Below are 224965 nucleotides of genomic sequence, written 5' to 3' on the forward strand. Positions count from 1 at the left end.
ACATCACGCAATCCTGTGTTTCCTTAATTGATCATTTAATAATTGAGTTCCATCACTTTCTTTTAGAATTCCCTTCTATAGCTACCAGTAACATAAAGTTAAGCAGGGTAAGGGAATGGGGAGGTGTACCAAGCTATGAGAACAAACAGGAAGCATATTTGAACTGCTTAAAACCTATAATCAAACCAGACTATTCAAAGTTTTTTCCATACACAGGAATGTCAAAAGAACAAGCAGAGAAACATTACACATTTGGATCATGGTTCGACTAAATAGTGGGTAGTCATTTTGCATCTTTTGTTCGTTAGCGCCGATTGATATCGGTTAATTGATCTACACAACTAATTATCAAATGGGTGCATAGCAGTGTAGAAATCAAGCAGCAGTACAGAACAGCATTAGGGAATACCGGCCCGCCTCGCGCGGGCTTTTTCATGCCTGCCATTTGGCGCGCCTGTGCGCCTTTCTGAGCCGTCAGCCACCCCGGTGGCAATCCCACGCGAACAAATCCGATCACTGCAGCAGTGAGCCGCCAACGCGGTAGAATCGCCACGAAATCAACGATACCCCCACGGAAACGGCACTACACCGCACCCGCCTGCACGATTTGGATCAGGAAGTTATTTCAGTTTTGATTTTTTCCAAACTACCCCGCCAGGCCGCACCGTGCCTGGGGCTTTGCGAGTGAACCCGAACTGAAAAGATTGAAAAGAATTTCATGTTATTTCAGTTTTCGGATCGCGCAGTGTTATGGGTAAAAATCATAATACATTGAAAAATATAGAATAAATGTGAATTACGTGGTTCGCGGGGCGTTTGGAACGGATCGCGCGATCATGCCGGCAGAACGTGGCAGGCCAGACGCCGCAAGGGTTTGGAGCCTGTGCAGCTTTTTTGGTGTATCTGAAATTAAAGGAAATCTTTATACCTATAGAGATGGATTAACTTAACTTTCAACTTTGAAAATTTCGAAAGTGGTTGATTCATTGAACTCTCTATTAAAGTGTTGCTCAAACTTTTTCTTGTACCCATTTTTAAATCTCAGATCCATTATATTTGAACGGGGGTTTTTATAGGAACTGAAGACACAAGATAATTTACGTATTGAATCTAATTTATTGTCAGGTAATGCAATTTTTGTTTTTTTAGGGTCAAGATTGTTTAAAACAAAATCCAATGTATCTTCAAATGTTAATGCGTATGCGAAAGTCGCGTTAATTTCTTTATCAAAATCATCTTTGATAAGATTAATTAGAATATCATCTAATCTGTATATATGCTTATCATACCCAAGACTTGTAATTAAAACGAGGAATCTGTGATTTTGTAAAAACATCAAGTCACTTTTTAACGATGGGGACGCAAAGTAATCCGTGTCGAATGTCGCTGGCCCAGGTAACAGCTTTCTGATGATTTCTTTTTGAGTATAACTCAGCTCATTCATTATTAACTTTGATGTTTCTATTTTTTCTGCATCTAACTTAGCGACTTTATTATCATGTTCTTTTTTAATCTTATTAACTTGATGTTTGTCTATTAAAAAGCTGATAATTCTAACTAAAAAACTAGCTGCTGAAATGAAAAAGAGAAAATAAGCAATAACGATTGAAAGCCCAACCCATTCGCTTTGTGTATCTTTTGGTAAGAACTTAATAAAAAATGGGGTTGCTAGAAGTATTATTAATGATGTTTTCCAGTCCAGTATTAGTTCTTTAAATTTATCAAGTAACGACGAATCCATTATTCAGTCCTTTTGTCGCTGTATGACATGCTTTTTTGGTTTATTGAAGTGCTGGCTTATCCAAAATCTCTATCCCACACCAAGCCTTCACCAGAAGCCTATAGATTAACTTATCGCGGGCTAGGCTCTGTCGCCACTTTGTCGCCGTCGGTAAGAAAAAGGGGCTACGTTTTCACGCAACCCCTTGTTTTATATGGTGGAGCTGGGGGGATTTGAACCCCCGTCCGAAATTACTACACCGTCGGCACTACATGCTTAGTCCAATCTTTACATTCGCCGGCCAGCTGCGGATGGACACGCTACTGACAGACTAGCCTGATTGAGTTTAACGCTTCAGCCCCAGGCAGGACATCCACGCGATCTCTTTTGGGTTTGACCTCTCTTGATCCCCGTCCTAAGAGCGGAGGCTAGGGAGAGAGGGCTCTAAGCAGGGTATTAAGCTGCTAAAGCGTAGTTTTCGTCGTTTGCGACTATTTTTTTGCGGCTTTTTACGAGGCCAACCGCCCCTCGGCATGCTCCTAGGGCTTCGCAAATCCCGTCGAATCCAGAATCAGCCCCAAGTAACTTTGTGCAGTATACCAGAAGTTTACCTCGATAAGCCAGCGGCTTAACGATTGGCGTGCTTCATGATACGGGCTTTCGCCGTCTGCCATTCGCGATCTTTGATGTCATCGCGTTTGTCGTGCTCTTTCTTGCCTTTGGCTACGCCGATCTTGATCTTGCTCCAGGCATTTTTCCAATACAGGGACAAGGCCACCACGGTGTAACCGTCGCGGTTGACGCGGCCGAGCAGGGTGTCCAGCTCGCGTCGGTTCAGCAGCAGTTTACGGGTACGCGTCGGATCGCACACCACATGCGACGAAGCCACGTTGAGCGGGGTGATGGTGGCGCCAAACAGGTAGGCTTCACCGTCACGGAACGTCACATAGCTGTCGCTGAGGTTGGCTTTGCCTGCACGCAGCGATTTAACTTCCCACCCTTGCAGCGACAGGCCCGCCTCGAACTCTTCTTCAATGAAGTATTCGAAACGCGCGCGCTTGTTTTGGGCAATGGTGGCGGAACCGGGTTTGTGTGCTTTTTTCTTTGTCATAGTGCGTTCATTATACTGGATGCTTCAGCGAAAGAAATCCTTTCCCGTTCAGCACCTGCGCAATTTTTCGCATTTTTGGTGCCCTCATCCCTTAGCAGATTTTTTGTTTGCCGCCAGATAAATGGTATTATCTGTACGTTTTATGTCTTACAGGAAATGATATGCCCCAGATCAGTCGGTCTGCATTAGTGCCGTTCAGCGCCGAGCAGATGTATCAGTTGGTTAACGATGTTCATTCTTATCCCGATTTTCTGCCAGGCTGCACCGGCAGCCGGGTGCTTAACGCTACCTCCAACGAGATGACCGCCGCGGTGGACGTCGCCAAGGCCGGTATCAGCAAGACCTTCACCACCCGCAATACGCTGCTGGATAACCAGAGCATCAATATGCAACTGGTCGATGGTCCGTTCCGCAAGCTGATGGGCGGCTGGCAGTTCACGCCGCTGAGCGAAGAGGCCTGCAAGGTGGAGCTGCACCTGGACTTCGAGTTCACCAACAAACTGATTGAGCTGGCGTTCGGCAAGGTGTTCAAAGAGCTGGCGGGCAGCATGGTGCAGGCATTCACCCAGCGGGCGAAAGAGGTCTACAGTGTCTGACATCCAGGTCGAGGTGGTGTACGCCTTGCCGGAGCGGCAGTACCTGCGCAAGGTGAAGCTGGCCGAGGGCAGCAGCGTCGAGCAGGCGATTCAGGCTTCAGGCCTGCTGGAGCTGCGCCAGGATATCGATCTTAAAAGCAATAAAATCGGCATCTACAGCCGCCCGGCCAAGCTGGGCGATACGCTGAACGATGGCGACCGGGTGGAGATTTACCGGCCGCTGATCGCCGATCCGAAAGAGCTGCGCCGGCAACGGGCAGAAAAGGCAAAAAAATAAGGCGCTTATAGCGCCTTATTTTTTTATCTGAAACTGATTTTCTCTTCCGCGTTGCAGCCTGCGACTGTCATGAGGAACACCATGCCCCCTCATGGGCCGGAAGAGCGGTCAGCGCCGATTACTTGGTCAGCGCCGGTTTGTTCTGGATGTCGGTCAACACGCCTGCGCTGTCGAAGGTCAGCGTCAGCGTCTGCTGGGTGATATCTTCATGGCCAGGCTGCTGGCGGAACACATAGAACCACGTCTGAGTTCCGAACGGGTCTTGCAGCATTGGGGTGCCCAATGTGTAAGCGACCTGTTGTTGGGTCATCCCTTTCTGAATTTTCGCCACGTCGGTCGACGTCAGGTAGTTCCCCTGGTTGATGTCAGGACGATAAACCACCTTTTCAAAAGTAGAACAGCCTGCAGTCAGCATCACAAGAACTACAGCGGCGGCAGTCAGCGTTTTACAGCGCATAGTAATCACATTCCTTTAGGGCATAGGATGCCGATGATAATAGACCTTGCGGCAGTTGGAAACCTTTATACCCTTCATCTTTCACGTTGCGACGCATTGGCTTTCCTTTAGCACCTCAAGCGCTTGGCCTTTTTCAGGCTGTTGAGATGGCTTTGGATCACCGCCGCGCCGCACTTTAGATATTTCTCGGGCCAACAGCGTCACTGTCAGACCGCAGGAAAGTGAAAAAGTTGAGCTTTTTTATGCCGCCAGCAGTTCTTTGGCGTTCGCCAACGTATTGCGGGTGACTTCGCTGCCGCCGAGCAGGCGCGCCAGCTCCTGCAGCCGGGCGCGTTTATCCAGCGGTGCCATCTGGGTTTCGGTGACCGTGCCGTCGGTCTGCTTGCTGACGAACAGGTGCTGATGCCCGCATCCAGCCACCTGCGGCAGGTGGGTGACGCACATCACCTGGGTGGATTCGCCGAGCTGGCGCAGCAGACGGCCGACGATGGCGGCGGTCGGGCCGCTGATGCCCACGTCCACCTCATCGAAGATCAGCGCCGGAGTTTCCATCTTGCGGGCGGTGATCACCTGAATGGCCAGCGCGATGCGCGACAGCTCACCGCCGGAGGCGACCTTCGCCAGCGGCTGCAGCGGCTGCCCCGGGTTGGTGGAGACGCAGAACTCGGTGCGGCTGGCCCCTTCGGCGCTAAGGTGCTGCGGTTCGAAGCGCACGTCGATGTTGAATTTGCCGTGCGGCATGGAGAGTGCCTGCATGCTGTCGGTGATGAGCGTGGTCAGCTCGGCGGCGTAGTGCAGGCGTTTCTGGTGCAGCTGTTCCGCCAGCGCTAGCGCCTGCTGATGATGCAGGGTCACCGCCTCGTTCAGGTGCTCATGGTCGCTTTCCTGCTGAGACAGCAGCTGCTGTTCATCCAGCAACTGCTGATGCAGCTGCGGCAGCTCTTCCGGCGCGACCTGGTGTTTGCGCGCCAGGCTGATTTGACGCGACAGGCGCTGTTCCAGCTCGTGCAGGCGATTGGGATCGAGATCCATGCGATCGGCGTAATGGCGCAGTTCGTCGCTGGCTTCGCTGATCTGGATAGAGGCCTCTTCCAGCATGTCCAGCAGACCGCTGAGCTTATCGTCCAGCCCGGCCAGCTCAAGCAGCAGGTGTTTGGCGCTGTAAAGCTGGCTGAGCATGTTGTTCTCGTCGCTGTCGGCCAGCAGCTGCAGCGTTTGCTGGCTGAGGGTCAGCAGTTGGCCGCTGTTGGCCAGGCGCTTGTACTCGGCGTCGGTCTGTTCGAACTCGCCGGCCTGCGGCGCGAATTCGTTCAGCTCTTTCAATTGGTATTGCAGCAGCTGCTTGCGCGCTTCGCGCTCGATGGACTGCTGCTGATGGTGCGCCAGCTCGCGGCAGCTCTGATGCCAACGTTGGTAGGCCTGGCTCATCGCCGCCAGCAGGGCGGGTTCGTCGGCGTAGGCGTCGAGCAGCGCTTTTTGGTGCTCCGGCTTGAGCAGCAGCTGATGGGCGTGTTGACCGTGGATTTGGATCAGGCGTTGCCCCAGCTCACGCAGCTGCGACAGCGGCACGGCGGTGCCGTTGATAAAGCCGCGCGAACGGCCGTCGGCGTTGATCACCCGGCGCAGCAGGCATTCGTTGCTGTCGTCCAGCTGGTTTTGCTCCAGCCACGCGCGCGCGGACGGGGTGTCCGCCAGCGAGAAGCGGGCGCAGATGTCGGCGCGGGCGGCTCCCAGGCGCACCACGTTGCCGTCGGCGCGGTTGCCGAGGCACAGCCCCAGCGCATCGATGGCGATGGATTTGCCGGCGCCGGTTTCACCGGTGATCGCCGTCATGCCCGGTTGAAAATCAATTTCCAACTCACGAACGATAGCAAAGTTGCTGATGGTTAATTGCGCCAGCATGGGAACCTTCCTGTGTATAAACACATAACTGTAGTTTCATACAGTATAAACTGGTTTTATATACAGTAAAGTGGCCGATGCAGATTTTAGAACAATTTTTTCGACCAGCCCAACTTGGTGCTTAACGTGTTGAAATAGCTGTAGTCCTTCGGGTGAATCAGGTTCAGATGGAAGTTGCTGCGGCGGATCAGCACTTCTTCGCCTTCCTGGATCGGCAGTGCGATCTGGCTGTCGCAGCTGATCTCCAGATCGCTGCCGATCTGCGAGAATTTCAGGCGGATGGTGCTGTCGCCGTTGATCACCAGCGGCCGGGCGGAAAGGGTGTGCGGGAACATCGGCACCAGCGCGATCGCCTCCAGCGACGGGGTGAGGATCGGCCCACCGGCGGAGAGCGAGTAGGCGGTGGAGCCGGTCGGCGTGGCGATGATCAGGCCGTCCGAGCGCTGCGAGAAGGCGAAGCGATCGTCGATATACACCTCGAATTCGATCATGTGCGCCACTTTGCCGGGGTGCAGCACCACTTCGTTGATGGCGGTGCTGATGCGGCACTGCTGGTGCTCTTTATGCACGATGGTTTCCAGCAGGAAACGCTGTTCGTCGATGTACTCGCCTTCCAGCACGTCCGCCAGCTGCTGCAGGGCGTTGTCGGGATCGAGATCGGTGAGGAAACCGAGGTTGCCGCGGTTGACCCCGATCACCTTGATGTCGTAGCGCGCCAGCACGCGCGCGGCGCCGAGCATGTTGCCGTCGCCGCCGACCACCACCGCCAGATCGGCGCGCTGGCCGATATCCGCCAGGCTGCCGGTGACGGCGTCTTTCAGCCCCAAATCATGGGCGATTTGGCGTTCGACCATCACCGAATAGCCGCGGGCCACCAGCCAGTGGAACAGCATCTCGTGGGTTGCCAGCGCTGAAGGGTGACGTGGGTGGCCAACAATGCCAATACAGGCGAATTTTTTATTCATTTGTTGTGATTTTCCTCACCGGGACCCGTTTATGCCCCACATTGTGACCGGTTGACTTGAAACCCCGGTTTTGATCCCCATAATAAGCCAAGTTGCGAGATTAATGCTAAAACGCGGAGATATTCATGAGTAGTAAAGAACAGAAGACGCCAAACGAGCAAGTCTCGGAAGAAATGGAACAACACGCTCATCACGAGGATACGCTGCCGGAAGCGGCGGAAGGCGTCGATCTGCGCGATGCGCGTATCGCCGAACTGGAAGCCCAACTGGCGGAAGCTCAGCAGCACGAGCGCGACAGCCTGCTGCGCGCCAAAGCGGAAGCGGAGAACATCCGTCGCCGCGCCGAACTGGACGTCGAGAAAGCGCACAAGTTCGCCCTGGAGAAATTCTCCGGCGATCTGCTGCCGGTGATCGACAACCTGGAGCGCGCGCTGGATCTGGCGGATAAAAACAATCCGGAACTGGCCGCGATGATCGAAGGCATCGAGCTGACGCTGAAATCGCTGCTGGACGTGGTGCGCAAGTACGGCATCGAAATCGTCGGCGACGTCAACGTGCCGTTCAACCCGGAAGTGCATCAGGCGATGAGCATGATGGAATCCGCCGATCACCAGCCGAACCACGTGATGATGGTGATGCAGAAAGGCTATACGCTGAACGGCCGCCTGCTGCGTCCGGCGATGGTCGCGGTCTCCAAAGCCAAGGCGTAATCGCCCCGGCAACGGCATAAAGAAAGGCACCCGAGGGTGCCTTTTTTGTCTCTGGACTACGCCTGCGGCAGGCGCGGCATCCAGTCGATCGGCGTGAGCCCTTGCTGCTCCAGCAGCTGATTGGCCTGCGAGAAGTGGCGGCAGCCGAGGAAACCGCGGTGCGCGGAGAGCGGCGACGGGTGCGGCGCCTTCAGCACATGGTGGCGGTTGCGGTCGATAAAGTTGCCTTTCTTCTGCGCGTGCGAGCCCCACAGCAGGAACACCACGCCTTCGCGGTTCTCGTTCAGGGCGGCGATCACTTTATCGGTAAAGGTTTCCCAGCCCAGGTTGGCGTGCGAGTGCGCGCGGCCGCCTTCCACCGTCAGCACGGTATTGAGCAGCAGCACCCCCTGTTCGGCCCAGCTTTGCAGGTAGCCGTGATCCGGGCGTTCGAAACCGGGAATGTCGGTCGCCAGCTCTTTATACATGTTCACCAGCGACGGCGGCGCCGGCACGCCGGGGCGCACCGAGAAAGAGAGGCCGTGCGCCTGATTGGGGCCGTGGTAGGGATCCTGGCCGAGGATGACGACTTTGACGTCCGCCAGCTCGGTAAAGCGGAACGCGTTGAACACGTCTTTCTGCGGTGGATAAATGGTCTTACCGGCCTGGCGCTCAGCGGCAACAAAGGCGAGCGTTTCAACAAAATAGGGCTGCTCTTTCTCTTTGCCGATCACGTCATGCCAGGTGAGGGAGGTGGCCATAAACGCTCTCCTTTGTTTTCTTTAGCAATTCATGGGCTATAGCTTACCGTTTCAGCACGCGCAGCGAAACCCGCTTTTCATTTCTCGCCGCCGTGCCTTATGCAATTATTTTTGAAAATTTACAAAAATAATTGGTTTTTGCCGCAGTGGGAAAATTGATATAAAACATAAATTTGCCCCTTCACGCCCTGTGCCTACCCGGTAAAAATTGACTTTAATCAAAGAACTGGCCCGGTCAGGCTGGTATACAGAACAACAAGACAACAATGGTTTTACCAAATGGCCGAAACCAGAATTGGGTTTTCTCACGATGTGAATTTTTACGCCCTTGTACGGAGGCAACATAATGATTACCGGTATTCAAATTACCAAAGCGAACGACCAGGCGCTGGTGAATTCTTTCTGGCTGCTGGACGATGAAAAAGCGGAAGCTCGCTGCGTGTGCGCCAAGGCCAACTACGCGGAAGATCAGGTTGTCGCGGTCAGCGATCTGGGCCAGATCGAATACCGTGAAGTGCCGCTGGAAATGCAGCCGACCGTGCGCGTGGAAGGCGGCCAGCACCTCAACGTCAACGTGCTGCGTCGCGAAACCCTGGAAGACGCGGTCAAGCATCCGGAAAAATACCCGCAGCTGACCATCCGCGTGTCCGGCTATGCGGTGCGTTTCAATTCCCTGACGCCGGAACAGCAGCGCGACGTTATCGCCCGCACCTTTACCGAAAGCCTGTAATCGGCGGCGCAGTCAATCAGGGAGCTTCGGCTCCCTTTTTTGTGCTTGATAGCCGAAAACTGAAGGCGGATCACATTCTGCACAAAGATAAGCATTCCTGATACAGAACTCATCCGACCTGCCGATAGCTAAATCAGCACCTATTCAGGTGCTAAATAAAAAAGTCTATCGACAAGGAGTCGGCATGAGTATGCCTTTAAGTTTTACCTCTGCAGTATCCCCGGTGGCCGCGATCCCTACACCTCGCGCCGCTGCCGAAACGGCGACGGCATCGCAGCCTGCGGCCGCGCCGGCAAATCCGGCGCCGGTGGCCACCCCTTCTCAGAATACGCTGAACGCGCAGAACCTGTTGAATACGCTGGTCGGCGATATCTCCGCGGCGGCGCCGACGGCGGTTGCGCCGGGCGTGACCCGGGGACAACAATCTCAGGAAGGCGATTATGCGTTGGCGCTGTTGGCCAAGGACGTTTACTCGCTGAACGGCCAGGGCGCCGCCGGGTTCAACCGTCTGAGCGACAGCGCGCTGCTCGGTTTCGGTATCGATCCCGCCAGCCTGCACGACGCGGGCAGCGGTTTCCAGGCCGGGATTTACAGCAACGACAAGCAGTATGTGTTGGCGTTCGCCGGCACCAACGACTGGCGCGACTGGCTGAGCAACGTGCGGCAGGCGACGGGGTATGACGATGTGCAGTACAATCAGGCGGTTGCCGCCGCCAAAAGCGCCAAGGCGGCCTTCGGCGATGCGCTGGTGATCGCCGGTCATTCGCTCGGCGGCGGTCTGGCGGCCACGGCGGCGCTGGCGACCGGCACCGTCGCGGTCACCTTCAATGCGGCCGGGGTGTCGGATTACACCCTGAATCGCCTGGGGATCGATCCGGCGGCGGCGAAGAAAGACGCCGAAGCCGGCGGCATTCGCCGTTACAGCGAGCAATATGACATGCTGACCAGCACCCAGGAATCGACTTCGCTGATCCCGGACGCCATCGGCCACAACATTACCCTGGCCAACAACGATACCCTGACCGGCATCGATGACTGGCGGCCGAGCAAGCATCTGGATCGCAGCCTGACGGCGCACGGCATCGACAAGGTGATAAGCTCGATGGCGGAACAAAAGCCGTGGGAGGCGAAGGCCAATGCCTGAAGGGGGTCGCTTGCGGCGGGCGCTGGCGATAGCCTTACTGGCGCTGGTCGCGGTGACCGGTTTACTGATGATGGCTAAGGAGCAACAGATGGGGCAGGAGATTTCACCGTTTGACGGCCGCAGCAACCAGGCGCTGGCTCAGGCGGTGGCGCGCGGCGATACGCAGGGCATCGGTGCGCAGGCCACGCAGGATCGCTTGCGCGAACGGGGCGATCGGCAGGTCACGCTGTTGCAGTGGGCGGTGCTTTCGCAACAGCCGGCCAGCGTGCAGACGTTGCTGGAGCTCGGTGCCGACCCGGCGACGGCGGGGCTGGACGGCAACAGCGCGCTGCACACCGCGGCGATGTTGCAAGACGCACAGTATCTGCGGTTGTTGCTGACCGAAGGGGCGCCGGTGAACGTGCGCAATGCCGTTACCGGCGCCACGCCGCTCGCGGCGGCGGTGCTGGCCGGGCGTGAGGAGCAGTTGCGGCTGCTGCTGGCGGCCGGGGCGGACACCACGTTGAGCGATCGGCTGGGGGATACCCCGCTGCATCTGGCGGCGAAGATCAACGCGCCGCACCTAGCGCTGTTGCTGTTGCAGGCCGGTGCCGATGCCCGGGCGCGCAATCAGCAGGGTTATGCGTTCCAGTTTTACTTCTCGCAAACGCCGGCGCATTTGCAGAATGACGAGCTGAAGGCGCAGTTCCGCGAGCTGGATAAATGGCTGCAGGGGCGCCGCCTGGCCACGCATTACGCGCAGCAGTAAACGCCCATAAAAAAACCGCCTGTACAGGCGGTTTTTTCTTAGGCAGCGGCGGTTATTGCGCGTCGCCGGCCGGTTTGGCCTTCGCCTGACGGCGTTTGCCGACGTTTTTGGCGTCGCGATGGCGCACTTTCACCTTGGCCTTTTCTTTGTTCTTCGCCTTGTCTTCCGCGCGCTTGGCCAGCACTTTCTTCGACGGTTTACCGTTGCTCTTCTCGTTCGGCACCTTGGTTTTCGGCCGCAGTTCGTCGATCACGCGCGCTTTCAGCGGCTCGTTCAGGTAACGGCCCACTTTGCCCAGCAGCAGATGGTCGTGCGCTTCCACCAGCGAAATGGCAGTGCCTTTGCGCCCGGCGCGGCCGGTACGGCCGATGCGGTGCAGGTAGGTATCCGCAGTGCGCGGCATGTCGAAGTTGAACACGTGGGTGATATCGAGGATATCCAGGCCGCGCGCGGCAACGTCGGTGGCCACCAGCACGTTAACCCGGCCATCCATCATGCGTTTGACCGCTTCGTTGCGTTTGGCCTGCACCATTTCGCCTTCGAGATAGCAGGTGTTGATGCCCGCTTCGCGCAGCCAGGTGGCCAGCTCATGCACGCGCTCGCGCTTGCGCACGAAGATCACCGATTTCTGCACGTCCGGCTGCTTCAGCAGGTGGATCAGCAGCGCGGTTTTGTGCTGCACGTCATCGGCGCGATAGTACCATTGCAGGATCTTTTTGCGTTCGCGGCGCGACGGATCGGCTTCCACTTCCACCGGCTCTTTCAGGATGCGCTCGGCGAATTCGCGGATCGCTTCGCCTTCCAGCGTGGCGGAGAACAGCAGCGTCTGGTTGCGCCAGCGGGTTTCGGCGGAGATGGTTTCGATGTCCTGCGCGAAGCCCATGTCGAGCATGCGGTCGGCTTCGTCGAGGATCAGGGTTTCCACCGCGCGGCAGTCGAAGTTCTCTTCTTTAATGTATTGCAGCAAGCGGCCGGTGGTGGCGACCACCACGTCCTGGTTTTCGCTGAACACTTCCGCGTGGTTCATGTAAGCGACGCCGCCGGTGATGGTGGCGATATCCAGCGAGGTATGAGCAGCCAATTCACGCGCCTGATCGGCGACCTGCATCGCCAGTTCACGCGTTGGCGTCAGGATCAGCACGCGCGGCGGGCCGGATTTCTTGCGTGGAAAGTCCAGCAGGTGCTGCAACACGGGCAGCAGGAAGGCGGCGGTTTTGCCGGTGCCGGTCGGAGCCGAACCTAAGACGTCGCGCCCGTCCATCGCCGGCGGGATCGCAGCGGCCTGAATGGCGGTGGGGCGATCGTAGCCTTTGTCGCGCAGCGCGTCGATCAGGCGATCATCGAGTTCGAGTTCGGAAAAAGTGGTTGCTGTCATGGTCTACCTCTACTTGGGGCGCCGATTATAGACGGGTTGGCCGCGATCTTCACCTATTTAAGCGGAAAGCCGCTCTTTTCCCGCCGATCAGATTGCCTTATGCTACGCCAGTTTTATAGCCAGGTGGTGAGTGTGAGCAAGCGATCGAAAGCCGATTTTACCCCGCGCCGCGGGGGTTTTACCTTTAAACAATTCTTTGTCGCCCACGATCGTTGCGCCATGAAAGTGGGCACCGACGGGGTGCTGCTCGGCGCCTGGGCGCCGCTGGGGCAGGCGCGCCGGGTGCTGGACATCGGCAGCGGCAGCGGGCTGATCGCGCTGATGCTGGCGCAGCGCAGCGGCGACGAAGTGACCATCGACGCGGTGGAGCTGGATGAAGCCGCCGCCGGCCAGGCGCGCGAAAACGCGGCGGAATCGCCGTGGCCGCAGCGCATCCGCGTGCATGCGCAGGATATTCACCATTATGCGCAGCAGCATGCCGCTGAGTATGATCTGATCGTCAGCAATCCGCCTTATTTTGAGCCGGCGGTGGCCTGCCGCGATCAGGCGCGCCACAACGCGCGCTACACCGAAACCCTGACGCACGAGGCGCTGTTGGCCTGCGCCGCGCAGCTGTTGGCCGCGCAGGGCACGTTCTGCGTGGTGCTGCCGCACGACATCGGCGCCGAATTCGAACGCCTGGCGCAGCAAAGCGGTTGGCACACGGCGGCGAAAGTGAACGTCAGCGATCGGGCCGATACGCCGCTGCACCGGATGTTGCTGGCGCTGACGCGGCGGGAAACGCCGCTGCGGGAGCAGGCGCTGGCGATCAAACAGGCCGACGGCAGCTATACCGACGATTTCCGCCGGTTGATCACCGACTTCTACCTGTTCTACTGAAAAGAAAAGGGCGCCGATAAGGCGCCCTGTCGCAGAGTTTAAGGTTGCAAAATGGTCGGCAGCGCTTCCGGCAGCAAATCCGGGTAGTCCAGCGTGTAGTGCAGGCCGCGGCTCTCTTTGCGCGCCATGGCGCTGCGCACGATAAGCTCGGCCACCTGCACCAGATTGCGCAGCTCCAGCAGGTTGTTGGAGATGCGGAAGTGCGCGTAGTACTCGTCGATTTCCGCCTGCAGCGTGTTGATGCGGCGCAGGGCGCGCTCAAGGCGCTTGGTGGTGCGCACGATGCCGACGTAATCCCACATGAACAGCCGCAGCTCGTGCCAGTTGTGTTGAATCACCACCCGTTCGTCCGCATCGTCCACCCGGCTTTCATCCCAGTGCGGCACCTGTTTGGCCTGCTGGATGAACGGCAGGCGCTGCAGAATGTCTTCCGCCGCCGACCAACCGTAAACCAGGCACTCCAGCAGCGAGTTCGACGCCATGCGATTGGCGCCGTGCAGGCCGGTGTAGCTGACCTCGCCGATGGCGTACAGCCCGTCGAGATCGGTGCGGCCGTGCTGATCGACCATCACGCCGCCGCAGGTGTAGTGCGCCGCCGGGACGATGGGGATCGGTTGCCGAGTCAGATCGAAGCCCAGCGTCAGCAGCTTTTCGTGGATCATCGGGAAATGCTGGGTGATGAACTCCGCCGGCTTGTGGCTGATATCCAGGTACATGCAGTCGGCGCCCAGGCGCTTCATTTCATGGTCGATGGCGCGGGCGACGATATCGCGCGGGGCCAGTTCGCCACGCGGGTCGAAATCGGGCATAAAGCGGCTGCCGTCCGGGCGCTTCAGGTAAGCCCCTTCGCCGCGCAGCGCTTCGGTCAGCAGGAAGTTGCGCGCCTGTGGGTGGAACAGGCAGGTCGGGTGGAACTGGTTGAACTCCAGGTTGGCGACCCGGCAGCCGGCGCGCCAGGCCATGGCGATGCCGTCGCCGGAGGAGATGTCCGGGTTGGTGGTGTATTGGTATACCTTGGCCGCGCCGCCGGTGGCCAGCACCACCGTTTTGGCGCGGTAGGTTTCCACCCGCTCGAGCTCGCGGTTCCAGACGTAAGCGCCCACGACTCGGCGGGTGCCCGGCAGGCCGATTTTGTTCGAGGTAATAAGGTCAACCGCGTTGCGGCGTTCCATCACGCAAATATTGGGGTGAGCGCTTGCTTTCCCCACCAGCGTGGTCTCTACTTCCTTACCGGTAGCGTCCGCGGCGTGCAGGATGCGGCGATGGCTGTGGCCGCCTTCGCGCGTGAGGTGATAATGCGCCTCGCCCTGCGCGTTGACCTCGGTGTCGAACAGCACACCCTGATCGATCAGCCACTGCACGCAGTGGCGCGCGTTGCCGGCGATGAATTCGACGGCCTCTTTGTCGCACAGGCCGGCGCCGGCAATCAAAGTGTCATCAACGTGTGAGGCAATGCTGTCCGTCTCATCGAACACCGCGGCGATCCCGCCTTGGGCGTAAAAGGTGGCCCCCTCGCTGAGCGGCCCCTTGCTGAGAACGGTAACCTTGCAATGCTGCGCCAGGCGCAGCGCCAGTGACAGGCCCGCAGCGCCGCTGCCGACGATCAGTACATCGCTAACATGTTCAGATGATGGTTGCATAACGTATGATGTGTGCAGAAGAAGAGTGAATTTCATGTTAGCCTAACTGTCCGGGCAAAAGCCACGGATAGGGTGACATCAACAGAAAAAACAATGGCGATATGGAACTTCGTGTTCTATATGAACTCCAAGCGAGTGCTTGCTCAGGAAAATAATGTATGGCTGGCAGTACAATTTTACGCGTGGAGACGGATTTGGGGAGAGTTTACCTCGGATGAGCGAGCAGTTAACGGATCAAGTTCTGGTTGAGCGGGTCCAAAAGGGCGACCAGAAATCGTTTAACCTACTGGTAGTGCGCTATCAGCATAAGGTGGCGAGTCTCGTTTCCCGCTATGTGCCGCAGGGCGATGTGCCCGATGTGGTGCAGGAGTCGTTTATCAAGGCCTATCGCGCACTGGAATCGTTCCGTGGCGACAGCGCTTTTTATACCTGGTTGTATCGAATCGCCGTGAACACGGCAAAGAATTATCTGGTTGCTCAGGGGCGCCGTCCGCCATCCAGTGATGTGGACGCCAACGATGCGGAAAATTACGAAAGTGCGGGCGCACTGAAAGAAATTTCGAACCCTGAGAACTTAATGTTGTCAGAAGAGCTGAGACAGATAGTTTTCCGTACCATTGAGTCTCTCCCTGAGGATCTTCGCATGGCGATTACCCTGCGGGAGTTGGATGGTCTAAGCTACGAAGAGATAGCCGCCATCATGGATTGCCCGGTCGGAACCGTACGTTCGCGTATTTTCCGCGCCCGGGAAGCTATCGATAATAAAGTTCAACCGCTGATCCAGCGTTAGCAATGGCGGGCACAGGAAGGGTACTTAGGCATGCAGAAAGAAAAGCTTTCCGCTCTGATGGATGGTGAATCGTTCGACAGCGAGCTGTTGAGTTCTCTGTCGCAAGATCGAACGCTTCAGCAAAGCTGGCAGAGCTATCACCTGATACGTGACACACTGCGGGGTGATATCGGACAAGTGATGCATTTCGATATCGCCGATCGCGTCGCCGCTGCACTTGAGAAAGAACCTGCCCGGCTGGTGCCTTCCGCCGTCCAGGAATCTCAGCCGCAGCCTCACACCTGGCAGAAAATGCCGTTCTGGGACAAAGTGCGTCCTTGGGCGAGCCAGATTACGCAAATCGGCATGGCGGCCTGCGTGTCGCTGGCGGTCATCGTCGGCGTGCAGCACTACAACCAGCCTTCTGCGTCATCGAACGCGTCCGAATCGCCGGCCTTCACCACGCTGCCGATCATGGGCCAGGCCTCACCGGTCAGCCTGGGCGTTCCTGCCGACAGTTTCTCCACCGGCAGCGGCCAACAGCAGCAGGTGCAGGAACAGCGTAAGCGTATCAACGCCATGCTGCAGGACTATGAACTGCAACGTCGCCTGCATTCGGATCAGCTGCAGCTTGAGCAAAGCAATCCGCAACAGGCTGCCATTCAGGTTCCCGGAACTCAGTCTTTAGGAATGCAACAGCAGTAATGAAGCAAATCTGGTTCTCCGTTTGTTTATTGACGGGCAGCCTGCTCTATTCCAGCATCGCCCCGGCGCAGCCGACTGCGTCCGGGGCGTTATTGCAACAGATGAGCAGCGCCAGCCGTTCTCTCAATTACGAGCTCGCCTACATCAGCATCAGCAAGCAGGGAATCGAGTCGTTGCGCTATCGCCATGCGGTGATCGGCAACGTGCCGCTCGGCCAGCTGTTGCACATGGACGGCCCGCGCCGCGAAGTGCTGCAGCGCGGCGGCGGGATCAGCTACTTCGAACCCGGCCTGGAGCCGTTCACGCTCACCGGCGATCACATCGTCGATGCGCTGCCGGCGATCGTTTATGCCGATTTCACCCGCCTGGCCAAGTACTACGACTTCATCTCCGTGGGCAGCACCCGCATCGCCGATCGGCCGTGTGAAGTGCTGCGCGTGGTGGCGCGCGACGGTTCCCGCTACAGCTACATCGTCTGGATGGACGAGGACACCAAGCTGCCGCTGCGGGTGGATTTGCTCGATCGCGACGGCGAAACGCTGGAGCAATATCGGGTGATCTCCTTCGCGGTCGGCGCCGACGTGCAGGGCGCGATGCAGGGGCTGCTCAAAGCCAACCTGCCGCCGCTGCTGTCGCTGCCGGCGGTGGAAAACGTCCAGCTGAGCTGGAGCACCGGCTGGCTGCCGGCGGGGGTAGACGAGGTGGCGCGCAACCGCCGCAAATTGCCTAACGTCGCCGTGCCGGTTGAATCCCGCCTTTACAGCGACGGCTTGTTCAGCTTCTCGGTCAACGTCAGCCCGGCGGGCAGCGGAGCCGGGCAGCAGTACTACCGTCAAGGGCGCCGCACCATCCAGACCGAAGTGCGCGCGGGCAACGAAATCACGATTGTGGGCGAATTGCCGCCGGCGACGGCCAAACGCATCGCCGACAGCATTTCTTTCAAGGTATCGCCGTAATGATGAAAGAGTGGGCCACGGTGGTTTCGTGGCAACAGGGCGTAGCGCTGCTGCGCTGTGAACCCAAGGCCGGCTGCGGCAGCTGCACCGCGCGCTCCGGCTGTGGCGCGCGTGCGTTGAACGAGCTGGTGCCGGAAACCGAGCATCAGCTGCAGGTGCATATCGATCAGCCGCTCGAGCCGGGGCAGCGTGTCGAGGTCGGCATCGCGGAAGGCAGCCTGCTGCGCTCCGCCATGCTGGTTTACCTGACGCCGCTGCTGGGCATGATGCTGGGTGGCGCGTTATTGCAATATTGTTTCGGCAGCGACGCCTCGGCGGCAGTCGGCGCCGTGCTGGGCGGCGGGGTGGCCTTTATGCTGGCGCGCCGCTTGGCCCGGCGTCTGGGCGAGCAGGCCGACTATCAGCCGGTGGTGCTGCAGATTGGCTTACCGCCTACCGCACTGCGCATGCAGGCGGAAAACTCCCCGCTGATTTAAACCGACGGCCGCGTCATCGCCGGGTTGTGATAGGCGGGGATGCGGTTGTGGATCATATGTTCCAGCAGCGCGATGAACAGATCGGCACTGAGCAGCGAATCATCGTTGATAGCGAACAGCACATTGCCCTGGCCGTCGAATAAGCGGATGCCGCGCTGCGGATGATTTTCCAACGCGCGGATCTGCTCGATAGGCACGTTGCCCCGTTCAGTGGTCAGCAGGGTGGCGCTCAGCCGCAGCGTTTCGGTCGGCGTGCCTTGCCGTTTGCCGAGCAGCAACTGCCACAGCCAGCGTGCGTCGCCCTCAACCGTGTGAAACGACACCGTCTCCCCCTGATAGAGCGCGTTCAACGCCAATGGCCCGCGCTGCTGCAGCTGCTGATCGACGATCACGTCCGCCAGTCGCCACGAATGGGCGACATTGCTGAAGACCGTGCACCAGGGCTGATCCGCGCCGGCGCGGAACGCCGTGACGTCAAACAACCCGCCAAAAGCCTTGCCGCCGCGAAAGCGATAGATGTCGCCGATTTTCTCAAACGGAATGAAACGCTCTTTGTGATGGTGGCCGTCAAAGACCCGCACGCCGTGCTCGTAGAGCCGATACGTCAACACCGGGCGCAGGTAATGCCGCAGCGCCAGCAGCGTACAGCCGAGTAAAATTGTGCCCGCGCCGGCCTGCAACAGCGTGATGACGTCGTTCTCATCAATGCTGCTCAGCAGCGGCAGCACCAACAGCGCCGCACCCACGCTGAACAGCAGCGCCGCCGCCGCCAGAATGCCCCAGTTGACCTTCGAAAAATCGTGCCGGCTCAGCATTTGCCCTTTATCGATCATAATGCACCTTCCAATCAACGTACGCAGATATGCTGGTGAACCCCGGTGGGCTGCCGATGTAGTGCCCGGAATAATGTTTTGTCGCGGAGTTCATGCCCTTTCTATCCGAGGGACGGTGGTGGCGTATATGGGGTTTTTCCTAAAGGATGTGGGGCAAAATCGAATTCTAAGAGGTTGATCCAAATATTCTTTTTCGATAATTTCAGAAGGGGTTTATTGCGCTGCGGCCGGTTATGTATTAGCGCCGGAGTTTGACGGCCACGGAGCGCCTGCAAGCCTTGGGTTCAGGCCGTATAGCCCGTGTTAACATCTGTTTTCATCAGCCGGGGCGCCCTGTAACATTTAGCTGCGCATAATAGAATGCCTTCACTGCACCGATCGCTAGGTTTTCAGTGGTGTGGCATGTAGAATGCAGCGATTCAGGTGCAAGACGGCCTAACCCATTCACTGTCGCTTTAGGTCCATGCGGGTTTCTATAGGCGAGTAATTCAGAAATACCAAGGCAGAAAAACTTTTATAATGAAGCATATACGAAATTTCTCCATTATTGCCCATATTGACCACGGTAAGTCGACGCTGTCTGACCGCATTATCCAAATTTGCGGTGGCCTGTCCGACCGTGAAATGGCTGCGCAGGTGCTCGATTCCATGGATCTGGAGCGCGAGCGCGGCATCACCATCAAGGCGCAGAGCGTCACGCTGGATTACAAGGCGCTGGATGGGCAGACCTATCAGCTTAACTTTATCGACACCCCAGGCCACGTTGACTTCTCCTATGAAGTGTCCCGCTCGCTGGCGGCCTGCGAAGGCGCGCTGCTGGTGGTGGACGCCGGTCAGGGCGTAGAAGCCCAGACGCTGGCCAACTGCTACACCGCGATCGAAATGGATCTGGAAGTGGTGCCGGTGTTGAACAAAATCGACCTGCCGGCCGCCGATCCGGATCGCGCCGCGCAGGAAATTGAAGACATCGTCGGCATCGACGCCACCGATGCCGTGCGCTGCTCGGCCAAAACCGGCGTCGGCGTGCCCGACGTGCTGGAGCGCCTGGTGCGCGACATTCCTGCGCCGCAGGGCGATCCGGATGCGCCGCTGCAGGCGCTGATCATCGACTCCTGGTTCGATAACTACCTGGGCGTCGTGTCGCTGGTGCGCGTCAAGAACGGCACGCTGCGCAAGGGCGACAAGATCAAGGTCATGAGCACCGGCCAGGTGTACAACGCCGATCGTTTGGGCATTTTCACGCCGAAGCAGGTCGATCGCGACGTGCTGAACTGCGGCGAAGTGGGCTGGCTGGTCTGTGCGATCAAAGACATCCTCGGCGCGCCGGTGGGCGATACCCTGACGCAGGCGCGTCAGCCGGCGGATAAAGCGTTGCCGGGCTTCAAAAAAGTGAAGCCGCAGGTGTACGCCGGTCTGTTCCCGATCAGCTCCGACGACTATGAATCTTTCCGCGATGCGCTGGGCAAGCTGAGCCTTAACGACGCCTCCCTGTTCTACGAACCGGAAAGCTCCACCGCGTTGGGCTTCGGCTTCCGCTGCGGCTTCCTTGGTCTGCTGCACATGGAGATCATTCAGGAGCGTCTGGAGCGTGAATACGATCTGGATCTGATCACCACCGCGCCGACGGTAGTCTACGAAGTGGAAACCACCGGCAAAGAAGTGATCTACGTCGACAGCCCATCCAAGCTGCCGCCGTTGAACAACATCCAGGAACTGCGCGAGCCGATCGCCGAATGCCACATGCTGATGCCGCAGGAATACCTGGGCAACGTCATCACCCTGTGCGTTGAGAAACGCGGCGTGCAGACCAACATGGTCTACCACGGCAACCAGGTGGCGTTGACCTATGAAATCCCAATGGCGGAAGTGGTGCTCGACTTCTTCGACCGCCTGAAGTCCACGTCGCGCGGTTATGCGTCGCTGGATTACAACTTCAAGCGCTTCCAGGCCTCCGACATGGTGCGCGTGGACGTGCTGATCAACAACGAGCGCGTGGATGCGCTGGCGCTGATCACCCACCGCGACAACTCGCAGTATCGCGGCCGTGAATTGGTGGAAAAGATGAAAGATCTGATCCCGCGTCAGCAGTTCGACATCGCGATTCAGGCGGCGATCGGCACGCACATCATCGCGCGCTCCACCGTGAAGCAGCTGCGTAAAAACGTGCTGGCGAAATGCTACGGCGGTGACGTCAGCCGTAAGAAAAAGCTGCTGCAGAAACAGAAAGACGGTAAGAAACGCATGAAGCAGGTCGGCAACGTCGAGCTGCCGCAGGAAGCGTTCCTGGCCATTCTGCACGTCGGTAAAGACGGCAAGTAACCGCGACGAGTTCGCGAAACGAGGGAGTTTGCATGGCGAATATGTTTGCCCTGATCCTGGCGTTGGCCACCCTGGTCACCGGGATCATCTGGTGCTTCGAGCGCTTTAAATGGGCGCCGGCCCGCCGCGCGAAGATTGCGGCGGTCAACGAGCAGACCGCGGGCGCAGTAGACGATAAAACGCTGGCGAAAGTGGCTAAGCAGCCAGGCTGGGTAGAGACCGGGGCATCGGTCTTCCCGGTGTTGCTGCTGGTCTTTGTGGTGCGCTCGTTTATTTACGAACCGTTCCAAATCCCGTCCGGCTCAATGATGCCGACGCTGTTGATTGGCGATTTCATTCTGGTGGAGAAATATGCTTACGGCATTAAAGATCCGATAACCCAGACCACGCTAATTGAAACCGGTCATCCGAAGCGCGGCGATATTGCGGTATTTAAATATCCGCTGGATCCGAAGCTGGATTATATCAAGCGCGTGATTGGCCTGCCGGGCGACCGTATTACTTACGATCCGGTGAATAAGCGCGTTACGGTGCAGCCGTCGTGCAACAGCGGGCAGTCCTGCGATACCGCGCTGGCGGTCACCTACGCCGACGCGCAGCCGAGCGACTTCGTACAGCTGTTCAGCCGCAGTGGCATGGGCGAGGCCAGCAACGGTTTCTACCAGATCCCGCTGAATGACAACGTGCCGCAGGGCGGCATTCGTCTGCGTGAACGTCAGGAGAGCCTGGGCAACGTGACGCACCGCATCCTGACCGTGCCGGGCACGCAGGATCAGGTGGGCGCTTACTACCAACAGCCGGGCAAACCGCTGGCGGAGTGGGTGGTGCCGGCCGGGCATTACTTCATGATGGGCGACAACCGCGACAACAGCGCGGACAGCCGTTACTGGGGCTTTGTGCCGGAGAAGAATCTGGTGGGTAAAGCCACGGCCATCTGGATGAGCTTTGAAAAGCAGGAAGGCGAGTGGCCTACCGGCGTGCGTTTCAGCCGGATTGGCGGCATTCATTAATCGCTGATTTATTCCCTGTCAATTTCACGCCGCAGCCTGCTGCGGCGTGAAAGATTAAGGGGATATAAACACAGCATTATGTTTCCACTCGTTGTAGAATACTTTCTCGAGCGATAAAAGTTGGCTCCTGCTGGGAGCCACTGCAAACGAAACAGCTTTGGATCGGCTTTCGGCGAAGCAGGCCTGTTCCGTATGCTGCAAGTTTTTGACGCATTCTTGATCTATTGGTAACTCATGAACCCCATCGTAATAAACAGGCTGCAGCGGAAGCTGGGCTACACTTTTCAACAGCAGGAGCTTTTACTGCAGGCTTTGACTCACCGCAGCGCCAGCAGTAAACACAATGAACGTCTTGAGTTTCTGGGTGACTCGATTCTTAGCTTTGTCATCGCCAATGCGCTCTATCACCGCTTTCCTCGCGTAGACGAGGGCGATATGAGCCGCATGCGCGCCACGCTGGTGCGCGGCAACACGCTGGCGGAGATGGCGCGCGAGTTTGACCTGGGCGAATGTCTGCGGCTTGGGCCGGGCGAATTGAAAAGTGGTGGGTTCCGCCGCGAGTCAATCCTGGCGGATACGGTGGAGGCATTGATCGGCGGCGTGTTCCTGGACAGCGACATCCAGACCGTCGAGCGTCTGATTTTGGACTGGTATCGCAGCCGGTTGGACGAAATCAGCCCCGGTGATAAGCAGAAAGACCCGAAAACCCGTTTGCAGGAATTTTTGCAGGGGCGTCATCTGCCGTTGCCTTCTTATTTGGTGGTGCAGGTTCGCGGTGAAGCGCACGACCAAGAGTTTACCATCCACTGCCAGGTGAGTGGTTTGAGCGAGCCCGTGGTGGGCACCGGCTCGAGCCGCCGTAAAGCCGAGCAGGCGGCAGCGGAACAAGCGCTGAAAAAGCTGGAGCTTGAATGAGTGAAGTAAAACAACACTGCGGTTTTATCGCCATCGTCGGCCGCCCGAACGTGGGCAAATCGACGTTGCTGAACCAACTGCTGGGGCAGAAGGTTTCCATTACGTCGCGTAAGCCGCAGACGACCCGTCACCGCATCATGGGCATCGACACCGATGGCGCCTATCAGGCGATCTACGTCGATACCCCAGGGCTGCACATCGAAGAAAAACGCGCCATCAACCGTTTGATGAACCGCGCGGCCAGCAGCTCGATCGGCGACGTCGAACTGGTTATCTTCGTGGTCGAAGGCACCAACTGGACCGCCGACGACGAAATGGTGGTCAACAAGCTGCGCAGCCTGCGCTGCCCGGTACTGCTGGCGATCAACAAGGTCGATAACGTCACCGACAAATCCAAGCTGTTGCCGCACATTGCGTTCCTCAGCCAGCAGATGAATTTCCTCGACGTGGTGCCTATCTCCGCCGAGAAAGGGATGAACGTCGACACCATCGCCGGCATCGTGCGCAAGCTGCTGCCGGAAGCGGAACACCACTTCCCGGAAGACTACATCACCGATCGCTCCCAGCGCTTTATGGCGTCCGAGATCATCCGCGAGAAGCTGATGCGTTTCCTGGGTGAAGAGCTGCCGTATTCGGTGACGGTGGAAATCGAACAGTTCGTGGCTAACGATCGCGGCGGCTACGATGTGCACGGCCTGATCCTGGTCGAGCGCGAAGGCCAGAAGAAAATGGTCATCGGCAACAAGGGCGCCAAGATCAAAACCATCGGCATCGAAGCGCGCCAGGACATGGAACAGATGTTCGATGCCAAAGTGCATCTGGAGCTGTGGGTGAAAGTGAAATCCGGTTGGGCGGACGACGAACGTGCGCTGCGCAGCCTGGGCTATGTTGACGATCTGAAGTAACGATCCGTGGACGGCTGGGAGCGCGCTTTCGTCCTGCATGGGCGGCCGTACAGTGAAACCAGTCTGATGCTGGATCTGTTTACCGAAGGTCATGGGCGGGTGCGCTTGCTGGCAAAAGGCGCGCGCAGCCGCCGCTCCAATCTGAAGGGTTGCCTGCAGCCCTTTACCCCCCTGTTAGTGCGCTGGGGCGGCCGCGGCGAAGTGAAAACGCTGCGCAACGCCGAAGCGGTCTCTCTCGGTTTACCCCTCAGCGGCATGATGCTTTACAGCGGCCTGTACGTGAACGAACTGCTGGCGCGCGTGCTGGAGCAGGAAACCAACTACTCGGTGCTGTTCTTCGACTACCTGCAATGCCTGCAGGCGCTGGCGGCGGAAGACAGCTCGCCGGAACAGGCGTTGCGCCAGTTCGAGCTGGCCTTGTTGCAGCACCTGGGTTACGGCCTCGATTTCCTGCACTGCGCCGGCAGCGGCCTGCCGGTGGATGACGCCATGACCTATCGCTACCGCGAAGAGAAAGGCTTTATCGCCAGCCTGGTGGTGGATTACTACAGCTTCACCGGGCGCGAACTGCGCGCGCTGGCGGAGCGGCAGTTTCCCGATGCCGAGACGCTGCGCGCCGCCAAGCGTTTCACCCGCATGGCGCTGAAACCCTACCTCGGCGGCAAGCCGTTGAAGAGCCGCGAACTGTTCCGTCAATTCGTGCGCAAGCAGCCGAATACGCCGGTCGACGACGCCTGACCTTTTCTCCTTTTGCCGTTCTGCACCCGCGTGTAAACTGCTGGCACTGAAAATCGTATTTAGAGGTTGTCATGGCTGATTTACTGCTGGGCGTCAATATCGATCACATCGCCACGTTACGTAACGCGCGCGGAACCCAATACCCGGATCCGGTTCAGGCGGCATTCATTGCCGAACAGGCGGGGGCCGACGGCATTACCGTGCATCTGCGCGAAGACCGCCGCCACATCACCGACCGCGACGTGCGTTTGCTGCGCCAGACCATCCAGACGCGCATGAATCTGGAGATGGCGGTGACCGACGAGATGCTGGACATCGCCGTGGAGCTGAAGCCGCACTTCTGCTGCCTCGTGCCGGAAAAGCGTGAAGAAGTGACTACTGAAGGCGGCCTGGACGTTGCCGGCCAGCTGGACAAAATGAGCGTGGCGGTCGAGCGCCTGGCGCAGGTGGGCATTCTGGTCTCGCTGTTCATCGATCCCGATCATCGCCAAATCGACGCGGCGGTGGCGGTGGGCGCCCCCTATATCGAAATCCACACCGGCGCCTACGCCGAAGCGCAGGGCGAGCTGGCGGTACAGGCCGAGCTGCGCCGCATCGCGGTCGCCGCCGCCTACGCGGCCGAGAAGGGGCTGAAGGTCAACGCCGGCCACGGCCTGACCTATCACAACGTGCAGCCGATCGCCGCGCTGCCGGAAATGCACGAGCTGAACATCGGCCATGCGATTATCGGCCAGGCGGTGATGAGCGGGCTGCCGGCTGCGGTTGCCGACATGAAAGTGCTGATGCGGGAAGCGCGCCGGTAATGGCGGTGCTCGGGCTGGGTACCGACATCGTCGAGATGGCGCGTATCGAAGCGGTGGTGGAGCGCAGCGGCGATCGTCTGGCGCGCCGCGTGCTGAGCGACGCCGAATGGGCGCTGTACCAGCAGCACCAGCAGCCGATTCGCTTTCTGGCCAAGCGTTTCGCCGTGAAAGAGGCCGCCGCCAAGGCGTTCGGCACCGGCATTCGCAACGGCCTGGCGTTCAACCAGTTCGAGGTGTTCAACGATGCGTTGGGCAAACCGAATATTCGTTTGCACGGCCGCGCCGCCGAGCTGGCGGGGGAGATGGGGGTCACCGCGATCCACGTTTCGCTGGCCGATGAACGGCGCTATGCCTGCGCGACGGTGATCGTCGAAAGCTGAAAATAGAAAGGGCGCCCTGCGGCGCCCTTGTCAGTCCTGCGGCGGGTTAAATGCGATCGGCGTGGTGCAACACCACGAACTTATCCCACAGCTGCTCATTAGTCTCGCGATGCTGCGGATCGGTAATGATGGTGTTGTCGATCGGGCAGACCTGCTGACAGGTTGGCGTATCGTAATGGCCAACGCACTCGGTGCAGCGGTCGGTATCGATTTGGTAGATCTCATCGCCCATCGAAATCGCCTGGTTCGGGCATTCCGGCTCGCACATGTCGCAGTTGATGCATTTGCGTGTGATTAGCAGGGCCATGACGTATCTCTCATTATTAACAGGGGTATTTTTCGCAGCGGCGATTATACCGGTTAAACCAACTTTTTCATCAATTGTTCGCTGTGCCTGATACGGTCGCGGGCATGATCGAGGTCGTGCTGGATCAGCGCCATAAACAGCAGGTCGGTGAGAGCGTACTGGGCCGTGCTGGAAGAGATGGCCGCGCTGCGGGTGCGGGGCTCTTCGGCGATGGTATAGAGACAGTGATCGGCGCGTTGCTGCAGGCCGTTGGGCGAGAAGCTGGTCAGCGCCAGCACCCTGGCGCCGGCCTGGCGCGCTTCTTCCGCCGCCAGATTGATTTCACGCCGCTCGCCGCTGAAGGAGATCGCCACCAGCAGATCGCGTTTGTCCAGCGCCTGCACCGCCGCCAGTTGAACGTGCATATCCGCTTCGGCTACCGCCATCACCCCGATTTTCAGCAGCTTGAAGGAAAAATCCTTGGCCACCAGCCCGGAGGCGCCGATGCCGATCAGCATCACCCGGCGCGCCTGGCGCAGCATGTCCAGCGCCTGATGCAGCCGTTCTTCGCTGTTGATGTCCAGCGTCGCGCGCAGCGCCGCCTGCTTTTCCGCCAACAGCTTTTCACCGACGGTTTTCAGCGTGTCGCTGCTGAGAATGTGGTTATGAACGGTCACTACCGGTTCGGCCTGCGGCTGGGCCAGCGTCTCGCTCAGCGCCAGCTTCAGCGCCGGGAAACCTTTATAGCCCAGCTTTTGGGCGAACTTCACCACGCTCGACTGGCTGACGCCGGCCAGCTGGGCCAGCTTTTGCGAGCTGAGATGGCGCGCCTGTTCGGCGTTGTTCAGCAAAAAATCCGCCAGCTTGCGGTCGTTTTGCGCCAGTGTCGGATACATCTGGCGAATGCGCAGAAGGGTACTCATTGATCTTTCCCAGGAAACCAGCGGCCATTTTGCCACGCAGGCAGCGAAAACGCGCGGTGAAAATTTTTGTGAGCTCGTCGTTAAAATAGCAAATAGCGCTCGCTTTGTTGAATAAAATATTCAAATATTGATTTAATTTTGTGAATTAAAAATTCAAAGGTGAACAGATGAACTTAGGCGCACTGGTATCGGAAACCCGCAACCCGGCCACCATGGGGCTGGATGAGATGTCGACGCTGGACATGGTCCGCTGCTTTAACCAGGAAGATCGCAAGGTGCCGGAGGCGATTGAAAAGGTGCTGCCGGCGATCGCGCAGGCGGTCGATTTGGCCGCGGTGGCGCTGAAGGCCGGCGGGCGGCTGATTTATTTGGGCGCCGGCACCAGCGGGCGCCTGGGCGTATTGGATGCCTCCGAGTGCCCGCCGACCTTCGGCGTGCCGCACGGCGTGGTGGTGGGGCTAATCGCCGGCGGGCCGGGCGCGCTGCTCAAAGCGGTGGAAGGGGCGGAAGATGACGCAGCCCTGGGCGAGGCCGACCTCCGGGCGCTGAACCTGACCGCCGTCGATATGGTGGTGGGGTTGGCGGCCTCGGGGCGCACGCCCTACGTGATCGGCGCGCTGCGCTATGCGCGCGGGCTGGGTTGCCCGACGGCGGCCATCTCCTGCAACCCGGATTCGCCGATCGCGCACGAAGCGCAGGTGGCGATCTCGCCGGTGGTGGGGCCGGAGGCGCTGACCGGTTCGACGCGCCTGAAATCCGGCACCGCGCAGAAGCTGGTGCTCAACATGCTGTCGACCGGCGCGATGGTCAAGCTGGGCAAGGTCTACCAGAACCTGATGGTGGACGTGAAGGCCACCAACGTCAAACTGGTGGATCGCGCCTGCCGCATCGTGGTGGAGGCCACCGGCGCCGAACGCGCTCAGGCGGAGGCGGCGCTGGCGCAGACCGGCTTTGAGGTCAAACCGGCGATCCTGATGATTTTAGCCGGCGTCAGCGCCGATGAGGCGCAGCAGCGGCTGCAGCGGCACGACGGCTACCTGCGCGCGGCGTTGGCGCGTTAATTCACGGTGGGGGCGGCGATGGACAAGACAACGGCATTGGCGACACAGATCCTGGCGGGCGTGGGGGGCGAGGGCAATATCCTCAAACTGGAAAACTGCATGACGCGGGTGCGCGTCGAGGTCAGCGACGAACAGCGTCTGGATCTGGCGGCCCTTAAGCAGTTGCCCGGCGTGAAGGGCTATATCAAGCAGGGTGAACAGCATCAGTTTATCGTCGGCCCGGGCGCCGCCGCCAAGGTGGTGGACGCCATGCGCGCTTTGCTGAGCGGCAGCGCGCAGCCCGCCGTTGGTGACGCCGCCCGCACCAAGGCGCAGGCCAAACAGAAATACGCGGCGCCGATGAGCGGCGCGCTGAAAAAGCTGGCCGACGTTTTTATTCCGCTGATCCCGGCGTTTATCGCCTCGGGGCTGATCACTGGCATCATCAACCTGCTGAAACGGCCCGACATCGCCGGACAGTTGGCGTTGGACTACCCGAACGCGCTGGGGCTGCTGGCGATCTTCGGCAGCGCGGTGTTCGCCATCATGAACATTCTGGTTGGGGTGAACGCCGCGCGGGTGTTCGGCGGCTCACAGGCGATGGGCGGCGTGATGGCCGGGATCCTTTCCAGCCCGGCGCTGGCGCAGATCACCCTGTTCGGCGAGGCGCTGCAGCCGGGGCGCGGCGGGGTGATCGCCGTACTGCTGGTGGTGGCGTTGATGTGCTGGGTGGAGAAACGCCTGCGCACGCTGCTGCCGGAGTCGGTCGAACTGATCCTCAATCCGCTGCTGACCACGCTGGTGACCGCCTCGTTGGCGATCCTGATCCTGCAGCCGATCGGCGGCGCCATTTCCGATGCCATCGCCCACGGCGCCAATCTGGCGATCGACAAGGGCGGGCTGCTTGTCGGGGCGCTGCTCTCCGGGCTGTTCCTGCCGCTGGTGCTGTCTGGCTTGCACCAGGGGCTGGTGCCGATCCACGTCGAGCTGGTGCAGGCGCACGGTTCCAACCCGCTGTTGCCGATCCTGGCGATGGCCGGCGTCGGTCAGGTGGGGGCGGCGCTGGCGGTGCTGTTGAAAACCCGTAACGCGCGGCTGAAGAAGGTGATCAAAGGGGCGTTACCGGTCGGCATTCTCGGCATCGGCGAGCCGCTGATCTTCGGGGTGACGCTGCCGCTGGGCCGGCCGTTTATCGGCGCCTGCCTCGGCGGTGCGGTAGGCGGCGCGCTGATCAGCTACTGGAAAGTGGCGACGGTGATTACCTTTGGCATTTCGGGGCTGCCTTTGGCGTTGACCATCGTCTCAGGTAAGGTGATGTTGTATCTGGCGGGGATGCTGATTACGATTATCGCCGGTTTTCTCTTCACCTGGATGATGGGGTTCAACGATCCCGAGGAGTAGCGTTTGAGCGACAAGCAGCAACCATCGGCCGCAGCAGGGCGCCGCGTGGTCTTTTTCGATCTGGACGGCACTCTGCATCAGGAGGATATGTTCGGCAGTTTCTTGCGTTTCCTGCTGCGCCGTTTACCGCTGAATTTGCTGCTGGTGATACCGCTGTTGCCATTGATTGGTCTGGCGCTGTTGCTGCTGGGGCGCGCCGCGCGCTGGCCGATGAGCCTGTTGTTGTGGGCTATCACCTTCGGGCGTACCGAAGTGACGCTGAAGGCGCTGGAGCGGCAGTTCATCGAGGTTTTCCGCCAGAGGGTGACTGCGTTTCCGGTGGTGCAAATGCGCTTGCGGCAGTATCTGGATGAGCACGATGCCGAGGTGTGGCTGATTACCGGCTCGCCGGAGCAACTGGTGGCGCAGGTGTATCGGGATTCGGCGTTTCTGCCGCGGGTGCGGTTGGTCGGCAGCCGCATCGCGCGCCGCTATGGCGGCTGGGTGCTGACCTTGCGCTGTCTGGGCGTACAAAAAGTGGTGCAGCTGGAGCAACGGCTCGGCGCGCCGCTGAAGCTGTACAGCGGTTACAGCGACAGCAAGCAGGATAACCCGCTGCTGTTTTTTTGCGAGCACCGTTGGCGGGTGAGCAAGCAGGGCGAGCTGCAGCAGCTGGAATAAACAAAGGGCGGAGAATTCCGCCCTTTGCTGTTACCGCTGCCGCGATCAGTCGTCGGTTACGTCGTGCGGTTTGCGTCCGAGCTGCCAAATCTTCTCCGCATAATGCCCCAACGCCCACAGGCTCAGGCCGAGCAGCGCGAAGAAAATCGTCTTCGGCATGCTGTCCCAGAAAAACTCGAACAGGCGGGTATAGAGGTTGATGCCGAGAAAGGTCAGCCCGAAACCGCGCAGCATGGCGTCGTCATGCTTCAACCCCAGCCAGATGGCGGCGAAGGCGGCCAGCCCGAACAGCAGGCTCCAGTGGAACAGCTCAATCTGGCGCGCGCGGTACCAGCTGTCGAGATCGCCGTAGTTGCCGAAGATGGACAGCAGCCACAGCGCGATGAACAGGTACAGCAGGCCCATCGCCAGCGACACCCGCTGCAGGCCGCGCTGCGCCAATAGCGGCCGCAGCAGCAATGCGGCGGCGATCAGCACCGCGCCGAAGGCGATAAAGCGAATCGGGTAGCTCATGCCGAGCCAGTAGGCGCCCCAGCCGGACAGGTAGCCGGTCTCGGCGCCGAAGGCATTGCCGAGCGACAGCAGGGCGAACCACCATACCAGCCCGGAGCGGCTGAACCAGCCGATGGCGCCGTACAGCAGCGCGGCGACCAGCAGCAGCACGGAAACCCGCCCGCTGCCGTTATCCAGCCAGACGCCCAGTTGCCATAAGGCGCAGGCGGTGAGCAACACGGCGACAAACAGCGCCGCCTCATTGCCGTAGCGTTTTTCCGGGTGGCGTTGACGACGACGCAGCGCCCAGACGTAGGCCAGCGCCGCCAGTACGCCGGCGATCGCCATGCGCACCGGCGCGTCGAAGCGGAACAGTTCGCTCAGCCATTCAAGCAGTGCGCTGTCGGCGAACAGGCTGGTGACGGCGATCAGCAACGAGGCCAGCGCGGCGAGAAACGCATAGCGCGCCAGCCGTCGCCAGTCGAAAGGCTGCACGTCCACATGCAGCAGCAGTTGCTGTTGTTGCTCGGGGGTCAAGGCGCCTTCCCCAACCCAGCCGTCCAGCGCCTTGCGCACCACGACGGCGTTCTTTTTACTGAGTTTCATGTTTCTTGTCCCTGAATCACACGCTGATGTGGCCAGTATAGCCATTGGCGGGCGGCTACGACAAAGGGAGGCTAGTGTGTATAATGCCCGCCGCAAAAGCGCACGAGGAATTATGCGATGACTGAATATAACGATGAGTACTGGATGCGTCAGGCATTGCAGCTGGCCCTGCGCGCGCAGGAAGAGGGCGAGGTGCCGGTGGGTGCGCTGCTGGTGCTGGACAATCAGGTGATCGGCGAGGGCTGGAACCGGCCGATCGGCCGGCACGATCCTACCGCGCACGCCGAGATCATGGCGCTGCGGCAGGGCGGCGCGGTGCTGCAAAACTACCGCTTGTTGAACGCCACGCTGTACGTCACGCTGGAACCCTGCGTGATGTGCGCCGGCGCGATGGTGCACAGCCGCATCCGCCGGTTGGTGTACGGCGCCGCCGACGAGAAAACCGGCGCGGCCGGTTCGCTGGTGGATATTTTGCGCCATCCGGGCATGAATCATCAGGTGGAGATCGTCTCGGGCGTGCTGGCGGACGAATGCGCCGCCACCCTGAGCAATTTCTTCCGCCTGCGCCGCGAACAGAAAAAAGCGCTCAAGCTGGCGCAGCGGGCGGCGGATAAGCCGGAATAATCAGTAGTTGAGCGCCAGTTCCGGCATCACCGTCGGATAGCCTTTTCCCAACGCTTCCTGCTCGGCGGCCGCTTGCGCCGCCTTTCTCTCTTTTTCCTGCAGATAACCCACCAGGCTGACCTGGTAGCGGCGGATGTTTTCTACATAGTTGTAGGCTTCACGCCCGCGCGCATAGCCATAGGTCAGCTGCGGGTAGTAGCGCTTTTGGCTGAGCATCGGCAGGCGCTGTTTGACGTCGACCCAGCTGTCCGGATTGCCTTTTTGCGTTTTGGTCAGCTTGCGTGCGTCCAGCATATGGCCCCAGCCCATGTTGTAGGCCGCCAGCGAGAACCAGATGCGCTCATCTTCCGGCACGCTGTCCGGCACCTTGGCCATCAGCCGCTGCAGGTACAGGGCGCCACCCTGAATGCTCTCTTCCGGATCGAGGCGATCGTTGACCCCCAGGCCGTCGGCGGTGGCGCGGGTCAGCATCATCAGGCCGCGCACGCCGGTGGGGGAGGTGGCCTGCGGATTCCAGTGCGATTCCTGATAGGCGATGGCCGCCAGCAGCTTCCAGTCGATCTCGTTGGCGTGTTTCTCGAACAGCGGGCGGAAGTTGGGCAGCACCGAGTCGATGGCCGACAGGAAGGTTTTGGTATCCACGTAGTCGAAGCTGCCGACGTGGCCGAGGTATTTCTCTTCCAGCCGCGCCAGGGTGCCGTCGTCCACCATTTGACTGTAGAAATCCAGCATCGCCGCGTACAGGCTGTCGTCGCCGTCGCGTTTGAGGTACCAGGTGACCGGCTCTTCGTCGGTGACGTCGAACGCCACCGCCAGCTGCGGATGGATGCGCTGCAGCAACGCGATGGTCACCGAATCGCCGAGGGTATAGTCCAGCTTGCCGTCGGCAACCCGCTCCAGCAGCTCTTTGGAGGTGAGATCGCTGGAGGACTCCCAGGCGAGATCCGGGTATTTATCCTGTTTGAGCTGCTTTAGCGTGCTGACGTGCGCGGAACCGGAGGCGACCGCCAGCTTGCCTTTGATGTCGGCGAAGCCTTTTGGCCGCGGGGTGCCCAGCCGGTACACCAGCTGTTGGGAAACGGAGTAGTAGGCGGGGCCGGTGCGCGCGCGGCTGAGGCGCTCCTGGTTGTAGATAAGGCCCGCCGCCAGCAGGTCGGCGTCGTCGTCGTCCAGATCGTCGAACAGGTCATTGATGTTCTGATGGGGGATTACCACCAGTTTTACCCCGAGGTAGTTGGCGAAGCGCTTGGCCAGTTCGTAGTCGAGCCCACCCGGCCCTTGCTTGGTGTTGAAATAGGTCAGCGGTGAGTTCAGCGTGCTGATACGCAACTCGCCGCGGGAAATGATCTCCTGGAGTTGCCCGCCCTGGCCGCTGCGCCAGGTGATATTGGGCCACAGCGCGAGAGCCAGAAGCAGGGTGACAACGCCGATGAGGATGTAGTTTATTTTAAGACGTTTCAAATAGTTATCCAGTGGTGGCACAGGTACGCCGGCGACGACAACCGCGACTTTTCTCATGGTTAAATCACCAGTGCGGGGGGCATTTTGCGCAACAAAACGCCAGTGTGCAACTTTATTGACACGTTATGACAATTCGACGGTGCGGCGAGCTTTTATCAATAATCCCTACGCAAACGGTTTCGTCGGCGGCGAGGATTCTCTATAATGACGCGCGTTTTCCCCTGTTGCGCCCAATGAAGCGTCTTATCCGTCGCTTCGAAGACGAGAGAACTTTGATTATGGAAATTCTGCGTGGTTCGCCCGCTTTATCGGCTTTTCGCATTACCAAACTGCTGTCCCGCTGCCAGGACGCCCACCTGCCCGTCAGTGATATCTACGCCGAGTACGTCCACTTTGCCGATGTTAGCGCACCGCTAAGTGCCGAAGAACACGCCAAACTTCAGCGCTTGCTCAAGTACGGTCCTTCTCTCGCCGAACACGCCCCCGAAGGCCGGTTGCTGCTGGTTACGCCGCGCCCGGGCACCATTTCCCCCTGGTCTTCCAAAGCCACCGACATCGCCCACAACTGCGGTTTGCAACAGGTGCTGCGGCTGGAGCGCGGTCTGGCGTTCTACGTCAAGGCGCCTGAGCTGACGGAGGCCCAGTGGCACCAGCTCGCCGCGCTGCTGCACGATCGCATGATGGAAACCGTCTTCAGCGAGTTGCAACAGGCTGAACAGCTGTTCGCGCACCATCAGCCGGCGCCGTATCAGTCGGTCGACGTGCTGGGCGCAGGGCGCGCCGCGCTGGAGCAGGCCAACGTCCGGCTCGGCCTGGCGCTGGCGCAGGACGAGATCGATTACCTGCTGAATGCCTTTACCGGTTTGGGGCGCAACCCGACGGATATCGAACTCTATATGTTTGCGCAGGCCAACTCTGAGCACTGCCGCCACAAGATTTTCAATGCCGACTGGATCATCGACGGCGAACAGCAGCCCAAGTCGCTGTTCAAAATGATCAAGAACACCTATGAGCAGACGCCGGACTATGTGCTGTCGGCGTATAAAGACAACGCCGCAGTGATGGAAGGCTCGCAGGTCGGCCGCTTCTTCGCCGCGCCGGAGAACGGCACGTACGACTACCATCAGGAAGACGCGCATATCCTGATGAAGGTGGAAACTCACAACCACCCGACGGCGATCTCGCCGTGGCCGGGCGCCGCGACCGGCTCCGGCGGCGAGATCCGTGACGAAGGCGCCACCGGCCGCGGCGCCAAGCCGAAGGCCGGCCTGGTGGGCTTCTCGGTGTCCAACCTGCGCATTCCCGGCTTTGAACAGCCGTGGGAGCAGGACTTCGGCAAACCGGAGCGCATCGTCACCGCGCTGGACATCATGACCGAAGGCCCGCTGGGCGGCGCGGCGTTCAACAACGAATTCGGTCGCCCGGCGCTGCTGGGCTACTTCCGTACCTATGAAGAGCGCGTCAACAGCCATAACGGCGTTGAGCTGCGCGGCTACCACAAACCGATCATGCTGGCGGGCGGCATCGGCAACATCCGCGCCGATCACGTGCAGAAAGGGGAAATCACCGTCGGCGCCAAGCTGGTGGTGCTGGGCGGCCCGGCGATGAATATCGGTCTGGGCGGCGGCGCGGCGTCATCGATGGCGTCCGGCCAGTCCGATGCCGATCTGGACTTCGCGTCGGTGCAGCGCGACAACCCGGAAATGGAACGCCGCTGTCAGGAAGTGATCGACCGCTGCTGGCAGCTGGGCGACCAGAACCCGATCCTGTTTATCCATGACGTCGGCGCCGGCGGCCTGTCCAACGCCATGCCGGAGCTGGTGAGCGACGGCGGCCGCGGCGGCCGCTTCGAACTGCGCGACATCCTCAACGACGAGCCGGGCATGAGCCCGCTGGAAGTATGGTGCAACGAATCGCAGGAACGTTACGTGATGGCGATCGCCCCGGCGCAGATGGCGCAGTTCGACGAGATCTGCCGCCGCGAGCGCGCGCCTTACGCGGTGATCGGCGAAGCGACCGAAGAGCAACATCTGACGTTGAACGATCGTCACTTCGACAATCAGCCGATCGACATGCCGCTGGACGTGCTGCTCGGCAAGACGCCGAAGATGACCCGCGACGTGACCCGTCTGCAGGCGCAGGGCCAGGCGGTACAGCGTGAGAACATCACGCTGGCCGACGCGGTGAAGCGCGTGCTGCATCTGCCGGCCGTCGCGGAGAAAACCTTCCTGATCACCATCGGCGACCGCACCGTCACCGGCATGGTGGCGCGCGACCAAATGGTCGGCCCGTGGCAGATCCCGGTAGCCGACTGCGCGGTCACCACCGCCAGTCTGGACAGCTATTATGGCGAAGCGATGTCGCTCGGCGAACGCGCGCCTGTGGCGCTGCTGGACTTCGCCGCCTCCGGCCGCCTGGCGGTCGGGGAAGCGCTGACCAACCTGGCCGCCACGGAAATCGGCAGCCTGAAGCGCGTGAAGCTGTCCGCCAACTGGATGGCCGCCGCCGGCCACCCGGGTGAAGACGCCGGCCTGTACGAAGCGGTGAAAGCGGTGGGCGAAGAGCTGTGCCCGGCGCTGGGCATCACCATTCCGGTGGGCAAAGACTCCATGTCGATGAAAACCCGCTGGCAGGAAGGCAATGAACAGCGTGAAATGACCTCGCCGCTGTCGCTGGTCATCACCGCCTTCGCCCGCGTGGAAGACGTGCGCCACACCGTGACGCCGCAATTGCGCACCGATAAGGGCGACAGCGCGCTGCTGTTGATCGACCTGGGCAACGGCCATAACGCGCTGGGTGCTACCGCGCTGGCGCAGGTTTATCGCCAACTGGGCGACAAACCGGCCGATGTGCGCGATGTCGCGCAGCTGGCGGGCTTCTTCAACGCCATGCAGCAGCTGGTGGCCGATCGCGCGCTGCTGGCTTATCACGACCGCGCTGACGGCGGCCTGCTGGTGACGCTGGCGGAGATGGCCTTCGCCGGTCACTGCGGCGTAGAGGTTAACCTCGATGGCCTCGGCGACGATGCGCTGGCGGTGCTGTTCAACGAAGAGCTGGGCGCGGTGATCCAGGTGAGCGCCGAACGTCTCGACGACGTGAAGCGGGCGTTCGCGCAGCACGGTCTGACCGACAACGTGCATCACATCGGCAGCGTACAGGCCGGCGATCGTTTCGTCATCAATCAGCACGGCAAAGCGTTGTACAGCGAAAGCCGCAATACCCTGCGCACCTGGTGGGCGGAAACGACCTGGCAGATGCAGCGTCTGCGCGACAACCCGGCGTGCGCCGATCAGGAACATCAGGCCAAGCAGGATGAACAAGATCCCGGCCTGAACGTGAAGCTGACCTTCGCACCCGAGGAAGACATCGCTGCGCCGTACATCGCCAAGGGCGCTCGCCCGAAAGTGGCGGTGCTGCGCGAGCAGGGGGTGAACTCCCACGTTGAAATGGCGGCGGCGTTCCACCGCGCCGGCTTTGACGCCGTGGACGTGCACATGAGCGATCTGCTGGCCGGGCGTCGCGATCTGCAGGACTTCCACACGCTGGTGGCCTGCGGCGGCTTCTCTTACGGCGACGTTCTGGGCGCCGGCGAAGGCTGGGCGAAGTCTATCCTGTTCAACGAGCGGGTGCGCGACGAGTTCGAGGCGTTCTTCCACCGTCCGCAGACGCTGGCGCTGGGCGTGTGCAACGGCTGCCAGATGATGTCCAACCTGCGTGAGCTGATCCCGGGCGCCGAACACTGGCCGCGCTTCGTGCGCAACCTGTCGGATCGCTTCGAGGCGCGCTTCAGCCTGGTGGAAGTGGCGGCCAGCCCGTCGCTGTTCATGCAGGGCATGACCGGCTCGCGCATGCCGATCGCCGTTTCCCATGGCGAAGGGCATGTCGAAGTGCGCGATGCGGCGCATCTGGCGGCGTTGGAAAGCCACGGCCTGGTGGCGCTGCGTTTCGTCAACAACGCCGGTCAGGTCACGGAAGCTTACCCGGCTAACCCGAACGGTTCGCCGAATGGCATCACCGCCGTGACCAGCGCCAACGGGCGCGCAACGGTGATGATGCCGCACCCGGAACGCGTGTTCCGCACCGTCAGCAACTCCTGGCACCCGGAAGAGTGGGGCGAGGACAGCTCGTGGATGCGCATGTTCCGCAACGCCCGTAAGCAACTGGGCTAAAAACGGCCACCACCGTACAGAGGGCGCAAGCAATTGCGCCCTTTTTTATGGCCGGCACTCGGCGATTGGCGGCAGTGTCTGCATTTAGCGACAAGCGCTGGTTTGCTTGTCGCTAAATGGAGACATTTAACCCATTGATTTTATTGCCGGTAAACAGGTTTGACTTTAGTTGTCGGCGTTTGGCGACAGGGTGGTGTTTTTTTCATCGTGCATTGGTGCTGATTGGGCGCATGGATTTACCTTTTTTTATTTATTATCAAATAAAATCATTATGTTATGATTTTTGTTGCAAAGTTGGCACGTAACGTGCATTATTCTCGGCGGCTGCTCATTCACCTTTTTATGACGGTGCCGTAATTAGACGGCAAATTACCTCATAAGCCTCCGAATGATGCCAAAGAAATGGTGCCTATCGTCCAACCAAACCGATAACAGACCGCGCAAGCGGCTTTATCAAGCATCGGGCGACACGTGGAGTGAGGCACCGCCTGTATCCAACTGTGATGAAGGGTTCATCAATCCTGGATACTTACGGATGCTATTCGTCCTGTTCGATGCCAGCCGCTGCGCTACATCACCCTGGGGACGAGGTTCAAGGGCATCCACACTTTCCTTGCGGCGGGGCAAGCTTATTGCCCCGGCGTCAATTCTCAACGCTGCGCTTACTCCTGTTTCGTTGCCTATGCCCTCGAACGCAGACGCTATTCCCACACTCTCGCTTTCGTACCGGTTTTTGTTACCGGGGCCGTATGCCATCGGCAGGCCAACCTTATCGGCGCGGTTCACCGATCCCGCGGCTTTTTCCTTGTGCGTTCAGGATTCTCCCTTGCCGGGCTTTTCTCTTTCCGGCGAGTCAGTTAGCATCGTGACAGGCCTGAGAGAATGAGATGATTTCGTTGAAAAAATGGCGTTTATTCCCCCGTTCGCTGCGGCAATTGGTGCTGCTGGCGTTCCTGTTGGTGCTGCTGCCGCTGTTGGTGCTGGCCTATCAGGCCTACCAGAGTCTGGATCACCTGAGCGCGCAGGCGGCGGACATCAACCGCACCACGCTGGTGGACGCGCGGCGCAGCGAGGCGATGACCAGCGTAGCGCTGGAGATGGAGCGCAGCTATCGTCAGTACTGCGTGCTGGTTGAGCCCACGCTGCAGAAGCTGTACCAAAATCAGCGCAAGCAGTATTCGCAGATGCTGGACGCCCACGCGCCGATTCTGCCGGACGAGCGCTACTACCAAACGTTGCGTCAGTTGCTGACCCAGCTGGCGGCGATCAAGTGCCATAACAGCGGGCCGGACCAAGAAGCCTCCGCCTTGCTCGAGTCGTTCTCCCGTTCCAATGCCGAAATGGTGCAGGCCACGCGCGCGGTGGTGTTCTCGCGCGGCCAGCAGCTGCAGCAGGCCATCGCCGAGCGCGGCCAGTTTTTCGGCTGGCAGGCGCTGCTGCTGTTCCTGGTCAGCGTGCTGCTGGTGGTGCTGTTTACCCGCATGATCATCGGGCCGGTCAAGGCCGTGGAGCGGATGATCAACCGCCTGGGGGAAGGGCGCGCGTTGGGCAGCACCGCATCGTTCAAAGGGCCGCGCGAGCTGCGTTCGCTGGCGCAGCGCATCATCTGGCTGAGCGAACGGCTGGCGTGGCTGGAGTCGCAGCGCCACGAGTTCCTGCGCCATATCTCGCATGAATTGAAAACGCCGCTGGCCAGCATGCGCGAAGGCACCGAACTGCTGGCCGACGAGGTGGCGGGGCCGCTGACTTCCGACCAGAAAGAGGTGGTGACGATCCTCGACAACAGCAGCCGCCACCTGCAGCAGCTGATTGAACAACTGCTGGATTACAACCGCAAACTGGCCGATGGCCCGGCGGAGCACGAGAACGTCGAGCTGCGCGAAATGGTCGATTTGGTGGTCGCCGCGCACAGTTTGCCGGCGCGGGCGAAGATGATTTCCACCGAAATCGCGCTGGAAGCGGAAATCTGCTGGGCAGAGCCTACGCTATTAATGCGCGTGCTGGATAATCTCTACTCCAATGCGGTGCACTACGGCAAGGAATCCGGTAACATTTGGATCCGCAGCCGTCAGGTTGGACAACGGGTGCAAATCGACGTCGCCAATACCGGCACGCCGATCCCCGAGGCTGAAAGAGCCATGATTTTCGAGCCTTTTTTCCAGGGTAGTCACCAGCGAAAAGGGGCGGTAAAAGGAAGCGGACTGGGGTTGAGCATCGCTCAGGACTGTATCCGTCGCATGCGCGGTGAGCTGCAACTGGCGACGGTCGCCGGTGCAGACGTCTGCTTCCGCATTGAACTGCCGTTAACCGCCGAGAATGAATAAATAATGTACACATGGTCTAAACGCCTTCGTCTTTCACAGACCGAACGTTCACCGCGTGCCACGCACAGAGCGCCGCTCGGCAAACGCCCGATCACCTGGCTGGGCGCCGTTTTCTTTATGCCGCTGTTGCTGGCGGGCTGCGTCGATCGCGCCGTCAGCGGCGGATTGAGCGCTCAGCAGCAAGAGGCGATCCCGGATACCAAGGTGATCGATTACCGCACCGCGGCTTGCGATACCCTGTGGCAATTGGACGACAAGGACGCGCTGGATAACGCGCTCTACTGGCTGCGCGCGATGGACTGCGCCGATCGCATCGGCTCGACCCAGGCGCGTGCGCTGGCGAAAACGGTGCCGGGCGACAGCTGGTCCGGCGTTTTCAAACAGAGCATCCTGCTGGGGAGCGCACAGCCGACCTCCGGTGAACGCCGCCAGATGCTCGACAGGATCAACAGTTACCGGATGGAGTTCCCCGGTTCGCTGCGTCCGTTGACGCAGCTGTGGCGCCAGCAGCAGATGCTGCAGATCACGCTGTTCGATGAGAAAGCGCGCTATCAGCATCTGCAGGAGAGCAGCGACAGCCAGATCGATTCGCTGCGCCAGAATCAGGCGCGCCTGCAGTCGCAGCTGCAGGACACCTCGCGCAAGCTGGAAAACCTGACCGATATCGAGCGCCAGCTCTCATCGCGCAAGCAGCTGCAAGGGGAAATCCCGGAAAACGGCGCGGGCCAGCAGAAGGGCGACGCCGCCGGTAAAAGCGGCGCGGCCGCCAAAGGCGCTGAAACGCAGGACGAACCGGAAAAAGGCACCGCGCTGCCGGTTGAACCGGAAGACACCTATACGCCGCACCCCGCCAATAAGGAGTCCCACGCGCAATGACCGCACGCAAACCGGCCAACCTGTTATTGGTTGACGACGATCCCAGCCTGCTGAAGCTGCTGGGCATGCGCCTGACCAGCGAAGGTTTTCACGTCACCACCGCCGAAAGCGGCCAGGAAGCGCTGCGCCTGTTGGCGCGCGAACAGATCGATCTGGTGATCAGCGATCTGCGCATGGATGAGATGGACGGCATGGCGCTGTTCGCCGAAATCCAAAAGCATCAGCCGGGCATGCCGGTGATCATTCTTACCGCGCACGGTTCGATTCCCGATGCGGTGGCCGCCACCCAGCAGGGGGTGTTCAGCTTCCTCACCAAACCGGTGGATCGCGATGCGCTCTATAAGGCCATCGACGAGGCGCTGTCGCTGTCGGCCTCCCCCGCGGGTGACGACGCCTGGCGCGAAGACATCGTCACCCGCAGCCCGTTGATGCTGCGCCTGCTGGAGCAGGTGAAAATGGTGGCCCAGTCCGACGTCAGCGTGTTGATCAACGGCCAGAGCGGCACCGGCAAAGAGGTGTTGGCGCAGGCGATCCACGCCGCCAGCCCGCGCGCGGGCAAGGCGTTCATCGCCATCAACTGCGGGGCGCTGCCGGAGCAACTGCTGGAGTCCGAACTGTTCGGCCACGCCAAGGGCGCCTTCACCGGCGCGGTCAGCAGCCGCGAAGGGCTGTTCCAGGCGGCGGCGGGCGGCACGCTGTTCCTCGACGAGATAGGCGACATGCCGTTGTCGCTGCAGGTGAAACTGCTGCGCGTGCTGCAGGAGCGCAAGGTGCGGCCGCTGGGCAGCAACCGCGATCTGGACATCGACGTGCGCATTATCTCCGCCACCCACCGCGATCTGCAAAAGGCGATGGCGAAGAACGAGTTCCGCGAGGATCTCTACTATCGTCTCAATGTGGTGAATCTGAAGATCCCGGCGCTCAACGAGCGCGCCGAAGACATTCCGCTGCTGGCCAATCACCTGTTGCGCGAAGCGGCTCAGCGGCACAAGCCGTTCGTGCGCAGCTTCTCGACCGACGCCATGAAGCGGCTGATGACCGCCAGCTGGCCGGGCAACGTGCGTCAGTTGGTCAACGTCATCGAACAGTGCGTGGCGCTGACCTCGGCGCCGGTGATCAGCGAGGCGCTAGTGGAACAGGCGCTGGAAGGGGAAAACACTGCGCTGCCGACTTTCGCCGAAGCGCGCAACCAGTTTGAGTTGCACTATCTGCGCAAACTGCTGCAGATCACCAAGGGCAACGTGACCCAGGCCGCGCGCATGGCGGGCCGCAACCGCACCGAGTTTTACAAATTGCTGTCGCGCCACGAGCTGGACGCCAACGATTTCAAAGAATGACAGATTCCCGCCGGCGCCTGCCACGCAGGTTCTCAACAAATCCGGCGGAATGATTTACACTCCGTTCTCTTTGCCGCGGCGCGCCCCGGCGTAGAGCACCATGGAACGTATTAAGCGGGATCGTACACAAATGAGCAGATCACTTTCCATCGCCCTGGCCCAGCTGAACCTGCTGGTCGGCGACATTGAAGGCAACACCGAACGCATGTTGCAAATCGTGCAGGAGCAGCAGAAGGCGGGAGCCGATCTGGTCATGTTCACCGAACTGGCGCTGTCCGGCTACCCGCCGGAAGACCTGCTGTACCGCAATGATTTCTATCAGCGCTGTGATGCGCAGCTGCTGCGCCTGCAGCAGGCTTCCGCCGAGACGGCGATCCTGGTCGGCCACCCGTGGCGCGAAGGCGACAAGCTGTACAACGCGCTGTCGCTGTTTGCCGAAGGCCGCCTGCTGACCCGCTACTTCAAGCAGCAGTTGCCGAACTACGGCGTGTTTGATGAGAAGCGCTATTTCCACGCCGGCAACGACACCTGCGTGGTGGAACTGAAAGGCTACCGTCTGGGGCTGCTGATTTGCGAAGATCTGTGGTTCCCGGAGCCGATCGACGCCGCCAAGGCCGCCGGCGCGGAGATTATCCTGTCGATCAACGCCTCGCCGTATAACCGCGAAAAACCGTATATCCGCAAAACGCTGATGGCCGGCCACTGCCAGCGCACCCAGCTGCCGCTGGTGTACCTCAACCAGGTCGGCGGCCAGGATGAGCTGATTTTCGACGGCTGCTCCAAGGTCTTCGACGCCGCCGGCACCATGACCCACCGTCTGGCGGCCTTCGACGAGCAGGTCACTCGCCTGGAATTCAACGAGCTGGACGTGGTGCCGATGGCCGATCCGGCCGCCGAACTGCCGCAGCTGGCGCAGGTGTATCAGGCGCTGGTGTTGGCGGTGCGCGACTACGTGACCAAGAACGGTTTCAAAGGCGCGGTGCTGGGGCTGTCCGGCGGCATCGACTCGGCGCTGACGCTGGCGATCGCCGTGGATGCGTTAGGTAAAGACAAGGTGCAGGCGCTGATGATGCCGTTCCGCTATACCGCGGATATCAGCATCGCTGACGCCAAGGAAGAGGCGGAAATCCTCGGCGTGGAGTTCGATATCGTCTCCATCGAACCGATGTTCGACGCCTTTATGGGCCAGCTGTCGCCGATGTTCGCCGGCACCGAGCGCGACACCACCGAAGAAAACCTGCAGGCGCGTTGCCGCGGGGTGGTGCTGATGGCGCTGTCCAACAAACGCCGCAGCATCGTGCTGACCACCGGCAACAAGAGCGAAATGGCGGTGGGTTACGCCACGCTGTACGGCGATATGGCCGGCGGTTTCGATGTGTTGAAGGACGTGCCGAAAACGCTGGTGTTCAAGCTGTCCGAATACCGTAACACCGTCTCCTACGTGATCCCACAGCGGGTGATCGATCGTCCGCCGTCCGCCGAGCTGGCGCCGGATCAGGTCGATCAGGACAGCCTGCCGCCGTACGATATCCTGGACGCGATCCTCGAAGGCTACGTCGAGCGCGACAAGTCGGTCGCCGATTTGGTGGCCGAAGGGTTCGACGAAGCGATCGTGCGCAAGGTGATCCGCCTGGTGGACATCAACGAATACAAGCGGCGTCAGGCCGCCGTCGGGCCGCGCATCACCGCCCGTAACTTCGGCAAAGACCGCCGCTATCCCATCACATCCGGTTTTGGCCGCAAAAATTGGTAAAAGGAAAGAAGATGAAAAAGATCGACGCGATTATCAAGCCGTTCAAACTGGATGACGTCCGCGAAGCGCTGGCCGAAGTGGGCATCACCGGCATGACGGTCACCGAAGTGAAAGGTTTCGGCCGCCAGAAGGGCCACACCGAGCTGTACCGCGGTGCCGAGTACATGGTCGACTTTTTGCCTAAGGTGAAGATCGAGATCGTGGTTGCCGACGATATCGTCGACACCTGCGTGGAAACCATCATGCAGACCGCGCAGACCGGCAAGATCGGCGACGGCAAGATTTTCGTCTTCGACGTGGCGCGCGTGGTGCGCATCCGTACCGGCGAGCAGGACGAAGAAGCGATCTGAGCCTCCGCAGGATCATCGGTCATCAGGGCGCAGCTTGCTGCGCCCTTGTCATTTCTGTCCCCCGGCACATCGCACTTCTTCGCCTCATTGTTCCCGCCATTTTTGCCTGTCGGCATTCTAAAAAAGCGAACGCTATCGCGTTTTTGATACTTTTCCCGATCGCTTCTCTCGCGAGATCTACAATCAACGTAACTATTTTGATTAAGGTGATCCCCAATGAATTTCAAGTTGCGGCTAGGCGGCAAGGGCGTGCATCCCCAGGAGCTTACTCAAGTAAGTGACTGGGGGGACAAATCTGCCGGGAGCAGATTTGAACGCTGCTCGCAGCGGCCCGTTAGGGCGTGGCCTACGGATGGGCCACGTAATAGCACGCAGACAACAACGCAGCGGCTTGAAAGGCGATGGGGATGATGACGTTACGCCAAATCCGCCACTTCATCGCGGTGGCGGAAACCGGGTCGATCTCCGCCGGCGCCCAGGCGGTGTTTGTCTCCCAGTCTTCGCTGACGCTCGCTATCCAGCAGCTGGAAACCGAGATCGGCGTGCGGTTGTTCGAGCGCCACGCCAAGGGCATGACGCTGACCCATCAGGGGCATCAGTTTCTACGCCAGTCGTATCTGATCCTGGCGACGGTGGACAACGCCAAGCGCAGCCTGCAGATCGGCACCGAAAGCCTGACCGGCAAGCTGACCATCGGCGTCACAAGTCTGGTGGCGGGCTACTTCCTGGTGGAACTGCTCACGCGCTTTAAATCGGCCTATCCCAACGTCACCGTGCAGGTGGTTGAAGACGAACGCCCGTACATCGAGCATCTGCTGGTCAGCGGCGAGATCGACATTGGCGTGCTGATCTTGTCGAACATCGAGGACCGCGACGCGCTGCAGACCGAGGTGCTGATGCACTCGCCGTATCGTCTGTGGCTGCCGCCGCTGCACCCGCTGCTGGAGCACGAGAGCATCAGCCTGGCGGACGTGGCCAAACAGCCGCTGATCCAGCTCAACGCCGATGAGATGGACGTGCACGCGCGGCGCATCTGGGCGCGCGCCGGGCTGAAGCCGGAGATCGCGATGAAGACCGCCTCGACCGAGGCGGTGCGCAGCCTGGTGGCGGCGGGGATGGGGGTCTCCATCCAGCCGGACATGGCGTACCGCGCCTGGTCGCTGGAAGGCAACATGATCGAGGCACGCAAACTGGACGATCTGCTGGAGCCGCTGGATATCGGGCTGGCATGGCGGCGCGGCAGCGCGCGGCCGGAGCTGGTGACGCCATTCCTCACCATCGCGCGCGAGAACGGCAGCAAACACGCCGCCGGGCTTAAGCATTCGATTTAATCGAACGCGGCGTTCAGTATTTAGAATTTGTTGCCCGCCAGAGGCTCGCTTAGGCTGATTAAAACTAACTTATTCACATTTGGTTAACGTTTTTGTCACTTAGGGGCGTCAGGCGATGGCGGATGTGCAGGTTCTCTCAGGTTTGTCCTGTCAGCAGTTCATTAACGGTCAGCTTATCGACGGCGAAGGCCAGCAGGAATGCATCGTCAATCCGGCCAACGGCGAGACGCTGATCGCCCTGACCGAAGCCTCTTCGACGCAGGTCGGCAGCGCGGTAAAAGCCGCGCAGCAGGCGTTCGGCCACTGGTCGCGCACTACGCCGGCCCAGCGCGCCACGCTGTTGCTGCGCATCGCCGACGCCATCGAGCGGCAGGCGCCGCAGCTGGCGCAGCTGGAGGCCCTCAACTGCGGCAAGCCGCTGCATCAGGCGCTCAATGACGATCTGCCGGCGGCGGTCGACGTGTTCCGCTTCTTCGCCGGCGCGGTGCGTACGCAACAAGGGCAGCTGGCCGGCGAGTATGTGCCGGGCCACACCTCGATGATCCGCCGCGATCCGATCGGCGTGGTGGCCTCGATCGCCCCCTGGAACTATCCGCTGATGATGGCGGCGTGGAAAATCGCGCCGGCGCTGGCGGCGGGCAATACCGTGGTGTTTAAACCGTCCGAACATACGCCGCTGACCATTCTGGCGCTGGTGCCGGCGCTGCAGGAGATCCTGCCGCCGGGCGTGCTGAACATCGTCTACGGCGGCGGTGAAGGGGTCGGCAGCCAGCTGGTGGGGCACCCGCAGGTACGGCTGGTGTCGGTCACCGGCGATATCGTCACCGGGCAAAAAATTCTTCAGGCGGCGGCCAAAAGCGTCAAGCGCACCCATCTGGAGCTGGGGGGCAAGGCGCCGGTGATCGTCTGCGACGACGCCGATCTTGACGAAGTGGTCAACGGCATTCGCACCTATGGCTATTACAACGCCGGCCAGGACTGCACCGCCGCCTGCCGCATCTACGCGCAGGCCGGCATCTATCCCAAACTGGTGGACGCGCTGGGCGAGGCGGTCGCCAGCCTGCGCTTCGCCCGCAAGCGCGATCAGGACAACGAGATCGGCCCGTTGATAAGTAGCCGCCAGCGCGATCGCGTCGCCAGCTTTGTCGAGCGCGCGCTCAGCCAACCGCATATCGAATTGATCACCGGAGCCGCGGCCCACTCCGGGCCGGGGTTCTATTACCAGCCGACCCTGCTGGCGGGCTGCCTGCAAAGCGACGAAATCGTGCAGCGCGAGGTGTTTGGCCCGGTGGTCAGCGTCACGCGCTTCGAGCATCTGGCGCAGGCGGTCGAATGGGCCAACGACTCGGAATACGGGCTGGCTTCGTCGGTATGGACGCAAAATATCGATCGGGCGCTGCACATCGCCGCCCATCTGCAGTACGGCAGCACCTGGATCAACACCCATTTCACCTTGGCGAGCGAGATGCCGCACGGCGGCCTGAAACGCTCCGGCTACGGCAAGGATCTGTCCAGCGATTCGCTGCAGGATTACAGCGTTGTCAGGCACGTAATGGCGAAGTTCAAAGCCAGCTTCTAGCGGTTCTATAAAGCAAAATCAGGCGGCAGCCGTTCCCTGCCGCACACAGATACGCAACACAGGGGTAATTACGATGAGAAAAACTACCGCAGTCACCACCACCGTCTCCGCGCTCTGTCTCACCGTGCTGTGCGGTCTGGCCCAGGCGGCCGATCTGCCGCAGTCGCTGGGCAAGGGCGAAGGCCGGCTGGATATCATCGCCTGGCCCGGCTACATCGAACGCGGCCAGTCCGACAAAAACTACGACTGGGTCACCCAGTTTGAGAAGCAAACCGGCTGTGCGGTGAACGTGAAGACCGCCGCCACTTCCGATGAAATGGTCAGCCTGATGGCCAAGGGCGGCTACGATCTGGTAACCGCCTCCGGCGACGCCTCGCTGCGCCTGATTTTCGGCAAGCGGGTGCAGCCGATCAACACCGCGCTGATCCCGAACTGGAAGAACATCGATCCGCGCCTGCTGAACGGTGCCTGGTACACCGTGGACGGCAAAACCTACGGCACGCCGTACCAGTGGGGGCCGAACCTGCTGATGTACAACACCAAAACCTTCCCGACGCCGCCGGACAGCTGGGCGGTGATCTTCCAGCAGCAGAACCTGCCGGACGGCAAGAGCAACCAAGGGCGGGTGCAGGCTTACGACGGCCCGATCTACATCGCCGACGCGGCGCTGTTCCTGAAGGCCACCCAGCCGCAGCTCGGCATCAGCGATCCTTATCAGCTCAACGAAGAGCAGTATCAGGCGGCGCTGAAGCTGCTGCGCAGCCAGCACGCGCTGATCCACCGCTACTGGCACGACACCTCGGTGCAAATGAGCGACTTTAAAAACGAAGGCGTGGTGGCCTCCAGCGCCTGGCCGTATCAGGCTAACGCCCTGAAGGGTGAAGGGCAGCCGATCGCTACCGTGTTCCCGAAAGAGGGTGTGACCGGCTGGGCGGATACCACCATGCTGCATACCGACGCCAAACACCCGAGCTGCGCCTACCAGTGGATGAACTGGTCGCTGGAGCCGAAGGTGCAGGGCGACGTGGCGGCCTGGTTCGGGTCGGTACCGGCTTCGCCGGCGGGCTGCAAGGCCAGCGCGCTGCTGGGTGAGAAGGGCTGCGAAACCAACGGCTTCAACCAGTTCGACAAAATCGCCTTCTGGAAAACGCCGCAGGCGCAGGGCGGCAAGTTCGTGCCGTACAGTCGCTGGACCCAGGACTACATCGCCATCATGGGCGGCCGCTAAGCCGCGGGGCGCAGCCCGCTGCGCCCGAATTACATCCGTATGGAGCACAGAAAATGACCATTGCCGTGCAATTCATCGATGTTTCGCGGACTTTCGGCGATGTTCGCGCCGTGGATCGGGTATCCATCGATATTCAGGACGGGGAATTCTTCTCCATGCTCGGGCCATCCGGCTCGGGCAAAACCACCTGCCTGCGCCTGATCGCCGGCTTTGAACAGCTGACTTCCGGCTCGATTCGCATTCACGGTCAGGAAGCCGCCAACCTGCCGCCGTATCAGCGCGACGTGAACACCGTGTTTCAGGATTACGCGCTGTTCCCGCACATGTCGGTGCTGGAAAACGTCGCCTACGGCCTGATGGTGAAGGGCGTCGCCAAACGCGAGCGGCTGGCGCGGGCGCAAGAGGCGCTGGAGAGCGTGGCGCTCGGTTTCGTTGCCGAACGCAAACCGGCGCACCTGTCGGGCGGCCAGCGCCAGCGCGTGGCGTTGGCGCGCGCGCTGGTCAATCGGCCGCGGGTGCTGCTGCTGGACGAGCCGCTCGGCGCGCTGGATCTCAAGCTGCGCGAGCAGATGCAGGGCGAGCTGAAGAAGCTGCAGCGTCAGCTGGGCATCACCTTTATCTTCGTCACCCACGATCAAAGCGAAGCGCTGTCGATGTCCGATCGGGTGGCGGTGTTCAATAACGGCCGCATCGAACAGGTGGATACGCCGCGCGAGCTTTACATGCGGCCGAAGACGCCGTTCGTCGCCGAGTTCGTCGGCACCTCCAACGTGGTGCGCAGCGAGCTGGCACAGCGCCTGCTCGGCGAAAGCCGAACCTTCTCGATCCGGCCGGAACATATCCGCCTGCTGGAGCACGGCGGCGCGGCGCAGGACGAGATCCAGGTGCAGGGCACGCTGCAGGAAATCCATTACCAGGGCGCGGCCACGCGCTATGAAATCGCGCTGAACGGCGGCGAAAAGCTGCTGGTCAGCCAGGCCAATCCGCAGTGGATCGCCGCAGGGCAACAGCGGCAGATCGGCCAGCCGATCGTCGCCTGCTGGCCGCGCGCGGCGATGGTGCCGCTGCTGGAGGAGAGGTGAGATGGACATGAGCATCGATTCCCCCTCGGCGCGTGGCGGCACCGTGCGCGCGCTGTCGACCTGGCTTTATCGCCGGCCGACGCTGTATCTGCTTTTGCTGCTGGTGCCGCCGCTGCTGTGGTTCGGCGCGGTGTACCTCGGTTCGCTGCTGACGCTGCTGTGGCAAGGATTTTACACCTTCGACGATTTCACCATGGCGGTGACGCCGGATCTGACCTTCGCCAACCTCGCGGCGCTGTTCAACCCGGCCAACTACGACATTATCCTGCGCACGCTGACCATGGCGGTGCTGGTGTCGCTGGCCAGCGCGGCGCTGGCGTTCCCCATCGCCTATTACATGGCGCGTTACACCAGCGGCCGCGTCAAGGCGTTCTTTTACATCGCCGTGATGATGCCGATGTGGGCCAGCTATATCGTCAAAGCCTATGCCTGGACTTTGCTGCTGGCGAAAGATGGCGTGGCGCAGTGGTTCCTGCAGCACCTGGGGCTGGAGCCGCTGTTGGCGTCGCTGCTGACGGTGCCCGGCGTCGGTGGCAACACGCTGTCGACCTCGGGGCTGGGGCGTTTTCTGGTGTTCGTCTATATCTGGCTGCCGTTCATGATCCTGCCGATCCAGGCGGCGCTGGAGCGCCTGCCGCCCTCGCTGCTGCACGCTTCGGCGGATCTGGGCGCCCGGCCGGCGCAGACCTTCCGCCACGTCATTTTGCCGCTGGCGGTGCCGGGCATCGCCGCCGGATCGATCTTCACCTTTTCGCTGACGCTGGGCGACTTTATCGTGCCGCAGCTGGTGGGGCCGCCGGGCTATTTCATCGGCAGCATGGTGTACGCCCAGCAGGGCGCGATCGGCAATATGCCGATGGCCGCGGCCTTTACGCTGGTGCCGATCGTCCTGATCGCCATCTATCTTTCCATCGTCAAACGTCTGGGGGCTTTCGATGCACTCTGAACGCGCGCCCTTAGGGCTGAAGCTGGCCGCCTGGGGCGGACTTGTCTTCCTGCATTTCCCGTTGGCGATCATCGCCATCTACGCCTTCAACACCGAGGACGCGGCCTTCAGTTTCCCGCCGAAGGGCTTCACGCTGCACTGGTTCAATGTCGCCGCCGGGCGACAGGACATTATCGATGCGGTGCTGCTGTCGGCGCAGATCGCCTGCCTGGCGACCGCCATCGCGCTGGTGCTCGGCACCCTGGCGGCGGCGGCGCTGTATCGGCGCGATTTCTTCGGCAAGGACAGCATTTCGCTGCTGTTGCTGCTGCCGATTGCGCTGCCGGGGATCGTCACCGGCCTGGCGCTGCTGGCGGCGTTCAAGGCGCTGAACATCGAGCCCGGCATCCTGACCATCGTCGTCGGCCATGCGACGTTCTGCGTGGTGATCGTGTTCAACAACGTCATCGCCCGGTTCCGCCGCACCTCGTACAGCCTGATCGAAGCGTCGATGGATCTCGGCGCCGACGGCTGGCAAACCTTCCGTTACGTGATCTTGCCGAACCTCGGCTCGGCGCTGCTGGCCGGCGGCATGCTGGCGTTTGCGCTGTCGTTCGACGAAATCATCGTGACCACCTTTACCGCCGGCCACGAGCGCACGCTGCCGCTGTGGCTGCTGAACCAGCTCGGCCGCCCGCGCGACGTGCCAATCACCAACGTGGTGGCGCTGTCGGTGATGCTGTTGACCATGCTGCCGATCCTCGGCGCTTACTACCTGACCAAAGGTGGAGAAAGCGTCGCCGGCAGCGGCAAATAATTTCCTTACCCGACCTCTGACAAAAGGATAACCCTATGCAAAGCCAACTGTTGATTGACGGCCAACTGGTGAATGGCCAGGGCGCGACCCAGCCGGTGTATAACCCGGCGACCGGCGAAGTGATCGCGCAGGTGGCGGAGGCCAGCCCGGAGCAGGTCGATCGCGCGGTGCTGGCGGCGGACGCCGCGTTCGCCGCCTGGGGGCAAACCACGCCGAAGGAGCGCGCCGAGCATCTGCTCAAGCTGGCGGATCTGATCGACGAGCATGCCGAGACCTTCGCCAGGCTGGAGTCGCTCAACTGCGGCAAGCCTTATCACTGCGTATTGAATGACGAACTGCCGGCGGTGGCCGACGTGTTTCGCTTCTTCGCCGGGGCCAGCCGCTGCCTGACCGGCATGGCGGCCGGCGAGTATCTGGCCGGGCACACTTCGATGATCCGCCGCGATCCGCTCGGCGTGGTGGCTTCGATCGCGCCGTGGAACTACCCGCTGATGATGGCGGCCTGGAAGCTGGCGCCGGCGTTGGCGGCGGGCAACTGCGTGGTGATCAAGCCTTCTGAGCAGACGCCGCTGACCACCTTCAAACTGGCCGAACTGGCCGCCGGGCTGTTCCCGCCGGGCGTGCTCAACGTGCTGTTCGGGCGCGGCGCCGGCGTGGGCGATCGGCTGACCGGGCATGACAAGGTGCGCATGGTGTCGCTGACCGGGTCGATCGCCACCGGCGAGCACATCATCGCCCACACCGCCGCCGGCATTAAGCGCACCCATATGGAGCTGGGCGGCAAGGCGCCGGTGCTGGTGTTCGACGATGCCGATCTGCAGCAGGTGGTCGACGGCATTCGCGGTTTCGGCTTCTACAACGCCGGGCAGGATTGCACCGCCGCGTGCCGCATCTACGCGCAGAAAAGCATTTATCCCGAGCTGGTCAAGCGGTTGGGCGAGGCGGTGGCCAGCCTGAAGATCGGCGCGCCGGACGACGAGAGCACCGAACTGGGGCCGTTGATTACCGCCCAGCATCTGGAGCGGGTGGCCGGTTTTGTCGAGCGAGCCAAAGCGTTGCCGCACGTACAGGTGGTGACCGGCGGGGAGAAGGTGAAAGGGCCGGGCTACTACTTCCAGCCGACGCTGTTGGCCGGCGCGCGCCAGGACGATGAGATCGTGCAGCGCGAAGTATTCGGCCCGGTGGTGACGGTGACGCTGTTCGACGACGAAGAGCAGGTGCTGGCCTGGGCGAACGAATCCAATTACGGGCTGGCGTCGTCCGTGTGGACCCGCGACGTGGGCCGCGCGCATCGCTTAAGCGCCCGCCTGCAATACGGCTGCACCTGGGTGAACACCCACTTCATGCTGGTGAGCGAAATGCCGCACGGCGGCCAGAAATTGTCCGGCTACGGCAAGGATATGTCGATGTACGGGCTGGAGGATTACACGGCCATTCGTCATGTGATGTTCAAACATTGATTTTACAGTAATTATCCGCACAATAGCGCGGCCTTCGAGCCGGCTCCGGCCGGCTGATGATAATAAAAATTGAAAGGAAGCCTATATGGGTATCACCAGACGCGATTTTCTCAACGGAGTGGCGATCACCATCGCCGCCGGGTTGACGCCGCTGCAAATCTTGCGCGCGTCGCCGCAAACCGCCAATCAAACCCTGTACTATCCGCCGGCGCTGACCGGGTTGCGGGGCAACCATCCGGGCTCGTTCGAGCATGCGCACCAGTTGGGGCGCGACGGCAAAACCTTTGATTTCGGCAGCGTACCCGCCGTTGAAGAGTTCGATCTGGTCGTGGTCGGCGCCGGCATCAGCGGGCTGGCGGCCGCCTGTTTCTGGCAGCAACTGAAAGGCGAGCGGCAGCGCATTCTTTTGATCGACAACCACGACGACTTCGGCGGCCACGCCAAGCGCAACGAGTTCAACAGCGACGACGGCATGCTGCTCGGCTACGGCGGCAGCGAATCGCTGCAGTCGCCGCGCTCCAACTTCAGCCCGGTGGCGATGGGGCTGCTGCGCAAGCTCGGCGTCGATATCGACCAACTGGAGCAGGCTTTCGACACCACCTTCTACCCGGATTTGAATTTGAGCCGCGGGGTTTACTTCGATCGCAAGAACTTCGGCGTCGACAAGGTGGTGAGCGGCGATCCGGGGCGTACGGTGGCGGACGACATTCCGCGCGATCGGCTCAACGGCCGCTCTTATGAAGCGTTCATCGGCGATTTCCCGCTGCCGGAAAGCGATCGCCAGGCGCTGATCGCGCTGCACACGGTGGAGAAGGATTATCTGCCAGAGATGACGCTGGAGCAGAAGGTCGAGTGGCTCGATACCCACAGCTATACCCAGTTCCTGCGCGAGAAGGTGGGCCTGAGCGAGCTGGCGATCCGTTATTTCCAGCAGACCACCAACGACTTCCAGGCGGTGGGCATCGACGGCACGTCGTGCAGCGATGCGCGCATCTGCGATCTGCCGGGCCTCGGCGGCATGAATTTGCCGCCGCTGGACGAAGAGTCGCAGGCGGATCTCGACGATCCTTACGTGTTCCACTTCCCGGACGGCAACGCCACGCTGGCGCGCCTGATGGTGCGCCAGCTGATCCCGGCGGTGGCGCCGGCCGGCAAGGACATGAACGACGTGGTGCTGGCCAAATTCGACTACAGCCAGCTCGATCGGCCGGAATGGCCGGTGAAGCTGCGTTTGAACAGCACCGGGCTGCACGCGGCCAACGTCGGCGACAAGGTGGAAGTCACCTACATGACCGGCGAGAAGATGACCAAAGTGCGCGCCGGGCAGGTGGTGATGGCCGGCTACAACATGATGATCCCGTATCTGGTACCGGAGATGTCGCACCAGCAGCAGGAGGCGCTGAAGCAGAACGTCAAGGCGCCGCTGGTGTACAGCAAGGTGGTGATCCGCAACTGGCAGCCGTTCATCAAGCTGGGTGTGCACGAGGTTTATTCGCCGGCCGCGCCGTACAGCCGCGTGAAGCTGGACTATCCGGTGAGCATGGGCGGCTATCAGCACCCGCGCGATCCGGATCGGCCGATCGGCCTGCATATGGTGTATGTGCCGACGCTGCCGGGCAGCGGCCTCAGCACGCGCGAACAGTCGCGCAAAGGGCGCGCGCTGCTGCTGGGCACGCCGTTTGAAGTGCACGAACAGATGATCCGCGAACAGCTGCAGGGCATGCTGGGCGAGGCCGGTTTCGACCATCAGCGCGACATTCAGGCGATCACGGTCAACCGCTGGTCGCACGGTTACTCCTACTTCCTCAACGGGCTGTTTGACGACGAAGACGAAGCCAAGAAAATCATCGAAACGGCGCGGCAGCCGATCGGCAAGATCGCTATCGCCAACTCCGATGCCGACTGGAGCCCGTACGCCAACTCGGCGATCGATCAGGCATGGCGCGCGGTTAACGAACTGGCCTACGGCAAGGTTGCCGCCAAGGAGGGAGCATGAGTCTGCGTTCGCTGTACCTGTTGAGCCTGCTGGCCGCCGGCGGCTCGGCCCAGGCGATGTCGGCCGGGGAATACGTCGCCAAAGCCGGTGACTGCACCGCCTGCCATACCGCACCGGGCGGCGCCGAATTGGCGGGCGGCATGAAATTCCCGACGCCGCTCGGGGCTATCTACGCCACCAACATCACGCCGGACAAGCTGCACGGCATCGGCGCTTACTCATTCGAAGAGTTCGATCGCGCCATGCGTCAGGGGATCGCCAAAGACGGTCATCGGCTTTATCCGGCGATGCCGTACACCTCGTACGCCAAAATGAGCGCGGAAGACATGCGCGCGCTGTATGACTATCTGATGAACGAGGTGCCGGCGCAGAACGTCGCCAACCGCGCCAGCGACATCAGCTGGCCGCTGTCGATGCGCTGGCCGCTGGCGGTGTGGAACCAGCTGTTCCACGACGACCAGCCGTATCAGGCCGATCCGCAGCAAAGTGCCGAGTGGAATCGCGGCGCCTACCTGGTGCAGGGCGCGGGCCACTGCGGCAGCTGCCATACGCCGCGCGGTTGGGCGATGCAGGAGAAGGGGCTGGACGGTAAGGAACCGGTGTTCCTGAGCGGCGCCGAGCTGGACGGCTGGTACGCTTCCAACCTGCGCGGCCTGCCGCCGGAAGAGGTGACGGCGCTGCTGAAAACCGGCCGCAGCCGCCATGCGGCGGTCGCCGGGCCGATGAGCGAGGTGGTGGCCCACAGCACGCAGTACCTCAGCGAGGGCGATCTGAACGCCATCGCGGTGTACCTGCGCAGTCTGGCGCCGGGCCCCGTCGCCGGGGCCGCCTCGAAGGCTGCGCAGGCGGATAACCCGAGCGGCAAGGCGACCTATGCGATGTACTGCTCGACCTGCCACGGCAATAAGGGAGAGGGCACCGACTTCACCATCCCGGCGCTGGCGGGCAACGCCACGGTAACGGCGGACAATCCGCTGACCGCGCTGCGGGTGGTGCTGGAAGGGGCGCATACCCCGATCACGCAGCAGGCGATGGCGCTCGGGATGCCGGCTTACGGCTGGGCGTTGAACGACCGGCAGGCGGCCGACCTGATGAGCTATCTGCGGGGAAGCTGGGGCAACCAGGCGGCGCCGGTAACGGTGCAGCAGGTGCAGGACGCGCGCCAACTGCAGGCGAAATGAAGAGGGAGCGCGGTCTGACGGCCGCGCTCCGCAAGCATTACAGCACCTTATGCGGGCCGAAGCATTCGTAGTGGATGCGTTCGGCCTCTACGCCCATCTCCAGCAGCTGTTTGCCCACGAACTGCATGAAGGCCACCGGGCCGCAGAAGTAATAGTGCATCTGCGGATCGGCCAGGCTGCCTTGCAGCGCGCTCAAATCCATCAATCCGCGGCTGTGGTAGTCGCGGCCTTCCACGTCATCGGCACCCGGCTCGCGGTACCACACATGGCGGCTCAGATTCGGCATACGCCCGGCAATATCCGCTACCTCATCGGCAAAGGCGTGTACGCTGCCGTTTTCCGCCGCGTGCAGCCAGTGGACCTGCGCCTGATGTTGGTTGTCGTGCAGGGTGTTGAGCATGCCGAGCATCGGGGTTTGGCCGACGCCGGCGGAGATCAGCGCCACCGGCGTGGTCGGCGCCACGTCGAGGAAGAAGTCGCCGTGCGGCGGGGCGATGTCGATCACGTCGCCTTCCTGCGCCTGCTGGTGCAGGTAGTTGGACACTTTCCCCTGATCTTCGCGCTTCACCGCGATGCGGTAGAACTCGCCGTTTGGCGAGGTGGTCAGCGAGTACTGGCGAATTTCCTGATGCTCCAGGCTGTCGTGCTTGATGTAGACCGCCAGGTATTGCCCCGGTTTGAAGTCCGCCACTCGGCCGCCGTCCACCGGTGCCAGCACGAAGCTGCAGATCACGTCGCTCTGCGGCTGTTTCTTCAGGATGCGGAATGCGCGCAGATCGCGCCAGCCGCCGTTGTCGGTTTCGCTCTGCTGATAAATCTGCTCTTCACGCTGGATAAATACGTTGGCCAGCACGCCGTAGGCCTTGCCCCAGGCGTCCAGGACTTCCTGGCCCGGGCTGAACATTTCGTCCAGCGTCGCCAGCAGGTGACCGCCGACGATTTGGTATTGTTCCGGCTGGATATTGAAGCTGGTGTGCTTCTGCGCGATGCGCTCCACCGCCGGCAGCAGCGCCGCCAGGTTCTCGATGTTGGCGGCATAGGCGCAGATGGCGTCGAACAGCGCCTGACGCTGATCGCCGTTGCGCTGGTTGCTCATGTTGAAAATATCTTTCAATTCCGGGTTGTGCGCGAACATGCGATCGTAAAAGTGGGCGGTCAGCTTCGGCCCGGTCGCAGCCAGCAGGGGAATGGTGGATTTCACGGTGGCGATGGTTTGGCTATCCAGCATGGAAGCGCTCCTTGGGTTGGGATCTTGACGATAATTGTAATGATGTATTTTAAATGCATCTTATTGGGTTCCACGCCGCTTGTAAATACCCTTGTTTTCGTTGCGGTGTTCTTCGGGCGTCGATCGCGCTCACAGAACATGAAAAAAGCGCATCGTTCGCATGAGGAAATGTCCGTTGATAAACGGCGGCATTTAGCGGATCAAAGCCTTGCGCCACCTTATGCCAATCGTTTGCGTAAAAACCTCTGTCAAGACCTATCTTCGGTGGGGCGAAACGGTTTACACTGTGGCCCAGAACCCAAACGGGTAGTTATTTGGTGATTTTTTAGTTAGCTGATTTAAGTCAGGAGATGCCGGATGTTAAAGCGTGAAATGAACATTGCCGATTACGATGCGGAACTGTGGCGTGCCATGGAGCAGGAAGTGGTGCGTCAGGAAGAGCACATCGAGCTGATCGCGTCTGAGAACTACACCAGCCCGCGCGTGATGCAGGCTCAGGGTTCCCAGCTGACCAACAAATACGCTGAAGGCTATCCGGGCAAGCGTTACTACGGCGGCTGCGAATACGTGGATATCGTTGAGCAGCTGGCTATCGACCGCGCCAAAGAATTGTTCGGCGCCGATTACGCCAACGTGCAGCCGCACTCCGGCTCCCAGGCTAACTTCGCCGTGTACACCGCGCTGCTGCAGCCGGGCGACACCATTCTGGGCATGAACCTGGCGCACGGCGGCCACCTGACTCACGGTTCCCCGGTCAACCTGTCCGGCAAACTGTATAACGTGGTGCCTTACGGCATCGACGACAAAGGCCAAATCGACTATGACGATCTGGCCAAGCAGGCGCAAACTCACAAGCCGAAAATGATCATCGGCGGCTTCTCCGCCTACTCTGGCGTGGTTGACTGGGCCAAAATGCGCGAAATCGCTGACAGCATCGGCGCTTATCTGTTCGTCGACATGGCGCACGTGGCCGGCCTGATCGCCGCCGGCGTGTACCCGAACCCGGTACCGCACGCGCACATCGTCACCACCACCACCCACAAAACCCTGGCGGGCCCGCGCGGCGGCCTGATCCTGGCGAAGGGCGGCGACGAAGAGCTGTACAAGAAGCTGAACTCCGCCGTGTTCCCTGGCGGCCAGGGCGGCCCGCTGATGCACGTGATTGCCGGCAAGGCGGTGGCGCTGAAAGAAGCGATGGAGCCTGAGTTCAAGGTTTACCAGCAGCAAGTGGCGGTCAACGCCAAGGCGATGGTTGACGTGTTCCTGCAGCGCGGCTACAAAGTGGTCTCCGGCGGCACCCATAACCACCTGTTCCTGCTGGATCTGGTCGACAAAAACCTGACCGGTAAAGAAGCGGACGCCGCCCTGGGCCGCGCCAACATCACCGTCAACAAAAACAGCGTGCCGAACGATCCGAAGAGCCCGTTCGTCACCTCCGGCGTGCGTATCGGCACCCCGGCCGTGACCCGTCGCGGCTTCAAAGAAGCCGACGTGCGCGAACTGGCCGGTTGGATCTGTGATGTGCTGGACAACATCAACGATGAAGCCACCATCGAACGCACCAAGAAGAAAGTGCTGGATATCTGCGCCCGCCTGCCGGTTTACGCATAATCCCGCTTTTGCCTGAAAAAACCCGCTGCGGCGGGTTTTTTTGTGGCCGCTCGCGGCAAACTGTGAGCTGTCTGGCACTCTAACGCATTGACGTGGAATGAAGATTGCGGGCAGGTGTGAGCTCTGTCAAAGTATTGCCCTCACTCCGGAGGGATCATGGTTCTGCAATCCACGCGTTGGCTCGCGCTCAGTTATTTCACCTACTTTTTTTCCTACGGCATTTTCTTACCGTTCTGGGGCGTGTGGCTGAAAGGCGAGGGCATCGCGCCCGAAACCATCGGCATATTGCTCGGCGCCGGTTTGGTGGCCCGCTTCCTCGGCAGTTTACTGATTGCTCCCCGCGTTAAAGATCCCTCTCATCTGGTTTCCGCGCTGCGCCTGCTGGCGCTGCTGACCCTGGCTTTCGCGGTTGGCTTCTGCTTCGGCAACGGCTGGGGCTGGCTGATGCTGGTGATAGCGGGGTTCAACCTGTTCTTCTCGCCGCTGGTGCCGCTGACCGACGCGCTGGCCGCCACCTGGCAAAAGCAGATCCGCATGGACTATGGCCGGGTGCGGCTGTGGGGCTCGCTGGCGTTCGTCATCGGCTCGGCGCTGACCGGGCAACTGGTGGCGGTGTGGGGCCATAACGCCATTCTCTACAGCCTGATCCTCAGCGTGCTGGCGATGCTGCTGGGCATGCTGCTGAAGCCGAGCGTGATGCCGCAGGGCGAAGCGCGCACGCACGGCGGGGCCGAGGGTTCGCTGTGGGCGCTGTTGAAAGAAGGGCCGGTGTGGCGCTTCCTGCTGTGCGTCACGCTGCTGCAGGGCGCGCACGCCGGCTACTACAGCTTCGGCTCCATTTACTGGCAGGAGGCGGGCTATTCGGCCTCGACCATCGGTTATCTGTGGTCGCTGGGCGTGGTGGCGGAAGTGATTATTTTCGCCAGCAGCAACGTGCTGTTCCGCCGCTGGAATGCGCGCAACCTGCTGCTGCTTTCCGCCTGTTGCGGCGTGTTGCGCTGGAGCCTGATGGCGTACAGCACCGAGCTGGGTTGGCTGCTGCTGATCCAAATCCTGCACTGCGGCACCTTCACCGTGTGCCATCTGGCGGCGATGCGCTTTATCGCCGCGCGCCAGGGGCAAGAGGTGATCCAACTGCAGGCGGTGTATTCGGCGCTGGCGATGGGCGGCGGTATCGCCGTCATGACGGTCATTGCCGGGTTCCTGTTCGAACATTGGCAGGGCGGGGTGTTCTGGGTGATGGCGGCGGTCGCGGTGCCGGCCTTGTTCATCCGGCCGCCGGCGGTCAGCGTCAGCCGGTGATTAAGGGGCTTCCAGCAGCGCGCGGATGGCCTGGCGCTGGGGGTTTTCCAGCGGCAGTTCGGTATAGATCAGCGGCGGGTGCGGAGCGCTGTGCACCGCCGCGTAGGGGGTGATCACCAGCGTGACGCCCTGCGGCGCTCCGCCGCACAGATAGTCGCTCAGCGGCAGATACTTGATGTTCAGCGGCAGCAGCGTGAGCTCGCGGATCTGATATTCCACTTCCTCTTCCAACTGCGGGTTATCCAGCGTCAGCAGCAGCACCTGTTTTTCCTGCAGCGCGTTGTCCTGCATCAGCCAGGCGCCGAAGCTGATGGCCACCAGGCCCGCCTCCTCGTTGGAAAAATGCACGCCGTACTCCTGCTCCAGCGGTTTCAACGCTTCCTGCGTGGTGCGCATCAGCCGCGGGTATTTGCGCACCACTTCTTCCAGCAGCATATTGTCGATGCCGATGGCGAAACGGCAGCGCTCCAGCGCCGGCGCCAGATGGGCGAACAGCTGGCTGACCAGCTCCGCCTTGCTGCTGAAAGCCATGCCGGACAGCTGCTGGAACCGCTCGACCATGCTGTCGATCGCCGTCATCAACCGCTGCTCATGCGCCGAGTCGTTGCTGTGGTAGCTGTGGCTTTTCAACAGGGTGAAGGTCAGCGCCAGGAAATCGCGCTCGTCCGCGTGCGGCGGCTGGTTAAACAGCCGGTTGCAGGTCTGATGCAGCCAGGCGGCGGCTTGCTGCTCCAGTTTTTGCCGCAGCCAGTCGCGCTGAACGGCGTCGAAACGCGGGTGTTGCTGCAGGCGGTTTTGCCAGGCGCAGTAGAGCAGATAATGCTGCAGGAATTGGCGGTCGCGCGCGTCAAAGTGACGATTGAGCAGCGGCTCGCAGGCGTCGAGCGCCTGGGCCAACAGCGATGTCAACTCGGCATCGGCCGCCAGCGCTTGCCGCAGGCGCGGGGCGAAATCGTCTTCGACGAACCGCGGGCTGCAGCGCAGGGTGCGCCTTAGCCAATGGAGCAGGCACAGGCGTTGGTTGAGCGCGCTGCCCCTCAATCGGTAGCCATGGTCGGGATCGACGGCGATCTCCAGATGGTGGAAACGCTGGATTTCACTGGCCACCTCGGCTATATCTTGCCGGGTTATCGGGGGGGCGACGCCATTGATTCGGCTGAGGGTCTCCAGCTGTAACTCGGGCTCCGGCGTGTACAGCATCAGCAGCAGATGGCAGCGCCGTTGTTGTCCGGAGAGCTCAGGCACGGGAGAGGTGTCCAGGCTCATATCACCTTCCGGCATAAAAGGTTGCGATTATGCCTAAGCATAGCAAAAGGCTTTGTGCCGGCAGGGTTAACGCGCGGCTTTTACTTCGGCTTACAACTTTCGTCACAAATATCGCCGGCAGAGGCGGGCCGTTCGACATTTATTTGTGTTACGTTATAACAAATATAGGTAAAGCAGGATAATGATGAAGTTACGTCGACTTTTGGCTGCCTTTGGCGCCGTGTTCAGCGCCGGTGCGATCGCGCATCCGCACAGCTTTATCGATATGAACACCACCTTCGTCGCCAAGGATCAGCGGTTGGTCGGCCTGAAAATGGTGTGGGTGATGGATGAAATCACCTCGGCGGATCTGCTCTACGATGCGAAAAACGCCAAGAGCGATTCGGAAGTGTGGAAAAAGCTGGCGGCGGAAGTGATGGCCAACGTGCTGGGGCAGCACTATTTCACCGACCTTTACCGCGACGGCAAGCCGGTGAAATACCTGAACTTGCCCAGCGAATATCACCTGTCGCGCCAGGGCAACCAGGCGGTACTGGAGTTCGTGCTGCCGTTGGCCGAGCCGCAGCCGCTGGCGGGCAAGCCGTTCGAGCTTTCTACTTACGATCCGACTTATTTCGTGGATATGACCTATAAAGACCAAAATGCGCTGCATTTGCCGCCGGAGATGGCGCAGCAGTGCAGCTACAAGCTGATGACGCCGAAGCCGAATGCGTCGCTGCAGGCCTATGCGCTGTCGCTCGACAAGAACGACTCGCCCGGTGAAGACCTGGCGCTGGGGCAGCAGTTCGCCCAGCGGGTGACGCTGCAATGTCGCTGAATCTCTCGCAACCGGCGATAAACCGGCGCCACTGGGCTTTCGGCCTGTGGCCGCTGCTGCCGTTCACGCTGGCGCTGGCGGCCGCCGCGCTGCTGGCGTGGCACTATTGGCCGCAGCTGCTGATGCAGAGCGTGGTATGGCAAAAAGCGCTGCACCAGCAGATGGCGGGGTTGTTGCAGCAGGTGAAGGCCGCGCCGCAGCAGGCAGGGTTGGCGCTGACGCTGTTCAGCCTCGGCTATGGCGTTTTGCATGCGCTCGGCCCCGGCCACGGCAAAGTGGTGATCGCCACCTATCTGGCCACTCACCCGGCGCGGCTGAAAAGCAGCCTGAAGCTGACCTTCGCCGCTTCGCTGGTGCAGGGCGGGGTGGCGATCGCGCTGGTTACGCTGATGCTGGTGGTATTGCAGCTCTCTTCGCGCCAGCTTCACCAAAGCAGCTTCTGGCTGGAGAAGGGCAGCTTTATTTTGGTGATGTTGCTTGGCGTATTGCTGAGTTGGCGCGCGCTGAAACGTCTGTTTGCGGCGATCAAGGCGATGCGCCCGGCGCCGGCGCTGCGCATTAACAGCCTGACGCCGCTGGCGGCGGAGCATGTGCACAGCGCCGATTGCGGCTGCGGCCACCGGCATCTGCCGAGCGACAGCGAGCTGCAGGCGGGAAGCGATTGGCGCACCCAGACCGCCATCGTGCTGGCGATGGGCATGCGTCCCTGTTCGGGGGCGATTTTGGTGCTGCTGTTCTCTAAGGTGATCGGCGTGTTCGGCTGGGGAGTGATCTCCGCGCTGGCGATGGCGTTCGGCACGTCGTTGACCATCTCCATGCTGGCGCTGCTGGTGCATTACAGCCGACGGCTGGCGGTGCGCCTTAGCCGCTCGCGTGCGCCCGCCGCCTGGAGCGCGGTGGCCTGGGGATCGTTGGCGCTGGCCGGGGGCCTGATCCTGTTGGCCGCCGGGCTGTTGCTGTACGTCAGCGCGCAGCCGGAATTCGGCGGCGGCATCCGCCCCTTCTCCCGCTAACGGGCATAAAAAAAGCGCTGCATCGGCAGCGCTTTTTTCGATTCGCTTCTGGCGATTAACGCTTCAGCGCTTCGCTCAGTTCTTCGCGCATGGTGGCCAGCATGGCTTTCACGACGCGCGGGTTGCCTGCTACCACGTTGCCGGAGCTGAAGTGGTTGTGGCCGCCGACGAAGTCGGTGACCAGGCCGCCGGATTCACGCACCAGCAGTTCGCCCGCGGCGAAGTCCCACGGCTTCAGGCCGATTTCGAAGAAACCGTCTACGCGGCCGGCGGCCACATAGGCCAGATCCAGCGCAGCGGAACCGGTGCGGCGGAAGTCCGCGCACTGGGTGAACAGCTTGCCGACGATGTTGATGTAAGGCGTGGCGTGCTGTTTGACTTTGAACGGGAAGCCGGTCGCCAGGATGGTGCCATCCAGATCTTTGGCGTTGGTGCCGCGCAGACGGTAACCGTTGAGCTGGGCGCCCTGACCGCGCGTGGCGGTGAACAGTTCGTTGCGCATCGGATCGTAAACCACGGCCACTTCAGTGCGGCCTTTGATGCGTACGGCGATGGAAACGGAGAAATGAGGGAAACGTTTGATGAAGTTTGCAGTGCCATCCAGTGGATCGATCACCCATTGCACATCGCGATCTTCGCCGATCAGCTCACCGCGTTCTTCGCTCACGATACTGTGTTGCGGATAAGACTTGCGGATGACGTCGATGATCAGATGCTCTGCATCGCGATCGACGTTGGTGACGAAGTCATTGGTCCCTTTCTGGCTCGCTTCTACAGCGTCCGGGGTTTCGTAGTTTTTGGCAATCAGGTTACCGGCCTTGCGCGCAGCGCGCACGGCGATAGTCAGCATCGGATGCATGGGTATCTTCCAACTAGGATGTTAAAGAACAGGAAACGGCGCGAAGTATAGCAGCTGTTCGGCAAATTGCCTACGGCTGTGTTAAGATGCTGCGATTTTCCGCCACGCTCAGAGTTTGTATGCTGCACAATATCCGCATTGTTCTGGTAGAGACTTCACATACCGGCAACATGGGCTCGACCGCCAGAGCCATGAAAACCATGGGGTTAACCAACCTTTATCTGGTTAATCCGCTGATCAAACCCGATTCTCAGGCCATCGCCCTGGCCGCCGGCGCCAGCGACGTGATCGGCAACGCCACCATCGTCGATACCCTCGATGACGCCATCGCCGGCTGTAGCCTGGTGGTGGGCACCAGCGCGCGCTCTCGCACCCTGCCGTGGCCGATGCTGGAGCCGCGCGAATGCGGCGTGCGCGCGGTGCACGAGGGCGAGCACGCGCCGGTGGCGCTGGTGTTCGGCCGTGAACGCGTCGGGCTGACCAACGATGAATTGCAGAAGTGCCACTACCACGTCGCCATTCCGGCCAACCCGAACTACAGCTCGCTGAACCTGGCGATGGCGGTGCAGATCCTGGCGTACGAAGTGCGCGTGGCTTACCTCGATCGCCAACAGGCGGGCGCGCCGCAGCTGGAAGAGACGCCGTATCCGCTGGTGGACGACCTTGAGCGTTTCTATCAGCACCTTGAGCAGACGTTGCAGCGTACCGGCTTCATTCGCCCGTCCCATCCGGGCCAGGTGATGAGCCGCCTGCGTCGGCTGTTCACCCGCGCACGCCCGGAAGGGCAGGAGCTGAATATCCTGCGCGGCATGCTGACCTCGATCGAGAAACAGGATAAACATCAAGGTAATTAATTGATGTGGCATAACGGTGGGCGACAATAGTATTAGTTATCCAAAGGTTATAACATGTATTTTATATACCTTTGTTCTTGCTAAGTTCAAAACGTGCTAATACTTGAGTCAATTACTAGGTTAAATAGTTGACTGTTTTACTCAGGAATGTCAGACTTTCGGCCATATTTGACCAACAGGTAACCATTGAGCTATGAGACTGACATCCAAAGGCCGTTATGCCGTAACCGCTATGCTCGACGTAGCGCTGCATTCCCAGGAAGGGCCGGTGCCACTGGCGGACATTTCCGAACGCCAGGGTATTTCGCTCTCTTATCTGGAACAATTATTCTCCCGTCTGCGCAAGAATGGCCTGGTGGCCAGCGTGCGCGGTCCGGGCGGTGGTTATCTGCTGGGTAAAGACGCGGGTGAGATCGCCGTTGGCGCTGTCATCACTGCCGTCGATGAATCGGTAGATGCAACCCGTTGCCAGGGCAAAGAAGGCTGTCAGGGCGGCGATCGCTGCTTGACCCACGCCCTGTGGCGCGATCTGAGCGAGCGCATCAGCGGGTTCCTGAACAACATTACGCTGGCTGAACTGGTCAACAACCAGGAAGTGCTGGTGGTGGCGGATCGTCAAAACAACGATACGCGCCGCACGGCCAACGGTCGTCCGCAAGAAACTATCAACGTTAATCTGCGCGCATAAGCAGCTGGCGAAATTATTTTAGTTTTTGGAAGTGATGTACGGAGCACAAGAGCAATGAAATTACCGATTTATCTGGATTACTCAGCAACGACGCCGGTTGACCCGCGCGTTGCTGAGAAGATGATGCAGTTTTTGACCCTGGACGGCACTTTCGGCAACCCGGCTTCCCGTTCCCACCGTTTCGGTTGGCAGGCGGAAGAGGCGGTAGACATCGCCCGTAACCAAATCGCCGAACTGGTGGGCGCCGATCCGCGCGAAATCGTCTTCACCTCCGGGGCGACCGAATCCGACAACCTGGCGATAAAAGGCGCTGCCAATTTCTACCAGAAAAAAGGCAAGCACATCATCACCAGCAAAACCGAACACAAAGCCGTGCTCGACACTTGCCGTCAGCTGGAGCGCGAAGGGTTTGAAGTCACCTACCTGGCGCCGCAGAGCAACGGCATCATCAGCCTGCAGGATCTCGAAGCGGCGATGCGCGATGACACCATCCTGGTCTCCATCATGCACGTCAACAACGAAATCGGCGTGGTGCAGGATATCGAAGCGATCGGCGAAATGTGCCGTGCGCGCGGTATCATCTACCACGTTGACGCCACCCAGAGCGTGGGCAAACTGCCTATCGATCTGAGCAAGCTGAAAGTCGACCTGATGTCGTTCTCCGGCCACAAAATCTATGGCCCGAAAGGCATCGGCGCGCTGTACGTGCGTCGCAAGCCGCGTATTCGCATCGAAGCGCAGGTACACGGCGGCGGTCACGAGCGCGGCATGCGTTCCGGCACCCTGCCTGTCCACCAGATCGTCGGCATGGGCGAAGCTTATCGCATCGCCAAAGAAGAGATGACCGAAGAGATGGCGCGTCTGCGCACCCTGCGCGATCGTCTGTGGAACGGCGTGAAAGATATGGAAGAAGTGTATCTGAACGGCGATCTGGAGCACGGCGCACCGAACATCCTGAACGTCAGCTTCAACTACGTTGAAGGCGAGTCGCTGATCATGGCGCTGAAAGACCTGGCCGTTTCTTCCGGTTCAGCCTGTACCTCCGCCAGCCTCGAGCCGTCCTACGTGCTGCGCGCGCTGGGCATGAGCGATGAATTGGCGCACAGCTCGATCCGTTTCTCCCTGGGGCGTTTCACCACGGAAGAAGAGATCGACTACACCATTCAACTGGTGCGTAAATCCATCGGCCGTCTGCGCGATCTGTCCCCGCTGTGGGAGATGTTCAAGCAGGGCGTGGACATCAACAGCATCGAATGGGCGCATCATTAATTCTCAGGTTTCAGGAGCAAGGTCATGGCTTACAGCGAAAAAGTAATCGATCATTATGAAAACCCGCGCAACGTGGGTTCTTTCGACAACGAAGATCCTACCGTCGGCAGCGGCATGGTAGGGGCGCCGGCTTGCGGCGACGTGATGAAGCTGCAAATCAAGGTTAACGATGAAGGCATCATCGAAGACGCGCGCTTTAAAACTTACGGCTGCGGTTCCGCCATCGCCTCCAGCTCGCTGGTGACCGAATGGATGAAAGGCAAGTCGCTCGATCAGGCTGAAGCGATCAAAAACACCCAGATCGCCGAAGAGCTGGAATTGCCGCCGGTCAAAATTCACTGCTCGATCCTGGCTGAAGACGCCATCAAAGCAGCGATTGCCGACTATAAGAGCAAGCATAGCGCCGAGTAATTTGTCTGAGTCGGCCCGGCCGCGCCGGGCTTTGATTTGAAGTGTGAGGTTGTGATGTCTATTACCATGAGCGACAGCGCTGCGCAGCGTGTTCAGGCGTTTTTGACGAACCGCGGCAAGGGTCTCGGCCTGCGTCTGGGAGTGCGAACTTCCGGCTGCTCCGGGATGGCCTACGTGCTGGAATTTGTTGACGAAGCCAACGATGACGACATCGTGTTTGAAGACAAAGGCATCAAGGTGATCATCGACGGCAAGAGCCTGGTCTACCTTGACGGCACCGAGCTTGATTTCGTTAAGGAAGGCCTGAACGAAGGCTTCAAGTTCAACAACCCGAACGTCTCAAGCGAGTGCGGCTGCGGCGAGAGTTTCAACGTCTGACAGTCCATCGTGCTCCCCCGTTTCGGCGGGGGAACTTCATCCGCTAACGCCCAGAGCACGCTATGGATTACTTTACTTTATTCGGGCTGCCAGTTCGCTACACCGTGGACGGCAGCCTGCTTGCGTCCCGCTTCCAGGATCTGCAGCGCCAATTCCACCCCGATCGTTTCGCCAACCAGCCGGAGCGCGAACGCCTGATGGCGTTGCAGCAGGCGGCGACCATTAACGAAGCCTACCAGGCGCTGAAGCACCCGTTAAAACGCGCGGAGTATATGCTATCGTTGCACGGCTTCGATCTGGGCAACGAACAGCATACGATGCGCGACACCGCGTTCCTGATGGAACAGCTGGAACTGCGCGAAGAGCTCGACGCCATTGAGCGCAAGCCGGAGGCGGAAAGCCTGCTGGCCGATTTCGGCGCGCGGCTGGCCGCCTCGGTCAAACAGCGCAGCGCGCTGATGCTGCAGCAGTTGGACAGTGAGCAGTGGGCGGACGCCGCCGATACCGTGCGCAAGCTGCGCTTCTTGGACAAACTCCAGCAACAGGTTGAACAACTCGAAGAAAAACTGCTGGGTTTTGAGTAACACCTTCTGATTCTGATTGTGGAAGCTTCAACATGGCCTTATTACAAATTAGTGAGCCTGGCCTCAGCGCCGCGCCGCACCAGCGACGTCTGGCCGCCGGCATCGACTTGGGCACCACCAACTCGCTGGTCGCCACGGTGCGCAGCGGGCAAGCGGAAACGCTGGCCGACGAACAGGGTCGCCATTTGCTGCCTTCGGTAGTGCATTATCAGGCGGACGCGCAGCGCGTCGGCTGGGAGGCGCGCCAACAGGCGGCGCAGGATCCGGCCAATACCGTCAGCTCCATCAAACGCATGATGGGCCGCTCGTTGGCGGACGTGCAGCAACGTTACCCGAACCTGCCGTACCAATTCCAAGCCAGCGACAACGGCCTGCCGCTGATCGTCACCGCCGCCGGCGCGGTTAACCCGGTCGGCGTCTCCGCCGACATCCTGCGAGCCCTGTCCGCGCGCGCGCAAGCGGCGCTGGAAGGCGAGCTGGATGGCGTCGTGATCACCGTTCCCGCTTACTTCGACGACGCGCAGCGCCAGGGCACCAAAGACGCGGCGCGTCTGGCCGGCCTGCACGTTCTGCGTCTGTTGAACGAACCCACTGCGGCCGCGATCGCCTATGGGCTGGATTCCGGCCAGGAAGGGGTGATCGCGGTTTACGATCTGGGCGGCGGCACCTTTGATATCTCCATTCTGCGCCTCAGCCGCGGCGTGTTCGAAGTGCTGGCCACCGGCGGCGATTCCGCGCTGGGCGGCGACGACTTCGATCACCTGTTGGCCGACTGGCTGCGCGAGCAGGCCGGCGTGGCCGATCGCAGCGACCACGGCGTGCAGCGCCAACTGCTGGATGCCGCCATCGCCGCCAAAATCGCGTTGAGCGATGCCGACAGCGTGCGCGTCGAGGTGGCTGGCTGGCAGGGTGAAGTGACCCGCGCCCAGTTTGAAGCGCTGATCGCTCCGTTGGTGAAACGCACGCTGATGGCCTGCCGCCGCGCGCTGAAAGACGCCGGCGTCGCCGCCGACGAGGTACTGGAAGCGGTGATGGTCGGCGGTTCCACCCGCGTGCCGCTGGTGCGTGAGCAAGTGGGCGCCTTCTTCGGCCGCACGCCGCTGACGTCGATCGATCCGGATAAAGTGGTCGCCATCGGCGCCGCGATCCAGGCCGACATTCTGGTGGGCAACAAGCCGGACAGCGACATGCTGCTGCTGGACGTGATCCCGCTGTCGCTGGGCCTCGAAACCATGGGCGGTCTGGTGGAGAAAGTGATCCCGCGCAACACCACCATTCCGGTGGCGCGCGCGCAGGAGTTCACCACCTTTAAAGACGGCCAGAGCGCGATGATGATCCACGTGCTGCAGGGCGAGCGCGAGCTGGTGCAGGATTGCCGTTCGCTGGCGCGCTTCACGCTGCGCGGCCTGCCGCCATTGCCTGCCGGGGGCGCGCACATTCGCGTCACTTTCCAGGTGGATGCCGACGGTCTGCTGAGCGTTACCGCGATGGAGAAATCCACCGGCGTCGAAGCCTCGATCCAGGTCAAGCCGTCGTACGGCCTGTCGGACAGCGAAATCGCCGGCATGATCAAGGATTCGATGGCCAACGCGCAAAGCGACGTGGGCGCGCGCAAGCTGGCGGAGCAACGCGTGGAAGCCGCGCGGGTGCTGGAAAGCCTGCAGGGCGCGCTGGCCACCGACGCCGCGCTGCTGAGCGAGGCGGAAAGCCAGGCGATCGCCGCCGCGACCCAGGCGTTGCAGCAGGCGGCGCAGGGTGAAGATCCCGCCGCTATCGAAGACGCCATCAAAACATTAGATGCACAAACGCAAGATTTTGCCGCGCGCCGCATGGACGCTTCCATTCGCCGCGCGCTGGCTGGCCATTCTGTGGATGAGGTTTAACCATGCCTAAAATTGTTTTCCTGCCCCATCAAGATCTGTGCCCGGAAGGGGCGGTTCTGGAAGCCGAAAAAGGGGAGTCGATCCTCAACGTTGCGCTGCGCAACGGCATTGAAATCGAGCATGCCTGCGAGAAATCCTGCGCCTGCACCACCTGCCACTGCATCGTGCGTGAAGGCTTCGATTCGCTGGAAGAGAGCAGCGAGCTGGAAGACGACATGCTGGACAAAGCGTGGGGGCTGGAGCCGGAAAGCCGTCTGAGCTGCCAGGCGCTGGTCGCCGACGAAGATCTGGTGGTCGAAATGCCGCGCTACACCGTCAACCACGCGCGTGAGCATTAATTGTTAGCCGCAGCGTCAACCCGGAGATCATAATGGGACTGAAGTGGACCGACAGCCGTGAAATCGGCGAAGCCCTGTACGACCAATACCCGGACACCGATCCGAAAACCGTGCGTTTTACCGACATGCATCAGTGGATCTGCGATCTGGAAGAGTTCGACGACGATCCGCAGGCTTCCAACGAAAAAATACTGGAAGCGATCCTGCTGGTCTGGTTAGATGAAGCGGAGTAAATAGCGTAACGGGCTGCCATGGGCGGCCCGTTTATTTTGTATCCGACATACCCGTCGTCTTTCAAACCGCAGCGTTGTTACCTGCACGATCACACCCCAGTCACTTACCTGAGTAAGCTCCTGGGGATGAGATCGCTGGGCGCCTAGCTGCAATTTGAAATCCATAGGGTATGCAATAAAGCCCTAATGAAATAATAAAGGGAACATCCGGAGTAAGAAGGCTATGACAACAGAATTCATGCAGGTCACGCTGTCGCAACAACCTGCCGACGCCCGTTGGGGCGAAAAAGCGCTGCTCAGCACCAACGGCGAAGGGATGACCATCCACCTGACCGGCGCCGACAAGCTGGGCGCGATCCAGCGCGCGGGCCGCAAAATTGACGGTCAGGGCATCAAAAACGTCAAGCTGGCCGGCGACGGTTGGGACTTGGAAAACAGCTGGGCGTTTTGGCAGGGTTACCGCGGGCCGAAAGGGCAGCGCAACGTCGAATGGGCCGAGCTGCCGGAAGCCGCGCGTCAGGAGCTGGATAAGCGCCTGAAGATCGTTGACTGGGTGCGCGACACCATCAATATGCCGGCGGAAGAGCTGGGGCCCGAGCAGCTGGCGACCCGCGCCGTCGATCTGATGTGCGACGTCGGCTGCGATGCCGTCAGCTACCGCATCACCAAGGGCGAAGATTTGCACGAGCAGAACTATGCCGGCATTCACACCGTCGGCCGCGGCTCCGAGCGCCCGCCGGTGCTGCTGGCGCTGGACTTCAACCCGACCGGTAACCCGGACGCGCCGGTGTTCGCCTGCCTGGTCGGCAAGGGCATCACCTTCGATACCGGCGGTTATAGCCTGAAACAGAGCGCCTTTATGGACTCGATGAAGGCTGACATGGGCGGCGCGGCCACCATCACCGGCGCCCTGGCGTTGGCGGCGGCGCGTGGCCTGAAGCAGCGCGTGAAACTGTACCTGTGCTGCGCCGACAACATGGTCAGCGGCAACGCTTTCAAACTGGGCGACATCATTCGCTACCGCAACGGCAAAACCGTTGAGGTGATGAACACCGATGCGGAAGGGCGCCTGGTGCTGGCCGACGGCCTGATCGACGCTTCTGAGCAGAACCCGCAGCTGATTATCGACTGCGCCACCCTGACCGGCGCGGCCAAAACCGCGGTTGGCAACGACTACCATGCGCTGTTCAGCTTCGACGACGCGCTGGCGCAGGAGCTGCTGAGCAGCGCCGCCGCCGAACAAGAGCCGTTCTGGCGTCTGCCGCTGGCCGAGTTCCACCGCAGCCAGCTGCCGTCCAACTTCGCTGAGTTGAACAACGTGGCCGGCCCGGCCTACACCGCCGGCGCCAGCACCGCGGCGGCCTTCCTGTCGCACTTCGTCAAGAATTACCAGCAAGGCTGGCTGCACATCGACTGTTCCGCCACCTACCGCAAAGGCGCGGTGGAGCAGTGGTCGGCCGGCGCGACCGGTTTGGGCGTGCGTACCCTGGCCAATCTGCTGCTGAGCAAAGCCAAATAATTGAACGCCCGCCGCGTCGGGCGCTAGAATGCGCATTATCTTCGGGGCCCAGCATGCTGGGCCTCGTTATTTGATCCCTGGAGTTTGCCATGAGTTCCCATCATCACGATGCCGCCCCGAGCGAGAACGAGCTTGAACGCCTGCTGAAGCTGGCGGTGACGGAGCCGGCCCACCGTCCGGCGTTCTTCCGTGAACTGCTCGACGCCACGGTGCTGATCCTCGGCGACAGCGAGCAGGTGCAGCAGGACGGCGACATTACGCTGAACGCGGATACGCCGGTCAATATCCAGCATTGGGAAAAGCAGGACGGCGGCAGCATCATTCCGTTCTTCACCTCGCTGGAAGCGTTGCAGAAGGCCGTTGAGGACGAACAGCCGTTCATCGCCATGCCGGCTCGGGTGCTGTTTGAAATCACCCAGGGCGCGGATCTGTTCCTCAACCCGAAGGCGGAATACGGCAAAGAGTTCTACCCGGAAGAGGTGGCGATGCTGCTGGCGACCGGCGGCGTCGTCAAACCGGTTGAGCATTACGTCGACAAAGAGACCCAAATCCTGTTGGGGCAGCCCGAAGAGTACCCGTCGGCGATGGTGGATGCGCTGACCACGCTGTTCAGCCAGCGCAAACCGGTGCGCCGCGCGTTTCTGGCGCTGATGCACGACCAGGCGGCGGACGAGAAGCCGAATCTGCTGATCGGGCTGGAAGTGGATGCAGAACCGGCGGAGATCGAGGCGTTGATCAACGAGGCCGGCAGCGTCGCCAGCGAAACGGCGCCGAATGACGAACCGGTCGATTTCTGCCTGGTGTCGGAGAAAGAGCGCGGCATCAGCCACTACCTGATCGCCCATACGCAGCCGTTTTATCAGCGCCGCTGGGGCAGCTGGCTGCGCAATTTGATCCCGTCCACCGACAAGACCCAGTAACGCGGCGCGTGGTCGGAAATGCCGCAGGAAGATCATATTTTTTTAATGAAATGTTGATTTTCCCGTAGGCAAGCGTTAACGGCGCACATATAATCTGCGCCACTTGAGAAGGCCGGCAACATTGCAGACCGGCCTGTTTTGGAAGTCATACAGAGGCCATCATGACCGTAGAACGTACCTTTTCCATCGTTAAACCAAACGCTGTAGCCAACAACGACATCGGCGCTATCTACGCGCGTTTCGAGCGCGCCGGTTTCAAAATCATCGCCGCTAAAATGCTGCGTCTGACTCGCGAGCAAGCTGAAGGCTTCTACGCTGAGCACAAAGGCCGCCCATTCTTCGACGGTCTGGTAGAGTTCATGACCTCCGGCCCAATCATGGTGCAGGTTCTGGAATCTGAAAACGCCGTGCAGCGCAACCGCGACATCATGGGCGCAACCAACCCGGACAACGCACTGGCCGGCACCCTGCGCGCCGACTACGCGGACAGCTTCACCGCTAACGCCGTTCACGGTTCCGACTCCGTTGAATCCGCACAGCGTGAAATCGCTTACTTCTTCAACGAAAGCGAAATCTGCGCACGTTAATCGTGCCGTTTCTGAGCTGATAGCCAGGCATTCACCGGCTGAAACAATAAAAATGCCCTGAATGCCTTTCAGCCATAGAAACCCGCTACTAAAATTTGTACAATGCCGCGCCCCTGATAAGACGACTTGTCAGGGGCGTGTTTTTAGTGCCGCCACCCGAATCTCGCGGGCTGAAATGCACAACTTACTGTCCATTCTTTAGCGCCATAACGTGTAATAACGAGGCCAGAGATCATTATGTTAGAACCCATCACGTCCGAGCACACCGTGTCTGAAAATAATTCGCTGACTACCCCCTCCGTTAACGTGGAGCAACCGGCTGCGGCCAAAATCAACCTGCTGGATCTGAACCGCCAGCAAATGCGCGAGTTCTTCGCCGAAATGGGCGAGAAACCGTTCCGCGCCGATCAGGTGATGAAGTGGATTTATCACTACTGCTGCGACGATTTCGAGCAGATGACCGACATCAACAAAGTCCTGCGCGGCAAGCTGCAGCGCGTGGCGGAAATCCGCGCGCCGGAAGTGGCGGAAGAACAGCGCTCGGCCGACGGCACCATCAAGTGGGCGATCAAGGTGGGCGATCAGCAGGTCGAAACCGTGTACATCCCGGAAGCCGACCGCGCGACGCTGTGCGTCTCCTCGCAGGTGGGTTGCGCGCTGGAGTGCAAATTCTGTTCGACGGCGCAGCAGGGCTTCAACCGCAACCTGCGCGTGTCGGAAATCATCGGCCAGGTGTGGCGCGCGGCGAAGATCATCGGCGCACTGAAGGTGACCGGCCAACGCCCGATCACCAACGTGGTGATGATGGGCATGGGCGAACCGCTGCTCAACCTGAATAACGTGGTGCCGGCGATGGAAATCATGCTGGACGACTTCGGCTTTGGCCTGTCCAAACGCCGCGTGACCCTGTCTACCTCCGGCGTGGTGCCGGCGCTGGACAAGCTGGGCGACATGATCGACGTGGCGCTGGCCATTTCGCTGCACGCGCCTAACGACACCATCCGCGATGAGATCGTGCCGATCAACCGCAAGTACAACATCGAGACCTTCCTGTCCGCGGTGCGTCGCTACCTGGAGAAATCCAACGCCAACCAGGGGCGCGTCACCGTCGAGTACGTGATGCTGGATCATATCAACGACAGCACCGACGATGCGCATCAGTTGGCGGAAGTGCTGAAAGACACGCCGTGCAAGATCAACCTGATCCCATGGAACCCGTTCCCGGGCGCCCCTTACGGCCGCAGCTCCAACAGCCGGGTGGACCGTTTCTCCAAGGTGTTGATGGAATACGGCTTTACGACTATTGTTCGTAAAACCCGCGGTGACGATATCGACGCCGCCTGCGGGCAACTGGCGGGTGAAGTGATCGACCGTACCAAGCGTACCCTGAAAAAGAAAATGGCCGGGGAACCTATCAACGTACGGGCGGTCTGAATCCTATAGCACCTTTTTTGTTATCTAACAGCCTGTTATGCGAGATGTTGACGCTAATGGGCGTTAGCTGACGGCCGATAAGGAAATGAATGCGGGCATGAAGCTGAAACTGTGGGGTGTGTGGCTGGCGGTCGGGTTGTTGGCCGGGTGTTCCGGCTCATCGCCGGAAAAGGAAGCACAGGTCGCTGAGGCGGGCCAGACGCGGTTGCAGCTGGGGCTGGAGTACCTGCAGCAAGGTGACATGGACGCCGCGCGCCAGAACCTGGAAAAGGCGCTGGACGCGGCCCCGCAGGATTACCGCACGCAGTTGGGCATGGCGCTCTACGCGCAGCGGATCGGTGAAAACGCCGCGGCCGAACAGCGTTATCGGCAAGCGCTCAAACTTGCGCCGGGCAATGGCACCGTACTGAATAATTACGGTGCGTTTCTTTGCAGTTTAGGGCAGTATGTACCGGCGCAACAGCAGTTTAGCGCTGCGGCGCTGGCGCCCGATTATGGTCAGGTCGCTGACAGCCTGGAAAACGCAGGTTACTGTTTTCTCAAGGCCGGACAAAACGATGAAGCGCGCACGCTGTTGAGCCGCGCGCTGAAAGTCGATCCGGACAAAGGCGCTCCGCTGTTGGCGGAGGCCGAAAAGCAATTTGGAGAAGGGAAGCGCGCCCAGTCGCAACTTTTATTGGATGTTTATCAGCATGTTCTGCCGGCTAGCGCCAGCAGCTTATGGTTACAGATTCGTTTCGCCGCGTTAGCCGGCCGTCAGGATAGCGTTCAACGCTATGGCAAGCAGTTAGCGCGAAGTTTTCCACAATCCAAACAGTACCAGCAGTTCTTAGCTAATGAATACTGAAGCCTCCCAAGATAAAACCGTATCCATGACGACGGGCCAGCGCCTGCGTCAGGCCCGTGAGCAACTCGGGCTGAGCCAACAGGCCGTTGCAGAACGCCTGTGTCTCAAAATGTCCACCGTGCGCGATATCGAGGAAGACAGCGTGTCCGCTGACCTCGCGTCCACCTTCGTGCGCGGCTACATCCGTTCCTACGCCAAGCTGGTGCATTTGCCGGAAGACGAACTGCTGCCGATGCTGGCCAAGCAGGCGCCGTTGAAGATGGCGAAAGTGGCGCCGATGCAAAGCTTCTCGCTGGGCAAGCGCCGCAAGAAACGCGACGGCTGGCTGATGAGCTTCACCTGGCTTATCGTGTTCGTGGTGATTGGCCTGACCGGCGCCTGGTGGTGGCAAAACCACAAGGCGCAGCAGGAAGAGATCGCCACCATGGCCGATCAATCCTCCGCGCAGCTTTCACAGAATAACGAAGGGCAGTCCGTGCCGCTGACGGACGGCAACGCCGACGCCGGCACCAACGTGCCGTTGACCGACAACAGCGCCGCGCCGGCCGATACCGGCGCAGCGGCTCAGGCGCCGGCGGCGACCGCCCAGACGCCGGGCGCGGCTCAGCAACAGCCTGCCGTGGTGTCGCCAAGCCAGACCACCCTGCCGGAAACCGCGCCGGCGGCGCAATCGCCGCTGCCGACCGCCGATGCGGGCGTGGCTGCGCCGGCGGCCGATCCGAACGCGCTGGTGATGGATTTCTCCGCCGACTGCTGGCTGCAGGTGACCGACGCGAGCGGTAAAACGCTGTTCAGCGGCACCCAGAAGCAGGGCGGCAAGCTGAACCTGACCGGCACTGCGCCGTACAAACTGACCATCGGCGCGCCGGCGGCAGTACAGATCCAGTATCAGGGTAAACCGGTTGATTTGAGCCGGTTCGTTAAGTCAAACCGTGTTGCTCGCCTGACCGTCGCCGCGCAGTAATCGCGCGGCCCCGGTCGTGATGTCAGAGCAGCAATGGAGAGTAAGTAATGCATAACCAAGCGCCCATCAACCGTCGAAAATCTACACGCATTTACGTCGGCAAGGTGCCTATTGGTGATGGCGCGCCGATTGCCGTGCAGTCGATGACCAACACCCGTACCACCGATGTTGAAGCAACGGTTAATCAGATTAAAGCGCTGGAGCGCGTGGGCGTCGACATCGTCCGCGTTTCGGTTCCTACCATGGACGCCGCCGAGGCGTTCAAGCTGATCAAGCAGCAGGTCAACGTGCCGCTGGTCGCCGATATCCACTTCGATTATCGCATCGCGCTGCAGGTTGCCGAATACGGCGTGGACTGCCTGCGCATCAACCCGGGCAACATCGGCAACGAATCGCGCATTCGCTCGGTGGTGGACTGCGCCCGCGACAAGAACATCCCGATTCGCATCGGCGTCAACGGCGGTTCGCTGGAGAAAGATCTGCAGGAAAAGTACGGCGAACCTACGCCGGAAGCGCTGCTGGAATCCGCCATGCGCCACGTGGATATCCTCGATCGCCTCAACTTCGACCAGTTCAAGGTCAGCGTCAAGGCGTCGGACGTGTTCCTGGCGGTGCAATCCTACCGTCTGCTGGCGTCGCGCATCGATCAGCCGCTGCATCTGGGCATCACCGAAGCCGGCGGCGCGCGCAGCGGGTCGGTCAAATCGGCCATCGGCCTGGGCATGCTGCTGTCTGAAGGCATCGGCGATACCCTGCGCATCTCGCTGGCGGCGGATCCGGTCGAAGAGGTGAAGGTCGGTTTCGACATTCTGAAGTCGCTGCGCATCCGCGCGCGCGGCATCAACTTCATCGCCTGCCCGACCTGTTCGCGTCAGGAGTTCGACGTGATCGGCACGGTGAACGCGCTGGAGCAGCGCCTGGAAGACATCATCACGCCGATGGACGTCTCTATCATCGGTTGCGTGGTGAACGGCCCGGGCGAAGCGCTGGTGTCCACCATGGGCGTGACCGGCGGCCACAAGAAGAGCGGCTTCTACGAAGACGGCGTGCGCCAGAAAGAGCGTTTCGACAACGAACAGATGATCGACCAGCTGGAAGCGAAGATTCGCGCCAAGGCCGCGATGATGGACGAAAGCAACCGTATCACGGTCAATCTGCTGGAAAAATAAGCGTTATCGCTACACGGCGGGCCTGTTGGCCCGCTTGTTTATGCACCTGAAGGGCGGAAAACCGCATCCGCGTTGAATACCGGGCGGCAAAGTCCCTATAATCAGGTTCATTTTTACAGACAACGGACAGAGAACTCACGTGGCAAAGAACATTCAAGCCATCCGCGGCATGAACGACTACCTGCCGGAAGAAACGGCATTATGGCAGCGTATTGAAGGCACCCTCAAGCAGGTGCTGGGCGGCTACGGTTACAGCGAAATCCGGTTGCCGATTGTAGAGCAGACCCCGTTATTCAAACGCGCGATCGGCGAAGTGACCGACGTCGTGGAAAAAGAGATGTATACCTTCGAAGACCGCAACGGCGAAAGCCTGACGCTGCGTCCGGAAGGGACGGCCGGCTGCGTGCGCGCCGGCATCGAACATGGTCTGCTGTACAATCAGGAACAGCGTCTGTGGTACATCGGCCCGATGTTCCGCTACGAGCGCCCGCAAAAGGGCCGCTATCGCCAGTTCCATCAGCTGGGCGCGGAAGTGTTCGGCCTGCAAGGCCCGGATATCGACGCCGAGCTGATCCTGCTGACCGCCCGCTGGTGGAAAGCGCTGGGCATCGCCGAGCACGTCAAGCTGGAGCTGAACTCCATCGGTTCGCTGGAGGCGCGCGCCAACTACCGCGATGCGCTGGTGGCGTTCCTGGAGCAGCACGTCGAGGTGTTGGACGAAGACTGCAAACGCCGCATGTACAGCAACCCGCTGCGCGTGCTGGACTCCAAGAATCCTGAGGTGCAGGCGCTGCTGAACGACGCGCCGCGCCTGTCCGAGTACCTGGATGAAGAATCCCGTGCTCACTTCGCCGGTCTGTGTGAACTTTTGGCGCAGGCAGGTATCCCATATACCGTTAACGAGCGCCTGGTGCGCGGTCTGGATTACTACAACCGCACCGTGTTTGAGTGGGTGACCACCAGCTTGGGCGCGCAGGGCACCGTCTGCGCGGGCGGCCGTTACGACGGTCTGGTCGAGCAGTTGGGCGGCCGCGCCACTCCGGCGGTCGGTTTCGCCATGGGCCTGGAGCGTCTGGTGCTGCTGGTGCAGGCGGTCAACCCGGAATTCAAGGCGCCGTCGGCTATCGACGTGTACGTCATCTCTTCCGGCGCGGGCACCCAGAGCGCGGCGATGCAGCTGGCTGAACAGGTGCGCGACGCGGCGCCGCAGCTGAAGCTGATGACCAATTACGGCGGCGGCAACTTCAAGAAGCAGATCACCCGTGCGGACAAATGGGGCGCGCGCATCGCGCTGATCCTGGGCGAGAGCGAAGTGGCGGCGCAGCAGGTGGTGGTGAAAGACCTGCGCAGTGGTGAACAAGAAACGCTGGCGCAAAGCGAAGTCGCTGCGCGTCTGGCTTTGATGTTAGGTTAAGGAGAAGGACACCGTGGAAGTCTATACCACTGAAAACGAACAAGTCGACGCACTGCGTCGGTTCTTTGCCGAGAACGGCAAAGCGCTGGCGGTGGGCGTGGTGCTCGGAATTGGTGCCCTGGTTGGCTGGCGTTACTGGCAGAGCCATGAAAACTCCAACATGATGGCGGCATCGCAATCCTATCAGGAAGCCAGCGATCGTCTGGCGGCCGGCAAGCCGGATGACGTGGCTGCCGCAGAGAAATTTGTCCAGGCCAACGGCAATAGCTACGGCGTACTGGCCGCGCTGCAATTGGCTAAGCACTTTGTCGAACAGAATGATTTCGCCAAGGCGGAACAACAATTGGCGCTGGCTCAGGGCCAGACCAAAGACGACAACCTGTTGGCGATGATCGACCTGCGTCTGGCGCGCGTCCAGCTGCAGGAGAAAAAGCTGGATGAAGCGCTGAAAACGCTGGATGGCGTGAAAGGCGAAGGCTGGGCGGCGATGATGCAGGATGTGCGCGGCGATGTGCTGCTGGCGAAGGGCGACGCCAAGGGCGCGCGCGAAGCTTACAGCAAAGGCATTGAGTCCAACGCTTCTCAAGCGCTGCAGGTTCTGCTGCGCATGAAATTGAATAACTTGTCCAGCTAAGGGGAATTCCCATGCAATTGCGTAAAACACTCTTGGTCGGACTGGTTTCCGCTGCCTTGCTGAGTGGTTGCTCGCTGTTTAACAGCGAAGAAGACGTGGTTACCATGTCGCCGTTGCCGAAAGTTGAAAATCAGTTTACGCCGAACAAGGCGTGGAGCACCTCGGTGGGCGACGGTATCGGTGAGTATTACTCCCACCTGCGTCCGGCCTATCAGGACAGCACCATTTACGCCGCCGATCGCTTCGGCATCGTGAAAGCGATGGATGCCGACAGCGGCAACGAGAAGTGGAAGGTCAATCTTTCCGAGAAGACCGGCTTCTTCTCCAGCAACCTGTCTGCGCTGCTGTCGGGCGGCCTGACGGTTGCGGGTGACAAGGTTTACGTCGGCAGCGAAAAAGCGGTGGTTTACGCATTGAACACCGCCGACGGCGCCATCGCCTGGCAGACCAAAGTGGCCGGCGAAGCGATCTCCCGTCCGGTTGTCAGCGACGGCATGGTGTTGGTGCATACCTCCAACGGCATGCTGCAGGCGCTGAACGAAGCCGACGGCGCGGTGAAGTGGACGGTTAACCTGGATATGCCTTCGCTGTCGCTGCGCGGTGAATCCGCGCCGGCCGTCGCCTTTGGCGCCGCCATCGTCGGCGGTGACAACGGCCGCGTCAGCGCCGTGCTGATGCAGCAGGGCCAACTGATCTGGCAACAGCGCATTTCTCAGCCGAGCGGCGCGACCGAAATCGATCGCCTGAACGACGTGGACACCACGCCGGTGATCGTTGACGGCGTGGTCTACGCGCTGGGTTACAACGGCAACCTGACGGCGCTGGATCTGCGTTCCGGTCAGATCATCTGGAAACGCGAGCTGGGTTCGGTGAATGATTTCATCGTCGACGCGGGCCGCATCTACCTGATCGACCAGAACGATCGCGTGGTGGCGCTCAGCACCGAAGGCGGCGTGACCGTGTGGACGCAAAGCGATCTGCTGCACCGCAACCTGACGCCGCCGGTGATGTATAATGGTTATCTGGTGACCGGTGACGCCGAAGGCTATCTGCACTGGGTCAACACCACCGATGGCCGTTTTGTCGCCCAGCAGGAAGTGGACAGCTCCGGCTTCCTGTCTGCGCCGATGGTGGCCGGCGACAAGCTGATCATCCAGGCTCGCGGCGGGAAAGTTTACGCTTTCACCCGCTAACGCCGCTCGTCGTAACCCTTCTTGCACCCGAATGATTTCGGGTTGCAGCCAGGCGGCAAGCGCATGAGTCCTCGGGAGCTTAGTGAGCTAAGTGACCGAGGCGAAGGTGCGCAGACAACGCCGCTGTGGCGCGAAAGATGAAGGGGAAAACGGCTCCTGAATGTTCAGGGGCCGTTTCGTATTTTATAAGCTGCACCGCTGGTGTCTATCCACAGTGCAGTAACGCATTGATTATTAAGTAATGAGGCTTCAACAATGATACCTGTCGTCGCGCTGGTCGGGCGCCCGAATGTGGGTAAATCCACCTTGTTCAACCGTTTAACCCATACGCGCGATGCGCTGGTGGCGGATTTCCCGGGGCTGACGCGTGACCGCAAGTATGGTCGTGCTGAAATCGAAGGCAATGAATTTATCATCGTCGATACCGGCGGCATCGACGGCACCGAAGACGGCGTCGAAACGCGCATGGCCGGTCAGTCGCTGCTGGCGATCGAAGAAGCGGACATCGTGCTGTTCATGGTCGACGCCCGCGCCGGCCTGATGCCGGCGGATCAGGGCATCGCCCAGCACCTGCGCAGCCGCCAGAAGGCGACATTCCTGGTGGCCAACAAGACCGACGGTCTGGATCCGGACACCGCCACCGCCGATTTCTACTCGCTCGGTCTGGGTGAAGTGTTCGCTATCGCCGCTTCTCACGGCCGCGGCGTGACCCAGCTGATTGAACACGTGCTGGTGCCGTTCGTGCCGGAAAAACCGGAAGACGTCGAGCTGACCGAGGAAGAGGCCAACGCCGCTTACTGGGCCGAGCAAAACGGCGAAACGCTGGAAGGCGAAGAAGACGAAGAGCCGGAAGAAGCGTTCAATCCGCAGGATCTGCCGATCAAACTGGCGATCGTCGGCCGCCCGAACGTAGGTAAGTCTACGCTCACTAACCGTATCCTCGGCGAGGAGCGCGTGGTGGTGTATGACATGCCGGGCACCACCCGCGACAGCATCTACATTCCGATGGTGCGCGACGAACGCGAATACGTGCTGATCGACACCGCCGGGGTGCGCAAACGCGGCAAGGTGACCGAAACCGTCGAGAAATTCTCGGTGATCAAGACCCTGCAGGCGATTGAAGACGCCAACGTGGTGCTGCTGGTGATTGACGCGCGTGAAGGCATCTCCGATCAGGACCTCTCGCTGCTCGGCTTTATCCTCAATAGTGGGCGCTCACTGGTGATTGCGGTCAACAAGTGGGACGGCATGAGCGAAGAAGATCGCGAGCACGTGAAAGAGATGCTCGATCTGCGTCTGGGCTTCGTCGACTTCGCGCGCGTGCACTTTATTTCCGCCCTGCACGGCAGCGGCGTCGGCAACCTGTTCGAATCGGTACAGGAAGCCTACGAGTGCGCAACCCGTCGCGTAAACACCTCGATGCTGACCAAAATCATGCAGATGGCGGTTGACGATCACCAGCCGCCGTTGGTGCGCGGCCGCCGCGTGAAGCTGAAATACGCCCACGCCGGCGGTTACAACCCGCCGATCGTGGTGATCCACGGCAACCAGGTCAGCGATCTGGCCGATTCGTACAAGCGCTACCTGATGAACTACTTCCGTCGCTCGCTGAACGTGATGGGGACGCCGATCCGCATCCAGTTCAAAGAGGGCGACAACCCGTTCGCCGGCAAACGCAACCTGCTGACGCCGACCCAGATGCGTAAGCGCAAACGCCTGATGAGCCACCTGAAAAAGAGCAAGTAATCGCTCATGAGGGGCGCGGCAGTGATGCCGCGCCCCTTTTTTATTGGCCCGAAATCGTTTTATTATCTGAAGATTACCTCGCCTGTCTGAAGGAACACCATGTCCTGGGAAACCTGGAGTTTTGCGTTCGACGTCACCGTGCCCAATCTGCTGATGATGCTGCTGGGGATCCTGTTGCGCCATTGGCGCCTGATGGATGACCGCTTCGTCGACGGCGCGACCCGCCTGGTGTTCAATCTGGCGCTGCCGTGCCTGCTGTTTTTCAGCATCGCTACCAACCATCCGCAGCTGCTCGGCAATCTGCCGCTGGTGCTGTTCGGCGCGGTCGGCACGCTGGCGACCTTCCTGCTGCTGGAGCTGGCGGCCAGGTGGGTGGTGAAAGAACCGCGTGAGCGCGGGGTGTTCGTGCAGGGCGGGTTTCGCGCCAACACCGCCATCGTCGGTCTGGCCTACGCCATGACCGCCTACGGCAGCGAAGGCATTGCGCTCGCCTCGCTGTACCTGACGGTGACCGTGATCCTGTTCAACATACTGTCGGTCATCACCCTCACGCGCAGCCTGCAGGGCGGGCAGGGCAAGAAAATCAGCCACCTGTCGCTGCTGCGCAGCATTGTCACCAATCCGCTGATCATCGGCCTGGTGTGCGGGCTGCTGTATGCGCAAACCGGGCTGGGTATCCCGACCGTGATCCGCCAAACCGGCAGCTATATCTCCGCGCTGTCGCTGCCGTTGGCGCTGCTGTGCACCGGCGCCAGCCTGGATTTCCGCGCCATGTTCCGCTCGTCCAACGTGGCGGCGCTGTCGTCGGCGGCCAAGCTGTTTCTGGTGCCGTTCCTGATGACGCTGGCCGGCTGGCTGTGCGGGTTTCAGGGGGCGGCGTTGGGCATCATCTTCCTGTTTTCCGCCACGCCGACCGCTTCGGGCAGCTATGTGATGACGCGCGCCATGGGCGGCAACGCCACGCTGGCGGCCAACATTATCGCTATCACCACCGTCGGGTCGTTCTTCACCACCGCGTTGGGGATCTATTTCTTGCGCTCATGGGGCGTGATTTAACCTGGGAGCTGTTATGGATGCGCATTGTCCGCACTGTCGTCAGACCATGAATTGGGTAGCGGGTCACTACCATTGTGCCGCCTGTCAGCGCGATTATCGGCAGCTGGCGAGCTGCCCGGAGTGCGGGCAGCCGCTGCAAGAGTTGAAGGCCTGCGGGGCGGTGGATTACCTGTGCCAGAACGGGCACGGGCTGATCTCCAAAAAACGGGTGAATTTCAGCTATCAGCCGCTGTAAGCCCTCACTCATCCACCTGGCCGGTTTTCCACAGATCCACCAGCGCCTGCGGCGCGCTGCTTTCCGGGATTAACAGCACGATCTCGGTGCTCAGGGTGGGGCTGGTGTAGTTGATCTGTACGCGGTAGTAGCGCTGGTCGCCGCAGCCGGGGGAGTTGGGTTGGCCCTCTTCCTGGGCGTACGGCAGCGTCTGATTCAGCAACTGATTCAGGCGCTGCCGTTGCTCCGGCGTGATATCGGCCAGCGCAATGCGGCGCTGGCCCGCCAGTTTGGGAATGTAGGCGAAGCCTCCCTCGCGCGCCAGCTCAATGACCGTATCCTGATTGAGCGTCGGCAGCGGTTTCATTACTCCACCCCCACCTGATGCCAGGCCTGTTGCACCTTGTCCGCCACGCTTTGATCGAAACGCGCCTGCGCGTGTTTCACCGTGGCGCGGGCGAAGGTGGCGAAGTCGGCGTTTTGCGGCAGCGCTTTGTCGCACACTGTGTCATACCAGACGTAGCCGGCTTTTTCCCAGGCGAAGCCGCCCAGCGCGGTTGCCGCCAGGTAGAACGCGCGGTTGGGAATGCCGGAGTTGAGGTGCACGCCGCCGTTGTCTTCCTTGGTCTGGATGTAATCCTTCATGCTGGCAGGCTGCGGGTCTTTGCCCAGCAGCGGGTCGTCGTAGGCGGTGCCGGGCGCTGACATCGAGCGCAGCCCTTTGCCTTTGATGCCCTTGGCGAGCAGACCGGCGCCGATCAGCCAGTCTGCTTTATCGGCGGTTTGCTGCAGGTGGAATTGCTTGACCAACGAACCGAACACGTCAGACAGCGATTCGTTGAGCGCGCCGGACTGCTGGTAGTAGATCAGCCCAGCCTCGCTCTCGGTCACGCCGTGCGCCAGCTCGTGGCCGACCACGTCGATGGCGATGGTGAAACGGTTGAAGATCTCGCCGTCGCCGTCTCCGAACACCATCTGCTGGCCGTTCCAGAAAGCGTTCTGGTACTCCTTGCCGTAGTGCACGCTGCCGACCAGCGGCAGCCCTTTATTATCCAGCGAATTGCGCCGGTAGGCCTGCCAGAAGAAATCGTAGGTGACGCCGAGATAGTCGTAGGCCTCGTCCACCGCCACGTCGTGGTTGCTGGGCTGCCCCTCCTTGCGCACCTGTTTGCCGGGCAGTTGGGTGCCGTTCTGGGCGTCGTAGATATCGCGGAGCGCTTCGCCGGCTCGGGCGTTTTTCTCGGTCGGTGAACGCAGCGGCTTGTTGCCGAGCAGGCTTTGCACGTGGTTCAGGGTGTGCAGCGCGCAGTCGCGCTGCGGGGCGTTACCGTGTTCAATAATGCGGCGCAGCATGTAGGGAGGAATAACGGAACGCATGCGCTGGGCTGGCATAGTGGCTCTCCTTAGGCAAAAAATTTACCTCATCGAATGAATGCACTGAGCCTAAGTGTAGTCTACTCGTCATAAAGCCTGTGGTTATGCGTGCTCACCGCCGGGGTGGTCTTGTGGGGACTGATGCGCCGCACCGAGGCCCGTACCGCCAACCGGCCATGCAGCAGCAGGTTGCACGGCGGCGCGTCGGTGCGCAGCATGCGCCGCTGCAGCAGCTGGATCGCCTCGTAGCCCAGCTCATCGCGCGGCACCTGTACCGAGGTCAGCGGCACGTCGTGTATTTCCGCCAGGTTGAAGCCATCGGTGCTCATCACCGATACGTCGCCCGGTACGCTCAGCCCCAGCTTGTTGAGCGCCTTGACCGCCCCGACCGCCATGTAGTCGCCGCCGGCCAGGATCGCCGTCGGCAGCGGGGCGCGGTTCAGGTAGGTGCTCAGCGCCTGTTCGGCCTCTTCGCTGCCGAAGCCGGAAGTGGTCACCAGATGGCGGCCGTCGTCGAACGGCAGATGATGCCGCGCGTAGGCCTGCCGGATGCCCGCCAGCCGCAGCTCCATGGTGTGGCGGCGCAGACACTGCAGGTTGAGAATATGGCTGTGCCCCTGCTGGAACAGATAGCTGGCGGAATAGTCGCCGATCAGCTGATGATCCGGCGAGACGCTGTCCAGCCGCATCTGCCGATCGGTGCAGTTGATCAGCACGCAGGGCTTGGGCAGATCGGCCGCCAGGGTATGGATGTGTTCGTCGTCGATGCCGATGATCAGCGCCGCTTCGGTGTGCGGATCGCTCATTTTTTCCAGAAACAGCGCGCCGTCGCTGTGCTGCTCTTCCAGGCCGCAGTAACGGATGCGCACCTCGTGCTGCATCAGTGCGGCGGCGATGCCCTGAATGACCTTGTAGTAGAAGATATCGGTGCGCACGTCGAACGCGCGCTGCGGCGCGAACACCATCACATTGTTCAACATCAGTCGGCCGCTGGAAATGCCCTGTAGAATGCCGTTTTGCTGCGCGCATTCCAGCACCTTGCGGCGCGCTTCGGCGCTGGTGTTGGCCTTGCCCGCCAGCACGCGGGAAACGGTGCTGATCGACAGCCCGGTTTGGCGGGCGATCTCCTGGATTTTCAGCTTTCCGTTCATTTTGTGATCTCCTTCAAATTCGTCCATGAGAATATTTTCACTGCGGCTTTTCAGCACTTTGACTGGATCCTGCGGCCATTATGACTATTTTTTCACCCGCCTGTGAAAATCTTTGCAAAAAACCCCGTTTCGCTGTGCGTGATCGCTGAGTAGTCTGCATTGGTACACCAATTTTAACGACTTGTCAGTCCAATTTTAACGGTGTGCAAAGAAGAAAACAAAAAATAAATCATGGGGTTGTGATGGACTGCCGGTCCGTTATGTGGGCGTTGGCCTGTGTTCACCGTCCCCTTTTGATAGCGCAACGTACCCTACCAATGCGCGCGTCGCTGTCATGGGCGGCCGCGGGGAGAGAACCGATGAGTGTGGAGATCAATCAGACGGTCGCGCAGAGCGGCCGGCGCAAGTTCAAATCGCTACGCTGGTGGATGCTGGCGCTGTTCTTGTTGGGCGTCACGGTCAACTACATTACCCGCAACTCGCTGGGCATTCTGGCGCCGGAACTGAAAACCAGCCTGAACATGAGCACCGAGCAATATGCCTGGGTGGTGGCGTCGTTCCAGTTGGCCTATACGGTATTTCAGCCGATCTGCGGCTGGCTGATCGACGTCATCGGCCTGAAGATGGGTTTTCTGATCTGCGCGGGCATTTGGGCGGTGGTGTGTATGCTGCACGCCGGTGCCGGCAGCTGGTTGCAACTGGCCATTTTGCGCTTCTTCATGGGGGGCGCGGAGGCGGCGGCCACTCCGGCCAACGCCAAGGCGATCTCCGACTGGTTCCCGAAGAAGGAGCGTCCGATCGCCGCCGGTTGGGCGGGCGTCGGTTTCTCCATCGGCGCCATGCTGGCGCCGCCGATCATCGTCATCGCCCACGTCTCCTTCGGCTGGCAGGGCGCGTTCCTGTTCTCGGGCGGGCTGGCGCTGATCTGGGTAGTGCTGTGGTGGCTGTTCTACCACTCGCCCCAGCAGCACCCGAACCTCAGCCAACAAGAGCTGGATCTGATCCGTGAAGACAACGAGCCGGTGCTGCCGAAGCTGCCGTTCTTCACTTCACTGACCAGCCTGTGCAAGAACAAGAAATTCTATGGCATCGCCATCCCGGCCTTTCTCGCCGAGCCGGCCTGGGCGGTCTTCAGTTTCTGGGTGCCGCTGTACTTGGCCACCGAACGCGGCATGGATCTGAAGCAGATCGCGATGTTCGCCTGGCTGCCGTTCCTGGCGGCGGATATCGGCAGCGTCGCCAGCGGCTATCTCACCACCCTATACCGCAAATGGTTCGGCTGCAGCCGCGTCAACTCGGTGGTCGCCAGCTCGGTGACCGGCGCTTTCCTGATGGTGTCGCTGGCGTTCGTGGCGATCACCCAAGATCCCTATGTGGCGATCGCGCTGATCTCGATCGGCGGATTCGGCCATCAGGTGATCTCCTGCATGCTCAGCGCCCTGGTGGTGGAATCGTTCGATAAAAACCAAATGGCGACGGTCAACGGCATGCGCGGCTCCAGCGCCTGGATCGCCAGCTTCCTGTTCACGCTCCTGATCGGCGCGGTATCCGACACCCTCGGTTTCAACCCGCTGTTTATCGCGATGGGCTTCTTCGATTTGATCGGCGCCCTGTTCTTGATCGCCCTGATCGCCGAGCGCGGCGGTAAGAAAACCCCTTCACACAGCTAAGTGGAATATGTATGAAAACGTTGAAAAATTGGACGCTGGCGGCGCAGCATGCCGACCACGTCGAGCTGCTGGTCGATGAACGCCACCGTTTCTGCCTGTACGTGCTGGAAGACGGTCTGTTCCGCGTGTTGATCAAACGTGAGGGCGAGCTGGCGCTGGATCGCACCTGGAGCATTGCGCCGCAGGAGGATGTGCCTTGGGAGGGGCGCGATCGGCTCAGCGTCGCTGGTTTCAGCCTGCCGGGCTATCAGCTGCGCCGGGAGGGCGATCGGCTGGTGGTCAGCACGCCGCTGCTGCGCGTGACGGTGCATCAGCCGCTGTGGCTGGCGTGGGAGTATTGCAATGCCGCCGGCGAGTGGCGGCCGCTGGCGGCGGATCGGCCGACCAGCGCCTACCTGCTCAACGCGCACGGCGACGGCGTGGCGCATTACCAGCGGCGTTTCGCCGATGAGCGCTATTACGGCCTGGGGGAGAAGGCCGGCGATCTGGAACGCACCGGCCGCCGCTTCGAGATGCGCAACCTGGACGCGATGGGCTACAACGCCGCCAGCACCGATCCGCTGTACAAGCACATTCCGTTTACCATCACCCGCGGGCCGGAGGCGAGCTTCGGCCTGTTCTACGACAACCTGAGCAGCTGCTGGCTGGATCTGGGCAACGAGATCGACAACTACCATACGGCCTACCGCCGCTATCAGGCCGAAGCGGGCGATCTGGATTACTACCTGTTCCTCGGGCCGAAGGTTTTGGATGTCACCAAGGCGTTCGTGCGCCTGACCGGCCGCACCCACTTCGGGCCGAAGTGGAGCCTGGGCTACAGCGGTTCGACCATGCACTACACCGACGCGCCGGACGCCCAGCAGCAGCTGCAACAGTTCATTGCGCTGTGCCGTCAACATGCCATCCCCTGCGACTCTTTCCAGCTGTCGTCGGGCTACACCTCGATCAACAACAAACGCTACGTGTTTAACTGGAACTATGACAAGGTGCCGCAGCCTAGGCTGCTCAGCCAGGCGTTTCACGACGCCGGCCTCAAGCTGGCGGCCAACATCAAGCCGTGCCTGCTGCAGGATCATCCGCAGTATCAAGAGGTGGCGGCGCAGGGGCTGTTTATCCGCGATTCGCAAAGCGACGCGCCGGAACGCTCCAGCTTCTGGGACGACGAAGGATCGCACCTCGACTTCACCAATCCGGCGACGGTGCGATGGTGGCAGCAGGGCGTCACACAGCAGCTGCTGGAGATGGGCATCGATTCGACCTGGAACGACAACAACGAGTACGAAGTGTGGGACGGCGAAGCACGCTGCCACGGCTTTGGACGGCCGATCGCCATCAAACATCTCCGCCCGGTGATGCCGCTGCTGATGATGCGCGCCTCGATGGAGGCCCAGTTGCGCTTTGCGCCGCAGCGGCGGCCGTACCTGATCTCGCGCTCCGGCTGCGCCGGCATGCAGCGCTACGTGCAGACCTGGAGCGGCGATAATTGCACCAGCTGGCAGACGCTGCGCTACAACATTCGCATGGGGTTGGGCATGAGCCTGTCCGGATTGTATAACCTCGGCCATGACGTCGGTGGCTTCTCCGGTGACAAACCGGACGCGGAGCTGCTGGTGCGCTGGGTACAAAACGGCGTGATGCACCCGCGTTTCACCATCCACTCCTGGAATGACGACGCCACGGTCAACGAACCCTGGATGTACCCGGCCGCCACCCCGGCGGTGCGCGAGGCGATCAACCTGCGTTACCGGCTGCTGCCGTATTTCTACACGCTGCTGTGGCAGGCCTGCGCCGACGACGAGCCGATGCTGCGCCCGACTTTTCTCGATCACGAACAGGATGCGCGCACCTTTGGCGAAAACGACGATTTTCTGATTGGCCGCGATCTGCTGGTGGCCAGCGTGGTGGAGCCGGGGCAACGTCGCCGTTCGGTGTATCTGCCGGATAACGGCGAAGGCTGGTACTGCTTCTACAGCGGCCAGTGGTTCGGCGGCGGCCAGACGGTGACGCTGGCGGCGCCGTTGGAGCGTCTGCCGCTGCTGGTGCGCGCCGGGGCGGCGCTGCCGCTGTCGCAGCGGTTGGCGCATGTGGACGTGGCCGCCGACGATCGGCGCGAGCTGCGGCTGTTTCCGCTCAAGGGCGGCGGGGCGAGCGGCGGGCTGCTGTTTGAGGACGACGGCGAAAGCGACGGCTGGCGGCAGGGCGAGGCGCTGTGGCTGCGCTGGGAAATGCGCTGCGACCATCAGCGCATCATGCTGGATATCACGACGGAAGGGCATTTCCGCCCGGCCTGGCGCACGCTGACGCTCAGCCTGCCGGAAGGCGAAACGCGCGCGCTGTGGGTGAACGGTGAACCGGGCGAGCGTTTTACGCTGGAGTAGGGCTTACTCGGCCGCGCGCTTCTTGCGTGGCTTTTTGGCGACGGTGATGGTTTTCACCTCGCTTTCCACCCAGCCATCCTGCAGGCGGGTTTTCAGCAGCTCGCCGACCTGCGCCTGCTTGGTGGTTTTCAGCAGCTCGCCGCGCGGAGTTTGCGTCACGCTGTAGCCGCGCGCCAGCGTCGCCAGCGGGCTGACGGTCTCCAGCTGGCTGCACGCCACGCCGAAACGCTGGCGGTAGGCGTTGAGCTGGCGCTCCATCGCCTGCTGCAGACGGTATTCCTGCTGCTGCACGCGCTGTTGGTAGCGGTGAATGCGGCCCTGCGGCTGCACCTGCGCCAGCCGCTGCTGGACGCGTTCGCTGCGGCGGGCGGCCAGGCGCAGCTGCTGCTGCATGCCGTCTTCCATTCGGCGCTGCAGCTTGAACAGCAGCGTCTGCTGGCGCGCCAGGCGCAGATGCGGATGCTGCTGCTGTAAACGGTGATGAATGCGGGTGAACTGCTGCTGGCGCTGCGCCAGGTAGTAATCCATCGCCATCTCTAGCCGCTGCTGCTGCGACTGCAGCTGGCGCAACAGCTCGAGCTGATTGCGGCTCACCAGTTCGGCGGCGGCGGAAGGGGTCGGCGCGCGCAGATCGGCGACGAAGTCGGCGATGGTGACGTCGGTTTCATGGCCGACGGCGCTGACGATCGGAATGCGGCTGGCGAAGATCGCCCGCGCCACGCGTTCGTCGTTGAAGCTCCACAGATCCTCCAGCGAACCGCCGCCGCGGCCGACGATCAGCACGTCGCATTCATCGCGGCGGTTGGCGGTCTCGATGGCGCGCACGATCTGCATCGGCGCTTCCGCGCCCTGCACCGAGGTGGGGTAGATGACGATCGGCAGCGACGGATCGCGCCGCTGCAATACCTGCAGGATATCGTGCAGCGCCGCGCCGCTGGCGGAGGTGATCACCCCGACGCGTTTGGCCGGGGCGGGCAGCGGCTGCTTGAACTGCTGATCGAACAGCCCTTCGGCGCTCAGGCGCTGTTTCAACTGCTCGAACTGTTGCTGCAGCAGGCCGTCGCCGGCGGGCTGCATGCTCTCGGCGATCAGCTGGTAGTCGCCGCGCGGTTCATACAGCGTGATGCTGGCGCGCACCAAGACCTGCTGGCCGTTTTGCGGCCGGAAGGTGACGCGGCGATTGCTGTTGCGGAACATCGCGCAGCGCACCTGGGCGCGGTCGTCTTTCAGGGTGAAATACCAGTGGCCGGAGGCGGGCTGGGAGAGGTTGGAGATCTCGGCGGAGAGCCAAATCTGCCCCATTTCCATTTCCAGCAGTTGGCGAACCGTCTGATTCAGGCGGCTTACGGTAAAAATGGAAGGCGAAACAGGTAGCGACATGTGACCCAGATCAAATTTCAAAACAATCACTTAATTGGTCGATACTACATGGCTGAAAAAGGTAATCAAGACTTTTTGTAAGAAAGTGCTGGAGGCAACCGATTCCGCTCTGTATAATGCCGCGGCAATATTTTATCTTTTTCACAGCCCACCCTGGTGAGATATTGCCCATGCTACGTATCGCTAAAGAAGCTCTGACGTTTGACGACGTCCTCCTGGTTCCAGCCCACTCCACGGTTCTGCCTAACACCGCAGAGCTCGGCACTCAACTGACCAAAACCATCCGCCTGAACATCCCTATGCTGTCCGCAGCCATGGATACCGTTACCGAATCCGGCCTGGCCATCGCGCTGGCGCAGGAAGGCGGCCTGGGCTTCATCCACAAAAACATGTCCATCGAGCGCCAGGCTGAAGAAGTCAGCCGCGTGAAAAAACATGAAAGCGGCGTAGTCACCGACCCGCAGACCGTTACCCCGGCCACCACGCTGCAGGAAGTGAAAGAGCTGACCGCGCGCAACGGCTTCGCCGGTTATCCGGTCGTCACCGAAGACAACGAGCTGGTCGGCATCATTACCGGCCGCGACGTGCGCTTCGTGACCGATCTGACTCAGCCGGTGACTGCGGTGATGACGCCGAAAGATCGCCTGGTCACCGTGAAAGAAGGTGAAGCGCGCGACGTGGTGCTGCAGAAGATGCACGAAAAGCGCGTAGAAAAAGCGCTGGTGGTGGACGACAGCTTCCACCTGCTGGGCATGATCACCGTTAAAGACTTCCAGAAAGCGGAACGTAAGCCGAACGCCTGTAAAGACGAGCACGGCCGTCTGCGCGTGGGCGCGGCGGTCGGCGCCGGCGCCGGCAACGAAGAGCGCGTTGATGCGCTGGTGGCGGCAGGCGTTGACGTTCTGCTGATCGACTCCTCGCACGGCCACTCCGAAGGCGTGTTGCAGCGCATCCGCGAAACCCGCGCCAAATACCCGGATCTGCAGATCGTCGGCGGCAACGTCGCGACCGCGGCGGGCGCCAAAGCGCTGGCTGAAGCCGGCGTGAGCGCGGTGAAAGTGGGTATCGGCCCTGGCTCCATCTGTACCACCCGCATCGTGACCGGCGTAGGCGTACCGCAGATCACCGCCATCGCCGACGCGGTGGAAGCGCTGGAAGGCACCGGTATTCCGGTTATCGCCGACGGCGGCATCCGCTTCTCCGGCGATATCGCCAAAGCGATCGCCGCGGGCGCCTCTTGCGTGATGGTCGGCTCCATGCTGGCGGGTACCGAAGAATCTCCGGGCGAAATCGAGCTGTATCAGGGGCGCTCGTTCAAATCTTACCGCGGCATGGGCTCGCTGGGCGCGATGTCCAAAGGCTCTTCCGACCGTTACTTCCAGACCGATAACGCCGCCGACAAACTGGTGCCGGAAGGTATCGAAGGCCGCGTGGCCTATAAAGGCATGCTGAAAGCCATCGTGCACCAGCAGATGGGCGGCCTGCGCTCCTGCATGGGCCTGACCGGCTGCGCCACCATCGACGATCTGCGCACCAAGGCGGAGTTCGTGCGCATCAGCGGCGCTGGCATTCAGGAAAGCCACGTGCACGACGTGACCATCACCAAAGAGTCGCCGAACTACCGCATGGGCTGATGCCTTAACCTCTCCTGAGTGAGAGGCCGGGGTGGGGCGCTAAGCCCCATCCCGAAAACATACATTTTCGCTCTTTTTCTCTTGTTGCTGGAATTCGCCTCACATGACACAAAATATCCATAAGCATCGCATCCTCATACTGGACTTCGGTTCGCAATACACCCAACTGGTCGCCCGCCGCGTGCGCGAAATCGGCGTTTACTGCGAACTGTGGGCCTGGGACGTTAGCGAAGAGCAGATCCGCGAATTCAACCCAAGCGGCATCATCCTGTCCGGCGGCCCGGAAAGCACCACCGAAGCTGGCAGCCCGCGCGCCCCTGACTACGTGTTCAACGCCGGCGTGCCGGTGCTGGGCGTGTGCTACGGCATGCAGACCATGGCGATGCAGCTGGGTGGCCATGTGCAGGGCTCCAACGAACGCGAGTTCGGCTACGCGCAGGTGGAAATCGTCAACGAGAGCGCGCTGCTGCGCGACATCGAAGACGCCATCAGCCCGGCCGGCAAACCGCTGCTGGACGTGTGGATGAGCCACGGCGACAAAGTGACCGCGATCCCGTCCGACTTCGTGACCGTCGCCAGCACCGATACCTGCCCGTTCGCCATTATGGCCAACGAAGAAAAACGCTTCTACGGCGTGCAGTTCCACCCGGAAGTGACCCACACCCGTCAGGGCCAGCGCATGCTGGAGCGCTTCGTACTGGACATCTGCCAGTGTGAGGCCCTGTGGACGCCGGCGACCATCATCGAAGATGCGGTTGAGCGCATCCGCGAGCAGGTGGGTGAAGACCACGTGATCCTCGGCCTGTCCGGCGGCGTTGACTCCTCCGTGACCGCGATGCTGCTGCACCGTGCCATCGGCAAGCGCCTGACCTGCGTGTTCGTCGACAACGGCCTGCTGCGCTTGAACGAAGCCAAGCAGGTGATGGAAATGTTCGGCGACCACTTCGGCCTGAACATCGTGCACGTCGAGGCGGAAAACCGCTTCCTGACCGCGCTGGCGGGCGTCGACGAGCCGGAAGCCAAGCGTAAAATCATCGGCCGCGTGTTCGTTGAAGTGTTCGACGAAGAAGCCTGCAAGCAAGAGCAGGTGAAATGGCTGGCGCAGGGCACCATCTATCCGGACGTAATTGAATCCGCCGCTTCCGCCACCGGCAAAGCGCACGTGATCAAGTCGCACCACAACGTGGGCGGCCTGCCGAAAGAGATGAAGCTGGGCCTGGTCGAGCCGCTGAAAGAGCTGTTCAAAGACGAAGTGCGCAAAATTGGCCTGGAACTGGGCCTGCCGTACGACATGCTGTACCGTCACCCGTTCCCGGGCCCGGGTCTGGGCGTGCGCGTGCTGGGCGAAGTGAAGAAAGAGTACTGCGATCTGCTGCGCCGCGCCGACGCCATCTTCATCGAAGAGCTGCACAAAGCCGATCTGTACAACAAAGTCAGCCAGGCGTTCACCGTGTTCCTGCCGGTGCGCTCGGTCGGCGTGATGGGCGACGGCCGCAAATACGACTGGGTGGTCTCCCTGCGTGCGGTGGAAACCATCGACTTCATGACCGCGCACTGGGCGCATCTGCCGTATGACTTCCTCGGCCGCGTGTCCAACCGCATCATCAACGAAGTGGACGGCATCTCCCGCGTGGTGTACGACATCAGCGGCAAGCCGCCGGCGACGATCGAGTGGGAATGATGAACAGCTAATTACTGACTATCAGTGATTATTTAAAAACCCCCGTTGCAGCCTTGCTGTTCGGGGGTTTTCTCTTTCTGACTATCAATTACTATTCTTGAAAGCATTCAATTTCTGACGGTACCTTTGACGGTATATCCACTTTCGCTGTACTCTCGGCCTAATCCGTTCACCACCTTTTTGGTAAATATTGACGGTATCAACCACAGCAGAGAGTAGCCGGCATGCTCACAGATACGAAACTGAAAAACCTGAAGCCAAGAGAGAAACTCTATAAGGTCACCGATCGTGATGGTCTATACGTTGCCGTGCAACCAAGCGGATCGGTCTCATTCCGGTATGACTATAGAATTAATGGCCGGCGTGAGACGCTGACGATTGGCCGGTATGGCCCTGACGGTATCACATTGGCTGAGGCGCGCGACGAACTCAATACCGCCAAAAAGATGGTGGATGCAGGCCAGTCGCCGGCTGCGGCGAAGCGTGACGGTATCATGCAAATAAAAGGGGCGGAAAATTTCTCTGATTATACCGTCGCCTATATGAAACACGTCCGCCTTGCGGATAGCACTCGGGCGATGAAACAGGCAGTGATCGACAGAGATATCCTACCAACGCTGGGGAAAAAGCTTCTGCATGAAATCACTACGCCAATGCTCCGCACACTGTGCGACAAGATAGTAGACCGCGGCGCCAGGGCTACGGCGATCCAAGTGCGGGAAATTGTCAGTGCCGTTTTCACCCATGCTATTGACCGCGGACACGCAGTGCCAAACCCGGCGGCAAATATCAAAGCATCCAGCATTGCCACATTTGAAGAACGCGACCGCGCGCTAGAGCCTTGTGAGATCGGGTTGTTCTTCAATGCCCTAAACTCTACCGGCGCAGCATCTTCATTAAAGCTGGCTTTGAAGCTGATACTGATCACGATGGTGCGCAAGGGGGAGCTGACAGATGCCACTTGGAAGGAAGTTGATTTTTCTTCAGCGCGCTGGACGATACCAGCGGAACGTATGAAGGCGGGGCGGCCGCATGTTGTTTATCTGTCTCAGCAGGCGATCGACATCATGGTTGCACTTCAAGTTGCAGCGTGTGGTTCCGATTACATCCTTCCTGCCAGGTATAACCCAAGAAAATCTATGTCTAACTCTGCGCTTAACCGGGTGATCAATACGACCAATGAAAAAATTAGGGAATCAGGAAAAGAAATAGCACACTTCACAGTTCACGATCTGCGTAGAACTGCCAGCACGCTGTTGCATGAAGAGGGGTTTAATACGGATTGGATTGAGAAATGTTTGGCCCATGAGCAGCGCGGCGTGCGCGCGGTATACAACAAAGCAGAGTATGCCGAACAACGCCGGGATATGCTGCAGCAATGGGCCAATATGGTGGATGAGTGGATTGAATCGGAGCGGGTAAAGTAGAAATCAATTTTGCCGCGCGCTGACTGATGCCAGGCACTGATCGAACATGGCTATTTTTGGGCTTTGTGCGAACCGGCGCTTTCCGCCGGAATACGCGTAAGTGCATGGTTGATTGCCGTGTAGCTTCCGCTCGATAAGCTGGTGGTCAACCAACGTAGCCAGCGCGCGGCTAAGGGCATGTGACGAGATTGGCTTATGCTCCATTTCGTACAGTTCCTTTATCTTTGCATAGCCGATGTTCTCGTTGTCTTTCACGATCTGCATAACATCATCACGGTTGTGTTTCATGATGCGATCCTCACTGCTGCTGGTATGGTAAAACCGCCGGGGAGCAGCTCGACGTCATTCCGAGGGCATTCGTTACCCCAATGGTGCCAGCCTGGCGCGTCACCTCTGCTGAAAAGTTCAATTCGTGACACGTCACCATATAACCGCTCGAGACGATGCCGAGCCTCCCATGGCTTCGCGCTGTGCTGCGTGATTGGCGCATAGATCACCTGCTTCACAGATGCATCCTGTCGTTCAAGGCCGGCGCCGCGAACAGCAACGAGCATTGATTCTTGGTTGCCGCGACTGTAATTCCCGGGATTCATTCTTGTGACGCCGTTTAGCAGATCGAGAAAGTCGTAAAAGTCGACCAGGCCATCTTCGATAGCGGCGTTAACGGTACGCTCTGCCAGTTCGTTGAACTTCACCCACGTGAAAAGGAACATCTGCCGAACGTCGAATCCCCAAGCTACTGCAAGCTCCTTGGCTTGGTCGGCATGCGTACCGGTATACCACATTGCTAATACGCTGTTTTCTTCTGCGATTGACCACACAGGAAGCCGTTTCAAGTCCTGCAGCGTCATCGTGCTGTAGTGGTTGCCGGCGGCGCCGTTGCTGATTTTGTTGCCGTACTGCCATGGCGGATCTGCCATTATAAGGTCGTACTGTCGCTCAGCCATTGATCGCCTCCGCCATCTTAACGATCAGCACAGTCAGGCCGATCGACAGAAACCAAAACACGAACAGGCCAGCAAACATATAGGCCCACGCATTACGCATCATGTGACGTTTGATATTCATGCCGCGCGCTCCTGTACTGGCCGTTGCTTGCGCTGGCGGACATCGGGGGAATAATCCGGCGTGCGGCCGGTGTTTTCGGCCTGTTGCTTATCGAGCCACGCTTCTACTTCGTCCTTGTTCCAGGCCACCGTGCGGTTGGTAAGTGCAAAGCGCTGCGGGAACTCTCCTGCCTTTTCCAGTTTGGTGATCTGCGACTCCGACATGGGAACCATCGCCAGGAGCTGTGGTTTTCGAATTGCTGCTTTCATTGCTTCTCCTTTGGCGGGGCCGTAGCCCCGCGGCGGTTGGTTACATTGGGACTTCGTTCAACTCATCGCGACGGATGTTGTAGACATCGGTAGCTGCCTGTAACTGTTCTTCATGTGGCGCCAGAACGTGGGCACCGTATTTATAGGCTTTGTCCAGTTCTTCCACGCTTGCGGCTTTGTTTGCCGCTTCGGTAAATGCAGCCAGCAGATCGTCAGGAGACCGCTCATCTTGGTTCACGGCCTTGATCTCTTTTTCCGGCTTCTTACCGTTGATAAGGCTATTTACGCCGGCGGCGCTGGTGGCGGGTGGGGTGACGTCGCGTTCAACGCGTGGTTTGGTTTCCTCAAGCTCGTCAGGGGTATAGACACCCAGAAGAACATCGGGGGCATGTAGGCGTGACCAGCGTTTGGTGCACAGGTATGCCAGTTGTTGCTTTGGATCGTGTTCCCAAAGCGGTGAGTTGCGCACGCCGGCATCTTTCATGCTGATAGTGAGGTAGCGAGGTTCGGTTTCTCCGCGTAACGTTGCCCATACCGTTACCGTCAGATCAGCAGACTTATCATTTTTGCCGTTTACCTTCGACCAGTCGCCATCCCATTTGAAATTAAGGCGGGTGGCCAAAAGATTGGATGATGAGACTACTGCGTTAACAAGCTGCGCCTCATAGCCAAGCGATCCGTTAACTACGTGGGTTTTCTGCGCTACAGCAAATGGATTCATACCCCACTGCGCCGCTTGCATCGTTACTGCCAGGCAGTCCGCTGGCTTCCCTGCCAGGTGCTGCGGAACGGTTGCTTTGCTTTGCGCCATCAGTTCGGCGAAGCGAACAAGCCGATCCATCCCCTCCGGGCTGAATATGGCCGCTGCAGTTCCTACTGTGGCGCTGTGTTGAGATGTCAAAGAGAGTTCGTTGCTCATGCGTATTGGTCCTGTTTGCGCGCCCATGCTGGGCGTTGAATTTTTTCGACGCCGCCCCATTCATCGGTGATGCGGCACTGGTGATAGGTATTCAGATCCCGGCGGTAGAGTCGGTGACCCTCGTCTACGTCTGCTGCGTCGAGTTCAAAAACGCGTACCGGGTAGCGGCCGCAGTCGATCGTCTCGCTGACAGCCAGGAAGAAAAATCCAGGAGTTTCGCCGGTGACTTGCTGGAATCCATCGCGATACATGGCATCCTGGACGTGATAGCGGAATTCATCGATGTGGCGAGGGAAGCGATCCATATCGGCCACCTTTTTCACATCGATGATGTAAGGGTGATCGCTTAGGTACCGGTCTGGCCGGGACCGGCACAACTCACCAGTTTCCGAATCAGTCCAGTAAAATGAAGATTCGCAATGGCCGTCAGCTTCTAGCATCCAGCGCGCCGCGGGGTGAGCCATAACGCTGTCGCGCATTAACTGAAGTTTCCGTCCTTGCTCTGCGTCCATGACGGTTTTACCGGTATGCTCGCAGTCTTTCAGGAATGCCGCCTCGGCTTCCTTGCCGACGGTGGTGCGCCGGTTAAATTCTGGCGCGATGATGAACCGCTTGCTGAATTCGTCCGGCTCAAGCAACTTGCAATGCAGCGCCGTTCCCATGTCCAGTGCTTTCAGCTTTTCAGTATCGACCGGTGCCGCCTTGATCCACTGCAGCAGCGCCGGGTTCTTGGCTACCATATCCAGCTGAGACTTACTCACGCCGTCGCCGGCGTGGTAATCCTCGTTTGAAATGTCGTGATAGATACCTTGTTTCATCACGCCACCTCATCGAATTGGTGGCGCCGGCGGTATATCTCCAATGCGCGCTGACGCTTGACCAGCTCCGTTATGCAATCCCAAATAGCCGCACCTGCCATTTCCTGGTACTCGGTAGAGTCGGTACCCAGGGCTAACGCCTCCTGATCAAAGTCCGGCGGAAGGTACTTGCTGATGAAAGCGGTGAATCCATGGATCGGCACCTTCTTATCCAGCGTCTCAACCTCTGCATAAACTGCTTCGTTGTCCTGCTCCGTGAAGCCGGCAACGATATTTTCAATATCGATAGCCTGTTGTGCGTTCATATTTACGCTCCGATCCGGTTTGCGGTATCGATCGCTAACCGTGTTGTAAACGCCCAATTAAGGGCTTCGCCGAAATCTGCAAACCGCCAACTGACACAGCCGCAGACGGTCACGCAGAAAATCCCGTTGATGGTTTGAGAAATCATTATCATCTCTTTAAGTTACCCATTGGGTAACCATTAAGGTCAAAGGAATGCACGGAATCCGTGCTGTTTCACCGCATCATCGCGGTGCCTCAATTCCTGCCTGATTGTTAAAGAGCATCATTACCAATCTGGTAACTTCTTGAGGTAATAATCGACCGTAAAAGGGTTGCTGTCAATAGTCAGTAATAGAAAAAGTTACCCAAAAGGTAATTATTGATGGCATGAGAAACCGCCGCATGGCGGTAACTTGTTGTCATGAAATGGGATTATCTTGTTAGATTCGCGCCTGCTGCATCACGAACTCAATGAACGATTCGATCTTGGCTTTATCTTCGGCAGGCAACTGCGCGTATTGTGATCGATCATAGTTAATCAGGGTAGGGTCTTTCGGCTTCAGCAGCAGCTCATAGCCGCGGCGCCCGAACGCACCGGCGATCGCTTCCAGGCTGTTGATGGTGATATTGCCTTCACGGCTCAGCACCCGGTTAACCGTGGACTGGCCAACGCCGGCGGCGGCGCCAACTTTAGCCTGGCTGGAAAGCTCGCGGTTGTTGCTCATCCACAATTCCAGATTGCTCGCCACAATGGCTCCGACTTCGGTTTCCTCTTGCACTGCTTCGGCGCCGGCGGCCATTGCCATCATGTGATCGCGGTCAAGCCAAAACTTAGGCTTATTCGCTGCAATCTCAAGCTTGCGCGCCACTGAGTCGCCGATCGTCTTGTGGTTTTTGTCTGTCGCCGGCTTCAACCAACGGCTGATCACGTTGGCATTAATCTCCAGCCGTTCCGCCAGGCGTACTTGTCGGCCATCGAAATCACGGTTGATGATGTCGCGGAGGTTCTCGCGGCGGATGTCGTTAATGCTTTTCATAGTGGTTTCACAGTCCCTTGAATAGGTTGTTGCCTGTATTTAAAACAAAATTACCTAAATGGTAAACGAACCGGAAAGGTAACAAACTTGCGAATTGGCACCATTTAGGTAATTATCTGCTCGATCAAACATTGAAAAGAGGCAGGATATGGAGCCGTTTAACTTCAAACAATTCTGGCTGGGGATGAGCAAAGATGAGCGTGATGCGTTTGCAGTAGAAGCCGGCACCACCGCGCTTTACATCATGACGCATACGCAAAGGAAGACGCGAATGCCAAAGAAAAAGTTCATTGATCAGCTGTTTAAGGCGTGCAAGAAAAGAAAGCCGGATTTGACTAAGCAGGAGCTGGTGCTGTTCTTCTACTGATTAACAACACCATATCAAGGGTCGCTAACGCGGCCCTTTTTTATTGCTCCATGGTCTTGGGTAATAAAAATCCATTTGTGGTTGATCTATTTTTGCTTTGCATGCATTCTTACATCACTGACGACAGTAAAAGAGGCCTATGAATGAAAATTGTTACCCGGGCCGAGGCCATAAATCTCGGTCAACTCCGGTTCTATACCGGCAAGCCTTGCCGTAATGGTCACTACTCTGAGCGCTTTACGAGTAACGGCGTTTGCGTGGAATGTTCCGCGCAACACTCATCCGCTTACCGCAAGCACATCAAGAAACTGATCCACGACGCCAGGGCAAAAGTAGCGGAGGTGAGCTGATGGCCGGCGACTGGATAAAAATGCGTTCTGACCTTCACACGCATCCGAAAATTGTCCGCATGGCGTCCGCATTGAAAGCGGACAGACTTCGGATTGTTGGCGGACTACATTCCGCATGGTGTCTTTTTGATGTCCATTCTGTTGACGGATTCCTTGACGGTTACAGTCCTGAAACGCTCGACGACATGATCGGATTTCCTGGATTTTCTCGCGCAATGATGGCTGTTGGCTGGCTGGAAGTTGACGGCGAAAACCTCGTAATTCCCAGATTTGACGAGCATAACGGGCAGTCTGCCAAGCGTCGCGCGCAGGATGCAGCGAGGAAAAGAAGCGTCCGCAAAATGTCCGCATCGCAAGCGGACAAAATGACGACCAGAGAAGAGAAGAGAAGAGAAGATCTAAAAGATAAAGATCCCCCTCTTACTCCCCCAAAGCAAAAACAAGCTTATCCCTATCCGGAAGGATTGAACGTATCCGCCTGGGAGGAGTGGAAGCAGTATCGACGTGATTTGAAGATCAAGGCGTATGCACCAACGCCAAGAAGCGAAGGGGCGGCAATCACGAATCTGTTGAAGCTGTCAGGTGGAGATCTGCAGGTGCAGGCAGAAATCATCAAGCAAAGTATGGCCAATAGTTGGCATGGGTTATTTGAACTTAAGACAGGAGGCAACCATGAGACAGGCGGGCGATATGGTGCGGGACCTGATTACAAAGGCAACGCAGTCGAAGCAGTTCACGCAGCAACAGCCAGGATGCGAGAGCAATACGGACTCACAAGCCCTGGACAGAACAATCAGGATATGGGATCGCATGGTGGAACTGTATTCGGACAAATGGACCAGACGGAACGGACTGACCCCGTCATCACTCTGGATCAACGCGATTGGAAAGCTGTCTGACGCTCAGATCAAGTCCGGCATAGGTGAGTGCATGAGGCAGTGCCTGGTTGAAGGAAATAAGTTTGCTCCTGACTTATCCGACTTCTTGGCATACGTCAGCAGCAGCACAAAGCATGGCCTTGGAATCGACGTTGACGAGGTGATGCAGGAGTTTAACGCCTACTGCAAGAACCGAAGCCGCTACAGCTGCGCGGAAACATATCCTTGGAAGCATCCGGTTTTCTACTGGATATGCTGTGACCTTCGCTCTGAGATGATCCAGAAAAACCTTACCAGCGCAGAACTGGAAAAGCTGGCAAAGAAAAAACTGAATGCTTGGGGCGCCAAAGTGCAGGCTGGAGAATCGATCCCCGATCCGGTTCCACTGCTCTCTGAAAAAGCATCCTCACGGAAACGTGGTGCACCTGGTGCTGGCCATTCAGCAGCAATGGAAATGCTGGCAAGATTGAGAAACGGAAAACCGAATACGAATTGAAATGCTGAAATTCCTGCGGCCACGGTGGCTAGATTGCGTTAAGTGCCTTTATGGCATGTAGCGAGGTGGGTTAAGCCATGAAATCGATTGTAAGGCCGTACAGAGAGTTTTAGCACATGTGCGATTTGTGAGAGTAATCGCTATTTTTTAGTTGCAAATAATTACCTAATTGGTAATGATTACCTAAAAGGTGATTTAAGGAGTGAGCAGTGAAGCGAGTTGCAAACCGTTCCTTTGCCCTTGGCCGCCTTAAGACCGGGCAGATGAATAAGACCGAAGAGGCGTATTTCTCTGAACTCAATACGCAGAAGTCATCTGGTCTGATCGCCTGGTTCAAGTTCGAAGGGGTAAAGCTACGCCTGGCAGATAACACGTTTTACACGCCTGATTTCGCAGTAATGCGCGCAGACGGAACGATGGAACTGCACGAGGTGAAAGGATTTTGGACTGACGACGCCAGGGTAAAAATCAAAGTCGCCGCGGATATGTACCCATTCAGGTTTATCGCGCTCAAGGCCAAAAGCAAAAAGGCCGGCGGTGGCTGGCAGCAAGAGGAGTTTTAACGATGGACAACATCGACGATGCAAACGAGCGCGCAGCCACATACCTGCAGGCGCAGATCGATGCAGTAACCAAAAAGTCATCACTGCCGGCGGCGCATGAATGCGACGAGTGCGGCGAAGAAATCCCAGAAGCACGGCGCAGAACCGTGCCAGGTGTCCGGCTTTGCATTGACTGCAAAGAACTGGAAGAACTGAACCAACGCACACACAGGTAAGGATTTGATAATGAAAAATATCGTTGAAAATCAAGATATAAAAACTGATAAGCCGTTGCCAATGAGTTATGAAGCATTGAAGGCTGAGCGCGATGCGCTGGCCGTGGAGAATCAGGCGCTGAAGGCGATTAATGATGATCGCCGCATGTTCATCATGAATGGAGTGCAGTTGGGTTACATCAAGGTGCCGACAGTGGAAGTGGACCCGGCATTAGAAACCATTCGCATTGCTGTATCGCCACAAGTACCAACCCCGGCCACTGACGCAGTACTTGCAGCTATCCGCACGGAGTCACATATCGCTGGCGTTGAAGCTGCAGCCAATCGCATCGGCGTGATTTCGCTGAAATATAACCCAGGTCAAAAGCATGAGCTGATCAAGGCAATTGGTCGCGAGGTTATCAAGTACGCCACCGAGCTGCGGGAGGCCAAATGAAGGTCACCGAAACCAAAGTTTTGAGCATCGAAATCACTGAGGTCGAACGCCTCGACCCTATCCGTGTAATGGCTGAAAACTACGTGCCAGGGAAAGGCCGTATCACTATCACCTGCTTCGGTAAGGCATGGACTTCTTTCTGGCCTGCAATGGGTGGAGATACTGTCCAGCAGTTTTTAATCCGCGTTTCGAATGACTACCTGATCGGTTGCCTTTCGCCAATGATGCGCAGTGAAGTGGATGACGACAACGAAGCGAACCTGGAGTTTGTGAAGGCCGAAATCTGCAAGCTGCGCCGCTCTGGTGAAATCGACAACGCAAAAGCGCGGGACATGTGGGAATCAGCAGAGTGCAGCGATGACGTTAAGGCTGATTGCTGCTCCTGGAGTAATGGCTCCGTGCTTCTTGAGCTGCTGGGTGATGACCCCTATTACGCCAAATGGCCAACCGTCCCTAACCACGAATACCAATACCTTGAGCGCATCCTAGATGCCGTGCGTGAAGCGTTGAAGCAATTGGAGGCCAAATGAAAGAGCGCCCAGTGGCCTACTACAACGAAATCGACCCATACGCTGCGCAGTGGCTGCGCAACCTGATAGCCGCCGGGCATATCGCGCCCGGTGATGTTGATGAACGCTCGATCGAGGATGTGAAACCTGATGACCTACGAAACTACACCCAATGCCATTTCTTCGCAGGGATCGGCGTCTGGTCATATGCCCTCCGCAACGCAGGATGGCCTGAGGATAAACCGGTCTGGACAGGCTCCTGTCCGTGCCAGCCTTTCAGCACGGCAGGCAAAGGCAGCGGGTTTGATGACGAGCGGCATCTGTGGCCTCACTTCCATTGGCTCATTAGCGAGTGCAGACCTCAGCACGTGCTTGGCGAGCAAGTTGCAAGCGGCAACGCAAATGCTTGGTTCGACCTTGTACAAGCTGACGTGGAAGCAATGGGTTACGCCTTCGGGCTTGTCCCGTTCCCGTCTGCGGGCGTCGGCGCTCCGCACATCAGAGATCGAGCGTACTGGGTGGCCAACGCCAACGGCGAACGCTGGAACCGGAGCGGGAACAGAGGGACGTCAGGGTGGAATGAATATTCAATCAGCAGCGTCGCTAACCGGCTGGCCGACTCCAACGACAATCGACAACAATCAAGTACGCGGCGAAGCGGCGGCGGCGAATGCACCTCAGAGGGGAACAACGATCGGCGGTGCGGCGAGGCTTGCGGGCTGGCCGACGCCGATGGCAGGAACCCCAGCACAGAACGGGAACAATGCGGCAGGGAATACGGACAGCAGCAGAAAGACTCTAGCATTGTGTGGAAGGGAAATACACGGGAGCGGGATTCCATTAACTCCGATGCCGGCGCCAGCCCGGTTAACGGCTTCTGGAGAAATGCTGACTGGTTGTTCTGCCGGGATGAAAAGTGGCGGCCAGTTAGACCCGGCTCATTCCCGCTGGTTAATGGGGCTGCCGCCAGAGTGGGACGACTGCGCGCCTACGGCAATGCCATCAACGCGGAAGCGGCAAAAGTCTTCATAGCGGCATATTTGGATTCCCAGCATGGCTAAGCGTAAGAGCAACAGAGCGGCGCGGAGATTGTTGTGCATGCCGGTATGGCTGAGCAACAGAAAGCAGATGTCAGGCTGGCCATCGACAATCCGCACAGTCTACTTCGCCGACAAAGGCAAGCCATCCCGCAGCCAGCGCCGAGCAAAGCGCATTGTCGAAGAGGCACGAATCGAGCGGAACTTCTGGATGAATGTTAATGCTGGCATGAGCGATAACGAGGCGTATGCAGCTGCGGTAAAAACGGTTAAGGGCGAGGCCCAGGAGAAAGCATTATGAGCACGTTAATCGGCGTAATTCGCATTCTGATTTTGGTGGTGGCAATCCTGCAGATCAAGGTAGTTACAGTAACCGCTACCGGGTTCGGGTCGTATTTCCTCGCAGGATTACTGTTCAGCCTCTACTGCTGGGCAATCCTGAAGCTTCTGGACTACCTCAAGGACTACAGTCATGGACAATAAGCTGAGCGAACTGAACAAACCAAGGGCGTTCGTTGTTACCGGCGGGAAAATGTATCAAGACCGCGCCTTCACGGATAAATCAACGGCTGAACGATCCAAAGCCGATCGGCATGATGGCGCAGTCGTTGAGCCGCTCTACTCGCAAGAGTACGTCTCCGCCCTGCTAGCAGAGCTGGAAGCGAAGGATAAGCGCATCGTAGCTCTTGAACGTATCAACAAGGCTCAGGAAGACCACATAAATCAGCAGCAGGACAGGATCGAATCGCTGGAGAAGAAAAACGGAGATTTAGGCCATGGACTGCAGGCGGCTGAAAAACGTATCGCTGGACTGGTGGCGCGGCTGGCTACGCCGGTGCGGTTGCCTGAGCCGTGCGCGTTTAACTTATGCGACCTTGTTGATCGCGACGCTGTAATTGCATCGTTGCGCGAACAGGGCTTCACCGTAGAGGGGGATGAGTAGGATGGACAAGCTAGCTGAAACTGAGAGAGTCAGTAGAGAAAATCAGCGTGTTGTACGCGTTAATATCGGAGTTTTGAAGTCCGCCATTCGTGAAATCGAAGCACACGCGAAAGTAAATGGCAAAGGGGTTTTCACAGACATGGTGCTGAATGCGCTGAATTCTGCGGTTCAAAGGGATGAGTAGCCATGAGAAGACATATTTGCTCTGCGCTGATGGCGCTCATCGGCGGCACCCTGGGGCTCGGCATCTACAACGTCGAGTGGTTCCGGTTCGTGATGGCCACTGTTGGCTCGATTGGTCTGCTGGCTTTGCTGACTTACTTCGCTATGGGGAAAACTAAATGGCACTAACGACTGAGAAGTTGAATAGCAGCGATGAACAAATCTGCGACGGAGACTCTGCCGAAACTATCGAGGAAAACCCGAAATCGTGGGCTGCGTGGAAACGCGAAGCTGAACGGCTCCAGGCCATTATCGATGCTAACCGGGAGGCGCAGCCGGTGGCGTTCTATGGGAGCAATGGTGCCTACTACAACACAAGCAAGGCAGCCATAAAAGATGGGTGCGAAGACGTCACCCCACTCTACACCGCCCCGCCAGCGCCAGCAGTGGTAAATGGCCGAACCGCAGAAGGCTGGATGGCAGAGGCATTGCTGCAGAAAAGCGTAGCTGACGCTTTGCGCAAATCGTTGCCAGCAGTGCCGGAGGAAGCAAAGCTTGGTGAAATGCCATTCCTTGGTAATAGTGAGCCAGGTTACGTTAGAGGCTGGAACAACTGCCGCGCCGCAATGCTGGCTCAACCTGTAAGTGGCGGTTACAAGTTGGTACCGGCAGAGGCAACCGAAGACATGATCGCCGCCGCAATGAACTGTGACGACGTGTCATTCAATGCCGACGAAACTTTCTGCGTTAACTTCGGCAACATCTACGCCGCAATGCTGTCAGCAGCGCCGGAGGGTGGGAATGGCTAAGAGCGACGAACAACGCAAGGCTGACGCGCGCGACCGTAAGCGCGCCCAGCGCCAACGCGAAAGAGAAGCGGCGAGCAGCGCCGCTGTAAGCGGCCGTCGCCGGATTACGTTCGAGGTTAGCGATCACATCTTCGAACAGATCAAGGCCAACTGTAGTGCGCGTCGGCCGGGGAAAGAGCCGTACAGCGTCGATGAATATTTCGAATTGCTGGCGGTGCAGGACATCAATCAACTGAAGCGCCAGCTTGAGGAACTGGCCAGCCATAAATGCCAGTGCGGTGAATCGATGCCTGGTCCTGCCGGCGGGTGTTACCGCAACGGAGAAGCGGCGTGCGGTCAGACACAGATCTGGCGAGAGTTGATGCTCAAGACGCTGTAACCGGCAGCGGAAAATTTGACTCATCTGGTCTAAAATATTACTGTTCATACATACAGTATTTGCAGGTGAGTTATGAGCAAGAAAGCAGACATTTATCAGGTGGTCTACAGGGGAGAGTGGCTGCAGCAATTTGTTCCAGGTGGATGGGTTTTCTTTCAACGTAATATCGAATATGGCGGTGGATATTGGCTTGGCAGGACATACGAGAATGTCTTCATGATCGAGTATGAGCGGCCGGTTTCGCTTAACGAGGGCATCCAGTTTATCCTTGCGATAATGGCGATAGAGCGCAACTCGCCGACATTTGATGATGATTTCGAGCTGGTGTGACGTGTCACACAATAAATCGTGACAATGAAACAAGGTCACACAAGATAAAACCGCCGCTTGGCGGTTTTTCACTGCGTGTTATGATATTACCCAGGAGGTAATTTTTATGGCAAGAGACGGTAAGCTTAACGCGCAGATGGAACGCTTCTGCCAGGAATACATCAAGAACCCGGACAACCAGACCGCGGCGGCGGCGGCTGCCGGCTATAAGAATGCGGCCGTGTCGGCGTCACGCAATATGGATAGTCCGAAGGTGCAGGAGCGCATCGCGGAGCTGATGAAGCAACGCAACAAGAGAACTAAGATCAACGCTGACTATGTGCTTAACCGGCTGATTGAAATCGACCAGATGGACGTGCTGGACATCTTGAATGATGACGGTGGCCTTAAGCCTATTAGTGATTGGCCAAAGGTTTGGCGCACAACACTCAGCGGCTTGGACATCTCAACGACAATCACAAACTTCGATGAAACCACGCTTGAGAACATGCTGAAGAAGATCAAGTGGCCAGATAAGGTGAAGAACCTCGAGCTGATCGGTAAGCACGTCGATGTTCAGGCATTCAAAGATCGCGTAGACGTCAACGTTAACGTAACCCTGGCTGATCGTATGGCCAACGCCCGCCGGCGCGCACTGGAGAAAAACACCAAGTGAGTGATGACGAAGAGCTACTCGAGCAGCAGCTTGTTGAGGATATCGCCAGCTTCACGCATGACCCTCACGGCTACGCGCTCTATGCGTTCCCCTGGGGCGAGGAGGGAACCGAGCTGCACGACTCCGCAGGGCCGCGTCAATGGCAGGGTGAAGCATTCGATGAGATTGGCGCCCACCTTCAAAACCCAGCTACCCGCCACCAACCGCTGCTAATCTGCCGCGCTTCAGGCCACGGCATCGGCAAGTCTGCCTGGATCTCTATGCTGGTGAAGTGGGGAATGGACACCTGCGAAGACTGCAAGGTAGTGGTGACCGCCAACACCGAGAACCAGTTGCGCACCAAGACCTGGCCGGAGATCGCCAAGTGGCAGCGCCTATCCATCACCAGCGACTGGTTTAACTGCACTGCTACCGCTATCTATGCCAATGACCCAGCGCACGCGAAGTCGTGGCGAGCTGACGCCGTACCGTGGTCAGAGAACAACACGGAGGCATTCGCCGGCCTGCACAACAAGGGAAAGCGCATCATACTGATTTTCGATGAGGCATCCAACATTGCCGATCTGGTGTGGGAGGTTGCCGAGGGTGCGCTGACGGATGAAGGAACCGAAATTATTTGGGTGGCATTCGGTAACCCTACGCGAAACATGGGGCGATTTCGTGAGTGCTTCCGCAAGTATCGCCACCGCTGGAAGGGTAAGCAGATCGACAGCCGCACAGTTGAGGGAACGAACAAAGAGCAGATCGCCAAATGGGAAGAGGACAACGGCGAGGATAGCGACTTCTTCAAGGTGCGCGTGCGAGGGATATTCCCTGACGCCTCGGAGACACAGTTTATACCAACAGGCCTAACTGATGCAGCGTTGGCGCGGGTGGTTACCGAGCGTGATGTGGCGCATGCACCAACAATCATCGGTGTCGACCCGGCATACTCAGGCGCCGACGACGCGGTGATCTACATGCGACGCGGGCTGCATGCGAAGCTTCTATGGCGTGGCAGCAAAACCACAGACGATCTAATCATGGCCAAACGCATTGCTGACTTCGAAGACCAGTATCACGCCGATGCTGTGCATATCGATTTCGGGTATGGTACTGGCCTGCACTCAATCGGTAGCGGCTGGGGGCGCTCATGGACACTTGTGCCATTTGGTAGCGCATCGAGCGACCCGCAGATGCTGAATAAGCGCGGTGAGATGTACAACAACGCTAAGACCTGGCTTAAGCTTGGTGGCGCATTGGATGAGCGCGAGACAGCAGAGGATTTATCAGCGGCTGAGTACAAAGTTAGGACGGATGGCAAGATAGTGCTGGAGCCGAAGGAAGACATTAAGGAGCGACTCGGGCGCTCCCCGGGTTGTGGTGATGCCTTTGTGCTGACGTTCGCCTATCCGGTGACGAAGCGCCAGCACGCATTGCCAGGCGAGAGGCTAGTAGGTGTAGTTACTGAGTACGACCCATATTTATAATATGTTATTTTCAAATTTGCTATTTAGTTCCTTCAGGTGGATGGCTGAATCGCTGTCCACCATAATCATGCCAGAATCATCGGCGCGAAGTATGTAAGGATATTCATTAACTAGATCATTACCTCGTTGCATGACTGCGTCGTATCGTTCTCTAAAAAAATTATTGCTGGTGCTTTCTTTTGTAATAGCACTTTCAAGCTCTATATTTCTATTTATTAACTCTTCTATTTGAGAGTCTTTTTCTAGTATTTTATCTTGAGATTCTTTTATTTTCTCAGCTATTCTTTGTTGTTCAAGCTCAAGCTCTTTCCTTTCTCGTTCATAGGCAACCTCTGCCTTGGCTCTTAGTCTCTCAGTGTGAATTCTACCTTCAAGTATAGTATTGTTTCTTATCCTATACATATCCATAGAACTCATGATTGGTTTGTTTTGTATTGATATCACTAGCTTTGATAGCCACGGCAAAAAAACCGATATTGCCAGTGCAGAAGATGCAGGAAAGAAAAATAATAACGACATGCTTGATACTTCTTTAATTGAATCGATTTTGTTCTCTATGGTTTTGTCGCTAAAGAATAATATCAAAATTGATTCCCAGTTACATGCAATCCAAGAAAAGGAAAATGCACCCAATATTGGGTTTTTTACTCTTTCGACTGCGGTGGCTCTCATTGCAGAAAATAATTCTTTAAAAAAATCAAGCATGGTTATCATTTCTAGTAAACTGTGTGTGCGCATGATTATAGGTAACAATATGTTTTTGTACATAAAAAAATGCCCGCGCAAGGCGGGCTAAATCCTACACACAGCATTCCAGGGTGATAACGGTCGCGGCTATCGTGAAACACCATCCACCAAGTTCCGACACCCCCTACAAGTGTTTGCACCTGATTAAGTTCGGATGATGCTTCGCGATAGCTCATCGAGAGCACCGATACCAGTTTTATACTGTGTAGTGTGATAGAAGCTGGCTCGGCTTACGCTCTCGATGATTACCATAAAGGTAATTTGTTTTGATTGTTACGTCAACATGTTAGTCAAAATAATTCTCATGTGGTTTAATTGGTAATTATTTGGGAGGGTTACGCGCATGTGCATGAGTACGCCGAAGGTTTCAACGCCACCGCAGCCACAGGCAGCACCGCAAGCGCAGGATGCTGCAGTAATTGATGCTGCCGACAAGGATAAGGCTCGACGCCGTGCAGCCGCTGGCCAACAGTCGACAATCCTTACCGGTGCGCAGGGTGCCACTGGCCAAGCCAACACCACCGGCAAAACTCTGTTGGGTGGCTGATCATGGCTGAGCAGGAATCCCGCAAGCAGTTTCTTGAAAAACAGCTATCTCAGCTCGTAACCGCGCGGACGTCATATGACTCGCACTGGAAAGAGCTGAGCGATTTCATCCTGCCAAACTGCGGGCGATTCCTGACAACCGATGCTGGCCGAAACAAGAGAAACACCAAGGTTATTGACCCTACCGGCGGGCTTGCTTCGCGCACTCTTGAATCTGGCATGTTGTCGGGCATCACCAGCCCGACGCGCCCGTGGTTTTCTCTGAGCACTCCCGACAAGCAATTGATGGATAGCTGGCCAGTCAAAATGTGGCTTTCTCAGGTCGTCGAATTGATGAACGACGTGATGAACAAATCCAACTGGTATCAGTCCCTGACGGTGCTCTACCGCTACCTTGGCACATTTGCCACTGGTGCGATTTCCATCCTGGAAGATGAAGAGGATGTGATCCGCACGCATGTGCTGCCGATCGGGAGCTACTACATCTCTAACAGTGATCGCCTGCAGGTCGATACCGTCTTCCGCAAATTCTCCATGACCTGCCGCCAGTTGGTGACAAAGTTTGGAAAGGAAAACGTGAGTGATGCAGTGGCATCTGCCTGGGATAACGGCTCGTTTGAAACGTGGTTCGAAGTCGTGCATGCCGTATTGCCGAACACCAACCGTGACACTGGAAAACTGAACGCGAAGAACAAGCGTTTCAGCTCGATTTATTACGAACCAGGCAGCGCCGGCGACAAGCTGCTGAGCGAGTCTGGTTTCGATGAAATGCCAATACTGGTGCCACGCTGGGACATCAACGGCGAGGACGCATACGGCTCATCATGCCCAGGCATCCTTGCGTTGGGCGGCGTTAAAGCGTTGCAACTTCAGCAGAAGCGCAAAGACCAGGCGATCGACAAGCTGGTTAATCCGCCAATGATGGCGCCAAGTTCGATGAAGAATGAACGCCTGTCGTTGCTGCCTGGCGATGTTTCCTACTACAACGGCGCCGGCGACACGGCTGGATTCAAACCGGTTTACGAGATTAACCCCCGCATTCAGGAACTGCTAGGCAGCATTCAAGACGGGCGCCAGCTTGTTAATGAGTGCTACTTCGTTCCGCTGTTCAACATGTTCAGCAACGTCAACACCCGCAGCATGCCGATCGAAGCGGTCAACGAGATGCGCGACGAGAAGATGCTGCAGATCGGCCCGGTGCTCGACCGCCTGAACGATGAACTGCTGGACCCGGCTATCGACCGGATTTTCAACATCATGATGCGCCGCGGCATGTTGCCACCGCCTCCGGATGAATTGCAGGGGCAGCCGCTGCGCGTGGAATACACCAGTGTGATGGCGCAGGCGCAGAAGTCTGTTGGCATCGGCTCTATTGAGCGCTTTGTCGGTTTCATCGGGAATATGGCTGCAGCAGGGTTCCAGCAGGCTGCTGACAAGCTTGATGTTGACCAGGCGATCGATGAATACGGCGACATGCTTGGCGTTCCTACGACTATCACCAAATCCGATGAGCAGGTGCAGGCAGAGCGCGAACAGCGCACGCAGCAACAACAGGCAGCACAAAGCCTGCAGATGGGCGCCGGCGCCGCGGATATCGCGAAGACTCTCAGCCAATCAGGAACTGCAGACCCTAACTTACTGACCAGCATTCAGCAGGCTATGCAGCAAGGCCAAGGGGCGCAGCAATGATGACTCGCGAGCAACTCCAACAGCGCCACGCTGACGACGTGAAGAAGGTGATGGCAACAGAGAGTGGCCGCCGTTTTGTGTGGGGGCTTCTTGAACAAGCAGGCGTGTTTCAAACCACGTTCCGTACAGACACAAACACCACGATGTTTCTTGAAGGTAATCGTAACGCAGGACTGGCTTTGTTCAATGACGTGTTCGGCATCTGCCCGGACTTGTATTTAAAGATGGCCGCCGAGGCCGAGAAAGACAGAGAGGCTAATCATGGCAACACAACGCCAGAAATTGATCCGGAATGACGGCGGCGTGCAAGTCGTTAAGGTTCTGAGCGGCGGCGGTTCTTCCGTTGCATGGGGTGATATCACCGGCAAACCAACCACATTCGCACCGCCGGCGGCAACCACGTCTGTAGTCGGTGGAGTGAAGCAGGCTGCAACCCAGGCTAACTCAACTGCAACAGATGCGGCAGGAGTGGTAACTGACTTTAATGCTCTGCTGGCCAAGTTGAAGGCCGCGGGGATCATGGCTTAAGAGGCAACACATGAACTTGTTCGAACGTTTGATGTATCGCCGCCTGTGCTCTGAGGCTCCGCCAGAAGGCGGTGATGGTGGCGCAGCTCCTGCAGCAACCGGCGATAACCCGGCAGCAGATGCCAATGCAGCTAATCCGAATCCGGGGGAAGGTGAAAACCCGGAAGGCGAAGGAAAACAGGATGGCGGCAAGACGGCCGAAGAACTCGCGGCAGAAAAAGACGCGAAAGAGAAATCCGATAAGGAAGCCGCGGAAAAAGCGGAAAAGGAAAAGAAACCCGCGGCGCCGGAGAAATACGAGTTCACTCCGCCGGAAGGACAGGAACTTGATGCCAATGCTCTGGCTGTGTTTGAGCCGATCGCCAAAGAGCTGGGATTGAGCCAAGAGCAGGCGCAAAAGCTGGTCGACATCTATCCGCAAATCCAGCAGCAGCAGGCAGAAGCCTGGAGCAAGCAAGTTTCGGATTGGGGTGAGCAGGTCAAGGCCGACAAAGAAATCGGTGGCGACAAGTTCAACGCCAGTGTAGGCGCCGCACAGCGCGCGCTGGATCAGTTCGGCAACCCAGAGTTGCGCGAATACCTGAACGCGAGCGGCCTGGGTAATCACCCGGCACTGGTTCGCTTCTGTGCAAAAGTCGGCAAGGCGATGGCTGAAGATACCTTCGTCGTGCCAAATCAAGGCGGTCAGCGTAGCGCGGCCGACATTCTCTACGGCAAGAAGGAGTAACACCGAATGGCTATTAAAAGCACCAACGCGCTGACGCTGGCAGACCACGCAAAGCGCATGGATCCAGATGGGCGAATCCCTGTAATCGTTGAGTTGCTTTCACAGACTAACCCTTTCCTCGCGGATATGGTGTTTGTTGAAGGCAACCTACCAACTGGCCACCGAACCACTGTTCGCACTGGCTTACCTTCAGCAACCTGGCGACTGCTTAACTATGGTGTTCAACCAAGCAAGTCTACCACCGCCCAAGTAACTGATAGCACTGGCATGCTGGAAGCTTATGCTGAGATCGATAAGGACCTGGCGGATTTGAACGGCAATACCAATGAGTTTCGACTGTCAGAAGATCGCGCGTTCATTGAGGCGATGAATCAACAGATGGCTGAAACGGTGATCTATGGTGATACGCGCATCAATCCGCAACGCTTCACTGGTCTGGCTGCTCGGTATAACGACAAGTCTGCAAAAAATGCACAGAACATCGTCGATGCTGGCGGCACCGGTTCTAACCTGACGTCTATCTGGTTGGTTGTCTGGGGCACTAACACAGTCCATGGCATTTTCCCTAAAGGAAAGGCAGCAGGGTTGAGCCACGTTGATAAAGGCCAGGTTACCCTTGAAGACGAAAACAAAGGGAAATACGAAGGCTATCGCACTCACTACAAGTGGGACAATGGCCTGACTGTTCGCGACTGGCGCTATGTAGTGCGCATTGCCAACATCGATACCACCAAGCTGGGCACCGACGACGGCCCGAACCTGGCGAAGCTGATGGTGCAGGCTTTGCATCGCATCCCTAACCTGCAGATGGGTAAGGCTGTGTTCTATATGAACCGCGATGCGGCTGAATACCTGGACATTCAGGCAACTGAAAAAGCTTCTCTGGCGATCAGCGTTAAAGAAACCGAAGGCGTGTGGTGGACTTCGTTCCGCGGCGTGCCAGTGCGTACCTGCGATGCTCTGCTGAGCACTGAATCACAGGTTCAATAATCCCGGCTGAGCCGCCGGGTGCGGCTCTCCTTTCTCACTGATGGAGAGACAAAATGATCCTCGACTATCTGAATATGTTCTCGCAGGCGCAGGCTGTTACGGCAACCGCGCCTTCTACTGACGTAATCGACCTCGGCCCACTGTATGCCGGCAATGATGTACGCGATATCGGTCCTGGCTACCCGGTTGAGTTCATCGCCCAAGTGGCTTCCACTGCCGCGGCTGGCGGTGCAGCTACCGTAACGATCAGTCTGCAAACCTCCAAGACCAGTGATTTCGCCAGTGCAACCACGCTACTGCAGACCGGTGCAATCGCAGTTGCTGATCTGAAGGTTGGTTATCGCTACGTGGCCACTGTTCCACACGGTGTGCAGCGCTATTTGCGCGTCAACTACACCGTGGCCACTGGCCCGTTGACCGCCGGTACTTTCACTGCTGGCCTGCTGCTGGATGCTGATGCACAACGCAGCTATGCAAGCGCCTTCAACATCACTGTTTAACGGGGCGTGACATGTCACAACTGAAAATGTACCGCGTCACACGGAAGTCATTCATCAACGGGCATCTGCTGGAAGAGGGCGACATAATCGAATACGGCGGCAGGGCTGGCGACAACCTGCAGCTGATCGATGGCGAAGGCAATCTGATGGAAGAGGGCGGCGGCGACAGCGACGACAGCGCGAAGCTGGCCGCGCTGCAGCAGCAGTATGAAGAAATCTTTGGCACCAAGCCGCACCACAAAGCGGGTATTGCCAAATTGTCAGAAGAAATTGAAGCCAAGCGCAAAGAGTTAGGCATCAACTAACAAAGGGGCTTCGGCCCCTTTCTTTCCTGGAGTCCTCGCATGAAAACCGTAAACCTCAAGATCGGCACAGACACCTACGAAAGCGAAGGCGGAAAGCCGGAGACTCGCGACGAATATCCGTGGGGACTTCGCTTCACGCTGAATAATGACACTTTGGAAAAGCTGGGGATCCCACTGCCAAAGGTTGGCGAATCACTGACAATTGGCGGCCTGGCTAAAGTGCTGTCTGTCTCCACCCGCACAGAAGGCGACAAAGCGGAAAGCAGCGTTGATCTGCAATTCACTGATATTGGCGTAGAGCCGGCGGCCGCGCCGCAGCGTTCTGCTGCTGACACACTTTATGGCGGCGCAGGGGGCGAGTGATGGCATCCGTTATCCAGATCTGCAACGTGGCGCTTGGTCGGCTTGGCAACAGCCGAGTTATTGCCAGCTTGACGGAAAAGAGCAAAGAAGCGGCGGTATGCTCGCTGTTTTATGAAGACTGCCGCGACGCGGTGCTAGCTGATTTTCCGTGGCGCTTTGCTACCAAGCGTGTGGCCCTTGCCGATCTGGATATCGAACAGCCTGATTGGCAATACAGTTACCGTTACCCGGTTGACTGCCTGCGCATTGTTGCGATCGTCTCTCCAGACGGCGAGCGCTTTATTACGCCAGAACGGCGCGTGCCGTATGAGGTCGGTTCTGATGAGAATGGCACCGGCCGTTTGATATTGACTGACCTGCCGAAAGCATGGCTGCGATACGTGACGCGCGTCACCGACCCAAACATGTTTGATGCAGAATTCCGCGATGCGCTTAGCTGGCGCCTGGCCGCTGAAATCAACATGCAGATCACTGGTGATGCCAGCCTCGGTAATCGCGCCGAGCAGAAATACCAACTCACCATTTCGTCAGCTTCAACGCTGAGTATGAATGAAACCCAAGAGCCGCCGGCGCCGTGGTCTGAAGTTTCCGACGCGAGGGCATCATAATGACAACCAGCCTCATTCAACCGTCCTTTGCTGGTGGCGAAGTATCGCCAAGCCTTTACGGCCGTGTTGACCTGGAGAAATACCAGACGTCACTGCGCCGTTGCAGGAATTTCATCGTCCGCCAATATGGCGGCGTTGAGAACCGCCCGGGAACGCGCTATGTGGCGCCGGCAAAGTTCCCCGATCGCAAGTGTCGCCTGATCCCGTTCCAGTTCAACACTGAGCAGACCTATGTGCTCGAGGTCGGCGACCACTACTTCCGCGTGTTTATGGATGGCGCACAGGTTGTCTACTCATCCGGAGCCAGTGCCGGCCAGCCTGTCGACGTAACAACGCCTTGGGCCGCTGCAGATATCGACCTGCTGAAATACACGCAGAGCGCAGACGTGATGACAGTTTGTCACCCGAACTACCCACCTATGGAAATCCAACGCTATGCGCACGATGACTGGCGCACTGCAGAGGTGGCCACAGTCAGCGGTCCGTTCGCTAACGTGAACATTGACGAGTCAATCACTGTCTATGCCAGCGCGACAAGCGGAATGGTAGACCTTACAGCCAGTGCATCGATCTTCAAAAGCTGGCATGTTGGCAAGCTGTTCTACATGGAGCAGAAGAACGTCGACACGGTCGGGCGCTGGGTTACCGGTGAGCAGGTTAGCGTTGGTAATATCTGCCGATACCAGGAGAACTATTATCGTTGCGTTGATGGCGGAGAGCGAGGGCACACCGGGCCAGTGGCGCCGACCCACACAACGGGTGATAGTTGGGACGGCTGGGCTGTAGCTGGTTCTGATGCCTATGGCGTCAAGTGGCGTTATCTGCACTCGGGCCGCGGTATTTGCCGTATTACGTCCGTAAGCGGCGACGGGATGACGGCCACCGCCGAAGTGGTCATCCGCAAGGATGGAGAGATTGAACTACCCGGCCAGGTAGTTGGCGCCGAGTCAGCAACATACAAGTGGGCGCATTATGCCTGGAATGGTGAAGCTGGCTATCCTGGCACCGTCGTGTACTTCCAGCAGCGCTTGATGTTTGCTGGATCACGCAGTCAGCCACAAACCGTATGGACCAGCCGCAGCGGTGACTATAAGGACTTCGGCACATCAAACCCTACCGTTGATGATGATGCGATCACCTATACCTACGCCGGGCGCCAGCTCAATCAAATCCGTCATCTGATTGATGTCGGATCGCTCGTCGCGCTAACCAGCGGTGGCGAATACAAGGTGAACGGCAACCAACAGGGAACACTGACCCCGTCGGCCTTTCAGTTCTCAAGCCAGGGACAGAATGGCGCCAGCCATGTGCAGCCGATCGCCATCAGCAACGTCGCGCTATTCATCCAGCAGAAGGGCGGAGCGGTGCGCGATCTTGCCTATTCATTCGATGTCGACGGCTTCCAGGGTTCAGACCTGATCATCCTCGCTAACCACTTCTTTACCGGATACCAGATTACCGATTGGGCGTTCTCCATTACGCCTATGTCGATCGTTTGGTGTACGCGCAATGACGGCGCATTACTTGGCCTGACTTATCTCCGCGATCAGCAGGTGGCAGCGTGGCATCTTCATCCTAGCACCGGCCGCTATGAATCAGTGTCCAGCATTGCTGAAGGAAACGAAGACGCGCTCTATTGCGTGGTTGAACGCACTATCAATGGCCAGCAGCGACGCTATATCGAGCGTATGCAGAGCCGCCTATACGATGTGATGGACGATGCATTCTTTGTTGACTGTGGCCTGACGTATGACGGCAGGAACCGTGATGCTAGCAAGACGATGACTCTGACCGGTGGTTCCGGAGACTGGCCATATTACGAAGACATGACGCTGACGGTGGCCGGCGCCAGTTACTTTACGGCCGGTGATGTTGGCAGTGAAATCCACATGCCGTATGTCGAGGAGGATGTGAGCAAGGTTTTGAAGCTGCAGATCAATACCGTGGTAAGCGGCAACCAGGCAACCGTGACAAGTAACCGAAATGTTCCACCTCAGTTCCGCGGTGTGCCAGTCAGCGACTGGAGCATGGCGCGCTCTGCATTCGCAGGACTTGACCACCTCGAAGGACAGGCCGTGAGCATTTTGTCAGATGCCAACGTTGAGCCGCAGAAGATCGTTACCGGTGGAAGCATCACCCTGGAGAAAGCCGGCTCAGTGGTGCATGCAGGACTGCCGATCGCCGCGGTCATTGAAACGCTGGACGTTAACCTGAACGGCAACGAAACACTTCTCGATAAGAAGAAACTATTCACGGCCGCATCGTTGCTTGTGAATGAGTCGCGTGGTGTGTTTGCCGGCACTCCAGGCGGCGAGATGTACGAATACGCCCAGCGCTATGACGAATTTTATGATGACCCGGTCGAACCGAAGACGGGAACCATTGAATTACAATTGGATGCCAACTGGAGCAAGAACGGCCGGCTAATTGTGGAACAGAACGACCCGCTGCCGATGACCATTCTCGCAGTTATCCCGCGCGTAACCGTAGGAGGAATTTAGTGCGCAAGGTTGAAGTTGTCGAAGCCACTCTTGAACACGTTGCGGCGCTCCTGCCGCACGTTCGCCAGGCTGACGCCGATGAGTTCGATGCGATGAGCGGCAAGACCCCGACTCAGGTTCTTGAGCTGGCGCTGCGCACTTCTGCATTTGCTTTCGCTGGGCTGATCAATGGCGAGGTGGTGACCATCTTCGGCGTGGCGCCGCGGTCAATGATAACCGGATCTGGGGTTCCGTGGCTGGTGGGTTCTGACCTGCTTGAACGATACCAGGCCACTTTCCTCCGCCGGTGCCGGCCAGTTCTGCGTCTTTTCCTGCAGCATTATCCGGAGCTGGAAAACTACGTCGACGCGCGCAACACCGCGGCTAAATGCTGGCTGCACTGGCTTGGTTTCACCATCCATGAAGCGCAGCCCGTTGGCCGTGCCGGGCTTCCATTCCACAGATTTGAGATGAGACGAGGTGATCATGTGTGAGCCAACAACAATCCTTGCAGGCTCTGCGCTGGCTCTCGGTGCAGTTAGCGCTTATGGCCAATACCAAGCAGGGCAGCAACAGGCAAGGATAGCCAACGCCAACGCAGATGCACAAGAGATCGCCGCGCGCGACACGATTAATGCGGGCAATGATGCGGCTTATCAGCAGCGCCAGCAGACACGCCAGCTACAGGGTCAGCAGGCTGCAGCCTTCGGCGCCGGTGGCACTGACATGACCAGCGGCAGCGCGCTGAACATCTTCGGTGACACCGCGGCCGGCGGCCAGCTTGATGCTCTGACCACCGTCAATAACGCAGAGCGCCAGGCGGCTGGCCTTAACTTCCAGGCTGGTGTTAGTCGCGCCCAGGGGCAGATTGACCGTAACGCGGCAAACCTTGGAGCAGCAACGACAATCCTGAATTCCTCACTTACCGCATATGGCGCTTATAAATCTTCTGGCGCGCTGGATAAGCCAGCTACAAAAGCCGGTAGTGGTTCCAGCAACAACATGTTTAGCAATGCCCGCAGCAGTCGCTACGGCTCTAACGCATTCACGTTTTAAGGGGGAATGATGCCTACAGTACCGGTATATCAGCGCCAATCGCAATCACAATCGGCGCCGGTTAATACGCAGGATCTGCGTATCCCCAAAGACAACGCTTTCACTGCGTTGGCAGACGTTGGTTCTAATGCGTTGGGCATTTATCAGCAGCAGCGTGAACGCGAAGATCTGGCGTTCGCTCAAAACGCCCTGATGCAATTCAACCAGCAAGCCGATGACCTGATGAATAACCCTCAAACTGGATTACTGACCAAACAGGGTGCCAATGCAATTGGACAAAGTGAGCAGGTAGCAAGCCAGTTAAGCCAAATGGCCAGCACGGCTTTTGACTCCATTCCTGATGGTCCGGTGAAAGAGCGTTTCCGTAATCAATTTTCCTCCGCCGGCCAGCCTATTGCAAATCGTGCGCGCCAGTATGAGATCGGCCAGCGTCAGCAGTTCGAAGCAGGTCAGCAGCAAGGGCTATTGGCGAACCTGCAGCAGCAGGCTGAAAACAGCTTTGACGACAACGATGCTATCGGAAATACCTTATCACTTGGCGGAAACCAGATCGTCACCTATGGCAAAGCCCATGGCCAGAGCGATGAAGAGATTGAATCAAATTGGAATAGCTTCAGGGAGAATGCTGCGACTGGAGTTCTTAGGGCAAGGGTTGCCACTGGTAAATATCAGCAGTACTTATCTCGTAATGGCGAACCGTCAGACGTTGGCGGTGTGTCTCGATTCACTGCGCATGGAAATTCATCTGCTGCGCGAGGTCTGAGGAATAACAACCCTGGCAACATTGAGGCCAGTGATAAAAACCCATGGGAAGGTCAGTCAGGCAGCGATGGACGCTTTGCCAAATTTGAGACGCCGGAGCATGGGATCAGAGCGCTGGGTAAGAACCTGCTCGCGTATCAAGCTAAAGGGTTCGATACCGTAGCAGAGATCGTTAACCGTTGGGCGCCGGCATCTGATGGAAACAACACTGATGCCTACATCAAGGCGCTGTGCGGCGCGTTGGGTGTTGGCGCCAACGATCCGGTGGATATGAGCAACCCACGAACCCTCGCAGCGTTGTGCGCCGGCATCGTGAAGCATGAGAATGGCAGCCAACCATACACCGATGAGCAGATCGGTGCCGGCGTCAGTGCGGCTCTTGGCCTTTCGGCGCTGCCTGGAGCAAGACGAATAACTGGTGATATTGCCTTTGATTCGGCAAGCCCAGCAGCGCAGGCGGCTTATATAAACCAGCTTCAATCTATTCAAAATGAGCAGCGAGCATTATACGCACAGCAGCTTGGCAATTCGCTGAAAGATGCGTATTCAGCTCTTGATGAAGGACTACAGCCGGCACAGCTGCCCACGCAAGCAGATCTGATAAATGCCTATGGCCCAGCAAAAGGCATGCGGCAATGGCAAGACCTTCAAGATCAGCAAAGTTATGGTGGCGTTATTGGAGCAGCCAAAAGCATGTCGCCGGCAGCGCGGCAGGACCTGCTTGAACGCTTGCGGCCAACGGATCCGAATGCATCTAATTTTGCAGCCAACCAGCAGCGCTGGGACAAAATGCAGGCGAAATTTAAGCAGCTCGATGCGGAATGGGAAAAGAGCCAGGGCGCAATGCGTGTTGAGTCGTCTTTGCAAAATAACTTCCCGCTTGATTCAACTGACAAAAACAATCAGTTGGCAATAGACCATTACTTTGATCGCAACGTAGCCGGTGGATTCAACATCAACAATGCCGACAGCTTGAACCAGGTTGCAGAGATAACGACTAAATCCGGCATGCTGCCGACGCAGATCAAGACGATGCTCACCGCTGGGGCAACATCGCGCGATCCTGCCGTCGTTGTTCCTATGGCCAAAATGTACGGACAGATTTTTGACAACAATCCGGCGGCGGCCACAGGTGTTGATAAAGGCGCGATGGCGTTTTACTCGAAAGTTTATGCCTATGACCGCGCCGGCGTGCCTGCAGAGAAAGCGGTCGATATGGCCTACAACCAGGTCTATCAGCAGGACGATCGCTTGAAGCAGATGATTAGCCAACAGGTGCGGGACAAAGATTACATCAAGGCTAGAGCCACCGCAGCGCAGGATAATATAAATAGCCTTTCGCCGTCGTGGACCAGCTTCGGGGCGCCAAGCATCAGCGCCGCAGGGCAGGCTAATCAGTTGTACCAACGCGACTACCAGACTATTTACGATGCGAACTTTGCACAGACCGGCGGCGATGCTGATCAGGCTAAGGCAATGACTAATGCCATGATTAAAAAGGTGTGGGCGGTATCGACCATCAACGGCAAAGAAGAGGTGATGAAGTATGCCCCTGAAGCCGTTTATGGCGTGACTAACGGTTCAGGTAACTGGATCAAAGGCCAGTGGGAGGAAGAGAAAAAAGCTTTGAAAAGTTCCGCGTTTGGCGGCGCGCGAGATGATACCGATTTGGTTTTGGTTCCCGATGCTGTTACGCCACGCGATCAGAGTTACAGCGTTATGGTGCGCCAGAAGAACGCAGAAGGCTATGACGATGTTCGCCCGTATTACGGCGAAAATGGTATGCCGTTGCGATTCAGGCCTGAGCAAAAAACCTCTCCGATGTACAAGCAAACTATGGATATCCAGCAACAGAGGGTTGATGCGGCGCGCGCTGCGCGGCAGGAAGAAAAACAGCCGGCATTCACAAACCAGCAAGGATATACACCGCCTGATTTTACTAAACCATTTGGCGCCGGCATTGCCAATCAACTGCCGAGCAACATCACCGCAGGAGGTCAGTAATGCCAACGTATGAGATGAAGACCGATGATCTGCTATCTGCTGATGTACAGAGCATACCTCAGCCTGATGATAGTTCTGCATATATGGAAACGCCGTCATTGCTTTCTGCGTTGAATCCATTCACCGATAATCAGCAGGTTCAGCGCGGTCGTGACGCTGCCTTCCGAATTGATAACTCCCTGGGAAGTTTCATTGCCACTGCGCCATTCAGCCAGTTTGACAAGGTTGATGGGTATAACCCCTTCGACAATGATGCGGCCGATCTTAAAGGATATGAGGATTACGCAGACTCATTCATTGATGCCGGCTCTCCTGACGAGACGCGCGCTATAAAGCAGCGTATAGATCAGCAGATGCAGGACAGGCAATACCTTTCAGAAACAGGCGGTGCCGGGACAATAGCAAGCTTGGCCATGGGGCTAATTGATCCTATCAACCTGGCATCGATGTTTGTCCCCGCCGGCGCTGTGGTGCGCGGTGGTGAGATTGCGGCTACCGCTGGAAGATTTGCTTTGGCCAATGCCGTCGGTGGTATCGCATCAGAGGCCGCGCTTAGCGCCACACAAGAAACTCGCACATTTGAGGAAAGTGCAGTTAACGTTGCTGTTGACGCTATGGTTGGCGGAATACTCGGGGCTGGGGCGCAGTTGCTTGCCGGTGCCGGTCAGCGTACCGCGGTATCTCAAGCGGTTTCCAGTAACCTACGGGGCAATGATTCTCCGCAGAGCATCGGAGCGGCGCAGGTTTTCAACACAACGCTGGATCAGGAACAGCTGGCAGGTGTTGGGTTAATCAACAAAACGTTGAGCGTTAATCCTGGTGGCCGCCTGGCTCAATCGCCATCCCGCGCGTCGCGGGCAATCAATCAGCAACTGGCAGAGAACAACTATTTCTTTGCGAAGAACGATGAAGGGTTGGCAACATTCACCGCGGCTGAAACCAAGATCAAGCAATATGATGCCATGCTGTACAAGCAAATGGAGTCAACCAAGGACGCTTATCAGGCGTACAGCAAAAACATCCGCGTCGCCGGTGGTAAGCGAATGAACTTTGTTGATTTCAACGAGGCCGTTGGCATGGCGATGCGCCGCGGCGATCAGAGTGACATTCCTGAAGTTGCACAGGCTGCTACTCAGATTCGGCCAATGTTCGAAGCGACAAAGGTTCGCATGCAGGAGCTTGGTATTCTTCCCGAGGATGTAGACGTCTCAACGGCACAAAGCTACCTGCCTCGCATTTATAAGTTCGACAAAATTATCTCTGATCGCACTGAGTTCCGAGGTCGCATTGCTAACTGGATTCAGGGCATCAGTGCAAAAGGTGCTGATGCTGCCGGCGCGCGCATTGAGAAGATCGATTCCGGTCTGTCTGCTGCAGCAGAAGCCGAGCCGCGCGCAAAAGCATTGGCAGACGAAATTGCAGCGGCAGAGTCATGGTCTGGCCGTAAAACTGAACTTATGGATGAGGTTGGCAACAGGACGAAACTGATCGGCCAGGAGCAGGACTTAACAGCCAGGCTGGAGAAGCAACAGGCGCAACTGGCCACAGCCAAAAATCAGAAGCTGATCACCCGTCTTAACAAAGAGGTTTCGGACTTGCGCACCAAGCTGGATGACGTTTCCAGGGCAAAGGAGGAGCTTCCAACCCTGCAGCGCCATCTTGAGTTGCTTGATAACCCACGCAAGCACCGCTCAGAGCTGCGCAAGCTGCAGAAGAAGGCCAACTCCACGACCAGACTGAATGCAAGCCGTGAGCGCGCGCTGAAGGCGATGGAGCCACTTTCACGAGAGGAAGCAGAGGATGCCGCAGATGAGATCGTCAACAAGATTATTGGCGCTCCTTCTGGCCTGGTTCCCGCTCAGCTGCTGCCTGAAAAAATAATCGGCCGAGCTGGCTTCACTAAGAGCCGAAGCCTGCTTATCCCAGACGAACGGATTGAGGACTTTTTGGAGTCTGACATCAACCACGTCATGGAAAGCTATCTGCGCCAGGTAGGTCCGGAGATCGAACTGACCGCGCAATTCGGTAGCAAGGATATGGGTGAGCAAATCCGACAGGTATCTGAGGAATACACTCAACTGATCAAAGATGCCAAGACGCCGAAGGAACGCGCGAAGCTGGAGAAGCAACGTGAAGCTGACCTTCGCGACATTGAGGCAATGCGAGACAGGTTGATCGGTACGTATGGCGCGCCAAAGGACCCGCGGAGCTTCTTTGTCCGTGCCGGCCGCGTCGCGCGAAACGTCAACTTCCTGCGCCTGCTGGGGGGCATGACAATATCGGCCGCAACCGATTTGATGCGTCCTGTAATGCAGCACGGTTTAAGCAAATCACTTCGACCAATGGGAGCTATGCTCCGAAACATGGCCGCGGTGAAAGTGGCAACCAAAGACCTGCGTGAAATGGCTGTCGGCCTGGATTATGTACTGTCTACCCGAACGAAGGCCATTGCTGATCTGACTGACCCATACAGCCGACGCTCTGCTTTTGAGCGTGGACTTAACTGGGGTACGCAGAAATTTGGCAACTGGACGCTGATGAACCAGTGGAACAGTGCCCTGAAGTCATGGTCCGGCCTTATCGTTCAGTCCCGTATCCTGGGCAATGCACAGCTGTTGGCAACTGGGAAGGAAGTTCCGCAGAAGGAAATCAGAAAGATGGCGCAAATCGGTATCGACCAGAGCATGCTGCGCCGTATTGGTGAGCAATTCGCGAAGCATGGTGAAGATATGGACGGGCTTCTGACTGGCCACAGCCACCTGTGGGACGATCGCGCAGTGCGTGAGGCTTTCCAATCTGCCGTATTGAAAGACGTTGACTCTACCGTTGTCACGCCAGGCGTTGGCGATACGCCGCTGATGATGAGCAATGAAGTGGGCAAGATGATCCTGCAGTTCAAGACGTTCATCTTTGCTCAGCATAACCGCGTGATCGCCTCCGGAATACAGCAGGGCGATGCATCGTTCTACCTAGGCGCCATGGGTACTATCGCGCTCGGCGCAATGGTCTACGTTATGAAGCAAAAGCTCAGCGGCCGTGATATCGACTACAGCCCTAACAACCTGGTGAAAGAGGGTATAGACCGCGCCGGCATGATCGGCTGGTTATCCGAACCGCTAAACGCCGTGGAGAATATCAGCGGCGGTCGGTTCGGCCTTGGCGCCATGTTTGGCGCGCCGCCGGTATCCCGCTTCCAGAGCCGTAACGCAATCGGTGCTCTGCTTGGCCCAACGTTCGACATGGCCGGCGATGGGGCAGTGATCGCCAATGGTGTGCTTAACGGAGAATTTGACGACAAGCAGACACATGCGGTCAGGAAGTTGCTACCATATCAGAACCTGTTTTACATATCCCCGCTTTTGAACCGGGTAGAAGAGCAACTTAAGTAGGCGCATATGGATATAGAACAAGCAAAATTATTTAACTCGGAATTAAATCGAGTGGAAACGTCAGCAAGAAATGGAAGGTCAATAACAGTTTTAGTTGCCGTTGGTCTTGTCGCTTACATGGTTTTTGTTGGTTTCTTTATTGATTTTGAAACTGTTTTCATAATTTTAGCTTTGCTTGGTTGTGTGGTGAATTGGATTTTAAATGCAAGAAAAGCAGCTAAGTACAAAGAAAGCTTGAACTCATACTGCTGGTCAAAATTCGGTAAGAGTTATGACGATGCTAAGTATAATGAGCTGTCTGAATAACTACCCACCAAGCACTGCGATCACTACCCAACAAAAAGCCCGCTAGGCGGGCTTTGCTTATGATGAGTGGTACCAGCGTCGCTTTGAAGTCTCTCTTAGCGGTGAGTCTTTCCATCTATTGGCAAGCCACTCAAATTCTTGATAGGTTGTTTTAGAACTAATGCTTTCTCTGATGGCTTTAATTAGCGGCTCTGCATGATTCCAAGTATCAATAACTGTCGAGTAAGATGTCTTTTTGATCATATCCTCGTTATAAATTCCATTTTGGATGCTCACTGCCACTCGCTCATAAAAATTCAAAATGTACTGGAACTTTCTCTTTTCGTTCTTTTCTTCTTCCGTTAATTCTGCGCCACCGCATGGGAACACATAAGATCTAAAAGATTTTCCTGACTCGTGCACTTTTCTAAGAACATGCAATGACTCTATGTATTCTTTGTCTGTCCTGCTTTCGAACAAGAAAATTGCAGTCTGAGTTTTTTTTGCAGTTCTGATGTTGTACCAGATGGTGAAAATTGCAACAACCACTCCAAGCAATACAATTGCATTGCTAACTATTTGCATTGTTACTGGATCGATGTTCATTGTTTTTTCCATGAAAAAGGCGGGTGGTTAGCCCGCCTATCAACACCCTATGGCATTTAGAAGCCATCAAACTCATCAAATTTTTTCATAGGTTTTGCTCCTTCTCCTTCTTCTAACGCTAGGTAATCTTACTTATCTAGCTTGGGCATCGGCTTTTTAGCGGATTACCACTTCGGTAATATTACTAACTGGTAATGTTGGTTGCAAGGGTTGTTGGTTGCATATTGAACTCTGTCGTTGACCACAAAGCACCTGCTTTGCTCACATCTTCCCGATCGCGTGGTCGATGTAGCGGGCGTGAGTCTGGATGTCACCCAGCGCGCGGCGCATACCGCCGACGTAGCCGCGGATAATGTCCAGCTCCCGATCGGCCGCCGATACATCGAACCCATCGGCGCGCAGCCATTCCAGCAGCGTGAGCAGGGTGCTGCTGTCATCTTTGCTCAGGAAGTCGCGGATGATTGTCGCTTCATGCTTCCGGTTCGCCGGCAGGCTGTAGTTCGGCCGCTTACCCGCGGGGATGAATTCGCCTTCATGAATGATCTGCTGCAGCTTGTCGACCAATACAGACAGGTTAGCGGTGCCGGTTAGATCGCCAAGCGTGTTGTGGCCATAGCGCTGGCTGGCTAACTCGCTCTCCATCCGGTCGAACTCCGCGATATACGCTTCTTTGAACTGTGCCGCCTTCTTGCCGGTGAAACCCATTACCAGGAAGACGAAGCCGTTCTTGGTGATCTGGTACATGGGTAAGGTGCGACCGGTAGGGTCTTGGTAATCACTCAACGCAAAATTGCGTTCAGTGAATTCTGGTGAGCAGTCGATAGTCTCGACCCGGCGGATTACGTCGGCGTGGCGCTTGCCAAAGAAATCAGAAACGGATCGGGTGGTTGTAACGGCCTGGCCGTGACTGACGATAATTTCAGGTGCTAAAACTGGGGATTGAGTAGCCATTGTGATGACCTCTACGCTGATGGTTATTTATCACCACCATAGACGCCAATCTTGGTGGTGAACCGTACAAGGTTGGCGTACCGGTCAGCGTAGGCTCCGGCGCATCTTTCGATGCCCCTGCACGGCCCACCATTGAGAGGGTGTAGCTGTACTCCGCACACAAAAAAACCGCTTAAGCGCGGTCGTGCGCTACGCTGATATGCGGGACGCCAATCCCGGCATCAGATTTTGCTGATGCGCTATCACTGTGGCGCAGGTTTGCGAGAAAGTAAATGTACCAATTTGGTAACTATTTTGCGAGCGGGATTGAGAAAAGATTACCTTGACAGCAGCCGGGCTAGGCCCGGCGAGGTATTGACGATGGTAATTATTGTTCCAACTGGTGAGTAATAAATTGCGAATGTGTTTTGATTTGTTCCTTCATTTTTTCATTTTGTGTGACATAGTTCACTAAAGCATTCAGTTCCAGCATAGCACCGCCGATCTCTGACCCGTCATCATCGAGTTCCTTCAGCAGCGTTTCCAGTAGTGAAGCCTTAGCTAATCCCGCGATCCCTTCGCGCGTGTTAACGCTTTTCTCCAGCATCCTGCTGGCCGGGTAGCTGTACTTCTTCATTGCGTAATGCACCTCGCTCAGCCTGTGACTACTGTATAAATAACCATATATAAAAATGATTAGTTTAGCAATATGCGCAATTGAAATTACCATATAGGTAATAAAAACAAATATAACACACAATTCAATTCATGTATGGTTTTGGTGTGGCTAAAATGAGCGAAAAGCAATCTGACGGAGCCACATCGAATGACCGTATCTACGCAAATAAGCCGGGAGGATTACAACGGGAATGGTGTGACTACCGTGTTCCCTTATCGGTTCCGGATCTTCAATGAAACCTCGTTAGAGGTGGTTCGCACTGATCCCAACGGCGTTGAAACCCGCCTTGTTTTAAACAGTGACTACACCGTTACAGGAGTTCGTTCGTACTCCGGCGGTAATGTGATCCTGAACATCGCGCCACCTATCAACTTCAGTCTGGCCATTGTCCGTAAACTTCCGACCGTTCAAGAAACAGATATTCGTAACCAGGGAAATTTCTTCCCCGAGGTTCATGAGGATGTTTTCGACTACCTGACGATGCTGATACAGCAGAACGACGAGGCCTTAACTCGCGCGCTTCTTAAGCCCGTTGGCGGTAACCATTACTACGATGCAAAAGGCCAACGCATCATCAACTTGGGTGATCCTCTTCTCCCTCAGGATGCGGCCACCAAAAAATGGGTCGACCTGCAATACTCGGTTCCAACAGAGGAGGCAAAGCAAGCGGCGCGAGAGGCGAAGGAAGCAAGGGATGAAACCAGGGTTATTGCTAACAAATTTGGTGATGTTGATCATGCTATAGACGTGGCTCAAGGAGCTGCAGCATCAGCAAAGCAGTCAGAAACTAATAGCGCGATCAATGCAGACCGAGCCGAAGCTGCCGCCAGCTCAGCGATGCTTGAAGCTGAAACCTTCGACTCCGTCGCTGCTGGCTTGGCAGGCACCACGTCCGGGCAGTATTTCCGCGTATGGCAGGCCTCAAGTACCGGTATTTCGTTCATTTTCTACAAGAACAACGGAGGCGCAGCACAAGAGCTTACTGACTACCCGAGCGGGTCAGCTCTTGATTTCATCTCCTTTGGTCAGGCCGGGGATGGTATTGCGATTACTGACCCACAAGGGCGCCCATCATTTTCAACCGTCGACGGTAATATCTTTGCCGGCAATCTCGATGTTGTTCAGCTGCCTGGCGACGGCGTTTTCTGGATTGACCCAGACGGCTACGCCATAGAACTGCAGCTTAAAAATGACGATCAAGAGTCGGCTGCCTGGCTCACAGAGCAAACTGAAAAAAGCGAAGTGTTGGCACGCCAGAGCCGCGAGGCAGTAGCTTCTCGCGGTAATAACGCGATTCGCCCGCTGGCACAGATAGTCCACGACATTTATTACGGGCAGTCTCTACAGAATGGAACCGAGGGATGGCCACGCCTGAGCACTGTACAGCCGCTTGATAACCTGATGTTTGGTGATTCTGTCATGCCAGCGTCGCCAACTGCCGCGGTATTCACTCCCCGCGGCGGCGCGGTGTTAAAACCATTGATCGCTACGTGCTGTGATGCCAACGGCAACGCACTGACTGATTCGCAGGTGGCCGCACTGGCACCAGGAACAATTGCGTATGGCGAGTCCCCGGTGGAGGGAGCTTTGAATTCCTGGCGCCGTCACCATCTCGATCGCCTCGGGATTTCATCTGAACCTAACCGCCTCTTTGTTGGCTCTGCAACGGGCGTCGGCGGCCGGACGATTGCGCAGCTCAGTAAAGGCGCAAGCCCTGAACTGTACAACCGTTTCTACACCGCCATGACTGGTGTAAAAGCCATCGCTGACGCTTCCGGGAAGTCATATCAAGTCGGCTGCATCGTTCACATGCAGGGCGAGAACGATTACCCCAGCGCCACAAAGGATTATTTCAAAACAGCCACGCTGCAGCTTCGCAATGATATGTACGCAGATGTCGCGGCAGTGACAGGACAGGCTCGTATGCCTGCATTCATCACGTATCAAACTGGCGCCTCATTCACGCGTGACGAGCGGGATATGGCAGTTGGTATGGCGCAGATAGAGCTTGCCGACGAGAACGAAAACTGGTTCCTGGCAGGCCCGACCTATCCCTACACCGATAAAAACGGACACCTGGATTCAAATGGCTACCGCTGGTTTGCTGAAAAGCTTGGCGAGATTTCGTTCAGGGTGTGCGAGCTTGGCCATGACTGGAAGCCGCTGCAGCCAATCGCTGCCGTTTGTCGTGGCGTTGATGTGCTGTTGTCGATGCACACGCCGGCGCCGCCGTTGCGGTTTGCCGCGCCTTATGTTGTGAACGCGGCGCAAGAATACGCTGACAAAGGCTTCACGGCTATCGACAGATTCAATGGCTCTGACACTCCGATCAGCATTTTGTCTGTAGAAATTCGTGGGCTTTCAACAATCCACATCACGCTGACGCGCGAACCGCTCGGCACGCTACTGATCCGTTACGCGGACAAGGCGAACCACAACGGAAACGGTATGGTTTGCGATTCAAGCAATGGCCTCAGTGAAAGCAAATACGTTTATCTGCCGGGCAGCGGCATGTACCCGTCGGCGAATATTCCCGAACTCGTTAACAAATACTATGACCTCCGAAACTGGAGCGTTGCATATCAGATAACCGCTGAGGAGGTTTAACCATGGCTATCGGATTCATTGATAAATATTCAGATTTAAGCGGAAAGACGGATTTCATTATCCCTCCAGTTAGCCGGGGGATCCTCGGCTGGGGGTATCTTGGCGGCAGCCTGCAGCGCTCATTGCAGAATCTGGCGCGCGGTAACCCAGGGTTAAACGTAGTCGGGACGCCGACAATCCACGATAACTATGCGTCGTTTGTTGGCTCCAATCATTATTTCCAGACGGCGATCTTCCAGCGCATGCAACACACCATTTTCTGTGTCGCGCGTTCGCTCGATACCTTTGTTGATAATAGTCACAAACCGATGATTTTCAGCTCGTTCAACGGACAGAACACATCTGCGCCGGCTTACGCAACGCAGGGGCTTTCGCTGTACGTCGAGAACTCTGGATATCCGCCACCGGTCGGGAAGCTGACGGGTATCGTTGGGGCATATGACCCTACCGCACCTGGTCCAGCCACGGCGACAACAGTGCAGATCGAGCGTGATATGTCGCAGTTCTCGATCATGTCGCTGACGCAATCAGCGTCAACGATCCAGGTGCGTGATTGGACGCTGGGATATACCGCAATAAACCCAATCCCCGCCGGCCGTGTTATTGCTCCATCGAATCGGGCATTTGCAATCGGCAGCCCTGCTAACCCTATTTCATACACTGGCACCGTTGATATTGCCGGATGGGCTATCTACGAGGGGGTGCTGAACGAGCTGGAGCACAACCTGGTTGTTGCCAAATTCCGTAGCTATTTCGCCAAGCGTGGTATGGCCGTTTAAATATCCCCGTTGGGGAGGTGGAGCCATGAAAATGGAAAAAATCACTACCGGTATTTCGTATGGCGCCTCTGGTGGTGGCGCTGCATTCTGGTTTACCCGACTGCTCGATGGATACTCTCCAGAGCAATGGGCTGCGATCGGCGTCCTTGGTGGTCTGTTTTTCGCATTCCTCACGTGGCTGATGAACCTTTATTTCAAGATTCGCGAGGATCGCCGGCGAGAAAAAATGGGGAGGGTTACCGGTGAGCAAGCTGAATAAGACTGGCGCCGCCGGCGCGATTTGTTCTGTCGCGGTAATAATCGGCCTGGTGCTGTTGAACGGAGAAGTAAAAACCAGCCGTGCCGGCCTGGAGTTAATCGGCAACGCCGAGGGCTGCCGCCGCGAACCGTACAAATGCCCGGCCGATGTGTTGACTGATGGGGTTGGGAATACGCACGGCGTTAAACAAGGCGTGCGCAAGACAGATCAGCAGATCGCCGCCGATTGGCAAAAGAACATATTGGCGGCAGAGCGGTGCGTTACAAATTATGCCGATGGTAACAAGCTGCAGCAGGGTGCCTTCGATGCGGCGGTAAGCATCACGTTTAATGCCGGTTGCGCGACAATGCAAAAATCGACGATGTTCCGCCTGTTTCGCCAGGGGGAAACGGTAGACGCCTGCGAGCAGTTCCCGCGCTGGGTGTATGCCGGCGGCGTAAAGCTCAACGGTCTGGTGATTCGCCGTGACAAGGAGCGTGCTCTATGCTTGGCAAAATGATTGCCTCCATCGTGGTGATCCTGCTGGCGCTGGCGGTCGTCGTCGGCGCCGGCGCATGGTTGGCAGCTCAACACTACCAGCCGACGATTGACCGCCTCAATGAGGCGCTGACGCAGTGTAAGGATACTGGCCGGCAACAGGCATCGACGATCGCCAGCCAGAACGCTGGCATTGAGGCGCTGCAGCGTAAACAGGAAGAGATGGAAGGCAAGGTAAAGGCAGCTCAGGAAAAAGCCCGCAGGGAGGCGCAGGGCGACTATGAGATGGCAAACGAGGTTATGGCAGAGCGAACAACAGGCGAAGCGTGCGCGGCGGCGTCTGTTGCGTTTGACGCAGAGCTGCGCCGGGAGCGTGCCCAATGAAAAAGCTGATCGTGTTTTCTGTTCTGGCATTGGCCGGCTGCTCGAACGTTCCGCCGGCGCCGTCATATGTTGAAGTGAAAGTCCCGATCGCTGTGCCATGCAAAACTGCCGATGTGGCGCGCCCGGTGTTCGCTGTTGACCAGTTGCCTATCGGTGCTACTATCGACGTCCAGATGCGAGCGCTGCGCGCTGAGCGTCACCAGAGGATTGGTTACGAAAGAGAGCTGATAGCTGCCAATGAGGCGTGCAAAAACTGAGCTTGTTTTTCTGGTGACGGTATTAAAGTCGGTATGAAGATTTCAGTGTCATTGTGTCAATCAATAAAATCAACATGTTACTGTTGTTGTAAATAATTGAGTGGGAGTAATCCCGCGTCCGGCGTAGGCTGGCGTCAGTGAACCGCACATGAGAACCAAACCCGCTTAACGGCGGGTTTTTTTATGCCCGATGTTTGGCGCCCTGTGCCGTAGACGGCCTCCGATCCGCAAGAGGGCTGGGTTGAGAGAGGCGTGAATGGAGAGGACAGCCCGCACGGAGCCGCCTGCGCTTTGCTTACGGCTCATTTCCTGAGGCGCTGCGTTTCCCATCTCGGCTTTGCGCCTATCCGCAGAACGGTATTCTGCAACCACGCGCACTTCGCCGGTGCGATGATGTCGTCGGATAACGGGGCTTTATTCACCGTATCCGCCGGGCCGCGGCATAATGAATTGCCGTATTGAGGCGCGTCGACTCATCGGCATCGGGCGATGGCGTAGCTAATTAATCCTCTGCGAAAATAAAAGGACTCCGTGCGCCCTTTTATGGGATTTTTCTGAAAGACTTGGTCTGACGAATAAATATATCAGAAGGATGCGATGAATTAGTCTATTTCTTATTTTATAAATCTTTCCTTCTGTTTTTATTGAGGAAATCAGCGGTTTTATTGTTTTTAATAACCCTTCTCAAGGGCGATTCCTACGTTTTATCGGCATTCATTGCTTGGAGTTGAAATTCTAATTATATGATTTTTCTTGTCTTTTAATTATTGTCGTAACATAAAGTGCGAACTGTGTAATTATCTGGCATTTGATATTTTCTAAGCTATCTACATAGGCTACTCTAAATGTAAGGGTATTAAAATGCACCGCCGAGAGGGAGGCAAACGATTTATCAACGGATGCCAGGATATGCTTTCTTTTGACTGCTTAGTTGCACAACGTCAGGATGGATATTGGTCAAGATGAAAGAGACAGGAAAAGCCTTCACCAGGGAAAAGCTTTATAAGAATTATACCAATAACGTCACAAGGAGGATGTCTACCCAAAAAGAAGTATCTCTCTGTCAATCAATTATAAAAGGTTCATCGTTTTTCACATTCTAATCCTAATTGCATGATTGCGGCAGCGCTTTGTTTTTCATTTTAATGGATAAAAGCCCAATGAGCAGGTTGTCTGAGGGTGGGTTTTGTTAGGGCATGGATGTCATTATGAGTTACCAGCATAGTATTGTGGTCGAGCTAGTTAATTTGATCGAGATGAATATACAGCATGATCTCTCGATAGAAAAGTTATCGGATTTGTCTGGTTATTCGAAATGGCACTTGCAAAGAATGTTTCAGCGTTATACGGGAATGAAAATAGCGACGTATATCAGAAATAGGCGTCTGAGCAAGTCTGCCGTCATGCTCAAACAGTCTGATTTAAAAGTATTGGAAGTGGCTACTGCTATCGGCTTTAGCTCCCAGCAGGCTTTTAGCCGCGCCTTTCAACGCTTTTTCGGTGAAAGCCCAAAGGACTTTAGAACGAGCCAGGAATGGGACTTTTCCAAACATCTCCCTCCCTTTTTAATACAAAATCCGTCAGCATATCATTTTATCGAAATGCCCAAGAACATATACCTGCTTAAGGGATATAAGTTTTTTCTCTATCATTCAATGAATGCTTCCAGCTCTGGAGGAGAGGAACGACAGAAATACGGCAGCCGCACAGGGAAAAATACCGATACGTCAATGCGCACGGTAAAGTTGGCCTCATCCGGTTGGGAAGTAACGCTCAGCAAAGGGTACTACGAGACACGCAATCTGACGTTGATAAGAGGGCAGTATTTGTTGTTCGAGTTTAACGGCAGGTTGAACGAATACCTGGTTTTTTTTGACAGCATCTATGACGCCTATCTTCCTTTACTTGGCGTGCGAATAAGAAACGGCTTTTTAATTGAGTTGCATAAAGAAAAGAATTTTCAATACGCGGAAATTAACGTCAAGGTGTTGATTTATATTGGCAAGTCTTGACGCTATTCGGGCAGTAAAACAGAGGGATTATCCCAAGGAAAAGGAGGTGCTTATCAGGGTGATCAATTAGCGCTCGGGCTGTTGCCGTTTTTATCTCTATCTATTTTAATTTTAAAAGGAAGTCAGTTATGACTAGTTCTAGTTTGAACACGTTCCCTGTGGGCTATGAGTATGTCAATTTTGTTAATTGGTCAAAAGAAATCTCCGGCAATCATATTCTGACCTGCTATCCACAAAATACGGATGAGCTCTTGGCCGTAATTAACTGGGCGCATGAGAATAAATATTGCGTGCGTCCGGTTGGCATCAAGCACAACTGGTCCCCGCTCGTTATTGCAAACGGGGAGGATAATAGCAATGTCGTGCTGATCGACCTCACCAGAAAATTCAAAAACATCTCAATCAATAAAGTGGGAGAGCATGGATACGTCACCGCGCAAACGGGGGTGACAATGCAGGCTTTGCTCACTGAATTAGAAAAAAAGAAACTCGGCTTTTACGCGACGCCGGCGCCTGGCGATCTGACCCTGGGCGGCGTGCTCGCCATCGGCGGCCATGGAACCTGCATCCCGGCAAAAGATGAGCCTCTGGCTGAGTTTGCCAGCTTTGGTTCCGTGAGCAATAGCGTGGTGTCGCTAAAAGCTGTCGTCTGGGATCAGGCGCGGTCGAAGTATGAATTAAAGGAGTTTACGCGTGATAATGCGGAGAGCTCGGCATTCCTGGTGCATGTCGGCCGGGCTTTTATCAGCGAAGTGACGCTGCAGGTGCCGCGCAACCGGCGTTTACGCTGTCAAAGTTATGTTAATGTCACCGCGGCGGATCTTTTTTCCACTGCGAGCACGACAAAAAATACCTTCAGCCATTTCTTGGATCTGTGCGGGCGCGTTGAAGTCATCTGGTTCCCGTTCACGGAAAAACCATGGCTGAAAGTGTGGAAGCAAGAAGACAGCTTCCCAAAAGTGTCAAAACCGGTTAATGGTCCATTTAACTATCCGTTCTCGGATAATTTGCCGGTTAAAATTTCCGATATCATTAAAAAAATCAATAATGGCCACCCGGAGCTGACCCCGACACTCGGCAAGGCGCAGATGGAGTTGGTCAGCATTGGTTTAGGGGCCACCGTGTCGGCGGATCTGTGGGGGTGGAGCAAGGATCTGCTGTTGTATGTGAAGCCGACAACGCTGCGCGTGACGGCCAATGGTTACGCGATAATCACGAAGCGGAGCAATATTCAAAACGTATTGCACGATTTCACAAAAAAATATGAAGACATGGTGGCCGATTACCAGCGCAAGAATTCATTTCCGATGAATGGCCCGATTGAAATTCGCGTCACCGGATTGGACAGTGCAAAAGAGAGCGCGGTGGCCAATGCCATTGCTCCCGATCTTTCGGCTATTCGTCCCGTTGAATCCCATCCGGAATGGGATGTCGCGATCTGGTTGGATATTCTGACCATGCCCGATACGCCGGATGCCAATAAATTCTACAGTGAAATGGAAAAATGGATTTTTAGCCACTATGCGGGCGACTATGCGACGGTTCGCGTAGAGTGGAGTAAAGGCTGGGGTTATACGTCACAGGCAGCGTGGCAGGATAAAACCGTACTCGAAGAAAACATTCCGCGCAGCTTTAATGCCGGGGCAGGGAACAATGACAGTTGGAATCATGCCTGCAACGTGCTGAATAAGTACGATCCGCACAACGTGTTCTCCTCTCCATTGACCAAAGCGGTTTTCAAACAGAAGAGTTAGTGAGTGCGTAATTGAAATAACCACCTGATTGGGCAGGTGGTTAGCATCATTAACCTTTCAGAGGGAGCCGCTTGTTTTCAAGCACCCCATTCTTTCTCGTAATGATATTCGATACGGCTTGCATCCCCGCCCAGCAGGGAGCCTACGGCTGCAACGCTTTTAAATGCCGCATAGCCAAGCGAGTCCGCGACATTATGAACGGCGCCCAAGCCAAAACCGATCGCGTTGAACCCTTGGCCTACGGAAGAGATCAATCGGGTATTAAGCGCATCATTGGCCAATTTTACGGTATCAATGATAACATCGCCGGCAAATCCTGATACAAAGCTTGCCGTATCGGAAATAATCCCTGCACCAGAAACGATTTCGATCTCTGCAGTATTTAGCTCTTTCATAGTAAATCCTTTCAACTTTATCCCTATACCTCAGGAACGAAACGTAAAGCGTTTCGCCGCTTAATTCTCGCAGCCTCTGTGAATGACGGCTTGATGAGAATACGCTTAGATTAAAGAGGTCGGCGTTGAAATATGCAACTCATAACGCCGTCGCTAATATTAGGGTCGCACTTTTTGTGACGTTTCAGCAGTTTTGTGTTTTTTTAAGATTATTATTACTTGTGGGTTTTGCCAACAAAGACTAAATCTAAATAAGCGCCGTGTTGGGCCAGGGAAAAGATAAAAATGAACGGTGTCGCTATATATGGAGAGGTCAAAATTTGTTTAGGGAAGAGGCCTTATCGCATAGTCGTTCTAAATGGGCAGGAAAAGCATTGTTAATTGCAGGGTTGCCGGCCTGGGTCATCGCGGGCATTTCACTTTCATTCGTTTCTGTGCTGATCATTTTCGTGACCTATGGCGGTTATACCCGGCGTATCAGCGTGGGCGGAGAGGTCACGACGCTGCCAAGGTCGGTCAACATATTTGCTACTCAGCAGGGATTCATTGCACAACGCTTTGTCAATGTGGGCGATCAGGTAAAAAAAGGGCAGCATCTTTATCAGATAGACGTCAGCAGGGTGACGGATTCCGGCACCGTCAGCGCAAGCACGCGGCAGGCGATAGAAAATCAACTGGCGCAGGTCGATAGCATCATCGCCAAATTGGAGGCGAACAAGAAAACGACCCTGGTCAATCTGCAAGCGCAGATTGACCAATATAAACTGGCGCACAGCCAGTCCAAACAGATGGTCGAAAATTCACGCAACGGCGTTAACTTCATGCGCGAAACCATGAAAAATTACGATGAGTATCGCAGTAAGGGGCTCATTAATCGGGATCAGCTGAATAACCAGGTTTACCTCTACTATCAGCAGCAGAGTACGTTCCACAGTCTCTATAACCAAAGCATTCAAGAGTCTTTGCAGATAACTAACCTGAATAGCGATCTCGCGACAAGAGCGTCCGATTTCGATAATCAAATCTCACAATATCAATTTCAGCGCAATGATCTCCTGCGGCAGCTGGCCGAAGCGGACGCCAGCGGCTCGTTGATTGTCAATGCGCCGGCGGACGGGCGCGTTGAATCGCTCAGCGTGACGCCTGGGCAAATGGTCAATACGGGAGACAGCCTGGCGCAATTAATCCCCAGTAATCATGCCATCTATTATTTGGTTTTATGGTTGCCCAACAGCAGCGTGCCTTACGTGAGCCGAGGCGATCACATCAACGTTCGCTATGACGCCTTCCCGTATGAAAAATTTGGTCAGTTTCCCGGCGTGATCGAAAGCATCGCTTATGTTCCCGCATCGATTCAGGAAATGTCCACTTACAGCAGTTCGCCAACTCGACAATCGGCTGAACTGGTTGAGTCGTACTACAAAGTGCTGGTGGCTATCGATAACACGCAGTTCGGCTATCAGGGAAAGAAGCTGAACCTTTCAAGCGGCATGAAGGCGCAAGCCACGCTTTTCCTGGAGAAAAGACCCATCTACCAATGGATGTTCGCGCCATTTTATGACATGAAAAACAGTGTGTCGGGGCCACTTCGTGAATAAAGTTTATGAGAATATCGTTGGCAAGCTGAACCTGTCGCTCAGAAGAAAAGTGCCGCAGGTCTTGCAAACGGAGGCCGCCGAATGCGGGCTGGCCAGTTTAGCGATGGTGTGCGGCTATTACGGCATGCACATCGATATGCTGTCGATGCGCCAGAAGTTTGATATCTCGGCCCGCGGCGCCACCCTGAGCTCGCTGATCGCGATCGCCGAGAATCTCAATTTGAAAACGCGGGCCTTATCCTTGAGCCTGGATGAGATTCACCAGGTGAAAAGGCCCTGCATATTGCACTGGGATATGAATCACTTTGTGGTCCTGGTCAACATTCGCGGTGGGCGGATAACCCTGCACGATCCGGCATTTGGCCGCCGGGTTATCGGCCTGCAGGAGTTTTCCCTGCATTTTACCGGAATCGCTTTAGAGGTATGGCCAAGCAGTGAATTCACGCCTGTGGTGCAGAAAAATCGCCTGCACTTTAGAAAACTGCTCAGCAATGTCACCGGTCTTAAAAGCGCGCTGGTAAAAATTTTCGCTCTGTCGCTGGTCATTGAGGCCGTCAACCTGCTGATGCCCGTCGGGACTCAGTTGGTGATGGACCACGTCATCCAGGCCGGCGACCATAATTTATTGGTCATTATTTGCGTCGGTTTACTGTTTTTTATCTTGTTCCGCACCTGCGTTTCGATGTTTCGCTCGTGGATCTCCATCGTGATGGGCGCGCTGATCGATATACAGTGGAAATCAGGGCTGTTTGATCATCTGATGAAGCTCCCGCTTGCCTATTTTGAAAAGCGCAAGCTGGGTGATATTCAATCGCGCTTTGGCTCGTTGGACGCCATTCGCACCACGTTTACCACCAGTATCGTTTCCAGCATCATTGATGGCATCATGTCGGTCGGCGTATTTATCATGATGTTCATGTACGGTGGCTGGCTGGTGTGGGTAGCCTCCGGCTTTACGGTCTTATATGTTCTGCTGCGCCTTTCGACCTATCGCTATTATCGGCAAGCGTCCGAGGAGCAATTGGTGAAGTCGGCGAAAGCCAGCTCACATTTTATGGAGACGCTGTACAGCATCGCGACGCTGAAGTCGTTGGGGTTGGCGGGAACGCGTTCGCAATTCTGGTTAAATTTAAATATCGATACGGCAAACGCCAATATTCGGGTGACGAAGCTCGATATGTTCTTTGGCGGCGTGAATGCGTTTCTTGCGGCCTGCGATCAAATCGTTATCTTGTGGTTGGGCGCGTCTTTAGTGATCGACAGTCAAATGACATTAGGCATGTTTGTCGCCTTTAATGCCTATCGGGGGCAATTCTCCGATCGCGCGTCAAATCTTATCGATATGGTCATTCGGCTGCGAATGCTGAATTTGCATAATGAAAGGCTGGCGGACATCGTGCTTTCTACGACAGAGGAAGAAAAGCCCTATCGCAAGATATGCAATCCCAACGAGGCGGTGACTTTTGAAGTGCGCGATCTGCTTTATCAATATGACAGCCTTTCGCGCCCAGTGATCCCCGGACTCAGCCTGCAGATCGCGGCGGGAGAAAGCGTGGCGATCGTCGGGCCTTCAGGCGTCGGCAAAACCACGTTGATGAAGCTGATGTGCGGGCTGTTGGAACCGACGGAAGGGCGTTTGTTTATCAACGGCATTAACATTCATGATATCGGCATTAATAATTATCGGGAGTGCATCGCATGTGTATTGCAAGAAGATAAACTGCTTGCCGGTTCAATTGCCGAGAACATATGCAGTTTTGATGCTCATCCCGATACGGAATTTATCGTTGAATGCGCCAAGCATTGCAATATTCACGACGATATTATGAAAATGCCGATGGGATATGAAACGTTGGTGGGCGAATTGGGGGGGAGCCTTTCCGGCGGGCAAAAACAGCGGGTGCTTATCGCCCGCGCGTTGTATCGAAGGCCCAGTATTCTGTTTATGGACGAAGCCACCAGTCATTTGGATCTGGACAATGAAAAAAGGGTGAACGAAGCCATATCCTCGTTGAAAATGACCCGCGTTATCATTGCTCATCGGCCATCGACGATTGCATCGGCAGATCGGGTAATTACTTTGCAGCCTGTAAATGCAATGGCGTAATTGTTTGATGAAATATAAAATTTTATATTTATTTCATCTTTAATTAAGATTTTCGTTATTGAGTTAATTTATCGAGCACCTTATACCTAAAGCGTGAACCGACGGTTCATAAAAAGCAGTCTTTTTTAATTGATTCTTTTTAGTGAATGGAGATGAAAAATGAGAGAATTAAACTCAACAGAAGTTCAGCAGGTGAACGGCGCAACGATTGGCCTGGGTCTGGCTATTATCGGCAAGGTTGTTAACAGCTGGGGAAACGCGTGGAATAATGCCTGGGGCGGTTGCACGCCAAAACCGCCGGTATGTAAACCTGAGCCGCCGGTCTGCAAACCAGAACCGCCTAAATGCGATTAATCGTATTTAGATAACGCCACGTAAAATGCGGCAGGCTTAATGTTTTATTCATTGAGCCTGTCTTATTGCTGGCGGATAACCTGCGCCATCTGTGTAGTTAACTTGCCCCCCACTGCGTCAACAGCGCATGCAGCCTGGCCGGTTCCAGCGGCTTGCGCAGCACCAGATAGCCTTCCTGCTCGGCCTCTTGCAGAACTTGCGAATTGAACTCGCCGCTGACCATGGCGCCACTCACGTCCGGCAGGCGTTCGAACAACGCTTTGAGGATGTCGAAACCGCTCTCGCCGGAGCGCAGGCGTTGATCGCACAGCACGGCGAACGGCGTAAAGCCGTCGTCGACGATGGCGAAGGCTTCCTCGGCGGAGGCCGCGCAGCGCACGGTGATGCCCCAGGTGCTCATCAGGCTTTCCCAGGCGGAGGTCACCAAAGGATCGTCGTCCACCACCAGGCAGGATCCCCGCAGCGGCGCGTAGCGGGTGGGCGTGGCGGTGTTGTCGTACGTCGCCGCGCTCTCCGGCGCTTTGTCTTCGCCGAGGTATTGCGCAAAGCGCATCCAGAAGCGCGAGCCTTTGCCCTCGACGGAGTGCATGCCGTACTTCACCTTCATCAGCTTGGCGCAGCGCGCTACCACTGCCAACCCCAGCCCGTGCCCGGCGCTGTCTATCTTCCACGCCAGCTCGGGGCGGTAGTAAGGGGAGAAGATTTTGCTTTTCTCTTCGTCGGCGATGCCTACGCCGGTATCCCACACTTCCACCAGGCACTCGGCGCCGCGCGGGCGGATGGCGATCAGTACGCCGCCCCGTTGCGTGTAGCGCAGGGCATTTTGGATCAGATTGATCAGCGATTGCCGCACCAGCAGCGGATCGCCCATCACGCTGATGCGCCGCCTGGGCCGCCAGGTGCGCAGCGCAAGCGAGCGGCTGTTGGCCTCTTCGCGGAACAGGGTGATCACTGAGTCGAGCAGTGCGCCGATATCCACATGGGTGGCGGCGGTGCGCACGTTGCCGGATTCGATCTTGCTGAGATCAAGCAGCGAATTGAACATCAGATGCACTGAGCGCACGCTCTGCTGCAGATCCAGCAGCTGCGGCGTCAGGCTGTCGTCCCGGTTTTTGTGGATGATGGCTTCGATCAGAAAACCCATGGCGTGCACCGGTTGGCGCAGATCATGGCTGGCGGTGGTCAGGAACTGGTTCTTGTCCAACAGCGCCTGTTCCGCCTCTTCTTTGGCCTGGCGGAACTGCTCCGCCAGGCGCGAACTTTGCTCTTCGAGCAGCGCTTGCTGAATAAAGAACGCATGTGAGGTTAACGCGTGGCGATAAATGGCGAAGCCGTACAGCAAGTTCAGCATCAGCACGATGAACATCACGTCTTCCAGCCGCCAAATGATACCGAGGTTCAGCAGCCCCCAGGAGGCGAAGAAAAAACGCGTAAAGGTGCTGATGACGGGCGTAAGATGCGTTGCGTTGGCGGCGACGATCGCGGCGATGCTGATATTGAGCAGCAGGAAAAAGTCAAAGTTATGGGTCTGCGGGGTAATTAAATAGAGTGAGGAGATCCCCAGCCCGTGAATAAAGGCCACCTTATTAATGCGCGGCAGCCAGCGGCGCAGCACGGTGTCTTCATCATTTTCTTTGGCCTCGCGCAGGTAGCGCCGATGCCATATTCTGATCGCCACGGCGCATAGCAGGTAAACCATGATCCAGGCAATGGTTGGGCCAAGTTCATCCCCCAGCAAATAAATCCAGATGGCGAAAGGGATGCCGACGAAAGGTACGGCGGTAAAGCTGAACACCAATCGCATGAAGGTGTTGTCCAGCAGGCGGATCTGCGCGCGTGGTGAGATGCCATCATTTTGTAAATTCTGGAAAAACCTCATTGCGACGGCTCCCGTTTGCCGTGCAACAGCGTAATGGCTTCGACCCGGCTGTTGACGCCGATCTTTTTCAAAATATTGCTGATGTGTTCTTTGACGGTGGGTTCGGAAATAGACAGCTGCGCGGCGATCCTTTTATTGGGCAGGCCGCGCATCATCATATTTAATACGTCAATTTGTCGTGGGGTTAAATTAAATTTTTTTAAATGCTCGTGGTTGCTTTTAACGGCGAATTCATTCCCGTCAGGAAACCATTCCTGATTATCGTTCAGCGCAAAGACCGCCTTGGCGAATAATTCAGGAGGTTCGTTTTTTAATACAAATCCATGCCCGCCGGCAGTGTGCACTTTCTGCCAGATATCGTTATTCTCGTCGCCGCTAACCACCAAGATCCGCACCTGAGGATAAAGTTGCTTTACTTCTTTGAGTAATTTCAACGCCGTACCGGAAGAGAGCCAAAAATCGATCACCAGTAAACGCGGCGGGCCATTTTCCCTAATATGACGGTAGCAATTCTCTTCTGTGGTCACCACATGCGCCTGTTTGAATCGGCAATGCGTGCTGAGAAAATTAGCGATGCCGCTTGCTACCAATGGATGGTCATCAACGACCAACGCATAATCCTGCCCCAAAGGATTCTCCTTTCGCCTTCAAATATCAGATAGGTCTGATGAGTTATTATCAACCCTCCCTACTTTAGGAGGGTTTTTTCGTTTAGGAAAGGGAAATATATTATTCGAGGATTTGGATAAGAGAAAACATAAAGCCAATCGGTAATTTTAACTGATTGGTTATAAAGGATAATTTATGAAGAAACCACTTATCGCTTTAACCGTTACGATGATGATAGCCGGTTGTTCCACCCTGAAAACCGATCAGGCCATTCCGCTGCTGCAGGCGGAAACCGCTAAAATGCTGGGCCTGGGTTCATCGGACGAAATTACCGTGACCAATGTCAATGGCGCGCAGCCGGATGCGCTGGGCGGCCAAAAACTTTCTTATCGCGCCACCACAGAAAAAGGCCGAATTTTCGATTGTTCATCGCTGATGATGCCGGGAATTTTAGGCTCCTCGCCGTCGCTGAGCGCGCCGACCTGTACACCGGTAGTCACCCATAAATAATTCGCTTTGGAGGCGGTATTGCCGCTTCCTGGTTTTCCATCGTCGGAGCGCCAGCGCCGGGGGGCAATAAGCTTTTGCTTCGACGATCAATAAACCTGCGTGCGCGGAATAACGCCTCATACCTCCTCTAGCGCATTGAGTTTTCTTATAACAATACATTCCGCGACATCACGCTAACGAGTACGGAGATAGCCCGTGAATGACACGACATCGCATTCTTTAGCGGTTAAAACACCGCTTTCCAAACTTTACCTCGCTCTATTTTCCGCGCCGCTGTTGATGCTGGCGCCCGCCGATATCGCTCGCGCAGACGATGCCATTTTTGACGGCGACTCAAAAATTACCGAATCATTGGCCTACACCGGGGACGTTTACGTCGGCCGTAACCAAAGCGGCAACCTGCTGATCGAGAATGGCAAGATCAGCGCCTATAACATCAATATCGGCCGGATGTTCAACGGCCAAATTCATGACAGCGTAGTCACGGTCCGCGGGCCGAACGCCGAGCTGAATGCGGTGAACGATCAGTTCGTGCTGCGCGGCGGCCTCAATCTGGGGCGGGGCACTTTGCGGGTTGAAGACGGTGCGCTGGCCAGCGCGAAAGAGATCGTGGTCGGCACCACCCGTGGCTATGACAGCCACCTTATCGCCACCGGCGCCGGTTCTCGCGTTACCAGCAATTTTCTCAGCGTCGGCACCGATCTGGGGGCACGTTCCACGCTGGCGATTGAAGACGGCGCGGTGCTGAACACTGCCTTTGACGCACGCATCGGCAATGGCAGCGGGCCGGGTGAGACCGATACGCTGAGCCCGAAAGCCACGGTCAAGGGGGACAATTCCCAGTGGAACGTCGGCCGTGCGCTCACGCTCTACGGCGATCTGGACGTGCTGAACGGCGCTGCGGTCAACGTCGGTAATATTCAGGTGGCGGGCGTCTCGGGCGCGCGTAAAACTGCCGAGCTGACGATCGCCGGCAACGGCTCACGGTTTACCAGCGGCAGCAGCGTCAACGTCGGCGATTACGGCAACGGCGTGTTGGCGGTCATGGACGGCGGGACATTCTCCGCCGGCGGCAACGAAGTGGTGCTGGGCAAGACCGGTTCCGGCTCGAACCGCGGCGCGCTGATTATCGGCAGCCGCGGCAATATGGACACCGGCACCGGGTTAACCGAACCGACGCTCGGCGCGGCGGGCGCTGCAGGCACTATCGATGCCCAGACGGCGATCGCCCTGCGAGGCGGATTGTTCCGCAGCTATGTGTACTTTAACCATACCGACGGCAATTACGTTTTCAGCAACAAGATGAGCGGCGAAGGCGAGGTGATCAACAGCGCCGGGCACACGACGCTGAACGGCGATCTCTCTGAGCTGCAGGCGAACGTCACCGCGCGCGGCGGCAAGCTCATCATCGCCAGCGACATCAATACCCAGAAAGAAGACGACATCTTCGAGATCCAAACCCTCGGCGCCGAGAACGGCGGCACGCTGATCCTTAACGCGACGGCGGGCACCGACGTCAATAACGGGCTGGGCTACAGCAGCGCCGCGTCGATCAAGGCCGGCGGCACGCTGGGCGGCAACGGCACGCTGGGCCAGACCGAGATCCAGTCCGGCGGCCATATCTCGCCCGGCGACGGCAATATCGGCACGCTGACGCTGAAACGCTACCTGAACTTTATCGGCGAATCATTCTATGACGTCGATATCGCCGGCGACGGCCGCAGCGATCAACTGCTGGTGGCGGGCAAAACCACCATCAGCGATCGGGCCAAGGTGCAGGTTACGGCGCTGGATCCACAAACCAGCTATAAAACCGGCCAAAGCTACCGCATTCTGACCTCGGACGGCGGCATTGACGGCCAGTTCGCGTCGGCGGTCTCCAAGTCTGCCTTCCTCGATGTGGCGTTAAAACACAGCGCCAACGCCGTGGATCTGACCATCGCGCAGAAAGACACCGGCGGTGAAAACCCGGGCGGTGAGAATCCGGGTGGGGAAAATCCAGGTGGTGAGAATCCGGGCGGAGAAAACCCTGGCGGTGAGAATCCAGGGGGCGAGAATCCGGGCGGAGAAAACCCAGGTGGGGAAAATCCGGGGGGCGAGAATCCAGGCAGCGGCAAGCCGGGCATTTTCCAAACGGTGGCCGAGAGCGGCAACCAGTGGAATACCGCCGGCGCGCTCTCCACGCTGGCGCAGCGCGGTCCTTCACTGGCGCTGTACAACTCGCTGCTGCTGCTGAGCGCGCCGGAAGCGCGCGAGGCGTTCAATCAGCTGTCCGGCGAAGTCTATCCGTCGATGCAGTCTAACCTGATCGCCGGCAGCACCCAGCTGTTCAACGTGCTGAACCAGCGCATGCTGCGCCTGTTCGACAATGACAGTCTGCCGGTACCGCCGTTGGCGATGTCGCTGGTGCAACCGGCGCAGGCGCAAAACAGCGGCGTCTGGGGCCAGACCTTCAGTTCCTGGGGCAGGAACAGCGGCAACGGCAACGTGGGCAAGCTGGATGGCAACACCACCGGCTTCCTGTTGGGGGCGGATCGCAAGCTGGCGGACCATAACGTGCGCATCGGCGGTTACTTCGGTTACAGCCGCGGCGATTATGACGTCGACAGCCGCCGCTCCAAGGCCGATACCGACAACTACCACCTCGGCCTGTATGCGGCCGGGCAACAGGATGCGTTCTCGCTGCGCGGCGCGCTGGGTTACACCTGGCACAAGATTGAAGGCAAGCGCAACGTCGATTTCAGCGGCTTCTCGGATCGGCTGAAGTCGGATTATGACGCGAACTCGCTGCTGGCATTCACCGAAGCGGGTTACCGTTTCGGCCAGCCGGAGATGAACGTCGAACCGTTCATCAACCTGAGCTACATCCGCCTGCATACCGACAGCTTCCAGGAGTCGGGTGGCGCGGCGGCGCTGAGCGTGCGCAATGAAACGATGGACACCTTCTACTCCACGCTCGGGGTGCGCGGCGTGACTGAACTGCCGAAGAACGTCAGCCTTTACGGCTCGCTCGGCTGGCAACATGCCTACGGCGATAAGAACACCTCATCGCGCATGGCGTTTGCCGGCAGCGACGCGTTCGTCACTCAGGGCCAGGCCGTGGATGACAACGTGATGGTGGGCGATATCGGCGTGAGCGTGAAGCTGTCGCGCGCTGCGACGCTGGATGTTGGCTATCAGGGGCAATTCGGCGCCGATACCCGCGTCAATTCGGTCAACGCCAACCTGCGCTGGTCGTTCTGATTTTTCCTCTAGACTTCTCTGGTACTTGCAGGCCCGCTTGATGCGGGCCTTTTTTATGGTGGGCATTAAGTTTCCCGTGAGCCTGCGTAAGGGGGCGCTAAGACATTTCCCGATATGAGCAGGGCGGGATTGTCTGTATGATTAATGCTCTTCTTGGTATGGGCAAGGGACTGATTTTCCAATGCGTGAATTGACAAGGCCGTTAACGATTTTCACCAATAAGAAGCCTTTTAACGACCGTTTTGCGGATGATATGCAATATGGCGATATGGATGAACGTACACTTAAGCAACGGTATCGCTTGGGGCAAGTATCAACGTTTATCGATTGGAGTACTTATAAATCGCCCTATGATCATCCGGCAACGCGAAATATTCCGGCAGCAGGAAAAGAAAAGGCGGTTGCCATGCTTTTTGATGAGCTGAGAGCTGCATCGAGATACTTTTCTTTTACTGGCGTTTATCAAGGCTTGATAGTTAAGCTCTTCAATCACATGCAGGGCAATAACGGAACTGACTTTCAAGATGTTCAAATGGATTTAGCCTATAAAAGGCTGATACTGAGCGATAAATCAGAAAATAGTACGCTAATTCGAATTAAAAGTGTTCTCGACACCTTTGACTTTAACTCATATCGGCTGAATAAAGAGGCATTTGCTCTTCAGTTATCACAGAGCCGTTTGCCAAAGTATGTTCGCTGGGGAGACTGCATAAGATAAATGGAATGGGAGTCAGTGTGCATGAGGTCAACAGTACAGAGATCAGTGTTGATTCTTTGGTTTTTCAAGGTAATAGATATACTGCCGTGATTAGCTATAAAGCTCAGGATCATTTTGGATTGGATAAAGAAGATATTAGCAAGTTAACGTTTAATTCTATTGGTTTTTTCAGGATTTGGTTTGTACTTCAAAGGTATAAAGAGTTCGCGTTTAGACCCTTTTTCACCAACTTTGGCGCGAAGATAATAGTGACAGGTGAAAACTATGCTTAACAAGAAAAAGGTTGCGTTCTTTTCTTTGGTTGCCGTAGCGGCTTTTTGGTTGGTTTGGGTGCTTGTCAGGCCGGCTAATGTTGTGCGGGTTGATGGTGCTGCTGTTTATGTTCAATACCTTCCGTTGACCACGGAAGGTAAAATATCTTGGTGGAATGATAATAAAGATAAACTTCAGGAAAAATATCATATTATCAAAGACGAGAGTCACTTTACCGTTGCCGTAATGAATTTTGATGGCTATGTTGCCGCTCCGACGGGTAGCAATGATGGAAGTGTTGATGACTATCATTGTTTTGCCGAGGGCGATGCCAAGAACAAATGTATCTATAAGGATATAGCGATGATTATTAATGGTGATGCTAATAAAAGGATTTTTATCAGTCTGGATGGGAAGACTTTTGCTCAAGAGCCTGACGGTAAGACCACGCTGTTAAAAAAATAGTGACCCTTACTCTTACCCCCTGATTTTCCTCGTTTTCAATCAGACTCGTCTAGGTGGTGGTCAGGGTTTCGCCCTCGCCAAGCCCGCGCAACGGCGGGCTGAGCAGGGAAGGACGTTTAACGCCCTTTTTTCTTGCGTCCTGGCTGGGTAAAGCGCTTGCGGCCGGCCGGCGCAGCGGTTTTATCGGCGCTTTTCGGTCCGCCGACGCTCGGTTTTTTCGCCGGGGAAGATTTGGCCGGGGCTTTCTTCGTCGGTTTAGCCTCGGACGAAGAGCCTTCAATCAGCTTGAACAGCTCAATCAGCTCGTCATCGGTCAGATCGCGCCATTCGCCCAGCGGCAAGCCTTTCAGGCTGACGTTCATGATGCGCGTGCGTTCCAGCTTGGTGACCTCATAGCCGAAGTGTTCGCACATGCGGCGGATTTGGCGGTTCAGCCCCTGCACCAGCGTGATGCGGAACACGAACGGCGCTTCTTTCTTCACCTTGCACTTTTTGGTCACCGTGCCAAGCATCGGCACGCCGGCGCCCATGCCGCGAATAAACTCGTCGGTCACTGGCTTGTTGACCGTCACCAGATACTCTTTCTCGTGATTGTTGCCGGCGCGCAGGATCTTGTTGACCAGGTCACCGTGGTTGGTCAGAAAGATCAGCCCCTGCGAATCCTTGTCCAAGCGGCCGATCGGGAAGATGCGCTTGCTGTGGTTGACGAAGTCGGTGATGTTGTCGCGCTCGCCGTCCTCGGTGGTGGTGACGATGCCGACCGGCTTGTTCAGCGCGATCAGCACCAGATCTTCTTCATTGCGCGGTTCGATCAGCTGACCGTTAACCTTCACCACATCGCCGGCAAATACCTGAGCGCCAACGGTGGCGCGTTTACCGTTGATGAAAACGTTGCCCTGTTCGATGTATCGATCGGCGTCGCGGCGTGAGCAGATACCGCTCTCGCTAATGTATTTGTTCAGACGAATGGATGAGTTAGTCAGCATGGGATCTCCGTAAAACGCGGACTATACATTACCCGGATGGCGCTGCGAAGCGAATCATGCAGGAGGCGGCGGCTATGAACAAAATCCGTCCCTGCATCAAAAAGTGCAGACGATAAGTGGTGTCGACAGGCCTGCGTCTTATTGCGATGCTGTTGTCGTCAATAGACTTGCGATCGTCGTTTTGGCATAGCCGATGAATGCCGCCAACGGCTGCTGATGCTGAGACAGGTCATCTATCGCTTGTCCGAGATAAACTCGCCGCGCGGTGCTAAGTACCGGCTGGTGTTCAGATGGCAAGCGTTCCAGCAGCCATTCGGCGGCCACATCTTTGGGGGCGATCCGACCGGTTGCCGCGCTGAACCAGATGCGCGCCAGCGCAAGCACAATGTTGCATTCGTCGCCATGCCAGTCATCAGGTTCGTTCCATTGACTCAGGGTATCGGTGAGCGCGGCGATGAAGTCACTGCGAGGGACGCTGTCATACAGGAGTTCAAAGGAGGTGCCGAACAGATGTCGATGATGCTGCCGGGCTTTGGTAAGCAGGATCGCCACATCAGGATCCAAGGTGGCGGGGGAGACAATTCCCACCAGCAACTCTTCACGCAGCCATTCGCCAAACTGTAACTCACGTCGTGGCGGATAGCGCCAAGGTTTGATGTCGGTCTGTACCAGCACGGTGACTTCCAGCGGGCGAAAAATACTGTCGGCATCTGGCGGAGCCGACACGGTCAGCAAAGCTTTCATGAGGGCGGCCCGAGTGGTTGACATCAGCGGCTTGCTGATGACGACCAAGATGTCGATATCGCTGTTGGGTTTAAGACCGCCATCGACCGCAGATCCATACAGATGGATACCCAAGAGTGTCTCGCCGAGTTGCTCTGTCAGCACATTGTATGCGGCGTCGATCTGTGCGGCGATTTCGGTTGGAAGTGTTTCTTTTATAGCTAATTGGCGATTGTTAAAAGATGGCTCAAACCGTTCCCCCACCTTCACCACCCGGGTGTTAAGCGGGGTGAGCGTCTGCCCGGCGCTGCCGATCGGCGTCAGGCGCGGCACGGGGCGGCCGCTGTCGCTTTCCACCAGCGTTGAATGCGCCTCTCCTTCGGCGAACAAATGATCTTCCCCCCACTGGCGCAGGCCAACGATCACCGGAAATAGCGCGCGGCCTTTCTCGGTCAGCACATACTCCTGATAGGCACTGCCGTCTGCGGCGGGCACGATCTCCAGCACGCCGTGCGTCACCAGGGCGCGCAGCCGGGTGGCAAGAATGTTCTTCGCCATCCCCAGCCCTTTTTGAAATTCGCTGAAACGGGTGACGCCGTCGAAGGCGTCGCGCACGATCAGCAGTGACCACCAGTCGCCAATCACATCCAGCGTGCGCGCCACCGGGCACGGCGCGTCTTCCAGGCTCTTACGTTTCACGACGATTATCTCCTGCTGCACATTCTGGTTGCATTATAAAACCTCTGCACCTAAAGTTCATTGGGTTTAATAATGAAACCACATTGAAGTGTGCGATGAGCGACAAACTGCTGGAACCTCCCTGTGCGGCATTGGGGCGCCTGCCGGCCGCCCTGGTGCTGCTGTTGGCCGCCGCCAGCGCCTTTAGCGTGGCCAACGTTTACTATGCGCAGCCGCTGTTAGACGCCATCGCCCGCGATTTTTCCATCAGCCTGGCGGCGGTCGGCATGGTGATCGCCGTGACTCAGTTGGGCTGCGCGCTGGCGTTGCTGTTGGTGGTGCCGCTGGGGGATCGGTTGAACCGGCATCGATTGCTGGCGGGGCAACAGCTGGGGCTGATCGCTGCGCTACTGTTGGTGGGCTGGGCGCCCAGCGCGCCCTGGCTGCTGGTGGGGATGATGCTGGTGGGGCTACTGGGCACCGCCATGACGCAGGGCCTGATCGCGTTCGCCGCCGCCCTGGCGCCGCCGCAGGAGCACGGGCGGGTAGTCGGCGCGGCGCAGGGCGGGGTGGTGCTGGGGTTGCTGCTGGCGCGCACCTTGTCCGGCGCGCTGGCGGACGTTGGCGGCTGGCGCACGGTGTACTTCTTCTCCGCCGGAGTGACGTTGGTATTGCTGCCGATCCTATCGCGCCTCCTGCCAGCGCCACGCACCGTTCCCAGCACGCTGAGTTATCCCGCGCTGCTGGGTTCAATGTTGAGCCTGTTGCTGCATGACCGCACGCTGCAAATTCGCGGCATGCTGGCGCTGCTGATGTTCGGCGCTTTCAGCCTCTTTTGGAGTTCGCTGGTGTTGCCGCTGAGCCGGCCGCCGTTCAACTTCACCTATGCTGCGGTGGGAGCGTTCGGCCTGGTCGGCGCGGTGGGCGCGCTGGCGGCGGTGCGCGCCGGGCATCTGGCGGATCGCGGGTTGGGGCAGGCGGCCAGCGGCGCATGTCTGCTGCTGTTGACGCTGGCCTGGCTGCCGCTCGGTTTGCTCGGCAGCGGCCTGGTTTGGCTGGTGGCGGGCATCGTGCTGCTGGATCTGGCGGGCCAGGCTATCCACGTGCTGAACCAGAGCATGATTTTCAGCGCGCACCCGCAGTCGCACAGCCGGCTGGTGGCCTGCTACATGCTGTTTTACGCCGTCGGCAGCGGGCTGGGCGCCTTTGCCGGCACCCATGTGTACGCCTGGGCGGGCTGGAGCGGCGTCTGCTGGCTGGGGGCGGGCGTCAGCCTGAGCGCATTGCTGTTTTGGCGGCTGACGCTGCGCGGGATGCCGGATGCGGCGGGTAAGGGCTAGCGGGCCGGTGAGTGCATCAGGTAATAATCTTCTTCGCCGTCGTTGCCGGTGGAGATGATGCGCCAGCCGTGCTTGCGGTAGAACGCCAGCGCTTTTTCATTTTTCACCAGGCATTTCAGCGAACCGGTGGCGGTGAAGGTAGCTTCCGCCGCCTGCAGCAGCGCACTGCCGACGCCGCGCGGCGGCTGATGGGGATCGACATACAGGTTATGAATGAAGTTGTCTTCGCGGTAGACGGAGACGAATCCCAGCAGCACGCCGCCGTCTTCCGCCACCCAAATCGCTTCGCCCAGCGTCGCGCCGTCGAAATCTTCCAACTGATAGTTTGAGGTATCGCGCCAGCCGAACGCCGCCTTGCGCGACGCCAGGTACAGCGTGCGCAGGAAGGGGCGATCGGTCTCTTGGTAGGGTCTTATCTGCATGGCATCTCCTGGTGGTTTGTGCTCACTATAGCGCATTGCGCGGCGTATGCCCGCTGGGCCAATTTAATCGCTTGTTTGTCCGCGCCGCCGCTGGCATGATCCCCAGTAGGGATTAACGCAACGTTGATCACAACCTATTGATTTTCATGACTCGGGGTGCCCTTCCGCGTGAAGGCTGAGAAATACCCGTATTACCTGATCTGGATAATGCCAGCGTAGGGAAGTCACGGCCGCTCAACCGGCGCCGCCTTCTTGAACGCCGGTTGGGAGGAATATGATCGCTCGACCTGATGCACTACCCGGCGCCCGCGCCGCGGCCTGCCTGACCCAATTCCAACAGCGGCCTCCGCTGGTCCACTGCCTGACCAACGAAGTGGTGCAGTCGCTGACCGCCAACGTGCTATTGGCGCTCGGCGCCTCTCCGGCGATGGTGGTGGAGCCGCAAGAGGCGGCGCAGTTCAGCGCGCTGGCCGACGGCCTGCTGATCAACGTCGGCACCCTCAACGCGCTGCGTGCCGAATCGATGCGGGTGGCGGTGGCCGCCGCCAATCGGGCCGGTAAGCCCTGGACGCTGGATCCGGTGGCGGTCGGCGCGCTCTCCTACCGCACCGCCTTCGCCAAACAGCTGCTGGACGAGAAACCGGCGGCGATACGCGGCAACGCCTCGGAAATCATGGCGCTCAGCGGGTTGCTGGCCAGCGGCCGCGGCGTGGACAGCGGCGACGACTCGCTGGTGGCATTGCCCGCCGCGCGTGAGCTGGCGCGGCGCAGTGGCGCGGTGGTGGCGGTCACCGGCGCGGTGGATTACGTCACCGACGGCCAACGCGATTGGGCGATCGAAGGCGGCTCCCCGCTGATGACGCGGGTGGTGGGCACCGGCTGCGCGCTGTCGGCGGTGGTGGCGGCGTTTTGCGCCCTGCCGGGCGATCGCCTGGACAACGTGGCGACCGCCTGCCGGGTGATGTCCCACTGCGGCGGTCTGGCGGCCAGGCAGGCCGCCGGGCCGGGCAGCTTTACGCCGGCGTTCCTTGACGCGCTGTATCAGCTGCGCGGGGAGGATCTGTGATGAAACGCATTAACGCCCTGACCATCGCCGGCACCGATCCCAGCGGCGGCGCCGGCATTCAGGCCGATTTGAAGGCCTTCTCGGCGCTTGGCGCCTACGGCACCTCGGTGATCACCGCGCTGGTGGCGCAAAATACCCGCGGCGTGCAGTCGGTGTATTACATCGATCCGGCGTTCGTCGCCGCGCAGCTGGACTCGGTGTTCAGCGACGTGCGCATCGACAGCGTCAAGATCGGCATGCTGGCCAACGCCGACATCGTGCAGGCGGTGGCCGAACGGCTGCGCCATTACCGGCCGGAATTCGTGGTGCTGGATACCGTGATGCTGGCGAAAAGCGGCGATCCGCTATTGGCGCCGGAGGCGGTAGAGTCTATCCGGCGCGAGCTGTTGCCGCTGGTGTCGATCATTACGCCGAACCTGCCGGAAGCGGCGGCGCTGCTGGCGTGCGCGCCGGCGGAAGATGAAGCGCAGATGCGCGAGCAGGGGCGGGCGCTGCTGGCGATGGGCTGCCGGGCGGTGCTGATGAAGGGCGGCCACCTGAGCGAAAGCGAGAGCCCGGACTGGCTGTTTACCGCCGAAGGCGAGCAGCGCTTTACCGCGCCGCGCGTCGCCACCCGCCACACTCACGGCACCGGTTGCACGCTCTCAGCCGCGTTGGCGGCGCTGCGCCCGCGCCATGCCGACTGGGCGGCCACGGTGGCCGCCGCCAAGGACTACCTGCAACACGCGCTGCAACAGGCGGACACGCTGGAAGTGGGGCACGGCATCGGGCCGGTGCATCATTTTCACGCCTGGTGGTGAGTCAACTTTTTGCCGCAACCGTGGTCTGACTAGTTCAGGCCCGGTTTACGGGCGAAACCTGATTTAACCTAGGGAGAAGGACTATGACGGGACACCAGGCGCTGCGTTGCGCCCTCTTCGGCGCACTGCTCAGCTTCAGCGCGGGCAGCTTCGCTCAGCAGATCGTCACCACATCGGATTTGATTCAGCAGCCGGGGTATCAGGCCAGCTGGCAAAACATGGTCAAAGGCCAGGCGCGGATGCCGGGCTGGGCGCGCAAGGGCGTCGGCACCTCTACGCCGGCGCAAAACCTGAGCTGGAAGGGCAAAGAGTATCTGGTCGGCAATCTGTGCAAACCGCACGACTGCGGCAACAACTTTTTGATCGTGGCGTTCAGCGCGGATAAATCCCAGGCCTGGGGCGTGCGAGTCGCGGTGGAAGATCGGCCGGAAGCCGTCGATCATCCGAAGAAATACGCCAAGTACCAGTGGCTCGGCAAGCCGGATGACGACATGAAAGCGCTGCTTAAGCAGCAGTTCGAGAACAATCCCGACTGGAAATGATCTGACCGGGGGCGCTGACAATGTCGCCCCCGGCGTCGATCAGCCGATGCCGGCCTGATGCAGATCGTGCAGGTTGAGCGCCCCCACCAGCACGCCCTCCATATCGACCACCGGGGCCGCGCTGATGTGCTGTTCGTGCAGCGCTTCCAGCGCTTCGCCGGCGCGCCACTGCTCCGGCAGCCGATAGCCGGGGCGGGTGATCGCCGGGCTGAGCGGGTCCTGCAGGCTGTTGCCTTTCACCAGCCAGCGGCGCAGGTCGCCGTCGGTAAACACGCCCACTACCCGCTGCTGCGCGTCGCACACCGCCACCAACCCGAGCCCAGTGCGGCTCAGTTCCAGCATCGCTTCCATCACGTTGGCGCTTTCGCTCACGCGCGGCAGGCGATCGCCGGTGCGCATCAGGTGATGCACGCGGTTCAGCAGGCGCGCCCCCAGGCTGCCGCCCGGGTGCGAGCGGGCGAAGTCTTCCGCATTGAAACCGCGCTGGCGCATCAGCGCCATCGCCAGAGCGTCGCCCATCATCAGGGTGTTGACCGCGCTGGAGGTGGGCGCCAGCCCCATCGGGCAGGCTTCGCGCTCGACGCCGATATCCAGTACGCAGGCCGCGCCCTGCGCCAGGGGCGATTCTTTGCCGCCGGTGATGGCGATCACCGGAATGCCGTTCTCCGCCAGCAGCGGCAGGATCAGATCCAGCTCTTTGGCGCGGCCGGAGTAGGAGATGAACACCACCACGTCGTCGGCGCCGATCATGCCGAGATCGCCGTGCAGCGCCTCCGCCGGATGAACGAAGAACGACGGCGTGCCGGTGCTGGCCAGCGACGCGGCGATTTTTTTGCCGATATGGCCGGACTTGCCGATGCCGGAAATCACCGCTTTGCCGCGGCAGTTCAGCAGCAGCTCGCAGGCGCAGACGAAATTGTCATCCAGGCGCGCCAACAGGCGTTGCGCTTCGGTCAGCTCGATCTCCAGCGTTTCGCGGGCGAAGGCGAGCAGGGCGTTGGCGTTACTCATCGGGATCTCCTACCAGAAGGATATTGATGCCTTTCGCCTGCAGGGCGGCGAGGTAATCGGGGTTGATGTCTCGGTCGGTGATCAGCGTGTCGACGGCGCTGAGTTCGCACACCACGTTCGGGCTCTTGCGGCCGAATTTCGAGGAGTCTACCAACAGAATAATGCGGCCGGCGGCTTCACACATCGCTTTGCTGACGTTGTGCACTTCGTTGAAGGTGGTGACGCCGGCGTTGAGATCGACGCCGTCCGCGCCGATAAACAGCTTGTCGAAGCTGAACTGCTGGAACGCCGATTCGGCCAGGCTGCCGTGGAACGAGGCCGATTTCTTGCGGTAGGTGCCGCCGGGCATCAGGATGGTCTGATCGTTGTCCAGCTCCACCAGCGCGTTGACGATGGTCAGGCTGTTGGTCATCACCGTGATGTTATTGAACTGCGCCAGGTGCGGCACCATCTGCAGCACCGTGCTGCCGGCGTCGAAGATCAGCGAGTCCCCGTCGGCGATCAGCGCCACGGCGGCGCTGGCGATGCGGCGCTTTTTCTCGGTATTGATATGGGTTTTGCGGTCGATCGGCTGATCGCCGTCGTCGCGGCTGAGCACCACGCCGCCGTAGGTGCGGATCACCTCGCCTTCTTCTTCCAGCAGGGTGAGATCCTTGCGGATGGTGGTGCCGGTGGTGGAGAAATGCTCGGCCAGGGCGTCCACTGCCGTTTTGCCATGCCGCTGCAGATATTCAAGGATAGCGGCCTGCCGCTGCTTTGGTTTCATCGCGATTCCCGTTCACAAGAGTGGGGCATTTCCCCTCGCTGAATAATTCACTATGAAAGGTAATGCCTTTTAATGTGAAAATATCACGATTTGGGTTCAATCGCTAACGATAGTGCAGACTGGCATGCGCGATCCTCGGGGAAGATCACATCCGGGCGCAAATCCCGCTGATGCAAACCGTGCAAATGAGGCAGCGGGCGGGGCCGGGCGAAAACGGTCAGGCCGCGCAGCAACAGGCTGCCGCATACCCGCCGATCGGCGTCGAAGGCCAGCGCCAGCACCACCCGTGGGCGAAAACGGCCGCCGGAGCGGCCGACGCCGACGGCGCCCAGTCGGCATAAGCCGTCGAAGGCGTGGTTAAAACGTTGCAGTTGCCACCAGCCGAAGGCGATTTGCAGCAGCCAGGCCAGCAGCGCGAAGGCGATCAAAGCTTGTGTCATGGGGTTCTCCTTATGCCCCCTTCCGCGGAAGGGGGCGTCGGTGGCCTCAGAACATCACCTGGCCGCCGGTGATGTTGATCGATTGGCCGGTGCAGTAAGAGGCCTTATCGCTGGCGTAGAACAGCAGGGTGTTCAGCACGTCCTGGTAGTCGCAGCCGCGCTTCAGCGGCACTTTGTCGATGTAGTACTGCTCCACCTGGTCCGGCGCGATGCCCAATTTTTGCGCGTACTGCGGCAGCAGCGATTGAAACATCGGCGATTTCAGCAGGTTGCCGAGCATCAGCGAATGCACCGTAATGCCGTATTCCGCCAGATCGAGCGCCAGCGACTGCGTCAGCCCCACGCCGCCGAACTTGGCGGCGCTGTAGCCGGAGTTGTGCTTGCTGCCGACCTTGCCGGACTTGGAGTTGATCTGAATGATGCGCCCGGCGATGCCATCGCGGATCATCAGGCGCGAGAACTCGCGGGCGCAGAGGAAATAGCCCACCAGGTTCACCTGCAGCGAGCGGTCGAAGTCGCCCAGCGGGAAGTCGGTGATCGGCGCCGCCTTGGCGATGCCGGCGCTGTAGACTAGCAGGTTGGTTTGGCCAAACTCCCGGTCAACTGCCGCCGCCAGCGCGATCACGCTCTGCTCGTCGGTGGCGTCGGCCTGAAAACCGCAGGCGCTGCCTGCGCCATACTCTTCGTTGATCTGCCGCGCCACCCGATTGGCGTTGTCGGCGTTCAGATCGGCCACCGCCACCCGATAGCCGGCCTGCGCCAGCCCGTGGGACAAAAAGGCGCCTAACGTTTGGCCGCCGCCGATCACTACAGCTACTTCAGACATGGTCTACTCCTTATGCGATAAATGACAGCGTGCTGCCCAACGGGATATCGGTCGGCGTCGGGCCGGAAACGTGGATCGAGCCGGGGAATTCGGCTTCGGCTTCGCCGTCGAAGCGCACGGTGATGTGGCCCAGTTCGCGCAGATTCTGTGTGGCGACGCTGCCGACGGCGGTGATGGCGTAGCGCTGCTGCGCCAGTTCCATCACGCCGCCGACCTGCAGCTCACCGGCGGTCGCGCCGTGGCGGTGGATAAAGCAGAACTCTTCGATATCCGCCGGCGCGCCTTCCCGGAAAGTGATCAGCATGTTGTCCAGCAACGCGTCGCGGGCGCAGCCGCCGATCTGCGTGATGGTGGTATGAAAAATGGTGTGCATAAACGTCTCCCTGGGAATCAAATTATTGATAAATAAAGGCCGAGGCGGCCCAGGCGATCAGGACCGTTGGCGCGCCGGTCAGGAAGCGGCCGACCAGCACCGAGGGCACGCCGACCCGCACGGTGTCCTGCTTGGCCTCCGCCAGCGACAGACCGACCGGAATGAAGTCGCAGGCGGCCTGCGCGTTGATGGCAAACAGCGCGGGCAGCGCCAGCTGCGGCGGAATATGGCCGAGGCCGATCTGCACCCCGACCAGCACGCCGATCACCTGGGCGATGACCGCGCCGGGGCCGAGGAACGGCGACAGCAGCGGGAATGAGCAGATCAGCGCCAGCGTCACCAGGCCGATCGGGCTGTTGGCCAGCGGCGTCAGGCCGTGAGCGATAAAGTCCCCGAGGCCGGAGGCCATGATGATGCCGATCAAGGCCGAGACGAACGCCATAAACGGCAGAATGGTCTTCAGCACGGTGTCGATAGTGTCACGCCCGGCCTGGAAGAACACCGCCACCACCGATCCCATGCCCATGCCGACCTTCGCCAGCAGCCCGTCGCTTTGTTCGGTGATCTTCTTGCTGGTGTCGTAGTCGCGCGCCTTGGGCGGCGCTGCAACGGCGGCGGCGGCGGGTGGGTTCTCCGTCGCGTCGATTCGGCTGATGTTGTGGTCGCGCACGCCGGAGACATAGATGTCTTCGAGGATAAACTGCGCCAGTGGGCCGGACTGGCCGGTAGCGTGGATGTTGACCGTCGGAATGCGGCGTTTCGGGTACAGGCCGCAGCGCAGGGTGCCGCCGCAGTCGATCACTGCCACGCCGATCTCTTCCGCCGGCGGCTCGCCCTCTTTGAAACCGTCGACGGCGGGCCAACCGGTCAATTCGCTGAGGCGATCGACGATGGAAGGCCGGGTGCCGGCGGTGATGTACACCACTTTTTTGCCGGGTTCTATCGGCAGTTCCAGGGGGCCGCCCCAGCCGCTGGCGCCTTTTTCAATACGGATATAAGCACTCATGCTGCACTCCACGAATTAAAGTTGCACCTGGCGATCCAGACGGATGCCCATCTTGCGTTCGAACAGACTGGTGGTGAGATCGGTGACCCAGCCGCGGAAGAAGTTGGTGAACAGCCCCACCAGGAAATAGCTCACCGCCAACGGGCCGAGCGGCAGGCCGAGGGTGGTCAGGCCGCTGGCGATGCCGAGGTAAACGAACAGCTCGCCGGGGTTGATGTGCGGAAACAGGCCGTTCATCGAGTGGCAGCTGTAGGAGGCCGCCGCGTAGTAGCTCGGCTTGTATTTCTCCGGCATGAAGCGCCCCAGGCTGAGGGTCATCGGGTTGCAGAAGACAAAGGTGCCGATCAGCGGCAGCAGCAGATAACGCGAGACGGGGTTGCCCGCGCAGCGCTGCGCCAATCGTTCGATACGTTCCTGGCCAACAAATTTGATCAGCGCGTTCATGATAACCAACAGGCTGATCAACAAAGGCAAAATGCCGGTCACCATGCCGACAAACACTTCACCGCCTTTCTGAAACAGGCCGATAAACCACTCGGCGCCGTGGGTGATTAGCTCAATCATTATGTTCTCCTGTAATGGACTGATATGGCCTGGAGCGAACGGCGGCTCTGTCGCCATGGGCCTTACAGTAGTCACTTTGTTGGGCTATTTGTTTTAAATAGATCACAATTTGAAAGATAAATATTTTATTTTGAAAGTTTAAAGTGAAAGAAAGAGAAGGTGAACGGCGCGAGAGGCGGGATAACGGGCACAAAAAAGCCCGGCGAACCGGGCTTTGTGACAGGCGGTCTGTCACATCAGGCGATGGTGACCTTCTTGTCCAGGTAGGCGTCTTGTACGGCGTTGATCAGCGCCACGCCGTCTTTCATCGATTTCTTGAACGCCTTGCGCCCCAGGATCAGGCCCATGCCGCCGGCGCGTTTGTTGATCACCGCGGTGCGCACCGATTCCTGCAGATCGTTCTCACCGGCGGCGCCGCCGGAGTTGATCAGCCCGGCGCGGCCCATGTAGCAGTTGGCCAGCTGGTAGCGCACCAGATCGATCGGGTGATCGGTGGTCAGCTTGGTGTAGACGCGATCGTCGGTATAGCCGAATTTCACCGCGCGGTAACCGCCGTTGTTTTCGGCCATTTTCTGTTTGACGATGTCGGCGCCGATGGTGGCGGCGATGTGGTTGGCCTGGCCGGTCAGATCGGCGCTGGAGTGGTAGTCCACGCCGTCCTTGTTGAACGCCGGGTTGCGCAGATAGGCCCACAGCACCGTGACCATGCCCAGCTCATGCGCGCGCTCGAAGGCGATCGAGATCTCTTCGATCTGGCGGCGCGACTGCTCGGAGCCGAAGTAAATGGTGGCGCCAACCGCCACTGCGCCCATGTTGAACGCCTGCTCGACGCTGGCGTACAGGGTCTGGTCGTACTGGGTCGGGTAGCTCAGCGTTTCGTTGTGGTTGAGTTTGACCAGGAACGGAATTTTATGCGCATAGCGGCGCGATACCGACGCCAGCACGCCGTAGGTGGAGGCGACGCAGTTACAGCCGGCTTCAATCGCCAGCTCGACGATGTTCTTCGGATCGAAATACAGCGGATTGGCGGCGAACGAGGCGGCGGCGGAGTGCTCGATGCCCTGATCGACCGGCAGGATCGACAGGTAACCGGTGCCGCCCAGGCGGCCGTGGTTGAACAGGGTTTGCATCGAACGCAGCACGCTGTTGGGGCGGTTGTTATCGATCATTACGCGGTCGACGAAGTCGGCGCCCGGCAGGTAGAGATTCTCGGCGGGGATAGTGGTACAGCGGTGTTGCAGCAGATCTTCCGCTTCCTTTCCTAGCAACTGCACAATATCAGTCATGATTCACTCCCGATTAAGCTTCTTCATCCACCGGCAATGCAAGGGTTTTTGACCACCGGCGTAGTAAAAAAGCGGTGATTGAAGCTGTAAAGCGATGCTACCGAACTTGATCCGGCAAGGACAAACAATAGATGCGATTGAGAGGAAATGCCATTAGCGTGGCCAAATACGCGGGGGCGATCGCCCCCGGCGCGTTAAGTGCTTGATTGTTCGATCTCGTCTGCCTTGGCGTTCCGAGCGGCGAGCGGGCGCAGAGCCGGATTAGCCCAGCAGGGCGCAGTTCGGCGGCAGGCGGCATTCGATGGCCTGCGGCACCACTTCGATGCGGAAATGGCGGCCTTTGAGCGGCTCGCCGTCGAGGTTGAAGGTCATCTCATGCGGCGCGTCGATCTCCAGCCACGGCAGCGCGGCGCTGAGGATGCTGTTGCTCTCTTCGTCGTTGAACAGGGCGGCCACCAGCGCCGGCAGCAGTTCATCGGCGATCAGCAGGCGCAGCTGCAACTGCCCGTCGTTAATCAGCGCGTTGGGGCACAGTTCCTGGCCGCCGCCGGCCTGTTTGCCGTTGCCGATGCCGATCACCAGCGCTTCGCCGGCCCAGCGGAAGTCCGGCCCGCGGATTTCACAGCGGTCGGCCTGCAGCGTATCCATGCGCAATAAGCCGTGAACGAAGTAGGACACGCCGCCCAACGCCGCCTTCAGCTTCTCCGGCGTTTCAGTGGTGATACGGGTGCCGAAGCCGCCGGTGGCCATGTTGATGAAGTAGCGCTCGCCGTTGACCTTGGCCAGATCGATAGGCACCGAGCGTCCCTTGATCGCCAGTTGCAGCGCCTGCTCGGGCGAGAGGGGAATGTTGCAGGCCATGGCGAAGTCGTTGGCGGTGCCGAGCGGCAAAATGCCCAGCGCCGGCCGACCTTGCGCCGGCAGTTGCGCCAGCGCGGCGGCCACTTCGTTAATGGTGCCGTCACCGCCGCCGGCGACGACGGTGCCTACGCCGAGCCGAGCGGCTTCCGCGACGTAGCGCGCGGCGTCGCCGTGCTCCCAGGTGACGCGCACGTGCAGCGTTATCTGCTCTTCGCGCAGCCGGTTGACGGCCTGGCGCAGCTCTTCGTTGCCGGCGCCCTTGCCGTTGATGATAAGCAGTGCTGGTGCATGTGAGTGTTGAGGCATTGCCGAGCTCCTCCGGCGGAAAACCAATAATGCCTCAAGATAAACCAGCCCAGGCCGCCAAGCCATCAGAATATTCAGCTAATTCCGGTTATTTCCCATTGCTCCGTGAATATGAAGACGATGCGAATTTATCTGAATTTAACCTGACAATAAGCGCAATTTTAATGGCGGCAGGATTAATCGCTATAGCGTTATTTATATATCGATGTGGCGTTATTATTTTTATTAAAATGGATAACGGGAAAACGTAATGAGAAATAGGCGCGCCGGCGGCAATGGCGGGCCCATAAAGAAAAAGCCAGCCCAAGGGAGATTGGGCCGGCTAAGGAGGTGGTTCCTAGTATTGCTATGCAAATATTTTCGTTGTTCGTTTTAAGCAGCGTGATAGTAACCAAGCTGCGGGCACATTGATGTGATCCAATTCTAATATTTGCTAAAAATCGCCGCCGAATGACGGCGATTCATTGTTAGGCTCCGGCGCTATTTTCTTCCGCCAAATTGCGGATCAGCAAAGCATAATTGAGATCGATATCCTGCGGGATCGGCAAATAAACGATATGGCCGTTGCCCGGCGCGACCTCAATCGGCTCGCCTTTCTTATTTTGCATGCTTTCGAGGGTGAACAGCACGTTGCCGCCCGGCGTCATCATCTCGACGCTGTCGCCGAGTGAGAATTTATTCTTCACGTCGACTTCCGCCCAGCCTTCGCGGCGCACGCCGGTGAACTCGCCGACGAACTGCTGGCGCTCGGAGAGCGAAGAGCCGTAGTCGTAGTTCTGCTGCGCTTCGTGCACGTGGCGGCGCAGGAAGCCTTCGGTATAGCCGCGGTGCGCCAGGCCTTCCAGCGTGGTGAGCAGGGTCGGATCGAACGGTTTGCCGGCAACGGCGTCGTCGATGGCGCGGCGGTAGACCTGGGCGGTGCGCGCGCAGTAGTAAAAGGACTTGGTGCGCCCTTCGATCTTCAACGAATGCACGCCGAGCTGCGTCAGACGCTCTACGTGCTGGATGGCGCGCAGATCCTTGGAGTTCATGATGTAGGTGCCGTGTTCGTCCTCGAAGGCGCTCATATATTCGCCTGGTTTTTGCGCCTCAGACAGCATGAATACCTTGTCGGTCGGCGCGCCGATGCCCAGCGTCGGCTCGACGGTCTGCACCGGGATCGGCTCGTGCAGGTGCACGATATTGCCGGTGTCGTCCTCTTTGCCTTCTTCCGCCTTGTACTGCCAACGGCAGGCGTTGGTGCAGGTGCCCTGGTTGGGATCGCGCTTGTTGATGTAGCCGGACAGCAGGCAGCGGCCGGAGTAGGCCATGCACAGCGCGCCGTGGACGAAGATCTCCAGCTCCATGTCCGGCACTTCGGCGCGGATCTCGGCGATCTCTTCCAGCGACAGCTCGCGCGACAGGATCACGCGGGTCAGGCCCATTTGTTTCCAGAACTTCACCGTCGCCCAGTTAACGGCGTTGGCCTGCACCGACAGGTGGATGTCCATCTGCGGGAAGGCTTCGCGCACCATCATGATCAGGCCAGGATCGGACATGATCAGCGCATCCGGGCCCATATCGACTACTGGTTTCAGATCGCGCAGGAAGGTTTTCAGCTTGGCGTTGTGCGGGGCGATGTTGACCACCACGTAGAATTTTTTACCCAGCGCGTGCGCTTCGTTGATGCCCTGCGCCAGATTCTCGTGGTTGAACTCGTTGTTGCGCACCCGCAGGCTGTAGCGCGGCTGGCCGGCGTAAACCGCATCGGCGCCGTAGGCGAAGGCGTAACGCATGTTTTTCAGCGTTCCGGCCGGGGAGAGAAGTTCCGGTGTAAACATAGTGTGTCTCGGTCTGATTTCAGGTCAGCACCACGCCACCTGATGGCGCAGTAAAAGCGGGGGATTGTAGCCGCGGCGCGGCAAAAAATCAGCAGTTAACCGGATTTATTCAAGGGAGATTGATCCCGGTCAAACGGAAAACGCGCGATGGCGGCCACCGCGCGGGCGAAACGGGAGATCAGGCGCTCAAATCGCGAATATCGGTGGTCGGGCCATTTTTAATCACCGACTGGATACCGTTTTTGGCTGCGCTTTCGGAGCTGTACATTTCGCTGACGCCGATCACCTGATGGTTCTTGGCCTTCAGCACAAAGTAGGGCTGGTTGCTGGTGCTGTGCTTCAGTTCAAACTGCGCTTCATGCGGCGAATTGGTCTGCACCGAGGCGATGCCGTTCTCCGCCGACGCTTTGCTGGCGTACATCTCGCTGGCCAGAATGATCTCGCCGTTACTGGCTTTCAGGTTGAAGTGGTACTGTCCGTTCTTTGCTTTTTTCAGCTCGTAATGACCGATTGCCATGGTTCTTCTCCTGTAGGTTCCGATTCGTGATGTAAGTGTAGCCAATCGCTTGAAAATCGGTGGCTAAACCTCACAGCAGCTTAGTCGAAAAAATGCGCAATTTTTTTGCGCCGGCGCGGAGTTTTCGCCCGAGAAGCCCGGCGCCGCACGGGAAGCTAAGGGAGGGGCGGTGATTGCGCAGTGCAGTATTTGGGACGTCTAAGCCGTGGAACACTCGCGATTTCATCTTGGCGGGTTCACCTCGCAGAGATAAAATAGGGCAAATTTTGCACAGGAGCGCCAAGGATGGAAAAAATCGAACGGTCAGTAGGAAATGATAAAAGCGAGGGCAGCGATAAAGATTGGGAGCCTCTGTTGAGAATGATCGCTAACACAGCCCTACCACACGACTTCCTGCTGTCGGATGAGCGACAACAGGGTGTGGCTGACCGCGCGCCTTGGTGGAACGCGGTCGATTCTCTCCCCTAAACCCCATTCACCAGCCGGCAGGGTTCGGCTTCCCAGCGGTAACCGACGCCGTATACCGAGCGGATAAAGGATTTTTGCCCGTCGATCAGCTCCAGCTTGCGGCGCAGGTTTTTGATGTGGCTGTCGATGGTGCGGTCGGTGACCACCCGATAGTCGTCATACAGGTTGTTCAGCAGCTGCTCGCGCGAAAATACGTTGCCCGGCTGGCTGGCCAACGTTTTCAGCAGGCGGAACTCCGCCGGCGTCAGATCCAGCAACTGCCCCTGATAGCTGGCCTGGAAACGCGGTTCATCGATGTGCAACAGGTCATCTTCCCGCGCATTCTCCTGCGGCCGATAGCTGCGGCGCAGGATGGTTTTCACCCGCGCTACCACTTCGCGCGGGCTGTAGGGTTTGCAGATGTAATCGTCGGCGCCGATCTCCAGCCCCAGCAGGCGGTCAATCTCTTCGATTTTCGCCGTCACCATCACGATCGGTACGTCGCTGAAGCGGCGCAGCTCGCGGCACACCGTCAGCCCATCGGCGCCCGGCAGCATCAGATCGAGCAAGATCAGCGCCGGCGGATGCTGGTGCACGGTCGGCACCACTTCGTTGCCGTTGGTCAGCCAACGGGTGGCGTAGCCCGCCGCCTGCAGATAATCCACCAGCAGCTGGCCCAGCTTGGGCTCATCTTCAACAATCATGATCTGCACGGGTTGATTCTGAATGTCCATCAGGGCGCCTTATTTTTTATCGGGGTAGCAAATTCTACTGTAATGCGCACGCCGCCTAAAGGCGAATGCTCGGCGCGGATTTTTCCGTCGTGCGCTTCCACGATGTTGTGGCAGATCGCCAGCCCCAATCCGGAACCGCCGCTGGCGCGGTTGCGCGAGCCTTCCGCCCGGTAGAAACGTTCGAAAATGCGCGTCAGTTGCTGATCGCTGATGCCTGGCGCGCTGTCCTGCCAGCAGAGGGATAGCCGCCCCGGCTGCAGCTCGGCACTGATTTCCAGCCGGCCGCCGGCATCGGTGTAGCGCAGGCTGTTTTCCAACAGGTTATTGAACAGCTGATTCAGGCGATCGGGATCGCCGAACAGCGGCGCCTGGGGCGGCAGATGGGTGACGATCTCCAGCCCTTTGGCGCGAAAGCGCTCGCGGAAGGCGGCGACGGCGATCTGCAGCAGATGCACGCAGTCCACCGACGATTTGCGATAGGCCAGCGCGCCGAGATCGGAGAGCGAAAGCTGGTGCAGGTCGTCGACCAGTTTGGTCAGGGTGGACACCTCGGCCTGCAGCGAGCTGAGCGACGCGGGCGTCGGCTGGCGTACGCCGTCCTGCAGCGCCTCCAGCTCGCCGCGCAGCACCGCCAGCGGCGTGCGCAGTTCGTGCGACACGTCGGCCATAAAGGCGCGGCGCATCTGTTCATTTTTCTCCAGCGAGGTGGCCAACTGGTTGAAGTCGTGCGCCAGCCTGCCCAGCTCATCCTGGCTGCTGACCGCCACGCGGGCGGTGAAGTCGCCCGCCGCCAATCGATGGGTGCCCGCCACCAGGCGTTTAACCGGGGCCAGCATGCCGCGCGACAGCAGCCAGGTCACCGCCGCCGCCAGCAGGGTGGAGAGCGCGACGATGATCCAGCTGGTGCGGCGCTGCTGGCGATCGAAGTTGATGTCGGTATTGCGCGTCAGGCGTTCGACCGGGGTAGTGAGCACCCAACCGACGATCTCGTTGTTGTAGCGGATCGGGTGGCGCGGCCCCTCTTTCGGCAACGGGCCGGAATGCCCGACCAGCCGATTGAACTGGCTGTCCACCACCCAAAACTGGGTGCGCCAGCCTTTGGGCGGCAGGTTGTGGCTGCTGTCGCTGTTCTGCTCGAACGAACGCATGATTTGGTAGACCACCTGATCGTTGTTGCGCAGGAATATCCAGTTGCCATGATGGCTGTACTGCTCCTCCAGCGCTTCGCTCAGCATGTTGATGCGCTGCTCGTTACTGCTCTTGATGTAGTCGATAAAACCGCGCTCAAAGCTGACGCGCACCCCCCAGTGCATGGTGATCAACACCAGCATGCAGGTGGCGAAAATGGCCAGGAACAGCTTCCCGGTAATGCCTATCTTCATTGCAACCTCGTTGAGCCGGTGCCCGGCTCTTTGGCCAGCGTGCGGTTAGGCGCGCTATCCGCCGGCACGCGCGCGAAGGCCAGCGCGGGCAGGGCGATAATCAACGCCATACAGCAGTAGCTGTAAATAAATGCGCTGTGGATGGCCGGGCTGTCGGCCACCGCCTGGTGATGGGCGAAGCTGCCGATCAAGATGCCGGCGACGCTGACGCCGAGGCTCATCGACAGCTGCATGACCATCGACAACAGGCTGTTGCCGCTGCTGGCCAGCCGGTCCGGCAGGTCTTTCAGCGTCAGGGTATTCATCGCCGAGAAGCGCAATGCGTTGACCATCCCCTGGAAGAACAGTATCACCGGCAGCAGCCACAGCCAGCCGAGCATCGCCGCCAGCAGGAAACTCAGGCTGACCAGCGCCAGCAGCAGCGTGGCGGCCACCAGCACGTTGCGGTAGCCGAAGCGGTTGACCACCTGCACCACGATGCGCTTCATGCCCATGCTGCCGATGATCATCGGGATCATCATCAGCCCGGCGTGGAACGGCGTGAAGCCCATGCCCACCTGCAGAAACAGCGGTGTCATGAACGGCAGCATGCCGCTGCCGATGCGCCCCAGCAGGCTGGCCAGCAGCCCGATCTTGTAGGTCGGGGTGCGCAGCAGCCGCAGCGAGAACAGGGCGCGGCTATTGCCGTAGGCATGCCAAACATACCCCAACAACGCCGCCGCGCCCAGCGCCACCAGGCCGGCGATGGCGCCGCCGGTCAGGCCCATGCCTTTGTGGCCGTCGAGCGCCAGCGTCAGCGACGCCATGCCGATCGCCAGCAGGAAAAAGCCGCTGAGATCGAAGCGGCGGGTCTGCATTTGGTAGTTGGGCATCAGCAGCAGCGTGGCGATGGCGCCCACGATGCCCACCGGAATATTGATCAGGAAAATCCAGTGCCAGCTGGCGTATTGCACCAGAAGTCCGCCCAGCGCCGGCCCCATCAGCGGGCCGATCTGGCCCGGCAGCGTCACGAAGGTCATCGCCGCCATGTACTGCTCGCGCGGCACGATCTTCATCACCGTCAGGCGGCCGACCGGCACCATCATCGCGCCGCCGATGCCCTGAAGCACGCGCGAGGCGATCAGCTCGTTCAGGGTTGCCGAGCGGGCGCAGAGGAGGGAGCCGAGGGTAAACAGCACGATGGCGCTGAAAAACACCCGCTGTACGCCGACCTTGTCCGCCAGCCAGCCGCTGGCCGGCAGCGTCACCGCCACCGTCAGCACATAGGCGACGATCACCGACTGCATGCGCAGCGGGTTCTCCCCCAGGCTGGCGGCCATCGAGGGCAGGGCGGTATTGACGATAGTGGTATCCAGCGTCTGCATAAAGAAGCCGAACGCCACTATCCAGAGTTGCCAACGTACCGTGGCGGTGTGTTTCATCAGCATCGGTCGGCCATTAGTGCGGCAGCGGGGCCAGCTGCTTGTTGCGGCGGAACTTCGCCTGCAGCCGGTCGAAGTAAAGATAGACCACCGGCGTGGTGTACAGCGTCAGCAACTGGCTCATCACCAGACCGCCGGCGATGGTGATGCCGAGCGGCTGGCGCAGCTCCGCGCCGTCGCCGCTGGTCAACACCAGCGGCAGCGCGCCGAACAGCGCCGCCAGCGTGGTCATCAGGATCGGCCGGAAGCGCAGCAGGCTGGCCTGGAAAATCGCCTCGCGGGCGCTGATGCCGCTGTTGCGCTGCGCCTCGAGCGCGAAGTCGACCATCATGATGGCGTTTTTCTTCACGATGCCGATCAACAGCATGATGCCGATCAGCGCGATCAGGCTGAACGGCGCGCCGAACAGCTCGAGCGCCAACAGCGCCCCCACGCCCGCGGAAGGCAGGGTGGAGAGGATGGTCAGCGGATGGATATAGCTCTCGTACAGCACGCCGAGCACGATATACACCGTGGCGATCGCCGCCAGGATCAGGATCAGCTGCGACTTCAGGGTGTCCTGGAACACCTGGGCGGTGCCGGCGAAGGCGCCGCGCACCGTGGACGGCACGCCGAGCTGAGTCATGGTGCGCTCGACAGCGGCGGTGGCGTCCGACAGGCTGCCGCCGTCCGGCAGGTTAAAGGAGATGGTCGAGGCGGCGGACAGCCCCTGATGGTTGACCGACAGCGGCGCGTTGGCCGGTCGCCAACTGGCGAAGTAGGAGAGCGGTATCGCCTTGCCTTCGTTGTTGATGATGAACATCTTGTCCAGCGAGCTGACGTCCTGAGTGTAAGGCGGCGCCACTTCCATCACCACTTTGTATTGGTTGAGCGGTTGATAGATGGTCGAAATCTGTCGCTGGCCGAAGGCGTTGTTCAACAGGTTGTTGGCGTCGGACACCGAAATGCCGAGACGCGCCATGGTCTCGCGATCGTAGACCAGATCCATCTCCGAGCCTTTATCCTGCTGATCCGAGTTGACGTCCGCCAGCTCGGGCAATGCCGCCAGCGCGGCGCGGATCTTCGGTTCCCAGTCGCGCAGCGCGGCGAGGTCATCCGCCAGCAGCGTATATTGGTAGCTGGCGTTGGCCTGGCGGCCGCCGACGCGGATATCCTGCACCGCCATCAAGAACAGGCTGGCGCCCGGTTCTTTGGCCAGGCGAGCGCGCAGGCGGGCGATCACTTTCTGCGCGTCGTCGCTGCGTACCGACAGCGGTTTCAGTGAGATGAACATCGAGCCGCTGTTGGTGCGTGAGCCGCCGGTAAAGCCGGTGACGTTTTCCACGTCCGGATCTTCGCGCACGATTTTCATGAAATCTTCCAGTTTGCCGCGCATCGCCTGGAACGAGATGCTCTGATCGGCCTGGATAAAGCCCATCAGGCGGCCGGTATCCTGTTCGGGGAAGAAGGTTTTCGGGATGCTGATATACAGCCAGACGTTGAGCGCAATGGTGGCGAGGAACACCGCCAGCACCCAGCGCGAGTGGCCAAGCACCCAGTTCAGCGAGCGTCCGTATCCCTGCTGCAGCGCCAGCAGCATTTTGCCGAAGCCGCGCGCGCGCCGCTGCGAACGTGCCGGCTGGTGGCGCAGCAGATAGGCGCACATCATCGGCGTGAGCGTCAGCGAGACGATCAGCGACAGCCCGATCGACACCGACAGGGTGACGGCGAATTCGCGGAACAGCCGGCCGGGCAGGCCCGCCATCAGCAGCAGCGGGATAAACACCGCCACCAGCGAAACGCTCATCGACAGCACGGTGAAACCGACCTCCCGTGCGCCCAGCAGCGCAGCGTTGATCGGTTTCATGCCGGCCTCGACGTGGCGGGAAATGTTTTCCAGCACCACGATGGCGTCGTCCACCACAAAGCCGGTGGCGATGGTCAGCGCCATCAGCGACAGGTTGTTGAGGCTGAAGCCGCACAGATACATGGCGGCGAACGAGCCGATCAGCGACACCGGCACGGCGACCGCCGGGATCAGCGTGGCGCGGCCGGAGCGCAGGAAGATGAACACCACCAGGATCACCAGCCCGATGGCGATCGCCAGCGACTGTTCCACCTCGGCCAGCGACGCGCGAATGGTCGGCGAGCGATCCTGCGCGACGTTGAGTTGAATCGAGGCCGGGATATTCTCCTGCAAGGCGGGCAGCTCGGCGCGAATGCGATCGACGGTTTCGATGATGTTGGCGTCCGGCGCGCGGCTGATGGCCAGAACGATCGCCGGCTTGGCGTCGGTCATCCCGGCGTTGCGCACGTCCTGCACCGAATCTTTGACCTCGGCCACGTCGCCGAGCCGCACCGCCGAACCGTTGTTGTAATGAACGATCAGCGGGCGGTAGGCGTCGGCGGTTTTCAGCGCGTCGTTGGCCTGGATTTGCCAACGTTGCTGCGGGTTTTCGACGGCGCCCTGCGGGCGGCGCACGTTGGCGTTGCTGATGGCCTGCCGCACGGCATCCAGCGAAACGCCCTGATTGAACAGCGCCGAAGGGTTCAACTCCACGCGCACCGCCGGCAGCGAGCTGCCGCCCACGGAAACGTCGCCGACGCCTTCGGTCTGGCTGATCTTCTGCGCCAGCTGGGTGGACGCGAAGTCGTAAAGCTGCCCCTGGCTGTAGATGTCCGACGTCAGCGTCAGGATCATGATCGGCGCGTCGGAAGGGTTGACCTTGCGATAGCTGGGGCGGCTCGGCATGCCGGTCGGCAACAGGCTTTGCGCGGCGTTAATCGCCGCCTGCACGTCGCGCGCGGCGCCGTTGATGTCGCGGCTGAGATCGAACTGCAAAATCACCCGGGTGCTGCCGAGCGAGCTCATCGAGGTCATTTCATTGACCCCGGCGATACGGCCCAGCGCGCGCTCCAGCGGCGTCGCCACCGAGGAGGCCATGGTTTCCGGCGAGGCGCCCGGCAGCGACGCGCTGATCGAAATCACCGGAAAATCCACCTGCGGCAGCGGCGACACCGGCAGCAGGCGAAAACCGATCGCGCCGCTGATGGCGATGGCCAGCGTCAGCAGGGTGGTGGCCACCGGCCGGTGAATGAACAGGGCGAAGAATTTCACGGCAGCTCCTGCGTATCCGGCTGGCGATGCGTGTTGCGCGCCAGTTTGTCAAACAGCAGGTAGATCACCGGCGTGGTGAACAGCGTCAGGATCTGGCTCATGATCAGGCCGCCGACCATACAGACGCCCAGCGGATGCCGCAGCTCCGCGCCGACGCCGGTGCTGAGCATCAGCGGCAGCGCGCCGAGCAAGGCCGCCAGCGTGGTCATCAGGATCGGCCGGAAACGCAGCAGGCAGGCCTGATAGATGGCGTCGCGCGGCGATAAACCCTGTTCGCGTTCCGCCGCCAGCGCGAAGTCGATCATCATGATGGCGTTCTTCTTCACGATGCCGATCAGCAGGATGATGCCGATGATGGCGATCACGTCCAGTTCGCTGCCGGCCAGCATCAACGCCAGCAGCGCGCCGACCCCGGCGGTCGGCAGGGTGGAGAGGATGGTCACCGGATGAATGAAGCTTTCATACAGCACGCCCAGCACGATATACATCGCCACCACCGCCGCCAAAATCAGCCACAGCGTGCTGCCGAGCGCCGCCTGGAAGGCCAGCGTCGCGCCCTGGAATTGGGTGGTGATGTCTTTCGGCATGGCGAGATTTTTTTCCGCCTGGGTGACCGCGTCTACCGCTTCGCCGAGCGAGTAGCCGGCGGCGACGTTGAACGAGACGGTGGCCGACGGGAATTGGTCGAGGTGGTTGACCGACAGCGGGCCGAACCGTTCTTCGATTTTGGCGATGGCGCTCAACGGCACCACGGCGCCGTCCTTGCCGCTCAGACGGATCTCATTGAGCGCCGCCAGCCCCGGCGTCGCGCTGACGTCGTGCTCCAACACCACCCGGTATTGATTGGCCTGGGTGTAGATGGTGGAGATCAGGCGTTGGCCGAAGGCGTTGTACAACGCATTGTCCACGTCGCTCATGGTGACGCCGAGGCGCGAGGCCGAATCGCGATCGACGTTGACGTAGGCGACCAGCCCCTGATCCTGCCAATCGCTGGTGACGTCCGCCAGCTGCGGGGTTTGTTTCAGCTCATCCATCAGCTGCGGCACCCACAGGCTGAGATCGTCCAGCGACATCGCCTGCAGGGTGAACTGGTACTGGGTGCGGCTGACCTGGGTATCGATGGTCAGATCCTGCACCGGCTGCAGGTACAGCTTCACGCCGGGGAACTGCGCCGTTTGCTGCTGCAACCGGCTGATGATCGCCGGAATGCGGTCGCTGCGTTCGCTCAGCGGCTTCAGGTTGATCTGCAGCCGGCCGCTGTTGAGCGTGGCGTTGCTGCCGTCGACGCCGACGAACGAGGTCAGGCTTTCCACCGCCGGATCTTTGAGGATCTGCGCCGCGACCTGCTGCTGGCGCTCGGCCATGTTGCTGAACGAAACGCTCTGCGGCGCCTCCAGCGTGCCCTGAATGATGCCGTTGTCCTGCACCGGGAAGAAGCCTTTCGGGATCAGCAGGTACAGCAACACCGTCAGCGCCAGGGTGCCCACGGCCACGCCGAGCGTCAGCCAGGGGTGGTTAAGCACCGTTTTCAGCCACTGGCCGTATCGCGCGATCACGCGCTCGAAAAAGCGCTCGGAGGCGGCGGAGAAGCGGTTCTGCTTGCGCAGCGATTCGTGGCTGAGCATGCGGGCGCACATCATCGGCGTCAGCGTCAGCGATACCACGGCGGAGATCAAAATCGCCACCGCCAGCGTCACGGCGAACTCGCGGAACAGGCGGCCGACGATGTCGCCCATGAACAGCAGCGGGATCAGCACCGCCACCAGCGAGAAGGTCAGGGAGATGATGGTGAAGCCGATCTCGCCGGCCCCTTTCAGCGCGGCGTCGAGCGGCTTTTCCCCTTTCTCGATGTAGCGCGAGATGTTCTCGATCACCACGATGGCGTCATCCACCACGAAACCGGTGGCGATGGTTAATGCCATCAGCGTCAGGTTATTGATAGAGAAGCCGAGGAAATACATGGCGGCGAAGGTGCCGACCAGCGACAGCGGCACCGCCACGCTGGGGATAATGGTCGCCGGCACGTTGCGCAGGAACACGTAGATCACCATTACCACCAGCGCGATCGCCAGCAGCAGCTCGAACTGCACGTCGCTGACCGAGGCGCGGATGGTGGTGGTGCGATCGGTCAACACCTTGACGTCGACCGACTTGGGCAGGCTTTTAATCAGCGTCGGCAGCATTTCGCGGATGCTGTCGGCGGTGGTGATGACGTTGACGCCGGGCTGGCGCTGAATGTTCAGCACGATCGCCTGTTGCTGGTTGGCCCAGGCCGCCAGTCGGGTATTTTCCGCCCCTTGTTCGATGGTGGCGATATCCTGCAGGCGGATCGCCGCGCCGTTCTGATAGGCGACGATCAGCTGGCGATAGTCGTCGGCGGATTTCATTTGGTCGTTGGCGGACAGGGTGACCGAGCGGGTCGGGCCGTCCAGGCTGCCTTTTGCCGAGTTGACGTTGGCGTTGCTGATGGCGGTGCGGATGGTTTCGCTGTTCAGGCCATAGGCGGCGACCGCCGCGGCGTTCAGTTTTACACGCACCGCCGGGCGTTGGCCGCCGGCCAGGGTCACCAGGCCGACGCCGGTCACCTGAGAGATTTTCTGCGCTACGCGCGTCTCCACCATGTCTTCCACCTGCGTCATCGGCATGGCGGTGGAGGTGACGGCCAGCGTCAGGATCGGCGGATCGGCCGGGTTAACCTTGCTGTAAATCGGCGGGTAGGGCAGATCGTTCGGCAATAGGTTGGTGGCGGCGTTGATCGCCGCCTGCACTTCCTGCTCCGCGACGTCGAGCGGCAGCGCCAGCTGGAATTGCAGCGTCACCACCGAGGCGCCGCCGGAGCTTTGCGACGCCATTTGCTTCAGGCCGGACATCTGGCCGAACTGGCGTTCCAGCGGCGCGGTAATGGCGGAGGTGACCACGTCCGGGCTGGCGCCGGGATACAGCGTCACCACCTGGATGGTCGGGTAGTCCACTTCCGGCAACGCGGAAACCGGCAGCGCACGATAGCCGATGATCCCCGCCAGCAGTATCGCCACCATCAGCAGGGTGGTGGCGACCGGGCGCAGGATAAACAGGCGGGAAGGGCCGCCGCCGCGGGTCGGTGGCATCACCTGCATCAGGACTTCCTCTGAACGTCAGGTTCGCGCTTGGCTTTTGACGCCGCAGGCGCGTCGTTCGGCGCCAGCACTTCCACCTGCATGCCTTCGGTCAGGCGATCGATGCCGTCGGTCACCACCCGATCGCCGGCGTTGAGGCCGGCGCTGATCACCACCTGCCGGCTGTCCTGCACGCCGGCGGTGACCCGGTGTTTGCTGACCTTGTTGTCTTCGCTGAGCGTCCAGACGAAGTTGCCTTCGTTGCCCATCTGCAGCGCGGCGGTCGGGATCACCACCGCATCGTGCAGGGTATCCACCTGCAGCCGCGCGTTGACGAACTGGTTGGGGAACAGCGCGTCGTCTTCGTTGGCGAAGCGCGCTTTCAGCTTGATGGTGCCGGTGGCGGTATCAATTTGGTTGTCCAGGCTCAGCAGCGAACCGGTCGTCAGCTTGTTCTGGTTGGTGCGATCCCAGGCTTCGACGCTCACCGGCCCGGCTTTTTGCGCCTTGAGCAGATCGGCGATGTTGCCTTCGGGCAGCGTGAACACCACGTCGATCGGGTGCGTCTGCGTGATCACCACCAAACCGGTGGTGCTGCCGCTGGTGACGTAGTTGCCGACGTCGACCAGTTTCAACCCGACGCGGCCGTCGATTGGCGCAGTGATGCGGCTGTAGGTGATCTGCAGTTTGGCGCTGTCGACCGCGCCCTGATCGGCTTTGATGGCGCCTTCGGTTTGCTGCACCAGCGAGGCCTGCGTATCCAGCTCTTGACGGGAAACCAGATTGGTTTTCACCAATTGCTGATAGCGCGCCAGATCGCGCCGGGCATTGGCCAGCGTGGCCTGATCTTTTGCCAACTGCCCCTGCGCCTGGGTCAGCTGCACCTGGAACGGCCGGGGATCGATCTCCGCCAGCAGATCGCCGGCTTTGACCTGCTGGCCTTCGGTAAAGTGGATCGCCATCAGTTGGCCGTCGACCCGGCTGGTGACGGTGACGGTATTGGCGGCGGTGGCGGTGCCCAAGCCGGAAAGATAGCGCGGCACCGTCTGTTGCGTGGCCGTCGCGGCCTGCACCGGCGACATCGGCGCGCCGCGCCGCCCGCCCGCCGCGCGACCGGCCCCCGCTTTGCCGCCGGCCTGCTGCGCGCCCGGGGCCGTGCCGGCCGGCGGTTGAGCGGCGTTAAAATAACGCCAGGCGAAGACGGCGGCGATGACCAGGATGGCCGCAACCAGCAGGCGCGGCATCAGGGAACGGCGTTGGGGTTTTGCATTCATGGCGGCGAAAATTCTCTCCAAAAGGCAGGGGTGCGGGCACTCATTGCCACAAAAATGACACTCCTTACAGGATACTAGTTTAGCCAGCGGGGACGGCATAAAAATGAAGGAAATATGGAGGAACCGTCAGCATTGTCCTAATAAGTGGGTGATTTGAGCGTGCTATGTTTATAAGTGATTTGTTTCAGCTTATAGCCAATCCGTTTTAGCGTTCTATCCTGGTTGGCGCTAATAATTAACCCGCGAATCTTTTCCCACAGGAGCAGGTGATGAGCAACAGAGAATTGGGCCGCTCAGGCATTCAGGTGCCGGCGTTGACCTTTGGCGGCAATGTGTTCGGTTGGACGGCGGATCAAGCGACCTCGTTCAGCCTGCTGGATGCGCTGGTGGACAATCAGCTCAACTTTATCGATACCGCCGACGTTTATTCCAGCTGGGCGCCGGGCAACCGGGGCGGCGAATCGGAAACCGTCATCGGCGAATGGCTGAAGAAGAGCGGCAAGCGCGACCAGGTGATCATCGCCACCAAGGTGGGTAAACCGATGGGCGAAGGCAAACAGGGTCTGTCGCCGCGCTATATTCAGCAGGCGGTGGAAGATTCGCTGCGGCGCCTGCAAACCGATTATATCGATCTTTATCAGTCGCATGACGATGACCGCGATACGCCGCTGGAAGAGACGCTGGCGGCGTTCGATGCGTTGATTAAGGCCGGCAAGGTGCGGGCGATCGGCGCCTCCAACTATCAGGCGGATCGCCTGGAAGAAGCGCTGCGGGTGAGCGAGAGCAACGGATTGGCGCGCTACGAAACCCTGCAGCCGGAATACAATCTGTATGCGCGCGAAGGGTATGAAGCCGAGCTGGAGGGGGTGGCGCAGCGCCATGGCCTCGGGGTGATCAACTTCTTCGCGCTGGCCAGCGGCTTTCTGACCGGCAAATACCGCAGCAAAGCGGATGAGGGCAAAAGTCAGCGCGGCGATCGCATCGTCGAACGCTACCTGAACCCGCGCGGTTTCCGCATCCTGGCGGCGCTGGATCAGGTGGCGGGCAAACACGGCGTCTCTGCGGCGCAGGTCTCGCTGGCCTGGCTGATCGCGCGTCCGAGCATCACCGCGCCGATCGTCAGCGCCACCTCGTTGTCGCAGCTGGATGAGTTGGTCAGCGCCACGCGTCTGACGCTGGATGCGGACGACATTCAGACGCTGAACCACGCCAGCGCCGAGTAAGAGCCGCCGGCGATTTTGCTCTATGCTGAAGGGGTCAATATGACTCATTCAGGAAACTGCAATGTCTGGCGATATCATCAACGACCTCGCGGCGCTGGAACAGCTGTACGGCAAGCCCGCCGCGCCCTCGGTTTTTAAAGAAGTCAGCTACATCCACCCGGCTTACCGTCCGTTTATCGAGGCGGCGCCGTTCGCCGCCCTCTCGACGGTGGGGCCGGACGGCATGGACGTCTCGCCGCGCGGCGATCCGGCCGGTTTCATTCATATCGAAGACGAGAAAACCCTGCTGTTGCCGGATCGGCGCGGCAATAACCGCATCGACAGCCTGCGCAATATCCTGCACGACAACCGGGTGGCGCTGCTGCTGCTGATCCCCGGCATCGGCGAAACGCTGCGGATTAACGGGCGGGCGGAGATCGTGGTGGCGCCGGCGGTGTTGCAGCGCTTCGCCCACCGCAACCAGCTGCCGCGTTCGGTGCTGCGCATTCGGGTGGAGGCGGTGTTCTTCCAGTGCAGCCGGGCGATCTTGCGTTCGGGGTTATGGGAAGAGGCCAGCCGCCTCGAGCGTTCGGTGCTGCCCAGCCCCGGCCATATTTTGGCCGCGGTGAGCCAAACGCGCTTCGACGGTGAGGAGTACGACAGCGCGCTGCCGCAGCGGCTGAAGGATACGCTGTATTAATCGCCGTGGCGTTCGCGCCACGTTTGTCGATTCAGCCGGTATAAGACGTGCTTTTGCAGCGGATGGCCCGCCGGCAGACGCGGGTGCAGGAAGGTTTCGCCGTCGAAGCGCATACCGATGCGCGTCATCACCCGGCGCGACGGCTGGTTATCTTCGGCGGTGAAGGCCACTACTTCCGGCAAATGCAGCGTGTCGAAGGCGCACGCCAGTGCGGCGCGCGCCGCCTCAGCGGCGTAGCCGTTGCCCCAGTGGGCCGCCGCCAGCCGCCAGCCGATCTCCACGCAGGGGGAGCAAGGCAGATCGTCGCCCGGCCGCGCCAGCCCGACAAAACCGATAAAAGGCGCGCCGCTTTTCACTTCCACCGCCCACAGCCCCCAGCCGTGCTGTTGCAGGAAGGCGCGGATGCGTTCGGCCTGCGCGCGGCTTTCCTCGGCCGTCATCGTCGCCGGGAAATAGCGCATGACCTGCGGATCGGCGTTGAGCGCGGCGAAGGCCGGCAGGTCGTCGTCGCGCCAGGGGCGCAGCCGTAGCCTGGCGCTGTCGAGGGTAAGGATGGTCGACATGATGCATAGCCTCCAATGAACAAGGGCGCGGCGAGCCGCGCCCTTGGGCTGTCAACGGAACAGCGTTTGCGCCCAGCGCGCCAGCCCGGCGGTGACCGAGCCGAAGTCGTTGCCGCCGACGATCGGAATGCCCGGCAGCTGCTGTTGCAGCGCGGCGCGCAGCAGCGGCGAACGCGCGCTGCCGCCGGTCAGGTAGATCACCTGCGGCGCGGTCTGGCTGCTGGCCAGCGCGGCGCTGACCTGCTCCTGAATGCGCATCAACGGCTGCGAGATGGCGTCGGCGAGCTGATCCTGGCTGATGTTCTCCGCCAGATCGGCCTGCACGAAATTGAGCGGCGCGCTGATGGCCGTTTGGCCGGACAGGGCGATCTTACTCTCTTCGGCCGCCCGCACCAATCGGTAGCTCAGGCGCTGCTGGTACACTTTCAGCAGGCGCTTGACCTTTTCCGGCTCCGCCGCGTCGAGGATCAGATCGCGCAGCACGCGGCCGTTGGCGGCGCTGTAGAAATCGTTTTGCGCCGGCACATCGTTGGTCGCCACCGCGTTCCAGTAAGGCAGCGCCGGCAGGGCGATGCCTTTCGCGGTTTCGCCGCCCAGGCCGAACAGCGGCATCAGCTGCTTGAAGGCCAGCATGATGTCCAGATCGTTACCGCCGACCCGGCAGCCGCTGTGGCCCAGCAGGCTCTGCTGGCGATCGGCGCGGTTGCGCCACTGCGGCCCCATCAGCAGCACCGAGCAGTCGGTGGTGCCGCCGCCGATGTCCACCACCAGCACGGTTTGCTCTTCGCTCAGCGTCGCTTCGAAGTCCAGCCCCGCCGCCACCGGCTCGAACTGGAATTCAATGTCCTTGAAACCGGCGCGTTCGGCGGCGCGTTGCAGAATGCCCTGCGCCTGCCGGTTGGCTTCGTCGCCGCCGATGCCCTGGAAGTTGATCGGCCGGCCGATCACTGCCTGATCGATGCCGGTTTGCAGCACATTTTCTGCCTGGCGTTTGATGTGGAACATCATGGCGCACACCAGGTCTTCGAACAGCGCGATCTGCTGTGGTTTCAGGCCGTTGGCGCCGAGGAAGGACTTCGGCGAGCGCACGAAATACACCTCTTCCGGATCTTCCATATAGTGCGCCAGCGCCTGCAGGCCGAACAGCACGCTGTCGCCGTTGACCGGAATGTCTTCTTCGCGGTTGTAACTGATGGCGCGGCGCAGCAGCTGCTGGTTTTCTTCGCTGCCGGTCGGGATCTGCCAATGGCGGTGCAGGCATTCGCTCACCGCTTCGCGGGTCGGCGCGCACAGCATCGAAGGCAGATAGGGCGCGTTGTTTTCCAGCGTCAACAGCTCGGGGCCGTGGTCGCGCATCACTGCAACGGAACAGTTGGCTGTCCCGTAATCGAATCCAATAAACATCTCTTTTTTGTCCCCATGCCAATGAAGGGGGGCGACTTTACCCGAGACGGGGCCGGCGGGCAATGCGCCAATGCGCGAGTGTCGAAAAATTTAGCGGGCGCGGCGGCTTGCGCGAACTTTCTCAGTGCGGATAACGCTCAAGCCGCAGCAATGGCACAGTCGGCTATGAAAATGGCGTGCTTCGCCCATCAAGACGCACGCCATTTCTTTATACTCAACAGGTATTCCGAGCGGGGAATGCCTTTCCCTATGACTCTGTGATGAGGATTTCATGACGCGCAACTCGACCTTTCTCATGAATATCGGCTGGAGAACCCTGCTGAAAGATCTGGGGCTCCAGCCGACGGATGTTTTACGCCGGGCTGCATTGCCTGAAGATCTGTTGTCACGCACCGCTGAAGGGATCACTACGGAAGAATATTTCCGCTTCTGGCGCGCGATGGAGGAAGGAACGGGCGACCCGTTGTTTCCGTTGAAAATCGTTGCGCTGATGTCAACGGAATCGTTTGACCCTCCGATATTCGCCGCCCTGTGCAGCGCCAATCTGGCGCAAGCTGTCCAGCGGTTAGCGAAATACAAGCAACTTACGGCGCCGATGAGCCTGGAGCTCGCCATCGGCCCTGAAGGCGAAATGACGATTTCACCCCGCTGGTTGTTGGCGGAGGAGGCGGTACCGGCGTCTTTACTGGTGGCTGAGCTGGCATTTTATGTTCGGCTGGCGCAGCTTGCCACGCGCGAACCGGTAAAAGCGCGCCGTATCACCTTGCCTGAACTGCCGCCTGCAGCCCTTTCACGCCCCTTGGCAGCCTTCTTCGGCTGCGCGGTAACGCCTGGGGCAGGGCCGGGCATTACTTTCTCCTCCGCAGATGCCTTGCGTCCCTTTTTGACAGTGAATGAGGGCATGTGGCGCGTTTTCGAACCCGAGCTGCGTCGTCGCCTCAGTGAACTGGACGCCACGGCAACCACCGGAGAGCGCGTTTGTGCGGTGCTGCTGGAGTTGATTCCCAGCAATACCGCCGGCATCGACGCGGTGGCGGCAAGATTGGGCATGAGCCGCCGGACGCTGCAGCGGCGTCTGGAAGATGAGGGCGAGAGTTTTCGTTCGCTGAGCAACGGCACCCGGGAAAAATTGGCGCGCCACTATCTTAAGCATTCGACCCTTACCAGCGGAGAGATTGCCTTTTTGCTCGGTTTTGAAGAGCCGAACTCTTTCTTCCGCGCCTTTCACGAATGGACAGGGCAAACGCCGGAAGCGGCTCGCCAGGCGATGCGGCTGAATTAGCCGAGAGGCGCTGTTCACGTTGGCGCATTCTGCGAGTTGATTGGCGCGGTTCGACATGGTTGCGGCAGGGCCCGTCGCTTAAAGTGGACAACATACAGACTGCGCAGGCAGTCGCCAACGCAATCATCCTAATAAGGAGCAGTCAGTATGAAGTCCAAAGTGATCCTGGTGACCGGCGCCTCGTCCGGTATTGGCGAAGCCACCGCCGTCACGTTAAAGCAGCGCGGGCATACCGTTTATGCGGCCGCCCGCCGGGTTGAACGCATGCAGGCTCTGGCTGCCGCCGGCATTCACGTTTTGCCGTTGGACGTCACCGACGATGCTTCCATGGCGCAGGCGGTAAAGACCATCATCGCCGAAACGGGGCGTATCGATGTGTTGGTCAATAACGCCGGTTACGGCTCCTATGGCGCTATTGAAGACGTTTCTGCGGATGAGGCTCGCGCTCAATTTGATGTGAATGTGTTCGGTGCGGTTCGGCTGACGCAGCTGATTTTGCCGCACATGCGAGCGCAGCGCTCCGGCACCGTCATCAATATTACGTCGATGGGCGGGAAAATACATACGCCGCTGGGCGGATGGTATCACGGCACCAAATTCGCCTTGGAGGCCATCAGCGACTGTTTGCGCATGGAGGTGCAACCTTTCGGCATCGACGTCGTGGTGATCGAACCCGGCGGCATCCAGAGTGAATGGGCGGATATCGCCGCGGAAAAACTGATCGGCGTTTCAGGCCAGAGCGAGTACGCCGCTCTGGCTCACGCTGTCGCCCACGCCATGGTCAGCGACGCCAGCAAGAAACGGCAATCGCCGCCGAGCGTGATTGCCGATACGATCGCCAAAGCCGTCGCCGCCCATCGTCCGAAAACGCGCTATGCCGTGGGGTTTGGCGCGAAACCGCTGATTTTTCTGCGGCGCTTGTTGTCCGATCGCGCCTTCGATGGGCTGATGCGCCGGGCATTGGGGGTACCGCGCCAGGGGCAATAAGTCGTCGGGCAGCGGGGCTTTATGTCGGTGGCGGTGAAAATGGTGCGTCTGAACGCTGTTCAGACGCATAATCATTAAAGACAATCGCTAATCTGGACGGTGGGAAGGTGCGTAACTTAATGTCCGAATTCCGCACGTCAGCGCGCTAGCCGAGTCCCATAATGCAGAAAAAACCGAACCCGAGCGTTGCCATGAATACTCAACAGCAAGCGTTGTACGACGCGCTGCGCGCGCGTGACCGCAAATTCGACGGCCGTTTTTTCGTCGGCGTCTCTTCCACCGGCATCTATTGTCGCCCGGTGTGCAGCGCCCGCACGCCGAAGCTGGAAAACTGCACCTTTTATCCGAGCGCGGCGGCGGCTGAACTGGCGGGGTTTCGCCCCTGCCTCAAATGCCGACCGGAACTGGCGCCCGGCCTGGCGCTGATCGACCTGGGCAACCGCTATGCCCAGGTGGCGGTGCAGCTCATCGAGCAGGGGTATCTGTCCGAACACAGCTGCGAAGCGCTGGCGGCGCGGCTGGGCATTTCCGATCGCCATCTGCGGCGCATCTTCGCCGAACAGTTTGGCGCCTCGCCGATCGATTACGCGCAGTCGCATCGGTTGCTGCAGGCCAAGCGCCTGTTGGCGGACACCGATCTGCCGCTCAGCGAGGTGGCGTTCGCCGCCGGTTTCGGCAGCCTGCGGCGTTTCAACGAGCTGTTCAAGGCGCGTTACCGCCTGATCCCGTCGGCGCTGCGCAGCGGCGGCGCGCGCGGTGAACGGGCCGCCGCCAGCGGCCTGGTGTTCCACCTGGGCTATCGGCCGCCCTATGACTGGGCGCGCATGCTGAATTTCTTGCAGGCGCGCGCCGTGCAGGGCGTGGAGCGGGTCGAGGGGCTCCGCTACCTGCGCTCGATCGCCGTCAGCCAGGGCGGCACGGAACACCGCGGCTGGCTCAGCGTGCAGCCGGAAGAGGCGCGCAATCGGGTTCGGGTCGAGATTGCGCCGACGCTCAGTCTGGTGACGACGGAGGTGTTGCGCCGGGTGCGCCTGCTGTTTGATCTGGACGCCGCGCCGGATCGCATCAATGAGGCGCTGGGCTCGCTGGCGGCCGATGCGCCGGGGCTGCGCCTGCCGGGCTGCGTGAACAGTTTCGAGCAGGCGGCGCGTGCGGTGCTGGGGCAGTTGGTCAGCGTGAAAATGGCGGCGACCTTCGCCGGGCGGATGGCCGAACGCTGGGGCGAAGCGCTGGCGACGCCACATGAGGGCATCACTCACGTTTTCCCCACGGCAGAACGGGTGGCGCAGCTGCAGCCTGAAGAACTGCGCCCGCTCGGGGTGCAAGTGAAGCGCGCGGCGGCGCTGATCGAGATCGCCCGCGCGCTGGGGGAAGGACGGCTGCAGCTCGACAACGTGCTGGATATCGAACAGGGCATCAAGGCGCTGACCGCGCTGCCGGGTATCGGCAACTGGACCGCCAGCTATATCGCGATGCGCGCCTGGTCGTGGCCGGACGTGTTCCTGGCCGGCGACTACCTGATCAAACAGCGTTTCCCCGGCATGACGCCGCGCCAGATTGAACGCTACGCCGAGCGCTGGCGCCCGTGGCGCTCTTACGCCACGCTGCATCTGTGGCACAACGGCGGCTGGGCGCCGGAAGCGGAGAGTTGAACGCGGCTAGCGGGGAGACTCGATCAGCTGCAGCAGGCGGCTCATGCCTTCACGCATCAGGAACGCCAGCAGCTTTTCCCGTTCGGCCGGCGTGAGGTGATAGTAATACTCGATCCAGACCCGTACCGGATCCTGACGTTTGACGTCGTAATCCGGATGGTCGGTTTCGCGCAACGCCGACAGGCTGCGCGCGCCGAACGGCAGACTGTCGATATGGTATTCCAGCGCTTTGCCCTGTACGCCGCTGCGGCGGCGACTGACCCAGCCTTCGCGCCGGGCCATCAGATTGACCCCTTGCGGGGTTGACGGCAACCCCGCCTTACCCATCAGTTCCCTGGCGGAAAACCATTTCTTTTCCATAGTCCCTTGTCTCTGAGCCATCACCTGTCGAGGAAAATCAACGGATACGTCGATGTTCGCATGGGGATTTCATCTTACTTAATCGTTTAAGCTTCAGGTGTTATTTATATCACTAATCTTGTCTTGGTTAATATCATGTAACGAACGAGATGCGAGGCGCCGCCCGGGAGACGGCGCCTGAGAGGGGGAGAGGGTTAACGGATGCCGAAATAGCCGTCGCTGAGCAACACCGCCAGCGGCTGCTCCAGCGCCACCTGGTCGCCGTCCGCCAGATCGACGCCAATGTCGCGCAGCGCCTGCAGCGTCACCGGCTGGTGAGCCGGTCCGGCGAAGGTCTGCGCTTTAATGCGATGCGCCGCGCCGTTGAGCATCGAGACCATCAGCTCGTCCATCTGGTTGCAGTGCACGTTGGTGATAAAGCGCTCATCGATGCGAATGATGTCGATCCTCTGGTCGCTGAGCTCATCGAACGCATTGATGTTATGCCCGAAGCCGTTGACGATCAGCCGGCAGCCCTGCTGCTGCAGTTCGCGGAGAAATGCCCGACACTGCGCGGCGTGCTCCAGTATTGCGGCCTCATCGACGCTGAACAGCAGCGCCTGCGGCGGCAGCGAGGAAGCGCGCACCGCTTCAGTCAGGTAGCGCTGGAAGTCGGCGCTCAGCAGGCTGTCGATGGCCAGCGGCAGCGCGAGCGACAGCCCTTTGCGTTTGATGTCGTCGGCATATTTCACCAGCAGTTGCGCCGCCGTCCAGCGGTCGATGTCCGGCATCAGGCCGTACAGCTGCGCGGCGGCGATGAACGCCTCGTGCGACAGCGGGCGGTCGTCCGGCGCCATCACCTGCAGTGTTACCCGGTGAAACGCGGCCGACAGCGGCGTCGCCGGCGGCGCGATGGCGCGGGTCAGCAGCCGCAGCTGCCCCTCGCTGACGATCGCCTGTACCTCCTGTGGGCTCAGCAATTCATGCTGCCGTTCCAGCAGCTGTTTTTGTCGCGTTTCATACAGATACACCTGGCCGCGCCCGTGGTGTTTGGCGGTGTAGCAGGCGATGTCGGCCTGCGCCAGCAGCTCGCTGCTTTTGGCGTCGCCGCCGATGCGCGTGATGCCGGCGCTGGCGCCGACGCGGTAAATCTTTCCTTCCCAGTAGAACGGGTGTTGGCTGATTTGGTTGACCACCTGTTGCATCAGCGATTTGGCCTGTTCAAGCCGGCAGTCGAACAGGATTAGGCCGAATTCGTCGCCACCCAGCCGGGCCAGGCAGTCGCTGTTGCGCAGCTGGTGCCGCATCAGCTGGGAGATGTCCCGCAGCAAGGCATCACCCGCCGCGTGGCCGGCGGTGTCGTTCACCGCCTTGAACCGATCCAGATCGAGGAACACCAGCGAATGCGACGACGACGGTTCGCCGCTGGCGACGATCGCCGCTTTCAACTGCTTCTCGAAGCGGGTACGGTTCGGCAGGCCGGTCAGCGCGTCGTGTGAGGCGCTGTAGCTGAGCTTTTTCATCAATTCGCGCGAGGCGGTCACATCCTGCAGCACCATCACCGCGCCCATGGTTTCGCCGTCGAGGGTTTTCAGCGGTGAGACCGACTGCTGCACGTCGAAATAGCGCCCGTCGCGGCTGTGCAGCACCAGCGCGTAATCCGCCGGCCACTGCCGTGGGTATTGCGTGAGGTTTTCGATTTCCGGGCCGTCTTTACCGTTGGTCAGGCGCACCACGCCGGCGACGGGCATACCGATCGCCAGATCGAGCGGCCAGCCGCACATCTGCTCGGCCACCGGATTCATAAAGGTAATGCGCTGGTGACCGTCGGTGGAGATCACCCCTTCGCCGATGGCGTCGAGGGTAATGTGCAAGCGCTCTTTCTCCTCGTGCAGCGCTTCGGCGAGGATCTTGAGCTCGGTCATGTCGATATTGGTGCCGATCATGCGCAGCGGCTGGCCCTGGTCGTCGAGGATCACATTGCCCTGGCCGCGAATATGGCGTAACTTGCCGCCGCGCGTGGTGATGCGAAATTCCATGACGAATGGTCGTGGCTGAGCCAGAATCTCGGCCAGCTCGCGATCGGTGCGGTCGCGATCTTCCGGCACCAACAGCGTACGCCACAGCGCCAACGTCGGCGTTTGGTCGGAATTGAGATCGTAGAGTTCGAACATGCGCTGATCCCAGGTGAAGTTTTCCTGGCTTATCACCCATTCCCAGATGCCGACGCCGCCCACCTGATTGGCCAGCGTTATGCGCTCCACCAGCCGGTTGTTTTCCGCCTGGCTGCGCTTCAAATCGCTGATGTCCTCCACCTGCGAGATGAAGTACAGCGGCACCCCTTCGGCGTCGCGCACCAGCGAAACCGCCAGCAGCGCCCAAACGGTCTGGCCGTCGCTGCGAATGTAGCGTTTCTCCAGGGTATAGCTGCTGATATGGCCATCGAGCAGGTCGTGCAACTGGCTGAGATCGGCGTTGAGATCGTCGGGATGCGTAATTTCTTGAAAGGTCAGCTTATGCAGCGCCTCCGGCGTATAGCCGAGCAGCGTGCACAGCGCCTGATTGACCTGCAGCCATTTGCCCTGCGGCGACACCAGCGCCATGCCGATGGCGGAATACTCCAGCGCGCTGCGAAAGCGGCTTTCACTTTCGACGATATGCTGTTTTTCCACTCGGAAGGCGTGCATCACCACCGCCATTGCGTGCGCCGGGATTAAAATCAGCAGCATCGGCAAGTACAGACCGAGATCGCCAAGGTGTTTGCCGGTAGCCTGAAAATGCAGCAGTCCCAGCGAAATCATCACGGTGATCAGCAAGAGGGTGCAGAAGCAAACGGTGAACGCCTCAAAACGCGGCAGTGCGATGGCTGCCCACAGCAGCGGCAAAATCACGAACGTGAACGGAAAAGGCAGATAGGTCAGCGCCATAAAGCTGAAAGCCAGCGTAACCATCAGTGTCAGCAATAATGGAAACGGGTTCAGCGCCGTCAGGGTACGACGGTTGTAAGCGAGGCCGATCGGTGCCAGCGACAGTACCCCTATCGCTTCGGAAATGAACCAGGTACCGAACGGCTGCCAAAAAGGCTGCTCTGGCGCGGGTACCAGGCCGGCGGCCAGCAGCGCGCTGAACAGCGGGGTAAAAATCACCGCACAGACCACAAAACGCAGCCAACTGGCGAGATCATTCAACGGATCGTACGGGTGTAGCATGCGGCGCAACAGCAGGGCGCAAATCGCCGCTTCCAGCAGGTTGATGGCGGCCAGCTTGACGGGAGTGACGCTGACGCCGAACAGCAAGAAGCTGGCGAGCACGATGCCGAGGCCGCTGGCCAGCAGCGGCAGCCCCCAGTGACGCGGGGCGTGGCGGTACAGCACCGCGATTGCGGCGGCGGTCGGGAACCACAGCGGCGTGAAGTGGCGGGCTTCGCTGGACAGCGACAGGCTCAACAAGGCGAGCAAAAACGTCGCCAGCGCCACGAACAGGGAATGCGTCACCACGACGCCTTTGTGTGTGCCGAACGTGTTCGGCGCGCTGATATCCATAGACACCCTTACCGATGGCCTCTGTCAGTGATTGGATTCATGACGTGGATGAATTAAGACGATTTATTGGCAAAGGGTAGTACAGCGCGAGAGGAAAACCTACCGGGAAGCCCGACTTTACTGCGTTAACGCCAGCCCGGCGACAGAATGACGAAAAAGCCGGCGCGAGGCCGGCTTTTGGCGTATTACAGCAGGAACAGGGTGGCGAGGCCGAGGAAGATGAAAAAGCCGCCGGTGTCGGTCAGCGCGGTGATGAGCACGCTCGAGCCGACCGCCGGATCGCGGCCCAGTTTGAGCATGGTCATCGGGATCACCACGCCCATCAGCGCCGCCAACAGCAGGTTGAGCAGCATCGCCAGCGTCATCACGCCGCCCATTGCCGCGTCGCCGTACAGCAGCCAGGTGATCACGCCCATGATGCCGCCCCACACCACGCCGTTGATGATGGCGACGCCCAGCTCCCTGAGCATCAGGCGCGAGATGTTGCCGACTTCAATCTGGTGCAGCGCCAGCGCGCGCACAATCATGGTGATGGTTTGGTTGCCGGTGTTGCCGCCGATGCCGGCGACGATCGGCATCAGCGCCGCCAGCGCCACCAGCTGGGAAATGGTGTGTTCGAACAGGCCAATCACGCGCGAGGCGACGAACGCGGTACAGAGGTTGATCGCCAGCCAGGCCCAGCGGGTCTTGACCGCCTTGCTGACCGGGGCGAACACGTCTTCTTCCGGGCTCAAACCGCCCATGCGGCGCAAATTGGTGTCGCTCTCTTCGTTGACGGCGTCGACGATCTCTTCGATAGTCAGGCGGCCCATCAGTTTGCCTTTGGCATCAACCACCGGGGCGCTGATCAGGTCGTAACGTTCGAACGCGCCGGCCGCTTCATCGGCCTTGTCTTCGGGCTGAAAGGTGGCGGGATCGCTGTCCATCACCTCGCGCACCGGGATCTCCGGGTCGTTCAGCAGCACTGCGGTGAGCGGCAGTTCGCCCAGCAGGGTGTTTTTGCGATCGGTGACGAACAGTTTATCGGTGGCGTCGGGAATGGTTTTACGCATGCGCAAGAAGCGATGTACCGCGCCGAGCGTGACGTCCGGCCGCACCGTCACCAGTTCGAAATCCATCATCCAGCCGACGCTGTCTTTGGCGTACTGGCTCATCTCGCGCACCTGGGCACGCTGCTCCGGCTCCAGTGAGGTCAGCAACCGGCCCATCAGGTTACGCGGCAGGTATTGCGCCAGGTAGGCCTGCTCGTCGACGTCCAGCGTTTTGATCGCTTTGAGCAGGTCTTTGTCGCTCATTTCTTCGATCAGGCTGTCCCAGACCGGTTCGGCGACCTCCACCAGCGTCTGGCCGCGCTTGCTGTTGCCCACCAGCCGCCACAACGCCATGCGTTCGTCCTGCGGCAGCGCTTCCAGCAGGTCCGCCAGGTCGGCGGCGTGCATGTCGTCCAGCAGGCCGGTGATTTCCGCCGTCTGGTTCAGCCGTTCGCTTTGGCTGAGGGCGTGTTCATCCCCTGGTCGGCCGAGAATGCCATCGACCAATTCCTTATTGTTCAACAGCAGAGTGAGAATGCGCTGGCGGTGTTCAGCGACTTTTTTGACGTTATGGGTTGCGGCTGACATGGTGTTCCTTAACGGGCGCTCGGCGTTCCTGACGCAGGCTCATTAAAAGATAGAGCATAGCGGGTGCCGGAGTCATTTTTATGAAACGGACGGGGCGCGGCGGTTATTCAGAGGAGGCGTCCTGTTGCGGCGTGCTGACTTCGGCGGCGTTTTGCGCAGCGGCCTGCTTTTTTTCCTGATGATGAGGCACCGCCACCACGGCGGCGTACAGCAGTCGGCCGACTAAAATGATAAAGCTGATAAACAACACTATCTTCGTCATCTGTCCGGTGGTTTTCTTGCGCATATATCACCCGGTATGCCGGTGTCCTGTGTTATTCGCTCGAGAATTTGTAACCGGATTTTAGGCGCTGATGACAAAAGTTGTCCATTTTTTTCCGGCGAGCGGCGCGCCGTATTAGGGTTTCGTTTAGGTTGGCAGAGCGGGGGCGGAAAGAAAAACCCCCTGGCTGGCAGGGGGCGGAGGATCAGGCGGAGCGCTGTTCGTCTTGCGAACCTTCTTCGTCGATCAGCAGCTTCCAGCCGACGACGTCGTTCCAGTAGGCCTGCTCGCGCTCGAAGTCCAGCTGCACCAGGTTGTTTTGCGCCAGGTAGCCGGCCGGGAAGCGCAGCGTCCAGTGGTTGTCGTCGGTGGTCAGGCGCAGCGTTTCCGGTGTGGTGGTCGACTGACGCTGGTTGTTGAGCAGGGTGCTCAGACGCAGCAGCTGGATCAGCGGCAGGTAGTGTTTCTTCTTGAACAGGTTGAGGCGCGGCAGCTCTTCCAACTTGATCGCCTTGCGGTGGAAGCGCACCAGCGCCGCCAGCAGCAGCTGCTGTTCCTGGTTGAAGCCAGGCAGGTTGGAGTTTTGCAGAATGTAGGCCGAATGGCGATGCATGCCGCTGTGGTTGATGCTCAGCCCCACTTCGTGCAGCATGGCGGCCCATTTCAGCAGGGCTTCCAATTGCGGATGCACCAGCTTGGTGTTTTGCGCCATCCACTGCGAATAGAGCAGTTCGGTGGTTTCCAGCACCCGCTTGGCCTGTTCGCGGTCGATGTTGTAGTGATCGGCCAGGCTTTTCGCGGTGCGGCTGCGGATGTCCTGGTGGCGGAAGCGGCCTTCCATTTCATACAGCACGCCTTCGCGCAGCGCACCGTCAGACAGGCGCAGATCGCGGATCGCCAGCGCATCGAACACGCCGCACAGAATAGCCAGCCCCGGCACGAACACCGATTGGCGATCTTCCGACAGCCCCGGCAGGCTCAGTGAGCTGAAGCTTTTGAACTGCAGCACCTGTTCGGCGAGCATTTCCAGGCGTTCGAGGGTGATCAGACCGTCTTTTTCTCCCATCGCCACCAGCACTTCGTGGGCGGCCTTGATGGTGCCCGAGGCGCCCAGCGCGTACTGCCAGCCCTGAATGCGGTACTGCCAGGCCAGCGTTTCCAGCTTCTGCGCCGCCGCCAGCCGCGCGCGGCGGAAGTTGTTTTTGCTGATCTCGCCGCCGGGGAAGAACAGCTGGGCGAAGCTGACGCAGCCCATGCGGCGGCTTTCCGCCAGCAGCGGCTCGAAGTCTTCGCCGATCACCAGCTCGGTCGAGCCGCCGCCGATGTCGATCACCAGCTTGCGGCCTTTCTCCGGTTGAGTGTGCTCCACGCCCATGAAGATCAGGCGAGCTTCTTCCTGGCCGGCGATGATTTCGATCGGGTAGGGGATCACTTTGGCGGCGCGCTTGAGGAACACTTCGGCGTTCACCGCCTGGCGCAGGGTGTGGGTCCCGACGATGGTGACGTTATCCGCCGGGAAGCCCTGCAGCCGTTCGGCAAACAGCGCCAGGCAGGCCAGGCCGCGTTCTATCGCCTCTTCACTGAGTACGTTGTTGCTGTCCAATCCGTCGGCGAGGTGCACCCGCTGTTTTAAACGGCCCAATACCTGTAAGGCGCCGTTGACGACGCGGGCGATCACCATGTGGAAACTGTTCGACCCGAGGTCGATGGCGGCGATTTCCTGCGGTTTGTTCGTTGCAGTGTTTTTTAGCGGCATAGTTGCTGGCCTACTGTCCTGGTTGTTCCAGAGCTTTTAAATACTCGTAAATAGCCACCTGGGCGCGCACTTTGCGGCGGTTGCCGCGCGGCACGTACTGGTTGCTCAGTTCTTTATCCACATAACGGGCCTTGACCGTATCGCTGAACAGGATCTCCAGAATGTCCAGAACGCGCTGTTTCAGCGCCGGATCCAGCAGCGATACCGCCACTTCGATACGGTAATCTATGTTGCGGGTCATCCAGTCGGCGGAGGACAGATACACCCGTTTGTCACCTTTGTTGTCGAAAACGTAAACCCGATCGTGTTCCAAAAAGCGATCGACGATGCTGATCACCTGAATATTGTCGCTGATCCCCGGCAGGTTGGGAATCAGGGAACACATGCCCCGCACCAGCAGGCGGATCTTCACGCCGGCGCCGGACGCGGTATATAACCGATCTACCAGCCCTTTATCCACCAGATTATTTATTTTCAACATAATGCCGGCCTGTTCCCCGGCCTGGGCGTTGGCGATTTCGTTGTCGATCAGCTCATACAGCTTCAGGCGCGAGTTCTGCGGCGACACCATCAGGTTGTCGAAGGTGACCGGCCGGTAGGGGTTCTCGATAAAGTTGAACACCCGGCGCACTTCGTTGGTGATGCGTGAGTCGGCGGTCAGCAGCGAATAGTCGGTATAGATGCGCGCGGTTTTTTCGTTAAAGTTGCCGGTGCCGATATGAGCATAGCGCACAATTTCATCGCCTTCACGGCGCGAAATCAGGAACAGTTTGGCGTGGATTTTCAGCCCCGGCGCCGAGAAGATCACGTGTACGCCGGCTTCGGTCAGGCGCTTCGCCCAGTGAATGTTGGCCTCTTCGTCGAAGCGCGCCTGCAGCTCGACCACCACCGTGACCTTTTTGCCGTTGTGCGCGGCGTGGATCATCGATTCGATGATGCGCGAGTCTTTTGCCACGCGGTAGATGTTGATTTTGATCGCCAGCACGCTCGGATCGAACGACGCCTGGCGCAGCAGCTCCAGCACGTGTTCAAAGGTGTGGTACGGGTAGTAGAGCAGCACGTCTTTTTCGCGAATGGCGTCGAAGCCGTTGCGGAAACCGTCGAACCAGATGTGGCGCAGGCGCGGCAGCGGCTTGTTGACCAGGTTGGCCTTGCCGACGTTCGGGAAGCTGATGAAGTCTTTAAAATTGTGATAGCGGCCGCCGGCGATCACCGAATCGTAGTTGGAGATGCCCAGCTTGCCGCGCAGCAGTTCCACCATCTCGTTCGGCATGTCGCGCTGATAAACGAAGCGCACCGGTTCGGCGGTGAGGCGCTGTTTCAGGCTGGAGGACATCAGTTCCAGCAGGCTGGATTCCATTTCGGTCACCAGATCGTACTCTGCGTCGCGGGTCATCTTCATCGAATAGGCGTTGAGCGCGTCGTAGTCGAAGAAGCCTTTGAAAATCTCATCCAGGCAGTAACGCAGAATGTTGTCCAGCAGGATCATCGGCTTGCGGCGGCGCGGCGCTTCCGGCGGCAGATTGACGAAGCGCGGCACTTTGTCCGACGGGATTTCCAGCAGCGCATAGTCGGTGCGCGCGCCGCGGATAATTTCCACCGCCAGATAGGTGTAATCGTCTTTCAGGAACTGCACCAGATTGGTGTCGTGGTTGATCAGGATCGGCGTGATGTGCTGGCGCAGATGCTGTTTGAAATACTGGCGCAGCCAGATTTGCTGGTTTTCGGACACCTGGCGTTCGTTGATCAGGAAGATCTGGTTGCGCGCCATTTCCAGCAGCAGATCGTTGTACAGGCCGTCGAATTCCTGATCGGTTTTCAGCACCTTGGCCTGGATCTTTTTCAGCAGGTGGCGCGAGGCGCCGGCGGAGCCCTGCTCTTCGCTGATCAGGATGCGGCGTTTGAGATCGGCGAAGCGGACTTTATAGAACTCGTCGAGGTTGTTGGAGTAAATGCCCAGAAAACGCATTCGTTCAATCAGGGGATTGCTCTTATCTGCGGCTTCCTGCAACACGCGTTCATTAAAGGATAACCAGCTTAGTTCTTTTTCGATGTAGAGCTTTTCCTGACCCATTGCCACTCCAGTTCAATTTTAGAATAGGATCCGGGACGCAGCGCCCGGATGCCGCTCTAGTGTCCTTCATCATTATTGCGAGAGATTGACAGGAAAGTCCAACATATCCATTGCGTTGGCGCGCGGCGTTTTTCGCCGACAATAAATTTTCCCCGCGGCGGGATGCCCGGCAGTGAAACGATCAGCATGAAATGACGGTTAGCAGGCTTATTCTTGGCGTTATAAAGCGTGTTTATGGTCATTTTTCAGCAATATATCAAATTCATATTGTCTGTTGGCAGTGTAAAAAACCTGGGTTGAGTCGGGTAACTTTGTCATGCAAACGTCATAAAACTGACATAAGATGCCCGGTTATCTTACGGCGTAAGCCCGATTACATCAGCGACAGCGAGACACATGACACAGACGACGGCAAATCAACATCCCCGAGATCGCCTGCGCGGGCGCATCGACCGCGGCGTGCAGGCGGCAGTGACCGCCTGCGGGCTGATGGTGCTGATGACGTTGATGCTGATCTTCGTTTATCTGCTGTTTGCGGTGCTGCCGCTGTTCAAACCGGCCTCGCTTGGGCAAGTTCAGCCGCTGCCGATTGTGGCGTCTTCCCCGGCGCTGGCGCTGGGCATGGACGTGCAGCAGCGCGTCGGTTATCGCATCGATGCGCAGGGCACGGGGCAATTTTATCGTCTGTCGCCGGCGCCGAGCGGCCAGGCCCAGACACCGCTGGTGCAGCAAACGCTGCTGGCCAAACCGGCGCTGCTCGCGCAGGCCGCCGGAGAGCGGGATCTGTTCGCGTTGGCGCAGGCCGACGGCCGGTTGGTGGTGGCGCGCGCGGATTTCGCCACGGCGGAAAACGGCCGGCCGCAGTGGCTGTTCCCACTCGGCCAACCGCCGCTGGCGCTGGATCCGCAGCGCAAGCCGCTGAAGCTGTTGTCGCTGGCGGACGCGCATCGCGGGCAGTATCTGCTGGCCGGGGTGACCGACGATCGGCGGCTGGTGTTCGGCCGTTTCAGCCCGGATCGGCCGCCGCAGTTCAGCGAGCGGCCGCTGGAACACGACGCAGAGCAGTTGGTGCTGACGCCGGATGGCCGCCAGCTTTACCTGCTGGCGGGCAACCGGCTGGCGCGTTACCAGATCGACGGCGCGCAGCTGCAACTGCGTGAAACGCGCACCTTGGGCGAACACGCCCCGTACCAGATGACGGCGCTGCCCGGCGGCAGCGCGCTGCTGATCAAGGGCGCCGACGGCAACCTGCGCGAGTGGTTTGAGGTGGAAAAAGAGCAGCGCTGGCGACTGACGCCGGTGCAGCATTTCGACCACGGCGCCGACGGGCAGGAGCTGACGGTGGCTGAACCTTATCGCCGGGTGTTCGCCACCCTGCGGCCCGATGGCGGCTTCTCGTTATTCTCCACGATCCAATCCCAGCCGCTGCTGAATACCCGTTTGGGCGCCGAGGTGCGGCAAATGGCGTTCGCGCCGCGCGGCGATGGCCTGCTGCTGGAGAGCGCGCAGGGCTGGCAGCGCTATGCGCTCGACAACCCGTATCCGGACGTCACCTGGCGTTCGCTGTGGGGCAAGGTGTGGTATGAGAACTACCCGCAGCCGGCCTATGTCTGGCAGTCCACCTCCGGCGAAGACAGCTACCAACCTAAATTCAGCCTGATGCCGGTGATCTTCGGCACCTTCAAGGCGGCGGCTTACGCGATGCTGTTCGCCATCCCGCTGGCGTTGGCCGGCGCCATCTATACCGCTTACTTTATGACGCCGGGGCTGCGGCGAGTGATCAAACCGGCTATCGAAGTGATGGGCGCGCTGCCGACGGTGGTGATCGGGCTGGTGGCCGGCATCTGGCTGGCGCCGATCATCGAGCAGTATCTGTTGGCGGTGCTGGCGTTGCCGCTGCTGCTGGCGGCGGCGGTGCTGCTGTGCGGCGCGTTGACCCATCGCTTTATGCCGCGCTGCCGGCCGGGCGTCGATCTGCTGTTGCTGTTGCCGCTGCTGGCGTTGACGGTGTGGCTGGCGTTCAGCCTGGGGCCGTGGCTGGAGGTGGCGCTGTTCGGTGAGCCGCTGCATTTCTGGCTGGGGGATAATTATGACCAGCGCAATGCGCTGGTGGTGGGCGTGGCGATGGGGTTCGCGCTGGTGCCGATCATCTTCTCGCTGGCGGAGGATGCGCTGTTCAGCGTGCCGGCCAACCTGAGCCAGGGCTCTTTGGCGCTGGGCGCCACCCAATGGCAGACGGTGATCAAGGTGGTGCTGCCTTCCGCCAGCGCCGGCATTTTCTCCGCGCTGATGATCGGCTTTGGCCGCGCGGTGGGAGAAACCATGATCGTGCTGATGGCCACCGGCAACACGCCGATTATTGACGGCAGCCTGTTCCAGGGGCTGCGAGCGCTGGCGGCCAATATCGCCATCGAAATGCCGGAGGCGGTTTCCGGCAGCAGCCATTACCGCGTGCTGTTCCTGACTGCGCTGGTGTTGTTTGTCTTCACCTTCGTGTTCAACACGCTGGCGGAGGCGGTGCGCCTGCGGCTGCGCAAGCGCTACACGCCGAATCAGGAGGCGCCATGAAAAACTGGGTGAAGAGCGGGTCGCCGTGGGTGTGGCTGACCGCCGGTTCGGTCGCCGTCAGCCTGCTGGCGCTGATCGGCATTTTGTTGCTGCTGGCCGGGCAGGGGATGCGCTATTTCTGGCCGAGCCCGGTTTATCAGTTCGAACTGAATCAGAACGGCGCCGGGCCGGTGACGGTGATCGGCGAGTTGTACCAGCAACAAAGCATTTCCCGGCGCCAGCTGGCCGAGGCGGGCGTCACGCCGCCGGGCGAGGCGCAGAACGTCGAACGTTATCTGATTAAGGTCGGCAACCGCGAGCGCGAGGGGCAGGATTTCCGCACCTTGCTGGCCAGCGATATCCGCAGCCAAAGCACGCCGCGCAGCCTGCTGGTGCTGGAACGCGACAGCCATGGCACCGCTTACGGTTATCTGGCGGGGCTGCTGGAAGATGGGCAACCGCTGACCGGCCGCAATCTGGGGCAGGCGTTGCAGCAGCGCCTGCCGCAAATCGCCGCGCTCTCGCGCCAGGCGCACGACATTCAATTCCGCGACATGGCGCGCATCAATCAGCAGTTTGACGCGTTGCGGCTGCGGGAAAAGCGCCTGCAGCGCGACGATAAGCTGGACGCCCGCGCGCAGGACGCCATCAAGGCCGAACGGCTGGAGCTGCAGCGGCAGTATCAGCTGTTGTCCGAACGTCTGGCGGGGCTGAACCGCGATCGCCAGCGCGACGCGTTGCTGCTGCGCGACATGCACGGGCAGACGTTGACCATTCCGCTCAGCCAGGTGCGCGATGCCTGGTACCCGAACGCCATGAGCACCTCCGAGAAGCTGGCGCACTGGGGCGAGCAGGTGAAGAAGTTTCTCATCGACAGCCCGCGTGAGGCGAATACCGAGGGCGGGGTGTTCCCGGCCATTTTCGGCACGGTGTTGATGGTGATCCTGATGTCGATCGTGGTGATGCCGTTTGGCGTGATCGCGGCGGTGTATCTGCACGAATATGCCGGCAACAATCTGCTGACGCGGGTGATCCGCATCGCGGTGGTCAATCTGGCCGGCGTGCCCTCGATCGTCTACGGCGTCTTCGGCCTTGGCTTTTTCGTTTATATGATAGGCGGCACGCTCGATCAGCTGTTCTACCCTGAATCTTTGCCCAACCCGACCTTCGGCACGCCCGGCGTGCTGTGGGCGGCGCTGACGCTGGCGCTGCTGACGCTGCCGGTGGTGATCGTCGCCACCGAGGAAGGGCTGTCGCGCATTCCCACTTCGCTGCGGCAGGGCTCGATGGCGCTGGGCGCCAGCCGGGCCGAGACGCTGTGGCGCATCGTGCTGCCGATGGCTGCGCCGGCGATGATGACCGGCTTGATTCTGGCGGTGGCGCGCGCCGCCGGGGAGACCGCGCCGCTGATGCTGGTGGGGGTAGTGAAATCGGTGCCGGTGCTGCCGGTGGACGAGATTTTCCCGTATCTGCACCTTGAGCGGAAGTTTATGCATTTAAGCTTCCAGATCTACGATATGGCATTCCAGAGCCCGAGCGTAGAGGCGGCCCGGCCGCTAGTGTTCGCCACCGCCTTCCTGCTGGTGACGATCGTGGTGAGTTTGAATCTGGCGGCGATGGGTATCCGCCATTCGTTGAGGGAGCGGTACCGAGCATGGTCGCAGTAACAATGACGCTATTTTTGGGGAGTGCGTAATGGGTTTGATGACGCCAGGCAGTTTGCCCCGGCTGGATGTCCAGCATCTCGACGATGAACAGACCGCGCTGGCGGTCAACGGCCTGAACCTGTTTTATGGTGACAAGCAGGTGTTGCACGATATCTCGCTGCGTATCCCGAAACATCGGGTGACGGCCTTGATCGGCCCCTCGGGCTGCGGCAAATCGACGCTGCTGCGCTGTTTCAACCGCATGAACGATCTGGTGGACAACTGCCGCATCGAGGGCGATCTGCAACTGAACGGCGCGGCGATCTCCGGCGCGCAGATCGACGTGGCGGCGCTGCGGCGGCGAGTGGGCATGGTGTTCCAGCGGCCGAACCCGTTCCCGAAATCGATCTATGAAAACGTGGTGTACGGCCTGCGCCTGCAGGGCGTGCGCGACCGGCGCTTGCTGGATGAAGCGGTGGAGCGTTCGCTGCGCGCCGCCGCGCTGTGGCATGAGGTGAAGGACCGGCTGCGCGAAAACGCCTTCCGCTTGTCCAGCGGCCAACAGCAGCGCCTGGTGATCGCGCGTGCCATCGCCATCGAGCCGGAAGTACTGTTGCTCGACGAGCCGACTTCGGCGCTGGATCCGATCTCCACGCTGACCATCGAAGAGCTGATTTCGGCGTTGAAGCAGCGTTACAGTGTGGTGCTGGTGACGCACAACATGCAGCAAGCGGCGCGCGTCTCCGACTACACCGCCTTTATTCATCAGGGGCGGCTGGTGGAATACAACGACACCGACGCCATTTTCACGTCGCCGCGCCAGCGCCGCACCGAGGATTATATTACCGGGCGGTATGGGTGAGGGGAGAGCGACGGAGGTTTTCGCTCCGTCGCCGGCAATGGCCGTTGCAGTCGGCCTGCGTCTGCTGTTTTATTTTACCCGCGCATTAAGCCGGCATGAATTAATGCATGGCATAAGTCTGATTGCCGGCGAGTTTGTTTTATTCATCTTTCATCATGTGGAATTCAATCCATTCTCTGCAATTTATTATCAACCACAATTATGTTGTCGGTGATGATCAATATAATTGTTCATGTCGATAATGGCTGTGGCGGGCTCGGCGGTGCTGAAATGGTAATCCTTAATGCGCGCGGCCTTTAGCCGTAACCCGCAATACCAACCCCACCAACAGCAACGCAGCGCCCGAGGCATAGAGCGGGAACCAGCGCGTCCACCAGAGCGGGGAAAACAGCGGGGTGCTGTTGGGATCTGCAGGCGCGTAGCCGCTATAGGTATTTAGACCGGCGGCGATGGCGAGCATCGCCAGGCCGATAAAAAGCAGCAGGTTTGAAACTTTAGCCATTTACGTTACTCCTTCGTAGAAATTCAGAGGAAAGGTTCTTGTTATTGCGGTGCGTTACTGTTTCATCCACTATTCCGGTTAAATACGTTCTTGGCTTTTTTATCAGCTCATTTTCCGGTAAAAATGGCATCACCGAATACTAGCCGGTTATTCGCCAATAAAAAACCCGCCAGCGCGGGTTTTCTCTTTTTTCTCGCAGACCGTCACTTCACCAGCGGCTTATCGCCCGGCGTTTTGAACTTCGCCAGATATTGCGGCTGGAAAATGCACATGCGCAGCACGGTACGGTATTCGCCGTTGACGAAGAACTCGTCGATCAGCTCGCCTTCCACGTTGAAGCCCAGCTTGCTGTAGATGTGGATCGCCTTCGGGTTCTCCTTGTCGACGATCAGGTACAGCTTGTACAGGTTCAGCACCGAGAAGCCGTAGTCCATCGCCAGGCGGGCGGCGGTGCTGGCGTAGCCTTTGCCCTGGTGGGCGGGATCGATGATGATCTGGAATTCTGCGCGGCGGTGGATGTGATCGATCTCCACCAGTTCCACCAGGCCGACCTTGGCGCCTTCGTGCTCGATGATAAAGCGGCGCTCGCTCTGATCGTGGATGTGTTTGTCGTAGAGATCGGAAAGTTCGACAAAGGCTTCGTAGGGTTCTTCAAACCAATAGCGCATAACGCTGGCGTTGTTGTCCATCTGGTGGACGAACGACAGATCGTCCCGTTCCAATGGGCGTAACCTGACGCTGGCAGTGCTGGACATGTGGGCTCCTCTGTGCCGTGAAATTGTGCAAAGTATAACTTCACAGAATGGATGAAGGCGAAAAAAAACGGCGCCGCGTGGGCGCCGTTTAGGCAAGGTTCAGACTTCAGACGGTGCAGGTATTAGCTGGCCTGGCGACACTTATGGCCTCTGGTGGCAATGGAGTCTGCAATAAAATTTGTTCGGCGATTTCCGCCGATACTTTTTTAATCGCAACAATCAATTGAATTGCCGAATTTAGGACAACGCTTTTTATTTCTTCCACGCTTTTGCCGCGAAGAAACGAATGCAGGAAGACATCGCCAAACGCGCTATTGTTCAAGTCGCTGCGGGTTTTACAGGCCATCAGACGCTCAAATCCGTTATCGCTGTCATAGGGGCCTTCACAGAAAAATGCCGTTTCTACCGCGATTCGTTTGATCGCCATGAGTACAAATCCGTCCATCGAGGGGCTCTCCATTCGTTTTATTTAAGGAGCGGGCCGTGCGGATCAGGCCAGCGTCATTACCTTTCTCTTTCTGTTCTGCCAGCGCACCTGGCCCTCTCCCCAGGGTTTGAGCTTGTTGAAGCGCTTGATTGCCTGAGGTGCGAAACCGGGCCTGCAACAAAAATCGAGCAGCCATATCCTGTCTCCCTCATTCCATTCGGAAGGGTGAAGTGGGAACCCCGGATCGCGTTGCAATTGCGTTTCGGTGTCCTCCGTCAGACAGGCCCAGAGAACATAGGCCAGCGGTTGGTCATTGGTGTCGAAAAGAAACTTGATCTGCCCGTGCTGTATGGCAAATATCAAGCGCTCTTGAACGCTTTTTATCGGATGAAGGCTGTAATTTCGGTGATGTAACATGCAGCTCACGGCAAAACCAAGCTGCTCATAGTCTGACCATTGATCTTGGCCGCCGGCGGTTTCTCGAATATAGAGCGTCATGCTGGTTCATTTCTCCTGGAGGGGATGACAAGCGGCTGCCCGCCAAAGGTTTCTTTGGCGAAGGCCACCGCCTTTATCCGCATGTCGGTTAACAGTTGCCGCAAGCGTTGGTCGTCATCACCATTGGCCTCCACCAGAGCCGTGATTTCGTTGAGCATCTGTATTTTCCCGCACTGGGGGCGGGGCCGCAGCCTGAGGCGAGCCTGTTGCGCCATGCCTTTCTGAATAACGGTGGCATCGATTCTCTGGGCGCGGCAGGTTTCGACCAACCAATGATTGACCTGCGAGAAAGCGCGCAGGGTGCCCATAAAACGCGCATCCCGTGAGAAATCGTCATGCGTGGGGACGGGGTGCCCTTGGCTGCAGCGAATCAAGGTCACGACCAAACGTTCCAGCGGCGATTCGTCTCCCGCCATTTCCGCTGAGACATAGAGCTTTCGGCAACGGTGGATAAGCAGCTGCAGGAAATTGTTTGCCAGCCTCTCTAAGGGTTTTGGCGTCTCCGCCGGTGAGAGCAGGTCGATGGGAATGCCCAGTAGCGTCAAATAGCCACGGCAACAGGCCTGCTGAAAAAAATGCCAGAAATAGGTTTTTACCTGTTGCTGGGCGATGGCAATGAAAGGCCGATCAAACAGGTACTTCCCAAGGTAGAAGCACAGCTCGGATAGGCTGTTCTGAATGATTGCCGGTTCTCTCATCAATTGTGCAAACTTGAGCTGGTATTCGAAATCGTAACGATGATCGCTGGGGAATAAACAGGTTAGCCCGTTAAAATCCAATACCCTACCGTCCATGGTGATGTTGGAGGATGAGGTGGTCAACATCAGGAAGCGGGTGCGGCAAAACGCCATTTGCCGAGCCAGACGTTTGGTGAGCTCATACATCCCCTCAAGGCAGCGGCGCCGCGGATCGCGAGCGGCCTGTTCGCTGAAGCCCGCGGTGGGGACCGGCAAATAGTCCGGCAGGCGGCGAAGCACGGATTTAACCCGTTGAACGTCATGCATGAGCTGCCCTGCATATTCCGCTTTGGGCCGGAAGTAGGGCGTTCGTTCAAAATGTGCCGGGCGGACCAGGGGCTCGCGAACCAGAAGGGCGCGGCGAGAGCGGCCCTTTGTGCGGGTGAAATCCCCAAGGGTATAGCTGTCGGTGAGCAAAATCGCGTGGGTGCGCGCGGCGCCATAAGGCAACGTCTGCGCCAGCATTTCGCTCCATAGGGCTTCATAGATCGCCTGTTCGGCGCGCAGTTCGCCATTGGAGTGATACCAATCCGAACCTTGCCCGACCAGCGGATTAGCACCGATTCCTTTCACCTGGTAACGGCCATCAAAACCGCAGCGGGCGCCGCCGCCGTTACGTTGAATACCGCCTCCGCCGTAACGTTCCGCGTGGAAAACTTTGACGGCGCCTGGCGTATCGGGAGTGACCAGATAGCTGCACGCGGCGTGCAGCGCTTCGCCGTCTGCCTTTTCTTCGGCGGACCAAATGAGAGAGGACGTAACCCGGTGTGCCGTGAAAGGCACTAAATTTTCCGCCAGGTCCTTAAGTAAAAAAGAATCGCTCATTGGGTGATGTACTCTATGGTGTAGTTCAGTTCTGATACGGACGTGCGCTGCGCGAAACGAGCAAAAGCGGCGTCCAGATGCCCGGCGATATCGCGCAATGCTTCCGCCCTGGCCATCGCGGGGTGATCGCAGTCGATGTCGATATTTTGTATTCGTCCATGTACATAGGGGCGCCAGGCCTCCAAATCCAACCAGTCTTCTGCGCGCGGCGCTGCTGCCGTGAAGAACAGCAAATTACCGTAGAAGTGGCCGTGTTCCGACTGGCCGACCAGGCGGCGGCTATTAATCACCACGTCAATCAAGCGGTCGAGCGTGCCGTCATCCAGACTGGCCAGGGCGCTGCCGTGTTTTCGCAACAGGGCGATTGTTTCCGCGCGTTGCAGGATCTCGCCTTTCGGCACGACCAGCGAAGGCAATTCTTGATCGAAGGGCAAGGCGATGCCCGCAATGAACAACAGGGCGGCCAGCGCCAGGCTCTCCTCCTCTTCGCCATTGAGCGTTTCAAAAGCGAAGCGTCGCCACAGATCGCTGGGATAGGCATCCATCATCGCCAGCAATTCGACCTGCTGATCTTGTTGCTCTAGGTGGATGGCGACATTGTGGGCGATCATGCCGCCAACCGACCACCCGATGATCCAGTAAGGCCCCTCGGGCTGATGGGCGCGTATGCGCCTGGCATATTCTGCGGCCATTTCATCCATCGTTCGGGTGATATTGCTGCCCGGCGTCAGGCCTTGAGCTTGCAAGCCGACGATTTCACACGGCGTTTTGAGAAAACGCGCCAGGCCGCTGTAACACCAGGCGATGCCACCGGCCGGATGGATGCAAAACAGCGTCGGCAGCGCGTTTTGCGAAGCGCCGGCGCCAGGGCGCAGCAGCAGTGTGGCATCGAGCATATCCGGCGCTGAGTGCTGGCCTTGTTCGGCCAGCGCCCGGGCTGAAGGATGAGCAAAGATACTGGCGATGGTGATTTGCCAACCCAGGCCGGCGTTAATGCGGGCGGCGACATCAACGGCGCTCAGCGAGTTGCCTCCCAGTTCGAAGAAGTTGGCTTCAGGCGCCACGGCAGGCAGGCGCAGCGCATCGGCAAAATATTCGCACAGCCGTTGCTCCGTCAGGGAGGAGGGAATGCCACCGCCCTGTGATTGCGGGCTTTGCGGAGCGGGCAGCGCTTTTCTATCCAGTTTGCCATTGCGGCTGAGCGGCAGTTCGGAGAGAAACACCAGGCACTGCGGCAGCATGTAGGCAGGGAGATATTCCCGGCAGAGCGCTAGTAAGGCTTTTTCATCGGCCTCGGCGCCGCTGGCCACGACATAGGCGACAATGCGCCCGTCATGCATGTTGGCGCAGGACTGGAGCACCTGCGGATGTCGATTGAGAACCGCGTCAATTTCCTCCAGCTCAATACGCTGCCCGTGTATTTTTATCTGGTGATCCAGCCGCCCCAAATAGTCTATTTCGCCATTCGGGCGCCAGCGCGCCAGGTCTCCCGTGCGGTAAAGGCGCTTGCCGTCCGCCGTGGCGAAAAACCGTTCTGCCGTCAGCTCGGGTTGGCCCGCATAGCCGTCAGCGAGACAAATGCCCTCAATGTGCAATTCCCCTTCGATGCCAATGGGGGTGGTGTTGCCGAAGGGATCCAGCACGTGGATGCGCGTATTCCAAATGGGGCGGCCGATAGGCACGCTGCGCTTCTCGTCGCTGCAGCTCAGCGCGTGGTAAGTGACATCAATGGCGGCCTCCGTCGGGCCGTAAAGATTATGCAAAGGCGCCGTCAGCAATGTCCGCTGCCGTTGGGCCAGCTCCGGCGACAAGGCTTCCCCGCTGGCGAATACCCTGAGCAGCGGCAGCGGTTCGGGCCTGCGTTCGACGGCGTCGAGAAACAGCGCCAGCATCGATGGAACAAAGTGCAGCGTTGTGATGCGATGCTGCACGATGCAATTCAGCAGGTACGCCGGATCGGTATGGCCGCCGGGCCGCGCCATCACCAAGGTTGCGCCCCCGATCAGCGGCCAGAAAAACTCCCAAATCGACACATCAAAGGTGGCCGGCGTTTTCTGCAGCACGCGATCCTGCGTTCCGAGAGGATATTCGGCCTGCATCCATTGCAGGCGATTGGCCAAGGCAAGATGGCTCACGATCACCCCTTTTGGGGCGCCGCTGGAACCGGAGGTGAACAGAATATAAGCCGGATCTGCGCCGCTTTGCCGCGTGACGAGCGGCAATGCCGCGTCGCCCTGATGGGCGGCTAGTGAGTACAGCGCGGCGAGATCGAGCCGGGGAACGCTGTCCGGCAACCTGTCGTCATCGGCGCGATCGGCTATCAGCAATGCCGCATTGGCCTGCTCGAGCATCTTTTGCTGTCGCCGCGTCGGCAGTTCGGGCGACAGCGGCAATAGCGTGGCGCCGGCACGCATAATGGCCAGCAGAACCACTTCTAAGGCTACGCTGCGTTCAAGTGTGACGGCGATCACCTGGCCGCGAGCGCCTTGCAGATGGCGTTCAAGGGCATGCGCGCACCGCCGTGAGCGCAGTTCCAGCGCCGAATAGCTCAGCCGTTCGTTTTCGTCGAGCACGGCTAGCTGATGCGGAGTGGCTTGAGCCTGTTTGAGGAACAGGCCGAGGATCGTGTTGGCGGGTAACGGCTGGGCGGTGTCGTTCCATTGCGCGATTAACGCCAGTTCCGCCGGTGCTGGCAGCGTCAGTTGTTGCAGCGGAAGGGTCGGCGCCGCAACCAACTGCATGATCCAATGCAACAGCCGCCGCACATGCAATTGCAGCTCTGCGTGATGATGGCGCGCGGCATTGGCGATAAGACGCAGGCGGCGCGGTTGCAGGTCCGTACCCAGTTCCAGGTGGAGGTTAAGATCGCGTACGGGGCCGGTGGCGATATGTTTGACCGTGGCGCTTAGCTCCGCAAAATCGAGCGTCGCAGGCGGAGGCAAGATGTTCAGTTCGATGCCGTAAAGGGGCAGAGTATCGCCTACCCTGCCGATGGCTCGGCCGATCCATTCTCCGCGGTAGCGCTGGTGCGCGAGCAGCTCGCGCCGGCTGCGGGCGACGGTGGCGCAAACGTCGCGAAAGTGCGCGTGTTGCGGCAAATCCAGCAGAAGCGGCAGGATATTGCTGCGTGTGACCGCCGCCTGGGCGCCATAAGTATCAAGCCGCCCCATGCAGGGCAGGCCGAACAACAGTTGCCGCTCGCCCGACTGACAGCGGGAGAAATAGCTGGCGAACGCGCTGAGCAAGATGTCGGATAACGCGATCCCGCTGCTTTGGTAGAAGCTGCCCAGGGCTAGCGCCAGCTCGGTATCGATAACGGTCTCGACTTCCAACGTGTGCTCGGCCATGGCTTGCGCTGGCGCACCCAGAAAGGTCGGCGCAGGCAACTGCGCGCAGCGCTGCATCCAGTAGCGGTGATCGTCCGCATATTGCGCGCTCTGCCTGTAGAGGACGTCGTCCTGGCAGAGCGTGGTCAGTTTGACAAAGCGGCTGGGGAGAGGCGGCGTTCCTTGCAACAGCGCTCGGTAATGCTCCCCCGCACGGCGGTGGAGCAGGGAATAGGCGTAGGCGTCGAAAGCGATATGGTGTATTCGGGAAAACCATATCGCTTCGCGTTCATTCAAAACATACAGCTGATGTTCATGAAGATGTAAATTCTCCGGTCCCTGTTCCCGTTGCGTTATCTGTTCCATCGCGCGCCAGGCGAGCGCCTCCGGGTCTGCGTGATGGCTGAGATCGCAGACGGTCACGCGGCCAGCAGGCTGGCGGATGCCGAAAGACGGAGTGCCATCGATATCGAGGAAACGGTGGTTGAGCACCTCAATATCCTGCAGAGCCAGTTCGATGGCGTTGAGCAATAATGTCCGATTAATTTCACCGTGCAGGCGCAGGGCTTGCGCCGTCGCATAGAGTTTGGAAGAGTGGCTCGCTTGCGATGCGTACCATACGCCCTGCTGGGTGTCCGCCAGGGGGGTATTATTAAGGGATGAATCATTCATTTTTTCTCTGGCTCCTGTTCTGGAGTGGTACTCAAGTGCCTTGTCACCAGGCTTTCCATTTTCTTTTGGCCTGCAAAATCAAATCAATATCTCTGTGTAATTGATATTCAGTGCTTTGGGTTTTTCACCTAGCGCGATTTCATTCAATGAATGCCCTGCGCTCTTCGTTGGCGACAATGACCGGCGGGGGAAATTGCTTTGCCCTTATCGCCAAGGTCATCGCAAAATCTTCTGCCGCGTTTCGCCGGGCATACCGCAATAAATTAAGTAGCTATCATTTTTTAATCGCTATTGGGCCGCACCCCGGCGGCGACGCGCGGCTTGCTTTTCGCCGGCTCTCTGTTGCGCCCGGCATTATTTTCCCTTTGTCGCTGCGCGAATGGCCGGCAGCACAAACAGTGAGGCGATAAAGCTGATGAATACGCCATAAGCGATACTGATCATCTGCATTTTTCCGCTGACCATCATGGGGAACACCAGCTCATGCGCGTGGCCAAACGTGGTGAACGTGATGCCGTTGAACAGCAACATGCTCAACAAGGCGCCAATGGAAGAGCCTGCCAGGCCCAGCAAGAGGGTTTGGCAGAGATAAGACACATCAATAACCCTGCCGAATCCCAGCAGCAGCGTTATTGCCAGCTGGTCTTGTTGGTTGGCAATGAGCGATTCACACAGCGCGATGATGCCCGCAGTCACCGACACCCCCGCCAGCAATGAAAATAACAGGCCGAACCACAGCAGCACCTGGCCCAACCCTTCGCTGCTGCCGGCATAGTAGGTTCGGCTGTCGCTAATGGCGACTCGGTCATTGAGCGTCCCCTGGATGGCTTGTTGCAGTTGCTCGACAGAGGTGACATTGCTGGTCAATGCCACCAGGTTGTAATCGAGTCCCGCGCCCCAGCTGGTGCGGATATGTTCCAGATCGGCCATGAACTCGGACTGCCGCGGCGAACCGCCGGTGGTAAATTCACCGACGATTTTCCAATCGCGGTCGTGCAGGCGTATGGTCTCGCCCACGTGGAACGCCGGATAATGCCGCGCCAATGACGCGCCGACGACGAGCTCATTTTGCCCCGGCTGAAATGCTCTGCCGCGGGTGAGGGTGACCAGCGGTTGCCCGTTGTTCGCGTTCATCAGCGTGAATGCCGCCGGCGTTACGCCGCGCACCAGATACTCTTTCTCCACGTTGTCTGGGCGGAGCCGCACCAGGACAACCCACTCCGGCGAAGCCGCAACAAGGCCGGGCAAGCGCGAAAGTTGCGCCGCCTGCGTTCGCGTTATCGTGCTGGTCAGTTCGGAAGAGGAGTCTTTGCTTTGCGCAAAATACAGGCCGGGTTCCGCACTCGACTCCAGCGCGCCGATCAGCCCTGCGCGCAGTGAAAATAACGATGTCACAATGACCGCGAGAAAAATGAAGCTGGATAGAATCGCGGTGAAATAAAGCGGCCGCCGCCACAGGTTGCGTAATCCAATGCCCAGCAATATCCCGAGCTGGTGGATTTTCGAGGATGAACGCGGGTTCATTTTCTCTCCTCCTGCAGGCGAGCGATTTGCAAGAGGGAGGGCAATGCGCAGACCAGGGATAAAATAAAGACCAGCAGGAGGCCGATGGCATAATCCTGGAAATGCGGCTCAACGGCGTTTAATACGGCGGGGAACAGCGTCGGCAACAGCAGAATAAAAATAACCGACAACACTATGCCCACGATGGCACCCGCCAAGGTGATGGCGCCGAGTTGCACGGCAACCGCTTTAATCAACTGTGATTTGCGAAAACCCAGATAATTAAGGGTGCGGTAGTCGCTCAAGGCTTTATGCGTCATGACATAGAAGTTGGTGCTGAGCAGCAGCGCCAATAACAGGCACAGCGCCAGATTGACCCAAAAAATCACGCGATGGAAATCGAACAATTTACTCATAAACAATTTTATATGCATGCGTACGGGGGCTGTCTGCGTGGTGCCGCGCAACCGCTCCGCGCCAAACAGGGCATCAATCTGCCGGGAGAGGTTCTCGGCAGACATGCCGGGTTTAGGGGTCGCCATAAAAAAACTCACCAGCCGCTTGCCATTTTGTCTCACGCTGTCGAGGTAGTCATAATGCATCCAGACCGCGGGAGGGGTGTCGGTTTGGGTTTCTTCAACGATGCCAGTAATGTAAAGATCGAGAATGGGGTTAGGCGCGAGCTTCCAAATCGCGGATGAAAGCGGCAGCCGATCGCCCGCTTTTAAGCGATATTGCGCCGCAAAACGGCTGTCGACCAGCACGCCTTGCCGGTCATTCTGCCAACGCTCCAGTAAGCCCGGCGCTATTTTTAAAGAGGGGATCATGGCGAAGTAGTGTTGGTCTTCTACCGCGATAGCGGGCACGAACCATCCGGGGTGGCGATAGTAAGCACCGACCCAAACTCCCCAGCTCAGCCGATCCAACGCCGGCAGTTGACTCATTTTCTGATGATAAAACTGCGGCAGCAGCATTTGGGAACTGAGTGCATTCAGCACCAGTAGCCGGTTGTCTGCGCCGGGCGGATCGCTTGCCTTTAAGCTGAAGGCGCGATCAAAGGTCAGCATGAGCAGCAGCAACATGACGCCGCTGGCGATAAACAGCAAGATCATGATAAATCTTCTCGACTGCTCAGTGGCGGAGCGCCACAACCAGAGGTAAAACATGGCTCTCATGGCATATCCCTACGGATCAGCTTGCCGTCCCTGAGTTGGAATTGGCGCTGTGCCCGCGCGGCGACCTGAATATCATGCGTCACGACGATGATAGCCTTGCCCTGCTCCCGGCTCAGTAGCGTCATAATATCCATAATTTCCTCCCCCGCCTCCTGGCTGAGATCGCCGGTAGGCTCATCGCACAGCAGCAGATCCGGATTAGTGGCTATCGCACGCGCAATGGCCACGCGTTGGCGCTCTCCTCCGGAGAGTTCATCCGGCAAGTGGCGGCGCCGGTGTTCCATCTGAACCAGCTCCAGCGCGGCGTCGACGCGTTGCCGGCGCTGTTTGGCGTCCATATGCCAAAGGTGCAGGGGGAGGGCGACATTCTCCTCGGCGCTGAGCACGGGCAACAGGTTATAAAACTGAAAGACGAAGCCAATATGGCGGGCTCGCAGCGAGGTGCGTTCTTCAGGTCGCAGCCGATGCAGCGAATGCCCTTGCAAAAATACCTCGCCCCGATCGCAGACATTAACGCCGGAGATTAGATTGAGCAGCGTCGATTTCCCTGAGCCGGATGGCCCCATGATGCTGACCATCTCGCCGCCGTGCAGGCTAAAATCAAGATCGTGCAATACCGTGATGTGCTCGCGCCCTTTTTTATAGTCTTTGCCGGCCTGTTGCAGTTGCACGACCGGATCGCTCGGCGCGGTTGCCGTTTTATTCATAAAAATCTACCTGAATTGACATATTATGTTTCAGCCAGGGCTGTTGCTGAGCGAGCTTGATAATGACTAAAACCGCCGCGCGTTGCTCATCCACCACCGAAGAGATAAGGCTGACGGTGCCTGAGATCTGTCGATCGGGGAGGCCATCCGGCTTGATTGTCACTCGTTGTTGGGGCGCGACTTTCGCCAGCTGGCTTTCGGGCAGCCAAACTTCGGCATCAAAATTATCCAAACCGACAATGGTGGCGATCCCCGTGCGGGTGAAACCGCCGCCGGCGGAAATGGGCGAGACCGTTTCCCCCGGGGAGGCGTCTAACGACACCACCTGGCCGTCGAAGGGCGCGCGGATAATCGTACGCAACAGGTCGATTTCACTGGCTTTTATCTGCCAGCCCACTTGTTGTAATTCTGCCTGATATTGGCGGCGCTGCGCCTCGAACGAATCCAACTCCGCTTTGGCGCTGTCGACATCATCCTGGCTCACATAGTTGAGCGGCAACAAACGGTTCAATCGCTGCAGCTGATTGCGCGCGCGCGGCAGGCGGGACTCTGTCTGCGCGAGTTTGCCCGCCGCGATTTGCTGGCTGGCCTGGAGCGACGCAAGCTGCGCTCTTAGCGAACGCCCGTCGAGTGATGCCAATCGCTCGCCTTTTTTTACCTTGTCCCCGCGTTGCACATAAATCTCTTGCACCGTTCCCGTAATCTCTGCCGAAACGGTGGAGAGGCGCGAGGCCTTGATGAATCCTGCGGCCGTGACTGCAGATGCGGCCGCCGCAGGGGGCGCTGGCTCGACAGGTGCTGCGGTGTTGGCCTGAGGCTCGGCGGCGCTGGCGCGCTCGGCCGCTGCTGGCTGGGTAAACCATGCCCTGCCGGCAACGAGACCTAAGGCTAACGCCAGCGCAATCGCTCCGACGAGCGCCGCTTTGCGCCATGGCCGCCCGCGCGGCGGAGTATGAGGCGAGTTCAGCAGGTGCAACGCCTGCTGGCGGGCGGCGTTGCGCGGTGCCTCTGAAGATGGGGAACGCATAGGTGCTTAACGATCCCCTACTGTCAGACGCAAGATCACACCAATGAAGAGCAGAGCGGCTCCCGAAGCGTAAAGTGGGAACCAGCGCGCCCACCAGTTGGTGGAGAACAATGACGCACCGTTGGCGTTGCTCGCCGTGTAGCTACTGTAGATATTGAGGGCCAGGGCGACAGCGAACATGACGAGGCCGATAATAAGCAGCAAGCCTGATACTTTATGCATGGGATTTCTCCTTCAGAGGGGACATAAGAGAGGCGTCGAGGTAATCGCCAGGGATGACCATCTCAGTGTGAATTTCAGTGAGATAGGTTTCATTCTTCACTTCCATCCAACTGTTTTCCGGTGACGGGAGAGCCTCTCGGAAGACTAACCAGTCAACTTTTCGCGCCAGTAGCAGCAATTGGTCAAGGCAATGTGAATTGCCCAGCCTGCACCACATCGGCTTGCGAATCTTGTCGTTGTTAAATGACTGCCAGCTAAGATGATCGTTGAATTGCCCGTTCACATAGCTGTCTGTCGGAATGCCGTTCTTCAGTAACAATGCCAACAGGCGCGCCGGATGCTCCGCCGCCTGATGCCCGGACAGCTCATGGAAAATGCGGGAAGAGCGGACCCACCAGGTTTCACGGATCAGGACACAGTCTTCCTCCTCCATGCGCGGGGCATGGCGGAAGTCATGATCCAGCTCATTGGCCATCAATCGCTTGTAGGCGGGGCGGCCAATCTGCACCGGTTCGGCCAGTACGGTAAGCAGGTATTTGGTTCCCCAGGCCACCATCGGCGTCGCCGCGCCGAGGTAACATAATTGGAACGCTTGTCCCTGGTTGTCCGTCAGCTTCAGCAGGCCGCTCTGCGTATCATGATGCAGTTGGAGCCGGTCGAGCGTCAGGTCGCCGGCAACCTGAGGCGGCTCATCCAGGCACAGATGATGAGCCGCCAGGCGGGCCTGAGCCTGGAGATTGCTGGACTCGCCGCTGACGCTGAAGGTTAATGGCAGCGCCGGCGCGGCGAACTGGCGCAGCCAGTTTTGCAGCTGATGGCGTCTGTCGTCGGCCTGGCTGTCGTTGGTCAACGTGGTGCGCGCCAACTGCCAGCCGATACGCGAATACGCATTGTTGATGACCACTTTGCCCCGGGGATGCGCTAGCTGCCCCACATGACGGGCATCCAATTGCAGGAAGAGCGTTACCGGCAGCTTCAGGGCGGCGGGATTGATATTGTGCTGCCGCCAGCGGGCCGTTGTGGCGGCGGACTGCGAGATACGTTGTTGGGTGAATTGAATAAATCCCTGCCAGCTCTGCTGCAAAAACAATGAGACATCGGTGCAGTGGCCACCTGCGCCGTATTTGTCGATAAAGTTCTGCAGCAGCCAGAGGTACTCCTGCGACAACGTGGCGCGTTTGGCCACCGCTTTCGCTACGCGGGCAAGTACATTGGGAATGAAAGCGTCAGGCAATGTCATCCTGATCCCTTCCCGCCAGGCGTCTTCATATAAAATATTGCGAATTTCGGGCATCTGATGGCGGGTCAGCCGCTCCCAGCTCTGTTGAATCGTCTGTTGAGCCTGCTCAAGCAGCGCAACGCGCTCCGCGTTTTCTGCCGCACCAAAGCGTTCGGGCAGTTCGGGCAGGTTGCGCAGAGCGTCGCTGGAGAGCTCCGCCGGCATCAGCGCCAAAACATCGGCCAGAGGGGCAGGATGATGCGTTCCCCACTGTAATGTCGGGCGCAAGACGTCCTTGCGCACCAGCTTTCTCAGCAGTCTTTCCGCTTCGGACGGGGCCATCCCAGCCAGTTCGAAATGCGTTCGCCACGCGCTCCAGCTTTGCTGGTGGCTGGCGCTCAGAACGGCGTCGATTTCCGCCGCCTCCAGGCCCAGGACAAATTGCTGCTCTTCGTTCCATAACAAACCGTGGCGTTTCTCATAGCGATAGAAATGGCCGCGCATCTGGCTGGCGGAAATGCGTTGCAAGGAGGGGTTACGGCACAGCGGCAGATCATGTTTCGCCAACCAGAGCTGCGTATACAGCGCGTCGCGCAAGGCTAATGCGATGGAGCGGTTGAGGTGTACGGTCGAGGTCACCTTGCCTTCACCGGTTTGCAGAGTGGCTTCGCCGGCCGAGCTTTCAAACGGGACCAGGCTAAAAGAGGAAAAGGTGCTGAATGGGCTGACTTTGCCCGCCGCTCGAATCATGTAGGCAAACAAGGAGCGCTCTACGCGCCGGCGCCGTTTGGCCGGCCAACTCTGCCAATTTTGTTCCAGATCGCAAAGCAACTGCGGGGAGGCAAGGCAGAGCGCCCGGCGCAGAGCCGGTTCGTTGGCGGCTTTGAGCAACAAGGCCTGCGTCTGTTCGTTGACACGCTGCCAGCGTTGGTTAAAGGTTGCCGCCAACTGCCGGCGCTCATTCGCTATCGCCAACCATTCGGTCAGTTGCTCCAGAGCGGCTGAGTCGTAATGCGCCAACCAGGCGCGCACTTCGGCAGACAGGTTGAAATAGCGATCGTTGAAGATATGGCGGCGACAGCGAATCATATCCTGGCGAACGCTGTCCGCCGAGGGTAATGCGATATTCGCATGCAGCCTGGCGATAAGCGCCTGCCCGAGTTGCCGCCAGGCCGGCTCCTGCAAGTGGTGTTGCCGGATAATCGCGGATAAATCATCCGGAAGTTGGCTGACATAGTGCGCCGGCAGGCCTGCGGTGCGCAGCATGATAAAAGGGGCGACGAGCAACAAAGGCTGCGCGGGTAACGTCATGATAATACTCCAGATGCCAACCAGTTATTCACCTTCTGCCAACTCACGAAGCTTAACCAACCCATCGCCGCCGCCATGCAGAGGCTGTAAAGCAGACAATAACTGCGGAATAGGCGGCGGCCTCGGGCAGACCACTCGCGGGTTTTCTTATTGGCGCCGGGTTGGGCAAAAGCGCGAAATGCCCGCGTGGCATCCGAAAGCCGAAAAGGGGTGAGATTGAAAAGCAGGCCGAACAGTATCAACAGCAGTAACGGCCGTATCGCGGTGGCGACGGCGCTTTCACTCAGCGCCGCGAGCGCTCCCAGACACAAGAGATCCATCAATGGCCCTGCCATCGCCACCCAGGCCTTCATGCCGCGCAGTGGGAATAGCGCGATGGCGCTGGTGTTGACAAACACGGAGGGCAGCCACCAGCCGCGAAATTGCAGACCTGCCCCCAGAACCGGGCAGCCGTAAAGACGGCAAACGACGGCATGCGCCATTTCATGCAAAAACAGCCATAACGGTATGCCGACAAGCATCACCATCAGCTGGACGCTGGCCCATTCGCCCTGCAGCAGCCAGGCGTTTAGCCCTGGCAAACACGCGATGAAACGCCACAAGGCAGCGGCAATCGCGAGGCTCAGCAGGCCGTAACCTAACCCGCGCGGGACAACCCGCAGCACGGTGGCGATTTTATGTGCGGCGCGATCGGGGTTAGGCAGCTGATATCGCCCGGCCACTTTCGCCGCCGTAGGCGGCTTTTGCGCGCCATCAACGATCATATTCGCCTGTTTCAACCGCAGCAGAAACGCGGACAGCGCCTGTTGGCACTGTTCGGGCGTTGCGTTCGGGTGGTGTTCTGCCAGCTCCGCCAGGAGGGCCGCCATGGAGCTGCCCCCTTGCAACTGTTGGGCAAGCCGGGCAGAAAACCCACTCAGCTTTAACGGCGCATTACTGTTTTCTTGCAGCAACAGCGCCACATTCGCCTGCGGAGAGATCAGTTTCACATCCTCGTTTAAACGCAACAGGGGGGATGCAGGCGGCATGTTAAACACCCTCTGCCGGCGGAGGGGACGCCAGCACTAGACAGAACAGCGGCGCCTCGCGATAGCCGTCGGCGCCCGCGTGGCGAATGAGCCCTTCTTCGATCACGCCTCCCGCCAGCGTTCCGGTCAAGCCGCAGTCCAGCGCCGCCAACCAGCACTGCATCGCGCTTGCCGCGGCGTTTTGCAGCTGCATGCGGTATCCCGCCGCGCCATGGTCATGCAGGGTCTTTTCAAGATCGGCAACCCACATCAGCAACGCGCCGGCTTTATGGAACGCTAATTGATTGATGCAATCAGCCAAATGTGCGCGGCCAAACCCGCTATCCCGTTTCCGCCAGTAACGGCGATCTGCCTGACTGCACTGATAAATGCCCGCGGCAAGTTCGCCGCTGGCTTCCGGCAGCAATATCCAGGGTTCCATTGGCAACGCCGGCATCCCGCGCAGGCGGCTTTGTTCAAGACCGGCATGCGCGACGGCGATCAGGGTATTCAGCCAGGTTTCCGGGAACGGGCTATCGGCATAGTCATACGTCGCCCTGCGGCGCTCCAGCAACGCGGAGAGCGGCTCATCGCGGTGCACAGTCGCCAGTGATGAAAGAGCAGCGGGCGTGGGCGACGCTGGCGCGGCGGCCGGCCGTGGGCGGTGGCTAACGGCGACCAGGCTGCTCGCCGTTTCATAAAGTGGAGCAGGGCACGGCTCACCCTGTGACGGGGGCGCTTGCACATGCAAGACCTGGCAGAGGATATGGGGGTTATCCTGTTGCGTGAAGAAGAGCAATGACGCCAACCATTGCAGGTCGACGCCATGATCTTCTCTCAGCGTCCAGCCCGCCGCGCGCGCGGAAAGCGCGCAATATTGATTAACCACTCCGGCGTCAAGGTTAACGATGTTATAGCTGAAGTCGTTATATTTGCCGCGCACGCGGTTCAGGTTGCCGCTGATAATGAGTGAAATCGGCTCTTCGGGATGCTGGAGCAAGTGTTCCAATTGCTGGCAGTCAATGCCGTCAATCCTGACGAGCTGGTGCTTTTCACCGAGATAGAACCAGGCCCCGCAAGATATCTCCGGCAGCGGCCGGCGGACGACCACAAACATATCGCACGAGAGCAGTTGCCCACCGCTGGGCGCGATGCGGCGTAATGTGCCGTCTTCACCTTTTTGATAACCCGTGGCGTGGCGCAGCAACCAGCCCAGATTGGCCAGTGTCAACGGTTGTGACGGCATTGCCGACATTCGCCAGGGCGGCGGACAGCGCTCCGCCAATGCGCTGTCGGGCAGGTTGATATGCTGCTGCCCATGCAGCCTGACCGGCCTTGAGGCGTGGCGGTTGAGGTTATCCAGCGTGAAGTGCATCTGATGCGAACGCGGTGGCAACAAGCCCTGCGGCGGCAAGCGTGTGCCGATATGGTGCTGCCAGGCAGTAAATGCCTCTTCCCCCGGCGGCAGATAGGCGGCATGGCCTAAACCGCTTAGCGCGGTACCGGGAATGCGGGCGACCTTATAGGCTAAGGTGTACTCCCCCTCGCCCCGATGGCTATGGGAAACGACCTTGTTGAGGTAGCTTTCAGAGGACAGCCCGAGCAGAATTTGCCCCAGCTCATGGGCGGCATAGACGGCGCGGAACGCCACCTCTTGCCGATCGTTGGCGGGCGATGGCTGCTCACATTGCGTGCGTGCGCATTGATAACTGGCGCTGATGTTCGGGAGGGTATAAGGGCCCACCAGCGTGCGATCCGCGCCAATAATGCAGCTCAGATAACGCACGCCGGCCTGGTGCAACCCATCGGCGCATGCCTGGCGGAAAACGTCGGACTCGCTGCCGTCAAAAATGATCAGTGCATCATCCCAGGGGAGGGCGCTGGACGTTGGGCGCTCGGTCAGAACGTCAATGCTGGCGGCCATAGGCGCCAACGCGTGTTGCAGCAGCGATGACACATCTTCCGGGCAAACCAGGGCGAGCCTGCGGCGGCGGGCGGACTGCAGCGCCGCAGTGCGGTTGGCGTGCAGGCGGGTATTGTCGACAAAGCGGCCGCAATAGCTTGCCAAATGGCTTGGGGCGCCGTCATCCAGGCCTTCACCTTCTTCAAGGAAGCCATAGCGAAACAGTAAGGACAGCATGCCCAGGGCATTCTCGCGGCTCATGGTCGCGTCGTCGGTCAGCACGCTTTCCAGCACGTTGACGCCATCGAGGCGCTCGAGGAAGACCGCCAGCGTGTTTATCCCCTGAACGCAGGTCAGGATGCGCGGCTGATAGGCGCCATACACGGCTACGCGGGTATCGCTTTCAGGAATGAAAATCAGTTCCGGAATTAATTTGGGGCGCTTGGGCAGCAAAGCGTAAAGATCGTTATGGTGGCTAAACTGTGCGCCCGACAAGACGGTCGACATATGAGTGGCTTTCATTAGCGTAAGGCTCCTTCCAGGTGTTCGGCCAACAAGGCCGTGCCCTGAGCCTGCGAAATATGCCGGTTTTCACGGCAGCTGCAGCCGTGTAACGCCACCACGGAACTGCTCGCGGTGCGATTGCTGCCAAAGCTCACGGCGGTCAGTTTGCCGAATTGGTCTTCGGGGAGCTGCGCATACTGCTTTAACCGTAATCCAGCCATCAGCACCAGCGCCGGCGTATATCCGCGCAATGCGTTCTGCGGCTGCTGTTCATGATATCGCTGCAGGTTCAAATCCATCATTGCCGTACGCGGCGTTTCGGCGAGGCTGAGCAGGCGCTTCGCCGCACAGGCATAACAGGCGGTTCGGCCTGGGATGACTAGGGGGCCGCAAAACAGCATATGGTCGTTCAACACGGTGCAAGCGTGAGGGATCCCGGCGCGAAACAGCTGCGTGGTGAGCTGTTCAAGCTTAAGCGGCGCGCCGCCGGATAGCGCGATCCCGACGAACGAAGCCTTGCTGTCGGCCCAGGAATAGTTCAGTGCGGTTGCCAATGTCAGTTGAGAGATCCCTTCCTGGCAGTGCATATAATCGGCCACGTCATTGCCGAACGCGGTGTCACTGACGATAATCATTACCACTCTCCTTCAGGCAAAAGGTTGCGGCCACGGATTTATCGTGGCGGCTTTGCCTAATTGTTCACTCAACCGTTGCTGCTGTTCCCGTAGGCGCGGATGCCCGAGATAGCGGGCGCGATAGCATGCCGTCATGGGCAAAAGGGCGGGGATGACAGCGCGCACCACATGTAAACCGGCATCGCGCAGTTCATCCGTCGTCATGTCCGCTATCACGACGTCCATCTTGAGTTGACGAAAACGCGCCACCAATTTTTTCAGCTGTGCTGCCGGCGTTTGCGGTTGCCCGGCCTGCAGGCGGCTAATCGGCATCTGCCGCTCGCTGGCGGTGAGAAAATCGAATGCGGAGCGCTGTTCGGCTCGCCCCATGAAGATGGCGCCATGTTCGAGAGCGATAAAATCGCGTATATCGTCCGGCACCGGCAGTTGATGTTCGAGTACCGAACGCCCCATGGCGCTTTCTCGGATAATCTTGCCGCAGCTGCCCCAGGGATCGAACCCCGTAGAGCAGTTGACGAACTGGGCCGAGGTCGGATGCCCGTCGCGCAGCTGCAATCCGTAGATTGTCGGGCAGCCGATGTCGGTAGTGGCATCGAAGAACAGCTGTTCCAGCCCACTGGCCGCCAGGCGTGAAAACTTGTCTTGTAATCTATCCGGTACCGGTTCATCGAAGCGGATGCGCGCTAAAGGCATTTGCAATAGCCAGGTAAGGGCAATCGCATCGCGTTCGATGACTTCATTGATCGCGGTTACCGTGGCGGTGGTGAGGTCGGTGTGCGCCGCGACGCCTGTCGATATCGGCAACCAGAAACGCTCGCTTTCCCAGGGCCGCACATACAGATGCGACATGATCAACGGGATCTTGCGCGGGCGGGAGTCCGTCAACGAGTAACCTTCCACCCAGCGCAACGGCTGGGCGTCATCAATGGGTTTGACCGGGCAGAGCGGATCGGCGAGCTCCTCCTCGCTGCAACGGGGCAGGCTGTCGGCCGCCAAACCGTCAGCCCCGAGTTCGCGGAAGCTGGCGACCGAAACATCGCGAGGATGGTAGACGCAGGTGGCGTATCGCTCTGCCGCTTCGGCGACAGCGCGGACGATCGCCATATCGACGTGTTCATCGGCGCCGCAGCCGGCAAGCGCGATTTTTTGCAGGTCGTTGCCTTTATTGTCAATGATATGGGGATATGGCATTGACAGATTGCCCAGGCTGGCCAGAACCGACGAAAAGCGGGGGATATGCATCTCCTGCGGTTCCAACGGGTAGACGCTGCCGACAACGCCCGTCAGCGGCGAGAGCAGCGACATGAACGGATATTTCTGGCGCATGGACGCGGAAACGGCAAAGTTATGATGATGCATGAATAACTCCGCTTTCCAGGCTTTTGCTTAGCAACACGGCCAGCCAGGCTTCATCCAGCGTGCTTAAGCCAAGGCGATTGTTCATTAGGTGCATGAATTGGAATGCCAGATTTTTCGCGAGGCCGTCACTGTATCGTTCGCAATGGCGTTCATAGTTACGCCGGGTCTGGTCTAGCGCAGACTGCCAGCGATCCACCAGTTCGGCGCTTTGCGCGTCTTGCCGTATCTGCGGCGACAGAAGAACCGAGTTTTCATCAATCAGTTCCCATGCGCGATCGGTAAAGCTGTTTTTGATCATTCCGATATCCGCAGAGCCCGCCAGCCAGAAAGTCGAGAAGCTTTCAAGGAAGGCGGAACGCCGGGCAACAGGAATGAACGTTTCCAACATGGCCAGCATCAGAGGCAACGCAAACTCTTTGCGCGTCATGCCGCCGCCTGCCTCGGCCAGCAATATGGCACGGGCAATGTCACTGGATTGGTGAAACAGCGCTTCGGCGATGCCAATGCCCGTTTCGCCCCCGTAGACGTCCGTTTCCGGCTCATATTCCGCGCGTTCGCAATGGACCGGGAGTTCATGCGTGGGAAACGGCGTGTTGCCGCGGAAGCTGACCAATGGCGTCCACAGGTTGGCCGGGCGCAACGGCAGGCTATTCAGCGCATCATGCAGCGCAGCGTAAATGGCAGTTTCCAGGCGCTGGCTGTCCTTTTCCTGCAGCAGAAAACGAACGCGTAAATGTAATCCTTTTTCATCGATATAACGTAAGAAGAACCAAGGAGAATCAGGAGCGTACGCCAGTGCTTGGGTCAATCCCTGGGTGATCAGAAAGTCCATTCCATCATGATGGCTACCGATATACAGCTTGTAAAAATGCCAAGATGCCGATCTGTTTTTCATCTTTGCGTACCTGTTTTTTTAAGATTGTTTTGGCTGGAAAAGGAACCACTTAACGCCGACAAACAGCGTGATCACACCCCATATCGCCATGCCGATACAGTTAATGAAGAAGGGGAATACGCCTTCGCTGCCATTCATGGCGTATCGCAGTGCATCGGCGACAAAACCGACCGGCGTCGTCAAAATTAACCATTTGAGTGGCGGGAATGCGCTCAGATCGAGGAACAATTGCCCGAAACACATGCACCAAAAGTTGAGTAAGGTCAGGGCGATTGTCGCGACGGTATTCGTGCGGAATAAGCCGGCCAGCGCATACCCAAAGCTCACCAGCAACAGTGCGCCGGCGACGAGCAGCACGATAAACAGCAGGGGATGCTCAAGGGTAAAGCCAAAGACCAGACTGCTAATGAGCATTAACAGGGCGATCTGAACCAGTGATATCACCAGGCGGACGCTGACCTGTGATGCGAGCAGAATCCAGCGCGGCAACGGAATGACGCCGTAATAGCGGTAAGTGCCTTTTTCTCGCGCGGCGATCAGCGGCGTCGCCGTGCCAAATAAGGCGACTTGCAACAGGGCCAGCGTCAGCAAGGACGGGAAGATAAAACTAAAATAGTTGAAACGCTCAGTTTTCAGCGTAATGAAGCGTATCGGCTGCTGGGCGTCGGCCGGTTGCTGATTGAGTGCGGCGGAAACCAGTTGAGCGATGGAGCTCATGGATTCCGTCGTGGTGATCGCAGGGCGTTGTTGTACTGCATCCCAACTCACCGCCGCGTTCACTTCATTCGCGCGCACCAGCGCTTCCGGATCGCTTCGAAGCTGGCGCTGGACGGCCAGGCCAGGATAATTGTTCAATTTAAGCCAGAGAGCCTCTGTTTCCGGCGTGTCTCCGACAACGCTCACCTGCATGGAGAACGGTTGATGATTGCCATTAATAATTTTTGCCGTTATGCCAAAGGTAAAGATGAAAAATAACGGCAATACAAGAGAAAATAAGGTTGATAGCGGATCGCGTAAATATTCTTTGGTGTTGGCGCCGAAGAAGCGCCGATAAATCTGCCAGCTATGGCTCATGTTAATCCCTTAATGCTTCGCCTGTCAGATGAATGAACACATCCTCGAGGGTGTTTTTGCTTACCTGCATTTGTTCGGGTTCACAACCCAATCGTTGTGATAACGCAATCACTTGCGGTAACACCTGTGCCAATTCTTGGGTGGGAATATGTAGGCGGCGGAAGGTTTGATCATGTTCATCGCTTTCCTGCGTCGCCTCAGGGAAGAGCGCGAGGAACTCGTCAACCGACGTCAACGGCACTGAGAATCGGATATGATGCCCAGGACAATAACGCTCAATAAGCTGTTGTGGGCTGGCATTCTCCAGCAACCGGCCGTGGTTGATGATCATCACCCGGTCGCATAAATTCTCCGCCTCATCCATTTGGTGAGTGGCGATCAATACGCCCGTGCCAGATTGACGAGAATTCGCAATAATGTGCCGCCAAATATAGCGTCGGCTTTGCGGGTCAAGATCGCTGGTGGGTTCATCCAGCAAAAGAAGCTTGGGTTTGCCGGCCAATGCCAGCGCCAACACCAAACGTCTTTTTTGCCCCCCTGAAAGCCGCGAGAAACGCATTTTACGCTGCGCTTTTAGCGCCACAATGTCCAATAACTGCTTAACCGACAACGCATCCGTATAAAGTACCTGATAGAGCGAAATGATCTCTTCAACGCGCAGCAGCGAAGGCAAACTAAAGGATTGCGGAACGACGCCTAACTGTTGCTTGATGACGTGATTAAGCCCTTGTCGAACGTCTTCGCCAAATAAACGCACCAAGCCGGCTTCAAAGGGCTGTCCTCCGTACAAGGTTTCCATGAGCGTCGTTTTGCCGGCACCGTTAGGTCCGACCAATCCAATGATTTCTCCCGGCTTGATTTGCAGCGAGATGTCATGAAGAACTTGCGTGTCACCATAAAACTTATTCAGTGACTCGACCTCTAATAGCGGCCGTTTGCGATCCCAGGATATATCCAGGGTTGGCTTATGACTGCTGTCGAAATCTAAAGTGGCGTCAGTGTACGTGCTCATTGTTTAAAGCCAGTGAGTAGAGTTTCAGATAACTAACTGGCACAGTATCTTGTACCGGTTGTGGGTAATGATTTAGCTGCCGCTACTGGTAACGCTGCCCATTGTGCCGATGCAGCTCGCCGTTGCAATGCAGCCGCAGCCCGCTGTAGAGGCGGTGCTGACGCTGCTGCCGGTTGAGGCGCAATCGCTGGCAAAGTGCAGCGTTTCAGGCAGTTCTTCGACTAATAAATCAATGCCGTCAGAGGGCATGGAAGGCGAGTCGAGAACAATATCGAAACGGTGGGATTGACGAGTCAGAGAGGTATGATTAAGCATAAATATCCTTATTAATCAGTTTGTTGATGAGTTAGCTATAACATGATTCGAGCTGCTGCATATCGTTGAAATATATTCAAACGAATTCATCTCAATGGGATATTCCCCATTAAATATTTATCTGAAAAATAAAAATCAATTTTAATATCGCGCTAATTATATAAAAATAAGCAGCGGCGATACTGAATTCTTTCATATTGAATTATTTGCATTTGAAGGCGTCATATATGACTGGCGCTTGCGAATATGAAAGGAATCCTATGTACGTAATGTTAAGTTATCGTGTTAGACACACTCTTACATACTTGTAATAGAACGGCAACACATCATTACAATTGACAGGGGTGTTTTCTGTTATTGCAACGAAGCTCACAATAATCATGGGGTTGACGTTAATTTATTTAATTTAAAACTATGTATAAGGGATAAATATATTCTTTTTTGAAAAATTTCACCCAATATTGTTTAGGGTAGAAAGT

219 protein-coding genes, 1 other RNA gene, 1 pseudogene and 1 riboswitch (1 of these 222 running past the window's edge) are annotated in these 224965 nt (G+C 58.7%); of the genes and pseudogenes, 135 read left to right on the forward strand and 86 right to left on the reverse strand.

Translation table 11 applies throughout. The annotated features are described in order from the left end of the window. Positions 1-272, forward strand: the 3' end of a protein-coding gene (locus tag ACJ8J1_RS00300) for a hypothetical protein (RefSeq protein WP_146049830.1). The gene continues 655 nt to the left of window position 1, outside the view; the window shows 272 of its 927 coding nt (coding positions 656-927); the start codon falls outside the window, past its left edge; it ends in the stop codon at positions 270-272. A 674-nt stretch (positions 273-946) separates the two neighbouring features. Here ACJ8J1_RS00300 and ACJ8J1_RS00305 read toward each other — a convergent pair. The 3 genes from ACJ8J1_RS00305 to smpB all read right to left on the reverse strand — a co-directional run bounded on the left by ACJ8J1_RS00305 (position 947) and on the right by smpB (position 2831). Then, a complete protein-coding gene (locus ACJ8J1_RS00305) occupies positions 947-1741 on the reverse strand; it encodes a hypothetical protein (protein ID WP_033644130.1) in 795 nt (264 codons plus the stop codon). A gap of 194 nt (positions 1742-1935) precedes the next feature. After that, positions 1936-2299, reverse strand: a transfer-messenger RNA (tmRNA) gene (gene ssrA / locus ACJ8J1_RS00310). Positions 2300-2348: 49 nt separating this feature from the next. Further along, positions 2349-2831 carry an SsrA-binding protein SmpB gene (gene smpB, locus ACJ8J1_RS00315; protein WP_016929804.1) on the reverse strand — a complete coding sequence of 161 codons (483 nt, stop codon included), beginning with the start codon at positions 2829-2831 and terminating at the stop codon, positions 2349-2351. A gap of 161 nt (positions 2832-2992) precedes the next feature. Here smpB and ACJ8J1_RS00320 point away from each other — a divergent pair, with 161 nt between their 5' ends. Beyond that, a complete protein-coding gene (locus ACJ8J1_RS00320; RefSeq protein ID WP_004929096.1) occupies positions 2993-3427 on the forward strand; it encodes a type II toxin-antitoxin system RatA family toxin in 435 nt (144 codons plus the stop codon). Further along, entirely contained in the window at positions 3420-3704 is a 285-nt protein-coding gene (locus ACJ8J1_RS00325; protein ID WP_004929098.1) for an RnfH family protein, read from the forward strand. The genes ACJ8J1_RS00320 and ACJ8J1_RS00325 overlap by 8 nt, the downstream gene beginning before the upstream one ends. A gap of 118 nt (positions 3705-3822) precedes the next feature. On the opposite strand, the gene bamE is transcribed toward ACJ8J1_RS00325, so the two are convergent. From bamE to nadK, 3 genes are all read right to left on the reverse strand, one after another. After that, positions 3823-4161 (reverse strand): outer membrane protein assembly factor BamE, encoded by a 339-nt coding sequence (bamE, locus tag ACJ8J1_RS00330; RefSeq protein ID WP_004929101.1) that lies wholly within the window; start codon positions 4159-4161, stop codon positions 3823-3825. A 240-nt stretch (positions 4162-4401) separates the two neighbouring features. Further along, a complete protein-coding gene (gene recN, locus ACJ8J1_RS00335) occupies positions 4402-6063 on the reverse strand; it encodes a DNA repair protein RecN (RefSeq protein WP_033644129.1) in 1662 nt (553 codons plus the stop codon). Positions 6064-6149: 86 nt separating this feature from the next. Further along, positions 6150-7028, reverse strand: coding sequence for an NAD(+) kinase (gene nadK, locus ACJ8J1_RS00340; protein ID WP_004929107.1), 879 nt, complete (start codon positions 7026-7028; stop codon positions 6150-6152). Positions 7029-7153: 125 nt separating this feature from the next. On the opposite strand from nadK, the gene grpE reads away from it, so the two are divergent. Further along, positions 7154-7738, forward strand: a complete 585-nt coding sequence (gene grpE, locus ACJ8J1_RS00345; RefSeq protein ID WP_025159545.1) for a nucleotide exchange factor GrpE — start codon at positions 7154-7156, stop codon at positions 7736-7738. A gap of 56 nt (positions 7739-7794) precedes the next feature. On the opposite strand, the gene ung is transcribed toward grpE, so the two are convergent. Further along, positions 7795-8478, reverse strand: a complete 684-nt coding sequence (gene ung / locus ACJ8J1_RS00350; RefSeq protein ID WP_004929112.1) for a uracil-DNA glycosylase — start codon at positions 8476-8478, stop codon at positions 7795-7797. 346 nt (positions 8479-8824) lie between these two features. Here ung and grcA point away from each other — a divergent pair, with 346 nt between their 5' ends. The 3 genes from grcA (at position 8825) to ACJ8J1_RS00365 (ending at position 11100) form a co-directional block, all read left to right on the forward strand. After that, positions 8825-9208: an autonomous glycyl radical cofactor GrcA gene (gene grcA, locus ACJ8J1_RS00355; RefSeq protein ID WP_004929114.1), complete on the forward strand. Its 384-nt coding sequence runs from the start codon at positions 8825-8827 to the stop codon at positions 9206-9208. Positions 9209-9392: 184 nt separating this feature from the next. Next, a complete protein-coding gene (locus tag ACJ8J1_RS00360) occupies positions 9393-10352 on the forward strand; it encodes a DUF2974 domain-containing protein (RefSeq protein ID WP_033644128.1) in 960 nt (319 codons plus the stop codon). Continuing rightward, positions 10345-11100 (forward strand): ankyrin repeat domain-containing protein, encoded by a 756-nt coding sequence (locus ACJ8J1_RS00365; protein ID WP_033644127.1) that lies wholly within the window; start codon positions 10345-10347, stop codon positions 11098-11100. The genes ACJ8J1_RS00360 and ACJ8J1_RS00365 overlap by 8 nt, the downstream gene beginning before the upstream one ends. A gap of 52 nt (positions 11101-11152) precedes the next feature. On the opposite strand, the gene srmB is transcribed toward ACJ8J1_RS00365, so the two are convergent. After that, positions 11153-12475: an ATP-dependent RNA helicase SrmB gene (gene srmB, locus ACJ8J1_RS00370; RefSeq protein ID WP_004929122.1), complete on the reverse strand. Its 1323-nt coding sequence runs from the start codon at positions 12473-12475 to the stop codon at positions 11153-11155. A 99-nt stretch (positions 12476-12574) separates the two neighbouring features. Between srmB and trmN the strand changes: the two genes are divergently transcribed. After that, the gene (trmN, locus tag ACJ8J1_RS00375) at positions 12575-13354 is read left to right on the forward strand and encodes a tRNA(1)(Val) (adenine(37)-N(6))-methyltransferase TrmN (RefSeq protein ID WP_033644126.1); all 780 of its coding nucleotides are present in this window, start codon (positions 12575-12577) and stop codon (positions 13352-13354) included. 38 nt (positions 13355-13392) lie between these two features. On the opposite strand, the gene nadB is transcribed toward trmN, so the two are convergent. Further along, positions 13393-14994 carry an L-aspartate oxidase gene (gene nadB, locus ACJ8J1_RS00380; protein WP_016929796.1) on the reverse strand — a complete coding sequence of 534 codons (1602 nt, stop codon included), beginning with the start codon at positions 14992-14994 and terminating at the stop codon, positions 13393-13395. Between the two features lie 214 nt (positions 14995-15208). Between nadB and rpoE the strand changes: the two genes are divergently transcribed. Genes rpoE through rseC form a run of 4 tightly spaced genes read left to right on the forward strand, consistent with a single transcriptional unit; the run spans position 15209 to position 17900 of the window. Next, a complete protein-coding gene (gene rpoE, locus ACJ8J1_RS00385) occupies positions 15209-15784 on the forward strand; it encodes an RNA polymerase sigma factor RpoE (protein ID WP_004929136.1) in 576 nt (191 codons plus the stop codon). Positions 15785-15814: 30 nt separating this feature from the next. Further along, on the forward strand, positions 15815-16468 hold the full coding sequence (gene rseA, locus ACJ8J1_RS00390) for an anti-sigma-E factor RseA (protein WP_033644125.1): 654 nt from the start codon (positions 15815-15817) through the stop codon (positions 16466-16468). Next, entirely contained in the window at positions 16468-17424 is a 957-nt protein-coding gene (rseB, locus tag ACJ8J1_RS00395) for a sigma-E factor regulatory protein RseB (protein WP_025303948.1), read from the forward strand. Before rseA ends, rseB begins: the two co-directional genes overlap by 1 nt. Then, positions 17424-17900 (forward strand): SoxR-reducing system protein RseC, encoded by a 477-nt coding sequence (rseC, locus tag ACJ8J1_RS00400; protein WP_033644124.1) that lies wholly within the window; start codon positions 17424-17426, stop codon positions 17898-17900. Before rseB ends, rseC begins: the two co-directional genes overlap by 1 nt. On the opposite strand, the gene ACJ8J1_RS00405 is transcribed toward rseC, so the two are convergent. Continuing rightward, a complete protein-coding gene (locus ACJ8J1_RS00405) occupies positions 17897-18733 on the reverse strand; it encodes a hypothetical protein (RefSeq protein WP_033644123.1) in 837 nt (278 codons plus the stop codon). The two genes, rseC and ACJ8J1_RS00405, sit on opposite strands and share 4 nt — an antisense overlap. 519 nt (positions 18734-19252) lie before the next feature. On the opposite strand from ACJ8J1_RS00405, the gene lepA reads away from it, so the two are divergent. The 7 genes from lepA to acpS all read left to right on the forward strand — a co-directional run bounded on the left by lepA (position 19253) and on the right by acpS (position 25803). Continuing rightward, positions 19253-21052 carry a translation elongation factor 4 gene (lepA, locus tag ACJ8J1_RS00410; protein WP_019452315.1) on the forward strand — a complete coding sequence of 600 codons (1800 nt, stop codon included), beginning with the start codon at positions 19253-19255 and terminating at the stop codon, positions 21050-21052. A gap of 32 nt (positions 21053-21084) precedes the next feature. Continuing rightward, on the forward strand, positions 21085-22062 hold the full coding sequence (gene lepB, locus ACJ8J1_RS00415; RefSeq protein WP_033644122.1) for a signal peptidase I: 978 nt from the start codon (positions 21085-21087) through the stop codon (positions 22060-22062). A 234-nt stretch (positions 22063-22296) separates the two neighbouring features. After that, on the forward strand, positions 22297-22977 hold the full coding sequence (gene rnc / locus ACJ8J1_RS00420) for a ribonuclease III (RefSeq protein ID WP_004929158.1): 681 nt from the start codon (positions 22297-22299) through the stop codon (positions 22975-22977). Beyond that, a complete protein-coding gene (era, locus tag ACJ8J1_RS00425; protein WP_004929162.1) occupies positions 22974-23882 on the forward strand; it encodes a GTPase Era in 909 nt (302 codons plus the stop codon). The genes rnc and era overlap by 4 nt, the downstream gene beginning before the upstream one ends. A 6-nt stretch (positions 23883-23888) precedes the next feature. Next, a complete protein-coding gene (gene recO / locus ACJ8J1_RS00430) occupies positions 23889-24620 on the forward strand; it encodes a DNA repair protein RecO (protein ID WP_033644121.1) in 732 nt (243 codons plus the stop codon). Between the two features lie 71 nt (positions 24621-24691). After that, positions 24692-25423: a pyridoxine 5'-phosphate synthase gene (gene pdxJ / locus ACJ8J1_RS00435; protein WP_033644120.1), complete on the forward strand. Its 732-nt coding sequence runs from the start codon at positions 24692-24694 to the stop codon at positions 25421-25423. Continuing rightward, complete coding sequence (gene acpS / locus ACJ8J1_RS00440; protein WP_004929169.1) at positions 25423-25803, forward strand: holo-ACP synthase; 381 nt, start codon at positions 25423-25425, stop codon at positions 25801-25803. The genes pdxJ and acpS overlap by 1 nt, the downstream gene beginning before the upstream one ends. A 46-nt stretch (positions 25804-25849) precedes the next feature. Here the strand turns inward: acpS and ACJ8J1_RS00445 are convergent, their stop codons facing one another. Next, a complete protein-coding gene (locus ACJ8J1_RS00445; protein WP_033632309.1) occupies positions 25850-26110 on the reverse strand; it encodes a YfhL family 4Fe-4S dicluster ferredoxin in 261 nt (86 codons plus the stop codon). Positions 26111-26163: 53 nt separating this feature from the next. Next, complete coding sequence (locus tag ACJ8J1_RS00450) at positions 26164-27012, reverse strand: MurR/RpiR family transcriptional regulator (protein ID WP_033644119.1); 849 nt, start codon at positions 27010-27012, stop codon at positions 26164-26166. 167 nt (positions 27013-27179) lie between these two features. Here ACJ8J1_RS00450 and murQ point away from each other — a divergent pair, with 167 nt between their 5' ends. The 3 genes from murQ to yfhb are packed head-to-tail and all read left to right on the forward strand — an operon-like array spanning position 27180 to position 30113. After that, the gene (gene murQ / locus ACJ8J1_RS00455) at positions 27180-28073 is read left to right on the forward strand and encodes an N-acetylmuramic acid 6-phosphate etherase (protein WP_033644118.1); all 894 of its coding nucleotides are present in this window, start codon (positions 27180-27182) and stop codon (positions 28071-28073) included. 18 nt (positions 28074-28091) lie between these two features. Next, positions 28092-29453, forward strand: coding sequence for a PTS transporter subunit EIIC (locus ACJ8J1_RS00460; protein WP_033644117.1), 1362 nt, complete (start codon positions 28092-28094; stop codon positions 29451-29453). A gap of 3 nt (positions 29454-29456) precedes the next feature. Then, positions 29457-30113 (forward strand): phosphatidylglycerophosphatase C, encoded by a 657-nt coding sequence (gene yfhb, locus ACJ8J1_RS00465; RefSeq protein ID WP_033644116.1) that lies wholly within the window; start codon positions 29457-29459, stop codon positions 30111-30113. Between the two features lie 45 nt (positions 30114-30158). Here the strand turns inward: yfhb and ACJ8J1_RS00470 are convergent, their stop codons facing one another. Then, positions 30159-31211, reverse strand: coding sequence for a DUF2157 domain-containing protein (locus ACJ8J1_RS00470; protein WP_033644115.1), 1053 nt, complete (start codon positions 31209-31211; stop codon positions 30159-30161). 117 nt (positions 31212-31328) lie between these two features. Here ACJ8J1_RS00470 and tadA point away from each other — a divergent pair, with 117 nt between their 5' ends. Further along, positions 31329-31835, forward strand: a complete 507-nt coding sequence (tadA, locus tag ACJ8J1_RS00475) for a tRNA adenosine(34) deaminase TadA (protein ID WP_033644114.1) — start codon at positions 31329-31331, stop codon at positions 31833-31835. Here tadA and mltF read toward each other — a convergent pair whose 3' ends face one another. Beyond that, positions 31836-33296 (reverse strand): membrane-bound lytic murein transglycosylase MltF, encoded by a 1461-nt coding sequence (gene mltF, locus ACJ8J1_RS00480; RefSeq protein ID WP_033644113.1) that lies wholly within the window; start codon positions 33294-33296, stop codon positions 31836-31838. Between the two features lie 275 nt (positions 33297-33571). On the opposite strand from mltF, the gene purL reads away from it, so the two are divergent. The 15 genes from purL to ACJ8J1_RS00555 all read left to right on the forward strand — a co-directional run bounded on the left by purL (position 33572) and on the right by ACJ8J1_RS00555 (position 55704). Continuing rightward, positions 33572-37465, forward strand: coding sequence for a phosphoribosylformylglycinamidine synthase (purL, locus tag ACJ8J1_RS00485; protein ID WP_181006762.1), 3894 nt, complete (start codon positions 33572-33574; stop codon positions 37463-37465). An 887-nt stretch (positions 37466-38352) separates the two neighbouring features. Next, complete coding sequence (locus ACJ8J1_RS00490) at positions 38353-39789, forward strand: sensor histidine kinase (protein ID WP_033644112.1); 1437 nt, start codon at positions 38353-38355, stop codon at positions 39787-39789. A gap of 3 nt (positions 39790-39792) precedes the next feature. Continuing rightward, the gene (gene qseG, locus ACJ8J1_RS00495; protein WP_050440139.1) at positions 39793-40665 is read left to right on the forward strand and encodes a two-component system QseEF-associated lipoprotein QseG; all 873 of its coding nucleotides are present in this window, start codon (positions 39793-39795) and stop codon (positions 40663-40665) included. Next, positions 40662-42002 (forward strand): two-component system response regulator GlrR, encoded by a 1341-nt coding sequence (gene glrR, locus ACJ8J1_RS00500; protein ID WP_033644111.1) that lies wholly within the window; start codon positions 40662-40664, stop codon positions 42000-42002. The genes qseG and glrR overlap by 4 nt, the downstream gene beginning before the upstream one ends. Before the next feature lie 130 nt (positions 42003-42132). Continuing rightward, positions 42133-43755 (forward strand): NAD+ synthase, encoded by a 1623-nt coding sequence (locus ACJ8J1_RS00505; protein WP_033644110.1) that lies wholly within the window; start codon positions 42133-42135, stop codon positions 43753-43755. Positions 43756-43766: 11 nt separating this feature from the next. Further along, positions 43767-44105: a nitrogen regulatory protein P-II gene (gene glnB / locus ACJ8J1_RS00510; protein ID WP_004847623.1), complete on the forward strand. Its 339-nt coding sequence runs from the start codon at positions 43767-43769 to the stop codon at positions 44103-44105. 407 nt (positions 44106-44512) lie between these two features. Next, complete coding sequence (locus ACJ8J1_RS00515; RefSeq protein WP_033644109.1) at positions 44513-45436, forward strand: LysR substrate-binding domain-containing protein; 924 nt, start codon at positions 44513-44515, stop codon at positions 45434-45436. Positions 45437-45551: 115 nt separating this feature from the next. Beyond that, on the forward strand, positions 45552-47015 hold the full coding sequence (locus tag ACJ8J1_RS00520) for a gamma-aminobutyraldehyde dehydrogenase (protein ID WP_033644108.1): 1464 nt from the start codon (positions 45552-45554) through the stop codon (positions 47013-47015). Between the two features lie 73 nt (positions 47016-47088). Further along, a complete protein-coding gene (gene ydcS, locus ACJ8J1_RS00525; RefSeq protein WP_033644107.1) occupies positions 47089-48243 on the forward strand; it encodes a putative ABC transporter substrate-binding protein YdcS in 1155 nt (384 codons plus the stop codon). Positions 48244-48296: 53 nt separating this feature from the next. Beyond that, a complete protein-coding gene (locus ACJ8J1_RS00530) occupies positions 48297-49325 on the forward strand; it encodes an ABC transporter ATP-binding protein (RefSeq protein ID WP_033644106.1) in 1029 nt (342 codons plus the stop codon). Between the two features lies 1 nt (position 49326). Then, positions 49327-50271, forward strand: a complete 945-nt coding sequence (locus ACJ8J1_RS00535) for an ABC transporter permease (protein ID WP_033644105.1) — start codon at positions 49327-49329, stop codon at positions 50269-50271. Further along, the gene (locus ACJ8J1_RS00540) at positions 50261-51067 is read left to right on the forward strand and encodes an ABC transporter permease (protein WP_016929774.1); all 807 of its coding nucleotides are present in this window, start codon (positions 50261-50263) and stop codon (positions 51065-51067) included. The genes ACJ8J1_RS00535 and ACJ8J1_RS00540 overlap by 11 nt, the downstream gene beginning before the upstream one ends. 35 nt (positions 51068-51102) lie before the next feature. After that, positions 51103-52527, forward strand: coding sequence for an aminobutyraldehyde dehydrogenase (gene patD / locus ACJ8J1_RS00545; RefSeq protein ID WP_033644104.1), 1425 nt, complete (start codon positions 51103-51105; stop codon positions 52525-52527). Between the two features lie 85 nt (positions 52528-52612). Continuing rightward, a complete protein-coding gene (locus tag ACJ8J1_RS00550) occupies positions 52613-54523 on the forward strand; it encodes an NAD(P)-binding protein (RefSeq protein ID WP_033644103.1) in 1911 nt (636 codons plus the stop codon). Beyond that, a complete protein-coding gene (locus ACJ8J1_RS00555) occupies positions 54520-55704 on the forward strand; it encodes a c-type cytochrome (RefSeq protein ID WP_033644102.1) in 1185 nt (394 codons plus the stop codon). Before ACJ8J1_RS00550 ends, ACJ8J1_RS00555 begins: the two co-directional genes overlap by 4 nt. Positions 55705-55741: 37 nt before the next feature. Here ACJ8J1_RS00555 and hmpA read toward each other — a convergent pair whose 3' ends face one another. Then, positions 55742-56932 carry an NO-inducible flavohemoprotein gene (gene hmpA, locus ACJ8J1_RS00560; RefSeq protein ID WP_033644101.1) on the reverse strand — a complete coding sequence of 397 codons (1191 nt, stop codon included), beginning with the start codon at positions 56930-56932 and terminating at the stop codon, positions 55742-55744. 357 nt (positions 56933-57289) lie between these two features. Here hmpA and glyA point away from each other — a divergent pair, with 357 nt between their 5' ends. After that, complete coding sequence (glyA, locus tag ACJ8J1_RS00565) at positions 57290-58543, forward strand: serine hydroxymethyltransferase (protein WP_025303922.1); 1254 nt, start codon at positions 57290-57292, stop codon at positions 58541-58543. A gap of 156 nt (positions 58544-58699) precedes the next feature. After that, on the forward strand, positions 58700-59845 hold the full coding sequence (locus ACJ8J1_RS00570) for a 3-phenylpropionate MFS transporter (protein ID WP_033644100.1): 1146 nt from the start codon (positions 58700-58702) through the stop codon (positions 59843-59845). Here the strand turns inward: ACJ8J1_RS00570 and csiE are convergent, their stop codons facing one another. Further along, the gene (csiE, locus tag ACJ8J1_RS00575; protein WP_033644099.1) at positions 59846-61111 is read right to left on the reverse strand and encodes a stationary phase inducible protein CsiE; all 1266 of its coding nucleotides are present in this window, start codon (positions 61109-61111) and stop codon (positions 59846-59848) included. Positions 61112-61292: 181 nt separating this feature from the next. On the opposite strand from csiE, the gene ACJ8J1_RS00580 reads away from it, so the two are divergent. Both ACJ8J1_RS00580 and ACJ8J1_RS00585 read left to right on the forward strand, forming a co-directional pair. Continuing rightward, the gene (locus tag ACJ8J1_RS00580; protein ID WP_046687657.1) at positions 61293-61928 is read left to right on the forward strand and encodes a DUF1007 family protein; all 636 of its coding nucleotides are present in this window, start codon (positions 61293-61295) and stop codon (positions 61926-61928) included. After that, positions 61919-62941: a nickel/cobalt transporter gene (locus ACJ8J1_RS00585; protein WP_033644097.1), complete on the forward strand. Its 1023-nt coding sequence runs from the start codon at positions 61919-61921 to the stop codon at positions 62939-62941. The genes ACJ8J1_RS00580 and ACJ8J1_RS00585 overlap by 10 nt, the downstream gene beginning before the upstream one ends. Before the next feature lie 55 nt (positions 62942-62996). On the opposite strand, the gene suhB is transcribed toward ACJ8J1_RS00585, so the two are convergent. Next, on the reverse strand, positions 62997-63800 hold the full coding sequence (gene suhB, locus ACJ8J1_RS00590; RefSeq protein WP_033644096.1) for an inositol-1-monophosphatase: 804 nt from the start codon (positions 63798-63800) through the stop codon (positions 62997-62999). Positions 63801-63919: 119 nt separating this feature from the next. On the opposite strand from suhB, the gene trmJ reads away from it, so the two are divergent. The 22 genes from trmJ to ACJ8J1_RS00700 all read left to right on the forward strand — a co-directional run bounded on the left by trmJ (position 63920) and on the right by ACJ8J1_RS00700 (position 84156). Continuing rightward, a complete protein-coding gene (gene trmJ, locus ACJ8J1_RS00595; protein ID WP_033644095.1) occupies positions 63920-64654 on the forward strand; it encodes a tRNA (cytosine(32)/uridine(32)-2'-O)-methyltransferase TrmJ in 735 nt (244 codons plus the stop codon). 193 nt (positions 64655-64847) lie between these two features. Then, a complete protein-coding gene (iscR, locus tag ACJ8J1_RS00600) occupies positions 64848-65342 on the forward strand; it encodes a Fe-S cluster assembly transcriptional regulator IscR (RefSeq protein WP_004941404.1) in 495 nt (164 codons plus the stop codon). Between the two features lie 54 nt (positions 65343-65396). Continuing rightward, the gene (iscS, locus tag ACJ8J1_RS00605) at positions 65397-66611 is read left to right on the forward strand and encodes a cysteine desulfurase (RefSeq protein ID WP_015378780.1); all 1215 of its coding nucleotides are present in this window, start codon (positions 65397-65399) and stop codon (positions 66609-66611) included. 24 nt (positions 66612-66635) lie between these two features. Then, entirely contained in the window at positions 66636-67022 is a 387-nt protein-coding gene (gene iscU / locus ACJ8J1_RS00610; RefSeq protein WP_033635600.1) for a Fe-S cluster assembly scaffold IscU, read from the forward strand. A 54-nt stretch (positions 67023-67076) separates the two neighbouring features. Further along, the gene (iscA, locus tag ACJ8J1_RS00615; RefSeq protein ID WP_004941410.1) at positions 67077-67400 is read left to right on the forward strand and encodes an iron-sulfur cluster assembly protein IscA; all 324 of its coding nucleotides are present in this window, start codon (positions 67077-67079) and stop codon (positions 67398-67400) included. Positions 67401-67462: 62 nt separating this feature from the next. Next, positions 67463-67984, forward strand: a complete 522-nt coding sequence (gene hscB, locus ACJ8J1_RS00620) for a co-chaperone HscB (protein ID WP_033644094.1) — start codon at positions 67463-67465, stop codon at positions 67982-67984. A gap of 32 nt (positions 67985-68016) precedes the next feature. After that, positions 68017-69867: a Fe-S protein assembly chaperone HscA gene (gene hscA, locus ACJ8J1_RS00625; protein ID WP_033644093.1), complete on the forward strand. Its 1851-nt coding sequence runs from the start codon at positions 68017-68019 to the stop codon at positions 69865-69867. A 2-nt stretch (positions 69868-69869) separates the two neighbouring features. Continuing rightward, the gene (gene fdx, locus ACJ8J1_RS00630) at positions 69870-70205 is read left to right on the forward strand and encodes an ISC system 2Fe-2S type ferredoxin (RefSeq protein ID WP_004941417.1); all 336 of its coding nucleotides are present in this window, start codon (positions 69870-69872) and stop codon (positions 70203-70205) included. 32 nt (positions 70206-70237) lie between these two features. Next, a complete protein-coding gene (iscX, locus tag ACJ8J1_RS00635; protein ID WP_006327336.1) occupies positions 70238-70438 on the forward strand; it encodes a Fe-S cluster assembly protein IscX in 201 nt (66 codons plus the stop codon). Between the two features lie 223 nt (positions 70439-70661). Next, positions 70662-71957, forward strand: coding sequence for an aminopeptidase PepB (gene pepB / locus ACJ8J1_RS00640; RefSeq protein ID WP_033644092.1), 1296 nt, complete (start codon positions 70662-70664; stop codon positions 71955-71957). Between the two features lie 89 nt (positions 71958-72046). After that, entirely contained in the window at positions 72047-72877 is an 831-nt protein-coding gene (gene sseB / locus ACJ8J1_RS00645) for an enhanced serine sensitivity protein SseB (protein ID WP_033644091.1), read from the forward strand. Between the two features lie 161 nt (positions 72878-73038). After that, entirely contained in the window at positions 73039-73464 is a 426-nt protein-coding gene (gene ndk, locus ACJ8J1_RS00650; protein ID WP_004941424.1) for a nucleoside-diphosphate kinase, read from the forward strand. A gap of 237 nt (positions 73465-73701) precedes the next feature. Then, a complete protein-coding gene (locus tag ACJ8J1_RS00655; protein ID WP_004941426.1) occupies positions 73702-74898 on the forward strand; it encodes a bifunctional tRNA (adenosine(37)-C2)-methyltransferase TrmG/ribosomal RNA large subunit methyltransferase RlmN in 1197 nt (398 codons plus the stop codon). 97 nt (positions 74899-74995) lie between these two features. Beyond that, positions 74996-75745 (forward strand): type IV pilus biogenesis/stability protein PilW, encoded by a 750-nt coding sequence (gene pilW / locus ACJ8J1_RS00660; protein ID WP_033644344.1) that lies wholly within the window; start codon positions 74996-74998, stop codon positions 75743-75745. Next, entirely contained in the window at positions 75735-76709 is a 975-nt protein-coding gene (gene rodZ / locus ACJ8J1_RS00665; protein WP_033644090.1) for a cytoskeleton protein RodZ, read from the forward strand. Before pilW ends, rodZ begins: the two co-directional genes overlap by 11 nt. A 47-nt stretch (positions 76710-76756) precedes the next feature. Continuing rightward, positions 76757-77878: a flavodoxin-dependent (E)-4-hydroxy-3-methylbut-2-enyl-diphosphate synthase gene (gene ispG, locus ACJ8J1_RS00670; protein ID WP_016929756.1), complete on the forward strand. Its 1122-nt coding sequence runs from the start codon at positions 76757-76759 to the stop codon at positions 77876-77878. Positions 77879-78017: 139 nt separating this feature from the next. Beyond that, on the forward strand, positions 78018-79292 hold the full coding sequence (gene hisS, locus ACJ8J1_RS00675; RefSeq protein ID WP_025303909.1) for a histidine--tRNA ligase: 1275 nt from the start codon (positions 78018-78020) through the stop codon (positions 79290-79292). A 13-nt stretch (positions 79293-79305) separates the two neighbouring features. After that, positions 79306-79926: a YfgM family protein gene (locus ACJ8J1_RS00680; protein ID WP_033635592.1), complete on the forward strand. Its 621-nt coding sequence runs from the start codon at positions 79306-79308 to the stop codon at positions 79924-79926. 11 nt (positions 79927-79937) lie between these two features. Beyond that, positions 79938-81119 carry an outer membrane protein assembly factor BamB gene (gene bamB, locus ACJ8J1_RS00685; RefSeq protein ID WP_033644089.1) on the forward strand — a complete coding sequence of 394 codons (1182 nt, stop codon included), beginning with the start codon at positions 79938-79940 and terminating at the stop codon, positions 81117-81119. Between the two features lie 255 nt (positions 81120-81374). Further along, the gene (gene der / locus ACJ8J1_RS00690; RefSeq protein ID WP_004941442.1) at positions 81375-82865 is read left to right on the forward strand and encodes a ribosome biogenesis GTPase Der; all 1491 of its coding nucleotides are present in this window, start codon (positions 81375-81377) and stop codon (positions 82863-82865) included. A 99-nt stretch (positions 82866-82964) separates the two neighbouring features. Continuing rightward, on the forward strand, positions 82965-83921 hold the full coding sequence (locus tag ACJ8J1_RS00695; protein ID WP_033644088.1) for an AEC family transporter: 957 nt from the start codon (positions 82965-82967) through the stop codon (positions 83919-83921). A 13-nt stretch (positions 83922-83934) separates the two neighbouring features. Further along, the gene (locus ACJ8J1_RS00700) at positions 83935-84156 is read left to right on the forward strand and encodes a zinc ribbon domain-containing protein (protein ID WP_004941446.1); all 222 of its coding nucleotides are present in this window, start codon (positions 83935-83937) and stop codon (positions 84154-84156) included. A gap of 4 nt (positions 84157-84160) precedes the next feature. Here the strand turns inward: ACJ8J1_RS00700 and ACJ8J1_RS00705 are convergent, their stop codons facing one another. The 3 genes from ACJ8J1_RS00705 to ACJ8J1_RS00715 all read right to left on the reverse strand — a co-directional run bounded on the left by ACJ8J1_RS00705 (position 84161) and on the right by ACJ8J1_RS00715 (position 86660). After that, positions 84161-84502, reverse strand: a complete 342-nt coding sequence (locus ACJ8J1_RS00705) for a protealysin inhibitor emfourin (RefSeq protein WP_016929750.1) — start codon at positions 84500-84502, stop codon at positions 84161-84163. Next, the gene (locus ACJ8J1_RS00710) at positions 84502-85527 is read right to left on the reverse strand and encodes a M4 family metallopeptidase (RefSeq protein WP_033644087.1); all 1026 of its coding nucleotides are present in this window, start codon (positions 85525-85527) and stop codon (positions 84502-84504) included. The genes ACJ8J1_RS00705 and ACJ8J1_RS00710 overlap by 1 nt, the downstream gene beginning before the upstream one ends. 62 nt (positions 85528-85589) lie before the next feature. Beyond that, positions 85590-86660 carry a LacI family DNA-binding transcriptional regulator gene (locus tag ACJ8J1_RS00715; RefSeq protein ID WP_033644343.1) on the reverse strand — a complete coding sequence of 357 codons (1071 nt, stop codon included), beginning with the start codon at positions 86658-86660 and terminating at the stop codon, positions 85590-85592. A 359-nt stretch (positions 86661-87019) separates the two neighbouring features. On the opposite strand from ACJ8J1_RS00715, the gene ACJ8J1_RS00720 reads away from it, so the two are divergent. Both ACJ8J1_RS00720 and ACJ8J1_RS00725 read left to right on the forward strand, forming a co-directional pair. Further along, complete coding sequence (locus tag ACJ8J1_RS00720) at positions 87020-88330, forward strand: MFS transporter (RefSeq protein WP_033644086.1); 1311 nt, start codon at positions 87020-87022, stop codon at positions 88328-88330. Between the two features lie 11 nt (positions 88331-88341). Continuing rightward, complete coding sequence (locus ACJ8J1_RS00725; protein ID WP_033644085.1) at positions 88342-90708, forward strand: glycoside hydrolase family 31 protein; 2367 nt, start codon at positions 88342-88344, stop codon at positions 90706-90708. 3 nt (positions 90709-90711) lie between these two features. Here the strand turns inward: ACJ8J1_RS00725 and xseA are convergent, their stop codons facing one another. Next, on the reverse strand, positions 90712-92088 hold the full coding sequence (gene xseA, locus ACJ8J1_RS00730) for an exodeoxyribonuclease VII large subunit (RefSeq protein WP_033644342.1): 1377 nt from the start codon (positions 92086-92088) through the stop codon (positions 90712-90714). 170 nt (positions 92089-92258) lie between these two features. On the opposite strand from xseA, the gene guaB reads away from it, so the two are divergent. The 3 genes from guaB (at position 92259) to ACJ8J1_RS00745 (ending at position 96830) form a co-directional block, all read left to right on the forward strand. After that, positions 92259-93722, forward strand: a complete 1464-nt coding sequence (gene guaB, locus ACJ8J1_RS00735) for an IMP dehydrogenase (RefSeq protein ID WP_004941460.1) — start codon at positions 92259-92261, stop codon at positions 93720-93722. Between the two features lie 103 nt (positions 93723-93825). Continuing rightward, positions 93826-95403 carry a glutamine-hydrolyzing GMP synthase gene (gene guaA / locus ACJ8J1_RS00740; RefSeq protein WP_021504498.1) on the forward strand — a complete coding sequence of 526 codons (1578 nt, stop codon included), beginning with the start codon at positions 93826-93828 and terminating at the stop codon, positions 95401-95403. 224 nt (positions 95404-95627) lie between these two features. Beyond that, positions 95628-96830 carry a tyrosine-type recombinase/integrase gene (locus ACJ8J1_RS00745; RefSeq protein WP_442520277.1) on the forward strand — a complete coding sequence of 401 codons (1203 nt, stop codon included), beginning with the start codon at positions 95628-95630 and terminating at the stop codon, positions 96828-96830. Positions 96831-96833: 3 nt separating this feature from the next. On the opposite strand, the gene ACJ8J1_RS00750 is transcribed toward ACJ8J1_RS00745, so the two are convergent. From ACJ8J1_RS00750 to ACJ8J1_RS00790, 9 genes are all read right to left on the reverse strand, one after another. Beyond that, on the reverse strand, positions 96834-97118 hold the full coding sequence (locus ACJ8J1_RS00750) for a hypothetical protein (RefSeq protein WP_104874738.1): 285 nt from the start codon (positions 97116-97118) through the stop codon (positions 96834-96836). Beyond that, on the reverse strand, positions 97115-97777 hold the full coding sequence (locus ACJ8J1_RS00755; protein ID WP_442520278.1) for an MT-A70 family methyltransferase: 663 nt from the start codon (positions 97775-97777) through the stop codon (positions 97115-97117). Before ACJ8J1_RS00755 ends, ACJ8J1_RS00750 begins: the two co-directional genes overlap by 4 nt. Beyond that, positions 97770-97898, reverse strand: a complete 129-nt coding sequence (locus tag ACJ8J1_RS00760) for a hypothetical protein (protein WP_442520279.1) — start codon at positions 97896-97898, stop codon at positions 97770-97772. Before ACJ8J1_RS00760 ends, ACJ8J1_RS00755 begins: the two co-directional genes overlap by 8 nt. After that, the gene (locus ACJ8J1_RS00765; protein ID WP_089192162.1) at positions 97895-98146 is read right to left on the reverse strand and encodes a helix-turn-helix transcriptional regulator; all 252 of its coding nucleotides are present in this window, start codon (positions 98144-98146) and stop codon (positions 97895-97897) included. The genes ACJ8J1_RS00760 and ACJ8J1_RS00765 overlap by 4 nt, the downstream gene beginning before the upstream one ends. A gap of 40 nt (positions 98147-98186) precedes the next feature. Continuing rightward, on the reverse strand, positions 98187-99065 hold the full coding sequence (locus tag ACJ8J1_RS00770; protein ID WP_442520280.1) for a RecT family recombinase: 879 nt from the start codon (positions 99063-99065) through the stop codon (positions 98187-98189). Further along, complete coding sequence (locus ACJ8J1_RS00775; RefSeq protein WP_442520281.1) at positions 99062-99883, reverse strand: PD-(D/E)XK nuclease-like domain-containing protein; 822 nt, start codon at positions 99881-99883, stop codon at positions 99062-99064. The genes ACJ8J1_RS00770 and ACJ8J1_RS00775 overlap by 4 nt, the downstream gene beginning before the upstream one ends. Continuing rightward, a complete protein-coding gene (locus tag ACJ8J1_RS00780; protein WP_442520282.1) occupies positions 99883-100188 on the reverse strand; it encodes a hypothetical protein in 306 nt (101 codons plus the stop codon). The genes ACJ8J1_RS00775 and ACJ8J1_RS00780 overlap by 1 nt, the downstream gene beginning before the upstream one ends. A gap of 2 nt (positions 100189-100190) precedes the next feature. Then, positions 100191-100334, reverse strand: a complete 144-nt coding sequence (locus tag ACJ8J1_RS00785; protein WP_139182614.1) for a DUF2985 domain-containing protein — start codon at positions 100332-100334, stop codon at positions 100191-100193. A 274-nt stretch (positions 100335-100608) separates the two neighbouring features. Next, positions 100609-101205: a helix-turn-helix domain-containing protein gene (locus ACJ8J1_RS00790; protein ID WP_049234886.1), complete on the reverse strand. Its 597-nt coding sequence runs from the start codon at positions 101203-101205 to the stop codon at positions 100609-100611. Positions 101206-101353: 148 nt separating this feature from the next. Here ACJ8J1_RS00790 and ACJ8J1_RS00795 point away from each other — a divergent pair, with 148 nt between their 5' ends. From ACJ8J1_RS00795 to ACJ8J1_RS00885, 19 genes are all read left to right on the forward strand, one after another. Beyond that, complete coding sequence (locus tag ACJ8J1_RS00795; RefSeq protein ID WP_336062234.1) at positions 101354-101572, forward strand: hypothetical protein; 219 nt, start codon at positions 101354-101356, stop codon at positions 101570-101572. A 143-nt stretch (positions 101573-101715) separates the two neighbouring features. Next, positions 101716-101922: a hypothetical protein gene (locus tag ACJ8J1_RS00800; protein WP_033632341.1), complete on the forward strand. Its 207-nt coding sequence runs from the start codon at positions 101716-101718 to the stop codon at positions 101920-101922. After that, positions 101922-102821, forward strand: coding sequence for a DNA replication domain protein (locus tag ACJ8J1_RS00805; protein WP_442520283.1), 900 nt, complete (start codon positions 101922-101924; stop codon positions 102819-102821). Before ACJ8J1_RS00800 ends, ACJ8J1_RS00805 begins: the two co-directional genes overlap by 1 nt. A 31-nt stretch (positions 102822-102852) precedes the next feature. Further along, a complete protein-coding gene (locus ACJ8J1_RS00810; protein WP_442520284.1) occupies positions 102853-103296 on the forward strand; it encodes a replication protein P in 444 nt (147 codons plus the stop codon). Between the two features lie 263 nt (positions 103297-103559). After that, on the forward strand, positions 103560-103859 hold the full coding sequence (locus tag ACJ8J1_RS00815) for a DUF1064 domain-containing protein (protein ID WP_049234965.1): 300 nt from the start codon (positions 103560-103562) through the stop codon (positions 103857-103859). 2 nt (positions 103860-103861) lie between these two features. Beyond that, positions 103862-104074, forward strand: a complete 213-nt coding sequence (locus tag ACJ8J1_RS00820) for a TraR/DksA family transcriptional regulator (RefSeq protein WP_033648893.1) — start codon at positions 103862-103864, stop codon at positions 104072-104074. Between the two features lie 10 nt (positions 104075-104084). Further along, on the forward strand, positions 104085-104510 hold the full coding sequence (locus ACJ8J1_RS00825) for a hypothetical protein (protein WP_442520285.1): 426 nt from the start codon (positions 104085-104087) through the stop codon (positions 104508-104510). Beyond that, positions 104507-105040 (forward strand): hypothetical protein, encoded by a 534-nt coding sequence (locus ACJ8J1_RS00830; RefSeq protein WP_442520286.1) that lies wholly within the window; start codon positions 104507-104509, stop codon positions 105038-105040. Before ACJ8J1_RS00825 ends, ACJ8J1_RS00830 begins: the two co-directional genes overlap by 4 nt. Beyond that, complete coding sequence (locus ACJ8J1_RS00835) at positions 105037-106080, forward strand: DNA cytosine methyltransferase (protein ID WP_442520287.1); 1044 nt, start codon at positions 105037-105039, stop codon at positions 106078-106080. The genes ACJ8J1_RS00830 and ACJ8J1_RS00835 overlap by 4 nt, the downstream gene beginning before the upstream one ends. A gap of 37 nt (positions 106081-106117) precedes the next feature. Further along, entirely contained in the window at positions 106118-106357 is a 240-nt protein-coding gene (locus ACJ8J1_RS00840; RefSeq protein ID WP_442520288.1) for a hypothetical protein, read from the forward strand. Continuing rightward, positions 106354-106539, forward strand: coding sequence for a hypothetical protein (locus ACJ8J1_RS00845; protein WP_047025459.1), 186 nt, complete (start codon positions 106354-106356; stop codon positions 106537-106539). The genes ACJ8J1_RS00840 and ACJ8J1_RS00845 overlap by 4 nt, the downstream gene beginning before the upstream one ends. Continuing rightward, positions 106529-106999 (forward strand): hypothetical protein, encoded by a 471-nt coding sequence (locus ACJ8J1_RS00850; protein ID WP_442520289.1) that lies wholly within the window; start codon positions 106529-106531, stop codon positions 106997-106999. Before ACJ8J1_RS00845 ends, ACJ8J1_RS00850 begins: the two co-directional genes overlap by 11 nt. Position 107000: 1 nt before the next feature. Continuing rightward, positions 107001-107183 (forward strand): hypothetical protein, encoded by a 183-nt coding sequence (locus ACJ8J1_RS00855; RefSeq protein ID WP_442520290.1) that lies wholly within the window; start codon positions 107001-107003, stop codon positions 107181-107183. 2 nt (positions 107184-107185) lie between these two features. Further along, positions 107186-107350 carry a hypothetical protein gene (locus ACJ8J1_RS00860; RefSeq protein ID WP_442520291.1) on the forward strand — a complete coding sequence of 55 codons (165 nt, stop codon included), beginning with the start codon at positions 107186-107188 and terminating at the stop codon, positions 107348-107350. After that, on the forward strand, positions 107341-107970 hold the full coding sequence (locus ACJ8J1_RS00865) for a hypothetical protein (protein WP_442520292.1): 630 nt from the start codon (positions 107341-107343) through the stop codon (positions 107968-107970). Before ACJ8J1_RS00860 ends, ACJ8J1_RS00865 begins: the two co-directional genes overlap by 10 nt. Further along, positions 107963-108349: a hypothetical protein gene (locus ACJ8J1_RS00870; RefSeq protein WP_442520293.1), complete on the forward strand. Its 387-nt coding sequence runs from the start codon at positions 107963-107965 to the stop codon at positions 108347-108349. Before ACJ8J1_RS00865 ends, ACJ8J1_RS00870 begins: the two co-directional genes overlap by 8 nt. Positions 108350-108421: 72 nt before the next feature. Then, complete coding sequence (locus ACJ8J1_RS00875; RefSeq protein ID WP_049234898.1) at positions 108422-108679, forward strand: hypothetical protein; 258 nt, start codon at positions 108422-108424, stop codon at positions 108677-108679. 106 nt (positions 108680-108785) lie between these two features. Further along, a complete protein-coding gene (locus ACJ8J1_RS00880; protein WP_442520294.1) occupies positions 108786-109334 on the forward strand; it encodes a terminase small subunit in 549 nt (182 codons plus the stop codon). Continuing rightward, a complete protein-coding gene (locus ACJ8J1_RS00885) occupies positions 109331-110803 on the forward strand; it encodes a terminase (protein ID WP_442520295.1) in 1473 nt (490 codons plus the stop codon). Before ACJ8J1_RS00880 ends, ACJ8J1_RS00885 begins: the two co-directional genes overlap by 4 nt. On the opposite strand, the gene ACJ8J1_RS00890 is transcribed toward ACJ8J1_RS00885, so the two are convergent. Further along, on the reverse strand, positions 110798-111220 hold the full coding sequence (locus ACJ8J1_RS00890; protein WP_442520296.1) for a hypothetical protein: 423 nt from the start codon (positions 111218-111220) through the stop codon (positions 110798-110800). The genes ACJ8J1_RS00885 and ACJ8J1_RS00890 overlap by 6 nt on opposite strands. Here ACJ8J1_RS00890 and ACJ8J1_RS00895 point away from each other — a divergent pair. The 17 genes from ACJ8J1_RS00895 to ACJ8J1_RS00975 all read left to right on the forward strand — a co-directional run bounded on the left by ACJ8J1_RS00895 (position 111219) and on the right by ACJ8J1_RS00975 (position 127803). Next, on the forward strand, positions 111219-111599 hold the full coding sequence (locus ACJ8J1_RS00895; protein ID WP_442520297.1) for a hypothetical protein: 381 nt from the start codon (positions 111219-111221) through the stop codon (positions 111597-111599). The two genes, ACJ8J1_RS00890 and ACJ8J1_RS00895, sit on opposite strands and share 2 nt — an antisense overlap. Positions 111600-111893: 294 nt before the next feature. Continuing rightward, complete coding sequence (locus ACJ8J1_RS00900) at positions 111894-112097, forward strand: hypothetical protein (RefSeq protein WP_442520298.1); 204 nt, start codon at positions 111894-111896, stop codon at positions 112095-112097. A gap of 2 nt (positions 112098-112099) precedes the next feature. Next, positions 112100-113785 (forward strand): portal protein, encoded by a 1686-nt coding sequence (locus tag ACJ8J1_RS00905; protein ID WP_442520299.1) that lies wholly within the window; start codon positions 112100-112102, stop codon positions 113783-113785. After that, on the forward strand, positions 113782-114081 hold the full coding sequence (locus ACJ8J1_RS00910; RefSeq protein WP_310793838.1) for a Bbp19 family protein: 300 nt from the start codon (positions 113782-113784) through the stop codon (positions 114079-114081). Before ACJ8J1_RS00905 ends, ACJ8J1_RS00910 begins: the two co-directional genes overlap by 4 nt. Continuing rightward, the gene (locus tag ACJ8J1_RS00915) at positions 114047-114313 is read left to right on the forward strand and encodes a head fiber protein (RefSeq protein WP_342183741.1); all 267 of its coding nucleotides are present in this window, start codon (positions 114047-114049) and stop codon (positions 114311-114313) included. Before ACJ8J1_RS00910 ends, ACJ8J1_RS00915 begins: the two co-directional genes overlap by 35 nt. A gap of 10 nt (positions 114314-114323) precedes the next feature. Beyond that, the gene (locus ACJ8J1_RS00920) at positions 114324-115040 is read left to right on the forward strand and encodes a peptidase (protein ID WP_342183740.1); all 717 of its coding nucleotides are present in this window, start codon (positions 114324-114326) and stop codon (positions 115038-115040) included. A gap of 6 nt (positions 115041-115046) precedes the next feature. Continuing rightward, positions 115047-116030, forward strand: a complete 984-nt coding sequence (locus ACJ8J1_RS00925; protein ID WP_442520300.1) for a major capsid protein — start codon at positions 115047-115049, stop codon at positions 116028-116030. Between the two features lie 53 nt (positions 116031-116083). Further along, a complete protein-coding gene (locus ACJ8J1_RS00930; protein WP_060418689.1) occupies positions 116084-116530 on the forward strand; it encodes a Bbp16 family capsid cement protein in 447 nt (148 codons plus the stop codon). 11 nt (positions 116531-116541) lie between these two features. Continuing rightward, positions 116542-116835, forward strand: a complete 294-nt coding sequence (locus ACJ8J1_RS00935) for a hypothetical protein (protein WP_442520301.1) — start codon at positions 116542-116544, stop codon at positions 116833-116835. 39 nt (positions 116836-116874) lie between these two features. Continuing rightward, positions 116875-117198, forward strand: coding sequence for a capsid staple protein (gene gp10, locus ACJ8J1_RS00940; protein WP_442520302.1), 324 nt, complete (start codon positions 116875-116877; stop codon positions 117196-117198). Beyond that, complete coding sequence (locus ACJ8J1_RS00945; protein ID WP_033648873.1) at positions 117198-117806, forward strand: hypothetical protein; 609 nt, start codon at positions 117198-117200, stop codon at positions 117804-117806. The genes gp10 and ACJ8J1_RS00945 overlap by 1 nt, the downstream gene beginning before the upstream one ends. Beyond that, positions 117806-120307: a hypothetical protein gene (locus tag ACJ8J1_RS00950; protein ID WP_442520303.1), complete on the forward strand. Its 2502-nt coding sequence runs from the start codon at positions 117806-117808 to the stop codon at positions 120305-120307. Before ACJ8J1_RS00945 ends, ACJ8J1_RS00950 begins: the two co-directional genes overlap by 1 nt. After that, positions 120307-120780 carry a hypothetical protein gene (locus tag ACJ8J1_RS00955; protein WP_138974855.1) on the forward strand — a complete coding sequence of 158 codons (474 nt, stop codon included), beginning with the start codon at positions 120307-120309 and terminating at the stop codon, positions 120778-120780. Before ACJ8J1_RS00950 ends, ACJ8J1_RS00955 begins: the two co-directional genes overlap by 1 nt. Beyond that, the gene (locus ACJ8J1_RS00960) at positions 120773-121342 is read left to right on the forward strand and encodes a virion core protein, T7 gp14 family (RefSeq protein ID WP_319870112.1); all 570 of its coding nucleotides are present in this window, start codon (positions 120773-120775) and stop codon (positions 121340-121342) included. Before ACJ8J1_RS00955 ends, ACJ8J1_RS00960 begins: the two co-directional genes overlap by 8 nt. A 9-nt stretch (positions 121343-121351) precedes the next feature. After that, positions 121352-124108 carry a hypothetical protein gene (locus ACJ8J1_RS00965; RefSeq protein ID WP_442520304.1) on the forward strand — a complete coding sequence of 919 codons (2757 nt, stop codon included), beginning with the start codon at positions 121352-121354 and terminating at the stop codon, positions 124106-124108. Beyond that, positions 124108-127497 carry a hypothetical protein gene (locus ACJ8J1_RS00970; RefSeq protein ID WP_442520305.1) on the forward strand — a complete coding sequence of 1130 codons (3390 nt, stop codon included), beginning with the start codon at positions 124108-124110 and terminating at the stop codon, positions 127495-127497. The genes ACJ8J1_RS00965 and ACJ8J1_RS00970 overlap by 1 nt, the downstream gene beginning before the upstream one ends. Positions 127498-127503: 6 nt before the next feature. Beyond that, complete coding sequence (locus tag ACJ8J1_RS00975; RefSeq protein WP_342183726.1) at positions 127504-127803, forward strand: hypothetical protein; 300 nt, start codon at positions 127504-127506, stop codon at positions 127801-127803. A 57-nt stretch (positions 127804-127860) separates the two neighbouring features. Here the strand turns inward: ACJ8J1_RS00975 and ACJ8J1_RS00980 are convergent, their stop codons facing one another. The 3 genes from ACJ8J1_RS00980 to ACJ8J1_RS00990 all read right to left on the reverse strand — a co-directional run bounded on the left by ACJ8J1_RS00980 (position 127861) and on the right by ACJ8J1_RS00990 (position 129955). Next, a complete protein-coding gene (locus ACJ8J1_RS00980) occupies positions 127861-128382 on the reverse strand; it encodes a DUF4760 domain-containing protein (protein WP_373465650.1) in 522 nt (173 codons plus the stop codon). 267 nt (positions 128383-128649) lie between these two features. Beyond that, positions 128650-129339 carry a Rha family transcriptional regulator gene (locus ACJ8J1_RS00985; RefSeq protein ID WP_442520306.1) on the reverse strand — a complete coding sequence of 230 codons (690 nt, stop codon included), beginning with the start codon at positions 129337-129339 and terminating at the stop codon, positions 128650-128652. A gap of 367 nt (positions 129340-129706) precedes the next feature. Continuing rightward, entirely contained in the window at positions 129707-129955 is a 249-nt protein-coding gene (locus ACJ8J1_RS00990) for a hypothetical protein (protein WP_033632346.1), read from the reverse strand. A gap of 189 nt (positions 129956-130144) precedes the next feature. On the opposite strand from ACJ8J1_RS00990, the gene ACJ8J1_RS00995 reads away from it, so the two are divergent. The 8 genes from ACJ8J1_RS00995 (at position 130145) to ACJ8J1_RS01030 (ending at position 138526) form a co-directional block, all read left to right on the forward strand. After that, on the forward strand, positions 130145-132604 hold the full coding sequence (locus ACJ8J1_RS00995) for a hypothetical protein (RefSeq protein ID WP_442520307.1): 2460 nt from the start codon (positions 130145-130147) through the stop codon (positions 132602-132604). Between the two features lie 2 nt (positions 132605-132606). Further along, positions 132607-133383: a hypothetical protein gene (locus ACJ8J1_RS01000; RefSeq protein WP_442520308.1), complete on the forward strand. Its 777-nt coding sequence runs from the start codon at positions 132607-132609 to the stop codon at positions 133381-133383. A gap of 25 nt (positions 133384-133408) precedes the next feature. Continuing rightward, entirely contained in the window at positions 133409-133642 is a 234-nt protein-coding gene (locus tag ACJ8J1_RS01005) for a class II holin family protein (protein WP_442520309.1), read from the forward strand. Then, positions 133635-134141 carry a lysozyme gene (locus ACJ8J1_RS01010; protein WP_442520339.1) on the forward strand — a complete coding sequence of 169 codons (507 nt, stop codon included), beginning with the start codon at positions 133635-133637 and terminating at the stop codon, positions 134139-134141. The genes ACJ8J1_RS01005 and ACJ8J1_RS01010 overlap by 8 nt, the downstream gene beginning before the upstream one ends. Further along, positions 134126-134503 carry a hypothetical protein gene (locus ACJ8J1_RS01015; protein WP_442520310.1) on the forward strand — a complete coding sequence of 126 codons (378 nt, stop codon included), beginning with the start codon at positions 134126-134128 and terminating at the stop codon, positions 134501-134503. Before ACJ8J1_RS01010 ends, ACJ8J1_RS01015 begins: the two co-directional genes overlap by 16 nt. Further along, positions 134500-134760, forward strand: coding sequence for a hypothetical protein (locus ACJ8J1_RS01020; protein WP_342183714.1), 261 nt, complete (start codon positions 134500-134502; stop codon positions 134758-134760). The genes ACJ8J1_RS01015 and ACJ8J1_RS01020 overlap by 4 nt, the downstream gene beginning before the upstream one ends. A gap of 1208 nt (positions 134761-135968) precedes the next feature. After that, entirely contained in the window at positions 135969-136772 is an 804-nt protein-coding gene (locus tag ACJ8J1_RS01025; protein WP_033644341.1) for a helix-turn-helix domain-containing protein, read from the forward strand. Between the two features lie 128 nt (positions 136773-136900). After that, on the forward strand, positions 136901-138526 hold the full coding sequence (locus ACJ8J1_RS01030) for a cholesterol oxidase substrate-binding domain-containing protein (RefSeq protein ID WP_033644084.1): 1626 nt from the start codon (positions 136901-136903) through the stop codon (positions 138524-138526). A 77-nt stretch (positions 138527-138603) separates the two neighbouring features. Here ACJ8J1_RS01030 and ACJ8J1_RS01035 read toward each other — a convergent pair whose 3' ends face one another. Further along, positions 138604-138921: a hypothetical protein gene (locus ACJ8J1_RS01035; RefSeq protein ID WP_079007635.1), complete on the reverse strand. Its 318-nt coding sequence runs from the start codon at positions 138919-138921 to the stop codon at positions 138604-138606. Between the two features lie 320 nt (positions 138922-139241). Here ACJ8J1_RS01035 and ACJ8J1_RS01040 point away from each other — a divergent pair, with 320 nt between their 5' ends. The 3 genes from ACJ8J1_RS01040 (at position 139242) to ACJ8J1_RS01050 (ending at position 142980) form a co-directional block, all read left to right on the forward strand. Continuing rightward, positions 139242-140519: an HlyD family secretion protein gene (locus tag ACJ8J1_RS01040; RefSeq protein ID WP_033644082.1), complete on the forward strand. Its 1278-nt coding sequence runs from the start codon at positions 139242-139244 to the stop codon at positions 140517-140519. Continuing rightward, positions 140512-142626 (forward strand): peptidase domain-containing ABC transporter, encoded by a 2115-nt coding sequence (locus ACJ8J1_RS01045; RefSeq protein WP_033644081.1) that lies wholly within the window; start codon positions 140512-140514, stop codon positions 142624-142626. The genes ACJ8J1_RS01040 and ACJ8J1_RS01045 overlap by 8 nt, the downstream gene beginning before the upstream one ends. Before the next feature lie 159 nt (positions 142627-142785). After that, positions 142786-142980, forward strand: a complete 195-nt coding sequence (locus ACJ8J1_RS01050) for a hypothetical protein (RefSeq protein WP_127897174.1) — start codon at positions 142786-142788, stop codon at positions 142978-142980. Positions 142981-143077: 97 nt separating this feature from the next. On the opposite strand, the gene ACJ8J1_RS01055 is transcribed toward ACJ8J1_RS01050, so the two are convergent. Together ACJ8J1_RS01055 and ACJ8J1_RS01060 are read right to left on the reverse strand one after the other, a co-directional pair. Then, positions 143078-144859 carry a hybrid sensor histidine kinase/response regulator gene (locus tag ACJ8J1_RS01055; RefSeq protein WP_033644080.1) on the reverse strand — a complete coding sequence of 594 codons (1782 nt, stop codon included), beginning with the start codon at positions 144857-144859 and terminating at the stop codon, positions 143078-143080. After that, a complete protein-coding gene (locus ACJ8J1_RS01060) occupies positions 144856-145488 on the reverse strand; it encodes a response regulator transcription factor (RefSeq protein WP_033644079.1) in 633 nt (210 codons plus the stop codon). The genes ACJ8J1_RS01055 and ACJ8J1_RS01060 overlap by 4 nt, the downstream gene beginning before the upstream one ends. 175 nt (positions 145489-145663) lie before the next feature. On the opposite strand from ACJ8J1_RS01060, the gene ACJ8J1_RS01065 reads away from it, so the two are divergent. The 5 genes from ACJ8J1_RS01065 to ACJ8J1_RS01085 all read left to right on the forward strand — a co-directional run bounded on the left by ACJ8J1_RS01065 (position 145664) and on the right by ACJ8J1_RS01085 (position 150656). Continuing rightward, the gene (locus ACJ8J1_RS01065; RefSeq protein WP_025303891.1) at positions 145664-145978 is read left to right on the forward strand and encodes a hypothetical protein; all 315 of its coding nucleotides are present in this window, start codon (positions 145664-145666) and stop codon (positions 145976-145978) included. Positions 145979-146173: 195 nt separating this feature from the next. Continuing rightward, positions 146174-149221, forward strand: coding sequence for an autotransporter family protein (locus ACJ8J1_RS01070; RefSeq protein ID WP_033644078.1), 3048 nt, complete (start codon positions 146174-146176; stop codon positions 149219-149221). Positions 149222-149402: 181 nt separating this feature from the next. After that, entirely contained in the window at positions 149403-149939 is a 537-nt protein-coding gene (locus ACJ8J1_RS01075) for a DUF3289 family protein (RefSeq protein ID WP_229597903.1), read from the forward strand. A gap of 5 nt (positions 149940-149944) precedes the next feature. Then, positions 149945-150211: a DUF3289 family protein gene (locus ACJ8J1_RS01080; protein WP_229597902.1), complete on the forward strand. Its 267-nt coding sequence runs from the start codon at positions 149945-149947 to the stop codon at positions 150209-150211. Continuing rightward, complete coding sequence (locus tag ACJ8J1_RS01085) at positions 150204-150656, forward strand: DUF943 family protein (RefSeq protein ID WP_033644077.1); 453 nt, start codon at positions 150204-150206, stop codon at positions 150654-150656. The genes ACJ8J1_RS01080 and ACJ8J1_RS01085 overlap by 8 nt, the downstream gene beginning before the upstream one ends. A gap of 116 nt (positions 150657-150772) precedes the next feature. Here ACJ8J1_RS01085 and rluF read toward each other — a convergent pair whose 3' ends face one another. The 3 genes and pseudogenes from rluF to ACJ8J1_RS01100 form a co-directional block, all read right to left on the reverse strand. Beyond that, positions 150773-151642 carry a 23S rRNA pseudouridine(2604) synthase RluF gene (gene rluF / locus ACJ8J1_RS01090; protein WP_046687643.1) on the reverse strand — a complete coding sequence of 290 codons (870 nt, stop codon included), beginning with the start codon at positions 151640-151642 and terminating at the stop codon, positions 150773-150775. A 138-nt stretch (positions 151643-151780) separates the two neighbouring features. Next, a complete protein-coding gene (locus ACJ8J1_RS01095) occupies positions 151781-152584 on the reverse strand; it encodes an aminoglycoside adenylyltransferase family protein (RefSeq protein WP_350425085.1) in 804 nt (267 codons plus the stop codon). 42 nt (positions 152585-152626) lie between these two features. Then, positions 152627-153064 (reverse strand): annotated as a pseudogene (locus ACJ8J1_RS01100) (winged helix-turn-helix transcriptional regulator); the annotation flags it as partial. 95 nt (positions 153065-153159) lie between these two features. On the opposite strand from ACJ8J1_RS01100, the gene ACJ8J1_RS01105 reads away from it, so the two are divergent. Continuing rightward, on the forward strand, positions 153160-154383 hold the full coding sequence (locus ACJ8J1_RS01105; protein ID WP_142002808.1) for an MFS transporter: 1224 nt from the start codon (positions 153160-153162) through the stop codon (positions 154381-154383). Here ACJ8J1_RS01105 and ACJ8J1_RS01110 read toward each other — a convergent pair. Next, positions 154380-154805, reverse strand: a complete 426-nt coding sequence (locus ACJ8J1_RS01110; RefSeq protein WP_060424902.1) for a GNAT family N-acetyltransferase — start codon at positions 154803-154805, stop codon at positions 154380-154382. The two genes, ACJ8J1_RS01105 and ACJ8J1_RS01110, sit on opposite strands and share 4 nt — an antisense overlap. Before the next feature lie 142 nt (positions 154806-154947). Further along, positions 154948-155044, forward strand: a riboswitch (TPP riboswitch). A 35-nt stretch (positions 155045-155079) separates the two neighbouring features. On the opposite strand from ACJ8J1_RS01110, the gene thiM reads away from it, so the two are divergent. From thiM to ACJ8J1_RS01125, 3 genes are all read left to right on the forward strand, one after another. Then, entirely contained in the window at positions 155080-155871 is a 792-nt protein-coding gene (gene thiM, locus ACJ8J1_RS01115; RefSeq protein WP_286652886.1) for a hydroxyethylthiazole kinase, read from the forward strand. After that, complete coding sequence (gene thiD / locus ACJ8J1_RS01120) at positions 155871-156671, forward strand: bifunctional hydroxymethylpyrimidine kinase/phosphomethylpyrimidine kinase (protein WP_033651554.1); 801 nt, start codon at positions 155871-155873, stop codon at positions 156669-156671. Before thiM ends, thiD begins: the two co-directional genes overlap by 1 nt. A gap of 83 nt (positions 156672-156754) precedes the next feature. After that, entirely contained in the window at positions 156755-157213 is a 459-nt protein-coding gene (locus ACJ8J1_RS01125; RefSeq protein WP_033648850.1) for an inhibitor of vertebrate lysozyme family protein, read from the forward strand. A 39-nt stretch (positions 157214-157252) separates the two neighbouring features. On the opposite strand, the gene gutQ is transcribed toward ACJ8J1_RS01125, so the two are convergent. From gutQ to yegS, 9 genes are all read right to left on the reverse strand, one after another. After that, positions 157253-158224 (reverse strand): arabinose-5-phosphate isomerase GutQ, encoded by a 972-nt coding sequence (gene gutQ, locus ACJ8J1_RS01130; RefSeq protein ID WP_047574051.1) that lies wholly within the window; start codon positions 158222-158224, stop codon positions 157253-157255. Continuing rightward, the gene (srlR, locus tag ACJ8J1_RS01135) at positions 158217-158990 is read right to left on the reverse strand and encodes a glucitol operon DNA-binding transcriptional repressor SrlR (RefSeq protein ID WP_089195069.1); all 774 of its coding nucleotides are present in this window, start codon (positions 158988-158990) and stop codon (positions 158217-158219) included. Before srlR ends, gutQ begins: the two co-directional genes overlap by 8 nt. Before the next feature lie 83 nt (positions 158991-159073). Beyond that, positions 159074-159430: a transcriptional regulator GutM gene (gene gutM, locus ACJ8J1_RS01140; protein ID WP_197799384.1), complete on the reverse strand. Its 357-nt coding sequence runs from the start codon at positions 159428-159430 to the stop codon at positions 159074-159076. A gap of 46 nt (positions 159431-159476) precedes the next feature. Continuing rightward, positions 159477-160256: a sorbitol-6-phosphate dehydrogenase gene (gene srlD, locus ACJ8J1_RS01145; RefSeq protein ID WP_033644069.1), complete on the reverse strand. Its 780-nt coding sequence runs from the start codon at positions 160254-160256 to the stop codon at positions 159477-159479. 10 nt (positions 160257-160266) lie between these two features. Further along, positions 160267-160629, reverse strand: a complete 363-nt coding sequence (gene srlB, locus ACJ8J1_RS01150; RefSeq protein ID WP_004941520.1) for a PTS glucitol/sorbitol transporter subunit IIA — start codon at positions 160627-160629, stop codon at positions 160267-160269. A gap of 22 nt (positions 160630-160651) precedes the next feature. Continuing rightward, positions 160652-161635 carry a PTS glucitol/sorbitol transporter subunit IIB gene (gene srlE, locus ACJ8J1_RS01155; RefSeq protein WP_042785195.1) on the reverse strand — a complete coding sequence of 328 codons (984 nt, stop codon included), beginning with the start codon at positions 161633-161635 and terminating at the stop codon, positions 160652-160654. Positions 161636-161650: 15 nt separating this feature from the next. Beyond that, on the reverse strand, positions 161651-162199 hold the full coding sequence (srlA, locus tag ACJ8J1_RS01160) for a PTS glucitol/sorbitol transporter subunit IIC (protein WP_004941528.1): 549 nt from the start codon (positions 162197-162199) through the stop codon (positions 161651-161653). 236 nt (positions 162200-162435) lie between these two features. Continuing rightward, positions 162436-163485, reverse strand: a complete 1050-nt coding sequence (fbaB, locus tag ACJ8J1_RS01165) for a class I fructose-bisphosphate aldolase (protein WP_015378749.1) — start codon at positions 163483-163485, stop codon at positions 162436-162438. A gap of 261 nt (positions 163486-163746) precedes the next feature. Beyond that, the gene (gene yegS, locus ACJ8J1_RS01170; protein WP_033644066.1) at positions 163747-164652 is read right to left on the reverse strand and encodes a lipid kinase YegS; all 906 of its coding nucleotides are present in this window, start codon (positions 164650-164652) and stop codon (positions 163747-163749) included. A gap of 29 nt (positions 164653-164681) precedes the next feature. Here yegS and ACJ8J1_RS01175 point away from each other — a divergent pair, with 29 nt between their 5' ends. Next, entirely contained in the window at positions 164682-164903 is a 222-nt protein-coding gene (locus ACJ8J1_RS01175) for a hypothetical protein (protein ID WP_139120358.1), read from the forward strand. Positions 164904-165119: 216 nt separating this feature from the next. Here ACJ8J1_RS01175 and trhP read toward each other — a convergent pair whose 3' ends face one another. Together trhP and ACJ8J1_RS01185 are read right to left on the reverse strand one after the other, a co-directional pair. After that, entirely contained in the window at positions 165120-166472 is a 1353-nt protein-coding gene (trhP, locus tag ACJ8J1_RS01180; protein WP_046687633.1) for a prephenate-dependent tRNA uridine(34) hydroxylase TrhP, read from the reverse strand. Between the two features lie 178 nt (positions 166473-166650). Then, positions 166651-166989 (reverse strand): YegP family protein, encoded by a 339-nt coding sequence (locus tag ACJ8J1_RS01185; RefSeq protein ID WP_033644064.1) that lies wholly within the window; start codon positions 166987-166989, stop codon positions 166651-166653. A gap of 285 nt (positions 166990-167274) precedes the next feature. Here ACJ8J1_RS01185 and ACJ8J1_RS01190 point away from each other — a divergent pair, with 285 nt between their 5' ends. Further along, positions 167275-167457: a hypothetical protein gene (locus ACJ8J1_RS01190; RefSeq protein WP_046687632.1), complete on the forward strand. Its 183-nt coding sequence runs from the start codon at positions 167275-167277 to the stop codon at positions 167455-167457. Here the strand turns inward: ACJ8J1_RS01190 and baeR are convergent. Genes baeR through ACJ8J1_RS01220 form a run of 6 tightly spaced genes read right to left on the reverse strand, consistent with a single transcriptional unit; the run spans position 167454 to position 178439 of the window. Next, entirely contained in the window at positions 167454-168170 is a 717-nt protein-coding gene (baeR, locus tag ACJ8J1_RS01195) for a two-component system response regulator BaeR (RefSeq protein WP_033644062.1), read from the reverse strand. The two genes, ACJ8J1_RS01190 and baeR, sit on opposite strands and share 4 nt — an antisense overlap. Further along, positions 168170-169552 carry a two-component system sensor histidine kinase BaeS gene (baeS, locus tag ACJ8J1_RS01200; protein WP_033644061.1) on the reverse strand — a complete coding sequence of 461 codons (1383 nt, stop codon included), beginning with the start codon at positions 169550-169552 and terminating at the stop codon, positions 168170-168172. The genes baeR and baeS overlap by 1 nt, the downstream gene beginning before the upstream one ends. Next, on the reverse strand, positions 169549-170979 hold the full coding sequence (gene mdtD, locus ACJ8J1_RS01205; protein ID WP_033644060.1) for a multidrug transporter subunit MdtD: 1431 nt from the start codon (positions 170977-170979) through the stop codon (positions 169549-169551). Before mdtD ends, baeS begins: the two co-directional genes overlap by 4 nt. 10 nt (positions 170980-170989) lie before the next feature. Then, entirely contained in the window at positions 170990-174070 is a 3081-nt protein-coding gene (mdtC, locus tag ACJ8J1_RS01210) for a multidrug efflux RND transporter permease subunit MdtC (protein WP_033644059.1), read from the reverse strand. Continuing rightward, on the reverse strand, positions 174067-177186 hold the full coding sequence (locus ACJ8J1_RS01215; protein ID WP_033644058.1) for an MdtB/MuxB family multidrug efflux RND transporter permease subunit: 3120 nt from the start codon (positions 177184-177186) through the stop codon (positions 174067-174069). Before ACJ8J1_RS01215 ends, mdtC begins: the two co-directional genes overlap by 4 nt. After that, the gene (locus tag ACJ8J1_RS01220) at positions 177186-178439 is read right to left on the reverse strand and encodes an MdtA/MuxA family multidrug efflux RND transporter periplasmic adaptor subunit (RefSeq protein ID WP_033644057.1); all 1254 of its coding nucleotides are present in this window, start codon (positions 178437-178439) and stop codon (positions 177186-177188) included. Before ACJ8J1_RS01220 ends, ACJ8J1_RS01215 begins: the two co-directional genes overlap by 1 nt. A 269-nt stretch (positions 178440-178708) precedes the next feature. On the opposite strand from ACJ8J1_RS01220, the gene ACJ8J1_RS01225 reads away from it, so the two are divergent. Then, positions 178709-179662, forward strand: coding sequence for an aldo/keto reductase (locus ACJ8J1_RS01225; RefSeq protein WP_033644056.1), 954 nt, complete (start codon positions 178709-178711; stop codon positions 179660-179662). 61 nt (positions 179663-179723) lie between these two features. Next, complete coding sequence (locus ACJ8J1_RS01230) at positions 179724-180341, forward strand: pyridoxamine 5'-phosphate oxidase family protein (RefSeq protein ID WP_033644055.1); 618 nt, start codon at positions 179724-179726, stop codon at positions 180339-180341. Here ACJ8J1_RS01230 and ACJ8J1_RS01235 read toward each other — a convergent pair. Both ACJ8J1_RS01235 and yegD read right to left on the reverse strand, forming a co-directional pair. Further along, positions 180338-180904: a GNAT family N-acetyltransferase gene (locus tag ACJ8J1_RS01235; protein ID WP_033644054.1), complete on the reverse strand. Its 567-nt coding sequence runs from the start codon at positions 180902-180904 to the stop codon at positions 180338-180340. The two genes, ACJ8J1_RS01230 and ACJ8J1_RS01235, sit on opposite strands and share 4 nt — an antisense overlap. Positions 180905-180955: 51 nt before the next feature. Continuing rightward, complete coding sequence (gene yegD, locus ACJ8J1_RS01240) at positions 180956-182308, reverse strand: molecular chaperone (protein WP_033644053.1); 1353 nt, start codon at positions 182306-182308, stop codon at positions 180956-180958. 271 nt (positions 182309-182579) lie between these two features. On the opposite strand from yegD, the gene ACJ8J1_RS01245 reads away from it, so the two are divergent. From ACJ8J1_RS01245 to alkA, 3 genes are all read left to right on the forward strand, one after another. Further along, entirely contained in the window at positions 182580-183590 is a 1011-nt protein-coding gene (locus ACJ8J1_RS01245; protein ID WP_033644051.1) for an AraC family transcriptional regulator, read from the forward strand. A gap of 147 nt (positions 183591-183737) precedes the next feature. Beyond that, a complete protein-coding gene (locus ACJ8J1_RS01250) occupies positions 183738-184577 on the forward strand; it encodes an oxidoreductase (protein WP_033644050.1) in 840 nt (279 codons plus the stop codon). Between the two features lie 161 nt (positions 184578-184738). Beyond that, complete coding sequence (gene alkA / locus ACJ8J1_RS01255) at positions 184739-186229, forward strand: DNA-3-methyladenine glycosylase 2 (RefSeq protein ID WP_442520311.1); 1491 nt, start codon at positions 184739-184741, stop codon at positions 186227-186229. Positions 186230-186235: 6 nt separating this feature from the next. On the opposite strand, the gene ACJ8J1_RS01260 is transcribed toward alkA, so the two are convergent. The 6 genes from ACJ8J1_RS01260 to ppk1 form a co-directional block, all read right to left on the reverse strand. Beyond that, entirely contained in the window at positions 186236-186589 is a 354-nt protein-coding gene (locus ACJ8J1_RS01260) for a DNA-binding protein (RefSeq protein ID WP_033644048.1), read from the reverse strand. A 194-nt stretch (positions 186590-186783) separates the two neighbouring features. Further along, complete coding sequence (locus tag ACJ8J1_RS01265) at positions 186784-190110, reverse strand: diguanylate cyclase (protein ID WP_442520312.1); 3327 nt, start codon at positions 190108-190110, stop codon at positions 186784-186786. 185 nt (positions 190111-190295) lie between these two features. Further along, a complete protein-coding gene (gene mgtE / locus ACJ8J1_RS01270; protein ID WP_033644046.1) occupies positions 190296-191729 on the reverse strand; it encodes a magnesium transporter in 1434 nt (477 codons plus the stop codon). 103 nt (positions 191730-191832) lie between these two features. Next, positions 191833-192015, reverse strand: coding sequence for a YfgG family protein (locus ACJ8J1_RS01275; RefSeq protein ID WP_033644045.1), 183 nt, complete (start codon positions 192013-192015; stop codon positions 191833-191835). A 181-nt stretch (positions 192016-192196) separates the two neighbouring features. Next, a complete protein-coding gene (gene ppx / locus ACJ8J1_RS01280; protein ID WP_033632396.1) occupies positions 192197-193747 on the reverse strand; it encodes an exopolyphosphatase in 1551 nt (516 codons plus the stop codon). A gap of 10 nt (positions 193748-193757) precedes the next feature. Then, the gene (gene ppk1, locus ACJ8J1_RS01285) at positions 193758-195821 is read right to left on the reverse strand and encodes a polyphosphate kinase 1 (protein ID WP_033644044.1); all 2064 of its coding nucleotides are present in this window, start codon (positions 195819-195821) and stop codon (positions 193758-193760) included. 396 nt (positions 195822-196217) lie between these two features. Between ppk1 and ACJ8J1_RS01290 the strand changes: the two genes are divergently transcribed. The 3 genes from ACJ8J1_RS01290 to pstB are packed head-to-tail and all read left to right on the forward strand — an operon-like array spanning position 196218 to position 200876. Then, positions 196218-198389: an ABC transporter permease subunit gene (locus ACJ8J1_RS01290; protein WP_033644043.1), complete on the forward strand. Its 2172-nt coding sequence runs from the start codon at positions 196218-196220 to the stop codon at positions 198387-198389. Next, on the forward strand, positions 198386-200035 hold the full coding sequence (gene pstA, locus ACJ8J1_RS01295) for a phosphate ABC transporter permease PstA (RefSeq protein ID WP_033644042.1): 1650 nt from the start codon (positions 198386-198388) through the stop codon (positions 200033-200035). The genes ACJ8J1_RS01290 and pstA overlap by 4 nt, the downstream gene beginning before the upstream one ends. A gap of 28 nt (positions 200036-200063) precedes the next feature. Beyond that, on the forward strand, positions 200064-200876 hold the full coding sequence (pstB, locus tag ACJ8J1_RS01300; protein ID WP_019452422.1) for a phosphate ABC transporter ATP-binding protein PstB: 813 nt from the start codon (positions 200064-200066) through the stop codon (positions 200874-200876). A gap of 280 nt (positions 200877-201156) precedes the next feature. Here pstB and ACJ8J1_RS01305 read toward each other — a convergent pair whose 3' ends face one another. The 20 genes from ACJ8J1_RS01305 to ACJ8J1_RS01400 all read right to left on the reverse strand — a co-directional run bounded on the left by ACJ8J1_RS01305 (position 201157) and on the right by ACJ8J1_RS01400 (position 224486). Next, the gene (locus tag ACJ8J1_RS01305; protein ID WP_033644041.1) at positions 201157-201378 is read right to left on the reverse strand and encodes a hypothetical protein; all 222 of its coding nucleotides are present in this window, start codon (positions 201376-201378) and stop codon (positions 201157-201159) included. Positions 201379-201581: 203 nt separating this feature from the next. Continuing rightward, on the reverse strand, positions 201582-202133 hold the full coding sequence (speG, locus tag ACJ8J1_RS01310) for a spermidine N1-acetyltransferase (protein WP_033644040.1): 552 nt from the start codon (positions 202131-202133) through the stop codon (positions 201582-201584). Between the two features lie 106 nt (positions 202134-202239). Next, the gene (locus tag ACJ8J1_RS01315; RefSeq protein ID WP_033644039.1) at positions 202240-202578 is read right to left on the reverse strand and encodes a hypothetical protein; all 339 of its coding nucleotides are present in this window, start codon (positions 202576-202578) and stop codon (positions 202240-202242) included. Between the two features lie 45 nt (positions 202579-202623). After that, on the reverse strand, positions 202624-203058 hold the full coding sequence (locus ACJ8J1_RS01320) for a toxin-activating lysine-acyltransferase (protein ID WP_033644038.1): 435 nt from the start codon (positions 203056-203058) through the stop codon (positions 202624-202626). Next, positions 203055-204620, reverse strand: a complete 1566-nt coding sequence (locus ACJ8J1_RS01325; RefSeq protein WP_033644037.1) for a hypothetical protein — start codon at positions 204618-204620, stop codon at positions 203055-203057. Before ACJ8J1_RS01325 ends, ACJ8J1_RS01320 begins: the two co-directional genes overlap by 4 nt. Then, positions 204617-208618, reverse strand: a complete 4002-nt coding sequence (locus ACJ8J1_RS01330; RefSeq protein WP_046687623.1) for a non-ribosomal peptide synthetase — start codon at positions 208616-208618, stop codon at positions 204617-204619. Before ACJ8J1_RS01330 ends, ACJ8J1_RS01325 begins: the two co-directional genes overlap by 4 nt. A gap of 354 nt (positions 208619-208972) precedes the next feature. Beyond that, positions 208973-210142 (reverse strand): ABC transporter permease, encoded by a 1170-nt coding sequence (locus tag ACJ8J1_RS01335; RefSeq protein ID WP_033644036.1) that lies wholly within the window; start codon positions 210140-210142, stop codon positions 208973-208975. After that, positions 210139-211233, reverse strand: coding sequence for an ABC transporter permease (locus ACJ8J1_RS01340; RefSeq protein ID WP_033644034.1), 1095 nt, complete (start codon positions 211231-211233; stop codon positions 210139-210141). Before ACJ8J1_RS01340 ends, ACJ8J1_RS01335 begins: the two co-directional genes overlap by 4 nt. A gap of 59 nt (positions 211234-211292) precedes the next feature. After that, the gene (locus tag ACJ8J1_RS01345; protein ID WP_033644033.1) at positions 211293-212003 is read right to left on the reverse strand and encodes an ABC transporter ATP-binding protein; all 711 of its coding nucleotides are present in this window, start codon (positions 212001-212003) and stop codon (positions 211293-211295) included. Next, positions 211996-213030: an efflux RND transporter periplasmic adaptor subunit gene (locus ACJ8J1_RS01350; protein ID WP_080273402.1), complete on the reverse strand. Its 1035-nt coding sequence runs from the start codon at positions 213028-213030 to the stop codon at positions 211996-211998. The genes ACJ8J1_RS01345 and ACJ8J1_RS01350 overlap by 8 nt, the downstream gene beginning before the upstream one ends. 6 nt (positions 213031-213036) lie before the next feature. After that, on the reverse strand, positions 213037-213252 hold the full coding sequence (locus ACJ8J1_RS01355) for a hypothetical protein (protein ID WP_033644030.1): 216 nt from the start codon (positions 213250-213252) through the stop codon (positions 213037-213039). Continuing rightward, on the reverse strand, positions 213245-215782 hold the full coding sequence (locus ACJ8J1_RS01360; protein ID WP_033644029.1) for a lantibiotic dehydratase: 2538 nt from the start codon (positions 215780-215782) through the stop codon (positions 213245-213247). The genes ACJ8J1_RS01355 and ACJ8J1_RS01360 overlap by 8 nt, the downstream gene beginning before the upstream one ends. Beyond that, positions 215779-216810 (reverse strand): PqqD family peptide modification chaperone, encoded by a 1032-nt coding sequence (locus ACJ8J1_RS01365; RefSeq protein WP_442520313.1) that lies wholly within the window; start codon positions 216808-216810, stop codon positions 215779-215781. The genes ACJ8J1_RS01360 and ACJ8J1_RS01365 overlap by 4 nt, the downstream gene beginning before the upstream one ends. A 1-nt stretch (position 216811) precedes the next feature. After that, positions 216812-219214 carry a nitroreductase family protein gene (locus ACJ8J1_RS01370; RefSeq protein ID WP_033644026.1) on the reverse strand — a complete coding sequence of 801 codons (2403 nt, stop codon included), beginning with the start codon at positions 219212-219214 and terminating at the stop codon, positions 216812-216814. Further along, on the reverse strand, positions 219214-219831 hold the full coding sequence (locus ACJ8J1_RS01375; protein ID WP_021504405.1) for a hypothetical protein: 618 nt from the start codon (positions 219829-219831) through the stop codon (positions 219214-219216). Before ACJ8J1_RS01375 ends, ACJ8J1_RS01370 begins: the two co-directional genes overlap by 1 nt. Positions 219832-219843: 12 nt before the next feature. Further along, the gene (locus ACJ8J1_RS01380) at positions 219844-221190 is read right to left on the reverse strand and encodes a YcaO-like family protein (protein ID WP_050594440.1); all 1347 of its coding nucleotides are present in this window, start codon (positions 221188-221190) and stop codon (positions 219844-219846) included. Further along, positions 221177-222085, reverse strand: coding sequence for a thiopeptide-type bacteriocin biosynthesis protein (locus ACJ8J1_RS01385; protein WP_071841623.1), 909 nt, complete (start codon positions 222083-222085; stop codon positions 221177-221179). The genes ACJ8J1_RS01380 and ACJ8J1_RS01385 overlap by 14 nt, the downstream gene beginning before the upstream one ends. Before the next feature lie 18 nt (positions 222086-222103). Further along, the gene (locus tag ACJ8J1_RS01390; protein WP_033644023.1) at positions 222104-223159 is read right to left on the reverse strand and encodes an ABC transporter permease; all 1056 of its coding nucleotides are present in this window, start codon (positions 223157-223159) and stop codon (positions 222104-222106) included. A gap of 1 nt (position 223160) precedes the next feature. Beyond that, positions 223161-224171, reverse strand: a complete 1011-nt coding sequence (locus tag ACJ8J1_RS01395) for an ABC transporter ATP-binding protein (protein WP_050594439.1) — start codon at positions 224169-224171, stop codon at positions 223161-223163. Positions 224172-224243: 72 nt separating this feature from the next. Next, a complete protein-coding gene (locus tag ACJ8J1_RS01400) occupies positions 224244-224486 on the reverse strand; it encodes a hypothetical protein (protein WP_127897176.1) in 243 nt (80 codons plus the stop codon). Positions 224487-224965: the final 479 nt, after the last annotated feature.

Source organism: Serratia sp. CY37869 (assembly GCF_052168895.1).
Taxonomy (GTDB): Bacteria; Pseudomonadota; Gammaproteobacteria; order Enterobacterales; family Enterobacteriaceae; genus Serratia; species Serratia ureilytica.

Excerpts from the sequence above, each read along its gene's own strand:
- ACJ8J1_RS00880 (WP_442520294.1), top strand. The coding sequence starts at position 108,786 with ATGGCAAGAGACGGTAAGCTTAACGCGCAGATGGAACGCTTCTGCCAG.
- thiD (WP_033651554.1), top strand. The coding sequence starts at position 155,871 with ATGAAACGCATTAACGCCCTGACCATCGCCGGCACCGATCCCAGCGGC.
- ACJ8J1_RS01290 (WP_033644043.1), top strand. The coding sequence starts at position 196,218 with ATGACACAGACGACGGCAAATCAACATCCCCGAGATCGCCTGCGCGGG.
- ACJ8J1_RS01365 (WP_442520313.1), bottom strand. The coding sequence starts at position 216,810 with ATGCCGCCTGCATCCCCCCTGTTGCGTTTAAACGAGGATGTGAAACTG.
- gutQ (WP_047574051.1), bottom strand. The coding sequence starts at position 158,224 with ATGAGTAACGCCAACGCCCTGCTCGCCTTCGCCCGCGAAACGCTGGAG.
- rseB (WP_025303948.1), top strand. The coding sequence starts at position 16,468 with ATGAAGCAAATCTGGTTCTCCGTTTGTTTATTGACGGGCAGCCTGCTC.
- ACJ8J1_RS01030 (WP_033644084.1), top strand. The coding sequence starts at position 136,901 with ATGACTAGTTCTAGTTTGAACACGTTCCCTGTGGGCTATGAGTATGTC.
- ACJ8J1_RS01335 (WP_033644036.1), bottom strand. The coding sequence starts at position 210,142 with ATGAACCCGCGTTCATCCTCGAAAATCCACCAGCTCGGGATATTGCTG.
- glrR (WP_033644111.1), top strand. The coding sequence starts at position 40,662 with ATGACCGCACGCAAACCGGCCAACCTGTTATTGGTTGACGACGATCCC.
- nadK (WP_004929107.1), bottom strand. The coding sequence starts at position 7,028 with ATGAATAAAAAATTCGCCTGTATTGGCATTGTTGGCCACCCACGTCAC.
- hscB (WP_033644094.1), top strand. The coding sequence starts at position 67,463 with ATGGATTACTTTACTTTATTCGGGCTGCCAGTTCGCTACACCGTGGAC.
- suhB (WP_033644096.1), bottom strand. The coding sequence starts at position 63,800 with ATGCATCCGATGCTGACTATCGCCGTGCGCGCTGCGCGCAAGGCCGGT.
- gp10 (WP_442520302.1), top strand. The coding sequence starts at position 116,875 with ATGAAAACCGTAAACCTCAAGATCGGCACAGACACCTACGAAAGCGAA.
- ACJ8J1_RS01250 (WP_033644050.1), top strand. The coding sequence starts at position 183,738 with ATGAAGTCCAAAGTGATCCTGGTGACCGGCGCCTCGTCCGGTATTGGC.
- rseC (WP_033644124.1), top strand. The coding sequence starts at position 17,424 with ATGATGAAAGAGTGGGCCACGGTGGTTTCGTGGCAACAGGGCGTAGCG.
- ACJ8J1_RS00800 (WP_033632341.1), top strand. The coding sequence starts at position 101,716 with ATGAAAATTGTTACCCGGGCCGAGGCCATAAATCTCGGTCAACTCCGG.
- qseG (WP_050440139.1), top strand. The coding sequence starts at position 39,793 with ATGTACACATGGTCTAAACGCCTTCGTCTTTCACAGACCGAACGTTCA.
- ACJ8J1_RS00585 (WP_033644097.1), top strand. The coding sequence starts at position 61,919 with ATGTCGCTGAATCTCTCGCAACCGGCGATAAACCGGCGCCACTGGGCT.
- ydcS (WP_033644107.1), top strand. The coding sequence starts at position 47,089 with ATGAGAAAAACTACCGCAGTCACCACCACCGTCTCCGCGCTCTGTCTC.
- ACJ8J1_RS00825 (WP_442520285.1), top strand. The coding sequence starts at position 104,085 with ATGAAAAATATCGTTGAAAATCAAGATATAAAAACTGATAAGCCGTTG.
- ACJ8J1_RS01105 (WP_142002808.1), top strand. The coding sequence starts at position 153,160 with ATGAGCGACAAACTGCTGGAACCTCCCTGTGCGGCATTGGGGCGCCTG.
- ACJ8J1_RS00750 (WP_104874738.1), bottom strand. The coding sequence starts at position 97,118 with ATGAAACACAACCGTGATGATGTTATGCAGATCGTGAAAGACAACGAG.
- ACJ8J1_RS00860 (WP_442520291.1), top strand. The coding sequence starts at position 107,186 with ATGAGAAGACATATTTGCTCTGCGCTGATGGCGCTCATCGGCGGCACC.
- ACJ8J1_RS01185 (WP_033644064.1), bottom strand. The coding sequence starts at position 166,989 with ATGGCAATCGGTCATTACGAGCTGAAAAAAGCAAAGAACGGACAGTAC.
- ACJ8J1_RS00505 (WP_033644110.1), top strand. The coding sequence starts at position 42,133 with ATGAGCAGATCACTTTCCATCGCCCTGGCCCAGCTGAACCTGCTGGTC.
- glnB (WP_004847623.1), top strand. The coding sequence starts at position 43,767 with ATGAAAAAGATCGACGCGATTATCAAGCCGTTCAAACTGGATGACGTC.
- patD (WP_033644104.1), top strand. The coding sequence starts at position 51,103 with ATGCAAAGCCAACTGTTGATTGACGGCCAACTGGTGAATGGCCAGGGC.
- ACJ8J1_RS01220 (WP_033644057.1), bottom strand. The coding sequence starts at position 178,439 with ATGAATGCAAAACCCCAACGCCGTTCCCTGATGCCGCGCCTGCTGGTT.
- rseA (WP_033644125.1), top strand. The coding sequence starts at position 15,815 with ATGCAGAAAGAAAAGCTTTCCGCTCTGATGGATGGTGAATCGTTCGAC.
- fdx (WP_004941417.1), top strand. The coding sequence starts at position 69,870 with ATGCCTAAAATTGTTTTCCTGCCCCATCAAGATCTGTGCCCGGAAGGG.
- ACJ8J1_RS01065 (WP_025303891.1), top strand. The coding sequence starts at position 145,664 with ATGAAGAAACCACTTATCGCTTTAACCGTTACGATGATGATAGCCGGT.
- rnc (WP_004929158.1), top strand. The coding sequence starts at position 22,297 with ATGAACCCCATCGTAATAAACAGGCTGCAGCGGAAGCTGGGCTACACT.
- ACJ8J1_RS00945 (WP_033648873.1), top strand. The coding sequence starts at position 117,198 with ATGGCATCCGTTATCCAGATCTGCAACGTGGCGCTTGGTCGGCTTGGC.
- fbaB (WP_015378749.1), bottom strand. The coding sequence starts at position 163,485 with ATGACTGATATTGTGCAGTTGCTAGGAAAGGAAGCGGAAGATCTGCTG.
- ACJ8J1_RS01350 (WP_080273402.1), bottom strand. The coding sequence starts at position 213,030 with ATGCGTTCCCCATCTTCAGAGGCACCGCGCAACGCCGCCCGCCAGCAG.
- yegD (WP_033644053.1), bottom strand. The coding sequence starts at position 182,308 with ATGTTTATTGGATTCGATTACGGGACAGCCAACTGTTCCGTTGCAGTG.
- rluF (WP_046687643.1), bottom strand. The coding sequence starts at position 151,642 with ATGCTGACTAACTCATCCATTCGTCTGAACAAATACATTAGCGAGAGC.
- ACJ8J1_RS00305 (WP_033644130.1), bottom strand. The coding sequence starts at position 1,741 with ATGGATTCGTCGTTACTTGATAAATTTAAAGAACTAATACTGGACTGG.
- ACJ8J1_RS01085 (WP_033644077.1), top strand. The coding sequence starts at position 150,204 with ATGCTTAACAAGAAAAAGGTTGCGTTCTTTTCTTTGGTTGCCGTAGCG.
- ACJ8J1_RS00855 (WP_442520290.1), top strand. The coding sequence starts at position 107,001 with ATGGACAAGCTAGCTGAAACTGAGAGAGTCAGTAGAGAAAATCAGCGT.
- ispG (WP_016929756.1), top strand. The coding sequence starts at position 76,757 with ATGCATAACCAAGCGCCCATCAACCGTCGAAAATCTACACGCATTTAC.
- ACJ8J1_RS01320 (WP_033644038.1), bottom strand. The coding sequence starts at position 203,058 with ATGACGCTCTATATTCGAGAAACCGCCGGCGGCCAAGATCAATGGTCA.
- nadB (WP_016929796.1), bottom strand. The coding sequence starts at position 14,994 with ATGCAACCATCATCTGAACATGTTAGCGATGTACTGATCGTCGGCAGC.
- ACJ8J1_RS01175 (WP_139120358.1), top strand. The coding sequence starts at position 164,682 with ATGCCTCAAGATAAACCAGCCCAGGCCGCCAAGCCATCAGAATATTCA.
- ACJ8J1_RS00710 (WP_033644087.1), bottom strand. The coding sequence starts at position 85,527 with ATGCCAGCCCAGCGCATGCGTTCCGTTATTCCTCCCTACATGCTGCGC.
- ACJ8J1_RS00530 (WP_033644106.1), top strand. The coding sequence starts at position 48,297 with ATGACCATTGCCGTGCAATTCATCGATGTTTCGCGGACTTTCGGCGAT.
- guaB (WP_004941460.1), top strand. The coding sequence starts at position 92,259 with ATGCTACGTATCGCTAAAGAAGCTCTGACGTTTGACGACGTCCTCCTG.
- era (WP_004929162.1), top strand. The coding sequence starts at position 22,974 with ATGAGTGAAGTAAAACAACACTGCGGTTTTATCGCCATCGTCGGCCGC.
- hscA (WP_033644093.1), top strand. The coding sequence starts at position 68,017 with ATGGCCTTATTACAAATTAGTGAGCCTGGCCTCAGCGCCGCGCCGCAC.
- ACJ8J1_RS00990 (WP_033632346.1), bottom strand. The coding sequence starts at position 129,955 with ATGAAGAAGTACAGCTACCCGGCCAGCAGGATGCTGGAGAAAAGCGTT.
- ACJ8J1_RS00815 (WP_049234965.1), top strand. The coding sequence starts at position 103,560 with ATGAATAAGACCGAAGAGGCGTATTTCTCTGAACTCAATACGCAGAAG.
- mgtE (WP_033644046.1), bottom strand. The coding sequence starts at position 191,729 with ATGTCAGCCGCAACCCATAACGTCAAAAAAGTCGCTGAACACCGCCAG.
- guaA (WP_021504498.1), top strand. The coding sequence starts at position 93,826 with ATGACACAAAATATCCATAAGCATCGCATCCTCATACTGGACTTCGGT.
- ACJ8J1_RS01355 (WP_033644030.1), bottom strand. The coding sequence starts at position 213,252 with ATGCATAAAGTATCAGGCTTGCTGCTTATTATCGGCCTCGTCATGTTC.
- ACJ8J1_RS01005 (WP_442520309.1), top strand. The coding sequence starts at position 133,409 with ATGAAAATGGAAAAAATCACTACCGGTATTTCGTATGGCGCCTCTGGT.
- ACJ8J1_RS00790 (WP_049234886.1), bottom strand. The coding sequence starts at position 101,205 with ATGAAAAGCATTAACGACATCCGCCGCGAGAACCTCCGCGACATCATC.
- ACJ8J1_RS00705 (WP_016929750.1), bottom strand. The coding sequence starts at position 84,502 with ATGAAACCGCTGCCGACGCTCAATCAGGATACGGTCATTGAGCTGGCG.
- ACJ8J1_RS00785 (WP_139182614.1), bottom strand. The coding sequence starts at position 100,334 with ATGATTTCTCAAACCATCAACGGGATTTTCTGCGTGACCGTCTGCGGC.
- ACJ8J1_RS00460 (WP_033644117.1), top strand. The coding sequence starts at position 28,092 with ATGGACAAGACAACGGCATTGGCGACACAGATCCTGGCGGGCGTGGGG.
- glyA (WP_025303922.1), top strand. The coding sequence starts at position 57,290 with ATGTTAAAGCGTGAAATGAACATTGCCGATTACGATGCGGAACTGTGG.
- ACJ8J1_RS01075 (WP_229597903.1), top strand. The coding sequence starts at position 149,403 with ATGCGTGAATTGACAAGGCCGTTAACGATTTTCACCAATAAGAAGCCT.
- csiE (WP_033644099.1), bottom strand. The coding sequence starts at position 61,111 with ATGAGCCTGGACACCTCTCCCGTGCCTGAGCTCTCCGGACAACAACGG.
- ACJ8J1_RS00470 (WP_033644115.1), bottom strand. The coding sequence starts at position 31,211 with ATGAAACTCAGTAAAAAGAACGCCGTCGTGGTGCGCAAGGCGCTGGAC.
- ACJ8J1_RS01400 (WP_127897176.1), bottom strand. The coding sequence starts at position 224,486 with ATGCTTAATCATACCTCTCTGACTCGTCAATCCCACCGTTTCGATATT.
- pilW (WP_033644344.1), top strand. The coding sequence starts at position 74,996 with ATGAAGCTGAAACTGTGGGGTGTGTGGCTGGCGGTCGGGTTGTTGGCC.
- yegS (WP_033644066.1), bottom strand. The coding sequence starts at position 164,652 with ATGCCTCAACACTCACATGCACCAGCACTGCTTATCATCAACGGCAAG.
- ACJ8J1_RS00850 (WP_442520289.1), top strand. The coding sequence starts at position 106,529 with ATGGACAATAAGCTGAGCGAACTGAACAAACCAAGGGCGTTCGTTGTT.
- iscS (WP_015378780.1), top strand. The coding sequence starts at position 65,397 with ATGAAATTACCGATTTATCTGGATTACTCAGCAACGACGCCGGTTGAC.
- trmJ (WP_033644095.1), top strand. The coding sequence starts at position 63,920 with ATGCTGCACAATATCCGCATTGTTCTGGTAGAGACTTCACATACCGGC.
- ACJ8J1_RS00655 (WP_004941426.1), top strand. The coding sequence starts at position 73,702 with ATGTTAGAACCCATCACGTCCGAGCACACCGTGTCTGAAAATAATTCG.
- ACJ8J1_RS00875 (WP_049234898.1), top strand. The coding sequence starts at position 108,422 with ATGAGCAAGAAAGCAGACATTTATCAGGTGGTCTACAGGGGAGAGTGG.
- xseA (WP_033644342.1), bottom strand. The coding sequence starts at position 92,088 with ATGTCGCTACCTGTTTCGCCTTCCATTTTTACCGTAAGCCGCCTGAAT.
- iscR (WP_004941404.1), top strand. The coding sequence starts at position 64,848 with ATGAGACTGACATCCAAAGGCCGTTATGCCGTAACCGCTATGCTCGAC.
- ACJ8J1_RS01020 (WP_342183714.1), top strand. The coding sequence starts at position 134,500 with ATGAAAAAGCTGATCGTGTTTTCTGTTCTGGCATTGGCCGGCTGCTCG.
- ACJ8J1_RS01345 (WP_033644033.1), bottom strand. The coding sequence starts at position 212,003 with ATGAATAAAACGGCAACCGCGCCGAGCGATCCGGTCGTGCAACTGCAA.
- ACJ8J1_RS00555 (WP_033644102.1), top strand. The coding sequence starts at position 54,520 with ATGAGTCTGCGTTCGCTGTACCTGTTGAGCCTGCTGGCCGCCGGCGGC.
- ndk (WP_004941424.1), top strand. The coding sequence starts at position 73,039 with ATGACCGTAGAACGTACCTTTTCCATCGTTAAACCAAACGCTGTAGCC.
- ACJ8J1_RS01330 (WP_046687623.1), bottom strand. The coding sequence starts at position 208,618 with ATGAATGATTCATCCCTTAATAATACCCCCCTGGCGGACACCCAGCAG.
- ACJ8J1_RS00890 (WP_442520296.1), bottom strand. The coding sequence starts at position 111,220 with ATGAGTTCTATGGATATGTATAGGATAAGAAACAATACTATACTTGAA.
- ACJ8J1_RS01125 (WP_033648850.1), top strand. The coding sequence starts at position 156,755 with ATGACGGGACACCAGGCGCTGCGTTGCGCCCTCTTCGGCGCACTGCTC.
- srlR (WP_089195069.1), bottom strand. The coding sequence starts at position 158,990 with ATGAAACCAAAGCAGCGGCAGGCCGCTATCCTTGAATATCTGCAGCGG.
- ACJ8J1_RS00995 (WP_442520307.1), top strand. The coding sequence starts at position 130,145 with ATGACCGTATCTACGCAAATAAGCCGGGAGGATTACAACGGGAATGGT.
- ACJ8J1_RS01375 (WP_021504405.1), bottom strand. The coding sequence starts at position 219,831 with ATGATTATCGTCAGTGACACCGCGTTCGGCAATGACGTGGCCGATTAT.
- ACJ8J1_RS00760 (WP_442520279.1), bottom strand. The coding sequence starts at position 97,898 with ATGAATATCAAACGTCACATGATGCGTAATGCGTGGGCCTATATGTTT.
- ACJ8J1_RS01230 (WP_033644055.1), top strand. The coding sequence starts at position 179,724 with ATGTCTGGCGATATCATCAACGACCTCGCGGCGCTGGAACAGCTGTAC.
- srlD (WP_033644069.1), bottom strand. The coding sequence starts at position 160,256 with ATGTCTGAAGTAGCTGTAGTGATCGGCGGCGGCCAAACGTTAGGCGCC.
- ACJ8J1_RS01265 (WP_442520312.1), bottom strand. The coding sequence starts at position 190,110 with ATGGATATCAGCGCGCCGAACACGTTCGGCACACACAAAGGCGTCGTG.
- srmB (WP_004929122.1), bottom strand. The coding sequence starts at position 12,475 with ATGACAGCAACCACTTTTTCCGAACTCGAACTCGATGATCGCCTGATC.
- grpE (WP_025159545.1), top strand. The coding sequence starts at position 7,154 with ATGAGTAGTAAAGAACAGAAGACGCCAAACGAGCAAGTCTCGGAAGAA.
- ACJ8J1_RS00320 (WP_004929096.1), top strand. The coding sequence starts at position 2,993 with ATGCCCCAGATCAGTCGGTCTGCATTAGTGCCGTTCAGCGCCGAGCAG.
- ACJ8J1_RS00795 (WP_336062234.1), top strand. The coding sequence starts at position 101,354 with ATGGAGCCGTTTAACTTCAAACAATTCTGGCTGGGGATGAGCAAAGAT.
- ACJ8J1_RS00515 (WP_033644109.1), top strand. The coding sequence starts at position 44,513 with ATGATGACGTTACGCCAAATCCGCCACTTCATCGCGGTGGCGGAAACC.
- ACJ8J1_RS01055 (WP_033644080.1), bottom strand. The coding sequence starts at position 144,859 with ATGAGGTTTTTCCAGAATTTACAAAATGATGGCATCTCACCACGCGCG.
- ACJ8J1_RS00905 (WP_442520299.1), top strand. The coding sequence starts at position 112,100 with ATGGCTGAGCAGGAATCCCGCAAGCAGTTTCTTGAAAAACAGCTATCT.
- ACJ8J1_RS00550 (WP_033644103.1), top strand. The coding sequence starts at position 52,613 with ATGGGTATCACCAGACGCGATTTTCTCAACGGAGTGGCGATCACCATC.
- srlA (WP_004941528.1), bottom strand. The coding sequence starts at position 162,199 with ATGATTGAGCTAATCACCCACGGCGCCGAGTGGTTTATCGGCCTGTTT.
- ACJ8J1_RS01245 (WP_033644051.1), top strand. The coding sequence starts at position 182,580 with ATGACGCGCAACTCGACCTTTCTCATGAATATCGGCTGGAGAACCCTG.
- ACJ8J1_RS00950 (WP_442520303.1), top strand. The coding sequence starts at position 117,806 with ATGACAACCAGCCTCATTCAACCGTCCTTTGCTGGTGGCGAAGTATCG.
- ACJ8J1_RS01385 (WP_071841623.1), bottom strand. The coding sequence starts at position 222,085 with ATGAAAAACAGATCGGCATCTTGGCATTTTTACAAGCTGTATATCGGT.
- ACJ8J1_RS00765 (WP_089192162.1), bottom strand. The coding sequence starts at position 98,146 with ATGAAAGCAGCAATTCGAAAACCACAGCTCCTGGCGATGGTTCCCATG.
- ACJ8J1_RS01380 (WP_050594440.1), bottom strand. The coding sequence starts at position 221,190 with ATGCATCATCATAACTTTGCCGTTTCCGCGTCCATGCGCCAGAAATAT.
- pstB (WP_019452422.1), top strand. The coding sequence starts at position 200,064 with ATGGGTTTGATGACGCCAGGCAGTTTGCCCCGGCTGGATGTCCAGCAT.
- tadA (WP_033644114.1), top strand. The coding sequence starts at position 31,329 with ATGACTGAATATAACGATGAGTACTGGATGCGTCAGGCATTGCAGCTG.
- ACJ8J1_RS01015 (WP_442520310.1), top strand. The coding sequence starts at position 134,126 with ATGCTTGGCAAAATGATTGCCTCCATCGTGGTGATCCTGCTGGCGCTG.
- srlB (WP_004941520.1), bottom strand. The coding sequence starts at position 160,629 with ATGCACACCATTTTTCATACCACCATCACGCAGATCGGCGGCTGCGCC.
- lepA (WP_019452315.1), top strand. The coding sequence starts at position 19,253 with ATGAAGCATATACGAAATTTCTCCATTATTGCCCATATTGACCACGGT.
- ACJ8J1_RS00770 (WP_442520280.1), bottom strand. The coding sequence starts at position 99,065 with ATGAGCAACGAACTCTCTTTGACATCTCAACACAGCGCCACAGTAGGA.
- ACJ8J1_RS01340 (WP_033644034.1), bottom strand. The coding sequence starts at position 211,233 with ATGATCTTGCTGTTTATCGCCAGCGGCGTCATGTTGCTGCTGCTCATG.
- recN (WP_033644129.1), bottom strand. The coding sequence starts at position 6,063 with ATGCTGGCGCAATTAACCATCAGCAACTTTGCTATCGTTCGTGAGTTG.
- ACJ8J1_RS00580 (WP_046687657.1), top strand. The coding sequence starts at position 61,293 with ATGATGAAGTTACGTCGACTTTTGGCTGCCTTTGGCGCCGTGTTCAGC.
- ACJ8J1_RS00835 (WP_442520287.1), top strand. The coding sequence starts at position 105,037 with ATGAAAGAGCGCCCAGTGGCCTACTACAACGAAATCGACCCATACGCT.
- ACJ8J1_RS01025 (WP_033644341.1), top strand. The coding sequence starts at position 135,969 with ATGAGTTACCAGCATAGTATTGTGGTCGAGCTAGTTAATTTGATCGAG.
- ppx (WP_033632396.1), bottom strand. The coding sequence starts at position 193,747 with ATGCCGCTAAAAAACACTGCAACGAACAAACCGCAGGAAATCGCCGCC.
- ACJ8J1_RS00970 (WP_442520305.1), top strand. The coding sequence starts at position 124,108 with ATGCCAACGTATGAGATGAAGACCGATGATCTGCTATCTGCTGATGTA.
- trhP (WP_046687633.1), bottom strand. The coding sequence starts at position 166,472 with ATGTTTACACCGGAACTTCTCTCCCCGGCCGGAACGCTGAAAAACATG.
- ung (WP_004929112.1), bottom strand. The coding sequence starts at position 8,478 with ATGGCCACCTCCCTCACCTGGCATGACGTGATCGGCAAAGAGAAAGAG.
- ACJ8J1_RS00720 (WP_033644086.1), top strand. The coding sequence starts at position 87,020 with ATGAGTGTGGAGATCAATCAGACGGTCGCGCAGAGCGGCCGGCGCAAG.
- ACJ8J1_RS00820 (WP_033648893.1), top strand. The coding sequence starts at position 103,862 with ATGGACAACATCGACGATGCAAACGAGCGCGCAGCCACATACCTGCAG.
- ACJ8J1_RS00775 (WP_442520281.1), bottom strand. The coding sequence starts at position 99,883 with ATGAAACAAGGTATCTATCACGACATTTCAAACGAGGATTACCACGCC.
- murQ (WP_033644118.1), top strand. The coding sequence starts at position 27,180 with ATGAACTTAGGCGCACTGGTATCGGAAACCCGCAACCCGGCCACCATG.
- ACJ8J1_RS01260 (WP_033644048.1), bottom strand. The coding sequence starts at position 186,589 with ATGGAAAAGAAATGGTTTTCCGCCAGGGAACTGATGGGTAAGGCGGGG.
- ACJ8J1_RS00930 (WP_060418689.1), top strand. The coding sequence starts at position 116,084 with ATGATCCTCGACTATCTGAATATGTTCTCGCAGGCGCAGGCTGTTACG.
- ACJ8J1_RS00935 (WP_442520301.1), top strand. The coding sequence starts at position 116,542 with ATGTCACAACTGAAAATGTACCGCGTCACACGGAAGTCATTCATCAAC.
- hmpA (WP_033644101.1), bottom strand. The coding sequence starts at position 56,932 with ATGCTGGATAGCCAAACCATCGCCACCGTGAAATCCACCATTCCCCTG.
- ACJ8J1_RS00490 (WP_033644112.1), top strand. The coding sequence starts at position 38,353 with ATGATTTCGTTGAAAAAATGGCGTTTATTCCCCCGTTCGCTGCGGCAA.
- smpB (WP_016929804.1), bottom strand. The coding sequence starts at position 2,831 with ATGACAAAGAAAAAAGCACACAAACCCGGTTCCGCCACCATTGCCCAA.
- ACJ8J1_RS00535 (WP_033644105.1), top strand. The coding sequence starts at position 49,327 with ATGGACATGAGCATCGATTCCCCCTCGGCGCGTGGCGGCACCGTGCGC.
- ACJ8J1_RS00895 (WP_442520297.1), top strand. The coding sequence starts at position 111,219 with ATGATTGGTTTGTTTTGTATTGATATCACTAGCTTTGATAGCCACGGC.
- iscA (WP_004941410.1), top strand. The coding sequence starts at position 67,077 with ATGTCTATTACCATGAGCGACAGCGCTGCGCAGCGTGTTCAGGCGTTT.
- pdxJ (WP_033644120.1), top strand. The coding sequence starts at position 24,692 with ATGGCTGATTTACTGCTGGGCGTCAATATCGATCACATCGCCACGTTA.
- ACJ8J1_RS00975 (WP_342183726.1), top strand. The coding sequence starts at position 127,504 with ATGGATATAGAACAAGCAAAATTATTTAACTCGGAATTAAATCGAGTG.
- ACJ8J1_RS01370 (WP_033644026.1), bottom strand. The coding sequence starts at position 219,214 with ATGAAAGCCACTCATATGTCGACCGTCTTGTCGGGCGCACAGTTTAGC.
- ACJ8J1_RS01225 (WP_033644056.1), top strand. The coding sequence starts at position 178,709 with ATGAGCAACAGAGAATTGGGCCGCTCAGGCATTCAGGTGCCGGCGTTG.
- ACJ8J1_RS01190 (WP_046687632.1), top strand. The coding sequence starts at position 167,275 with ATGGAAAAAATCGAACGGTCAGTAGGAAATGATAAAAGCGAGGGCAGC.
- pstA (WP_033644042.1), top strand. The coding sequence starts at position 198,386 with ATGAAAAACTGGGTGAAGAGCGGGTCGCCGTGGGTGTGGCTGACCGCC.
- ACJ8J1_RS00805 (WP_442520283.1), top strand. The coding sequence starts at position 101,922 with ATGGCCGGCGACTGGATAAAAATGCGTTCTGACCTTCACACGCATCCG.
- ACJ8J1_RS01360 (WP_033644029.1), bottom strand. The coding sequence starts at position 215,782 with ATGACGTTACCCGCGCAGCCTTTGTTGCTCGTCGCCCCTTTTATCATG.
- ACJ8J1_RS00755 (WP_442520278.1), bottom strand. The coding sequence starts at position 97,777 with ATGGCTGAGCGACAGTACGACCTTATAATGGCAGATCCGCCATGGCAG.
- pepB (WP_033644092.1), top strand. The coding sequence starts at position 70,662 with ATGACAACAGAATTCATGCAGGTCACGCTGTCGCAACAACCTGCCGAC.
- ACJ8J1_RS00445 (WP_033632309.1), bottom strand. The coding sequence starts at position 26,110 with ATGGCCCTGCTAATCACACGCAAATGCATCAACTGCGACATGTGCGAG.
- ACJ8J1_RS00965 (WP_442520304.1), top strand. The coding sequence starts at position 121,352 with ATGCCTACAGTACCGGTATATCAGCGCCAATCGCAATCACAATCGGCG.
- ACJ8J1_RS00405 (WP_033644123.1), bottom strand. The coding sequence starts at position 18,733 with ATGATCGATAAAGGGCAAATGCTGAGCCGGCACGATTTTTCGAAGGTC.
- alkA (WP_442520311.1), top strand. The coding sequence starts at position 184,739 with ATGCAGAAAAAACCGAACCCGAGCGTTGCCATGAATACTCAACAGCAA.
- bamE (WP_004929101.1), bottom strand. The coding sequence starts at position 4,161 with ATGCGCTGTAAAACGCTGACTGCCGCCGCTGTAGTTCTTGTGATGCTG.
- ACJ8J1_RS00900 (WP_442520298.1), top strand. The coding sequence starts at position 111,894 with ATGTGCATGAGTACGCCGAAGGTTTCAACGCCACCGCAGCCACAGGCA.
- ACJ8J1_RS01235 (WP_033644054.1), bottom strand. The coding sequence starts at position 180,904 with ATGTCGACCATCCTTACCCTCGACAGCGCCAGGCTACGGCTGCGCCCC.
- iscX (WP_006327336.1), top strand. The coding sequence starts at position 70,238 with ATGGGACTGAAGTGGACCGACAGCCGTGAAATCGGCGAAGCCCTGTAC.
- ACJ8J1_RS00540 (WP_016929774.1), top strand. The coding sequence starts at position 50,261 with ATGCACTCTGAACGCGCGCCCTTAGGGCTGAAGCTGGCCGCCTGGGGC.
- ACJ8J1_RS00840 (WP_442520288.1), top strand. The coding sequence starts at position 106,118 with ATGCCGGTATGGCTGAGCAACAGAAAGCAGATGTCAGGCTGGCCATCG.
- thiM (WP_286652886.1), top strand. The coding sequence starts at position 155,080 with ATGATCGCTCGACCTGATGCACTACCCGGCGCCCGCGCCGCGGCCTGC.
- ACJ8J1_RS01000 (WP_442520308.1), top strand. The coding sequence starts at position 132,607 with ATGGCTATCGGATTCATTGATAAATATTCAGATTTAAGCGGAAAGACG.
- gutM (WP_197799384.1), bottom strand. The coding sequence starts at position 159,430 with ATGACACAAGCTTTGATCGCCTTCGCGCTGCTGGCCTGGCTGCTGCAA.
- ACJ8J1_RS00715 (WP_033644343.1), bottom strand. The coding sequence starts at position 86,660 with ATGAACGGAAAGCTGAAAATCCAGGAGATCGCCCGCCAAACCGGGCTG.
- ACJ8J1_RS01325 (WP_033644037.1), bottom strand. The coding sequence starts at position 204,620 with ATGAGCGATTCTTTTTTACTTAAGGACCTGGCGGAAAATTTAGTGCCT.
- ACJ8J1_RS00845 (WP_047025459.1), top strand. The coding sequence starts at position 106,354 with ATGAGCACGTTAATCGGCGTAATTCGCATTCTGATTTTGGTGGTGGCA.
- iscU (WP_033635600.1), top strand. The coding sequence starts at position 66,636 with ATGGCTTACAGCGAAAAAGTAATCGATCATTATGAAAACCCGCGCAAC.
- trmN (WP_033644126.1), top strand. The coding sequence starts at position 12,575 with ATGCTACGCCAGTTTTATAGCCAGGTGGTGAGTGTGAGCAAGCGATCG.
- ACJ8J1_RS00725 (WP_033644085.1), top strand. The coding sequence starts at position 88,342 with ATGAAAACGTTGAAAAATTGGACGCTGGCGGCGCAGCATGCCGACCAC.
- ACJ8J1_RS01275 (WP_033644045.1), bottom strand. The coding sequence starts at position 192,015 with ATGCGCAAGAAAACCACCGGACAGATGACGAAGATAGTGTTGTTTATC.
- ACJ8J1_RS00870 (WP_442520293.1), top strand. The coding sequence starts at position 107,963 with ATGGCTAAGAGCGACGAACAACGCAAGGCTGACGCGCGCGACCGTAAG.
- ACJ8J1_RS00745 (WP_442520277.1), top strand. The coding sequence starts at position 95,628 with ATGCTCACAGATACGAAACTGAAAAACCTGAAGCCAAGAGAGAAACTC.
- ACJ8J1_RS00365 (WP_033644127.1), top strand. The coding sequence starts at position 10,345 with ATGCCTGAAGGGGGTCGCTTGCGGCGGGCGCTGGCGATAGCCTTACTG.
- bamB (WP_033644089.1), top strand. The coding sequence starts at position 79,938 with ATGCAATTGCGTAAAACACTCTTGGTCGGACTGGTTTCCGCTGCCTTG.
- ACJ8J1_RS00695 (WP_033644088.1), top strand. The coding sequence starts at position 82,965 with ATGTCCTGGGAAACCTGGAGTTTTGCGTTCGACGTCACCGTGCCCAAT.
- ACJ8J1_RS00780 (WP_442520282.1), bottom strand. The coding sequence starts at position 100,188 with ATGAACGCACAACAGGCTATCGATATTGAAAATATCGTTGCCGGCTTC.
- rodZ (WP_033644090.1), top strand. The coding sequence starts at position 75,735 with ATGAATACTGAAGCCTCCCAAGATAAAACCGTATCCATGACGACGGGC.
- sseB (WP_033644091.1), top strand. The coding sequence starts at position 72,047 with ATGAGTTCCCATCATCACGATGCCGCCCCGAGCGAGAACGAGCTTGAA.
- lepB (WP_033644122.1), top strand. The coding sequence starts at position 21,085 with ATGGCGAATATGTTTGCCCTGATCCTGGCGTTGGCCACCCTGGTCACC.
- ACJ8J1_RS00920 (WP_342183740.1), top strand. The coding sequence starts at position 114,324 with ATGAACTTGTTCGAACGTTTGATGTATCGCCGCCTGTGCTCTGAGGCT.
- ACJ8J1_RS00450 (WP_033644119.1), bottom strand. The coding sequence starts at position 27,012 with ATGAGTACCCTTCTGCGCATTCGCCAGATGTATCCGACACTGGCGCAA.
- mdtD (WP_033644060.1), bottom strand. The coding sequence starts at position 170,979 with ATGCTGATGAAACACACCGCCACGGTACGTTGGCAACTCTGGATAGTG.
- ACJ8J1_RS01050 (WP_127897174.1), top strand. The coding sequence starts at position 142,786 with ATGAGAGAATTAAACTCAACAGAAGTTCAGCAGGTGAACGGCGCAACG.
- ACJ8J1_RS00865 (WP_442520292.1), top strand. The coding sequence starts at position 107,341 with ATGGCACTAACGACTGAGAAGTTGAATAGCAGCGATGAACAAATCTGC.
- ACJ8J1_RS01110 (WP_060424902.1), bottom strand. The coding sequence starts at position 154,805 with ATGCAGATAAGACCCTACCAAGAGACCGATCGCCCCTTCCTGCGCACG.
- ACJ8J1_RS01305 (WP_033644041.1), bottom strand. The coding sequence starts at position 201,378 with ATGGCTAAAGTTTCAAACCTGCTGCTTTTTATCGGCCTGGCGATGCTC.
- ACJ8J1_RS01315 (WP_033644039.1), bottom strand. The coding sequence starts at position 202,578 with ATGGACGGATTTGTACTCATGGCGATCAAACGAATCGCGGTAGAAACG.
- ACJ8J1_RS00910 (WP_310793838.1), top strand. The coding sequence starts at position 113,782 with ATGATGACTCGCGAGCAACTCCAACAGCGCCACGCTGACGACGTGAAG.
- acpS (WP_004929169.1), top strand. The coding sequence starts at position 25,423 with ATGGCGGTGCTCGGGCTGGGTACCGACATCGTCGAGATGGCGCGTATC.
- ACJ8J1_RS01395 (WP_050594439.1), bottom strand. The coding sequence starts at position 224,171 with ATGAGCACGTACACTGACGCCACTTTAGATTTCGACAGCAGTCATAAG.
- speG (WP_033644040.1), bottom strand. The coding sequence starts at position 202,133 with ATGTCCAGCACTGCCAGCGTCAGGTTACGCCCATTGGAACGGGACGAT.
- ACJ8J1_RS00810 (WP_442520284.1), top strand. The coding sequence starts at position 102,853 with ATGAGGCAGTGCCTGGTTGAAGGAAATAAGTTTGCTCCTGACTTATCC.
- ACJ8J1_RS00520 (WP_033644108.1), top strand. The coding sequence starts at position 45,552 with ATGGCGGATGTGCAGGTTCTCTCAGGTTTGTCCTGTCAGCAGTTCATT.
- ACJ8J1_RS00915 (WP_342183741.1), top strand. The coding sequence starts at position 114,047 with ATGGCAACACAACGCCAGAAATTGATCCGGAATGACGGCGGCGTGCAA.
- ACJ8J1_RS00830 (WP_442520286.1), top strand. The coding sequence starts at position 104,507 with ATGAAGGTCACCGAAACCAAAGTTTTGAGCATCGAAATCACTGAGGTC.
- ACJ8J1_RS00570 (WP_033644100.1), top strand. The coding sequence starts at position 58,700 with ATGGTTCTGCAATCCACGCGTTGGCTCGCGCTCAGTTATTTCACCTAC.
- ppk1 (WP_033644044.1), bottom strand. The coding sequence starts at position 195,821 with ATGGGTCAGGAAAAGCTCTACATCGAAAAAGAACTAAGCTGGTTATCC.
- srlE (WP_042785195.1), bottom strand. The coding sequence starts at position 161,635 with ATGAGTGCTTATATCCGTATTGAAAAAGGCGCCAGCGGCTGGGGCGGC.
- der (WP_004941442.1), top strand. The coding sequence starts at position 81,375 with ATGATACCTGTCGTCGCGCTGGTCGGGCGCCCGAATGTGGGTAAATCC.
- ACJ8J1_RS01215 (WP_033644058.1), bottom strand. The coding sequence starts at position 177,186 with ATGCAGGTGATGCCACCGACCCGCGGCGGCGGCCCTTCCCGCCTGTTT.
- ACJ8J1_RS01390 (WP_033644023.1), bottom strand. The coding sequence starts at position 223,159 with ATGAGCCATAGCTGGCAGATTTATCGGCGCTTCTTCGGCGCCAACACC.
- ACJ8J1_RS00700 (WP_004941446.1), top strand. The coding sequence starts at position 83,935 with ATGGATGCGCATTGTCCGCACTGTCGTCAGACCATGAATTGGGTAGCG.
- ACJ8J1_RS01080 (WP_229597902.1), top strand. The coding sequence starts at position 149,945 with ATGGGAGTCAGTGTGCATGAGGTCAACAGTACAGAGATCAGTGTTGAT.
- ACJ8J1_RS00925 (WP_442520300.1), top strand. The coding sequence starts at position 115,047 with ATGGCTATTAAAAGCACCAACGCGCTGACGCTGGCAGACCACGCAAAG.
- baeR (WP_033644062.1), bottom strand. The coding sequence starts at position 168,170 with ATGGACATTCAGAATCAACCCGTGCAGATCATGATTGTTGAAGATGAG.
- ACJ8J1_RS00360 (WP_033644128.1), top strand. The coding sequence starts at position 9,393 with ATGAGTATGCCTTTAAGTTTTACCTCTGCAGTATCCCCGGTGGCCGCG.
- ACJ8J1_RS00960 (WP_319870112.1), top strand. The coding sequence starts at position 120,773 with ATGTGTGAGCCAACAACAATCCTTGCAGGCTCTGCGCTGGCTCTCGGT.
- grcA (WP_004929114.1), top strand. The coding sequence starts at position 8,825 with ATGATTACCGGTATTCAAATTACCAAAGCGAACGACCAGGCGCTGGTG.
- baeS (WP_033644061.1), bottom strand. The coding sequence starts at position 169,552 with ATGAAGATAGGCATTACCGGGAAGCTGTTCCTGGCCATTTTCGCCACC.
- ACJ8J1_RS00985 (WP_442520306.1), bottom strand. The coding sequence starts at position 129,339 with ATGGCTACTCAATCCCCAGTTTTAGCACCTGAAATTATCGTCAGTCAC.
- rpoE (WP_004929136.1), top strand. The coding sequence starts at position 15,209 with ATGAGCGAGCAGTTAACGGATCAAGTTCTGGTTGAGCGGGTCCAAAAG.
- ACJ8J1_RS01035 (WP_079007635.1), bottom strand. The coding sequence starts at position 138,921 with ATGAAAGAGCTAAATACTGCAGAGATCGAAATCGTTTCTGGTGCAGGG.